Here is a 224102-nt window from a genome sequence, read left to right on the forward strand (position 1 = left end):
GCTTGCGCAGTTCGACGCCGCCTTCGACGCCGGGATGGTGCTGATCGGGGCAGAGACCGCCCGCGCCTATGGCCACCTGCTCGACAGCGGGGCACAGATCGGCGCGGATGTCCGCGCGCGGCTGGAAAAGGCGCTAGGGATCACCTTGGAGGAGGTCGCCCGCGCCGAAGCCGTGCGCGCAAGCTTCACCGCCGAGGTAGACGCGGCGCTCGAGACGGTCGACGCGCTCGTCACGCCCGCGCTGCCGCACGTCCCGCCGACCCTGACCGAGGCCGAGGATCCGGCCGCCGTACTGCCGCTGACGCGCTTCCTGCGTCCGTTCAACCTGAGCGGCCATCCCGCCATCGTCCTGCCGATGAAGACCGGACCCCGGTCCCTGCCGGCGGGGCTGCAGATCATCGGGCGCAAGGGGGATGACGCGCATCTCTGCGCGATCGCCGAATGGATCGCCGCCTCGTTCACCACCCTGCACCAGAAGGAGGACATCGCATGACGTCCCAGACAGCGGCGCTCGAGCGGCCGCGCTCCGAAACCGAGATCCTCGCGGGCATCCGCGCCCGCGCGCAGGAGTTCCAGGACCTGCGCCACATCCCGCAGGACGTGGTCGAGGACTTCAAGACGCTGGGTGTCTACCGCGCCTTCGTGCCGACCCGCTTCGGCGGCGACGCGCGCAGCCCGGCCGAGTTCTGCCGCCTGATCGAAGAGATCGCCACGGCCGACGCCTCGGCGGGCTGGGTGGCGAGCTTCGGGGTCTCGGCGACCTACCTCGCGACCCTGCCGAAAGAGGTCTACGCGAAGATCTACGGCGGCAACCCCGACACGGTCTTTGCCGGCGCGATGTTCCCGCCGCAGCCCGCGCGGCTGGTCGCGGGCGGCTACGAGGTCTCGGGGCAGTGGCCCTGGGGCTCGGGCATCATGGGCGCCGATCTTGCCGGTGTGGGCATCAAGGTCGAGGACAACGACACCAAGCTGCCGCTCATCGCGATCATGCCGCGCGCCGAGGTCGAGGTGGTGGACACCTGGAACACCATCGGCCTGCGCGCCACCGGCAGCCATGACATCAAGGTGAGCAACGTGGTGGTCCCGCGCGAGATGACCTTCGTGCGCGGCGCGAAGCCGACGATGGACGACGCGATCTTCCGCTACCCGTCGATGGCGCTGGCCTCGCAGGTGCTGGCGGTCGTGGCGCTCGGCGCCGCGCGGGCAGCGCTCGACTTCATCCACGAGACCGGCACGCGCGCCTCGGTGACCGGCGCGCCGAAGCCGGGCGCGCGGGCCTATGTGCAGACCGAATACGCCAAGGCGCGGGCGCAGTACCTCGGCGCGCAGGCGCTGTTCTACGACACTCTGGACGCCGCCTGGGACGAGCTTGCCCATGCTGATGCCGTCAGCCGCGACACCCATGTGCGCCTGCGCCTCGTCGCCTCGCAGGCCGCCCGCGAGGGCGCAGAGGCCGCGCGCCGCGCCTTCGCGCTCGGCGGCTCCACCGCCATCAACCACGGCCATCCGCTGGGCCGGTTCATGATCGACGCCGCCTCCGTCGCGCAGCACGCCTTCCTCTCCGAAGGCACGCTGACCGCCGCAGGCGCGGCCTTCTTCGACGAACCCACCATGCCCGGCTACCCGTAAGAGGAACGACAGACATGACCGACACTCCGCCGCTGCGCACGCTGCTGTGCTTCAACAACCACCCGACCTTCTTCAGCCTGCCGTTCGATCAGATCGGCCCGGTCTGGAAGGCCACGCAGGAGCTCATGTCCGGCATCGACCAGATGGAGGGCGTGACCATCATCGGCACCTTCGACGATGACCAGACCATGGTGGGCGCGACCCAGGGCTTCCCCTTCACCTGGTACATGCTCTGCGACTTCCCCGACCGCGCCGCGGTCCAGGCCGCCTGCAACCTGCTGCGGACCATCGTGGTGGGCGAGGGCAACGACCGGCTCTGGAAATACATGACCGTCGAGGCGCGCATGGGCCGCGCCCTTGAAATTCCCCAGGCACACAGGAGCTGACACGATGTCTTTGGACACAGCCAAATTCAGCGATCTCGACGCGCTCTACAGCACCGACGCCAAGGTCGCGACGCAGATGTACGAGGATCCGGGTCTCTTCGCCGAGGAGATGGAGAAGATCTTCAAGAAGACCTGGGTCTGGGTCGCGCATGAGAGCGAATTCCCCGACAAGGGATCGTTCCGCCTGTCGCATGTCGGGCTCGAGCCGGTGATCGTGGTGCGCGACCGCAAGGGCGCGATCCACGTCATGGTCAACCGCTGCCGCCACCGCGCGGCGACGGTCTGCGAGGTGAAGAAGGGCAAGACCTCGTCCTTCCAGTGCCCCTACCACGGCTGGGGCTACGGCCTCGACGGCTCGCTGCGCGCGCTGCCCTATCCCGAGCAGTACGGCGACGACTTCGACAAGGCCCAGCACGGCCTGCTGAAGCTGCGCACCGAGGCCTACAACGGCATGGTCTTTGCGACCTTCAACGAGGATGCCGAGCCGCTGGTCGACTTCCTCGGCCCCGAGGTCTGCCGCTACATCGACCTCTTCATGAAGCAGGGCGGCGGCTTCCCGGTGAAGGTGCTGGGCGAGCACCAGTTCGCGGTTCCGATGAACTGGAAGGTGCAGCTCGAGAACACCACCGACGCCTATCACTTCCCGATCGTCCACAAGTCCTTCATGCAGACGCTGGACGCGCAGACGACCGACCTCTTCGACTTCCTCGACAAGGGCAAGGGCTGGGTCGAGGACCTCGGCAACGGTCACTCGATCATGATGATGATGCCCGAGCGCGAGGACCTCGACGACCACCTCGACGACCCGATCGAGGACCGTTTCGAGGAACTCGCCGCCGAGATCCGCGCCGAGGGCTACGACGAGGCGCAGGTGCGCAAGATCGTCCGCGCGGTCGGCGGGGCGGGCTTCAACCTCAACCTCTTCCCCAACGTGTCCTTCTCGCTCTCGTTCCTGCGGGTGCTGACGCCGAAATCGGTCGAGCAGACCGAGATCCGCCACATCGCCCTCGGCATGGAGGGCGGGCCGCAGGCGGCCAACCAGGCGCGCATCCGTCTGCACGAGCACTTCCAGGGGCCGATGGGCTTCGGCTCGCCGGACGATGCCGAAGTCTGGGAGCGCGTCCAGCGCGGCACCAAGGGCGGCGAGGAGCTGCCGATCCTGGTGAACCGCGGGCTGGTGGACGAGGTGCCCGGCGTGATGGGGCCGCGTGGCCATATCAGCGCCGAGACCGGTATGCGGGCGGCATACGAGATGTGGAAACGGATGATGTCCAATGACTGAGATGAGCAAGATCGAGACCCCGGCGCTGCTGCACGAGGTCACCGAGTTCCTGTGGACCGAGGCCGACATTCTCGACGGCAAGCGCTATGACGAATGGCTCGACCTCTGGACCGAGGACGGTCTCTACATCATGCCGATGGGCGACGGCGAGGATTACGCCAACCAGGTGAACCTCTGCTACGACAACGCCAAGATGCGGCGCGACCGGGTCGGGCGCTTCCAGGCGGGCTTCTCGATCTCCTCGGCGCCGCCGGCGCTGACCGTGCGCACCATCAGCCGCATCGTCATCGACCGCATCGAGGGCGACGAGATCCATGTCCGCGCCGCCGAGCACGTGATCGAGGACAAGTTCGGCCGCCAGCGGCAGTGGGCGGGCAACGCCTTCTACACGCTGCGGCGGGGCGAGCGCGGCTTCAAGCTGCACCGCAAGATCGTCAAGCTGCTGAACTCCGACGGGATGCTGAACTCGTTCAGCTATCTCTTCTGATGGCGGCCCCGCTTCCCGAGAAGGTCCAGACCGCGGTCGTCACCGGTGGCGCACGCGGTTTCGGGGCCACGGCGGTCCGCGCGCTTCACGCCGCGGGCTACCGGGTGATCATCGCCGACCGCGATCCGGGGGAGGAGGCCACGAAGCTGGCCTCCGAGCTCGACCTCGCGGGCGAGATGGCGATGACCGCAACGCTCGACGTCTCGAAACCCGGGGATTTCCAGTACGTGCTCGACCAGTGCGTCGAGCGCTACGGCTCGGTCGAGGTGCTGGTGAACAACGCCGCCCGCACCGAGGTCGCGCCGCTGCTCGACATCGACCCGGCGACCTTCAACGAGATCATGGCGACCAACGCCGGCGGCACCTTCGCCGGAAGCCAGATCTTCGGCCGGCACTTCAAGGCGCGCGGCTACGGGCGGATCGTCAACCTCGCCTCTCTGGCGGGGCAGAACGGCGGCACCGCGACCGGGGCGCATTACGCCGCCTCGAAGGGCGCGATCCTGACCCTGACCAAGGTCTTCGCGCGCGACCTCGCGGGTTTCGGCGTCACCTGCAACGCGATTGCCCCGGGACCGATGGACACGCCGATGGTGCGTGCCGTGCTGGGCGAGAACATTGACGCGATGCGGGCCAACATCCCCGTCGGCAAGCTCGGCGATGCCGAGTTCGTGGCGCAGATGGTGGTGATGCTGGCCTCGCCCGCGGCGGGCTTCGTGACCGGCGCCTGCTGGGACGTGAACGGCGGGCTCTACGTGCGATGAAGGATCTTCCCATGGCACAGTCCATGACGCTGACCGTCAGCGAGCGGCTCGACGACCGCGGCGACATCGCCCGCATCCGCCTCGTGCCGGCGGACGGCGCACCGCTTGCCGGGTTCACCGCCGGGGCGCATCTCGATCTCTACCTGCCCGAGCTCGACCTCTGGCGGCAGTACTCGCTCTGCTCGGACCCGGCGGAGCGCGGCCATTACGAGATCGGCGTGCTGAAGGACCCGAACTCGCGCGGCGGCTCGGTCGCGGTGCATGCGGCCGCCGTGCCCGGCGCGACGCTGAAGGTCGAGGGGCCGCGCAACCATTTCCCGCTGGCCGAGGAGGCGAGCTTCTCGGTGCTGCTCGGCGGCGGCATCGGGGTCACGCCGATGATCGCGATGGCGCGGCGGCTGCACGCGCTGGAGCGGGATTTCGTGCTGCACTACTGCACCCGCTCGGCGGAGGTGACCGCCTTCCACGACGACCTGCGCGCGGCCCCCTTCGCCGACAAGGTCCGCTTCCACTTCGACGACCAAGCGCCCGAGCAGAAGCTCGATCTGGCGCGCGACGTGCCCGCGCCCGCCGCGGGCGTGCACATCTACGTCTGCGGCCCGCAGGGCTTCATGGACTGGGTGATCGGCACGACCGAGGCGGCGGGCCACGCGACCGCCAACGTGCACCGCGAGTATTTCTCGGCGGATGTGGATCTCACCGGCAACAGCTTCGAGGTCGAGGCGCGGCGCTCGGGCCTCACCGTGACCATCGGCGAGGACGAGACCATCGCCAAGGTGCTCGCCCGGCACGGCGTGAAGATCGAGGTCAAGTGCGAGGAGGGGGTCTGCGGCACCTGCGTGACCGACGTCCTCGAGGGCGAGATCGAGCACCGCGACGAGTTCCTCACCGACGAGGAGCGCGAGGACGGCGACCAGATCTGCGCCTGCTGCTCGCGCGGCCGCGGCCGTCTCGTGCTGGACATCTGAGGAGAGGGCGCCATGGACCTGACCCCCGAACAGCTGGACTTCCGCGAGGGCATGAGCCGCATGGGCGCGGCGGTGAACCTGATCACCTCGGACGGCCCCGCGGGGCGGCACGCGCTGGTCGCCTCGGCGGTCTGTTCGGTCACCGACGCGCCGCCGACGCTGCTGGTCTGCGTCAACCGCAAGGCCTTCGTGCACGGCAAGTTCCTGCAGAACGGCCATCTCTGCGTCAACGTGCTGGCGGCGCAGCACCAGCAGCTGTCGAACGTCTTTGCCCGCTACGTCGAGGGTGTCGACCGCTTCGCGCAGGGCAACTGGATGGTGCTGAAGACCGGCTCGCCGGTGCTTGCCGACGCCAATGTCGCCTTCGACTGCCGCATCGGTTCGGTGATCGAGCAGGGCTCGCACTCGGTGCTCTTCTGCGAGGTGCAGGCCGTGCACCTTGGCGAGCAGGCCCGCGAGGGGCTCGTCTACTTCAGCCGCGACTATCATCACCTGGCCGCGAAGCCCGCGTGATGCGCCCCGGGGGCCGCGCCTCGCGGCCCGCCCAAGAACGAGAGCGAAACGCTCCGCCATCTTCACTCCAACGGGAAACCTGACATGAAACAGATTGCCTCTCTGCTTGCCGGGGCCGCTGCCCTCGCCATCGCCGCGGTCTCGAGCGCCTCTGCCGCGACCGTGCTGACCCTCAACAGCTGGCTGCCGCCGTCGCACCCGGAGGTCACCGACCTCATCGTGCCGCTGGCCGAGGACATCGCGCGCGTGACCGAGGGCCGCGTGACGGTGAACATCCTTCCCGCGCCACTCGGGCCGCCGCCCGCGACCTACGACCTCGTCAAGAACGGCGTCGTCGACATCGGCTACACCGTGCAGGGCTACAGCCCCGGTCGCTTCAAGACCTCGGCGATTGCCGAGATGCCCTTCCTCGGCGACGACGCGGTGGTGACCTCGGTCGCCTTCCAGCGCGTGCACGACGCCATGCTGGCGCAGGCCGGGGAATATGCCGGGGTGAAGGTGATGGCCGTGCACACCCACGGCCCGGGCCAGATCTTCTCGAGCTCCGGGATCGCCGGGGTCGAGGACATCTCGGGCCAGAAGATGCGCGTCGGCAGCCTGGTCGCGCATGACCTCGCGCAGCTGATGGGCGCGGTGCCGGTCGAGGGCCCGTCGTCGAAATCCTACGAGCTCCTGAGCCAGAAGGTCGCCGACGGCATCTTCTTCCCTTGGGAGTCGGTGAACTTCTTCCGCCTCAACGACCTGCTCACCAACGCCTTCGTCGCCAAGGGCGGCATCTACAACACCGCCTTCATGGTGGTGATGAACGAAGGCAAGTGGAACAGCCTGTCGGACGAGGACTGCGCCGCCATCGAGCCGCTGCTCGGCGAGGCGCTGGCCCGTCGCGCGGGCGAGATGTGGAACAAGGCCGATGCCGCGGGCCGCGCCGCGCTCGAGGGCAAGCTGGCGGTGCACGAGGCCTCCGAGGCCGAGCTCGACACGCTGCGCGAGGCCTTCTCGCCGGTGATCGAGGCCAACATCGCGCTGGTCTCCGAGACCGGGGTGGACGGCGAGGCCGCCTACCAGATGCTGCTTCGGGAGATCGAAAGCCTGAGCGCGGAATGAGCGCTCCAGTTGCAAAAGCCGCAAACGCACAGCGTTTGCGGCACTGTCTCGCGCTCATCTGTGCCGTGCTCCTGCTGGCGATGATGGCGCTCACCGTGGCGGACGTGCTGGGCCGCTACCTGCTGAACGCGCCGCTGCCCGGCGCGACGGAACTCACCGAGATGCTGCTGGCGACGGTCGTCTTCATCGGCCTGCCCGCCGCCAGCCTCGACCGGGACCACATCAGGGTCGACCTCTGCGTCGAGCACCTGCGCGGCGCGGCCCGAACCCTGCTCGAGCGCCTCGTCGAGATCGCCTCGGCGGGGATCCTCGGCGTGATCGCCTGGCGGCTCTGGGTGATCGGCGCGCAGATCGACGGCTACGGCGGCATGACGCCGACGCTGAAGCTGCCGCTCGCGCCGCTGGCATGGCTGGCGGCGCTGCTCTGCCTCTGCGCGGCGGCGATCCTGCTGGTGCTGGCGCTGAAACCGGGGGAGGCCCGCGATGTCTGACTGGGAAATCGGCCTTGCCGTGCTCTTTGCCCTGCTGCTGATCGGCACGCCGATCGGCCTTGCGCTGGCCTTCGTCGGCACGGTCGGCACGGTGTCGATCATCGGCTGGCAGCCCTCGCTGGCGCTGCTGGGGCAGACCTTCTTCGACAACTCCCGGCACTACAACCTGTCGATCCTGCCGCTCTTCCTGCTGATGGGGAACTTCGTGGTGCAATCGGGTATCGCGCGGGATCTCTATGCCGCCGCCCATGCCTGGCTGCGCCACCGCAAGGGCGGGCTCGCCATGGCCACGGTGGTCGCCTGCGGCGGCTTCTCGTCGGTCTGCGGCTCGTCGCTGGCCACCGCCTCGACGATGACCAGGATCGCCATGCCCTCGATGCGCGAGTTCCGCTACCCGGACCGGCTGTCCACAGCATCCATCGCGGCGGGCGGCACGCTCGGGATCCTGATCCCGCCGTCGGTGATCCTCGTCTTCTACGGCATCCTCACGCAGCAGGACATCGGCAAGCTCTTCCTCGCGGGCATCGTCCCCGGCATCCTCGGCGTCGTGCTCTACACCGTGGCGGTGCGGGTCTCGGTCGCCTTCGATGGGGCCGAGATGCAGACCGAGACCCGGCTGCCGCTGCGCCAGCGGCTCGTCGCGCTCAAGGGCGTGCTGGGTGCGCTGGGACTCTTCATCTTCGTGATGGGCGGCATCTACCTCGGCGTCTTCACCCCGACGGAAAGCGCCGGGATGGGGGCAGGGGGGGCGTTCCTGCTGGTGCTGCTGCAGGGCCGGCTCGAGATGCGCGCGCTGATGGCGACCTTCTACGAGACCGCCAAGACCACGGCGAGCATGTTCCTGATCCTGCTCGGCGCGCTGACCTTCGCGAACTACGTGAACATGTCGGGCATGAGCCGGGACATCCAGGACCTTGTGACCTCGGTCGGAAGCCCGCTCGGCACGCTGCTGCTGATCACGGTGATCTACCTGGCGCTGGGATGCGTGCTCGAGGGGCTGTCGATGATCACCCTGACGGTGCCGATCTTCTACCCGATCGTCGCCGGGCTCGGGTACGACCTGATCTGGTTCGGCACCTACGTGGTGATCGTGACCGAGCTCAGCTACATCACTCCGCCCGTCGGGCTGAACGCCTTCGTGCTGAAATCGGTGGTGAGGGACGTGCGGGTGGCGACGATCTTCCGCGGGCTCGTGCCCTTCGTGCTGGTCGATATCCTGCGCATCGCCATCATCCTCGCCTTCCCGGGGCTGGTGCTCTTCGTGCCGCAGCTGATGTAGGCGCGCGCCAGGCACGGCGGCCCCCGTCCGGGGGCCGCCGTGAAGCTTCTGGAAATACGGTAAATTTGACGTTTCCTCGCCCGGCAAAACAGGGTAGTCGGATCCCGTCAGCCACTGCCGAGTGATCACCGTGAACACGCCCGTCGATAAACCGAAGGACTTCAAGAAAAACTGGCCGTTCTTCTGGGTCAGCCAGGTCGCGGCCGCCTACGAGATCGCGCTGGAGCGGCGGATCAAGCCGCTCGGCCTCGACATTCCGCGCTGGCGCGCGCTGATGAGCCTCTACGAGGAGGAATACCTGTCGGTCTCGCAGATCGCGGAGTTCTCGGCGCTGAAGCTGAACACCACGACCAAGGTCATCCAGCGGATGATCGGCGACGACCTGGTGACCACGAGGCCGCGCCCGACCGACGGGCGGGTGACCGAGGTGTGCCTGACCGAGAAGGGCGACCGCATCCGGCGCGAGGCGCTGGTCGAGGCGCAGGGCCTCTACGCCGCGCTCTTCTCCGACACCGATCCGGCGCAAATCCAGGCGATGATCGGCGCTCTGACCGAGCTTCACGCCAAGCTGCGCAAGCTCTAGGCGGCGCGCTCAGGCGTCGGCATGCGCCGTCTGGCCCGGCGCGTGGCCGAAGCGGTCGCGGAAGCGGCTGTAGAAATACGAGATGTCGTTGAACCCGACCCCCAGCGCCACCTCGGTCACCGTCCGCGTGCCGCGCTGCCCCAGTTCCAGCCGCGCCCGTTCGAGCCTGCGGCGCAGGATGCGCTCGCGCGGGGACTCGCCCAGCCCGGCAAAGGCGCGCTGCAGGCTGCGCGGCGACACACCCAGCCGGACCGCCAGCTCGCCGGAGCCGAAGTCGCAATCGCGGTAGTTGTCGTCGATCAGCTGGAGCGCGCGCCGCAGCAGGCAGCCTGCGTCCGCCCGGCGCGACGAGCCGGTCTGCGCCGCCTCCTGCAGCCAGCTGCCGAGCACCGTCAGGAAGGCCTCGTCGATGCCGGGCGCGCCGGCGTTCATCGCGCGGCGCAGCAGGGCGGTCATCGCGACGGCAAGATCGTCCTCGCGGCGGATGCAGAGCCCGCCGCGCGCGGTCGCGCCGAACCGCTCGGTGACCTCCGAGCGCGAGAGGTGGACGCAGATCTGCTCGGCCCGGTCGCGGTCGAAGACGAAGCTGGAGGGCTGGCAGGCGTCGGTGAGGGAATAGTCGCCCTCACGCAGCCGCACGTGGCTGTCGTCCTGCGAGATCAGCGCCTGGCCCTTGCATTGCAGCGACAGGACGAAGTGGTCGGTGTGGTCCCGGCGGATGTCGCCGCGGTCGCGCTCGACGATGCTGTTTCCCAGCGAGACCGTCGCCATTTCCAGCCCGCCACAGCGCCGGAGCGCGGCGCTCGCCGAGAAGTCGGAGCCGTTCGGGATGATGCGGTACTGGCCGCAGACCTCGGTCAGACCGGCCTGAAACGACGCGGCGTCCCTGAACGTATGCGCCTCTTTCGCTGCCTGCATGGTGGACCTCCCTTCCTCCTGCGGAGCCCTTCATAAAGGCTGCAGAGCGCGGAACAAGTGAAACTTCACGTTAATTGTGTAGCTAAATCGCCGCCGAAACGCCAAGTCTCGGCTGCCGAAAGGAAAAACCCGCGACGCTCTTTTGTGTCACCCGGCGCGGCCGGCTTGGCGCAAAACCCCAATGCCTCGTGACGCGCCAGCCCAAGATTCTGCCGTGCGGCACGTGCACCCTGTCCCGATCACACGCATGGGCGAGGAGCGAGACATGCTGGACAAGACTGATGCTGCGGCGGCGACGTTCGCGATGATCATCGACGGCAAGCCCGTCGCGGCACCGAAAAGCTTCGCGGTGACCGATCCCGCCACCGGCGAGGTGGTCGGCCACGCGCCGCAGGGCACGGCGCAGGACCTCGACGCCGCGGTGGCCGCCGCCAGGCGCGCCTTCGCGACCTGGTCGCTGACCTCCGAGGAAGAGCGCGCCGCCGCCTGCAACGCGATCGCCGACAAGCTCGAGCAGCACGCCGACGAGATCGCCACGCTGATCACCCGCGAGCAGGGCAAGCCGCTGAACGGGCTCGGCTCGCGCTTCGAGATGGGCGGCGCCGTCGCCTGGACGCGCTACACCGCCGCGCTCTCGGCGCCGGTCGAGGTGCTGCAGGACACGCCCGAGGGCCGCGTCGAGCTGCACCGCCGCCCGCTGGGTGTCGTCGGCTCGATCACGCCCTGGAACTGGCCGGTGATGATCGCCATCTGGCACATCATCCCCGCGGTCCGCTCGGGCAACACCGTGGTCAGCAAGCCCTCGCCCTACACGCCGCTGTCGACGCTGCGGGTCATCGAGCTGATGAACGAGGTCCTGCCCGCGGGCGTGGTCAACGTGGTCACCGCCGACGAGACCGAGGACAACCTCGGCGCGCTGATGTCGGGTCACGAGGACATCCGCAAGATCGTCTTCACCGGCTCCACGCCGACCGGCCAGAAGGTCATGCGCAGCGCCGCCGACACGATGAAGCGCCTGACGCTGGAACTGGGCGGGAACGACGCCGGCATCGTGCTGCCCGACGTCGATCCCAAGGCGATCGCCGAGGGCCTCTTCTGGTCCGCCTTCATCAACATGGGCCAGACCTGCGCCGCGCTGAAGCGTCTCTACGTGCATGACGACGTCTACGACGCCGTCTGCGAGGCGCTGGCCGATTACGTGCGCAACGTGCCGATGGGCGCGGGGCTCGACGAGGGTTCGGTGATGGGCCCGATCGCGAACCAGATGCAGTTTGACAAGGTCAAGGCGCTGGCCGAGAGCGGGGCTGCCAAGGGCCGCGTGCTGACCGGCGGCACGGCGGGCGAGGGGCTGTTCTTCCCCGTCACGCTGATCGCCGACCTCGAGAACGGCGATCCGCTGGTCGACGAGGAGCAGTTCGGCCCGGTGCTGCCGATCATCCGCTACACCGACCTCGACGCGGTGATCGACGCGGCCAACGATAACCCGAACGGCCTTGGCGGCTCGGTCTGGTCGAGCGACATCGAGGCGGCGAAGCGGATCGCGGCGCGGCTGGAGTGCGGCACCGTGTGGATCAACAAGCACGGCATGATCCAGCCCAACGCGCCCTTCGGCGGCCGCAAGATGTCCGGCTTCGGCGTCGAGTTCGGCAAGGAAGGCTACCAGGAATACACCGACATCCAGGTCATCATCGCCTGATGACACGGGTCCGGGGCCGCTTGACCGGCCCCGGACGCGGATCCGCGCCGGGCGTGCTCCCGGCACTGCCCAACACGGAGAAAGACAACATGACGCTCAAGCGTACAACCGCCCTTGCCCTGGTCTCGGCCCTGCTGGCCCCGGTGGCGCAGGCCGAGGACTTCAAGCCCGAGGTGCTGTCGGTCGAGGCGAGCATCCCCGAAGGTCCGAACGCGCTTGTCATCGACTTCGCGCTGAACGGCTCGAGCAACGTCTTCGTGCTGGATGCCGAGACGCTGAAGCTGAAGGGCAACATCGGCACCGGCACCGCGGCCAACATGAAGATGAACGCGGCGGGCGACACGCTCTATACCGCGGGCATCTACATGGAGCGCTACCTGCGCGGCACCGCGCACCCGATCCTCGAGGAATGGGATCTCAAGACGCTGAAGCTGCGCCGCGAGATCGAGCTGCCGCTCGGCAAGCTCGCCCAGGCCGAGACCCAGCCGACGCTGATGCAGCTCAGCCCCGACGAGAAGCTGCTGCTGATCCAGAACGCCGCCCCGGCGCAGTCGGTGTCAGTGATCAACCTCGAGAGCGGCGAGGCGGTCGCCGAGATCCCCTCGCCGGGCTGCTGGACGATCAACCCCGCGCTGGAAGGCCAGCGCTTCTCGATGCTCTGCGGTGACGGCAAGATCGCCAGCGTCAGCTACGAGGCCGACGGCAGCTTCAGCGATTTCGCCCGCTCCGAGACGATCTTCGACCCGGCGGCCGACCCGCTGATCGCCAACCCGATCCGCGTCGGCGACAAGCTGGTCTGGGTCTCCTACGGCGGCGTTCTGCACTTCGTCGACGACAGCGGCGAGACCCCGGTGCTGGCCGAGAAGAAATCCCTGCTCGGCGACATCGAGGGCTGGGCGCCGGGCGGATCCGAGGTGATCGCCTATCACAAGGCGTCGAACACCGCCTTCGTGCTGATGCACTCGAACCCCTTCGACGGCAGCCACAAGAACCCCGCCGAGGAGATCTGGATGATCGACATGGCGGACGTGAGCCTCAAGGGCCGCTTCCCGGCGCATGGCGAGGGCACGATCAGCGTCAGCCAGGACGAGACCCCGACGCTCTTCGGCGCGAACCACGGCGGCTCGGTGACCCGCTATGACGTGACGCTGGGCGAGACGCCGGACATCGCCTTCGCGGGCGAGCGCCCCGGTGTCGGCTTCTTCCTCACCATGATCTCGCTGGATCATTGAGCATGGACAGCCTTGTCGCGCATGGCGTGGTGGCGGCCACGGTCCTGGTGGTGGTGATCCTCGCCCGGGCCGCCTGGCACAAGACCAGCCAGTTCCTGCCCAGCGTCGGGTTTGCCCAGGATTACGGCGTGCTGCCCGAGGCCCTCGTGCCGACGGCGCTGCGCCTGCTGGCCCTGGCAGAGGCGGCCAGCGTGCTGCTTCTGCTGCTGCCGGCGACCCGGCAGATCGGCGGGCTGGCCGCGGCAGGGCTGTTCCTCGGCTACGGGCTGCTCATGGCCCTTGCCCTGTCGCGGGGCAAGACCCGCATCGACTGCGGCTGCGGTGGCGCACCGCAGATCGTGTCGGGGGCGACGGTCGCGCGCAACGCGGTGCTTGCCGCTGTCGCGCTGGCCATCGCCGCCGCGCCGCTGCAGGTCGTCGGTCCCTGGGGCGCGGCGCTGGGGATCCTCGCCGGGCTCATGCTGACGCTGCTCTACACGATCGCCGAGACGCTGATCTCGCACGCGCGGTTCATCCGCCGCCAGACCTGAGAGGGAACGAACCCATGGAACTTCTTGCATTTTCGAATATCGCGCTCTGGGTGCTGGTGCTTGTCGAGCTTGGCATCATCCTCGCCCTGACGCGGCAGATCGGCATCCTCTTCGAGCGCGTCACGCCGGTCGGCGCAATGATCTCGGACAGCGGTCCCGACATCGGCGCCAAGGTGCCTTCGCTGGCGCTGACCGCGCTCGACGGCGCCGCGCTCACGCTGGGCGGCTCCGCGGACCGGGCGCAGCTGGTGTTCTTCCTGTCGACCACCTGCCCGATCTGCAAGGCGCTGATCCCGGCGCTGCGCTCGATCCGCCGCGACGAGGCGGGCTGGCTGGACGTGGTGCTGGCCTCGGACGGCCGTCCCGACCCGCACCGCCGGATGATCGAGAAGGAGGGGCTGCAGGACTTCCCCTATGTCCTCTCGGCCGAGCTCGGCCAGACCTTCAAGGTCGCGAAACTGCCCTTCGCCGTGCTCATCGGCGCGGACGACACCATCGTGTCGAAGGGGCTGATCAACTCGCGCGAGCAGCTGGAAAGCCTCTTCACCGCCAAGGAAAGCGGCATCCCGACGCTGCAAGCCGCAATGCAGCAGGCCGCCGCCCAGGCCTGACGCGAAAAGAACATCCCCCAACAAGGAGACACATCATGGCCAGACTGATCAGCGATCTTCTCGCCCGCCTCGACAAGTCCTTCGAGTCCGGAGCCCGGACCGCGGCCCGCCGCAACGGCCGCCGCAGCTTCCTCGCCCAGGCCGGCGCGAGCCTGCTGGGCGCCGCCGCGCTCACCCCGGTGCTGCCCTTCGACCGCCGCGCCAACGCGGCCGGCAACGAGCCCGGGGACGCCTGCTCCTACTGGCGCCACTGCGCCATCGACGGCTTCCTCTGCGAGGAAGCGGGCGGCTCGGTGACCTCCTGCCCGCCGGGCTCCGAGGCCTCGTCGGTGTCCTGGATCGGCACCTGCAACAACCCCGAGGACGGCAAGGACTACCTCGTCTCGTACAACGACTGCTGCGGCAAGCCGGCGGTGCTGTCGACGACCTTCTGCTACAACTCGAAGGGCGAGCGCCCGGGCTACCGCATGGGTCTCTACAACGACATCAACTGGTGCATGGCGAACAAGAACCAGGGCTACCACTGCACGGTGTCCATCGTCGTCGGGCAGGCGGAATGACCATGGTCCGGACGCTGAAATCCCTGCTGCCCCTCGCGGCGGTCGCGGCGCTGGCCCCCGGGCTGGTCGCGGCACAGGACCTCGACGGGGCCGAGCTCTACAACACGACCTGCTCGGCCTGCCACGCCGAGGGCGGGCTCGGCACCCCGGGCTTCGCGCCGCCGCTGGCGCGGCCGGACTTCTGGGCCGGGCTCGGTGACCAGGCGGTGCCCTACATCTCGGGCGTCATGGCCAGCGGCCTCAGCGGCACGCTGACCATCGACGGCCAGCTCTACGCGGGCCTTCTGATGCCGCCGATGCACGACGCCTCGCCCGAGGAGCTGGCCGCGGTCGCGACCTACGTGCTGCAGGAGTTCGGCGGCCAGACCGCCGAAGTCACCGCCGAGGACGTCACCGCCGCGCGGGAGGCCGCCCCCGGGCACGCCGACCTGCGCGCCATGCGGCCGGGCAGCTGAGCAAGAGCCGACGGAGGACAGGAACATGCGCAAGATACTCATGGCAGCGGCCCTTACCATCGCCGCGGGCGGCCCGCTCGGCGCGCAGGAGATGTCGCCGAGGGCGACCTTCGTGCTGCACTGCGCCGGCTGTCACCGCATGGATGGCCAGGGATCGCTGCCGGGGGGCATTCCCGCGTTTCCCGACTCCGTCGGCCACATCGCCAATACCGATGAGGGTCGCACCTACATCATGCACGTCCCGGGGGTTCTCGGGGCGTCGCTCACCGACGCCGAGATCGCCGAGGTGGTGAACTACATCCTCGAGACCTGGTCGGACGGAGCGCCGCGCTTCGACGAGGCCGAGGTGACCCGCCGCCGTGCCATTCCGGTGCCCGACGTGGTGCGCAAGCGCCGCGAGATCGTGGCGGAACTGGCCGAGCAGGGCATCCCGCTGTCGACCTATCCCTGGCCCTAGGTCCGGGCGAGGGCGGGCGGTTACACCCTCGCTCCCTTGTGGCGGATCGCGCAGCCGACAAGCCCCGCGATGATGCCGATGACCGTGGAGATGCTGTACTCCAGCGTTGTGATCGGCACGTGGGCGGTGTGGTGGCCGCCCAGGATGAGCGGCGTGAGCACCCCGATCGCGCCGCCAAGGATCATCGCGACGATCCAGTTCCGAGTCATCATTCCGAGCGTGACGCCCAGGATGCCGGGCAGGCCGAGGATGCTGCCACCGATGGTGCCGAGAAGATCAAGCAGGCTCAGCATGTTCGTGTCTCCGTGCTTTACTGGCGCGGCGGCATGCGATGCCGGCCCCGGCGCCCGTTCGGTTAGTCGGCAGAGATGCCCAGGTAGGACTTGATCGAGGCGACGTCGACGCGGCCCGCGCCGTCCGGGGCCTTGCTCTGCGCGAGGGTCTCGACGACGTGCTGGTATTCCTCGAGATAGCCCGGGGCGAGGTCATGGGCGATGCCCTGGTGGCAGTCGATGCAGGTCATGTTCTCGTCGACCGCGCGCTGGTGGTTCTGCGCGGCGCGCGTCTCCTGGATGGTGAAGTCCATGTACTCGAAGGCGTGGCAGTTGCGGCATTCGCGGCTGTCGGTGGCCTTCATCTTCTTCCAGACCGCGGCCGCCATCTCGAGCCGCCGGGCCTCGTATTTCGCCGAGGTGTCGATGGTGCCCATCGCCTCGTGGTAGACGTCCTTCACGGCCATGATCTTGGCCTTCATCTTGTACTGCCACTCGTGCGGGACGTGGCAGTCCGAGCAGATCGCGCGCACGCCCGAGTGGTTGTTGTAATGCACGGTCTGGCGGTACTCGCCGAGGTTGGTCTCCATCGAGTGGCAGGAGGTGCAGAATTCTTCCGTGTTGGTCAGTTCCAGCGACCAGTGGAACCCGCCCCAGAAGAGGATGCCCCCGAGGAATCCCGCGATCAGCAGGAAGCCCGCGCTGAAGATCCCGGTGGGGCTCCAGAAGGCGTCCCATATCCGAAGCAGGAAGTTGCGGTGCCCGCGCTCGTTGTGATCCGGCATGTCGTCTCTCCCATTCGGTCGTTGCGTCAGCGCATTTCGCTGGAGGCTTCGAAGTCGTTGCCGACAAGCGCCGGCGCATCCGCTTGCGGGACATGGCACTGGGTGCAGAACCAGCGCGTGCCGGCCACCGTGTCGAGCTGGTTGCCGTTGCGGTCGAGGTAATGGGTCATCGACAGGGTCGGGGCGCCGCGGTCGCCGGCGTTGCTCCAGTCGTGGCAGCTGAGGCACTGGTTGGTGCGCAGGTCGATCTGGTACTGGGTCATGGAATGGGGGATCACCGGCGGCTGCTGGCGATAGTTCCGCACCTCGCGGCCCAGCTGCTGCGGGTAGACTTCGGGCGGGTCAAGTTCCTGATCGACGGAGACGCCGCGCAGCGACTGGATGCCTCCCGTCGTCTGCGCCACGACCAGCCCTGCGACCAGCAGGGGCGTTGCGAAGGCGGCGATCTTCGCGATGACCGGCAGTTTCATGGGCGCTCTCCATTATTGTCACTCAGGTGGCAGTTGACTTGGGCTGTTCCGTGGGGGGCAGGGCCGTGGCCTCGACATGCTGGTCGAAGCGGTGGGTGAACTCGAAGACGTTGACCGAGCAGACGTCGATGCAGCGTCCGCAATTGGTGCAGTCGGGTGACAGGATCAGCGGGGTCTCGCCCGGCTTGCCGCGCAGCGCCGGGGCGATCACGTGGTTCTCGGGACAGACCTCGAAACAGTCCATGCAGTCGTCGCAGGCGCTGCGCCGCGTGGCCGAGACCCGCAGCAGGCTGTGCGTGCCGAGGAGGCCATAGAAGGCGCCGACCGGGCAGAGATGGCCGCACCAGCCGCGCCGCGAGACGAGCAGATCGAAGAGGAAGACGAGCACCACCAGCGCCCAGGCGAAGCCGATCCCGAAGACCAGCCCGCGGTGCAGCATGGTGATCGGGTTGACCAGCTCCCAGGCGATGGTCCCGGTGAAGGCCGAGACGGCGAGCACGGTGCCGAGAAGCCAGAGCCGGGTGCTGCGCTTGGGCTGCCAGCCCTTGTGCAGGCCGAGCCGGTCGTGGAGCCAGTGCGCGGCGTCGGTGACCGGGTTGATCGGGCAGACCCACGAGCAGTAGACCCGTCCGCCGATCAGCGCGTAGACCGCCAGCACGATCAGCGCCCCGACCAGCGCGGTCAGCTCCGGCCAGTGCCCCGCCACCATGCTCTGCGCGAGGACAAACGGATCGGTCAGCGGCAGGATCCCGAAGCTGCGCGAGCCGGCGAGCGTGCCGGTGACCCACCAGATGCCGAACCAGGGACCGAGGAGGAACAGCACCAGGAAGACGCCCTGCGACAGACGGCGCAGCACCAGGAAGCGGGGGGCCAGCCACCAGCCCTTGACGCGGGTCGCCTCCACTCCGGCCGGGAGCTGCATCGCCGCCTTCATTCGCCCGCTCCAGGAAGTTTGAAGCTGGGCTCGAAGCCCCCGGGGGCGGCGAGGTTGTCGGTTCCCGGCCCCGGCAGGCGGTCGGGAAGGTCGATGATCCCCTCGACCAGCGGCCCGCCGTTCTGCTCCATCTCTTCCCAGCCCTTGCGGTAGTGCTCGGCGGGCGCGCCGCGGGCGAGGCGGACCGGCAGCACCTTGATGGCGGCCTCGGGCAGCACGCAGCTCTTCTCGCAGATGCCGCAGCCGGTGCAGTGCCCGGCGTGCACGGTCGGGGCAAAGATCGCGTGATGGCCCGACCGCTCGTTGTGCGACAGCTCGAGCGTGATGGCCTCGTCGATGACCGGGCAGACGCGGTAGCAGACGTCGCAGCGCAGGCCGAGGAAGTTGAGGCAGTTCTCCTGGTCGACCAGCACGGCGGTGCCCATGCGCGCGTCGTCGATGTTCTTGAGCGCCGGGTCGAGCGCGCCGGTGGGGCAGGCGGCGACGCAGGGGATGTCGTCGCACATCTCGCAGGGCACGTCGCGGGCGGTGAAGAAGGGCGTGCCGGTGGCCGGGCCGTCGACGCCGAGCCGCGCCAGCGAGAGCGTGTCATAGGGGCAGTCGGTCACGCAGAGCCCGCAGCGGATGCAGGTGGCGAGGAAGTCCTTCTCGGGCAGGGCTCCGGGCGGGCGCAGCGCCTGCGCCGGCAGGGCCTGCGCGTCGCTCGCGAGCCAGGCAAGCCCGGCTCCCGCCAGCAGGCAGCCGCCGCCCATCCGGGCGGTGTCCTGCAGGAACCGTCGGCGCTGTGGCGAGAGGACTGGCGTTGCGGAGGGCATCCCCGGGCTCCTTGGGGTGGCGGCGGCCGGTGCGCTGCGCGCGCGCACCGGCCCGGATCACGGCCGTGTCAGGCCCGCTCGACCTTGCAGGCGCATTTCTTGAAGTCCGTCTGCTTCGAGAGCGGGCAGGTCGCATCCAGCGTCAGCTTGTTGATCAGCTGCCCTTCGTCGAACCACGGCACGAAGACGAGCCCCTTTGGAGGCTTGTTGCGCCCGCGCGTCTCGAGCCGGCTCAGCATCTCGCCGCGGCGGGTCGAGATGGAGATCTCCTGCCCGCGCCGCAGCCCGCGCGCCTCGGCATCCTCGGGGTGCATGAAGACCACGGCGGCGGGGAAGGCCCGGTGCAGTTCGGGCACGCGGCGGGTCATCGAGCCCGAGTGCCAGTGCTCGAGCACGCGCCCGGTCGAGAGCCAGAGGTCGTATTCCTCGTCGGGGACCTCGGGCGGGGCCTCGTAGGGGGCGAAGATGATCTTCGCCTTGCCGTCGGGGTTGCCGTAGAAGGTGACCTCGCTGCCCTCGGGGACGTAGGGATCATAGCCCTCGCGGAAGCGGTAGAGCGTCTCCTTGCCGTCGACCACCGGCCAGCGCATGCCGCGGGCCTGATGGTACTGCTCGAACGGCGCAAGATCGTGGCCATGGCCGCGCCCGAACGAGGCGTATTCCTCGAAGAGCCCCTTCTGCACGTAGAAGCCGAAGTGGTTGGCCTCGACGTTGTCGAACCCCTCGGCGGTCTCGGTCAGCGGGAACTGGTCGACGGTGCCGTTCGCGAAGAGCACGTCGTAGAGCGTCTTGCCCGCGAGATCCGGCTTCTTCGCGATCAGCTCCGCATCCCAGACCTCCTCGACGGCGAAACGCTTGGAGAATTCCATGAGCTGCCAAAGGTCCGACTTCGCATCGCCGGGCGCCATGACCTGCTGGCGCCAGAACTGGGTGCGCCGCTCGGCGTTGCCATAGGCGCCTTCCTTCTCGACCCACATCGCCGCGGGCAGCACGAGGTCGGCGGACATGGCGGTGACCGTGGGATATGCGTCCGAGACGGTGACGAAGTTGTCCGGGTTGCGATAGCCCGGCCAGCCTTCCTCGTTGATGTTGGCGGCGGCCTGCATGTTGTTGTTGCACTGCACCCAGTAGGCGTTGAGCGCGCCGTCCTTCAGCGCGCGGTTCTGCGCCACGGCGTGCAGGCCGATCTGGTCCGAGATCGTGCCCTCGGGCAGCTGCCAGAGCTCCTCGGCATGGGCGCGGTGCTCGGGGTTGGTCACCACCATGTCGGCGGGCAGGCGGTGCGCGAAGGTGCCGACCTCGCGCGCCGTGCCGCAGGCCGAGGGCTGGCCGGTGAGCGAGAAGGGCGAGTTGCCGGGCTCCGAGATCTTCCCGGTCAGCAGGTGGATGTTGTAGACTAGCCCGTTCACCCAGCCGCCGCGTGTGTGCTGGTTGAAGCCCATGGTCCAGAGCGACATGACCTTGCGGTTCGGGTCGGCATATTGCTGCGCCAGCCGCTCGAGCTGGTGCCCCGGAACGCCGGACATCTCCGAGACCTTCTCGAGCGTGTAGTCCGCGACCGAGGCGGCGTATTCCTCGAAGTCGATCGGGGTGAGCTCGCCCGAGTTGGGGTTGGCGGCCGCCTGCTGCAGCGGATTGCTGTCGCGCAGGCCGTAGCCGATGTCGGTCGCGGTCTTGGTGATGTTGACGTGCTTCTCCATGAAGTCATGGTTCACCGCGTCGTTCTGGATGATGTAGTTCGCGATGTAGTTGAGGATCGCGAGGTCGGTCTGCGGCGTGAACACGATGCCGTTGTCGGCCAGCTCGAAGCTGCGGTGCTCGAAGGTCGAGAGCACGTGGACCTGCGCGCCGGGCTTGGTCAGCCGGGTGTCGGTGAGCCGGGACCACAGGATCGGGTGCATCTCGGCCATGTTCGAGCCCCAGAGCACGAAGGTATCCGCCTGCTCGAAATCGTCGTAGCAGCCCATCGGCTCGTCGATGCCGAAGGCGCGCATGAAGCCGACCACCGCCGAGGCCATGCAGTGCCGCGCGTTGGGGTCGAGGTTGTTGGTGCGGAAGCCGGCCTTCATCAGCTTGGAGGCCGCGTAGCCCTCCCAGAGCGTCCATTGCCCCGAGCCGAACATGCCGACCGAGGTCGGGCCCTTGGCGGCGAGCGCCTCCTTCCACTTCTGCGCCATGGTGTCGAAGGCCTCGTCCCAGCTCACCGGCTCGAAGTCGCCGTTCTTGTCGTACTGGCCGTTGGTCTTGCGCAGCATCGGCGTCGTGAGCCGGTCCGCGCCGTACATGATCTTCGACAGGAAGTAGCCCTTGATGCAGTTGAGGCCGCGGTTGACCGGCGCCTCGGGATCACCCTGCGTCGCGACCACGTGCCCGTCCTTGGTCCCGACCAGCACCGAGCAGCCGGTGCCGCAGAAGCGGCAGGGCGCCTTGTCCCAGCGGATGTCGGTGTTTCCGGGCGTCTGGGCCAGGGCTGCGCTCGGGGAAAGCGAAATGCCGGCAGCGGCGGCGGTGCTGGCGGCAGCAGTGGCTTTGAGGAAAGTCCTGCGCGAGTCCGAAATGGTCATGGGTCAGGTCTCCGGATGGGGGGCGGCGGGGGTTGGGCGTTGGGTGAGGTCTTCGAAATGGTGGTAGTTGATGGTCAGCGAGATCACGCCGCGGATCTGGTGCAGCGACATGATGATGTCCGAGGCGAAGGCCGTGTCGGTATCCTCGACCACCACCACGAGGCGGCCGTCATCGCTTTGCGCATGCACCTCGACACCGTCGAGCGCTTCCATTTGCGCGCGCGCCGCGGGCAGCGCGTCGCGCGCGACATGGACAAGGCAGCCGCAGATGTTCATGCCAGTCTCTCCGTCTGGGTCTCGGGGATCTCGAAGCTGATCGCCCCGGCGGGGCAGGTGACGGCGCAGTCTCCGCAGCCGGTGCAGCAATCCGTGTCGAGGATCGGCGCGGCGCGCCCCGCGGTCATCAGGCGGAAGCGGATGGCCCGCGGATCGCAGCTATCCTCGCAGGCGCGGCAGGAGACGCCGTTCAGCGACAGGCAGCTGTCGCTGACAACCGCCTTCCACGGCCAGTCGGGCACGGTCTCGAGCGAAAGCGCGCCGGGCTCGCAGGCCTCGGCGCAGGCGCCGCAGAAGGTGCAGCCGCCCTGCGCGAAATCGACCACCGGACGAGGGCCGGAGCGGCTTTCCCGCAGCACGAGGATCGCCTCGGGGCAGGCGCGCACGCAGTCGCCGCAGCCGGTGCAGAGGTCCATGAAACGGGCCTGTGCACCCGGCGGTCGCATGGGGGGTGCATCGGGGCGTGACAATTGCCCACGGAGGAAGTTGCGTCTGCTGTGCTGGGTCGTCATCGACGTCCTGGCCCTTCCGGAGACTCCGCGATCAATTCTGCGGATATGTCTAAAAGTCTTGTGGGCCACACACTGCCATAGGTTGTCGGCGCGGAAAAGCTTCGCTTTCGGACACGCGGAAAACCGGCAGAAATCCAGAGTGCGGGACCGCCGGTTACGTGTAATCAACATTATGTAATTTGCTTGGTTCCCCTGCGGGGCAATCAGGCGTCCCGTAAGAGAGCCGGAAAAGTTCGCCAGAGCGCCACCGTCCGGGCACGCGCAGGCGCCCGGACGGGGCTTGATCGTCAGCCCAGCAGGAAGGCGTTGCTGCCAATCCCGGTGCGGTAAACGAAGTCGTCGATCCCGCCATCGAAGCCGTCAGCGAGAGAGCTGCCGATCTCGAGCACGTCATCGCCCTGCACAAGCGTCGCGCCGCCGGCCTCGATGGCGCCAAGGACTTGCCCGTCGACGCGCAGCTCGAGCAGGCCCTGCGCATCGGCGTAGGCGATCGCCACCTCGTGCCAGTCCCGATCCGCGAGCACGTCCGTCGAGGTTTCGAGCGTGAAGCTGCCCTGCGACGTGGTCAGGTGGAAGACGAAGTCATCTCCCTCGACGTCGAGCCCGAGCGCGCCGCCGATGCCGAAGACGTTTCGGCCCGACGCGGCGTCGGTCCGCAGGTCGAAGGTGACAAGGAAGCTGTCCTGCCCGGCAAGGGGCTCGGCGCCGGGCGCGACGACGATCGACGAGCCATGGGTGATCTCGGCGTGGCCGGTGCCGTCCGCGCGCGTTCCGAGGGTGATGCCGCCGCCCAGAACCGCGACCGTTGCGCCAAGGCCGGACGTGTCGGAGATCGCGCCGCCCTCGAAGTCGAGCACCAGCTCGGGAGCATCCGCCGTCACCGCCAGCTTGCGCGTGGCGGTGGCAAGCTGGATCCCGGGCTCATCGGAGATGGTGACGTTGTCGACGGTAACCGAGGCCTCGCTGTCCTTCCACGGATGGCCGAAGCCGAGGCTCCAGTACTTCACCCCGGGGGTCAGCCCGCTCTGGTGTCCGGTCGCGACCTGCGCGCCGTCCACCTCGATCGACATGACGCCGGCGTCGCCGTCATAGGCGACCGAGATGCGGTGCAGGCCGCCGTCCTCGAGGTCGAGCCCCGCGGTGCGGATCGTCTGCCAGCCCTGGTCGGTGTTGAGTTGCAGCACCAGCTGCCCCGAGGCGTCGAGCGACAGGTCGAGCGTCTGGTGCAGGTAGAGGATCGTGCCCGAGGTGCCCGCTTTCGACACGTTCATGTCGAAGGCCACGCCGAAGCGCTCGGCCTCGAAGATGAAGGTGTTCTCGCGGGTGAGTGCCAGCAGGCCCTTGGTGATGTCGATGCCCGCGTCGGTATAGGCCCCGGGCTTGTCGATCGTGTAGGTGAGGCCGCTCGCGACGACCCCGCCGCCCGCGAAGCTGAGGCTTCCCAGGACGACCGTCGCGTCGGCCTCGGCGGCATCCTCGGGCATTGCCGCCTCGGTGCCGAAGTAGATGTCCTTGACCTGCGCCGAGATGCCGGTGCCCCAGGTATTGCCGATGGTCAGCCCGGCATGGCCCTGCGACGCGGTCACGCCGCCCGCCGGGATGCGCAGGTTGGTCACCCCGTCGACCACCAGCGACAGGCTCCCCGTCGCCCCGTCGAGGATGACGTTGAGCCGATGCGCCGCCTCGTCGGCGAAGACCGCGGTGGTGCTGTCGAGCGTGAATTGCCCCGCGTCGGTGTCGAGCGTGATGTGGACGAAGCCCTTGGCGTCGAGCCGAAGCTTCAGCACCTCCGGGAAGTGCACCAGCAGCCCGTTTGCCCCGTCGGCGCGGTCCACCGTCAGCCCGAGGTTGAAGCTGGCCTGTCCGAAGAGATCGCCCGTCTCGGTGGTGATCTCGAGCCGGTCGCGGCCGCCGATCTCGAGCCAGCCGTCCTGCGTGATCTTGCCGCCGTAGACCGTGACCGTCGCGCCGGCCTCGCCCGCGTCCGACCATTTGCCCCCGGCGAAGCTGATGTCGGCGACGACGGCGGGCGCGATCTCGATCGAGCGGGTGATGCTGTCGCTCGACCCGTCCGGCAGGGTGACGGTCAGCGTGTAGGCGTGGCGGCCCGCGCCGGAGAAGTCATGCACGATGCGGTTGCCGGTCGCGGTGCTGCCATCCGCGAAGGTCCACAGGAAGCTCGCGCCAAGCGCCGCGACCGCGCCGTCCGGCCCGCGCGACCACGAGGCATCGAGCAGCACCAGCGACTTGTCGGTCTTCGAGATCGTCACGTCGACCACGGCGGTCAGCGTGTCGGCATGGTCGGTGAACCAGGTGAGCGAGCTGCCCGCCACTCCGTTGAGCGCGCTGTCGGGCCGCAGCATGAGGTCCCGCAGGTCGCCGTCGCCGCCCGCCTCGACGTTCAGGAAATGGTTGCGGTAATCGTCGAGCAGCAGCGGCGAGGAGGAGTCGAGCACGACATTGCCCGTCCCGCCCGAGACGGAATGCGCGACGTTGTCGGAAATCACCGCCCCTGCCCCGCCGATCTCGATGGTCCCGACCATGGTGGAGCCGGAATAGCTGCCGTCGTCTTCCACGACATAGACGTCCGGATCGTAGAGCACGGTATTGTTGCGCACGATCGCGTTCAGCGTGTCCTGCAGCGAAATCGCGTTGCTGTGCGCGCCGAAAAGCACGTTGTGCTCGATCAGGAGGTTTTCGAAGAGCGCGCCCTCGGGGGAATTGGCGCCGTTTCGTCCGAAGATCATCTGGTAATTCGCGCCGTTCCCGGCATCGAGGAAATTCTCGCGAATGGTGATATCGGCGTTGCCGACAGTGATGTTGGTGCTCCAGATCTGGATCATGTCCGGGTGGTTGACCGCGGTGGTCGAGCCGAGGAAGTCATGCAGGTGGTTGCCCTCGATCAGCATTCCGGCCACCCCGCCGATGCGGATGCCGTCGCCCTGCAGGCCCGAGATGTCATTGCCCAGCACCGCGATGTCGCGGCAGTCGAGGAAGGCCATGCCCTGGTCGAAGTTGGTGATCGTGTTGCCCTCGAAGGTGATGCCCTCGCTGCGCCGGACCACCGCGAGATCCGCCGCCTCGGCATGGCCCTCGGGCGTTCCGAGCGACCCCTCGGCATCGGAGGCCATGTCGGAATTGCGCACGGTGATGTCGTGGGAGTCGCGGATGTCGAAAAGCGCGACCATGCCTTCGGCATCCGCGCCGCCCAGTTCGAATTTCACGTCCTCGACCGTGATGTTTTCCACCCCGATCATCTGGACTTTCCGGATCACGGCGGGATCGTCGGGATCGAGCGACCGAATTGAAACCGATGCCCCCTCGAATTTGTCGCCGATATCCCGCGCAATCAGGTCGTAATCTGTTCCCGATTGGAGGAGAATTTCCCCGCCGCTGCCCTCGGCCAATTGCTTGTAAGCCGCGTCAAGCTCTTCCTGCGTGGACACGATGATCGTGTCCATCCCCTGCGTCATGGTCTGCACTGCTGCCCCCGGTTTTTGTTCTTCTGCGATGTTCGCGCGGAAGTTGTGTCTTCACGTGTCCCGAATGCGGATTTTCTGGGACAGCGTGGCGAAGTTGACGTCGCGCCTTTAGCCCTCGCCGCCCGATCAGGGACTTATTTCGCAAGGATCCGGGCCCGGGGCGGGATTCGGCGGCGCGGTCGCGCGCGGCGTGCCCGAGCCCTGCCCCGGGCCTGCCGGGTGGCCCGCGCGGATGAGGCGGTCCGCCCGGCGGCCGCGTTGCGCATGATTTCGCTCAAAACCCCGGCGAACCCGGCTTTTCGCGGCGGGGACCCGGCGGACCGCCACCCGGGGTGCTGTACCTGCGCGGAATCCGGACTATCTTTGGATCAAGTCAAAACGGTTCCCGGTTCGCCTGTTTTCGCTTCGGTCCATTTCAGTGCCAGATTTTAGGATTTCGACGTCAGCGGCTTCGGCCGCCGCTCGGTATTTTCAAAAAGGAGATTGGAATTGTCGAAAAAGATCCTCGCGGTTGCCTCGGCGGGAGGGCACTGGCAACAACTGCAGCGGATCCGCCATGCCTTCGACGGTGACGAGGTCTTCTTCCTGACCACGCTGCAGGGTCTGCCCGACGATTTCGACGCACTGCCCGCCGCGATCATCCCCGATTGCAGCCAGAGCGAACCGCTTGCCGCGCTGCGCTGCTTTGCCGCCGTCTACCCGATCGTGCGGCGCGAGCGGCCGGATGTCGTGATCACCACCGGCGCGCTGCCGGGCCTCATCGCGCTGGCGGCGGGGCGACTGGTCGGCGCGAAGGGCGTGTGGATCGACAGCGTCGCGAATGCCGAATGCATGTCGACCTCGGGCCGGCTGGCTCGCTACGTCGCGCACCTGCGGCTGAGCCAATGGGAACACGTGGCGCGCGAGTCGCAGGTCGAATACGCGGGCTCCATCCTGTGATCTTCGCGACCGTCGGCACCCAGCTTCCCTTCCCGCGCCTGATCGACGCGCTCGACCGGATCGCGCCGCGGCTCGGCGAGCCGGTGATCGCGCAGGTCGGCGAGGCCGCCTCGGGCGACTGGAAACATCTCGATCCGCGCCGGGCGCTGTCCCCGCGGGAGTTCAACGCCATCTTCACCGCCGCGCGGATCGTGGTCTCGCATGCCGGGATCGGCTCGATCCTCTCGGCCCGGCGCTTCGGCAAGCCGCTTGTGCTGTTTCCCCGGCGCTTCGACCTCGGCGAGCACCGGACCGATCACCAGATGGCGACGGTCCAGCACGTGAAGAGCCTGCGCGGCATTCATGTCGCCTTCGACGCCGCGGAGCTCGAAGGGCTCCTGCTGGCGCCGGGTCTAGAGGGGCCCGGCGAGGAAACCGCGCTCAGCCCCGCCCATCTTGCGCTGATCGACCGGCTGCACAGCTTCATTCACGATCCGCGCTGAGCGTCCCCGCACTCCGCTCCGGTCAGGGCCCGCGCCACCGCGCCCGCGATCACCGGAGCGATGAGGTCAGACGCCGTCTGCGGGTCGGGATGCAGCCCGTCGCGCGCGAGGCCCCGCTCCGACCGCGGCAGGGCGAGCCAGCGCGGGTAGAGGTCGATGAGCCCCACCCCCATCTCGTCGGCAAGCGCGCGGTACTGCAGGTAATGGGCGCGCAGCCGGGGGCGGATCACGCCGCGGAGGCCCTCGGCCGGGCTCATTGTCAGCAGCACGATTTCCGTCCCCGGCGAGGCATCGCGCAAGGCCCGGATCAGCTCGGCATGCGTCCGCGCCGAGGCCGCGAGGGACATGCCGTCCGTCACGTCGGCGTCGTTGATCGCGAATTCGACGAGCACGAGATCCGGCCTCTCCGCGGCGACCCGTTCGACCTGCGCGAGGCCCCAGTCCGAGCCGGCGCCGTTTTGCGCGACCACCGAGAGCGCGACCGGGATGCCGGCGCAGCCGCGCAGCCGCTCCGCCACCTCGCCGGGCCAGAGCTGCCGGTTCGAGAGGCTGGTTCCGAGCACCGTGAGCCTGAGCCCGGCGTCCCCGGGCATCGGCACCGTGAAGGGGCGGTCCGCGACCTCGGGCGCCGGGCGCAGCTCGACCCCGGCCCAGAGCGCCGCCGCCGCGCCCGCGAGCCCGAGACCGGTGACGACAAGCAGCGCCCCCAGAACGGCCGCGGGGTTGGAAAGGCGCATCAGGTCTTGCCGGCGGCGGCCAGCCGGCTTTCGGTCTCGTCGGCGGTGGTGAAGCGCCCGAACCGCCCGACCTCGATGTCGGAGCGGACGATCTGCGCCGGATTGCCGGCGACGATGCTGCGCGGCGGCACGGACTTGGTCACCACGGCGCCCGCCGCCACCACGCTGTTGTCGCCGATCTCGACCCCCGGCAGGATCAGCGCGCGCCCGCCGATGAAGCAGTTCCGGCCGACCCGCGTGTGCAGGTAGAGCCCGCGCGTCATGTCATGGGTCAGGATCCGCGCCTCGAAGGCGATGTAGGAATCCGCCCCGACATGCACCCCGATCGGAAAGGTGCGGTCGAACTTGGCCGAGAGCGAGAACTGGCAGCTCGGGTCCAGGTCCATCTTCCAGACATGGACAAGGTAGGCGCGGCGCAGCGACACGAGCAGGTTGCGCAGGTGAGAGAGCCGGTTGAGGCCCCGCCGCCGCGCCTTGTTCATCTTGGGAACGGTCTGATCAACCATGCAAATCGTCGATCCAATCTCTTGAAATATGGCGCGCGTCCCGGGAATCGCTCCGGTGCGCGTGACCAAGTCTGACGGTCCGGATGCGAACCGGCAATGGAGTGGAACGATCACGTTTATTGCGTGCACGACTTTCCGCCTCCCCGGCCCCGGGATGCCTCCGGATGTCGCCCGGCCTGCGCGCCGTGACCCGCTTCGGGCAAGGGTCGCCGAAATTGTCGGCAGTCCGTCCGCGCACCGGGCAGATGCGCCGAATCTTGCCGAGGCGAGGCCCGTCTTGTGTCGCCCGGTGCGACAGTCCGGCGTGCTCCATGCTACTGTTTCGGGTGTTCCCCGCTTAGCCAGTATGTTCCCGCAGTCGCCGGGCACTTCGACAAGGCCGGAGCGTGACATGACCCTCCTGAACATCCTGGCGTTCGCCTATCTCGGCACCGTGCTCATCGCGCTCTCGCTCACCCACCGCGAGCGCAAGCGGCAGGGCAACAGGTCCGTGCTGTTCGGGATCCTCGGCTACCTTCTCTGCCTCGTCTGGCCACTGGTGGCGGCGGTCATGATCCTGTTCTTCCGCGAGCCCGCCTCGCGGACGCAATAAGGCGCGGCCACCGGCTTTCTGCTCCGTCAGAGATGAAAACACCTGCCTTGCGATGGAAGGCAGGTGGGAGTGGTTTGTGATCGTCAGGGTCTGGCAGTCGGAAGCGCGGCTTCCGCCGCTCAGTGCCCCGTGCAGGAGCAGACGACCAGCACGGTGGCAAGGAGGATCTTCAGGTCCGTCTTGAAGCTCAGGCACGCATTGTAGAGGGAATCGAAGTGGGCGCGCTCGGCGAAGGAACTCTCGTTCCGGACGGTGATCTGCCACAGGCCGGTGATGCCGGGCCGCAGCAGGTAGTAGTCGTTCCCGGGATAGAGCGCGCGCTGCGTTTCAAGCATCGGACGCGGGCCGATCACGCTCATGTCCCCGGTTATGACGTTCCAGAACTGCGGCAACTCGTCGAGCGACGCCTTCCGGATGAAGAGGCCCACCTTGGTGATCCTGGGATCGTTCTTCAGTTTCTGGTCGCGTTCCCATTCTTCCCTCGCCTCGGGGCAGGCTGCGAGATGTGCCTGCAGCAGGTTCTCCGCATCGGGGACCATCGAGCGGAGTTTCCACATCCGGAACGGTCGCCCGTTCTGGCCGAGGCGGATCTGGCTGTAGAAGGGGTTGCCCCGATCCATGGCAACCAGCGCGATCAGGGGCGGCAGCAACGTGATCAGCAGCGGCGCACAGAGCGCGACAAGGGTCAGGTCCATCAACCTCTTGCCGAACTTTCGGTAGAACGCCTGGCCGACGCGGGTTCCGCCCAGTGTGAGGACAGGGTCGAGGTCCAGCGCCGGATTGTATCTCTGATCTAACCACTCAAAATTTATACCAAATTTATTCAATTTCATATTGGACTCCCCCAAAAGGATTCCCAATCCAGTCGCGAGCAGCGCGCCGGACATCATGAATTTCGAGCTGAAAAGCAAAGATCGTTATGAAACGAATGAACTAGGTATGGACGATCTGCCGAGCCCGAGGGGCCCGCGGATTACTTCCTCGTCGCTACATCGACGAAGCACCACCTATGCGTGAAATAACGCCAGCTGCGCGCAGGCAGGACAATGGAGGATCCTGCGCCGCCGACACACTATAACTAGTTCGCGGCGTGAGAATTTGCACCTAGGGAACGCGCTGCATGCGGGTTTTCGCTCATGTCGCCTGCGCCGGTGACACGAATGGAGGGAAATGCCCAAGGAGGCATCAGCACACGCTTTGGTTGCCGCGTGCCGCGCCTCCCCCGGACCCCCGCTAGGACCTTGTTACGAAGGGGTGTTGTCCGCCGCCAGCATCCCCGTTCCGGCGGTCTCGGGCTGCCCCGAGAGCACCCGTGCAAGGAAGTTTCGGTAGAGCCCGAGCCGCCGCGTGGCCTCGAGGTTCGCCGCGGCGATCTCGGCGGCAAGCTGCTCACGGGTCTCGAAGCCATGGAGGACCTGCGACTCGACCTCGGCGCTGCTCGCCGTCCGGCAATCCGCGACATGCGCGTATCCGAGCGTGCCGAAAAGTCCGAGGAACTTGCGGCTGTAGGCCATCGGCAGCACCGGCACGCCCGAGGAAAACGCCGCGATGCAGGCGTGCATCCGCGCGCCGACGAAATAGTCCATCGTCGCGATCAGGCTCTTGGCTTCGCTCGGGTCGGCCGGTGGCGGCTCGACGATGACCCCGGGAAACTCACGGCCGAGCTGCTCGCAGGCGCGCTGGTCGTCCTCGCCGGCGGCGGTCGGCGTGTCGATTATCACGTGGCCGATGAGGTGCACGACGCAATCGCCGCGTTCCGAGAATTGCCGGACAAGGCTGCGCAGCAGCGTCGGGTAGTCCATCTTGAGCCCGAACTCGTTCTTGCCGGTGTATCCGCCGCCGAAGAGCAGGCCCGAGACATTGATCCCGACGTGGATCTTGCCATCCGCTTCGTGCGCCTTCGGCCTCGTCTCGTAGGGCAGGTGAAAGGCCACGTCCGTGGCCTCGATGAGCGTGATGCGGTCGTCCCCGAAGCAGCGCACGTAGTCCGAGGAGAGCGCGTCCCGCGCGCAGACGAAGGCGGCGCGGCGCATGATCCAGCTGGCGCTGCGCCGGACCCAGGGGCGGTTGAATGGGCCGATGGTCTCGGGCGCGAAGCCGAGCGGCGTGCCGGCCCCGACGACGACCGACTGCGCCGCCAGCTGGATGATGAACCGCTTCGTGCCGTAGATGTCGGTGAAGCTGTCGCCGCCGCAGATGTCGAGCACGAGATCGCAGCGCTTCGCCATCGCGCGCAGCCCGTCCGGGCGCAGGATGAAGCCGCGCGACAGCGGATGATAGCTGAGGTTCGGCCGCTCGATGTAGACCGGGTGCGGCTCGTGCCAGGCGGTCAGCTCGAAGCGGATGTCGCGTCCGAGCGAGGCCGCCACCTCCTCGAGGATGCGGATGTCCGACAGGGTCAGCGCGCCGATCCCGAGGTTGGAAGACGTCACCGTATGTCCGAGCAGGCCGATGACCAGCCCCGTGTCCGGGCCGTTTGGCATGAGGAATTTCCCTATCATGACTGGGTGGTTTTCAGCTTCGAGGCCGAGCTGTTCTTGCCGAGGAACGCCGGGTCGTCGACCGATTGGCTGCTCAGCACCGACATGTTGACACCTTCGTAGCGCGACAGATCCGCCATCGGTCCGATCATCTCGACAAGCCGCCGGTTGCTCTCGGCGAAGGACCCTGCGTAGCGGGCACGCGCCGCCTCGAGCACCGGCCTGCGCTTGGCGAGATGCTTGAGCGGCGGCAACTGGTAGAGCTTCGACGAGCCCCGGTGCAGCCAGAGCCCGAGCGTCCCGAGGTCGATCAGCGTCGCCGTCGACGTCGGCCCGCGGCGCAGGCGGTTCACGAGGCGCAGCAGGCCGACCGCGGATTCCGGGGCGCTGGCGCCGACCCGGGTGCTGCTGACCGCATGCGGCCAGGTCGCGCCGCTGAACTCCGCCAGCCGCATCGCCACCGCGGTCGCGTTCGTCGCGAGCGCCTCGTTGGTGACCACCAGCACATTGTCGGGACCGAAGAGCCGCCGGTATTCCGCGACCAGCCGGTCGTATTCGAAATGCCGGGGGTCGAAGGCGCCGTAGCCCGGCTCGCTCTCGAAATCGAAGAAGCCCTCGGGCGACAGCGTCCCGGCGCGCCGCACGTATTGCATGTAGGTCGAGGCGATGGCGGCGATCTGCTCGCGGATGGTGATGAGGATCCGGGCGTTCGGGAAGCAGGTCCTGAGACGCTCGGCGCAGAGCACGCAGTCGCGCGCGCCGTAGAAGGGATTGCCCGACAGGATCTCGGACGAGAGCACCGGCACGCATCCGCGGGGCAGCCGCGCGAGCGGCCCCGCAAGGCGCAGCGCGACATCCCCGGGATCGAAGGCCAGGGGGTAGGGCCGGACCAGCGCCTCGTTGATCTCGTGGTGGTCGAGCAGCTGGAAATAGCCGTTTTCCGGCACGAAGAGCGTCCGCTGGAACCAGGTGGTGCCGGTCTTGTGGTAGCCGATGTGGATGAGGAGCGGCCGGTCTGCCCAGGCATTATCCATTCGCGGGCCCTTTCTTTGCGGTCGGAGGCGTCGCCTGCTTCAGCCGAAGCGAGAGGAAGCGAAGCGCGTCCTGCATGGTCATGGCGCTGCACAGCATCGCGACAAGCAGAAGGACGCTCCGAAGACTGAAGATGTGCCCCGGGTCCGCGGGGATCGGCCAGACCTCGTAGATCAGGATGAGCAGCGCGAAATTCGCCCCGGCCAGGGCGAGCGGCCAGGTCATCGTCCCGCCCGCGAGTCCCACCCGGTGCCGGACCAGCAGGATCGAGGTCAGGTAGGCGAGGACCTCCCCGACGATCGAGATGAGCACGATATGGTGCAGGTCGGCGTGGAACCACACCGCCGCGGCCAGCGCGATCGGCAGCACGCTGACCCGCACAAGGCTGGCGACCGCCGGGTTGCTGGTCTGCCCGGTCGACACGGCGATGGTCGAGGGCCCCGAGCGCGCGACGCGCATCCCCTGCGCGATGCAGAGCAGCACCAGCACGTCGACCGCCGCGAGGAACTTCGCGCCGAACAGCGTCACGAAGAGCCAGGGCCCGACGATGGACATGAAGACCGCGAAGGCCAGCCCCGCCAGCAGCGAAAGCTGCAGCGACGCCTGCACTGCCTCCTGGAAACCGGTCCCGGCGTTGCGCCGCCGCGACAGCAGCGGCAGCATCAGCGTCTGCAGCGTCTTGCCGATGATCAGCGTCGGCGTCAGCGCGAGGGTCAGCGCGGCGCTGAACCAGCCAAGATCGCTCGGGCCCATCTGGTTCGCGACGATGAGCCGCTCGCCGTTCATGACCACGAACATCAGCGCGCCGTTGATCATCAGCGGCAGGCCGAAGCGGATGATGCGCAGCCCGAGCTGCCGGTCGAAGGCAAGCCCGTAGCGGCGTTCCGCATAGAGGTGCGACAGCACGACCATCAGCGAGTGCTGCAGCAGGATCGAGGCCATCATCGCGCGGTAGTCGTGCATCCAGTAGGCCAGCGGCACCACGGCGAGGCAGGAGATCACCTGCGAGATCAGCGGCGTCAGGACCATGCCGCGGAAGTCGCGGGTGCGCTGCACCCGGAAAATGTCGAGATGGCGGAAACCGCGGATCAGGGGCACCAGCGCCAGCGTCTGGAAGGCCGGGCGCGCGTCAGGGGCCTTGAAGAAATCGGCGAAGACCGGCGCCAGCAGGAACAGCAGCACCGCCAGACCCATCCCCCGCAGGATCTCGAGCAGGTGCATGGTGTTCTCGAGCCGCGGATCGTCGCCGTCCTCGGCCTGCACCAGCATCCTGTCCCCGGCCATGTTCGAGGCCAGCTCGAGCACGGCGACGATGATCGCGAAGGTCATCGCGACCCCGTATTCCTCGAGCGGCAGGAGCCGGGCGAGGAACACGTTGCGCACGAAGAGGAACAGCGATCCAAGCGCGTTGCCGACAAAGACGAAGAGGCCGCTGCGGATCATCGCGCGCCTCCGGTGACAGGCTGGCAGGCGGCAGGGTTCCTGCCCTCCTTGCGCCCTCCGCAAGGACGCGGTGCCGATGCGAGGTCAGGCTTCATCGAGCGGTCTCCCCAGCGCTTGCCGCAGCATCCAGCCGGCACGGGCAAAGCGCAGCCGGAACAGGGTCTGGCTCGCCCGCAGCCGCTCGGCGCCCGACGAGAGCCGCGGCGACAGGAGCACCTTCGGCAGGTGTCCGAAGGGCGAGAGCAGGACGAGCCCGGCGCGGGCGAGCCACGAGAGGTGACCGCCCTGCCCCGCCCCCGTCAGGGCGAAGCCCTCCCGCGTGAGCCGCAGCCACTTGCGGCGCAGCGCCGGCCAGTCGGCGCGGCTCGGATGCGCGACGACGAGATCGGCCGCATAGGTGATCCGGTAGCCCCTGGCGCGGGCGCGGAGGCACCACTCCTTGTCCTCGGCAAGCCCGTTCACCAGCGGCCCGGTGTCCTCGAAGACATCGCGCCATGTCAGCAGGTTGGCGGTGACGGCAAAGCCGTGATCCCGGACATAGGATTCCTGCTGGAAGGCAAAGACCGTCTCGAAGGCCTGCGCGCCGCTCCTCGGCGGCGGGGTCTCGTCGAAGATCCGCACCGCCCCGCCGACGATCTGCGCGCCCTCGATGCGCCGGAAGGCGGTGGCCAGCCAGTCCTCGGCCGGGATGCAGTCGGCATCGAGAAAGAAGAGCCGCGGCGCGCTGCTGACGGCGACGCCGCTGTTCCGCGCGGTGGCCGCGCCGCGCCCGGGCTCGGTGACGAAGCGGACCTCGGGGTGGCGCGCGGCCAGCGGCTCGAGGCTTTCGGTCGAGCCGTTGTCGACCACGAGGATCTCGACCGGAAGCGGGCGCGGGTTGCGCGCCAGCGCGTCGAGGCAGCGCCCGAGGCGGGCGGCGTCGTTGTAATGCGGAATGATGACCGCCGCGGCCGGGGTGGCCACGCCCTCCGGGCCGGCGCGGTCTTGGGATAGGGGCAGGTCGTGCGTGCTCACCCGGCGCTCCTCTCGTCCCGGGCCGGAGCGCGCTCCGGCCTGTCCTTGATGACCTTGAGGTCCGCGGCCTTTGCGGCCCGGGGCTGGGTGCGCTGCCCGACGACCTTCGCCGGGGCACCCGCGATGATCGAGAAGGGTGGAAACGTGCCGCGCACCACGCTGCCCGCGGCCACCACGCAACCGTCGCCGATCTTGGCCCCCGGAAGAACCGTCACGCCGGTGCCCAGCCAGACGTCGCGGCCGATGACGACATCCTGCTCGTCCATCTCCTGCTCGGTCACCGGCTGGCCGTCGTTGAACCGGTAGTTCGCCGCGGTGACCATCACGTTCGGGCCAAAGAGCGCGTTGTCCCCGACGGTGATCGTTCCGGTCGAGGGACCGGCCCAGAGCATGCAGCCGCCGTTGAGATGCACCGCGTTGCCGAGCCGGATCCGGTCGGGCTCGGCGAACCAGACTGTGGGCGAGATCGTCACCCCCCTGCCCCGCTGGACGCGGCGCAGCGGCGTGACGTGGATGTAGTTGTAATAGTTCACGATCTTGAACATGTGGAGGTAGGCGCGCGGATCGAGAACCGAGCCAACCAATCTCAGGAACCTGCGAAAGCGAGAAATCGAATTCTTCTTCGGCATAAAGTTTCGCCCTAAATAAATTCTATCTAATCCTGAATCTCTTGATATCCTTTCAACCAACGCTTGCGCTCGGACCAGACCCGGTCCCACGTCAGTTTTCCGGGAAGATCCGGGTTGCCCGCAATGAGCGCGCGCAATCTGTAGAGGGAAAACCGCACCGCCGACCAAAGCCACAGCAGGAAGAGCCCGACAGGCACCTTCCAGGACGCCCAATGCTCCCTGATCAATGTAGCACGGGCTTGGCCGACGAGTAGAATCTTCTCGGCGCGCACGTTCGAGGACGCGCCGACGAGATGCATGATCGTGGCCTTCGGCGTCACCATCGGACGGTATCCCAGCGCGCGCGCGCGGTGGCAGAGATCGGCCTCCTCGCCGTACATGAAGTACTTGAGGTCGAACCCGCCAAGCCTGTCCCAGAGCGCCTTCGGGATCATCAGGAAGCACCCCACGATCACGTCGACCTCGCGCTCGGTGTCGCGCTTCCAGTTGCCGATCGCCTCGGCGTTGAAGAAGCCGCTGCGCGGAAAGAGCTTGTCGAGGTAGAGCGCGCGGCAGAACTGGCTGCGGACGGAGATCCGGTTGCAGCAGGAGGCCGGGTTGAGCGAGCCGTCGGGGAACACCGTCCTTCCGCCGTAGATCCCGCCCTGCGGATGGGCGCGGGCAAAGTCCAGCAGGTTCGCCACCGCGTTGTCGTAGGTCTCGGTATCGGGGTTGAGCAGCAGCAGCATCTCGCCATGGGCAAGCGCGCCGACCACGTTGTTGGCCCGGGCAAAGCCGAGGTTCTCGGGCGAGGCGATGGTCTCTATCTGGGGAAACCTCTGCCGGATCGCCTCGGCCGAGCCGTCGCCCGAGGCATTGTCGCAGACGAGCACCTCGGCCAGCACGTCGCCCCCGGCCGCGAGCAGGGTCTCGATCGCCCGCAGGGTCAGCGCGCGGGTGTTGTAGCTGACCATGATGATCGTCACCTCGGGCGTGCCGAGGCGCGCCGCGTCCCCGGCGGACCAGAGGCGCAGCGGTTTCGGCGCCGGCACCCCCTCCGGCCCGGCCGCCGGCGCGCTGCCGCGCCCCGCCGGGTACACCTCCCGCGCGACGGGCTCGGCCACAGATGCTCCGGGATGATGTGCCATGAGCGCTCCAATCGAAAGCATGGTCAGACCGACCAGGATGAGAACGGCATTCCGGTAAGCTCCCGGAATTCCGCGATGTCGTCGGCAAGGTCGCGCCTGACCCGGTGGATCGCCTCGTCGGGAAAGGCGCGCTTGGTGTCCGGGAAGGGCGCCGCGATGAGCCGCTTGAGCCGGTCGCGGGTCTCGAGGCTCATGCGGTCGCGCACCCAGTTGCCGATCCGCGTGTCCCGCGCCGAGCGCAGGATGGGCTGCGGCACGCTGGTCAGCTCCTTGCTGCGGTTGAGCAGCGGCAGGGTGCGCGGGCCGAGCGGGTCGAGCCCGAGGAAGGCCTGCAGATCCTCCAGCACCACCTCCGGCTCCTGCTTCAGCCGCTCGAACTCGACGATCTTGATCTGCTCGAGCGGGAAGTGGTGCAGGTAGGCCTTCAGCTGGCGCGCGTAGCAGCTGATCGACAGGATGTGCCGGTAGGGCTCGTCGAGGGTCAGCCGCACCGGCTCGGGTGGCAGCGGATCCTCGTGGCGGCAGAGCTCGCCCGGCTCGGGCAGGCCGAAGCCGCGCGACACCATGTGATCGTATTGCGAGACGAACCGCTTGACCGGATCTCGCACCACGTAGACCAGCTTCACGTCGGGCAGGTCGCGGTGGATGCGCTCGGGCACGCCGGGGAAGACGTCGACCTTGGCGTAGTTCGGGCTGGCCTCGCCGCGGAACATCTGGCCGACGTCGAACTGGCCGACGTACCAGTCCTCGCCCAGCTCGTATTTCTTCTCGGTGAAGTAGTTTGGCTCCTTGTCATGCGACATGCTCACCTGGGGATGGCGTTGGAAATAGTTGTGCAGGGAGGTGGTTCCGGCGCGCATCGCGCCAATGATGATGAAATCGGGCAATGTCTTCGCCATGAGCGTTTCGTGTTGCACGGTTCCTCCTTGGGCATGCGTCTTCATTGCTTGGGTGGACGGGAGGTTCGGGAGAAGGTCACCGGCGGCCTGCGCCGCGGTGCCTCTGCCGGGGGGGAATGGTACTCGAGCATCCAGGACCCGCTGCCGAGCAGGAAGATCACGAGGACGTAGGCCTCGCGCCAGACATGCACCGTCCAGAGCGCGAGGAAGAGCGCGGTGAGCGTGACGATGTAGCCCTCGCGGTAGGCGCTCACCCGCGGGTCCGGGATGTCGCGGGTCATGAGGGTCAGCGGCAGCCACAGGAACCCGACGAGCATCATGAGCCCCGCGGGAATGCCGTGCCGCAGCGCCAGCAGCATCCAGAACATGTCGACGCTGTCGGACATGCCCGGCAGGTTTACCCATTCGTCGAGGCCGATGCCGAAGAGCGGCGATCCCTCGATGTTCGCCAGCGCGAATCCGAAGATCCGCGTCCGGTTGAAGGCCGTGTCCGGATTGAAGGCGATCTTGCTGATCACGAGGTTGAGGAAGAAGCCGGTCGAGAGCTCGAAGACCACAAGGCAGGTCACGATCAGTGCCAGCAGCTTCCAGCGGTCGCGGATCGGGTTGGCGATGGCGCTCCAGATGAACAGCAGCACCTGCAGCATCATCGCGATGAGCGCCCCGGACGAAAGCGACAGGAAGGCCACGAAGGCCACCAGCCCGGCGCGCCCGTATCGCAGCGCGGCGGGCTGGCCGTAGCCCAGCACCCGGAAGGTCAGCGCGACGAAGGCGCCGATGCAGATGCCGAAATGGATCGGGTGGTCGAGCGTCGCCTGCACCCGCTCGAGCCCCATCCGCCAGAGCGGCGGCACCTCGGGCTGCGAGGGCAGGATGGCGTTGGTCAGGTGCAGCAGCAGGTTGTAGCCGGTCAGCGTCTCGAGCAGGGCGAAGGGCGTCAGGAACACCACGATGCCGAACATGAACCTGACCATCGCGGCAAAGCTGTCCGGGTCGCGGATCATGCAGCGGCCGAGGAAATAGGCGCCCAGCGTCTCGATCGCGTTGATGCCGCTGAACTCGATGGCTTCGCGCAGGCCGTGCCGGACGAACATGCTGAGGAACACCCAGATGCAGAGCGAGATCATCGCCACGTCCGTCACCAGCAGCCGCCCCGCCGCGCCGCGCAGCAGCTTCAGCGTCAGCGGCACGATGAGCACCAGCAGCAGCGTGCGCGAGGCCGAGAGCTTCAGCGGCCCGAGGCTGAGCTGGAACGCCACGAAGAGCGAGACGAGGAACCAGCTCACCGAGACCGGCAGCGCCCGCGGCACCGCCCCGGCGGCCGCCTTCCATTCGGCGTGGCGCCTTGGCGCGCCCTTGAGGACCTCAACCGACATCGGAGCGCCTGTCCCGGTTCAGCGGCAGCAGCTTGATCTCGGAGCCGCCCTTGACCCGCGTTGCCCGGTCCTCGGGCTCCGGCGGCGTTTCGCTGCGGCCGGGCGTGAAGCCGTAGTTGAGCGGGCCGCGGCCGTAGAGCTGCGACAGGAACTGCGGCGGGCAATCGTTGACGAAGGCCCCGATGAGGTGGTCGCCGCCGCGCTCGAGCAGCGCCACGGCGGATTTCGTCCGCGCGAGCCCGGCATAGCCGTGACGCACCACCAGCACGGTGCCGTCGAGCTGCGGCGCCAGCGCCTCGGCGTCGGCGGTCATGCAGATCGGCGGCATGTCGCAGACGATCAGCTCGAACTGCTCGCGCAGCGCGGCCAGCAGCCGCGTCATGTGCACCGAGGCCAGCAATTCGGTCGGGTTCCGCGAGGTCTCGACACTCGGCAGGATGTAGAGTGGGCGGTCGCCGTCTTCGCGGTCCTCGACGAAGTAGCCGTCCGGGGCGTGGCCCGCCGCCAGCAGGTCGGCGAGCCCGTGCTGCTCGGGCCCGGCGCTGTCGCGCGACTGCGGGTGCCGCAGGTCCGCCTCGATGAGCACCGTGCGCAGCCCGCTGCGCGCGCCCGCCCGTGCGAATTCCCGGGCGACCAGCGTCTTGCCCTCCTGCGAGGCGCCCGAGGTGAAGCCGACCGCGACCGGCCCCTTGCGCAGGTCGGGGATCGCCAGCGACAGCATGCGCCGGATCGACTCGTCGAAGAGCGGCCGGTTCTGGTGGTGGTCCGGGGCGGCGGCCAGCACGTGCAGCCCGAGCTCGTCGAACTGCCGCGGATAGCGCACGCGCTTGTCGAGCAGCTCGCGCAGCGCAAAGAGCAGCGAGGCGGCGACGAAGGTCGCGACAAGCGCGGCCAGCGCGATCTTGCCCGGCCCGGCGGCGGCGGGGTCGCTGGGCAGGGCGGCGCTGCTGACCACGCGGATCGGGTGCGACTGGATGGTCTGCAGCTGCTGCACCTCGTTGCGCCGCTTGAGCAGGTCGCGGTAGAGCGCGACGTCGGCGTCATGGGTCATCTGGCGCAGCGCGACGGCATTGCTGCTGAGGTCGGTCTCCTCGGCCTGTATCTTCTCGCGGATTCCCTGCAGCTGCGCGTCGAGCCAGACCCCCATCTCGGCGCTCGCCGCGTTCACGCGGGCGTTGTGCTCGATCAGGAACGCCTCGGGGAGCCGGTTGGCGATCGTCGCCGCAGCCTGCGGATCGGGGGACGACACGGTGATCGAGATGAGTTGCGTCAGCTCGTTGGTGTTGGTCTTGATCACCCCGGCAAGCTTCTGGATCACCTCGAGCGGTGTGTCGGCGGGGGTGCCCCCGGGCACCTCGGCGGGCACCTCCTCCTCGGTGTCGTCGCTGAAGAGCGCGGCGGGCAGCACGGCCTTCAGCCGGTCCTTCAGCGTCTCCTTGATGAGCGAGCGCGACGAGCGCAGCATTTCCGGGTGATCCACGAGGTCGAGGTCGTTCACCACCCGTGTCAGCACCGGCAGCGACTGGATGATCGCCGCTTCCTTCACGATCGGCGCCACCTCGTTCACCCAGGTCACCTTGGTGTCGTCCGCGAGCGCCGAGAAGGCAGAATCGGCGGTCAGCAGCCGTTCCTCGCGCTCGTCGAACCACACGATCGAGGTCGCGGTGTAGAGCGGCGGCATCGGCAGCAGCAGCAGGTAGACCAGCGCGGCCACCCCGATCCCGAGCAACAGGCTGATCAGGCTCTTCTTCTTCACCGCCTGCAGGATATCCAGCGCCGAGAGCGTCAGGCCGGTGTCGATCTTTCCACGGTCGGTCATGTCAGTCTCCAGTTCCGTCGCCCCGGGCAGGTCCGGCGGGGGGTGTCCGCCGCTGCGGCGGCCGAGGGGGGCTTGCGGTCCCGGCTCATGATTTCAGGCCCAGTTCGCGGATCAGCATGCCGGAGAACTGCCGCAGGTTTTCCTTCAGCCCCGCCTGCCGGGCGTTGCGGGCCAGGAAGAAGCCGTCGTAGCGCGGCGTCCTCCGGAAGAGCGCGCGCATGGCCATCAGCCGGGCGAGAAGATAGCGGCGCTTGCGCACCTGCCCGGGCTGCATCGGCTCGAGCGTGCGGATGTCGAAGGGCTGGGTGCTGACAGCGCCCCGCGCCTCGGCCTCCTGCAGGATGCGCGCGCCAAGCGCGGTGCGCGCCATGACGAGGCTGGTCCCCTCGCCCTCCTCGAAGCTGGGATAGCCCTCGGCATCGGTGTGCCATGCGTCGGCGCAGACGATGTCGGCAAAGCTGCCGATCCCGTCCGGGCAGAGCTTGCAGCGCTTCTGCACGTGGCGCGACAGGATCCCGCCCCAGCTGTCGCGGTAGCTCATCCGCGCCTCGCGCCCGTCCTTCAGCGTCGCGGTGGCAAAGCCCGGCCAGCCGTCGCCGCGGTAGCGGAAGGCAGTGACCTCGGCGGGATCCACCCCCATCTTCTCGAGCACCTTGCGCGCGCCGGCGGCGCTGGGGATCCCGGCGCAGAAGAACGACAGCGCCACCACCACCTGCCGGTCGATCCGCGGGTCGATCCGGGCGAGCTGGCGCAGGGTGGCCACGTCGCAGGGCTTGCCGACGAAGGCGATCCTCTGGCCGCTCTCCAGCGCCCTGCCGAGCTCGAGCAGCGGCGCCGAGGGCGCGTAGCGCGAGCCCGCGGCCCCGTAGACCCCGTCGCGGGTGGTGCTGGTCACCCCGCGCGTGCCCGTCGGCTCGTCCAGCGAGGCGGCGGTCTGCACCACCACGTCGACCGCGCCGCTTTCGAGCAGGTGGACAAGCAGCCCCGACAGCACCCCGCCCGACGAGGCGTTGCGCCGCATCGCCGGGTCCGTCGCATGGCCCGAGCGGACCTCGACGAAGGGCCCCCAGAGCACGTGATCCTCGCGGTCCCCGGCAACGAGCGCCAGCTGCCGCCCCGGGCAGACCTGAGCGATCCCGCGCTCCTCGGGGGCGGTCAGCGCCCGCGCCTGCACCGGACGCAGGAAACCCTCGCCGGACATGCGCAGCTGCACGGCGCCCGGCGCCAGCAAGGCGCAGGCGCCGCAGCCCGCACATGTGTCGGAGGCCATCACCTGCTGCAGTGTCGCCGAAGCGAATTTCGTCTCGCGGTCCGGAGTAAGGGCGTTCATTGCCTATTCCTTGCGCCCCTGCGCCGCTCCATCCGGGATGGCGCATAGGGGTCGGATGCCAATTCATTCTTCCAAAAGCCCGCGCGTCACCCGCGGGTCCGAAACGAAAAATTCGGATCATCACTCGGAAAGCGGAGAAAGACTTCCGTACCTGAACACGCGCCGCGCACTGCCCGGCGGAACTCTTTCGCGGCGCTCTGCGCCGCTGCCGGCGCTACTGGCCGGGCACCGGTGCCGCGCTGAGCTGCACCTCGATCAGGTCACCGGGAAGGAGCGCCATGTCCTCCTCGCCGCCGAGCTGGAACGTCTCTTCCTCGGCCCCCGTCCCGCGCCGCACGACGATGCCGACGACGCTCTCGTCCAGCGCGCTCGCGTAATCCGCGTTGAGGAACAGCAGCTGCTGGCGGGCGGCGGTCAGCCGCGCCCGGGTCGTTTCGCGGTCGACCAGCGCATCGCTCAGCTCGTCGAGCGCGTCGCGGCGGGCCTCGTCCTCAAAATCGCCGAGGTCGAAGTTGATGCGGGCAAGGTCCTTCTCGGCGTCGGCGAGGTCGGCGGCGGTGTCGAGCCGCCGGGTCGCCGAGGCGAGCAGCGAGCGCCGCGTCTCGGTCACCCGGTCCTCCTCGATCAGGCCGCGCTCGCGCAGGGTGCGGATGCGGTCATATTCCTGCTGGTCGGCGTCCTCGCCCTCGAGCTCGGCGTCGAGCTGCTGTCGCAGGACGGTGATCTGGTTGGTGACCGCGCCGCGCGCCTCGAGCAGGTAGGCGCGCTTGGTCTTCTGGCCCGAGACCCCCGCGGCGAGCCGCTGGCTCTCGACCTCCTCGACCGTGCCGGTGCCCATCTGCGCCGTGTCCCCCGCCTCCGCGGCGCCCGCGCCGGGATCGAGCTCGGCCTGGTAGCGCCGCACGCGCACGTCGAGCGCCGAAAGTTCCGCGCCGAGCGCGTCGATATTGCCCTGCACCTGCGCGATCTGCGCCATCGGGTCGCGCTGGTAGCCAAGATCCTCGCCGATGCCGCCGGACAACGTCAGCGCCCGCCGCACCGTCAGCCCGGGGGAAAAGGGAAAGGCGCCTGCCGACTTCACGTCGCCCGACACGTAGACCGGGCGGAATTCGGACACCGAGAGGCTGACCTCGCTCGGCGAGATGGAAAACAGCGTCTCGCGCCCGTCGAGGCTGCGCTGGCGGAACGCGACCTGGCCGAAGCGCCTTGCCACGTCCTCCTCGGCCTCGCCGATCGTCATGCCGCGCAGCGGAACCCGGCCGACCAGCGGCAGCGAGACCGTGCCGTCCTCGCCGATCCGCAGGTCGCGGTCGAGGTTCGGCAGCCCGGCCACCCGGATGTCGACGCGGTCCCCCGGCTGCAGCGAATAGCCCTCGGCAAGGGCCGGCAGGGGCAGGAGGAGCGCCGTGGTCAGCGCCCAGGCGACGGGTGTGGGCAGGGTCAGAGGCATCCGGCACCAACCTCCCGGGACGCGCCGTCTTCGCTGCGCGTGCAGGTGGCGCGCGAGGCGATGTTGCCGCGACCGGGCACCGTGATCTCCTGGGCCAGCGATCCTGCGGCGCTGCGCGGCGGGCCGGACATCGCGGCATCGAGCTCGGCGATGACCTTGTCCTCGTGGTAGAGCGCGGCGCCGTCCTCGCCGATCACCGTGCCCTCCGCCGGGTCGCGGCGGGTGAAGCTGTTGCCGGCCACCTGCCAGCCAAGCGCCGCGCCCTCGTCCAGCGGCGCGTAGCCGCGCACCGTGCTGTAGTCCAGCGACAGCGCCGGCAGTACGTTGCCGCTGACCGTCACCTCGGCGGAACGCCGGGCGATCGACAGGATCGGCGTGTCGATCCTGTCCGTCCCTGCCCCCGGGTCCTGCAGCACGAGGTTGCCGACCACGGCAAGCCCGATCGTCTCGCCGATCACCAGCGAGTTGATGTGGCCGTTGAGGATCACGTTGTCCTCGATCACGATGTCCCGGAAGAAGAACTCGTCCGTGGCGGCATCCGCCTCAGCCTTGGAATTGCGCATGAAAATGCCCTGCGCCCGGTCGCCGTCCACCGCCGCGCGCTGCACCAGCAGGTTGCCGCGCACCACCACGTCGCGGGTCGCGGCATCGGAATTGGTCGTCCAGAACTGCATCAGATCGGGGTGGTCGCCCTTGTTCTGCGCCTGCGAATGGCGCCAGGGATGCAGGTCGCGCACGGTGTTGCGCTCGATCCGGGCGTGCTCGAGCTGGCCGAAGGTCATGCCGTCCGAGCGGATGTCGTGGACGAGGTTCTCCGAGACCTCGAGCCGGGCGATCTTCTCGAAGGAAAAGCCGCGGTAGACTCCGGTGACCTCGTTGCCGGTCACCGTGATATCCTCGGCGCCCTGCATGTAGATCCCCATGCCCGCGTAGCTGCCCGCGACGAGCCCCTTCTTCGCGGCGACCGCCTCCGCGTCGAGCAGATCGGCGCCGACACGCGCCGAGACAAGCTCGCCGACGAAGCGGCAGTCGCGCACGGTGATATCGCCCGCGCTGTCCTTTCCGGCGCCGCGGACCTCCAGCATGGCGCGCAGCTTGCCGTCCCCGGCCTCGGGCCGGTAGCGGAACTCGAGGCGCTCGAGAACGAGATTGCGTGCGCCGCGCAGCGCGATCCGGTCAAAGCGCGCCGGCACGGCGGGATCGGCCGAGCGCAACGTGACCGGGTCGTCGAATTTCGCGCGGGTGCCGCGCAACTCGAGCGAGCCGTAATCGCCGGGAGCGAGCAGGATGACCTCGCCGCCGCGCGCCCGCGCCAGCGCCGCGCGCAGCTCCTCCGGCCCTGAGACGTCGAGCGCGTCCGGCGTGCCGCCGGCGGCAAATTCGGTGACCCGGTCCTGCGCGGAGACCGCCACAGGGACCACCAGCGCGGTGAGAGCAAGGCAGGCCACGACGTCGCGCCGGCGGTAGACGCCGGTCCGGCTGGGGTTGCTTGCGTGTGCGGGAGCGATCCAAGTCTGCGCGCCAAATCGCGGGCCGGGAATCATGCGCCTTTCTCCTTCGCCACGATGCTGAAATTGAATGAGCGCGGCCGAGGCTCGCGCGAAAAATTAACAATAGATTAACACGAACTCCGTCGGTTCACTTCAATCTTAGGTCACCGGACGACCTCCGCCACCCCTACCGGCGGAGAACTGCTGGAGGACCGGGCATTTCGGAGCGATCTGGCTGTTTTCTGCGCGCTGGATGTCAGGAGGCGAGGCGAATGGCTCACTCCGCGTGTCGTCCGCCACGTCAGGGATCCGCCCGCGGCGCAGGTTGCGCAGCGGGCGGAAGGGCGCGGCCCGGGACAAGCCGGGCCGCGTCGGGTCAGAGCAGGGAATCCGCCTGTGCCGGCTCGAGCAGGGTCTCGCCGTTCCAGAGGAAGCCGTCGACCGCCGCGTCGGTCACGCCGCTGTCGGTTGCGTCGCTGTCCGCAAGCTGGGCGTCGGCCGAAAGCGCGGCATCCGCCTCGAGACCGAGGAGCCCGTCGTCGGTGCTCGACTGGGTCGAGACGGCGAGCTTGAACTCCTCCGCCCCGTCGACGTCGAGCAGCAGGTCGACCCAGTAGTTGCTGGCGTTGTAGCTCTGGTCGGGGAACCCGCCCTCGCTGCCGTAGGCATAGACGCCGGCATTGGCGTCCATGGACACCGGCCCCATGTCACGCGCGTTGTCGAAGTAGCCCTCGGTTGCCACGTAGCGGCCGTTCGAGGTGAAGTACGACGCGATGTAGGTCTCGCCCGCCTGGAGATCCACCGGCGCGTCGAAGGCCACTTCGAGCCAGCCCGTGCTGCCGAGGCTGCCGACATCGGCGCTTGCGACGCGCGTGCCGTCCTCGGTCCAGAGGCTGATCGTCTCGATATCGGCCGTGGTGCTGCCGACGTAGATGCGGAGCCCTTCGAGCTCGGCGGGAACGTCGGCGGTGAACTTCATGCCGAGTTCCACCGCGCTGGTGTCCTGATCGAGCGTGACATGCGCATCCTGGGCACCGTTCCAGATGCTGGTCGGGGCATCGTCGTCCTGCGCCGCGGGCGCCTCGGTCACCTTGAAGATCGCCCGGGCGGAATCGGTGCCGCCATGGCCGTCGGAGATCACATAGCGGAAGCTCGCCTTGCCTTCGAAGCCGGCGTCCGGCGTGAAGGTGATCGTGCCGTCCTTGGCCAGCGAGACCTGGCCGTTGAGCGCCCTGTCCACCTTGATGACGCTCAGGCTGTCGCCGTCCGCATCCGTGTCGTTGGCCAGAAGCGTCTGCTGGTCGACGATGATCGTCTTGCCGCTGTTGGCCAGCAGCCCGTTGTCGCGGACGGCATCTGGGTTGTGGTTCTCGATGATCGGCAGGGGATCGGTGCCGATCTCGGTGCCCGTCCCCGTGTCGGTGCCGGTCCCGGTTTCGAGGCCCGTGTCGGTCCCGGTATCCGTGCCGGTATCGGTCCCAGTATCGGTCCCGGTGTCCGTCCCAGTGTCGGTTCCGGTGTCGGTCCCGCCATCCGTCTCGGTCTCGCTTCCGGTCGTGGTGCCGTCGCCGCGCTCGTAGGCGCCGATGTCGACGGTGCCTTCGACACGCGCGCCGCCGTCGAGATCGACGTCGGACAGGTCGTAGGCGCCGGTGCCGGCGTCAACCGCGGGCGAGGTGTCGGAGAGGTGGAAGTCCCGCGGCGCATCGACGAAGCCCGGATCGACCCCGAGCAGGTTGCCGTCGCTCGCCAGCGGCATGTTGTTGCCGCCATCGGTGCGCACCGAGGCGCCCTTGCCCTCACCCGCGTAGGTCAGGTTGTTTTCCCAGACCACGTTGTCGTTCGAGTAGCCACCGTAGGAGGTGTTGTCGAACGCGGTGTTGTTGCTGTTCACGCTCGGGTCGGCGACCGCGATGTTGTTGATGAACGTGTTGTTGCTGGACTGCGAGTTGCTGATCTCGCCCCGCCAGGTGCCGCTGTTCTGCAGGTCCTGGTTGTTGTGGTACGCGGTGTTGTTCTGCACCGTGACGTTGTCGCTCCAGGTGATCTGGATGCCCTTGCCGCCGTTCTCGTAGACGAGGTTGTTCTCGACCAGCGTCGGGTAGGTGTAGCTGGGGTAGCCCGAGGTCTGCGTACTCTGGAAGTCATCGATGATGATCCCGTTTCCGTCGGTGTGCTGGCCCTGCTCCGTGACGTTGTCGTAGGAGATATTGTTGCGGATGATCGTACGATAGCCCTCGGTCGTGGTATCGCCGGAAACATTGCGGTTCTGGTAGATCGAGATGCCCGAGAACCAGCCGTCCGAGGCGTTCTCGTAGGTGGTGTTGCCCTCGACCAGGATGAACTCGGAGCCGTTGAACTGGATGCCCGACTCGCCGCTGCCGTGGATCGTGTTGTCGATCACCTCGATGTGGTGGACACCGTTCGCCTCGATTCCGTCGCCGGTGGCGTCGACGATCTCGAAGCCCTCGATCGTCACGTAGTTGGCGTTCACGCTGATGCCGTTCCACGAGCCCGACGGCGGTGCGATGGTCACCGCGCCCGGGTTCTCGGCGCGCAGCGTGATGTTGCCGTCGGCCGAGCCGCCAGAGTTGATGAACAGCGACTCCTTGTAGGTGCCGTCACGCACGACGACCTCGTCTCCGGGCTGCAGGCCCGAATCCAACGCATGTTGAATTGTACGGAAAGGTTGAGAGGAATTGCCTTCGAAACTGTCACTGCCACTGTTCGACACGTAGTAGGTAGTCATTGAATCCTTGCCTTCTGTTCTTTCCGCGTCCCCGGGAGCACCGGGTCCGCCGGAATGAAATACACCGCGATTTGCGTCGAGCGCATCCGCGGCGACGGGCAAGGCAATGAACCGCGCCTGGACGATTAAAGGCGATAATTTGGCGATTTTTCCGAGGCTTCCGGTCCCGTCCTGGTAAGACCTTGTTCCCAAATGGACTGCCCCTGCGTCAGAGGGTGGCCCAAAAATTTCCGCATTTGCCGAAGCCCCCGCGACGCACAAGGCAAGCGCCAGGAGGGCAAGAACAAGCGGCCGGAATTTTTCCGTTGCACCGCCGAAGCTTCGCCGGACAAGCCACTCGAATGAACAATTTGCGCGAATTATTGCCGTTTTCGTACGACCGGGGAGCCTGGGCTGAAGTGAAACAACCATTTACTGTACTCCAGCAGGTGGTTTCCCTCATAAATTGTGCGAATCAGTGAATTGTGCCGCAGCGTCAGCCTGGGGGTTCGTGCTGCGGAAGCGCGTAGCGCCTGAGCCCGCTGCGCTCCATCGCCAACAGCAGCATGTAGGTCGGTACGACCCGCAGGTAGCGGCGCCAGAGACGGCGCGGCTCGACCGAAAGGCGGAACGCCCACTCGAACCCGCGGCGCTGCATCCATGCCGGCGCCTGCCGTTGCAGCCCCGCGTGGAAGTCGAAGGCCGCCCCCACGCCGATCAGGACGGGCGCATCGAGCCGGTCCCGCATCCGTGCCATCCAGCATTCCTGCTTGGGCGCCCCAATCCCGACCCAGACGATGTCGGGCCGGGCCGCGTTGATCCGGGCGGCGACCAGGGTTTCCTCGGTCTCGGTCAGGGGCCGGAAGGGCGGCGCGTAGGCGCCGACGATCTCGGCCTCCGGGAAGCGCTCGCGCAACCGGGCCTGCAGCAGCTCGAGCGTCCGGTCGGTCGCGCCGTAGATGTAGTGCCGCAGCCCCTGCCCGAAGAGCGCCAGCATCAGGTCCGGGCCGTAGACCCTGCCCGCGTCCTGATGGCCCCGCCGCCGCAGTTCCCAGACCAGCGGCATTCCGTCCGGGGTAACAAGGTCGGCGCGGTTGAACGCCGCCTTGAGCAGCGCGTTCGACTGGCTGTCGACCAGCCCATGCGCCCCCGCGACGCAGACGTAGCCCCGCCGCCCCTCGCGCACCATGTCGAGGATCCGCGCGACCGCGGTCGCGAGGTTCAGCACCGAGACGCGCACGCCCAGCAACTGGATGCTTGGCGCGGCGGCCTGGTCCTCGATGGTCGGGCTCGGTGTCATCTCAGCGTCTCCGGGATCCGCGCACCCGCCCATGATCGCAGCCCGCGCCGAGTTCACCGAGTTGCTTCTTAGGTCAACCGGGCGTCCAAAGGGCTTAGGGCGCCGCCTCGCGGCTCGCCCGCCGCTCGACCTCTCGGGCCGCGATCCGCCGGTGCCGCGCGCCGGAGCTGGCAAGAAGCACCCAGAGCATCACCACGGCCATCAGCGACCATTGAAAGTGGTTCTGCACCAGCAGGGTGCTCTCGGTCAGGTTGATGATAAGAAGCTGGCCCATCAGGATGTTGGGCCAGAGCCACGCGCTGTCGCGGCTGCGGCAGTGCAGCAGCGCGCCGCGCCACAGGATCATCACCAGCAGGATGGCGACGAGCACCCCTCCGAGCACGCCGAAATTGAGCAGGATCTCGCGGTAGCCGTTGTGCGCGTGCGGCGCGAACCAGCGGATCTGCCCCCAGATGCCCCAGGCCTCGGGGTTTCCCTCCGACCAGAAGGCCTGGTAGCCGAAGCCGAGCAGCGGCCTTGCGGCGATCTGCTGGTCGACCAGCTGCCACAGCGGCACGCGCCCGGTCAGCGTGCGGTCCTTGCCGAGCGCGCCGAGCAGCGGCGTCAGGAAGAACGCGAGGAAGACGAGGATGAGCGCCGTCAGCTGCAGGAACACCAGCACCAGCACCGCCCTGCCAAGGTTCCGGGTCTTCTTCAGCATCTCGTAGAAGACCCCGAGCCCCGCGCCGCTGATCGCGGCAAAGAGCCCGGTCGCCGAACCCGAAAACAGCAGGCAGGCCAGCGACGGAAAGAAGATCCAGAGCCCGAGCCGGCGCTGCCCGGCGGCGCGGTCGTAGATCATCACCCCGGCCGCGAGGCTGGATATGGACGCCGCCCAGCCGAGCACGTTCTTGTTGTTGAAGACGCCGCGCAGCGCCCCGTCGTCCACCGAGATCGCCATGCCGGGCATCGCCGCCATCATCCCGAGGCTCAGCGCCATGCACAGCCCCAGCGTCACCGAAACAATCCGCAGCCCCTGCGCCGGCGTCGTCCGGATCGCGATGGCATAGGACAGCAGCAGCGAGAAGAGCAGCGCGACCGACCTGCGCAGGGTCAGCCCCGGCGCGATCGACCACAGCACCGAGACGAAGGGCAGGGCGTGCAGCGCCAGCAGCCACAGGCTCCGGCGCATCGCGATGATGAATTGCCCAGAGTTCAGCGCCAGCAGCGCGACCGACAGCAGGTAGACCGGGAAGGCGACCTGTCGCAGCAGCGCCCGCCCCGAGTCGGTCAACTCCATGCCCCCGTCCATCGCGATGAGCACGACGATCGCCCCCGACTGGATGAACAGGGCGGCACCGATGGCAAGAAGTTCGGCCCGGCGCAGGTTGAAGGCGACCGGGGTCCGGGACGCGACAAGCAGGTACGACATGCGGCTCCCATCGAGAAGGCTGTCCTCCTGCGCTATCCCAGGCGCGGCGCGGCTCAAATGCTGCGTTTGGACAGGGCGGTCATCCCTTCGGCCCAGCCGGACCGACCGTTGGTCAACTGTCGGGCAGGCCCCGCCGGCTGCTAGCCTCGAAGAAAGCATTTGATCACCATATTCCCACAAGGCGTTCCCCGAGGTGCCGCGCGGCACAGAGGGCCCGAGGATACATGCGCAGAGCACAGGGCATCTTCCCGACCATCCTCATCCTGCTGTGCGCCCTCGCGAGCGCCTCGGCGTCGCGCGCCGACATGGCCGTCGAACGCGGTGACACGCTTGCCATCACCATCCTCGAGGCGCCCGAGATGAACCGCACCGGGCTCGTCGGTCCGGACGGGCGGATCATGCTGGCGGGGCTCGGCGGGATCGAGGTCGCCGGGCTCGGGCTCGACGCGGTGCGCGACGCGATCGCCGGGGAGATCAAGGCGCGCGGGCTCATCCGCGAGCCGACGGTTCTGGTGGTCTTCGACGGCTGGCGTCCCTATTACGTCGGCGGCACGGTCGGCAATCCGGGCGCCTACGACTACGCGCCCGGCCTCACCGTGCGCCAGGCCCTGACCACCGCCGGGGGCCTCACCTCCGCCCGGCCGCAGGGCGGCGACATCTCGCTGGAGGTAGCCCGGCTGGTCGCCGAGCGGCGCGCCGTGGCCTACCGCCTGCTGCAGATCGAGGCGCATATCGCCGGGCTGCAGGAAGAACTGGACCTCGGCGAGGAGACCCCGCCGTCGTCGGCGGAGGGGGTGCTCAGCGATGCCGAGGCAAGCACTGTCCGCGAACAGGAACGCGCGCTGAACGAGGACGTCACCAGCCAGCGGGATGACGCGCGCGCGCATCTCGAACAGTCGCTCGATCTCGTCGCGGTGGAACTCGACGTGCTCGAGAAGCAGGCGCAGCTGCGGGTGGGGGAACAGGCGCGGCAGCAGGCCGAGGTCGATTCCGCCCGGTCGCTGCTCGAGAAGGGTCTTGTTCCCACGTCGCGGCTGACCGAGACGATCCGCGACAACTCGCGCATCCTCAGCGACATGCTCGACGTCCAGTCCTACATCGCCCGGGCCCGGCAGGAGGATGCCACCATCCGCTACCAGATCCGCGCTGCCGAGACCGAATGGCGGATCAAGCGGCGCGCCGACCTCTCCGAGGCGCTGGCGAAGCGGATCGCGCTCGAGAGCGAGATGCAGAGTTACACCAGCCGCCTGCTCGCGACCGGCATGGCCTCGCTGGGCGATGCGTCCGCCGCGGCCCCCGTGCCCGAGTTCACCATCCACCGCAGTGGCGCGGGCGAGGCGACGAGCTTCGCCGCGACGATGGACTCCGAGATCCTGCCCGGCGACGTGCTCGACGTGGATCTGGCGCAGGAGCCGAGGGGATGAGCATGGCGCGCACACCAGCCCCCCGCCGCGCGGGAGAGGGCAGGCCATGAAGATCGTGCTGCTGGCCTCCGAACCCGTCGATTACGCGATCGCCTATGCCAACGGGGTCGGAGAGCATGCCGAGGTGACGATGTTCGTGCCGCAGCGGCTCTATGCGGATCTGGCGCAATGGATCAGCCCCGGCATCGACCTGCGGCTGATCGACTGGCCCCGGACCCGCTCGCTGCGCAACCCGAAATTCGTGGTGTCGCTCGCCATGCGCATCCGCCGCGAGCGGCCTGACGCCGTCCACCTGCTGAGCAACACGACGCTCTGGCTGAACGCGCTCGCCCCCCTGCTGAAGGGGATCCCGCTGGTGGTGACGGTGCATGACGTCGACGTGCATCCCGGCGACCGCGACACGCTCCGCCTGCCGGTCTGGGCCTCGCGCATGATGGCGCGGCAGGCGGGGGCCGTGGTGGTGCATGGCCGGTCGCTGCGCGCCGCCGCCGCCGCGCGGCTCGGCCTGCCGGACGCGCGCCTGCACGTGCTGCCGCACCCGTCGATCCTGCGCTACGCCGACCTTGCGCGGGAGCTGGGGCTCACCCGGGCCGAGGAGCCGCCGGGGTTCCGCGTGCTCTGCTTCGGCCGTCTCTACGCCTACAAGGGCCTTGCCGATCTCGTGCGGGCCGAGGCGCTGCTGGCCGGTGCCCTGCCGGGGCTCGCGATCACCATCGCGGGCCGCGGCGACGACCCGGCCGAGCTGGAGCCGCTGATGGGTGACCCCGCGGCCTATGACATCCGCCACCGCTTCATCCCCGATGCGGAGGTCGCCGAGCTCTTCACCGACGCGGATCTCGTCGTCCTGCCCTACACCGAGGCCTCGCAGAGCGGCGTCCTGCACGTGGCGGCAGCCTTCGGGCGCCCGGTCGTGGCGACCGATGTGGGCGAGCTCCGCAGTACGGTCGAGGCCAACGGCCTCGGCGTGATCGTCCCGCCCTCCGACCCGGCCCGGCTTGCCGGGGCGATCCTCGAGCTTGCGGAGGATCCCGCCCGGCTCGCGGCCCTCGGCGCGCGCAGCCTGCGGTGGGCCGAGCGCACCATCGCGCCCGATGCGGTCGGGGCCATGGCGACCTCGCTCTACGGGTCGATCACCCGGGTGGAACCCTCTCTCGCCGAAAGCACGCACAGGTAGCCCGTCTTCCGATCCCTCATCTTCGGAGTCCTCCGATGCCCGTTACGGCCATTTCTTCCCCCCCGCTCCGCGTCCGCCATTACCTTCCCGGCGGGCGAGAGAACGGTGGTGGCATCGGCAGGCTGGTCGGCTACATCCTCGACGCCCAGCAGGGCGGTGACCAGCACAGCGTGATCGACACGCGCGGGCCGCGCTGGAGCCCCCTGCCCTCGGGATACATGCTCTCGAAGGCCGTGCTGTCGCTGATGCGCGACCAGGCCATGGCGCGCGACACGGTGCACCACATCCATGTCGCGGGCCGCGGCAGCACCGCGCGCAAGCTCGTGCTCACCGCCGCCGCGCGCGCGGTCGGGGCGCGTCACGTGCTGCACCTGCACGACTACGACTACCGAGCCGATTTCCTGTCGCGCCCCCCGCAGCAGCAGGCGGCGGTGCGGCAGATGTTCTACGGCGCCGACCGCGTCATCGTGCTGGGGCGGCGCGACCGCGACACCCTGAGCGACCTGCTGGACCTCGACCCGGCGCGCATCTCGGTCCTCTACAACTGCGTGCCCGATCCCGGCCCGCGGTGCGCGGCAGGGCGGGCGGATGCTCCGCTCCACCTGATCTTCCTCGGCCAGCTCGGCCCGCGCAAGGGCACGCCCGACCTGCTCGACGCCCTTGCCACGCCCGGGATGGCGTCGCGGGACTGGACCGCGACGCTGGCGGGCGACGGGCCGGTCGAGGCGTTCCGCGCGCGGGCGGCCGAGCTTGGCCTTGCGGCGCGGGTCGCGATGCCGGGCTGGCTCTCCGAGCCGGATGTGCGCCGGCTCTGCGCCGCGGCGGACATCCTTGTGCTGCCCTCCCACGCCGAGGGCTTCGCCATGGCGGTGCTCGAGGGCATGGCGCAGGGGCTGGCCGTGGTCACCACCGCCGTCGGGGCGCATGACGAGATCCTCGCGCACGGCCAAAGCTGCATCTTCGTGCCGGTGGGCGATCCCGCTGCCCTTGCCGGAGCGCTGGCGCGGCTCGTCGACGATGCGCCCGAGCGCGCGCGGCTCGGCGCGGCGGCGCGCCGCCTGTTCCTCGAGCGGCTGGAGATCGGCGGCTATGTTCGCGACCTTGCCGCGCTGCACCGCGGGCTCCTGCCCGCGAAGTCGCTCAAGACAGGTGCCGCATGAACGCGGACAGCCGCGGATCGGGGTTCAAGCGGCCCGCCAACGATGCGATGGCCCCGCCCGAGCCGATGGTGCTCGACGCGGCCGATCTCGATTTCGGCATCCTCTTCCGCCTCTTCCGACGGCGCTTCCTCAGCATCGCGGCGCTCATGCTGCTCTTCACCGCGCTCACCCTGCCCTTCATCCTGAGCCTGGAGCACCGCTACACCGCCTTTGCGCAGGTGCTCGTCACGCCGACCGTGGTGAGCGGCATCGTCACGAGGCCCGAGGAATTCGATCTCGACAAGGAGGTGCAGCGCATCGCCGCCCGCGCCAATATCGAGACCGCGATCGACCGGTTGCAGCTCGACCGCCTGCCCGAGTTCAACCCGGCGCTGCGCCCGCCCGCGCCCGGGGCGCAGCTGCGCGCCGCGCTCGGGCTGGCAGCCCCTCCGCGCAAGGCGACGGACACCACCGGGCTGATGATCCTCTCCAACGTCTCGGGCGCGCGGAGCGTCTACCGCATCGGCGTCTCGTCGGTCATCCAGGTCGCCTTCGCCTCGCGCGATCCCGAGCTTGCCGCCGCGGTCGTCACCGAGATCGTCGATGCCTATCGCGCCCGCCGCAACGACCTCGGGAAGGAGGAACTGCGCGCTGCAAGGGACTGGCTCACCCAGCGCCGCGCGGAGCTCGAGCAGCGGCTCGAAACCGCCCAGGGCGAGCTGCGCAGCTTCCGCGAGAGCGCCCAGGTCGCCGCCGGACAGGGCCCCAGCGAGGCGGCGCTGCGGCTCGAGGCCCTGACCGCAAGGCAGGACGACCTGCAGGCCCGCCGCGCCGCCCTGCGCGACGCCATGGCGGCGGTCGAGACGCCGGACCCCGAAACCGCGGGGCCGACCTCGGAAGAGCAGTTCCCGCTGCTCTCGCAGATGCTGCGCGACCTCGCCGCGAAGGAGGGCACCCTCGCCAACCTGCGGCAGGTCTACGGCGAGAACTATGCCGCCGTCGCCGCGCTGAGCAGCGAGACACGGGCGCTGCGCGAGCAGATCGCCGCGCAGGTCGCGGTCAACCGCGCGGTGCTGACGGCCCGGCTCGGCTTCGTCGAGGAAGAGACCGGGCAGGTCTCGCGGCTCATCGACGAGACGCGGCAGACCGTCACCAGGGACAGCGCTGCGGAGGCCGAGCTTTCCACGATGACGGACGAGGTGGCGGGGCTCGGCACGACCATCGCCGAGCTCGACGGGCAGATTCAGGCCCTGTCGACGCAGCTTTCCTTCAATGCCGTCGACATCGAGGTGCTGACACCCGCGACCGAGCCGCTCTGGCCCGACACGCACAGCAAGAAGTACTACCTCGCGATCGCGATCGTGAGTTCCGCGTTGCTGGCGCTGACGCTCGTCGCCTTCCGCGAGCTGCTCGACACGCGGGTCCGCAGGCTCGCCGAGCTGGCGCCGGCGCTGAAGCTGACCGACGCCGGGATGCTGCCGAAGCTTTCCGCAGAGCGGCGCAAGCTGCCCGGCGGGCTCGGCACGGGGGATGCGCCGGGCTTCTACGGCGACGCCGTGCGGCAGCTGCTTGCGACCATCGAGGCAGAGAGCGGCGAGCGGCCGCTCCGCCGCCTTCTGGTGACCTCGACCCGGGCCGGAGAGGGCAAGACCACCATCGCCACGGCGCTGGCCCTCGCCCTGCGCGCGCGCGGGCAGAGGGTGCTGATCGTGACCTGCGACACCGGCACCGGCGCGACCGTCCCGGCGGCACCGGGCGGCGAGCCCGCCGATCTTGCGGCGCGCATCACCCGCGATCCGGCAACCGGGATCGAGCGGCTCGGGCGGGACCGTCCGGGCGTCGGCTTCTTCCCGGACCCCGCCGAACGCGCCGCGCTCGATGCGCTGGCCGAGGCCGGGGAGGTCACGGTGATCCTCGACGCGCCGCCGGTGCTTTCGGGCGCGAGCGCGCGCCTGCCGGAGGGGCTCTCGGACACCTGCCTGATCGTCATCCGCTGGAGCCGGACGCCCCGCCGGCTGGTCGAGCTCGCCGTCGAGCGGCTTCGGCCGGGGGACTGCACAAGGGTGCTCGCCGTGGTGAACGCCGTGGACTACCGGCGGCAGGCGCTCTACGGCACCGCCGATGCGCCGGTGTTCAAGGAGCTGGCGAAGGCCTCCGCCACCTGATCGCGCAGGGTCTGGTCTTACCTGTCGATCCGGGCGGCTCCGGCGACGATCCGTTTCAGCTCCCGCCGCGCCTTGAAGGCGTAGAGCCCGAACAGCGCGGCGGTGGGCCAGTCGGCGAGCGCCCGCAGCCCGGTGGTCATGCCGAGGCAGACCGCGAGCAGGACGAAGAACAGCAGGCGGATGGTGTTCAGCGGCAGGGCCCAGGCCTCGGTGTCCCCGATTCCCCTGCGCGCGCCGAGCCCTGTGCGATAGACGAAATAGGGGACCCATTTCTCGACCACGTAGGCCCCCACCGCCGCCGCCGTGATCGGGGCGACCGGCAGCAGCGCGGCGAAGGCGCCGCCCCGCGCCAGCTGCAGTGCGGCGAAGGGCCAGACCCGTGTCGTCTTGTCGAGCCGGTTGAAGCCGAGAAAGCAGAGGTAGACCGCCGCGAGGACCGCCGCCCAGATGGCCGCCGCGCCAGGGAAGGCCGGGCCGAAGGCGGTCACGGCCCCGACGCCCGCCAGCCCCGTGACGACCGCCCAGACCCAGGGCGCCGCGCGGTGCCGGGCAAGCTCGCTGGTGCGGAAGGCCGGGCTCAGCTGCGGGTCATGCTCGTGCTTCGCGCCGACCAGGTCGTTGTCGACGTAGCCCTGCTCGTAGACCGCCCAGAACGAGACCAGCAGCGCGCCGATCCCCGCGAGGTGCAGCGCGGGCAGCGGGGCCAGCGATACGGTGCAGAGGACCCAGATCAGCAGGTCGTCCTGCAGGATGCTGCGCCGGATGTAGCCGCTCCCGGGCCGCTTGACGGTCGAGAGATACCTGCCGGGGTAGTAGACGTCGGCGAAGGCGGGCCGAAAGCACGCCCCGGGCCAGACCGTCAGCGCGCCGCGCCGAGCCTTCGCGAGCAGCTCGAGGTCATCGGCGGAGTCGGTGATCACGAGGCTCTGCCGCACCCGCAGCTCGCCGAGCGCGCGCAGCGCCAGCGCCAGCTTGCCGTCGCGCCGGTCGCGGGGGGCGAAGCTGCGCACGGCGACCAGCTCGCGGTCCGCCATCCCGAGCGCGGCGACGAGCGGCGCGACGGCGGGCCGGAACCCCGAGGTGACGATGGTGACCCGCCTGTCCCGCGCGGCCGCCGCAAGCGCGGCATTCGCGTGGTCCGCCGCCAGCGCCCTCACCCGCCTGCGCCAGAGCAGCCGCGTCCAGGGAAAGAGCAGCAGGATCCCGCAGATCCGCCAGCTGTCGCGCGTCACCGGCCCGCCGGTCCATCGCCAGGGCCGCGCCAGCTCGATCATCCGCAGCAGCGCGAAGGCCGGCAGGCGGGGCCGGGCGGTGTCGATGAAATCCTCGGTCGAGTTGCGCAGGTAGAGCGTCTCGTCGAGGTCGAGGATGACCGGGCCGTCGCAGCCGCGCAGCAGCGCCAGCGCCTCCTCGGGCGTGGTCACGAAGCCGGGCGCTCCCTCGGATCCCGGCAGGCCCTCGTCGTCGGAGGATCGGAAGACCCGGCTCATTTGCTGCCGGCGCGGTCCTTCGCGACCCCGCCGCCGAGAAGCCGCGTCGCCGTCGCGCTAGAGAGCTGCCCGAGCCGCCGCGCCTTGTAGAGCACCTGCAGGTAATCGACCGAGAGCCAGCGGGCGAGGCCGATCCCCGCGGCATGCTCGATCCGGTGCAGCGGCGACTGCGCCGCCGGTCGCTGGCCGCGCCAGGCGGTCTGTTCGAGATGGCGGAAATAGAGCTGCTTCTTCGGCGTGCGGGCCCGGAACTTCCAGGGCTTCTCGGAGCCGGTGAAATGGATGATCGCGGGGTGCTGGCGCGCCTCGAGCGTGGCGTCGAAATCCTCGGGCATGAACCTGCGCCCGACCTGGAACATCCGCGCCTGGATGTTCCAGCGCGGATCGAGCAGGGTTATCCGCCCGGCCAGCACCGCGTTGATCGCGTCCTGATCGTAGAAGCTGAGCCTCTCGTGCTTTTCGCGGATGTAGCCCATGAAGACCTCGGCCATGCCCTCGGCCCGCCAGCGCGCGGCATCGACCACCAGCACGCCGGAATTGACATAGGTGGCCTCGAGCGGGATACCGAGCCCCTCGCGGTGCTCGCGGCGCATGAAGTCCTGCAGGCGCGGATAGTCGGGCGCGGCGGCCAGCAGGGTGTCGCCAAGGTCGGTCTGCCAGAGCTCGCGAATGTCGTCGACCACCACCAGATCGCTGTCGAGGTAGACGAAGCGCGTCACCTCCGGCGGGAGGATCTCGGCCGCCAGCAGGCGCAGGTAGCATTCCTTCGACATGAACTTGTCGACGAAGAGATTGGCGATGGCCTCCCCCTCGGCGACGTGGATCTGGAGCGTGACATTCGGATGCGGGTCGAGGCTTTCATGCAGCCGGCGCTCGCCCTCCGGGTCGCGATCGCAGGTGATGACATGCAGGTTGAGGCGCGACGCGCTGTTGCTGCGGGCAAGCGACACCGCGGCCACGGCGACGTGCTGGAAGTAGCCCGGGTTGGCGCAGAACAGGACGTTGATCGAGGTTTCGGACACGGCGGCTCCTTTCGTTCTGTGCCTGGCTCAGGCGTGTCTCAGGTCTCGGAGCCGCCGCTGCACGCGGCGGCTGAGCCATTCGGGGGACAGGCATCTCACCAGCGTCCTCGGGTCGGTCGGGTCGAGCCTTCCGCGCCTGACGAGATCGGCCCAGGCGGGCATCCGGTGACGCAGCGCCATCGCCTTGAATTCAAGCTCGTTGACCAGCGCGATGCGGTCCTCGAAGCGCTCCGCGGCGTCGGGGTTGCCGAAGGCGAAGGGCTGGAAGAGGTCGATGTCCTCGAATGCCGGGCGCTCCTCCGGCGGCGCCTCCGCGCTGCCGCGCGGCAGCGCGAGGGTCTGGCGGTAGACCTCGGCGAGGGCGGCGCGCCAGGGCACGTCGAAGTTGGTCGTCTCGATCTCGCGACGTGTCGCCGCGCCGATCCGGTCGCGGAGCGCGGGGTCGTCGATCAGCGCCTGCAGGCAGCCGTCGAGCTCTTCCTGCGTCGCGGCGCGCAGCAGGGCCCGGTCGATGCCCATGGAATCCGCCCCCATCACCTCGCAGCCGGGGCCGAAGGGGAAGTAGGTCACCAGCGGCGCCCCGTGCAGCCCGGCCTCGAACAGCGAAGTGTTCGAGGGAAAGGGGAAGGAATCGAGGAAGATGTCCGCCGCGGCAAGGTGTTGCGCCGTGTCCGGGGTCTCGGCCAGCACCGAGACCTGCCCGGGCAGATCCCGCTGCACCCCGCCCCAGTCGACCATCCCGCCCGGGCCGATGACGGTCAGCCGCGCAGAGGGGTTGCGGCGCAGCGTCGTGCGCAGGAGGTCGGGGTAGCTGCGCGTGCCGAAGGCGCGGTACTTGGTGCCGCGCGCGATGCTCAGCAGCAGAACGGAGTCGGGCGCAAGGCCAAGGGCGCGCTTGGCCTCCTCGCGGGTGGCGACGCGGTCGATCCGCTCGAGGCAGAGCGGCAGCAGCAGGTTGCGCGCGGGCGCGATGCCCCGCCGCCGCAGGTTCAGCGCCTGCCCCGAGCGCCGCGTGTTCACCACGCTGGTCGCCACGTTCCGGCCGAGCCAGAACATGTGGTCCGAGTGGTTGAGCAGGATCACCGGCGGCGGCGAGGCCATCCCGCCGAGCGCGATGAAGGGAATGATGTCCATCGAGTTGGTGTGCAGCACGACGAGATCGGCCAAGCGGATCCGGCCCTGCAGCGCCCGGGCCCACTCGACATGGCTGCCGCGGGCCTGGTTGAGCTGCGTCACCTCGCCGCCGGCGGTGCGCACCGCCTCGGTCAGCGCCGCGGGCACCGCGCCGAACTGCCTTGTGAGCGCGACGTCGGACCTGGCGCCGGGGGCCTCGCGGATCCAGCGCCACATCATGCGCACGTGCCCGCCGACCGAGGCGACCTGCGTCGCGACATGGAGAACCCGGAGCCCCTCCCCCGGCTCGGCCCTGCGGGGCGGTGCGGGCGCGTCGCAGCGGGCCGCCGCCGCGCCGAGCCTGCGCAGCAGTTCCTCGATCCGCGGGCTGACGAAGACACCCGGATGCCAGAACACGGCGTGAAAGGCGGCACGTTGCGCCGCGACGGCGGCCTGCGCGAAGCGCCCCCGGGCGAGTTCCGCCTCCGCCGCGTCCAGCAGCGCGCAGAACTCCGTCCAGTTGCGCTGCACGAGCCGCGCGCCCTGCTCGCGCCAGCCGCAGAGCACGTCCGCGTCGAACCGCGGGTCCGTCTGCTGCGCGGGTCTTCCGGCGGCGGGCAGCCCCGGGGCCTGCGGCGGGCCCTCCTGGAAATCGATCAGTCTCAACGCGCGCCGCTCCCCTCCGTGGCCCGTTCGGAGGCCGCCTGCGGACAAGTTTTGCGGCTTTGCCCTGCCCGCGCAATTCTCGCCTTGCGCGCGGCGCGCCCCCCTTTCGGCCAGCGGCCCCGGCACGAGCGGCCGGACGGCAGGGGACTCGCACGGCGCCTCCTCCGAACGTGCGGGGCCCTTCGCCTTTCGCAGCATCGGATGGGCGGAACGCACGAGGCGCGCGGACCGCGGCAACCGCGCCGGCGCCGGGCGCGCGTCCGAAGGGATGAATACGAGCGCCGCCGATGCCCTGCTAGCGTGAAGCCCGGCGCGGCGGCGCCGCTTCCGCCCGTGCAGAGGATGACGTCTTGGACCAGCCAGCCCATTTCGCCCCGCCCGATCGGAGCGCCGCGTGAGCGCCGAGCGGGACACCTCCTCGGGCAGAGCGGTGCGCTGGAGCGTGCTCGCCTCGGTCTCGGAGAAATACGCCTCGCAGGCGATCATGATCGTGACGCTGGCGATCATGTCGCGGATCCTGACCCCGGCCGAGACCGGGCTGTACCTGCTGAGCAACACCATCACCATGCTGCTCGAGAACCTGCGGGTCTTCGGTGTTGGCATCTACATCGTGCAGGAAAAGACCCTCACGCGGCACATCCTGCGCTCGGTCTTCACCTTCTCGCTGCTCATGTCGCTCGCGGTGATCGCGGTCATCTGCCTTTCGGCCGGGGGCATCGCGTCCTATTTCCGCCAGCCCGAGCTTGCGCCACTGCTGCGGATCGCCGTGATCGCCTTCCTCGTCGCGCCCTTCGGCAACCCGGTGATCGCCCTGCTGCAGCGCGAGCTCGCCTTCGGCCCGCTGTCGGTGATCAGCGTCGTCGCCTCGGTGCTCGGGGCGGGACTCACCATCGGGCTCGGCCTCGCGGGGCTCGGCGCGGCGAGCTACGTCTGGGGCTTTGTCGCGACCAGTGTGACGACCACCGTCCTTGCCATCGCCTACCGGCCCGACATGGGCATCTACCGCCTGACCCTGAGGGGGGCCGGGCGCGTGCTCTCGTTCGGCTCGGTCTCGGCCGGCGTGACGCTGCTCAACATGCTGAACGACAACCTGCCGCGGATCGCCCTCGCCCGCCTGCTGGGCATGGATGCGGTCGGCGTCTACGGGCGCACGGTGACGATCTGCCAGCTGCCCGACAGGGCGCTTGCCTCGGCGGTGCAGCCGGTGGTGCTGCCCACCCTCGCCGCCCGGGCGCGGAGCGGCGGCGATCTCAAGACCACCTATCTGGGCGGGCACGCGCTCATGTCGGGCTTCCAGTGGCCGACGCTGATCGTGCTGGCGCTGCTCGCGGATCCGGTCGTGCGCCTGCTGCTCGGGCCGCAATGGGGCGAGAGCCCGCCGCTGGTCCGGCTGATGGCAATCGCCTACATGGCCACCGCCCCCGCCTTCATGACCTTCCCGGTGCTGGTCGCGAGCGGCCGGATCCGCGACACGCTTTACGCCAGCCTGATCTCGCTGCCGCCCTCGGCGGCGGTCGTGATCGTCGCGGCGACCGTCAGCCTCAAGGCCGTTGCCGTCAGCCTGCTGTTCCTCGCGCCGATGCAGATGCTGGTCGCGCTCTGGTTCATCCGCCGCGCCATAGGGATGAGCTGGCAGGAGCTCGCCCGGGCCTCCGCCCGCAGCCTGCTGGTGACGCTCGGCGCCGCGGCGGTGCCCGCGCTCATCGTTCTCCTTTCGCCGCGCGGCTTCGATCTCGGCCCCTGGGAGACCGTCTGCGCCATCGCCGGGGCGGCCGCCGGTTGGGGTGTTGCCGTCCGCCTCTGCAGGCACCCGATCCTCGCCGAGGCGCAGATGATCTGGCAGATGCTGCAACCCCTGACCGCCCGGTTCCGGCGCTTCGCACCCTCCCCGAAGATCGGACAGTGACGCCCTCCCGCCGGGCCGACGCACCCTTCCGCGCCGGGGTGTTCCGAAGAGCCACGCTGCCCGTCGAGCCACACCGATTAGACGAAGCGGCCGCCTGATCTTGGGTCGCGGCGGCGCAGGGCGAAGGCGCCTGCAACCACGGTTTCACCCTTTGAACGCGCCGCTGACCGTTCGGCCAGCTTACCGGGGGGCACGCCGCCCGCCACGCTGCAAGGCACCGCCCGGATCAGACCCTTCCCGCGCCTGCGCGCCCCGGAAGGCGCCGACCGCGACGGAGCCAGGCATGTCACGGTCAAGGACAGAGTGATGAATGTGCAGCCCGACCCAGACCAGCTCCAGAACGCCGAGTTCGCTCCGCTCAATGCCTCGCCGCGCGCGGGGCATCCCGGCTGGAGCACCGCGGCGCTTCTTGCCTCGGACGTCGCCGTCCTGTGCATGATCGTGGGCATCGCGCGCGCAGCCGGTGCCGAGACCGAAGTGCGGCTGCTCGAGCTGAGCGGCGCGGTGCTGATCCTCTTCCGCGCGGGCGCGGGCCTTCTGCCCGGCTTCGGGCTGCACCACGAGGCGCGGCTGCGCAAGGCATTGAGCGCCTGGGCCGGGGCGGCGCTGGTCGGACTGCTGGCGGCGCTCATCGTGAGGGATGCCCTCTGGGCCGACCTGCTGTGGTTCCTGCTCGGCTTCTCGATGGTGGGGCTCGCGCAATCGGCCGCCAGCCGTGCGGTGCGCGGCCTGCTGTCGCGGCACGGTGTCTGGGGAGAGCCCGTGCACCTCGACGGGGATGCCACCGCCTTCGCCGACCTGCGCGACTGGCTCGCGGCCCATCCCGAGATGGGAATGACCCCGGTCGCGGTCGCCAGGACCGCGCGCAAGTTGCTGTGGGTCGATCGCACCCTGCCGGGGCCCGAGACGCTTGCGGCGCTCGGCCAGCGCTATTCCGAGGTCGTGCTGGTGCACGACCTGCCGAAGCTGAACCTCTCGGGGCTGCACCCGGCGGCGCTGGACGGCGGTCTCGGCCTGCGGGTCCGCTTTCCGCACCCGGGGCGCGGCAGCGCGCTGCTCAAGCGGCTGGTCGATCTTGCCCTCACCATCCCGCTGACGCTCATCGCCCTGCCGCTGATCGGCCTCGCGGCACTCGCCATCAAGCTCGCCGATCCCGGTCCCGCCTTCTTCGTGCAGGAGCGCGAGGGGCTCGACGGCAAGCCCTTCGGCACGCTGAAGCTGCGCACCATGTATCTCAAGGCCGACGACATGCTGCAGGAGCTGCTCGCCCGCGATCCCGCGGCGCGCGCCGAGTGGGAGAGCCACTTCAAGCTGCGCGACGATCCGCGGATCCTGCGCGGGATCGGAAAGGTCCTGCGCAGCACCAGCCTCGACGAGTTGCCGCAGCTCTTCAACATCCTGCGCGGCGAGATGAGCCTCGTCGGCCCCCGCCCCTTCCCGCTCTACCACATCGAGGCGATGCCGCCCGCCTTCCGCGCAAGGCGTGCGACCGTGATGCCCGGGCTGACGGGGCTCTGGCAGATCTCCGAGCGCAGCGACGCCGACCTGCGCATGCAGCAGCAGCTCGACGAGCATTACATCGCGGGCCGGTCGTTCTGGGCCGACCTGTCGATTTTCCTGCGGACCTTCGCGGCGGTGTTCCGGCGCGGCGGGGCCTACTGACTGCCCCTGGCGAGAAAGGATCTTCCATGCCGCGCAGCAAACGCATTCTTGTCACCGGCGGCTCCGGGTTCCTCGGCTCCTTCCTCTGCGAGAGCCTCCTGCGCGACGGTCACGACGTGCTCTGCGTCGACAATTTCCAGACCGGCTCGCGCGCGAACATCCGGCATCTGCTGGGCAATCCGAATTTCGAACTGCTCCGGCACGACGTGACCGTCCCGCTCTTCGTCGAGGTCGAGGAGATCTTCAACCTCGCCTGCCCCGCCTCGCCCAAGGCCTACCAGACCAACCCGGTGAAGACGGTCAAGACCAGCGTTCTCGGCGCCATCAACCTGCTGGAACTGGCGCGCCGCACCAACGCGAAGATCCTCCAGGCCTCGACCAGCGAGGTCTACGGCGATCCGGTGGTGCATCCGCAGCCCGAGGCCTACTGGGGCAACGTGAACACCATCGGCCCGCGCTCCTGCTACGACGAGGGCAAGCGCTGCGCCGAGACGTTGTTCTTCGACTACGAGCGCCAGCTCGGGCTCGAGATCCGCGTCGCCCGCATCTTCAACACCTACGGCCCCCGGATGAGCCGGGACGACGGGCGGGTGGTCTCGAACTTCATCGTGCAGGCGCTGCGCGGCGAGCCGATCACGCTCTACGGCGCCGGCGAGCAGACCCGGTCCTTCTGCTACGTGTCGGACCTGATCGAGGGGCTGCGCCTGCTGATGGACGCGCCGGGATCGGCCCCCAAGCCGGTCAACCTCGGCAACCCGGTCGAGTTCACGATCCGGGAACTGGCCGAGCTGGTTATCGAGCTGACCGGCTCGAAGGCGCCGCTTGTGCACCGGCCGTTGCCGAAGGACGACCCGACCCAGCGCAAGCCCGACATCTCCCGCGCCGAGGAGGTGCTCGGCTGGGCTCCGCGGATCGCGCTGCGCGAGGGGCTCGGGCACACCATCGCCTATTTCGACGGCCTGCTCTCGGGCAGGAGCCCGGCGCCCGAAACCGAACAGGCGCTCGCGCCGCCCGGCTTCGTGCTGCAGGCAGGCCGCCCCGGCGCGGGGCGCGCCGGGGGAAATGGCCTCGACCGGAGCGAGTGAGCGATGGGGACGGAGGGTCGCCGAAGCTCTGTGTCTGTCGGTCGACACGCGTGGCCGACCGGGGCAGGCCCTTGGACCGCCCCGATGGGGGGATGTCATGTAATTGGAAATAACGGGGAAGATGTCCTTTCGCCGGGCGGGATCACGGGCGGACGTGTCGCGCGTGATCCCGATTGCCCTGCTTTGCAGTCCTGTCCGTGGAGCCCTTTCGCGATGCCGCGGGGCGGCGGCTCCTCAGGTTTCGGGGAACTGGTCCAGTTCCGCGGTGCCGTTGGCCAGTTCGTTGAGCCGCGAGGCGGCCTGGGTTCTGTTGGTGGCGTTCAGCTTGCGCATGATGTTGCGGATGTGGACCTTGACCGTGCTCTCGCAGAGGCCAAGCTCGAAGGCGATGGTCTTGTTCGCCGCGCCGCGCTGCAGCGCGCAGGCCACGGCCAGCTGCCGCTCGGTGAAATACCGCTCGAGCCCCGGCCGTTCGTGCCGCGCCTCGGTGAGCGCCGCGCACATGGCCAGCATGCTGCGCCGCGGCAGCACCACGCTGTTCGAGGACGAGCCCCGCAACGCAGCGATCAGTTCGCTGGCTCCCGCGCTCGGAGGAATGTAGCTGGCCGCGCCGCACTTGATCGCGGCGCAGGTCGCCATCATGTCATCGTCCCGCGCAAGAACGATGACCCGGCGCTCCCCCGCGCGGGCAATGAAGTCGCGCAATCCCTGCCGGACCTCCCCCGCATCGAGCGGCGCATCTCCGATATTGTAGAGAACCGCCTCTTCCTCGACGTTGGCCTCTTCCGCCTGCTCCCACTCCTCGACCGTGCGGAACATGCGGATATCGGCCCCCGGAAAGGAATTTTCCAGAAGCGCACCAAGAAGTTCCTGCTCCAGGGCGTGGCGCGAGATCATGCTGATCGTCATCTTGCACGCGCTGAAAACGGACGGGCTGGAAGCTACGCACTCCGAGAGCGAGTCACTCTTTCGCCCCCGTCCGGGAACATTCATTTCGCTGAGCATAAATTTCTCCCTGTTTCTCGAAAAACCAGATAACCGGAAATCACTCAACACATTTTGTGGAAATTGATTGCCCAAGCGGGCAGATTGGAAATTAGAAAACTGCCACCACTCAACCAAAATGGTCTGGCACCCCCTGCCAGCCTACTCAAAGGTTCACCCTAGACAATGACGGAATTCAAAGAGAGCCGTCAATTGGCCAAAAGGACACGTCACACCGTGGCAAAACAAGAAGTGATACCTTTAGGGTGTAGCGGCAACCTCCTCGAGATTCTGCACTCGCTGGACAAGGTCTGCCACGTTTCCGCCATCATTGACGATGCTCCGCATCTTCAGGGCCGGGAGTTTCAGGGTATACCGGTTTATCCGTTTGCGCGAACACAAGATTTTCCCGGGGCGAAGTTCCTCTGCCTGATCGGTTCCGCGCGGTCGTTCGCCGCCCGTTCCGACATCATCGCAAGGACCGGCCTGCCCGCGGAACGCTTCGCAACTTTCCTCCATCCCACTGCTTTCGTTTCGGAAATGGCGGAAGTCGGGTGCGGCTCCGTGGCCTATGACGGGGTGCTGGTCACGTCGAATGCACGGATCGGCGAACACGTGCTCATGATGCCGCGCTGCGTGATCCACCACGACGTGACGATCGGCAACTTCACGCTGATTGGCACCAATGTGATTCTCGCCGGGGGCGTCCGGGTCGGCGAGAGCTGCTACATCGGCAGCGGCAGCGCGCTGCGCGACGGAGTCGAAATCGGGGACGGCGCGCTCGTGGGAATGGGCTCGGTGGTCGTTCGAGACGTCGAGCCGGGCAGCATCGTCGCCGGGAATCCGGCACGTCCCTTGCCTCGCCGGACATGAAATGGCGCGGCCCAGGGCATGGAAACTGCGCCGCCTGATGTCCCTGCCGCGCCTGCTTGAAATGGGAGCGCTCAAGAAAGTGGCGATTTTGCAGCAACTTGGTTGTCTGACTTCTGCTGCGTAAACCCCCGACGTCCCCCGGCGGCGAGTCACCCACCGTTATGGCGAAGGCACAGGGGACGGCGAGGGGGGCAAGGTGCAAACGCCCGGCGCCCTTTCGAGGGGCATCACCCGAAAACTCCGAAGCGCGACTCGGGAAATACGAAGGAGGACGATTTTCCTCGACGGGAAAAATAGACCTTTCGGTCTATGCGGAATTGGACAGAACCTGCTTTCGAAAGCTATGGGAAGTCCAGATTGCAGTCCGTAATATAGGGCCTCAAACGGATGTTTTTCAACCTTAGCGGGTATCGCGGAGACGCTCACTTCTGTGGAAAAGAGACGTCAAGAAAATTCGCGAAGACGATTGTCCCAATCGACAGTGACACATTGCCGGCCCAAGAGAGAAATATTGGTCAGTGATCGTCACTCATCCCGCTTTCGCCTGAGGGTATTCGGCGCCAATGGCATTTTCAAGTTCACCGAGAACGATATCCTGATCCTCAGTCGTCATTTGCGCGAATAGCGGGATCAAAATTGCCTTATCCTGCGCAAATTCAGAATTATTCAGTGGAAATCTGACTGGAAGATCCATCTGGGATTCCTCCCGGTGCATATTCATAATCCCGCGCCTCGTGGCAACGCCGGCATCGAGCAATCTTTGCATCACGATCCGCTGATCCAATTCCGGGGAAAGCCTCACCGCATAGCTCTGCCAATTCGACCTGGCCCATGCAGGCTCCCTGGGCGGGGTCACGCCCGGCAGCCCCGCAAGCGCCTCGTGATAGCGCTCGGCCAGCCTGCGCCGCGCGGCGATGATCGACGGCAGGCGCGCCAGCTGCGCGATGCCGATCGCCGCCTGGATGTCGGTCATCCGGTAGTTGTAGCCGCGGACCGGATAGCTCTCGAATATGACAGAACTGCTGCCATGGCGCTCGCGGTCCGACACGGACATACCGTGCTGGCGCCAGAGCCGGAACTTCGCGTCGAGCGCCGCGTCCTGCGTGGTCAGCATGCCGCCCTCGCCCGTGGTGAGGACCTTGCGGGGGTGGAAGGAGAAGCACGCGACATCGCCGAGCGGCCGTCCGATCGGCATCCAGTTCCCGTCGATATTGATTTCCGACCCGACCGCGCAGGCGGCATCCTCGATCACCGGCAATCCGTGATCGCGCGCAATCGCGAGTATCGCGGGCATGTCGCACGGCATTCCGATCTGGTGAACCACGAGGATCGCCCGGGTGCGCGCCGTCACCGCGGCCGCGATGCCCGCGGGATCGATATTGTAGCCCTCGGCCTCGATATCCACGAATATCGGCGTTGCGCCGCACTGCAGAATGGCGTTGGCCCCGGCAATGAAGGAATGGCTGACAGTGATGACCTCGTCGCCATTTCCGACGCCGACGCCTTGCAGGGCCAGATGCAGCGCCGTGGTGCAATTCGACACGGCGCAGGCATGGGCGGCGCCGGTCATTGCCGCGAAGGCCGCCTCGAATTCCGCGACCCGCGGTCCCTGACTGACCCAGCCCGAGAGAACCGCCGCGCTCGCCGCCTCGGCCTCGGCCTCGCCGAGCAGGGGTTTCGCGATCGGGATCATTGCGCCGGCGCCATTTCTGGCAGGTGGCCGCATTCGGCCTGCCACCAGGACACGAGGTCGCTCAGCCCCTCGCGGACGCCGATCTCGGCCCGGAAGCCGAGCTCTTCCTCCGCCGCGCGGCAGAGCGCGAGCCGCCGCGGCACCGGGTTGACCGCGCGTTCCGCCTCGTGGACCGGCGTCAGGTCGCCGCGGCCCATGCATTCGGCGAGCGCCCGCGCCATGCCGAGCAGCGAGGTCTCGGTCTGCGTGCCGACGTTGTAGACCCGGTCCGTCGCCGGGGCCTGCGCGGCCAGCAGGTTCGCCCGCGCCACGTCGCGCACGTGCACGAGATCCAGCGTCTGCAGCCCGTCGCCGAAGATCACCGGCGGCAGGCCCTCCGACACGCGCTGCATCCAGCGCACCATCACCTCGGTGTACTTGCCGTGCAGGTCCATGCGCGGGCCGTAGACGTTGAAGTAGCGCAGCGCCACGTAGTCGAGCCCGTAGGCATCGTGGAAGTTGCGCAGCAGCCCTTCGCCGAAGCTCTTGGCCGCGCCGTAGAGCGTGCGGTTGTCGTAGGGCGGGTCGGTCTCGGGCGTGGGGAAATGCGGGGCAAGCCCGTAGATCGAGGCCGAGGAGGCCATGACGACCTTGCGCACCTTGTGGCGCACGCAGTCCTGCAGCAGGTCGAAGGTGGCCTGCACCATGACCTGCATCGCCTCCTCCGGCTGCTCGGCGCAATGGGTGATGCGCAGGGCCGCCTGGTGGAAGACCACGTCGCTTTCGGCGACCAGCGCCTCCATGGTGCCGCGCTCGCGGATGTCGCCCTCGACCAGCTCGACCCGGCCGCTGCCGAGCGCCCCGGCAAGGTTCTCGGGGCGGCCGCGCACCATGTTGTCGATCACGGTGATCTTGCGCACGCCCGTGGCGAGCAGCTGGTCCGCGATATGCGATCCGATGAAGCCGCTGCCGCCGGTGATGAGGACGCGGGCGTCTTCGAGAATGTCCTTGGTCATCTGGCGACCTCGCTGCGGATGTGGCGGGCTTCGGGGGGTTCGGGTTGCGCGGGGGCGGGGAACGCGTTCACCGCCGCGACCACCTGCGCGATTTCGCCGGGCATGAGCTCGGGGAAGATCGGCAGCGAGAGCGTGGTCTCGGCATAGGCCTCGGCGACGGGGAAGCTGCCGCCGGACTTGATCCGGCCCGCGTAGCCGCGCTGCAGGTGCACCGGGAGGGGATAGTGGACATTGCTGGCGATGCCCGCCTCGGCGAGCGCCTTGCGCAGGCCCTCGCGGTCCGGATGCCGCACGGCGTAGACGTGGTAGACGTGGTCCTCGCCGGCCAGCGGGCTGGCCCGGGTCACCCAAGGCGCGAGCCCCTCGTCATAGGCGCGCGCGACCTCGCGGCGGGCGCTGTTCCAGCCCTCGAGCTGGCGCAGCTTGACGTCGAGCACCGCGCCCTGGATCGCGTCCATGCGGTAGTTGTAGCCGAGCCACTCGTGCTGCGACCGCTCGCGCTGGCCCCAGTCGCGCAGGATCCGCAGCTGCTCGGCCAGCCGGTCGTCGTTCGTGGTGACCGCCCCGCCCTCGCCGGCGGCGCCGAGGTTCTTGCCGGGATAGAAGCTGAAACAGCCCATGTGGCCGAAGCCGCCCGCCCGATTGCCGTCGCGCCGTGCGCCGTGGGCCTGCGCGGCATCCTCGATCAGCCACAGGTCATGCGCCTCGGTGATCCTGCGGATCGCCGCCATCTCGGCCAGCCGCCCGTGGAAATGCACGGGGATCACCGCGCGGGTGCGCTCGGTGATCGCGGGCTCGAGCAGCGCGGGATCCATCGTCAGGGTCAGCGGATCGACGTCGATCAGCACCGGCGTCGCGCCGCAGTAGAGGATCGCCGCCACCGTCGCGACAAAGGTCGCGGGAACGGTGATCACCTCGTCGCCGGGACCGATGCCCGCCGCGAGCAGCGCAAGGTGCAGCGCCGAGGTGCCGCTGCTCACCGCGACCGCGTGGCGCGTGCCGCAATAGGCGGCGAAATTCTCCTCGAAGCGCCGCACCGGCTCACCCAGCACGTAGTTGCCGCTGCGCAGCACCTCGAGCACGGCGCTTTCGAGCTCGTCGGAGATGGAGGCGTTCTGGCGTTTCAGGTCGAGGAACGGGATCATGAGGCCACCTTGAGATCGTTGAGGTCCACGGGATGGCCGCGCAGCTGGCTCGAGCGGGACGCGGCGGTCAGCATCTTCACGATGCGCAGCCCGGCGCCGCCGCCGGTCACCGGCGTGGCGCCTTCCACGATGCAGCGCACGAATTCCTCGACCTCGGTCACCAGCGCCTCCTTGGACGAGAGCGCCGGCGCGTACATGTCGCCCAGCCGGTAGGACACCATGTGCTCGTAGGCGCCGAGCCCGTTGGTCGCGCCGCGGTCGTAGACCCGCAGCTTCTCGCTGGTCTGCATGTCGTCGTAGACCACCATCTTGCGGCTGCCGCCGATCAGCGTCTGGCGGATCTTCACCGGGGCGAGCCAGTTGACGTTGAGATGCGCAAAGGCGCCGCCGTCGTAGTGGATGGTCAGGTGCGCCATGTTCTCGGGACGGCCCGACAGGAACCCCGCCGCACAGGCCGAGATCGACACCGGCGACTGCTCCAGCAGGAAGTCGAGAATGGCGAAGTCGTGCACCGCGAGGTCCCAGATGACGTTCACGTCGCTCTGGAACAGGCCAAGGTTCACGCGGGTGGAATCGTAGTAGAAGACCTCGCCGAGTTCGTCGCTCCGGATCATCCGCTTTATCGCCTGCACCGCCGGTGTGTAGACGAAGGTGTGATCGACCATCAGCAGCAGCCGGCGCCGCGCGGCAATCTCGATCAGCTCCTCGGCCTGCGCCGGCTCGGTGGTCATCGGTTTTTCCACGAGGACATGCTTGCCCGCGAGAAGCGCCGCCCGAGCGATGGGGTAATGGGTCTGCACCGGGGTGGCGATGAACACCGCGTCGACCGCCGGATCATTGACCAGCTCGTCGATCTCCTGGCTCAGCCGCGCCCCGGGATGGCGCAGCGCCGCCCGTCCGAGCGCGTCCGCCGAGCGATCCGCGATCATCTCCACCCGTGCCACGCCGCTCTCGGCGACCGCCCGCGCAAGATTGGGGCCCCAGTAGCCGTAGCCCACGATACCGACCGAGATCATCCCTGTGCCACCCGTGCCTGCTGCGCCGCGTCCCCGGCCCCGTCGGTCCGGCCGACAACCCGCGCCGGAACCCCGGCGACCACCGCGTGCTCGGGCACATCCTCGGTGACGACGGCCCCGGCGCCGACCAGCGAGAAGGCCCCGATCCGCACGCCCGGCAGGATGGTGGCGTTCGAGCCGATCGCCGCCGCGCGCCCGACATGCACCGGCTCGGACAGCCAGTCCTCGGCGGTCTTCAGGCTGCCGTCGGCATTGACCGCGGCCGGGTGGCGATCGTTGGTGAACATGACGCCATGGCCGATGAACACGCCGTCCTCCAGCGTCACCCCCTCGCAGAGGAAGGCGTGGGACGAGATCTTGCAGTTGCGCCCGACGTGGCAGCCGCCCTGGATTTCCACGAAAGGCCCGATCCCGGTGCCCTCTCCGATGGTGCAGCCATAGAGATTGACGAGGTCGGGCTGGAAGATGCGCACGCCGGGCGCCAAGGTGCAATTGCTTATGGGCAAGGGACAACTCCTCTCGAAGCGTGACCGGAAAGCGCCGCCGGACGGCGGCCTTTTCCGAAGGATCGCCGCGAAGACGGGCTTGGACAAATGGTCCGAACGGGTGCCCTTCTTCATCAGAATTCGCGGCGCGCGGCGTGCTCTACACCCTTTGAGCGGCGCGGCATCAATTCGGCCCGGCGCGGACGAAAGGCCCCTGCGCGCGGGTCCGCGACCTGTCCACCCGGGCCGACGCGCGCAAGGGCCCGCACCCGTGCAATCGCGAAATCCGATAACTCTCATCAGAAACTATCGGTATTTCTTTGAGCTGTCCGTGGTCACGATGGGCGCAACCCGATCCGGAGACCGCGAATGAAACTCTCCTTCTTCACCATGCCCATCCACCCGCTCGGCAAGCCGATCGCCCAGAGCCTGCGCGAGGACCGCGAGGCCTTCCTGCTGGCCGACGAGCTGGGCTACGCCGAGGCCTATTGCGGCGAGCACACCACCGACCAGGCCGAGATCATCACCTCCTGCGTCGCCTTCCTCGCCAGCCTCGCCTACGAGACGAAACGGATCCGCCTCGGCACCGGCACGGTCAACCTGCCCAATTCCCACCCCGCCCGCATCGCGGCCGAGGTCGCCATGCTCGACCACATGCTCGAGGGGCGGCTCATCTTCGGGATCTCGCCGGGCGGGCTGATGTCGGATGCCGAGGTCTTCGGCTCCATCGACCAGGACCGCAACGCCATGTTTGTCGAGTGCATCGACATGGTCCTCGACATCTGGGCGGGCAAGGCGCCCTACGATCTCGGCGGGGAGTTCTGGCGTGTCTCGACCGCGCGCACGATGATGCCCGAGATCGGCCAGGGCGAGATCATGCGCCCCTTCCAGGCGCCGCATCCGCCCATCGTCGGCACCGCGGTCGCGCCCTTCTCCAAAGGGGTCACCGCCATGGCCGCCCGCGGCTGGCAGCCGATCTCGGGCAATTTCCTGCTGCCGAAATGGGTCGCGACGCATTGGCCGAACTACGTCGAGGGCTGCACCAGCGCAGGAATCCTTCCGAGCTACGACGACTGGCGCGTCGCCAAGAACATCTGCGTCGCCGACGACGCCGAGACCGCGCGGCGCTACGCCCGCGATCCCGGCAGCCCCTACGTGCTCTACTATTCGCAACTGCTGCGGAAGATGCGCGCCGGGGGCAGGCTCAACCTCTTCAAGGAAGACCTGTCCATGCCCGACGAGGCGGTGACGCTCGACTACGTGCTCGACCGGCTGGTGATCCATGGCGAGCCCGCCTCGGTCGCCGACCAGATCCTCGCGCTGCGCGAGGAGACCGGCCCGTTCAAGCACCTCGTCTACGCCGGGCACGACTGGACCGACCCGGCGCTCGGGCGGCGGTCGATGGTGCTGATGGCCGAGGAAGTGCTGCCGCAATTGCAGGACGCGACCCGCGCCGAGGCCGCCTGACGCCCGGCGCGGCCCGGCGAACTAGAGCGTGCCGCCGAGTTGGGCGAACTGTCCGCGGTGGAAGATCAGCGGATCGCCGTCGCGGGCGTCGATCCGCAGCACGCGGCCGATGTAGATCTCATGGTCGCCGCTCTCGATCCGGGTCTCGGTCTCGCATTCCAGCGTCGCCAGCGCATCGGCGAGCACCGGCACGCCATGCACCCCGGGCCGCCAGTCGACATCGCGGAACTTGTCCCCGCCCGGCCGGGCGAAGCGCAGCGTCGCCTCCTTCGAGGCGGCGCCCATGATGTTCACCGCAAAGCCGGGATGGGCGCGGAAGGCCGGGCGCGACGGCGCGTCCAGCGCAAGGCTCCAGAGGATCTGCGGCGGCTCCAGCGAGACCGAAGAGAAGGAATTGACCACCAGTCCGACCGGCGCGCCGCCTTCGCCGCGGCTGGTCACCACGGTGACGCCGGTCGCGAAACAGCCCAGCACGTCGCGCAACCGCCGCGCGTCGAAGGCGGTGGACAGAACTGCCGAGTGACGTGTCATCGAAGCCTCCTGGCCGGGGTGGATACCTGCAAGGATAGGGTTCGCCGGGCCTTCACAACAACTCATAATAAAATATGCTCTCCATCAGGAAACATGTTGGCGGGACCGGAATGAAGCTCCAGCAACTACGGTTTTTCGTGGCGGTCTACGAGGACGGGTCGTTCTCGGCCGCCGCCGAGCGCATGAACGCCACGCAGTCCGGCCTGTCCACCCATGTCAGCCATCTCGAGAAGCGTTACGGGGTCAGCCTCTTCACCCGCAGCTCTGCAGGCGTCACGCCGACCGAGGCGGGGCGGCTCTTCTACCGCGAGGCGGTGGCGGTGCTCGCCGCCTCCGCCCGCGCCGAGGACCGGCTCGTCGGCCTGTCGAAATCGCTGGTCGGCGACGTGCGGGTGGGGCTGATGCCGACCTTCACCCGCGCCGTGCTCGCCCCTGCCCTGCTGCGCTTCTCCGCCGAGCACCCCGACGTGCGCGTCTCGGTTTCCGAGGCCTATTCCGGGGCGCTCGGCACCGAGGTCGCCGAGGGCCGGCTCGACTTCGCCGTGGTCCCCGCCTTCGACACCGCCGGATCGCTGAGCGGCGTGCCGATCGGGCGCGACCACGAATGTCTCGTGCAATGCGCCGCCCCCGCCCGGCCCTACCGGCAGGACATGACCCTGCGCGAGCTTGGCCCGCTGAAGATCGTGCTGCCGGGGCGGGCGAACGCGCGGCGCCTGCGGATCGAGACCTACCTTTCGGTGAACGGGGTCGAGATCGCCGAGATGATGGAGCTCGACTCGATGCACGGCACGCTCGACATCATCGGCCGCTCGGACTGGGTCGGCATCCTGCCCGGCATCCTCTGCCTGCCCGACCTCGACGGCAGCCGCCGCCGCGTGACGCCGCTGACCGCGCCCGAGTTCGACGTGACCTACATCCGCATCACCCGCCGCGCCCGCCCGCTGACCCCAGCCGCCGAGGCCTTTGCCGCGGTGCTGCAGGCCGAGCTCGACGCGGCGCTCGAGGTCCTGCCGGAGAGCCTCCGCGCGGACGCGGCTCAGAGGTAGGTCTGCGGCAGCCAGGTGCTGAGCGGCGGCCAGAGGATCGCGAGCACCGCGACGAAGAGGATCAGCAGCCAGAACGGCACCGCGCCGCGGAAGATCTCGCCGAGCCGCACCGTCGGATCGGGCACCGCGGCCTTGACCGTGAAGACGAGGATGCCGAAGGGCGGCGTCAGCAGCCCCGCCTCGATCACCAGCACGCCGAAGATGGCAAAGGCCAGCGGGTCGAGCCCGAGCGTGTTGGCGACCGGCGCAAAGATCGGCACGGTGAGCAGGATGATCGAGGTGGAATCGATGAACATCCCCAGCACCAGCCAGATCAGGAAGATGATCAGCACGATCACCGCGGTCGAGTCGCTGATCGACAGCAGCAGCCCGTTGATCACCTGCGTCGCCCCCGCCATGGCCAGAAAGCGCGAATACATCGAGGCGGTGATCAGCAGGATCATGATCGGCGCGGTGGTGCGCCCGGCGTTGTAGACCGCCTCCAGCACCTCGCGCACCCGCATCCCGCGCAGCAGCCCCAGCACGAAGGCCCCCGCCGCGCCGAAGCCCGCCGCCTCGGTCGGGGTCAGCACGCCGCCCCAGATGCCGCCGATGACGATGCCGATCAGCACGAGGATCGTGCCGCCCCCGATGATCTCGCGCGACAGGTCTCCCGGCGCGCGCGGCGCCTCGGTCCCGCGCGGCGCGTCCTGCGGCCGCCAGATGGCCCGCAGCGCACAGTAGAGCCCGAAGAGCGTCGCCAGCAGCAGGCCCGGCAGCAGCCCCGCGATGAAGAGCGCGCCGATCGACTGCTCGGTCAGCACCGCCCAGACGATCATCAGGATGCTCGGCGGGATCAGCATGCCGAGGCAGGCGCTTCCCGCAATGGTGCCAAGCGCGTAGGGCCGGCTGTATCCCAGCGCGATCATCTCGGGATAGGCGATGCGCGAGAAGGTCGCCGCCGAGGCGATCGACACGCCGGTGATCGCGGCAAAGACCGCGTTGCCCATCACCGTCGCCACGCCAAGGCAGCCCGGCAGGCGGCGGAAGCCGCGGTTGCAAAGCCCGTAGAGGTCGCGCGCCGCGCCCGAGCGGCTGACGAAATCCCCCATCAGCACGAAGAGCGGGATGATGATGAAGATGTCCTTGCGCAACGCCTCGTAGGCGGTGGTGCCGAGGATCGACAGCGCCACGTCCGCGCTGCCGATCATCCAGTAGACCCCCAGCGCGCTGACGACGGCCAGCGCCACGGCGACGTGCACGCCAAGGAGGACGAGCACCATGAGGAGCGCGAGGATGCCGAAGATGATCGTGGTCACGTCGCGCTCCTCAGCGGGGGTCCGGCGCGGCAAGCCCGCCCTTGGTCTCGTCGATGCGGCCGCGCCAGTCGGCGACGAGCAGAGACAGGTAGGCCAGTGCCGCGAGCAGGCTCGTCGCCACGATCAGGAAGCGCACCGGCCAGGTGTAGATGCGCAGCGCGCCCTCGCCCTCGTATTCCCCGAGCCGCACCGCGCTCATCGCCGAGGGGAAGGAGGCATGGGCCAGCGCCGCGAAGAGACCGAGGCCGAGCAGGCAGGCGAAGCTGCGCAGCAGGCACCGCCCGAGCGGCGGCAGCGCATCGGCCAGCATCGTCGTGCGCAGCATCGAGCCCGAGTAGATCGCCAGCGGCAGCTGCAGGAAACTCACCGCGATCACCGAGTTCTGCAGGATCTCCTTGGTCCCCTCGACCGGGTGAAGGAACAGCGTCCGGCCCAGCACGTCGGCGATGATGAGCCCGGCCAGCAGGAAGACCCAGATCGACGAGACGACGTGGATGGCCCGTGCCAGGGCGATCTGTATCGACATGCTCCCTCCTCGCGACAGGCCGACCTGCCGGAAGCCTAGGGACGGATCCGCCGCCGCACAATCAAATTATTTATCGACTGATAATTTATCGTATCCTGCATGCGTCGAAACGATTCCCGCCGCGGGGGAGGCCGCGCGGGAAGGCAGCACCCGGACCCGGTCCGGCAGGGAGGAGAACCATGATTTCCAGAACTCTACTGGCCGCGCTTCTGGCGGTGGCGGCGGGCAGCGCCCTGTCCACCCGGGCCGAGGCCGACAGCTTCACCTTCAGGATCGGCTCGGGCCATCCGAAGGGCCCCGCGCCCTACGTGACCACAATGTCGGACTTCTTCGTCACCGAGGTCACCCGGCGCGCGCAGGAGAAGGGCCATGCCGTCACCTTCATCGAATCCTACGGCGGCGGCATCGCGGGGGTTTCGGAAACGCTCGAGGCGGTGCAGCAGGGTCTGCTCGACTTCGGCGGCTACTGCGTCTGCTTCGAGCCCTCGAACCTCTTCCTGCACAACTTCCCCTATTTCGAGCCCTTCGGCCCGCAGAGCTCGTCCAAGGCGATCGAGGCGGTGCGCATGGTCTATGACCAGAACCCCTGGCTCAGCAGCGTCTTCGAGGACCAGTTCGGGCAGGAGCTGCTGGGGCTCGGCGCCTGGGACAACTACCACCTCGGCACCAAGATGGCCTGGGCCGAGGTCGCGGACCTCAAGGGCGTGAAGATCGGCGGCGCCGGGCCCAACCTGCCCTGGCTCGAATACGCCGGGGCGATCCCGGTGCAGTCGAGCCTGCCCGAGGGCTACATGGCGATGAAGACCGGCGTCTACGACGGCTGGCTGATGACCCCGGCGGGCTACAACGGCTTCAAGTACTACGAGCCCTCGCCCTACTACACGCTGATCGGCTTCGGCGCGATGCCGGTGGTGGTGCTGACCGCCAACAAGGCGACGCTGGCACGCCTGCCCGAGGATCTGCGCGCGATCGTCGAGGAGGTCGGGCGCGAGTGGGAGGCGGGCAACGGCGCGGCGATGGACGAGAGCCAGGCCAAGGGGCTCGCGGCACTCAAGGAGAACGGCGCGATCATCACCGAGCTGCCCGAGGCGACCCGCGCGCAATGGGCCCAGAGCCTCGCCGAGTTCCCGCGCACCAACGCGAAGGACGCGGACTCGCGCGGGATGCCCGGCACCAAGGTGATGACCGACTACATCGCCGCGGCGAAGGCGGTCGGCCATGTCTGGCCGGTGGAATACACGCTGGACTGAGGCCCGGGGCCATATGAAAACCTGATAGGGACCCCGAATTTATATAGCTTCATCTGCACCCCCCCTTCTCGCTAGCCTCGGGAAGGGGGTTGTTGCCCCCGCAGGACGGGAGGAACGGCAGATGAACCTCGGATACCTTGCCAGCGCGATCCCCGGCCCCGGAGGCACCGCCGACCGGGCCAGTTATGCGAGGGCCGTCGGCTTCTCCGAAGTCCTGACCGAACTGCCGCACGCGCCGCGCGGGCCCGCGTTGTCGGGGGCGATGGCGGTTCACAGGCTCGACACCCTGCCCGGACGCGAGGCACGGCCCGCGCTGCAGCTGGTCGGCGAGGCGCCCGCCCCCTGCCCCCGGATCGTCGCGGCGGGGGCCGATCCCGCCGCGGTCCGGGCGCTGTCGCGGGCCGGTTACCAGCCGCTGTCGGACTGCCTGCTCGACCCCGAGGCGGTGGCGGCGCACTGGCCCGCCCACGTGACGGGCTGCACGCATGGATCCATCCGCGCCTGCCCGCGGCAATGGCGCGTCGCGCGCATCCTGCTCGTTGCCACCAACCCCGCCCGCGCCGAGACCGCGGTCCGCGATCCCGGCGATGCCTGCCGCGCCTACCTCGGCCAGAGGCTCGGGCGCGATCCGGGCTCGGAGGAGGTGGCCGAGCTTGCCGACCGCGTGGTGCTCCGCGGCACCCCCGAGACGGTGGCGGGTGGGCTGATCGACTTCCGCACCGCCTGCGGGCCCTTCGGGGCGCTGGTGCTCGTGGACCTCGGCTGGCACGACCGGACGCTGGCGCGGGACTCGCTGCTGCTGCTCTCGCAGGTCGTCGCGCCGCTCGTCGATGCCGAGACCCGCTCCGCCGACCGCTGGCTGGAGCTCGCATGACCGACCTTTATTCCGAAGTCTCGGGCCGCGACGGCGCGCCGTTCCTGCTGCTGCTGAACAGCCTCGGGGCCACCCATGCCATGTGGGACGGTCAGCTCGGTCACCTGAACAGCTTCTACAGGGTCATTCGCTGCGACGCGCGCGGCCATAGTCGCAGCCCCGCGCCGGACGGCCCCTACTGTTTCGACGATCTTGTCGCCGACGCCTTCGGCGTGCTCGACCGCCACGGCGCCGCGACGGCCTCGGTCATGGGCCTGTCGCTCGGCGGCATGACGGCGCTTGGCATGGGGCTCGCGCAGCCCGCGCGGATCGAGCGGATTCTCTGCTGCGCCGCCCGCGCCGACGCGCCGCCGCCCTTCGTGCAGAGCTGGCAGGACCGGCTGCACCTGCTCGACACGGGCGGGCTCGAGGCGGTCTGGCAGGTGACCGAGGACAAGTGGCTCTCGGCGGAGAGCCGCGCCGCGCATCCCGAACGCACCGAGGCGCTGCGCGCGGGCTTTCTCGGCACCAGCGAGGCGGGTTATCGCGGCTGCGCCGCGGCGCTCCTGCAGCTCGACTACCTGCGCCAGTTGCCGGGGCTGCTGCCGCCGACGCTCTATGTCGCCGGCGAGAAGGACGCGGCCGCCCCCGCCGGTGCCATGCAGGCGATGGCGGCGGCGACCCCGGGCGCGCGCTGCGTGGTGATCCCCGGCGCCGCCCACGTGGTCAACGTCGACAACCCCGCCGATTTCCAGCACGCCATCGGAGGCTTCCTCGGGCTGGACGTGGAGTAGTTGCCCTCAGTCTCTGCCCTCAGTCGCCGGGCATCCGCAGGCTGTCGTAGGAGACCATCACGTGCTCGCGGTAGGCGGGCCGTTCGCAGAGCCGCGCGTAGTACTCCGCGAGTGCCGGAAGCTCGGGGCGCTCGATCTCCATGGTATAGTAGCGGAAGAGCGCCGAGCCCGCCGGGATGTCGCCCATGGTGAGCCGGTCGCCCGCGAGGAAATCGCCCTCGGAGAGCCGCGCCTCAAGCAGCCGGAACGCCTCGGTCACAACGCCGAGCCCCGCCGCGCGGGCCGCCGGGTCGCGCTGCGACGGCGGCAGGCGGACGGTGTTGTGAAAGACGCTGGTGAAGGCGGCGTAGACGTTGTTCTGGAACCATTCCATCCAGATGTCCGCCCGCGTCCGCCCGGCGATGTCCTGCCCGCCGAACCCGCCCTCGCCGTAGGCCCCGGCAAGGTAGCGCACGATGGCGTTCGACTCCCAGACGCAGAGACCCCCGTCGATCAGCGTCGGCACCTTGCCGATCGGGTTGAGCGCGCGGTACTCGGGCGTGTCGAGCCCGCCGAAGACGCCGCCCATCTCCACCGTCTCGTGGTCGACACCCAGCTCCGCCAGGGTCCATGCCACCTTCTGCACGTTCACGGACGTGCGCCGACCAAGCAATTTCATGCGGGCCTCCTCTGCTGCCGGGCTATTTATCACACGATAAATTTCCGGGCTGCAAGTCTCCCCGGGCTCGACTATGGTTGCTGCGAAGAATCCGCCCGAAGGAAGCCGTTCGTGACGAAAGGCCGCGCGACGCCCGCGTCTGACAGCACCGCCCCGCGCAAGCGCCTCTCTCCCGAGGCCCGGAGGGGCCAGATCGTCACGGCCGCGACCGAGCTTTTCGCCGAGAAGGGCTTCGACGCCTCGACGCGCGACCTCGCCAAGCTTGCCGGGATCACCCAGCCGCTGCTCTACCGCTACTTTCCCGACAAGGACGGCCTGATCGAGGCGGTCTACGCGCGGGTCTTCCTCGACCGCTGGAACCCCGAGTGGGACGCCACGCTCGAGGACCGCGGCCAGCCGGTCCGGGCGCGTTTCGCGGCGTTCTACGACGCCTATACCGACAGCATCTTCGACCCGGTCTGGCTGCGCATCTCGAGCTTTGCCGCGCTGCGCGAGGCGCGCATCAACCGCTGGTACAACCACGTGGTCGAGGAGCTCATCCTCAAGCGGCTGGTGCGCGAGACCCGGGTCGAGCGCGGCGGCGAGGACCGGATCCGGGTCACCCGCGCCGAGCTGGAACCGGCCTGGCTGCTGCATGGCGGGCTGCTGAACTACGGCATGCGCCGCCATATCCTCGGCCTGCCGGTGCTGGACGACAAGCCGCGGGTGATCCGCGGGGCGATCGACCAGTTCCTCGCGGGCTTCGGGGCGGAGGGCGGCGGCTCCTGACGGCCCGGGGCGCCCGCCTCTTCCCGGCAGGGCCGCGACCGGGATTTGCACTTCGGCCCGAAATCGCTTTCGATGCGCGCGAGGCAAATCACGCATCCCGCGGATGCGGACGAGGAGGAGACATGGCTTTCATCGGTATCGACGTGGGCACCGGCAGTGCGCGCGCCGGGGTGTTCGACGAGCGCGGAACGCTGCTTGCCGCCAGCGGCCGCGAGATCACCATGTGGCGCCCCCGTCCCGGCTGGGCGCAGCAGAGCAGCGCCGACATCTGGCAGGCGATCTGCGCCGCGGTGCGCGAGGCGGTCGCGGCCTCGGGCATCCGGCCGGAGGAGGTCGCAGGACTCGGCTTCGACGCCACCTGCTCGCTGGTGCTGGCGGATGCGGACGACCGGCCCGTGTCGGTCGACCCGGAGGGCGCGGCCGCGCAGGACATCATCGTCTGGATGGACCACCGGGCGCTGATGGATGCCGAGGAGATCAACGCCACCGGCGGCGCGCCGCTGCGCCACGTCGGCGAGGTGATCAACCCCGAGATGCAGATGCCGAAGCTGCGCTGGCTTCAACGCGAGATGCCGGACCGTTTCGCCCGTGCCGCGCAGCTGTGGGATCTGCCCGACTGGCTGGTCTGGCGCGCCTGCGGCAGCCGGGCGCGCTCGCTCTGCTCGCTGGTCTGCAAGTGGACCTATCTCGGCCATCTCGGGCTTGAAGGCGAGGGCTGGGACGACGGCTTCCTTTCGGCGATCGGCCTCGACGCGCTGACCGGCCCCGGGGGCCACGCGCGCATCGGCACCGAGATCGCCGCCCCCGGCACCCGGCTCGGCGGGCTGACGGCACAGGCCGCTGCCGAGCTTGGCCTGCCCGAGGGCATCGCGGTCGGCGCGAGCCTGATCGACGCCTATGCCGGGGCGCTCGGCACGCTGGGTGCAGGGGGCGGGGAGAGCCTCGCGATGATCGCCGGGACCTCGACCTGCCACATCGCGGTGACCGCCGAGCCCGCCTATGTGCCCGGCGTCTGGGGGCCCTATTTCGGCGCGCTGCTGCCGGGGCTCTGGGTCAACGAGGGCGGCCAGTCGGCGGCGGGGGCGCTGATCGACGCCGTGCTCGCCCGCCACGGCGCCTACCCCGCGCTGAAGGCCGAGGCCGCGGCGGCGGGCCGTCACCCCGCCACCCTGCTGGACGCGCGGCTCGCGGAGATGGCGGAGGAGACGGCCACGCTCACCCGTTCGCGCCACGTCCAGCCCGACGCGCATGGCAACCGCTCGCCGCTGGCCGCGCCCTGGCGCAAGGGCGGTATCGACGGGATCACGCTCGACACCGGGCGCGACGATCTGGCGCTCGACTACCTCGCGACGCTGCAGGCGCTCGCCTACGGCACGCGGCACATATTGGAGGAGATGCGCGCCGCCGGGGCCGGGATCGGCAGCATCGTCGTCTCGGGCGGGCTGGCGAAGAACGCGCTCTACCTGCGCGAGACGGCGGATGCCTGCGGCGTGCCGGTGATTGTCCCGGAGGCCCCCGAGCCAGTGCTGCTCGGCTCGGCCATGCTGGGCGCGGTGGCGGCGGGGGCGCAGCCGTCGCTTGGCGAGGCGATGCGCGCCATGGCCCCCGCGGTGCAGCAGATCGCGCCACGTGGCGGCCGGATCGCCGCCTACCACGACGCCAAGTACCGCGTGTTCCGCCGGATGCAGGCGGACCACGCGGCCTATCGCGAGATCATGGCGGCGCCCTAACGTTCCCGCGCCCTGCCGGGTCAGCCGTGCAGGGCGCGCTCGGGTCCGCCGAAGCGGGCGCTGGCGAACTGCGCCTGGTGCCAGTGCGGGTAGATCAGCGGCGGGCGGCTCACCGCGTCGATGCGGGCGAGGTCCTCGTCGCTGAGGGTCACGTCGAGCGCGCGCAGGTTGCGCTGCATCTGCTCGGGCGCGCTGGCGCCGACCACCAGCGAGGCCACCGCGGGGCGGCCCAGCGTCCAGGCCAGCGCCACCTGCGCCGCCTCGACGCCATGCGCGGCGCCGATCTCGGCCAGCACGTCGACGATGTCCCAGAGCCGGTCCCAGTCGCGGATCGGCGGCTCGGTCCAGCCCTTGGCCTGACGGCTGCCCTCGGCGAAGCCGTCGCGCCGGTGCTTGCCGCTGAGCAGCCCGGCGGCGAGCGGGCTCCAGACCGTCACCCCCAGCCCCTGGTCGAGCGAGATCGGCAGAAGCTCGTATTCCGCCTCGCGCGCCTCGACCGTGTAGTGGATCTGCTGGGTGACGAAGCGCGCCAGGTCGTGCCGCTCCGAGGCCATCAGCGCCTTCATCAGCTGCCAGCCTGTGTAGTTCGAGCAGCCGGCGTAGCGGATCTTGCCCTGCCGGGTCAGCGTGTCGAGCGCCTCCATGGTCTCTTCGACCGGGGTGAGTCCGTCCCATTCGTGGATGTGGTAGATGTCGATGTGATCGGTGCGCAGCCGCTTGAGGCTGCGCTCGCATTCGCGGATCAGGTGCCAGCGGCTGGCGCCCTCGTCGTTCGGCCCCTCGCCGATGCGCATCCGCGCCTTGGACGAGATCAGCACCCGCTCGCGCCTGCCGTCCAGTGCCTCGCCGAGGATCTCCTCTGCCAGCCCGGTCGAGTACATGTTGGCGGTGTCGAGCAGGTTGATGCCGTGATCGAGGCAGGTGTCGATGAGCCTTTGCGCCTCGGGCACGCCCTGCGCCCCCACCATGCCGAAATCGCCCCTGCCGCCAAAGGTGAAGCTGCCCATGGCGAGCACCGAGACCTTGAGCCCGCTGCGGCCGAGTTGCCTGTAGTGCATGATCCGTCCTCCTTCCGGTCCGGCTCTGCCGGTGTCAACCCTGCTCCGCCGCGCGGGCGACGTCGCGCATCACCTCGACGAGGATCAGCGCCACGGTGCCGCCCGCGTCGGGCAGGCCCCGCGATTTCTCCTGGAAGGCCGCCGCCTTGCCGTGCTGCGCGACCATGTCCTTCGTCGCCTCGAGCGCTTTGGCGGCGGCCTCGACCGCCGCGTCGAGCGCCCCGGCAAGACCCGCGTCGCTGCCCTCGAGCGCACCGGCGATCGGGTCCAGCACGTCGAGCACCGTCTTGTCGCCGAGTTGCGCCTTGCCGCGCTGCGCGACGCCCTCGGCGAAGGCGCGCCAGAAGGTCGCCGCCTCGGCCGTGCCGAAGCGCTCGGCGCTCTCCAGCGCCTTGAAGCCGCGCAGGAAGCCGGTCGCCATCAGCGTGCCCATGGTCGAGGGCGCGGCCTTGGCCAGCGCCGCCCCCGCCGCCTTCATCTGGCCCGAGACCGACGCGCCCTCGAGCGCCGCGACCGCCTCGTTCGCGGCGGCGAAGCCCTTGGACATGGTGATCCCGAGATCGCTGTCGCCGACCTTGCCGTCGAGGGCGATCAGCGCCTCGCGCTCGGCGGCGAAGCGGGCGGCCCAGGCGGCGTAGAAGCCCCGGGTCTCTTCAGCCGAAAGCGCCATCGCCTTACCCCTTGATCTGCGTGAAGAAGGGCGTGTGCGCGGGCCGGGCGATCAGCGGCTCGAGCTCGTCGTCGAGATGCAGCACCGAGATCGAGGCCCCGGCCATCTCCATCGAGGTGGCGAACTCGCCCAGCCAGCAATGGCGGATGGTCACGCCCCGCTCCTCCATCAGGATCGAGACGCGGCGGAAGAGGATGTAGAGCTCCTCGAGCGGCGTGCCGCCCAGCCCGTTGACCAGCACCGCGACCTCGTCGCCGGACCTGTAGTCGGTCTCGGCGAAGATGCGCGCCATCATCGTGTCGACCACCTCGTCGGCGGGCTTGATCGTCTCGCGCGAGATGCCGGGCTCGCCATGGATGCCCATGCCGATCTCCATCTCGTTCTCGCCGATCTCGAAGCCGGGCTTGCCGACCTCGGGCACGATGCAGGGCGAGAGGGCGACACCCATGGTGCGGGTGCGGGCGCGGGCCTTGTCGGCGATGCGCGCCACCTCGTCGAGCGGCAGCATCTCGGCCGCCGCCGCCCCCGCGGCCTTGTAGAGGAAGAAGATCCCCGCCACGCCGCGCCGCTTGTGCTCTTCGCCGACCACCGAGGAGGCGACGTCGTCGTTGCCCATGACGGTTCGGGTGGCGATGTCCTCGAGCTCGGCCAGCTCGCCGGCCATGTCGAAGTTCATGATGTCGCCGGTGTAGTTGCCGTAGAGGTAGAGTACGCCGGCGCCCTGGTCGACATGCTTGGTGACCTCGAGGATCTGGTCCGAGCTCGGCGACTGGAACACCCCGCCCACGGCGCAGCCGTCGAGCATGGATGCGCCGACGAAGCCGAGGAAGGTCGGCAGGTGGCCCGAGCCGCCGCCGGTGACGATACCGACCTTGCCCGGCACCGGATTGGCGGTGACGTAGCAGCGCAGGTCGCCCGCGGCATAGGTCACCTGCGGATGGGCGCGGTAGATGCCGTCCAGCATCTCGTCCACGAAGTTCTCGGGATCGTTGAGGAATTTCTTCATAGCGGTCACTTCCGGGTGAGGGATTGCAATTTGCGGCGGCGGGTCACGAAGAAGGCCGCAGCGAGAAGGATGAAGGCGCCGACCACCACGCGCTGCCAGGTCGAGGGGATGCCCACCAGCACCAGCACGTTGTTGACGACGGTGATCAGCAGCACGCCGGTCACCGTGCCGAAGACCGAGCCGGTGCCGCCGGTGATCCGCGCCCCGCCCAGCACCACGGCGGCGATGACGCCGATCTCGGTGCCGACGAGGTCGAAGGGGTTGGCCATGCGGTTGGCGCAGACATGCACGATCCCCGCAAGCCCGGCGAGCGCGCCGGCGAAGGCGAAGACGAAGAGATGCACGCGGCGCTGGTCGTAGCCGAGCCGAGCCGCCACCTCGGCATTGCCGCCGGTGGCAAAGATCGCCCGGCCCATCAGCGTGCGGTTGAAGATCACCCAGGTCAGCAGCGCGGCGGCCGGGAAGACGAGGAAGTACCAGGGCAGCGTCACCGTCGCGCCGTTCGCGGTGGTGACGTCGAGCATCGAAGCCTTGCCGAAGGCGACCATCTGCGGCGGCAGCTCCATCAGCCAGACCGTGCCGATGAACGCGAGGAGGATGCCGCGGAAGAGGTACTGCGTGCCGATGGTGACGATCAGCGCCGCCACCTGCAGCTTGTGCACCAGCCAGCCGTTGACCGCGCCGAGGAGCGTGCCGCCCGCGACGGCGATCAGCAGGATCGCCGCCATTGGCAGGCCCGGTGCCAGCTTCAGCACGAAGAGCGTCAGCGAGTACATGGAAAGCGCCGCGATGGCGGTGAAGCTCACGTCGATGCCGCCCGCCGCGAGGACGGCGAAGACCCCCAGCGCGAAGAGCCCGGTCACCACCGAGGCGCGGCCCATGTCGATCAGCGAGGTCGGCGACAGGAAGGCCGGGTTGATCACCGCCACCACGACGCAGATCGCGATCAGCAGGCAGAGGCTGACGAGTTCGGGGCGGCGGGCGAAGGTCTCGGCGATCCCGGCGCGGCGGTGCGCGGCGGGTTGGGAGGGCTTCGCGGTATCGAGGGAAGAATGTGTCATGGTCATTCCGCGGCCTCCGCGTGGGAGGCGAGCATTGCCAGGTAGATGTCGTCCTCGCTGGCGCTGGCGCCCGGGACTTCGAGGGCGATCCGCCCGGCGTTCATCACCAGGATGCGGTCGCAGTTCTGCAAGAGCTCGGGCAGGTCGTCCGAGACGATGACGAGCCCGATGCCGCGCTCGGCCATGGCCTGGATGGCGCGGTAGATCGTGTCCTTCGAGCCCACGTCCACCCCCACGGTCGGCCCGTGCAGCACGAGGATGCGCGGCTCGATGCTGAGCCAGCGCCCGATCAGCACGCGCTGCTGGTTGCCGCCCGAGAGCGCGCCGACCGGCAGGTCGATGTCGGAGGTGTTGAGCTTCATCTCGTCCGAGATGCGCCGCGCGGCGCCGCGCGCCTTGCCGCGGTCGACGGTGCCGAGCGGGCCGAGGATGCGGTCGAGGATCAGCGGCACCTCGTTCTCGAGGATGGATTTCTCGATGAAGAGCCCCTCGCCCAGCCGGTCCTCGGGCACGTAGCCGATGCCAAGCGCGATGGACTGGGCAGGGCTGTCGATGCGGGCGTGCGTGCCGCCGATGCTGACCGTGCCGTCGGTGATCTGCCGGTGCCCGGCGAGGGCCAGCGCCAGCTCGTTGCGGCCCGAGTCCGACAGGCCGGTGACGCCGAGGATCTCGCCCTTGCGCAGCACCGTGCCGACGCCCTGGAAGGCCTCGCCCGAGCCGAGATTCTCGAGTCGCAGCAATTCCTCCGCGCCGGGAGCGCCGGTGCGGTAGCGGCGGGATTCGATCGCGCGCCCGGTCATCAGCTCGCTGAGCTGGCCGCGGCTGTAGCCGGCGATCGGTCCCTGCGCCACGCAGCGGCCGTCGCGGAAGACGATGGCCTGCCCGCCGATGCGGTAGCATTCCTCGAGCTTGTGGGTGACGAAGAGCACCGCGACGTTCTGCGCGCGCAGCCGGCCCACCACCTCGATCAGCGTCTCGACCTCGTGGCGGGTGAGCGAGGTGGTCGGCTCGTCCATGATCACCAGCCGCGCCTCCTGCGCGATGGCGCGGGCGATGGCGACGCGCTGGCGGATGGCGAGCGGCAGCTCCGAGACGCGGGTGCCGAGCAGCGCCCGCGTCGGCTCGAGCCCGACCTCGCGCAGCGCCCTCGCGGCGGTCTCGCCCATGCGGCCCCGGTCGAGCCAGCGCAGCATCCGGCCGCGCCCGCCGACCAGCTGCTCGCCGAGCGCGACGTTCTCGGCGACGCTCAGGTTGGGCAGCAGCGACAGGTCCTGGTAGACGGTCTCGATCCCCGCCTCGAGCGCCATGATCGGGCTCAGCGCGTCATGGCGGACCCCGTCGAGCAGGATCTCGCCCTCGCTCGGGGCATGGGCGCCGGACATGATCTTGATGACCGTGCTCTTGCCGCACCCGTTCTCGCCCAGCAGGTGATAGGCCTCGCCGGCGCGTAGCGTCAGGTCGACGCCGCGCAGCGCGTGCACGCCGCCGAAGCGCTTGTGGATGCCGCGCAGCTCGAGAAACGGCTGATCCGGATGATCGCTCTGGGTCACGGGAAATGCGCCTCTTGATCGGGGAAGTCCGGGGGCGCGGCGTCGCGCGCCCCCGCTCGAAGGGGCTGCCTCAGAAGAGGTAGTCCTTGTAGGTGTCCTTGTCGGCCAGCACCATGCCGTTGCCGACCAGCAGCTTGCCGGTGCCCGGACCGTCCTTGAGCGTGACGCTCTCGTAGCCCTCGACGCCGAGGTCCATGCCGTCCGACAGCTCGCCGCCCTCGAGCAGCAGCTTGGCGACGGCATTCATCGCCATGCCGGCCTTCTGCGGATCCCAGAAGCCGATCGCGGTGATCGCGCCGCTGTCGAGATAGGCCGCCGAGGGGTTGGGCAGGCCGGTGCCGACGAGGCAGACCTTGCCGGTCAGCCCGGCCTCCTCGATGGCGCGGCCGACGCCCAGCACATCGTTGCCCGCCGAGGTCTGGAAGCCCTTGATGTCGGGGTGCTTGCGCAGCACTTCCTTGGCCTTCTCGTAGGTGCCGTTGGCGTCGTCGAAGCTTTCGTTGTTGGGATCGACGAGTTCCATGCCCGGGTATTGCTTGGCGTTCTCCTCGCCCGCGCCGACCCATTGCATGTGGGTGCGGCTGCCCAGCGAGCCGACGAAGGTCGTCCACTTGCCCTCGCCGCCCATGCACTCGGCCAGGCGCTCGTTCAGCGCCGCGCCGTACTCGGCGTTGTCGAAGGCCTCGACGTCCACCATCGTGTTCATCTGGTTGTCGGCCTCGTGGGTGACGATGATCGTGCCCCGGTCCATGGCGCGCTTGAAGACGCCCTCGAGGATCGCCGGGTCCATCGGCACCACGGCCAGCGCGTCGGTGCCCTTGGCGATGAGGTCCTGCACGATCTGCAGCTGCTGCGCGCTGTCCGCCTGCGCCGGGCCGACCTGGCTGATGTTCATGTCGGGGTTCGCCTCGGCGAACTTCTCGACGCCGGTCTCCATCCGGTCGAACCACGGGATGCCGCTGATCTTGACCACCGTGGTGATCGTGCCCTCGGCCAGTGCGGCGCTTGCAGCCGAGACCATCAGGGCCGCGACGCAGCCCAGTTTCAACGTCTTCTTCATGGTGTACTCCTCCCTAGAGTTCCCTCGTGGTCAGCCCTTCGACGCGCGAGGGACCCGCGCCGAAGTGATCCCGGCGGCCAGCCGCTCGATGAGCTGGAACCGTCCCACCGCGAGGAAGGCGAGCAGCAGCGCGCCCCAGGCGAAATCGCGGACGAAGTTCGACAGGCCGATGAAATTCAGAAGGCTCGACAAAAGCTGCAGCACGATGGCCGAGAGCACGACGCAGAGCACGCGCCCGTAGCCGCCCTCGGGCCGCACCCCCGCCATGACCGCGATCAGGATCGCGATGAGCAGGTAGCTGGTGCCGTAGTCCCATTTCACGTTCACGTTGCGCGCGGCGATGATGACGCCCGAAAGCCCCGCCAGCGCGCCCGAGATCGTGTAGGTCACGGTGAAGATCGCCGCCTTCGGAAAGCCGCTGTAGTCGGCGGCGCGGGCATTGGCGCCGGTCAGCATGAGCCGCATGCCGAAGGGGGTGAAGCGCAGCACCGCCCCCAGCACCAGCGCGACGCCGAGGAAGATCAGGAAGCTGTAGGGCACGCCGAGGATCACCCCGTTGCCGAGCTCGTAGAGCGGGTCGGGCGAGCCGATGGTCACCGAGCGCCCGTCGGAAAGCACCACGGCGAGCCCGGTGAACAGCATCTGCGTGCCGAGCGTGCAGAGGATCGGCGTGATCCCGAGCCGCGAGATGATGAGCCCGTTCAGCAGCCCGCCGAGCGCGCCCACCGCCACCGCGACCGCCGCGAAAGCCAGGGTGAAGGCCCAGGGCGCAGCGTTGACGTCGAAGACCTGCGCGACGAGCAGGCCCGAGGCCACGCCCGACAGGTTCGCCAGCGCGATGCCAGACAGGTCGATCCCGCCATTGCCCGAGCACATGGCCAGCATGACGCCGATCGCCAGCAGGCCGATCTCGGGCACCTGCGTCGCCATGGACTGCAGGTTGAACAGGGACAGGTAGGTGCCGCCCGAAACGATGCCTCCGACCGCCAGCAGGGCCAGCACGAGCACCGACAGAATGGCCAGCCGGCCATCGAGCTTACGCATCCTCTCCTCCTAGGATTTAGTAAACTTCTGCTTGATTTAGTAAATCGCTAACAAATAATTCAGGAGCGTTCAATAGGCTTTCCGTCGCTGTCACGAAGGCGTTCCCGCTTGCGAAACGGCGCGTTCGGAAAGATGTTTACTAAACAGATCGGCCGCACGGGACCCGCAGCAAGCCATGACAAAAACAGACAAAAAGCCGGTCACCCTGCGCCAGGTCGCCGAACATGCCGGGGTCTCCGCGGCCACCGCCTCGCTGGTCCTGAACGGCAAGGGAGAGATCTCGGAGGCGACTCGCCAGCGGGTGCTCAGCGCCGTGCGCGAGATGAAGTACCGGCCCCGCGCCGGCCGGGCGCGCCCCGATTCCGTCCACACGCTGCGCTTTCTCAAGATCGCGCGGCACGGCCACACGGTGAACCGCGACCACAACCACTTCATCTCGGACTACATCGACGGCATGTCCTACGAGGCGACGCGGCGGGACTATTCGCTGCAGGTCGAGAGCTTCGAGGGCACCGACGTCGACAAGATCGCCGAGTCGCTGCGCTCGGGCGACCTGCGCGGCGCGGTGATCCTCGGCACCGAGCTGACCGAGGAGGAGGTGCAGTTCCTCGCCCGCGCGCCCCTGCCCGTCGTCTTCATCGACACCTACCACCCGCTGCTCGACCTCAGCTTCGTCGACATGGACAACGACCAGGCGGTCTTCGCGGTGCTGCGCCACCTTGCCGGGCGCGGCTTCCGCCGCATCGGAATGGTCGCCAGCCACACCGCGGTGACCAACTTCGCGCTGCGCCGCGACGCCTTCCTGCGCGGCATGGCGGCGCTGGGGCTCGAGGCGGACGAGGCGCTGATCCTGTCGGTGGATTCGACGCTCGAGGGCGCCTATGGCGACGGGCTCGCCCAGCTTGCCGCCGCACCGCGCGTGGCCGAGGCCTACTTCTGCGCCAATGACATGATCGCCTTCGGCTTCATGAAGGCGCTGCGCGAGCACGGGCTGCGCATCCCCGAGGATGTCTCGGTCGTGGGGTTCGACAACCTGCCGATGAGCGCGATGAGCGAGCCCGCGCTCAGCACCATCGAGGTGCCCAAGCGCCGCATCGGCGCCATGGCGGTGCGCCTGCTCGACGACATGCTGATCGCCACCGCGCCCGAGCCCGCCACCAAGGTGCTGATCAGCGGCGCGCTCGTCAGCCGCGAGAGCGTCGGCTCGACCGGCGGGGACTGAGGATCAGCGCGACGCGGGCCCGACCGTGCCGCGGCGGATCAGTCGCGGGGGCAGTACCGAGACCTGTGCCGGTGCCTCGCCGAGCAGGCAGCGCGCCGCGGCGCGGCCGATCTCGGACTTGTCCACCGCCACCGTCGTCAGCCCGGGCCAGGTGAACGCCGCCTCGTCCATGTCGTCGCAGCCGACCAGCGACACGTCCCGCCCCGGCTCGAGCCCGCGCTCGCGGATCGCCGACAGCACGCCGAAGGCCAGCAGGTCGCTGAAGCAGACGATCCCGGTCGGGGCGTCGCTTCCCTGCAGCAGGTCGAGCGCCGCCGATCGCCCGAAGGCCCGGCTGGTCGGTCCATGGCGGACCAGCGGCGGCGGCAGCCCGGCATCCTCGAGCGCGGCGCGGAAGCCGCCGAACCGCCCGCGCGCCGTGGAGGTGTCCTGACCGCCGCCGATCCAGCCGATGCGGCGATGTCCCGCCTCGATCAGGCACTCCGCCGCCAGCCTCCCGGCCAGCGGGTCGTCGTTGAGGAACTGCGGCAGCGCCACGCCCTCGACCTGCCGCGAGAAGATCGCCGTGGGCACGATCGGTGCCGCCCCGGGACCACGCGGCAGCAGCATGTCGAGATCGGCCGGACGGGTGCCGTGCACCGGGCAGAGCACGATCCCGCCCACCCCATGTTCGAGCGCGGTCTGCAGGAAGCGCCGCTGCTGATCGAGGCTCTCGCGCGCGACGCCGAGAAAGACCTTGCGGTCGCGGGTGCAGAGCTCGTCCTCGATCTGCACGAGGAACTCGTTGAACACCGGGTTGGACAGGTCGCTGAGGCAGACCGCGACAAGGTGGCTCTCGGCCCGGCGCAGGTCGGCGGCGGCGCGGTTGTAGATGTAACCGAGCCGCGCCGCAGCCTGTCGCACCGACTCGGCCGTGGCGGCGGGAATCCGGGGATGCGCGCGCAGCGCAAGCGAGACGGAGGAGACCGAGAGCCCCAGCTCCTCGGCAATGTCGCGCAGCGTCGTTCTCTTTGTCATGCCGTCCCCGCCTTTCTTTCCTCACTATCCGCGCGCTTTCGCCGAACCAATCGAAAAATGCTTAGTCAAACGATTGACTAGAGATGGTATACCATGGTCCAACTATCCCCGGGCACTGCCGGAGGATGAATTGGGGCAGTGCATCAATGGGAGGATTACATGAACGGATTTGCTCGGGCGGCCCTCTGCGCCGCCGCCATTGCCACGACCGGAACCGTGCTGCACGCACAGGACAGCTGCGACTGGAAACCCGACCGTGCGGTCACCTACATCGTGCCCTGGGGCGCGGGCGGCGGCACGGATGCCAACTCGCGGATGCTGGCGAGCCTTCTCGAGAAGTCCTGGGGCGTGCCGTTCAACGTGGTGAACCGCACCGGCGGGAACGGCGTCACCGGCCACTCGGCGATTTCGCGCGCCGAGCCCGACGGGTACACGGTGGGCGCGGTGACGGTCGAGATCAACACCATGCATTGGGTCGGCCTGACCGACATGAGCTACAAGGACGTCACCCCGATCGCGCTGGTGGACATCGTTCCCGCCTCGGTTCTGGTGGGCAAGGACAGCCCCTTCAACACGGTGGCCGAACTGCTCGACCACGCCCGCGCCAACCCCGGCGAGCTGACCGGCTCGGGCACCGCGCTCGGCGGCATCTGGCACCTTGCGCTGGCGGGGATGCTGAACGCCGAGGGCATGGCCCCCGACGCGATCCGCTGGATCCCGTCGCAGGGCGCGGCCCCTGCCCTGCAGGAACTGGTCGCGGGCGGCGTCGACGTGGCGACCCCGGCGCTGTCCGAGGGCAAGACGCTGGTCGAGTCGGGCGAGGTCAAGGCGCTGGCCTACATGCACGGCAGCCCGATGGCGGCCCTGCCCGACGTGCCGCTGACCTCCGAGGCGCTGCAAAGCGGCTGGACGCTGGCGGCCTACATCACCATCTCGGGGCCGAAGGACCTGCCGCAGAACATCGTCTGCTCCTACGAGAAGGCGGTCGCCGATGTCGTCGCCTCGCCCGAGTGGGCCGAGTTCAAGGCCAGCCGCGGCGCCGACGTGGTCAGCATGGGGGCCGCCGATCTTGCCGCCTACATGGAGCAGCAGGACGCCGCGCTCGGCGAGGTGATCCAGGCCGTCGGCCTCGCCAAGTAAGCGGGCCGGGACAGATGACTGCAACACGGGACATCGTGACGGGGGCGGCGCTGGTCGCCCTCGGCATCCTGATGATCTGGATCGCCTCGGGCTTTCCGCAAATCGGCGCCATGAGCTACGGGCCCGACCTCTTTCCGCGCATCATCGCCTCGGGGCTGATCCTGTCGGGCCTGGGCATCCTTCTCGAAGCCGCCCGCGGCATCGCCCCCGAAAGCGAGGGGCCGCGGCTTGCGGCGCTGCCGATCCTGATCCTGCTGGCGCTGGTGGCCGCCTTCGCGGTGCTGCTGCCGCTGCTCGGCTTCCACGTCGCGGCGGCGCTGGCGCTGCTGGTCGCGGTGCGCATCTTCGGCGGCGGCTGGACGGTCGCGGGCGCGGTGGCGATCCTCGGGCCGCTCGCGCTGCATTACATCTTCTACAGCGTGCTGCGCGTGCCGCTGCCCTGGGGGCTGCTGACCCCGGTGGCCTGGTAGGGAGGCGGCGATGGACGTTCTCGCGATCTTCGCCGCCGTGCTCGAGCCGCACCTTCTGATGACGGTGCTGCTCTGCACGCTCTACGGCGCCTTCGTCGGCTCGATGCCCGGGCTCACCGCCACCATGGCCGTCGCGCTGCTGGTGCCCTTCACCTATTTCATGGCCCCCGCGCAGGCGGTGGCCGCCATCGTCGCCACCACCACCACGGCGATCTTCGCCGGCGACATCTCGGGCGCGCTGCTGAAGATGCCCGGCACCCCCGCCTCGGCCGCCTATGTCGAGGACAGCTACGCGCTCGCCCAGTCCGGCAAGCCGCGCACGACGCTGTTCGTCTCGCTCTTCGCCGGGGTGCTCGGCGGCATCATCGGGGTGATCCTGCTGACCGTGGCGACGCCGCAGCTCGCCCGACTCTCGGCCAGCTTCTCGAGCGACGAGGCCTTCTGGCTGGCGACGCTCGGCCTCAGCTGCGCGGTCTTCGTCGGCGGCGCCTCGGTGGCGCGCAACTTCGCCTCGCTGTTCATCGGGCTGGCCATCGCCACGGTCGGCATCGACGTCGCGGTCGGGCATCCGCGCTACACCTTCGGGCTCGAGGATCTCTACGACGGGGTCAGCTTCATCCCGGCGATGATCGGACTCTTCGCGCTGTCCGAGCTCTTGCGCAACGCGGGCTCCGGCGAGGAGACGCACCTGCAGCGGATCCGCATCGAGCCGCTCCTACCCAGCCTCGGCGCCGCGCTCCGCGAGATCCGCGCGCGCTGGGTCTCGGTGCTGCGCTCGGGCGTCGGCGGCACGGTGGTCGGCGCCCTGCCCGGCGCGGGGGCGGATGTCGCGGCGTGGATCGCCTATGCCCTCTCGCGGCGGTTCTCCCGCACGCCCGAGAAGTTCGGCAAGGGCCACCTTGAAGGCATCGTCGACGGCGGCGCGGCGAACAACGCGGCAGTCGCGGGGGCCTGGACCCCGGCGCTGGTCTTCGGCATCCCCGGCGACAGCGTCACGGCGATCGCCATCGGCGTGCTGCTGATGAAGGGGCTGACCCCGGGGCCCGACATCTTCACCACCGACGCGACGCTGGTCTACACGATCTTCGGCGCCTTCTTCATGGCCAACCTGCTGATGCTGCTGACCGGCGGGCTGGCGGTGGCGGTGGCGACGCACCTTCTGCGCATCCCGCGCGCAGTGCTGATGCCGCTGGTGCTGATGCTCTCGATGATCGGCGCCTACGCGATCATGGGCAGCACCATGGCGATCTGGATCATGCTGGTGCTCGGCCTGCTCGGCTTTGCCATGGCCTGGGCGCAGATCCCTCTCGCCCCCGCCATCCTCGGCATCGTGCTCGGCAAGGTCGTCGAGGGCAATTTCATGGTCTCGATGATGAAGGCGCAGGGCGACCTCACCGGCTTCTTCGAGCGCGGCACCGCCGCGGTGCTCGGCGTCGTCACCCTGATCGTCTGGGGGCTGCTGCTGCTGCGCGCGGCGCTCGAAATCATTTCCAAACGCACTTCACACTCCGCAAAGGAAGCAAAGACATGACTGGCAAGAACCACCTCAAGGCACGGCTCAAGGCCGGCGAAACCGTCACCGCCGCGTGGCTCGAGCTTGGCACGCCCGAGGCGGCCGAGATCCTCGTGCACACCGGCTGGGACGTGGTGGTGATCGATTGCGAGCACGGCACCGCCGGGCTCGAGGCGGGGCTGGGCCTCATCCGCGCCGTCGAGGGCGCCGGGGGGCAGGCCGTTGTGCGCGTGCCCGATGCCTCGGAGGCGACGCTGAAGCGCGCGCTCGACCGGGGTGCCCGTTCGCTGATGGTGCCGATGGTGAGCTCCGCCGCCATGGCCCGCGACATCGCCTCCTTCTGCCTCTACGCGCCGCGCGGCCGCCGCGGCTATGCCGCGCCGATCGTGCGCGCCTCGGACTACGGCAAGCGCACCGACTACGCCAAGACCGCGCATGAGGAGCTGCTGATCATGGCGCAGGTCGAGCATGTGGACACCGTGGCCGAGGTCGCCGAGATCGCCGGGATCGAGGGCATCGACATGGCCTTCGTCGGGCCCAACGACTTTGCCGCCTCGATGAACCATCTCGAGGATATGACCCATCCCGACGTGCAGGGGCAGATCGCCGAGGTCGAGAGTACCGCGCAGGCAGGCGGGCTGATGCTGGGCACCATCGTCGGCGCCGGGCGCAGCTACGCCGACCTGCGCGCCTCGGGCTATACCTTCATCGTCGGGCCGAACGACATCAGCCTGCTCGCCGGTGCCTCGCGCGCCGCCCGGGCCGAGGCCGAAGCCAACCTCGGCGCCTGACGCAAGCCTTCGAAGCGCGGCCCCCCGGCGGCTTGTCCGGGGGGCCGCGCCTTCATTTTCCGCTCAGCTTTCGGCGCGCAGCTCGACGATTGCCTCGACCTCCACCGAGATGCCGCCCGGCAGCGCCGCGACGCCGACCGAGGTGCGCGCGTGCACCCCGTCCTCGCCGAAGGCCTCGATGAACACGTCCGAGCAGCCGTCGATCACCTGCGGGATCTGCGCAAATCCCGGCGCGGCAAGCACGTAGCCATTGACCTTGACCACGTGCGAGATGCGGTTCAGGTCGCCGATCTCGGCTTGCAGATTGGCGAGCAGCGCCAGCCCGACGCGGCGCGCGCGGGCGCGGGCCTCGGCGAGGTCGATGTGCGTCCCGACCTGCCCGGTCATCGGCGTGCCCGCGTCGTCGAGCGGCGCGAGCCCCGACAGGTAGACCGCGGATCCGAGCCGCCGCGCGCCGCGGAACAGCCCCACCGGGGCCGGCGCGGCGGGCAGCTGCGCCAGAAGCGCCGCGGGGACGGGTGCCCGGCTCATTGCAGGTCCGACACGGCGGTGGCGACGGCAAGTTCGGACTGCAGCGAGGTCAGCTGCGCCGAGCCGCCGGGCGGCGGCCAGATGCCTTCGCTGCTGGCCTGCTTGCGCGCCTTCACCCGGTCCTCGAGGCTGCGATAGGGCCAGATGTGGATCATCTTTGTCGGCGCGCCCTCGATGCTGCCCATGATGGTCAGCAGCGGCGACATCTCCTCGCGGCGCGGGATCACCTTCGCCCAGGCCTCCTCGGTCTCGGGCAGGCCGCCCGGCGCGACGGTGTAGGTGCGGAACTCGTAGAACGGGCCATAGCTGCCCGGCACGATGGGTCGCGCGAAGGAGAGCGGCTTGCAGGCCACGCGCGAGACCCCGCCGAGATGCTCGCCGATGCCGTAGGGGTCGGCGGCTTCCATCACCCGGGCGCGCTCGGCCTGCAGCGCCTCGAGCGACTCGTAGGCGGCGAGGAAGTGGAAGCGGTTGAGCTGGCCGAACTCGATCGAGAAGCAGCCGAGCATCGTGCCGGTACTGCTGAAGTTTCCGTAGACATCGCCAAGCGCGGGCATCACCGCCCCCAGCCTGTTCGGCAGAAGGGCCAGCGTCGTGAGGTCGTAGATCATGGGCATTCTTTCCGGCATTACCATTGTGTGCAGTTGGTATGCCAAAGGAAGACCATCGAGACGCCAACATTGCAAGCCCCGGCGCGACGAATGCTGCGCGGGTGCGGGCCGGGCATGAAAAATGCCCGGTGAATCATCACCGGGCATTCGCGGGATCGTGGGAATGGGGGCTTCCTAAGCGGAAATCCCGAGCGATGTCAGCGCGTGACGCCGGTGAGCCGGTTGATGATGGCGATCTTCACCGTGGCGATGTGATCGGCCATGGCCTTCTGCGCCGCCTCGGGCGGGCCGTCGACCACGGCGTCGAGCAGCTGGCTGTTCTCCTTGTGGTCGTAGCGCGAGTCATGCGGGCTGCGATAGGCGTTGAGCACATGGGTGCGGCGACGCAGGTCGCGGATCATCCCGGCCAGCAGCTCGTTGCCCGCCGCATCGGCGATGCTTCCGTGCAGCATGTCGTCGACCCGCCAGATGTCGGCCAGCGTCGGGTCGGTCTGCTCCGCCAGCGCGGCCATCTCGGCGCGGATCCCGGCCACCCGCTCGGGCGCGAGCCGCCCCGCGGCAAGCCGCGCCGCCTCGGCCTCGAGCACCTGGCGCACGTTGAGGATCTCCATCAGCGCCTCGGTGCTGAACGGGCTGACGGTGACGCCGCGGTTGGCCTGCTTGTAGACCAGCCGCTCCGCCTCGAGCCGCCCCAGAGCCTCGCGGATCGGCGTGCGCGAGGCGTTGAGCCGCTCGGCCAGCCGCCGCTCGACGATGATGTCGCCGGGCCGCAACTCGCCGCTGATCAGGATCTGGATGAGCTGCTCGTAGATCTGGTCGGTGAGATTCGGCTTGCTGTCCGCCGATGCCGACTCCGGGCGCTGTTTGGTGGCAATCGTCATGCAGGGTCTCCTTGGCCTTGCTCCTGTCTACCGGCTGTTCGGCGAGGGCGAAAGACCATTGCGCGCCCATTGTAGACCACCTGTGTTCCTGCTGCCGACAATTCTGCCGCTTTTCCGCGCGCTCTGCCGCGCAGGGCACAAAAATTTTCACCGCGACCACAGAGAGAGGTTGAAACGGGCGAAGTTTGCGGGAAACTGATGGTATACCACTGGCGTACAAACGTGACGCCAACCGAGTCAGGAAAGGACTGCCATGACCCGCTGGAGAGCGACCTGCATCCAGATGCCCAGCGAGAGGGCCTGCGAAGCGCCCGACCTCGCCTCGGCCCGCGCGGTGATCGGGCGCAACCGCGACCGGCTCGTCCGGCTGATCGAGCAGGCCTGCGCCTCGGAGCAGCGGCCCGACCTCGTGGTCTCGCCCGAGTTCGCGATGATGGGCCCGCCGCTCGGCATGCCGGTGCGCGACTGGATCGCGCGCGGCTGCATCACCCTGCCCGGTGACGAGACCGCACCGCTGCAGGCACTGGCGAGGCGCGAGGGCATCTACATCTGCGGCAATGCCTTCGAGGCGCCGCCCGAGTTCCCGGGCCGCTATTTCAACACCTCCTTCATCATCGGCCCCGACGGCGAGATCATCCTGCGCTACCGCCGGGTGAACACCGCCGCCTTCCCCTCGGTGCACGACTTCCGCAGCGACTACCTGAAGGTGACGCCCGAGGATGAGGTCTTCCCGGTGGTCGACACGCCGCTCGGCCGGCTCTGCGTCATCGCCTGCGGCGAGATCAACGTGCCCGAGGTGGCGCGGGTGATGATGATGCAGGGCGCCGAGATCCTGCTGCACCCGACCAACTCGCGCGCCTCCGCCGCGCAGGAGGCCGCGAAGCTCTGCCGCGTGTCGGAGAACATGGTGGCGCTGGTCTCGGCCAATGTCGCGGGACCGATCGGCTTCTCGCCGGACGGCACCTTCACCGGCGGGCGCTCGCATATCCTCGACCACCTCGGCAACACGCTCGGCTGGCGCGAGAGCGACGACGAGAGCACCGCGGTCAGCGCGGTGATCGACCTCGAGCAGCTGCGCCACGACCGCCGCGCCGACACCGGCCTTGCCAACCCGCACCTGCGCGCCCGCTACGAGATGTACGTGCCCTACTACCAGAAGGCGCGCTTCTACCCCGCCGATTTCTTCCTCGACGCGCCGATGACCGAGGTCTCCGAGACCGCCGCAGCCATCGCCCTCGCGCGCCGGAACCTCGAGCGCGCCCGCGTGCTCACCCCGCTTGCCGCCGGTGCGAAAGAGCCGGCCTCCACCGTCGAACACTAGGAGACGACCATGATTACCGCCGAAGAGAACATCGACCTGTGCAGCGTCGGACGGGGGACCCTGATGGGGGACTTCTTCCGCCAGTTCTGGATCCCGGTCTGCCTCTCCTCCGAGCTTGTCGCCGATGGCGACCCCGTGCGCCTGATGATCCTCGGCGAGAAGCTGATCGGCTTCCGCGACACCGAGGGCCGGGTCGGCGTGATGGACCACCGCTGCCCGCACCGCTGCGCCTCGCTGTTCTTCGGGCGCAACGAGCATGGCGGCATCCGCTGCGCCTACCACGGCTGGAAGTTCGACGTGAACGGCAAGTGCCTCGACCAGCCGAACCTCGAGGACAAGTCCAAGTACCCCGCCGGCACCCCGGCCTATGCCTACAAGACCCGCGAGAGCGGCGGCCTCGTCTTCGCCTATTTCGGCGAGCGTCAGGACAACCCGCCGCCGCTGCCCGAGATCGAGGCGATCATGGGCGAGGGCGACGACCGCAACATCGCGCTGACCCACCGCGACTGCAACTACATGCAGGCGCTCGAAGGCGACATCGACACCTCGCACCTCGGCTTCCTGCACATGGGCGGCATCGACGGCGACAACCTCGACATGTCCGACCCCGAGACCTACACGATCACCGAGAAGGCCCCGAAGATCAACGTCTCGGTCATGCCCTTCGGCACCATGTACTCGGCGCAGCGCGACGCGATGGACGGGCACGAACACCAGCGCTACGCCTCCTACCTCTTCCCGTTCTGGGTGACCTATCCGGGCGGCGGCGAGCTCGGCAACGCCAAGACCGCCAACGCCTGGGTGCCGATCGACGACGACAGCTGCATGATCTTCAACATCGACCTGTCGCGCGCGTCGGGCGGCGGCCACAAGAAGCTGAAGTACAAGGACGGCACCCCGGTCTCGGGCCTCGCGCGGCCGCTCGAGTACCTGCCGACGACGACCGACTGGAAGGGCCGCTGGCGCCCGGTCAAGGATGCCAGCAACGATTACGGCATCGACCGCGAATGGCAGCGCTCGGGCGACAGCTACACCGGCATCGTCGGCGTGCCGCTGCAGGACCAGGCGATCCAGGAGAGCATGGGCCACGTGGTCGACCGCACCATGGAGCACCTCGCCGCCTCGGACCGCATGGTGATCCTCACCCGGCGGGTGATGCTCGACGCGGCGCTCGCCTGGCGCGACAGCAAGGAGCTGCCGGAGTTCGTCGATCACCCCGAATTCGCCCGGCAAGCGCATGGCGGCGACATCGTGGTTCCCAAGGGCACCGACTGGCTGGAAGGCTACGAGGACCACATGGCCAAGGTGAAGGGCTACGTCCCGCCCAAGGACGCGGCGGAATGACGGCGCATTTCTGCGCCAAGGACGAGGCCGCGCCGCAGGGCGTGGCCTCGTCCACCCCGCTCCTGCTGCGGGTCGAGGCGATCCGTTTCGAGGCGCGCACGATCCGGTCGATCGAGCTGCGCGACCCCTCGGGCCGGCCGCTGCCGCCGGTCGAGCCGGGCATGCACCTCGACCTCGCGCTGCCGGGGGAACTGATGCGCAGCTACTCGCTGACCAACGGCCCCGGGATGACCGACGCCTGGGTGATCGGCGTCAACCGCGACCCCCGGAGCACCGGCGGTTCGGCCTATCTCTGCGAGACGCTGCGGGTCGGCGACCTGCTCGAGGTCACCCTGCCCCGCAACACCTTTCCGCTGACCGCCGCCCCGGCGCTGTTCTTCGCCGGCGGCATCGGCGTCACGCCGATCCTGTCGATGATCCGGCACCTTGCCGCGAAGGGCATCGACTGGCGGCTGGTCTATGCCGCGCGCAGCCGCAGCGACGCCGCCTTCCTGCCCGCGCTCGCCGCGCTCGACCCCGAGGGCACCCGCGTCCACCTGCATTTCGACGACGCCGAGGGCACGGTGCTCGACCTTGCCGCCCATGTCGCCGAGGCGCCCGCCGGAACGCATCTCTACTGCTGCGGCCCCGCGCCCATGCTCGACGCCTTCGAGGCCGCCACCGCCGACCGCCCCGCCGGGCAGGTGCATCTCGAGCGCTTCCAGGGCGGCGAGGTCGCCGGCGCCGAGACCGGCTTTACCGTCGTGCTGAAACGCTCGGGCCGCGAGTTCACCGTCGCCCCCGGATCGACCATCATCGAGACGCTTCAGGAGGCGGGCGTGCGCGTCTCCTACTCCTGCCGCTCGGGCGTCTGCGGCACCTGCGAGACGCGGGTCATCGAGGGCACCCCGGACCACCGCGACAACCTGCTCTCCGAGCGCGAGCGCGAGAGCGGCAAGGTGATGCTGATCTGCTGCTCCCTCGCCAAGAGCGAACGGCTGGTGCTCGACCTCTGATAACTCCCCGACTGGCATGGCCCCGCGGAGCAATCCGCGGGGATTTTTTGTCCCGCGCGGAGATCTAGGGTCAGGATTCATAACCAGTAGATGACGAGGGCGGCTAGGGCGACGGCCGAAAGGAAGACCTTCGGGCACCGGTCATATCGGGTGGCCACACGCCTCCAGTCCTTGAGCCTTCCGAACATGATCTCGATGCGATTGCGCCGCTTGTATCGGCGTTTGTCGTATTTGACCGGCTTCTTGCGTTTCTTTCGGCCTGGGATACAGGCGCGTATCCCTTTGTTCTGCAGCGCTTCTCTGAACCAATCAGCGTCATAGCCACGATCCCCGAGCAGCCATTTGACGTTTGGTAGGCCGCTGAGCAATACGCGTGCGCCGATGTAATCGCTGACCTGTCCGGCGGTGACGAACAGGTCGATCGGTCGTCCCAGACTGTCGCAGATGGCGTGCAGCTTGGTGTTCATGCCGCCTTTGGTTCGACCGATCAGGCGACCGCGCCCCCCTTTTTTGCGGCCATGCTGGTCGCCGTTCGATGGGCCTTGAGATATGTCGCGTCGATCATCACGGTCTTCTCTTCGCCGTGCTCAGCGGCCAGACCTGCCATCATCCGAGCGAAGATGCCTTTCTCGCTCCACCGCTTCCACCGGCTGTAGAGCGTCTTGTGCGGACCGTACTCCTTCGGCGCATCCCGCCAACGCAAGCCATTGCGATTGATGAAGATAATCCCACTCAAAACCCGTCTATCATCGACCCGAGGCTTACCATGAGGCTTGGGGAAGAAAGGGGCCAGGCGTGCCATCTGCGCGTCGGTCAGCCAGAAGAGATCGCTCATGTCACCGCTCCGTTTTCGAAGCCGTGAATCATGCTGTTCGAGCGAAATCAATGCATCCTGACCCTAGTAGATATCCATCGAGGTCGGCCCCTGGCTTATTTCCGCGAGGGGGCCGGCCTCGATCTCCTGCTCGATGCGGATTCGCAGCCGTCGCGCCGCGCGCCAGGTCAGGACCATCTCCTGGCTCACCGCCTTGCCCTCAATGTGGTCCGCGCTCAGGACCAGCGCCGACCAGTAGTTCTCGTGCTGCGTCAGCGCGTGGAGAAGGCTGGCGACTTCCCGCCCTTCGAAGCTGGTTTCCAATTTCCGTACCCGTACCATCCGAGACCTCAACAGTAACAATTCCAGTGCAAACGGGCAAAGGCCCGCCGGAGCATTGGGGCAGCGTGATGGTCTGTCCTCGATGGAAACCCATATGTCGCCGAATTCCGCGGCTTTCAATTCCTCACCTGCCCGGAATCATGGTTCCACATAAATCGAGCGATTCCAAGAAAATGAGTGATCCCTGCAATTGCATATATACCAAAGATATAAATATCGCTCAGGATATATACTTATTGGACGGTAGCGGCCATCATATCGGATATGCATATCAAAACCCCGGCACTTGAGGATTACCCGGATCGTCGTGCCTTCGACTCATATGGCGCGCGGGCTGGATATGACTTTCGTCCCGTCAATCCAGCCCCATATCGGCGGCATCCGGAAGCGTTCCACCCGGAAAGCAGGAGCCTGCCGCGACTGGGGCGCGGCAGGCTCGGGGTTTACGGAGGCTCAGCCCTTGCCCGACAGCTCGACGCTCTCGCGCCAGGGGATCGCCACGCGCTCGAGCCAGGTCAGCAGCCCGAAGAAGCTCATCCCCATCACCGAGATCAGGATGATCGAGGCGAATTGCCGGGCAATGTCGAAGTTGGCCCCGGCGATCAGGATGAGGTAGCCGAGCCCCTTGTCGGCCCCGATGAACTCGGCGACGATCGCGCCGATGACCGAGAGCGCGGTGGCCAGCTTCAACCCGCCGAAGACGAAGGGCAGCGCCTTGGGCAGGCGGAACTTCCAGAAGATCTGCCAGCCGTTCGCCCCCATCGAGCGCGCAAGGTGCAGCATCTCGGGGGTCGTGGCGCGCAGCCCCATGACCGTGTTGATCACGATGGGGAAGAAGCTCAGCATGATGACGATGACGATCTTCGGCGTGATGCCGTAGCCGAACCAGCTCAGCAGCAGCGGCGCCACCGCGACCTTGGGAATGGTCTGGCTCATCACGATGATCGGGAAGACCGCCCGCGCCATGAAGCGCGAGTAGACCACCGAGACCGCCAGCGGCACGGCGATGGCGACCGCGCAGGCAAAGCCGAAGAGGATCTCGCCCATGGTCACCAGCGCGTTGGGCCAGAGCCGGTGCCAGTAGCTGACGATCTCGGCCATGATCACCGAGGGCGCGGGCAGGATGTATTCCGGGATCTCGCGCCAGCGCACCATCAGCTCCCAGAAGAGCAGCAGCGCGATCAGCGTCCAGACCGCCGGGGGGATGCGCTCTCCCAGCTGTTTCAAGGGGTTGCGGCGGGCGATGTAGGTGGTGTCGGGAACCGAGGCCATGGGTTCATTCCTCCTTGAAGACGCCGAGGGACTTGAAGATCTCGGTCAGTTCGCGGACGTAGCCGATGAACTTGGGATCCTCGCGCATGGCGAGGCGGCGGGGGCGCGGCAGGTCGATCTCGAGCACCCGCTCGATCCGCCCCGGGCGCGGCGTCATCACCACCACCCGGTCCGACAGGAAGACCGCCTCGGAGATCGAGTGGGTGATGAAGAACACCGTCATGTCGCGCGCCGAACAGAGCTTCAGCAGGTCGATCTGCAGCTGGTCGCGGGTCATCGCGTCGAGCGCGCCGAAGGGCTCGTCCATCAGCAGCAGCGGCGGCTGGTGCAGCAGCGAGCGGCAGATCGAGACCCGCTGGCGCATCCCGCCCGAAAGCTCGCGCGGATAGGCGTCCTCGAAGTCCTGCAGCGAGACCATGCGCAGGAGCTCGCGGGCGCGGGTGCGGGCCTCGGTCATGTCGCTCTTGCGGATCTCGGCCTGCAGCAGCACGTTGTCGAGTGCCGAGCGCCACTCGAGCAGCACGTCCTGCTGGAAGACGATGCCGAGGTCCGAGTTCGGCCCGGCGATGCTGGTGCCATCCACGGTGATCTCTCCGGCGCTGCGCCCGAGAAGCCCCGAGAGCAGCATGAGCAGCGTCGACTTCCCGCAGCCGGACGGGCCGACCACCGAGACGAACTCGCCGCGGCGGATGTCGAGGTCGATGGTGCGCAGCGCCTCGACCTCGCCCTTGCGGCCGGAGAAGACCTTGGTCACCCCCGAGATGCTGACATGAGGGGGCGCGAGGTCCCCGTTGCTTGGCATGACGTTCATTCTGTGCGGCCGGTGACCCGGCCCCCCTGTTGTGTGTGGTGAACGCGGCCCCCTGAAGGGGCCGGGCTGGTGTCTGCGTCAGATCGCACGGATCGCGCCGCCGTCGATGCGGATGGTGCTGCCGGTGACGTATCCGGCGGCCGCGCTGGCGAGGAAGGCGGCGACGGCGCCGAACTCGGCCGGGGTGCCGTAGCGCCCGGCGGGAATGCTCGCGGCCGAGGCGCGGGCCACCTCCTCGACGGTCTTGCCGGTCTTGGCGGCGGCGGAAGCGTCAAGCTCGGCGGTGCGGGCGGTGGCGATGCGCCCCGGCGCCAGCACGTTGACCGTGACGCCGTCGGCCGCGACCTCGCCGGCGAGCGATTTCATGAAGCCGACGAGCGAGGCGCGCAGCGCGTTCGACATCGGCAGGTGCGGGATCGGCTGGATCACCCCCGAGGAGGCGACGGTGAGCACCCTTCCCCAGCCGCGCGCCCGCATCCCCGGCACCAGCGCCAGCGTCAGGCGCAGCACCGGGTCGATCATCCTGCCGTACTGCGCTGCCATCTCCTCGGGGTCGATGGCGCTCGGCAGGCCCGGGGGCGGGCCGCCGGTATTGGCGACGAGAATGTCCACCCGGCCGGTCTGCCGCGTCGCGGCCGCGAGCATCGCCTCGACCGCGCCGGATACCCCGAATTCCGCCGCGACCATGTCGCAGCGGGCGCGCTGGTCCCCGGGCAGCGCGGCGATCGCCGCCTGCAGCTTCTCGGCCGAGCGGGCGGCGAGGGTGACGCTGGCGCCTTCGGCCAGCAGGCTCTGCGCGATGGCCAGCCCCAGCCCCGAGCTTGCGCCGGTGACGAGGGCATGCCTGCCCGAGAGTTCGAAATCCATGGGCCTGTCTTTCCGCCGGCGCGCGCCGGCACGTCCTGCCGGTTGCCCGGCTGTCATGGGAAACGGGGGCCGGGCGGCCCCCGCCTGGGATCAGGGCGCTGCGCTTACTGCGTCAGGACCGGCAGGTAGGCATCCGAGTAGATGTCAGCCGGGGTGAGGCCGGGCGTCATGCCCGAGTATTTCTCGAGCAGCGAGATGGTCAGCTCGACGTCCGACGGCGCGACCCAGCCATAGGGTTTGCCCTCGGAGGCGGCCGTGTGCTCGTATTTCTGCATCACCTTGATCTCCTGCAGGATCGCGTCGGCATCGGCGTCCGGGCGGTACTCCATGAAGATGTCGCGCGCGGCCTCGGGATCGGCGGCGACGTCGGCCTTGCCCTTCTGCAGCGCCGCGATGAAGCCCTTCACCGCGTCACCGTGCTCGGCCAGCCAGTCCTTCTTCACGATCACCGACGAGCCGATGAGGTTCACGCCGTAATCGGCAAAGAGCAGCGGCTCCTCGATCGGGCGCTGCGCGGCAACCTTGTCGCCATCGGGGTTGGCCCAGCCGTTGATGAAGTCGACGTCGCCCTTGAGCAGCGCCACGCGGTCGGCGCCGCCGTTGATGACGATGAGTTCGACCTTGTCGAAATCGACGCCGTTGGCCTCGGCGAAGGCGCGGATCATGCCGTCCTCGAGGTTGCCCGCGTCGGTGCCGAGGCGCTTGCCCTCGATGTCCTTGGGCTCCTTGATGCCCGAGCCCTCGAGCGAGATGATCGAGGTCGGGTCCTTCTGCAGGAGCCCCGCGACCGAGATGATGTCGCGCGCGCCAGCCGCCTGCTGCGCCTGCGCCAGCGCGCCCATGCCGGCGATGCCGATGTCGAAGTCGCCGCTGCCGATCGCCTGGATCGTGCCGGTCGAGCCGTTGCCGTCGACGATCTCGACCTCGAGACCGGCCTCGGCGAAATAGCCCTTCTCGGCGGCCATGAAGACCGGGGCATCAACGCCGCCGGCAATCCAGGCAAGGCGCAGGCGGACGTCCTGCAGGTCCGCGGCCGAGGCCAGGCCCGGCAGCGCGAGGCTGGCAAAGGCACCGACAGCGAGCGCCCTGAAGTCTATGCGAAGTTGCTTTGTCATTGTGGTTCCCTGCTGTTTTGCGTGCCGGGTCTTTTATGGCACATTGGTGGTATACCATCGGAATTCCCAAAACCGATTCAGATCCAGAGTTTTTGCGGGCGCGGGGGGAAAATCCGGGTCTTCGCGGCGCGGCTGCCTGAAAAGGTGGCGCTTGCCCGGCCTGCTGCCGGAAAAAGATAGCCGCCCCGAAGGGCGGCTTGCGCGTGGTCTCTTGTCCGGTCGCCGGAAGGTGGCCGATCACTCGCTGCGCAGCACGCCTGCGCGGGCAAGTTGCGCGATGGCCTTTTCCTGGACCGGGGCGAAGTCCTCGTTCTGCGCGACCGGCGTCTGCGCCAGCGCGTTCGCCGGGTAGAACTCGGCGGTCGAGTAGTAGCTGCGGTACATGTCGAAGCGGCTGCGCAGCAGGCTGTTGCCCATGCCGCGGTCCTGCCGGGCTGCCTGCAGCGCCTCGATGTCGATCATCGCCGAGCAATCCACGGTCTCTTCGGCGCTGTCCTCGTAGGCGATGCGGTTGCCGCGGAAATCGACGATCATCGAATGCCCGCCGGTCGCCGTGTCGGAGAAGCCCGCAACCCCGGCGATGTTGGCCGAGATGAGATAGGTCATGTTCTCGAAGGCGCGGCACTGCTTGGCCATGTCGGCGATCGGGGTCAGCGGCTCGTTGTTGGGGTGCAGGATCACCTCGGCGCCGCGCAACATGAAGACGCGGGTGATCTCGGGCACGTTGACCTCGCCGCAGGGGTAGATCGCCAGCCGGCCAAGCTCGGTGTCGGCCACCGGGAAGATGCCGTCCTCGCCATAGGCCTCGCGGTATTCGTCGAGGATGTCATGCGGCGAAGTCCAGCTGCCGGTGTTGATCCGGCGGTAGCGCAGGATCACCTCGCCCTTGGGGTCGAGCAGGAAGGACGAGTTGAAGTAGCGGTCGGGCCATTTCGGATCGACCTCGAAATGGTTGCCCGCGATGTAGATGCCGAACTCGCGGCAGAGGTCCGCCAGCGTCTCGGTGATCGCGCCGGGAATGGTGGTGCAGGCGCGCTCGATCCAGTCGGCCACGGCGGTGGCGCGCTGCGGGCCGGTGAAGACGAACTCCGGCAGCACCACCAGCTTCGGCGGCGTCGGCCCCTCGCAGGCCGCGCGGATCTTGCTCAGCGCGTTGGCGATATTGCCGTTGATGATCTCCCATGCCGCCTCTTTCGAGGATGCGTTGCTGGCGATGCGGCTTTCCATCTGGATGCAGGTCGCGCGCCAAGGTGCGATGGCCATATGGGGTCTCCCTTTCAGGTCTGGCGTGATTGGTACGCACTTGGCATACCAATGGGACACAAATTTGGTCAATCACGCAGCGCGGCGGGACTGCCATGTTTCTCGACGCTTCACAGGCTCTGCCCAATAAGGTATCACATTGGTCGACCACTGGGATGCAATGCCGCCGCCTGCGCCCTCATCACGCATCAAACCACGGGGAAAGCGCATGGACGGAATCGACGACAGGAGCCTTCCGGCGAGTCCGCCGCAGCTCGCGCCGGTGGAGCAGAGCCTGTCCGACCAGGCCTACACGCGCATCCTCGAGATGTTGCTGGCCGGGCAGCTGGTGCCGGGCGAATCGCTGCAGGAGCGGCGGCTGGCACAGATGATGCAGATCTCGCGCACCCCGGTCCGCGAGGCGCTGTTCCGGCTCGAGGCCGAGGCGCTGATCCTGCGCGGCCCGGGCCGCAAGCTGGTGGTCAACGACATCAGCATCGAGAGCTACGTGCGGCTGCTGGATCTTCGGAAAATCCTCGAGATGGAGGCCGCTGCCCGCGCCACCGGCCGGATCACCCCCGGGAAGCTGGCCGAGGTCGAAGCCGGGCTGGACGAGATGCTGCGGCTCGAGACGGTGAGCGCGGCGCAGCACTGGGCGGTGGACGACCTCGTGCACCACACCATCGCCGAGGCGGCGGGCAACCCGATGCTGACCCGCAGCATCCTCGACCTGCGGCGGCGCACCCACATCTTCAACACCAATCGCATCTCGCACCGCCGCCGGCCCGGCACCGAGGAGCACCTCGCCCTCATCCGCGCCGCCGCCGGGAGCGATCCCGAGCTGACGCGGCGGCTGATGGGCACCCACCTCGACCACGTGCGCAATGCCATCGTCGATTTCATCCTCGGGATCCGGCACTGACCCCATGACCGACATGTCCACCGAAACCCCCGAGCCGACCTGCGGGCCGGGCCTGCTCGGCTTCCTCGCGCCGGGCACGCCCCGGCTGCTCTCCGCAGCGCTGCTGGCGCTCTTCGTCGCCGCGCTCGAACAGACCATCGTCGGCCCCGTTCTGCCGGACATCCTGAACCGGCTCGGCGGCGGCGCGCTGCTGGGCTGGATCGCCACCGGCTACCTCGTCGCCGCCACCGTCGCCGCCCCGCTCTACGGCGCCATCGCCGACCTGCGCGGGCGGCGGCAGGCGCTGCTCATCGCCAACGGGCTCTTCCTCGCGGGCTCGGTGCTCTGCGCGCTGGCGCCAACGCTGCCGATGCTGGTGCTGGCGCGGCTGGTGCAGGGCGCGGGGGCGGGCGGCATGGTCGCCCTGCCCTTCATCATCATCGCCGACCGCGTGCCCATGTCGAAGCGCGCGGGCTACAGCGCCTATATCTCGACCATCTACGCAGTCGCCGGGCTGATCGGCCCGCTGCTCGGCGGGCTGGTGGCCGAGCGGCTGAGCTACACCGTGGTGTTCTGGCTCAACCTGCCCGCCTGCGCCGCCGTGTGCTGGGGCGTGATGACTGCGCTCGCCCCGCGCGCCGCCACCAAGGGGCGCCGCATCGACTGGCCGGGGGCGGGTTTCCTGCTGCTGGCCACGGTGCCGACGCTGGTGCTGATCGACGGCATCGCCGGGGCGCAGCTGCTGCCCGGCTGGGCACCGGTGCTGGCGGCGGCGGGCCTCTTCGGCTGGATCGCCTTTGGCCTGCGCATGGCGCGCGCCGGGGATCCGCTGATCCCGCTGACGGTGTTTCGCAGCCGCACGATCCTGCTCGCCGCACTGTCGCTCTCGACCTGCCAGGCGGTGAACATCGGCCTCGCGGTCTACCTGCCGCTCTACTACCACGCGGCCTTCGGCTTCTCGCCGGCGATGGCAGGCGCGGCGCTGCTGGCGCTGGTCGGAGGCATCATGATCGGCGCCTACGCGCCGCCGGTGCTGCTGCGCCGCAACCCCGCCTACAAGCCGCTGCTGGTGAGCGCGGCGCTGGCGGGCACGGCGCTGGCGGCGGGGTTCACCGCGCTCGTCGCGCTGGCCCCGACACCGGGGCCGGTGATCGCCAGCACCTTCGGGCTCGGGCTCGCCATCGGCATGCTCTACCCGGTGTTCACGCTGGCGGTGCAGAACGACGCCGAGCCCGGACAGATGGGCGCGGCGATCGGCGTGCTGGCCTTCATGCGCTCGATCGGCGGCACGCTCGGGGTCTCGCTGATGGGGCTCGCGGCGCTGAACGCGGGCCTCGCCGGAGAGCCCGCGACCCTGCCGCTCTGGTCGCTGCCCGCCGCCGCCTGCGCGCTGATGGCCCTGGGCCTCGCGGCGAACATCCTGATGCCCGCCCGCAGGCTGAAGGGGTTCCGCTGAGCGGAACCCCCTTGGTCTCAGGCGGGCTCGGTCAGCGCCGCCAGCTTCGCCGCCTGCCGGGCCAGCATCCGCTCGACCTCGGCCACGGCGGCGGGCGGTAGGGCCGCGCCGGGTCGCCGCTGTGCCGCCGAGGCAATGGCGCCGCGCTTTTCCAGCACGTACTTGCGCACCGCGAGGCCGACGCCCGGCTGCTGCTCGTAGCGCACCAGCGGCATGTAGGCCTCGAAGACATCCGACGCGCGCTCCCACGCGCCCGCCTGTGACAGGCGCACGATGTCGCGCATCATCTCGGGGAAGCCGAAGCCGGTCATCGCGCCATCCGCGCCGCGCCGCATCTCCTCGGGCAGGAAGAGCCCGCCGTTGCCGCAGAGGATCGACACGCGCCGACGCCCCGCTGCCTCGGCCTCGCGCAGGGCGGTGATCTTGGCCAGACCCGGCCAGTCCTCGTGCTTGACCATGACGATGCTGTCATGTGCCTCGAGGATGCGGCCGAGCGAGCCCGTCGAGATCGGCACCTTGGTCGAGAGCGGGAAGTCCTGCAGCACCAGCGGCACGTCGGGGCCGAGCACCTCGACCACCTGCGCGAAATAGGCCTCGACCTGCTCGTTGGTCGCAAGCCCCATGGGCGGCGCCACCATCACACCGGCGGCGCCGAGATCCATCACCGCCTTGGACAGCTCGCCGATCGCCGCCAGCCCCGGCGCCGAGACGCCGACCACCACCGGCCTTCCCCCGGCGCGGCGGATGGTGGCGGCGGCGACCTCGCGGCTTTCGACCTGGGTCAGCTTGGGAGCTTCACCCATCATGCCGAGGATGGTCAGCCCGTCGGCGCCCTTCTCGAAGTAGAAGTCGGTCACCCGGTCGATACTCTCGCGGTCGAGCGATCCGTCCGGGGTGAAGGGGGTGACGGCGATGACGAAGACACCCTTCGTCCGGGTCGTGATGAGGCTCATGTCGGCGCTCTCCTGGAAATTCCGGCCCGGAAGCGGGCCCTTGAAACCGCACCGCCCGGCGCGGGCACCGGGCGGAAGGACGTGGCAGGGGCAGCAGGCCCGGCTTACTCGGCGACCTGGTAGACGACGTCCTCGGCAGTCAGCGGCTTCGACAGCGGGGTGACCTTGTCGACCACCTCGATGTTGTGCGCGACGCGGGCCATGTCGAAGTCGTAGCCGTTCTTCTCGAACACCGCGTTGTCGAAGGCGAAGGCGAGCGAGTTCGGCACCATCCGCGCCTGGCTCTCGCGCAGCGTGCCGTCCACATGGGCAACGATGGCGTCGATCGCCGCCTCGGGGTCGTCGCGGGCGGCATCGTAGGTGCATTGCACCGCCGCCTTGAAGCGCTTCACGAGGTCCGGGTTCTCGGCGATCAGCTTGTCGGAGGTGAAGATCGAGGCGTTGTAGATGTCGAGCCCGTCGCCGTAGTAGATCGCCCGCACCTTCTTGCCGGCGTTCTCGGCCAGCGCCTGGATGCCGACGACCGAGGTCACGTAGCTGGCCAGCGCGTCGATCCGGCCCTGCAGCAGCAGCCCGTTCAGGGCCGAGCCGTCCGCCGTCTCGACCTTCACCGCGTCCATGTCAGCCCCGGCCATCTCCATCCCGAGCGGCAGGAAGGAGAAGGCGGCGTTGCCCACCGAGGTGCCGATGGTGCGGCCCTGAAGGTCGGCCAGCGTCTGGATCGGGCTGTCCTCGAGCACGGCGATCGAGGCCGGGTTCTGCGACACGATGGGCACGATGGCCTTCACCGGGGCACCGCTCTCGGCGATGGTGCCGATGATGGTGCCAAGGTCGGTCACCGAGAAATCCGCGACGCCCGTCGCCACCTTGGTCACCGCGTCCGCCGCGCCGTAGCCGCGCGAGATGGTCACGTCGATGTCCTGATCGCTGAAGCAGCCCTGGTCGAGCCCGAGGTAATAGGCGGCCGAGATGCCCCCGGGGGTCCAGTCGAGCTGGAAGTCGACCTGGTCGGCGGCTTGCGCCGGTCCGGCGGCGGCGGTGAGGCCCGCAACTGCCCCCGCAACAAGCATCGCGCTCGGGAACTTCGTCGGCATCATGGAATCTCCTGTCGGTGTGGTTGGTTTGTCGTTGGCATACCATTAGGATACCGATACGGTCCGACAAAGCGAATAACGCAGGATCGGGCTGCTTCAGCCCCAGGGACCCAACCGGAGAGGAAAAATCATGCAGATGGAAAAGGTCTTTGCCGCCTTCGAGGCGCGGCAGGATGAAATGGTGGCGCTGCGGCGCGACATCCACATGCATCCCGAGACCTCCTACGAGGAGGTCCGCACCTCGGCGCTGGTCAGTCAGAAGCTGGACGCGTGGGGAATCGAGAACCACGCCGGCCTTGCCGGCACCGGCGTCGTGGCGGTGATCCGTGGCCGCCTGCCCGGCAACCGCGCCGTCGGCCTGCGTGCGGACATGGACGCGCTCAACATGGACGAGACCAACACCTTCGGTCACCGCTCGACCATCCCCGGCAAGTTCCACGGCTGCGGCCATGACGGGCACACCACCATGCTGCTCAATGCCGCGCGCTACCTGTCCGAGAACCCCGATTTCGGCGGCACTGTTCATTGCATCTTCCAGCCCGCCGAGGAGGGCGGCGCGGGCGGGCTGCGGATGATCGAGGAAGGGCTCTTCGAGAAGTTCCCCTGCGACGCGGTCTATTCGCTGCACAACAAGCCCGGCATCCCGGTCGGCAAGTTCATCACCCGGGTCGGCGGCCAGCTTGCCTGCGCCGACCAGTGGACCGTCACCTTCAACGGCACCGGCGGCCACGCCGGCGCGCCGGAGAAGGGCATCGACCTGATGACCGCGCTGGCGCATTTCATCCTCGGCATCCAGGGCATTGTCGCGCGCAACGTGGTGGCGCAGGACTCCGCCGTGCTCACCATCGGCATGATCGAGGCGGGCACCTCGCACAACGTCATGCCGGCGCAGATCGTGGTCACCGGCACCGCCCGCTGCCACAACCCCGAGGTGCGCGACCTGCTCGAGAAGCGGCTGGCCGAGGTGGCGGACAGCGCCGCCGCCATGTGCCTTGCCAGCGCCGTGACCGACTACCAGCGCGGCTACCCGCCGCTGGTCAACGCCCGGGCCGAGACCGACAAGGCCGTGGCCGCTGCCGCCGCGGTGAACGGGATCGAGAATGTCGACCCGAACTCGCCGCCGATCAACGCCGCCGACGATTTCGCCTACATGGCCATCGCGCGGCCGGGCTGCAACGTGATGATGGGCAATGGCGACGGGCCGGAGTGGAAGAACAACCACCGGCCGGACTACGATTTCAACGACGCGGCGATCCCCTACGGCTCGGCCTACTGGGTCTCGGTGGTGAACCAGGAGCTCGGGCAAGGTGTTGAGGCGCAGCAGGCGGTGGCCTGAGCGCCCACTGCGCGACATGACAAAGGCCGGCGGGGACGCCGGCCTTTTCGCTTTTCCCGGAAGTCTTGCGGCAGGTGCCGCTCACTCGCCGGCCTTGGTCTTGATCGACCAGCCGAAGAACGCCCGGTGCGCCCAGTTCACCGCCTCGTAGAGCGCCACCGAGATCACCGCGAGGATCACCACGCAGGCGGTCGCGGTGGGGATGGCGAATTGCGCCGTCGACGAGGTGACGAGGAAGCCCAGCCCCTTGTTGGCATTGACGAATTCCGCCACCACCGCGCCCACCACGGCGACGGTCACGCCGATCCGCAGCCCGCTGAAGATGAAGGGGATGGCGCTCGGCAGGCGCACGCTCAGGATCTCGCCCATGCGCGAGGCGCCGGCGACGCGCGCCAGATCCAGCATCTCCTTCGGCGTGTCCATCATCCCGGCGGCGGTGTTGACCATGATCGGGAAGAAGCAGGTGAGCGTCACGATGATCAGCCGCGTCGTCATGTCGGTGCCGAAGATCACCACGAGGATCGGCGCGATGGCGATGATCGGGATGGCGTTGAGGAAGACGATCAGCGGGTAGATCATCTCGGACACGGTGCGGTTGACCGAGACCACAACCCCGAGCGGGATGCCCACCACGCAGGCGCAGAGGAACCCGAGCAGGATGGTCTTCATCGTCTCGACCGTGTTGCTGAGGATCGCCGGGCCGAGCTTGCCGCCGCCCTCGACGATGTCGAGCGGCGAGGGCAGCAGGTAGACCGGGATGTCGAGCGCGTCGCTCAGCAGCTGCCAGCCGAGCAGGAAGGCCAGGAAGGTGCCGACGGGCAGGACGATCTTTCTCAGGGCGGGGCTCATGCGCGGCGTCCTTTGCGGCCGGTGCGGGGTCCGAAGATGTCGTCGCGGATGCGCTGCGACAGGGCGAGGAAATCGGGACGCGCGGCGCTGTCCGCCCCGCGCGGCTTGGGCACGTCGATCTCGACCAGATCCTGCATCCGTCCGGGCCGCGCCGACATCACCGCCACGCGGTCCGACAGCAGCACCGCCTCGCCTATCGAATGGGTGACCAGCAGGATCGTCTTGCGGGTTTCGGCGTGGATATCGAGCAGGTCGAGTTGCAGGTCCTCGCGGGTCAGCGCGTCGAGCGCGCCGAAGGGTTCGTCCATCAGCAGGATCTTCGGGTCGAGGATCAGGCTGCGGGCAATCGACGCCCGCTGCTGCATCCCGCCCGAGAGCTCGTGCGGCATCCGCTCGGCCATGTCCTGCAGACCCACCAGCGCCAGCAGTTCCATCGCTCTCGCGCGGTGGGCCTTGGTCGGGCGCTGCAGCACCTTCACCGGGTAGAGCACGTTGTCCATCACGTTCAGCCAGGGCAGCAGGGTCGGCCGCTGGAAGACGATGGCCACCTCGGAAAAGCCCCGGCGCGCCTTGCCGCCGCCGATCCAGATGTCGCCGGTGCTGGGCTGCTGCAACCCGGCCAGCATGCGCAGCACCGTGGACTTGCCGCAGCCCGAGGGACCGACCAGCGAAACGATCTCCTCGCGGTAGATGGTCAGGTTCATGTCCTCGACCGCCACCAGCGGATCGCCCTTGGCCGTCGCGAAGGTCACGCCGGCATGGGCCAGCTCGATGATCGGCTCGCGGCGCTCCGGTTCCGGGGCCCCGGGCGTCTGCGCCGCGCTCTGCGCCGCCTGCACCGGCGTTGCGTGGATCATGTCGTCGTCTCCTTTTGCACCGCGCGCCACCACCGCGGCCTGCGTTTGCAGCGATGGCATACCAAAGGAACACCAAGCGCCAGAGCTGGCGCGCCACAGCCCTGCCGCTTCGTCATCCGGCGCTGAAATCTTGTGCATTCAGGCGCTCGAAGCTGGCTCCCTGCCTCCGAAACCGCCCCGAATTTCCGTATCCGCACGCCGCGACTTGCCGAATATCCCGAATCTGGCATTCCAATTGTCGACCATTGGAACTCCAAGGAGAACGACATGCCCAGATTGCTTGTGTCAGGGGCGAATCGCGGGATCGGGCTGGAGCTTGCCCGGCAGTTCGCCGCCGCGGGCTGGGAGGTGATCGGCACCGCCCGCCAACCGCAGACCGCCGCCGCGCTGGCCGAGACCGGCGCGCGGGTGCTGCCGCTCGAAGCGGATGACGAGCGCTCGATCACCGCGCTGAAGGAGATGCTGGACGGCACGCCGATCGATGTGCTGATCGCCAACGCCGGCATCGCCATCAACCTCGAGGCCGGTCCCGCCGAGGTGACCCGCGCTGACTTCACGCGGACCATCCGCACCAACACCTGGGGCCCGCTGGCACTGGCGCGCGCGCTGAAACCGAACATCGCCGCCTCGGAGCGCAGGACCTGCTGCGCCATGTCGAGCCTCATGTCGTCGATCTCGGCCAATGACTGGGGCACGCAATACGGCTACCGGGCCTCGAAGGCGGCGCTGAACGCGGCCTGGGTCGGGCTTGCCGACGAATGGCGCCCCGAGGGGATCACCTGCCTGCTGCTGCGCCCCGGCATGGTCGCCACCGACATGACCGAGGGGCGCGGCATTCCCGTGCAGGAGAGCGTCGCCGGGATGCGGCAGGTGGTCGAAGGGATCACCGCCGCCGATGCCGGGCGGATCATCGGCTACGACGGCCTCGACGTGCCGTGGTGAGCCCGGTTGCCGAAAGATAAGGAGACAGACATGCCCACCGTCCTGATCACCGGCGCCCATGCCGGACCCGGCCTTGCCCTCGCCCATGCCTTCGCCCGCCGGGGCTGGGCCGTGCTGGCGGCCAACCCCCGCCCCTTCGCCGCCGCTGATTTCGCCACGCTCGGGCCCGACGTGTCGGAGCTGCGCTACGATCCCGCTTCGGATGCCAGCGCTCGCGACATCGCGCTGCGCCTCAGCGGGCGGGTGATCGACGTCGCGATCTTCACCCACGTGCTGCGCGAGGAGACCGCCCTGCCGATCGAGCGTGTCACCGCCGCCGGCTTCGAGCGCATGATGCTCGAGAACACCTTCGCGCCGCTGAGCCTTGCCGCGCTGCTGGCGCCCAATCTCGCCGCCGCCGCGGAGCCGCTGGCCGTGGCGCTGGTCGATCCCGCCGGGCGCACCGGGCGCTTCCACGGCCCGGCGCAATACGGGCTGCGCGCCTCGCAGGCGGCACTGGTGCAGATGTGGCGCAATCTCGCGGTGGAGTGGCAGGAGCCCGGCATCCGCTGCCTCGCCCTGCAAGGCGCGGGCGATCCTCGGGCGCTGGCCGAGGCGGTGCTGCGGGTCGTCGACACGGACGGCGACGCACCCTCCGGCGCGATCATCGACCTCGCGCCCGAGCCGGCCACCGCCTGACACGGCTCACCTCTCACCGCTCCCGGCCCGCTCTACCCCCAAGCGCAAACGGAAAGGCCCGGTCCTCGGACCGGGCCTGACCTCATCGAGTGACGGGCGCGGTCACTGGCGGAGCACGGACAGGCTCGCGCTGTCCCAGCCCAGCCAGACCGGCGCGTCGCCGAGCTTCGCGGTGGTGTCGGTGTCGGCATAGGCCCGCAGCCGCGCCGCGCCCGCCTCCTCCACCACGATGTCGACCGCCACGCGGCTGCCGAGGAAGGTCTTCTCGACGATCCGCCCCTGCACCGCATTGCCGGTGAGCGGCTTCTCCGCCGCCAGCGCGATCTTCTCGAGCCGCAGCGAGGCGCTGACCTCCTGCCCGGTGGCGGGCACGCCGGCCGGGGCGCGGCCGCGCAGCTCGATGCCGCGCCAGTCGACGACCACCTCCTCGGACGCGCGGTCCACGCCGCGCACCGTTCCGTCGAGCAGGTTGGTGGCGCCGATGAACTCGGCCACGAAGCGCGTCTCGGGACGGAAGTAGAGGTCCTCGGGCGTGCCGTCCTGCTCGATCCGGCCGCCGTTCATCACCACGATCCGGTCGGACATGGTGAGCGCCTCGTCCTGGTCGTGGGTCACGAAGAGGAACGTCTTGTCGGTGCGGCGCTGGATCGACTTCAGCTCCATCTGCACCTGCGCGCGCAGCTTGGCGTCGAGCGCACCGAGCGGCTCGTCGAGCAGCAGCAGCGCGGGATCGGGCGCGAGCGCCCGGGCCAGCGCCACCCGCTGACGCTGGCCGCCCGAGAGCTGCGAGGCGTAGCGGTCGGCAAAGGGCATCAGCTCGAGGAAGCTCATCACCTCGTCGAGACGGCGCTTGATCTCGGCCTTGCCGAGCCCCTTCAGCTCCAGCCCGAAGGAGATGTTCTGCGCCACGGTCATGTGCGGGAACAGCGCGTAGTCCTGGAAGACCATGTTGACCTTGCGCTTCTCCGGCGGCTGCGCGGTGACGTCCTGGCCCTCGAGGATGATGCGCCCGGTGTCGGTCTTCTCGAAACCGCCGAGGATGCGCAGCGTCGTCGACTTGCCGCAGCCCGACGGGCCGAGGAAGGTGACGAACTCGCCCGGGGCGATCGAGAGATCCAGCGGGTGCAGCGCCTGCGACTTGCCGTAGGCCTTGGACACGCCCTCGAGGCGGACGATGGGTTCCTTGTCGGACAGCATGTCAGTGCTCCCTGTTCATGCGGCGGCTGGAGCGTTCGGCCCAGACCCCCAGCACCGCGGTCAGGATCAGCACCACGGTGGAGATTGCGTTGATTTCCGGCGACATGCCCGAGCGCAGCTTGGCGAAGATCAGCACCGGCAGCGTCGGGTCGTAGGAGCCGAGGAAGAACGAGCGGACGAAGTCGTCGAAGCTCAGCAGCAGGCAGAAGATCGAGGCGCCGATGATCGCGGGCATGAGGTAAGGCAGCGTCACGCGGGTGAAGGTGACGAAGGGATCCGCCCCGAGGTCGCGCGCCGCCTCGCCAAGGCTCCTTGGCAGGGTCGAGAGCCGCGCCATCACCACCAGCGCAACGAAGGGCACGTTGTGCACCGCGTGCGACCACATGATGGCGAAGCCGCCCGGCTCGATGCCGAGCTGGCGCGCGTAGACGCGGAAGGCGATGGCCGAGATGATCCCCGGCACCAGCGCCGGCAGGATGGTCAGCGCGTAGACCGCGAAGCGCCCGGCGAACTTGCGCCCGCTCAGCAGCACCGCGAGCCAGGTGCCCATGACCACCGAGACCACGGTCGAGCAGACCGCGATGATCAGCGAGTAGACGAAGCTCGACAGCACCGTTCCGTCGTCGAAGACGCCGAGATACCAGTCGAGCGTCCAGCTCTTGATCGGGAAGCCGATGAACTTGCTGTCCTTGAACCCCATGAGGATCATCAGCAGCAGCGGCACGAAGAGGTAGACCACGAAGGCCCAGAAGAAGACGGAAAGCCAGACACGGCCGGAGCGGGTCATTTGCTGTCTCCCTTGCGGAGCGCCGAGATGAAGCGGGCGAACACCCCGGTCAGCACCAGCGCGGCGAAGAACATGATGACGGCAAAGGCCGCGCCCGTGGGCCACTGGTCCCCCGCGACGTGGAAGAAGCCCGCGATGGTCTCGGCAAAGACCGTGGTGTTGGGCCCGCCGAGCAGCACCGGGGTGCCGTAGTAACCGGTGGAGATGAGGAAGACGAGCGTGCAGCCCGAGCCGATCCCCTCGAGCGTCAGCGGCAGGGTGATGCGGCGGAACCGCGTCCAGGCCCCCGCGCCGAGGTCGGCCCCCGCCTCGGAGAGGTTCCTCGGCAGCTTCTCGAGCGCCGAGTAGAGCGGCAGCAGCATGTAGAGCGCGGTGAGGTAGATCAGGCCCACGCTCACCGAGAAGCCGGTGTACATGAAGGGGATCGGCCGGTCGATCAGCCCCAGCGTTTTCAGCGCGAGGTTGATGGCGCCGTTGTTGCCGAGCAGGATCATGATCGCGTAGGTCCGCACGATCTCGCCGGTCCAGAACGGGATCAGCAGCAGCAGGAGCAGCGCCAGCTGGTGGTCGCGCTTGACGTGCCGCGCGAGATAGTAGGCGACCGGGTAGGTGATGAGCATCGTCACCACCGTCAGCACCGCCGAGTAGGTGATCGTCCGCAGGAACGGCATCATGAACACGCTCTCGCTGAAGAAGCGCGCGTAATTGGCCAGCGTGTAATGGTTTTCCTGCCCCGGAGCGATGGGATAGGCGTCCAGCAGGCTGACCTGCAGCATCTGCAGCATGGGTCCGAGGTGCTGCGTGACGATCCAGATCACCGGCAGCACCGCCAGCAGCACGAACTGCCTGCGGGGGGAAGCGAAGAGCAGCGCGACGAGCGCCTGGTAGGGCGCCCAGTTGACCAGCCTGCCCCAGAACGGGCGGCGGTCGGCTGCGTCTCCCGCCGCGGCGGAGCGGCGCGCCCCTGCGTCGACGGCGTTGTTGGTCATGGCGTTTCCTCTCTGCACGAAAGCGCGTGCGTCGGGCTGCGGCGGCCCTGTCCTGCCCCCGCAGCCCCTGTGCTTGTGCTCAGGCGGCCTTGATGGCTTCGACGGCCGGATCGACGAGGCCGTACTTCATCTCGTTCGCCTCGGAGCGGAAGAACTTCATGCCCGCCAGCTCTTCCTCGGAGAAGGAGGTCGCGGCCTTCTCGGCGTCGCTCAGGTATTCATCGGCGCCCTTGAAGGTCGAGATGAAGCCCGACGCCTTGGTCATCGCGGCACCGACCTCGGGCGAGGCCAGCACGGCGTTGAGGAAGGTGTAGGCATTGTCCATGTTCGGCGCGTTGTTGGCGATGTTGTAGGTGTAGACGAAGCCGTAGCTGCCTTCCTTGGGGATGGTCATCGCCACCGGGAAGCCTTCGGCCATCAGCGCGGCGATCGGGCCGTTCCAGGCGCAGGCCATGGTGATGTCCTGGTTGACGAACATCTGCTGCACCTCGGCGCCGCCGTCGTAGTACTTGCGCGCCAGCGGCTTCTTCTCGATCAGGAAGTCCCGCGCCTCGGCGACGATGGCGGCGGCCTTCTCGGGATCGTTGAGATACTCGACCATGTTGCCGTCGTAGCCCTTCATCAGCATGACGATCGACATCATGTCCTGCAGCACGTAGGCGGTCTGGCCGGCGAACTTGTCCGAGAAGAACGGCTCCCAGGACTTGGTGTCCTCTTCCGAGACCATCTCGGTGTTGTAGGCCAGCACTTCCATGCCCGACAGGATCGGCGCGCCCCACTTGTTGCCGTTGATCGTCGACCAGTCGCTCTCCGAGTAGATCGGGTTGATCGTGCCCCAGTTGGTCAGGCGGTCGGTGTCGAGCGGCGACAGCAGGTCCGAGGAGATGAACTGCAGGAAGCGGTGGCCGGCGACGGTGAGGATGTCCACGGTCGGGTTCGGCGCCTCGGCGGCCAGCAGGTTGAACTGCTTGCCCTGGTCATCGACGAGGCGGATGTTCACCTTGATGCCGGTCTCGTCCTGGAACTGGGTCTTGAAGTCCTCGGGGATGAAGTCGGTGTAGGTCCAGATGTTGACCTCGCCGCCCTGCGCATAGGCGCGGCGCAGGTAGACGGGGCTGGCGAGGGTGCCGGCGGTGACGGCCGCGGTGCCCATGAAGCGGCGGCGGTTCAGGATGAGTTTCGACATGTCGTTCGCTCCTAGTTGGGAGAATGCGGGTCTTTGAGGCCCGTCTGGTTGCGGTAGGCGCCGGCCCGTCGGCCGGCGTCTCGAGCGATGCGCCGGCTCGTCAGCCGGCGCTGGCCCGGAGCGTCTCCGGGCCGGGAAGCCGCCCCGACAGGGCAACCTCCCGCATCTGGTCGAGGCTCAGCTCGGCCAGCGGCAGCGCGGCGAGCAGCTCGTTTTCCTCTTCGAAATCGCGGCCGTACATGGCCGAGAACAGCTTGACCCCCGAGCGGTGCAGCTCGGCCGGCAGGCCGATGAGATCGCCCAGCACCACCGTCGGCACGAGGCCGTAGGGCACGTCCTCGGTCACGTAGCGGCTGTCGGCGGTCGCGGGGCCCTGCCCGCCGGTGCCCGCCTCGACCAGCGCCGCGTTCATCTCGTGGATCGAGGCGACGGGCACGTGGTAGCTCTGGTGGTAATGCTCGAAGATGGTCTTCACGCTGAGCCCCAGCGCCCGCGCGATGTTCAGCCGTTCCTCGTCCAGCGCCTCCATCAGGCGGCCGACGTTGGGCGTGACGTTGCCGGCCTGCGACCATGTCTCGCCGTGTTCCATGCGGGTCATGTTGCCGAGCGCGATGCCCATGTGGTTCTGCGGGTTGAGGTTCGAGAGCGCGATGGCCAGCAGCCCGTCGCGCGCCACGAAGACATCGCCGAAGAGCGTCCGGCAGGTCTCGAGCGCGCCGTCCTGCGCTGAGGCGGGCACGGTGCACATGTCGATCTTGGCGCGGATGGTGTTGACGTTGCACGCCGCGGGCCCGGTGCGGCGCCCGGTGAGCGCCGTGGTGCCCCAGGCGGTGACCGGCAGCGTGAGGCCGCGCGCGGCCAGCAGCTCCGACAGGTACACCGCGCCGAAGGAGGCATGGGACGAGACGATCACCTGCTGGCCCGCGCTAAGATGCGGCGCGATGGCGTCCATCACCGCCTTGTGCCCGTAGCCCGGTACGGCGATCAGCACCACGTCGCGGCCCGTGACCAGTGCCTCGGCGCTGCCCGCCACCTCGGGGTGGAAGACACCCGAGAGCGCGCCGGAGGCGGTCAGCCCCTGCCCCAGCCCGTCGGTGCCGGTGCCCGAGGGCGACCAGAGCGCGGTCCTGTGGCCGCGGCTTTCCAGCACGGCGGCGGTGCCAAAGGCGATGCTCCCCGCCCCGGCGATTCCGACCGAAAGGCTCATGCGTCCACCTCCTTGCGCACCGGATCGCCGAGGATGTGCATCAGCCGGTTGGCCCAGCCGAAGAGCGCGGTCGACAGGATGAGGTCGAGGATCTCGGCCTCGTCGAGCCCGGCTGCCTTCAGCGCCGCCATGTCCTCGGCCGTGGCCTCGGAGGGCGCCGCCGAGAGCTTGCGGGCGAAATCGAAGATGGCACGGTCGCGCGGGCCGAGATCGGCCTTCTCGCCCTTCAGGAAGAGCTCGTCGGTGACCGTGGTGTCCTTGAGGATCTGTGCGTGGCGCGAGGCGTGCACGGCGGCGCAGTAGATGCAGCGGTTGACCATCGAAGCGGCCAGCGCACCGACCTCGCGCTCGGCGCGGCTGAGCCCGTCCTTGTCGTACATGATCGCGTTGAAGAGCGGCGAGCGCACCTTCAGGCTCTCGACGTCATGCGCCAGCGTCAGCACGTAGTCCGAGACCTTGGTGTTCGACGGCGTGACCTGCAGCGCCTCGAGCTGATCCGGCGTCGCCTCGTCGAGCCGGACCGGGGTCACGCGCGGCTGCCAGTGCGGCACGTTGCGGGTGAACTTGTGGATGACCTTGCTCATGCGCCCGCTCCCGTCATAAGCCTGAGTCCCGCGATCAGCCGCAGCTGGTAGGCCAGGAAGGCGTTGAGCTCGCAGAGCCGCACGATGTCGGCATCGGAGACGCCCGCGCCGAGCAGGGCCGAGATCTCCTCGGCCGTCACGTCGCGCGGCAGCATGGCGACGGAATCCATGAAGGCGACGACGCGCGCCAGACCCAGCGCGGCCCCGTCCTCCGAGGGATCGGCCAACGCGGCATAGTCCGCGCCCGCCATGCGCGCGGCGTAGCGCAGCCCGGTCGCCTCCTCGCCGTTCAGTCGCGCGATACGGGCGGCCAGCGCCGCGCGCAGGTCGGCGGGCCAGGCGCCGCAATCGGCGGGGGCGAGCACCGCCTCCTCGGCGGTCTGGGTCATTTCCATGATGTTGCCGCGCAGCGCTGCCGCGGCGGCGGCGGGGCCTCCTTCCGTCACACCGCCCATGGCGATGCTGGTCAGGGTCGAGAGGTCACTCATGCCACAAGTCCTTTGGTCGTCTTGTCTTCGCCCGGCAGTTCGCTGGGCGTCCATTCCTCGCCGGTCAGCTCCGGCGTCCGGTAATCCTGCAGGATCTGCCAGTGCGTGGCCACATCCTCGGCGTAGAGCTTCGCGCAGAGCTCGCGCGCCAGCCACGCCGCCCCTTCCGAGACGCCGGGGATGTCGCCGCTGACCTTGCCGAGGCTGGCGGTGGCGCCGTAGTTGAAGCAGTAGACGTTGCCGAGCCAGGGCGCGGTGCCGGGCACCTTCTCGCGGAAGGTGAAATCGGGGTTGAGATAGGGGAAGCGGCCGAGATCGGCGCTCTTCTCGCCCTCGGGCGGCGTGTAGACGTCGTGCCAGAGCTGGATCGCGTTGGCCGCCTCGCCGAATTCGCGGCGCATCTCGGGATCGGTGACGAAGCCGGTGCCGAGGATCAGGAAATCGGCGGTGTAGCTGCTGCCGTCGGCGAAGCTGATCTTCACCTGATCGCCGACATCCTCGACCGAGACCGTGGCCTTGCCGAAGTGGAAATGCGCGTTGGGATGACGGCTCACCCGCAGGGTCGAGCCATGCGGCGGCGGGGTCTGGGTGGCGAAGCTGTACTGCATGAAGCGCCAACGCCATGCGTCCGGCAGCTCGGCATAGCCGCAGGTGAAGCCGTAGGAGCCGATGCCCATCATCTTGTTGATCGTCGGCATCTCCTTGCGGCGGATCAGGTGGCGGACCTCGGCGGCGCCGTGTTCCAGCGCCTCGGCGGAGTTGTCGACGGCGGACGCTCCCACCCCGATCACCGCGACCTTGCGGCCCTTCAGCGCGCCGAAGTCGATGTCGTCGGCGCTGTGCGCCCAGAGCTTGCGCGGCAGTGCGGCCATGAAGCCGGGGATGTTGGGCTTGCCGGTGCCGTCGCGGCCGGTGGCCGAGATCAGCTTGCGGGTCAGGATCGAGGCCTCGGGCGCGCCGCTGAGGTGCAGCCGCAGCAGCTCGCCCTCGGGCTCGACGCGGTCGACGCTCACCCCGTTCTCGACCGGCACGTCCAGCGCCTTGCGGTACCAGCGCAGGTAGTCCATCCACTGCGGACGCGGGATCTTGTCGAGCCTGTCCCACGCCTCGGCGCCGAACTGCGCGCGGAACCACGCCTGGAAGGTGAGCGCGCCAAGGCCGAAGGCGGGGCCGGTCAGCGTCTTCGGCGAGCGCAGCGTGACCATGCGCGCGTAGTTGAGCCAGGGCCCCTCGAGCCCCGCCGGGCTGCGGTCGAGCACCCGGACGTTGTCGATGCCGCCGGTGCGCAGCGCCAGCCACGAAACCAGCCCGCACATGCCCGCGCCGATGATCACCACGTCATGGACCTTTTCGCCGTTCACCTCGCGGGCCGGGACCCAGGACTTTCCCGGGTAGCAGAGGAACGCGAGGTCCTCCTGCAGCCGCGCCTCGAGGGCGGCGAGGCCCTGTCCGTCGATGGCCGGGGTGGCGAGTTCGGTCATGGTTCTGTCCCTGTGGTCTGAAATGCGTGGATCAGGCGCGCTGCGGCCAGTGCCGGTGCAGCTCGTCGATGTGGAAATCGTGCTCGTGCCGGTGCCCGTCGCCGAGCGCCGGGTGGTCCCGAAGGTGCGGGTGGTCCGCCGGCAGCTCGGGATGGCTGTGCGGCTTCGCGAGCGGGTCCTCGGCGGGCCAGATGCGCAGCGCCAGCAGCGTCGCGCCGATCGTCGCCAGCGCCAGCACGCCCATGGCATGCTCCGGGGCGATCGCCGCACCGAGCCAGCCCGCCAGCGGATAGGCCAGCAGCCAGCCGGCGTGGCTGAGCGAGAACTGCGCCGCAAAGACCGCCGGGCGGTCGTCGCGCCGGGCCGAGCGCGCCAGCACCAGCCCGCCCGGGGTCAGCACCAGCGACGAGGCCAGCCCGAAGGCCCCCCAGAGCGGCATCAGCCCCGGCACCGGCAGGCCCGGCACAAGGCTGAGCACGAGGCCGAGTCCGGCGAAGAGGAACGCGCCCGCGGCCATGCAGCGGCGCTCGCCGAGGTGCCGGACGAGGCGCGGCACGGTCGTCGCGCCAAGCGCGGCCCCCGCCCCGTAGCAGGTCATCAGCAGCGTGTAGTAATGCTCGGCATCGCCGAGGCGGCCGCCGGCGAAGACCACCGTGTTGACCAGCACCCAGGCCATCGACAGCGACAGCGCAAAGTTCAGCATGAAGAGCCCGCGCAGCCGCGGCGTCAGCGCGTAGATGCGCATCCCCTTCGAGACCCGCTCGAGGAAGGGCGCCTTGCGCGGCGCGTAGCCCGCCGGGAAGCGCGTGGTGAAGAGGAAGACCGCCGAGCCGAGGAAGCAGCTCGACGCGAGGAAGAAGAGCCCGTCCGCCGTGATCACCTTCAGCGCCGTCGCCGCGATGATCGGGCTGAGGATCGATTCCAGCGTGTAGGCGATGCGCGACAGCGCCAGCGCCCGGGAATAGCTGTCCTCGTCCTCGAGCAGGTCCGGCAGCACCGACTGGAAGAGCGGCGTGAAGCCCGAGGAGATGGCGAAGAAGACGAAGGCCAGCGCCGCGATCTGCCAGCTCGAGAAGGCAAAGCCCATGAGCGCGACCATGCCGAGGCGCAGGATGTCGATGGTCACCAGCGTGGCCCGGCGCGGGCGGCGCGACAGCACCGTCTCGGCCAGCGGCGCGATCAGCACGTAGGCGATCATCTTGAGCGCGAGGATGCCCCCGAGGATGGTGCCCCCCGCCTCGGTGCCGCCGGCCTCGAAGGCGGTCAGCGAAAGCGACACGGTCATCACCCCCACCCCGACCAGCGACAGGATCTGCGCGGCGAAGAGGTGGCGGAAGTCGCGGTGCCTAAGAGGAGAGTTCCGAGCGATCATGTCATGTGGCCCCAATGCGATTGGCAGAGGTAGATCCGGGATGGAGGGGCCGTGCAAGCGAGGGATGATCCCCCGGCGATATCATGCGACATTCCGGCAACGACCCCGTTCGGTGATTTCCCCGATTGCATCAGACATGCCGGAAAATTTCCAGCCTGCCGCGCCATAGGCCGGTGTTGCAGCGCGAACGCCTGTTCTTTGGGCAAAGGCGACGGGACCGCGTGCGGCCGGGAATTTCCGCGTCCTGCAAGGCACTTCCGGCCTTTTCCTGATCCGGCATCCGGGTCATTCACCCTCTGCAACCTCGGTAAAACTCGTTGGTTGATACTTGACCAACAGATTTGGAAATTCACCACATATTTTAACCTTTGTGAGCGCCGAATTCGTTCATATGATCGAACTATGACCCACAAGCTCGATCAGATCGATTGTCGCATCCTCGAGGAACTCCAGCGCGACGCGTCGCAGTCGCAGCGGGCGCTTTCCGATCGGGTGGGCCTGTCGCAGAACGCCTGCTGGCGCCGCCTCAAGGCGCTCGAGGCGGCCGGGGTGATCCGCAACTACACGGTGCTGCTCGACCGCGAGCGGCTGGGGGCCGGGCTGGTCGTCTTCGTGATGATCCGCACGCGCCATCACTCGGTCAGCTGGCTCGACCAGTTCCGCAAGCATGTCTCGACGATCAAGGACGTGGTCGACTTCTTCCGCATCGGCGGCGAGTACGACTACCTGCTGAAGATCGTCACCCGCGACATGGCCAGCTACGACGAGTGCTACAAGCAGCTCATCGCGAAGGTCGAGCTCGAGACGGTGACCTCCTATTTCGCCATGGAGGCGATCGAGGAGCAGCGGCCGATCCCGCTCTCCTCGCTGTAGCGGCGGCGCGGCCTTCCGCGCTCAGAGGAAGGGGATGGCCAGCTGCGCCGTCTTGCAGGCCTCGGTCTTCGGCGGGGCGATGCCCCACTGGTCGCTGCGCCCGGGAGCCCATGTCCAGTCCTCCGGCCCGCCGACGCGGTAGGTCTCGTCCACCTGCAGCACCTCGGCGGTGTGCTCGATCACCATGCCGAAGGGATCGACGAAATAGAGGAACACGTTGTCCCCCGGCCCGTGCCGCCCCGGCCCCCAGCCGATGCCGAAGCCCGCGTCGCACATCCGGCCCGAGGCCTTCATCACCGCCTCCCAGTCCGGGTGGTTGAAGGCGACGTGGTTCAGCGTGTCCACCTCGGCAATGGCCAGCACCACGGCGTGGTGGTCCGAGTTGGTGCGCAGGAAGCCCATCATCTTCGAGCGGTCGGTCAGGGTGAAGCCGAGCCCCTCCTCGAAGAAGCGGATGTCGGCATCGAGGTCACGGGTGTTGATGTTCACATGCGCCAGCCGGTCCGGCATCTGGCGCCCCGCGGCCTCGAGCGGCACGGAAAGCGCATCGCCCTGCACGACGCGGTAGAGCCGCCCCGAGGGATCGCGCACCGCAAAGCCCGTGCCGCCGCCATGGTCCGCGAGCCGGGCGATGCCGCCCTCCGCCGTGCCCCCCGCCGCGACCAGCCGGTCGCGCAGGGCGGACAGGTCGGTTTCCTCCGCGGCGCGAAAGGTGACCGAGATCACGCACGTCGCCGCGCCCTGTGTCAGGCGCAGCACGTAGGGATCGCCGCCGCTGGCCCGCAGCCAGACATTCCCCGCGTCGCGCGCAGCCTCGTCGAGCCCCCAGACGCGGGTGTAGAACTCGGTGGCGGCGGCGAGGTCGGGCGTCGCGACCTCGACGCTGCGCAGGCCGGTGAGGGGAAATTCCGCGCCCATCTCAGGCCTCCGCCACGATCTTGCTGACCAGCGAGCCGACGCCGTCGATGCGCACCTCGATCTCGTCGCCGGGCTTCATCCACACCGGGGGGGTGCGCTTCGATCCGACCCCGCCCGGCGTGCCCGTGGCGATCACGTCGCCCGGCGCCAGCGGGGTGAACTGCGAGACATAGGCGATAATCACCGGGATCGGGAAGATCATGTGCGCGACCGGCGCCTCCTGCATCACCTCGCCGTTGAGCACCGAGCGGACCACCACGGCGCGCAGGTCGGCGATCTCGTCCGGGGTCACCAGCTCGGGGCCGAAGGGCGCGGTGCCGGGGAAGTTCTTGCCCGGGATGAACTGCCGGGTGTGCCACTGCCAGTCGCGCACCGAGGCGTCGTTGAAGCAGGCGAAGCCCGCGACATGCTCCATGGCCTCGGCCTCGGGGATGTTGCGACCGCCGCGGCCGATGACGATCGCCAGCTCCGCCTCGTAGTCGAGATCGCCCGAGACGGCGGGGCGGATCACCGGGTCACCGGCGGCGACCAGCGTGTCGGCGAAGCGGGTGAAGATCGACGGGTGCGCCACCTCGGCGCGGCCGGTTTCCTTGCGGTGGCTCTCGTAATTGTGCCCGACGCAGAGAATTTTTCCCGGGTTCGGGATCACCGGCAGCAGCCTGACTGCAGCGCGCGGCAGCCGCGGGGCCGGGCCGTCGAGCGCCAGTGCCCCCGCGGCGATCGCCGCGCGCAGATCGGCGGGCGCACCGGGTAGCGCGCCGAGATTGGTGACCTCGGATCCCTCGACGCGGCCCCAACTGGCGCGACCGTCGTGTTCAAAGCTGATGAAACGCATGATGGATGTCCTTCCCTGTCCCTGCCGTCACGAGGTGGCGGCCTGCGCCGCCGCGGGCTGCGCCAGCCTCAGCGCCCGCCCGAGGCGGGTGATCTCGGCGCTCATCTGCGGCGCGCCTGCCGCCAGCGCCGCGGTGTAGAAATCGGGGCGCAGCAGCACGTGGGCCGCCTCCCGCGCGTCCAACCACGCAGCGAGATGCCCCTCGGGGTCGGCCACGTCGCGGTCCATTACGAGCTGCCTTGCGCCGAGCCGCGCCAGCACCGCGGCGGCCTCGGCGCTCAGCGCCGCCTCGCCGTGCGACAGCAACACCCAGCCTCCGCCGGTCACCGCGTCGAGCAGAGCGCCATCCTCGCGCGCCACCGGGTTGATGAAGCGCTCGCCCGCCCCGGCGCCGACAAGGTCGGACGCGATCGGCGCGATGAGCTCGGCGGCGGTGCGGATGTCCTGTTGCGCGCGGACCCGCGCGTCGCGCGCCGTCGCCTCCTCGGGGTCGAGCACGCAGATGTACTTGCCCGCCTCGATCGCCTTGCCGATCACGTGGCGCACCTGCGCGTCGCGTTCGGTCTGGTAACTGTCGAGCAGGGAGCTGTCCGCCTTCCCCGCCAGCACCAGCTCGAGCTTCCAGACGAGGTTGGCGACGTCGCGCAGCCCGTGGCACATGCCCTGGCCGAAGAAGGGCGGCGTCTGGTGCGCGGCATCCCCGGCCAGCAGCACCGGCCCGACGCGCCAGTCGGTGGCAACGAGCCCGTGGAAGCGGTAGGTGGCGGCGCGGATGATCCGGTGCTCTGCCCCCTGCACCCAGGGCGCCACCAGCGCGGCGACGGTCTCGGGCCGCGACATTTGCGCGTCGTCCTCGCCGGGCAGCAGCATGAATTCCCAGCGGCGGTGGTTGCCCCGTCCCGGCACGATGGTCGCCGGGCGCGCGGGGTCGCACATCATCACCGACAGGCGCTGCAGGTTCGCTCCCTCGGCGACGCCCGACAGCGCGGGGAAGGAGATCGGCCCGTCCACCTCGGCATCGACCACCAGCCAGGGCTCCTCGAAATCGAGGTCGTCGAGCGTCACGCCAAGCGCCTTGCGCACCGTGCTGCGCGCGCCGTCGGTGCCGAGCACCCAGCGCGTGTTGATGCTCTCGCCCCCGGCCAGCGCCAGCCGGGCCTGATCGCCCAGCACCTCGAGCCCGGTCACCTCGCAGCGGAGGCGCAGCGTCACGTTCGGATAGCGCGCGAGCCCGGCGCGCAGCACTGCTTCGAGCTCGGGCTGGTAGAAGAAGTAGTCGTTGGCATAGCCGAAGGGCCGCGGCTTGCCCGCCGCGCTGAGGTAGCGGATCACGCCATGATCGGCGCCGATGTGCAGGTGCCCGTCGGCGGGCAGCAGCAGGTCCTCGAGCGGCGCCAGCAGGTCCGCGTCCGCCAGCAGGCGCAGCATCTCGTGGTCGACATGCACCGCGCGCGGCAGCGCGTAGGGCGCGGCGTCGCGGTCGAGCACCAGCACGCGCAGCCCGGCCCGGCCCAGCAGGTTCGCGGCAAAGGCGCCGACGGGGCCGCAGCCGACGATGGTCACATCCCACTCGGGCGTCATGTCTTTTCCTCCAGGTCTTTCGGGCAGGTCTTTCGGCAGGTCTATCGGGGATCGGCGGGGGCGAGCCGCCATCAGTAGAGCACCCCGGGCAGCCAGAGCGCGAGCTGCGGCACCGCGAAGAGCAGCACCACCAGCACGACGGGCGCGATCAGGAAGGGCAGGATGCCCCGGTAGAGTGTCCCCATCGACAGGGCCGCGCTCTGCGCCTTGATGATGAAGAGGTTCATCCCCACCGGCGGGGTGATCAGCCCCAGCTCGACCAGCACCGCCACCAGCACGCCGAACCAGATCGGGTCGAAGCCGAAGCCGGTCACCACCGGCAGGAAGACCGGGACGGTGATCAGCACCATGCCGATGCCCTCGAGGAAGCAGCCCATGACGATGTAGAGCAGGATGATCAGCGCCATCACCAGCGCCGGCGACAGCTCGGCCGCCTGCGCCAGCGCCAGCAGCTTCTCGGGCAGGCGCGTCTGCACGACGAAATTGGCGAACATCGTGGCGCCGATGATGATCATGAAGAGCGCGCAGGAGATGATCACCGTCGCCTGCACGGCGCGGATGAAGCCCTCGACGCCCAGCGTGCGACGCAGGAAGCCGATCACCACCGCGCCGAAGGCACCGACCGAGGCGGCCTCGTTGGGGCTGAAGACCCCTGCGTAGATGCCGCCGATCGAGACGAGGAAGAGCAGCATGAACTGCCAGGGCCGCAGCAGCGCACGGAAGCGCTCGGCCATGGTCACCGTCTCGGCCCCCGCCGCGGGGCCCGAGCGGCCCGCCAGCAGCACCGAGACCACGACGTAGAGCAGCATCAGCACGATGCCGGGGATGAGCGACGCGGCGAAGAGCCGGGCCACCGAGGCCTCGGCGATCGAGCCGTAGATCACCAGGATGATCGAGGGCGGGATGAGGATACCGAGCGAGCCGCCGGCGGCGACCGAGGCGGCGGCATAGCCGTCCTCGTAGCCCGCCTTCTGCATCTCGGGCAGGGCGATGCGGGTCATGCTGGCGGCGGTCGCCACCGATGAGCCGCAGATCGCCCCGAAGGCGCCCGAGGCGGCGATCGAGGCGATCGAAAGCCCGCCGCGCACCCCGGTGGTGAAGACGCGCGCCGCGGCAAAGAGCTCGGCCGACATGCGCGAGCCCGAGGCGACCTCGCCCATCAGCACGAAAAGCGGGATGACCGAGAGCCCGTAGCTCGAGGCAGTGTCGAAGGTGCCGGTCCCGGCAAGCAGCGCCGCGACGGAAAGATCGTTGAGCAGCAGGTTCCCGACGATGCCGACCAGCGCCAGCGCCAGCCACACGGGTTGCCGCAGGAAGAGCAGCAGGAACATCGAACCGATGCCGGTGAGGCCGAGGGCAAAGGCGCTCATGACTCCACCTCTGCGGCATGGGCCGCGTCCGCCACCTGCCCGAACCCGAGCACCCGGCGCAGCGCCGCCCAGCAGGTGCCGGCGAGCCCGGCGAAGGCCAGGGCCCAGAGCGTCCAGAGCGGCACGCCCAGCTCCAGCGAGCGGTCGCCGTAGACATAGGCATCATGCGCCGGGCCGAACATCGACCAGCCGAGGAAGACGAGGAAGCCGAGCGTGCCCACCGAGGCCAGCAACTTCAGCAGGCCCAGCACCGCCGCGGGCAGCATGCCGTCGACGATGTCGATCAGGATCTCGCCCTGCCGTGCCACCACCGGCGCCATGCCGAAGAACACCATGACCAGCAGCCCGAAACCGACCACGTCATAGGCGCCCCGCACGGGGATGTTGAAGACGAAGCGCAGCACCACGTCGGCCACCACGGTCAGCATCATCACGACGACGGCCAGCGAGGCGATGACATGGAAAAAGCGCGTCAGGCGGTCCGGGGGCATCATGCTCGGTCCAGTTCCAGTAAAGTGAGGGGGTCGTTGCGCCCGGCCCCGCGCGGGGACCGGGCGCGCCGGATCATTGCGTGTAGGCCGAGAGGAACTCCGAGCCCGGCTTGCCCGCGTCGTCGACCGCCTTGACCGTGGCCGCGACGATCGGGGCGACATCGGCGCGCAGCGTGGCAAGCTGGTCGTCCGACAGATTGACGATCTGCACGCCGCCCTCCGCCATGTAGGCGCGGCCCTCGGCCTCGCCCTCGTCGAGCATCTTGCCGAAGGCCTCGGCGCGGTCGGGGCCGGTGGTCTCGTCCACCAGCTTGCGCAGCTCGGGGCTCAGCCGGTCATAGGCCTTGTCGCCCATGACCACGGCGAAGGCGGCCGAGGCGAAGCCGGGCTCGATCGAGTAGCCGAGCACCGGGGCAAGGTCGAAGGACTTGGTCGCCTCGAAGGGGAAGGCGGTGCCGTCCACCACGCCCTTGGCCAGCGCGTCACCGGTCTCGGCGGGCTGCACCGGCACCGGCGCGGCGCCGAGCGCCTCGATCAGCTGCTGCCAGATCGCCCCGGCGTAGCGGATGCGCAGGCCCTTGAAGACCGACAGGTTCGACGGATCGGCGTCCTTGAGGTGCAGCTTCAGCGGCGGGGTGACCGCCATCCACAGGATATGCGTGCCGGCGTGCTCCTCGGCGAGGTATTCCGGCGCCAGTTCGGTCAGCCGGCGCGAGGTGATCGCGCTGTCATTGCCCGCGGCCGGGTAGGTCAGCGGCAGGCCGGCAAGCTCGGCCATCGGGAAGCGCCCCGGGGTCGCGCCGCTCAGCACCACCGCCACGTCCGCGGCGCCGGTGCGTGCGAGGTCGAACTGCCGCGGCGCCGGGCCGAGCTGGCCCGAGGGGAAGAGCTCGACGGTCAGCTCGCCGTTGCTCTTCGCCGCCAGTTCCTCGCCCCATTGCGTGAGCATCCGGTTGAACGCGTGGTTGGGCGGCAAGAAGGTCGAGACCTTCAGCGTTTCCGCGAATGCGGCGGGGGCGAGCCCCAGTGCCAGCGCCGCGGCGCACAGCGATCCTTTGATCTTCATGTTCCTCACTCCCTGTTTTGATCTCGTGTCCTGCCGGTCCCCTCCCGGTCCGGTCAGCGCAGGTCCTCCCACTTGCGCGCGAGCCCGGGCCAATGTGCCGAGCCGCCCTGCCGCATCTTCTCGCTGCCCGCCGCATCGGCAAAGGCAGCGATCCCCGCGGCATAGCTGGGCCGCGCCTGCATCGCGGCCAGCCATTTCCCGATGGCCGGAAATTCCTCCAGCCAGAGCCCGGCGAAGCCGAGCCGCTCGATCCGGTCGACATAGGCGACCAGCGCGACGTCCACCTTCGAGAAGGCCTCGCCCATCATCCAGGGCCCCTGCCCCAGCGCCGCCTGCATGTCGCCGAAGGCGCGGCGCAACTGGCGCAGCGCCTGCTCGACGAAGATGGCATCCAGCCCCTCGTCCAACAGCATCCGACGCTTCATCCGGGCCACCGGGTCCGGCATCCGCGCCAGCATCTGCGCGATCTCCCCGGGCGTGCGGCTGGCGCGGATCGCGCCGCGCATCGCGGTCGAGAAGGAGAGCGTGTTGATCGCCGCGTGGATATCCAGCGTCCGCAGCAGCCAGTGCGCCGCGGCCACCTCGGCGGCGCGGCCCTTCGGCGAGAGCCGCCCGCCGCCCTTCTCGCGGTCGAGGTAGTCGAGGATCAGGCTCGACTCGACCACCACCAGCCCGTCGTCGACCAGCGTCGGCACCACGGCGGCAGGGTTGAGCTGCAGGTAATCGGACGCGAATTGGTCGCCCTTCTGCAGGTCGAGCAGCACGCCCTCGTAAGGCAGGTCCAGCTCGGCGAGGCCCACGCGGACCTTCTGCGAGCAGACGCTGGTTGGGCCGTGGTAGAGCGTGAGCATGGGTCCTCCTCCCCGCCTGCGGTCAGGCCTCTGCGGCGACCGGGTTGCGCAGCGTGCCGAGACCCTCGATCTCGACCTCAACCACATCGCCCGCGCGCATCCAGAGCGGCGGCGTGCGCTTGGCCCCGACCCCGCCGGGCGTGCCGGTGGCGATGACGTCGCCGACCTCGAGCTCGGTGAACTCCGAGCAGTATTCGACGATCCGCGCGAGATCGAAGATCATGTCCGAGAAATGCGCCTCCTGGACGATCTCGCCGTTGAGCCGGGTGCGGATCGCCTGCGGACCGATCTCGCCCATCTCGTCCGGGGTCATCATCCAGGGACCGAAGGCGCCGGTGCCGGGGAAGTTCTTGCCCGGGGTGAACTGGTGGGTGTGGCGCTGGTAGTCGCGGATGCTGCCGTCGTTGTAGCAGGCGTAGCCGGCGATGTGGCTCAGTGCCTCGGCGCGCGGGATGTAGCGGCCGGGCTTGCCGATGACGATGGCCAGCTCACCCTCGAAGTCGAGGTTGTCCGACACTCTCGGCACCGGGATCGTGGCAAGGTGGCCGGTCTGGCTGTTGGCGTAGCGGGCGAAGATCGTCGGATGCGCGACCTCGCTGCGCCCGGTCTCCTTGCGGTGGGTTTCGTAGTTGAGCCCGACGCAGAGGATCTTCGGCGGGTTCGGCAGCACCGGCAGCCACTCGACCTCGGCCAGCGGATAGGCCTGCGCCCCGGCCTCAGCCTCGGCCACGCCGGCGAGCCCGCCCGCGATCGCCTCCCGGAGGTCCGCATAGCGCGCCGTCAGCGCCGCGCCGACATCGACGAAGGCCTCCTCCGTCACGATCCCCCAGCTCTGCCGTCCGGCAATCTTCACCGTCGCAAGTTTCACACCGTGTCTCCCGTCACGCCGCGCATCGCGGTCCCTCCTCCGGCGCATCCCGGAGGCCGCCGCTGATCCTTGGGTAATATACAAACTCAGACTCATCAACATAATTTATATTTTTTCTTTTCGAGATGCGTAATGTATAGAGAGGCCAAGGAAGAGAGACGGGGACCGGATGGACCACAGACCGCCAGACAGCGCCAAGACGACGAGCCTTGCCGGATCGATTCACGACCGGCTGCGCACGGACATCCTGACCGGGCGACTCGAGCCGGGGCTGAAGCTGCAGATGAAGCTGCTCACCGAGCGCTACGACGCCGGGCAGACGCCCCTGCGCGAGGCGCTGAACCGGCTGTCCTCCGAGGGGCTGGTGGAAAGCCGGGTGCAGCGGGGCTTCTACGTGAAGCCGGTGCACCTCGACGAGCTGCGCGAGCTGACCAAGACCCGCTGCTGGCTCGAGGCGCTGGCCCTGCGCGAGTCGATTGCCCATGCCACGCCCGAGTGGGACGAGGAGCTGATCATCGCCCACCACCGCCTGACCCGCACGCCGCGCTCGCTCGACCCCGAGCGCTTCGAGGACAACCCCGAGTGGGAGCGCCTGCACCGCGACTTCCACAAGGTGCTGATCTCGCGCTGCGGCTCGACGCCGCTGCTGGAGTTCTGCGAGCAGCTTGCCGACCGGCTCTACCGCTACCGGATGCTGTCGATCCGCAAGGTCTTCACCACCCGGCACGTCAAGGACGAGCACGCCACGATCCTGCAGCTGGTGCTCGACCGCGACAGCGAGAAGGCGACCGAGGCGCTGACCCGCCATTACGAGCGCACCGCCGACGCGGTGCTTAAGGATCTCGGCACGCCGGCCCCGCGGGAAGACGGCTGAGCGCCTTCCCGCGCCCGTCATGTGTCAGCCCTCCTGACCGGCGAGCAGCGCCTGCAGGGTGACAAAACCCAGCAGGTCGCGGCCGAAAGTGTCGTCGGCGGTGCCGAAATGGCTGACGATCGAGATGTGGTTGTGCCCCGGCGCCGAGACGATCAGCGGCAGGCGGCCGTCGCGCTCGGCCAGCGCCTCGATCATCCGCCGGGTCTGGTCGATGATCACGTCGGGCTCGTTCTGGGCATAGGCGATCATCACCGGGATCTCGCGCCCCGCGACCGCGCCCACGACCGATTGCGCCGCACGGTCCCCCTTGGCGCCGTAGTAGAGCAGGTCGCGCTCGGGATCGAGGGCGCGCGCCCGCAGGTCCGCCACCGGGGGCGAGATCAGCACCGCCCCGATCACGCCATCTCCCGCGTGCTGCAGCTCCTCGCGGAAGACGTAGTCGGCGACATGCATCGCCCCGGCGGAATCGCCGATCACCACGATCTTCGACGGATCGCCGCCGTGTTCGGCCACGTGCGCCGAGAGCCAGCCGAGCGCCGCGCCCACGTCCTCGGCCCCGGCGGGCCAGTGCGCGGCGGGCGCGAGCCGGTAGTTCATCGTCACCGCGACCACGCCCTGCCGCGCGAACCAGCGCGCCATGTTGACGATATCGCCCTTGTCGCCGCGCACGAAGCCGCCGCCATGGACCAGCAGCACCACCGGCAGCGCCGCGGCGCCCTCGGGCGCGCGCAGGTCGAGCAGGTTGCGCGCGTCCGGCCCGTAGGGCTGGTCGGCGGCGACGGCAAGCCCGGCATCGTCCGCCCCGGCCAGCATCTGGCCGTAGAGCTTCATCGTGCCGCCAACCATCTCGCGCGACATCTCGCGGCCGAGCCCCTGCAGCGCGGCCAGCGCCTCGGGCGTGTCGGTGATCTGCGCCGACACGGGCAGCGCCAGCACCGCGGCCAGCATCAGTGCGGGCAGCGAAAGTCGTGTCGTCATCTCGGGTCCTCCTCCCCTCGTGGCGCCCTCCTCAGGCGCCGATCGTCCTGTCCAGGAATGCGCGGATCGTCGGCCAGACCGGGGCCTGGACCGGCACTTCCGACTCGCCGCCCGCCGCCGCGCTGCGCCAGCGCAGCATCCCGCGCGGGCCCGAGGCGTCCAGATCCGTGCGGTTGAGAAAGCCGTGACCCAGCCCCTCGATCCTCAGCAGCTCGGCCCGCGCCCCCGCCGCGTCGAGCGCATCGAAGAGGCCGCGGCTCTGCGCGAACGGGATCGCGCTGTCGTAGCTGCCGTGCAGGATGAGGAAGGGCGGCGCAACGGCCCGCGCCCGCCGCGAGGGATCGGCGGCGGCGGCGCGCTCGGGCAGCGTGGCGACCGTGCCGCCGAGGAAGAGGCACTCCAAAGCCTCGGGATCGGTCATCGGGCGCGCGGGCGGCAGGTGCGCGGATTCGGGATCGGTGCCGGGCAGCGCCGCGGGATCGCGCTGCGCGTCGAGCAGGGCAAAGTTGACCGGCCCGTAGCCGTCGACCACCGCGGCCACCTCGGACGTCACGCCCGGCCACTCGTCCGAGGTGAACTCCGCCGGGGCCAGCGCCGCGAGGCTCGCGAGGTGGCCACCCGCCGACGAGCCGAGCAGGGCGATGCGCTTCGGGTCGATGCCGAAATGCGCGGCCTGCGTCTTCAACCAGCGCACCGCGGTGGCGGTGTCGATCACCGGCGCGGGGAACAGCGCCTCGGTGCTCAGCCGGTAGTCGATCGAGACCATGGCATAGCCGCTTTCGGCGAAGTGCCTCGACAGGTCCGGCGCCAGCCGCCGGTCGCCGAAGCGCCAGCCGCCGCCGTGCAGGAAGATCACTGCCGGGTGCGGCCCGGCGCAATCGGGCAGGTAGACATCCGCCAGCCGCGGGACGCCGCCCGCGCGCGAGAAGACCTGGTCGGCCAGCAGGCGCACGCCGGGGCGCAGCGCGGGCAGTTCGGCGCGGCTCATGCCTCGACCCCGGGTTTTGCCCCCTCGGGCCGTCCCAGCGGCACGATGTCGAGCGTGTCGAGCTTTGCCAGCACCCGGTCGAAGCGGAAGGGCGGCGGGACCTGCGGATAGACGGTGCGGTCGGTGGGATCTCCGAGCGTGTAGAAGAACTCCTCGAAGACGCCGGGCACCAGCCAGCCGATGATCTTGGTGTAGGGCTCGAGGAACTGGAAGGCATGCGGCGTGCCGCGCGGCACGAATAGGAAGTCGCCGGGCGCCAGCTCGAGCTCCTCCTCCCCCGCCCGCATGCGGATGCGCCCGGCGGCGCAGAAGAATGTCTCGTCGTGCCTGAGGTGCATGTGCGGCGGGATCATCGGCCCCTGCGGCCCCTCGGTCAGCAGGGTGAGGAAGCGCCCGTCGCTCTGCGCATTGCCCCCGGCAAAGGTGAAGAGCTGGTCCGCCACCACCAGATGCGCGCCGCAGCCCGCCTCGAGCGCGTAGGGAACCGCCCCCTCCGGCACCTCGCGCAGCGGCGCGCAGAGCGGCAGATCCCCGGGCAGCGCGCCGAGGATCTCGGTGTCGCAGCCTGTGGCGCTGGCCCCGGTCAGGTCCGCCCATGTCCCCGCGTCCCGGTCGGGTTGCACGTAACCCTCGTAAGGCGTGCCCAGCCCGGAGAGCAGCCCGCCCGCCTCGGCCCCGGTGTGGAAGATCATCGCGCGGTTGCGCAGCCGCGTCATGCGCAGGCCGTACTCGGTGCCCGGCGGGATCGAGGCGTAGTCGCCCCCGACCAGCCGCCAGCAGGCGCCCTGCATGGAAAGCTCGATCTCGCCCTCGAGCACCTGCAGCGCGACGTGGCAGCCCGCATGGCGCAGCATCGGCAGGCCCGCGTCGCGCCCGCCGGTCAGCATCGACAGCGCGAAGGCTCCAGCGGTCTCGGCCGCACCCGCGTAAGCCGAGGCGACCATGCCGCCGACAAGCCGCCGCGGCCCCATGCCCGCGCGGATGCCATAGGGCGCAACCTCTCCGGGCAATTCGTTGAAACGCATGTGCTGTCCTTCCGCTTCGGTCTTCGGGCCTTGTCGGTCCGAGTTATCCGGCAGAACCGACCCAAGCGGAAATTGATTGTTTGGACCGCGACCTATCGGTCCGGTGAATATATTGCCGTGCCCTGGCCCGCGTCCCCGGCAAGGCGCTGCATCAGCTCGCGCAGCCAGCGCAGGCCGGTGTCACCCTCGGCATGGCGGCCCCATTGCAGCACCAGCCGGTTGACCGGGATCGCGATGGGCAGCGCGCGCACCGCCAGCGGCAGCACCTCGGCGAACTGCCGCGCGGTGCGCTCGGGCAGCGTGCCGAGCCGCTCGGTGCCGAGCACGTGCCAGGGCACCGCCGCGTGGCCCGAGACGGTGACGCTGCCCGAAAGCTGGCCGTGCAGCTGCTCGACGAGGATGCGGTCGATCGGCGTCTTGCGGTCGGGGCCAAGCTCCAGCAGCACGTGGTCGGCGCCGACATAGGCCTCGGCGGTCAGCGGGCGCGCGGCGATCCTGGCGTCGCGCCAGCAGATCACCGAGAAGGGCTCGTCGTAGAGTGGCGCCTGCGGGTGCCCCGCGGCAGCGTATTGCAGCGGGATCGCCAGCAGGTCGATCTCGCCTCGGTCGAGCTGCGCCTGCGGGTTGCCGCCGAGCGGGCGCACCACCAGCCGCACGCGCGGCGCAAGGCGCCGCACCTCGCGGCCGACCCGGGCGAGAAAGCCCAGCGAGACCGCCTCGGCGGCCATGACGGTCACCTGCCGGTCCTGCGCCGCGGGGTCGAAATCGCCCGGCACCAGCACCCGCGCCTCGATCTGCCGCAGCACCGCCGCGACCTCGCGGTGCAGCACCCGCCCGCGGTCGGTCTGCACCATCTGCCGCCCGACCCGGACCAGCAGCTCGTCGCCGAAGTGATCGCGCAGCCGGGCCAGCGCGTTGCTGGTCGCCGCCTGGCTGAGGTTGAGCCGCGCCGCCGCCGCGCTGACGCTGCTCTCGTCGAGCAGCGCCTCGAGCGCGACCAGCAGGTTCAGATCCAATCCGCGAAACCGCATGGTCTTGTTGCCTTTCCCTGCCCACCGCCTTGTCTGCGGGATCGAGGCTATACCCCGGCCCTGCAAGAGAAAAGCCGCCCTTCAGCCCGCCTTGCGCGCAGCACCGGGCCGGCCGGCGCATTCAAGGAAGATGCGCTTGTCGCAGGTGGCGCAGATGCTGCCGTCGAGCCTCGGCACGATCTCGGCGATGGCGTCGCCCTTCGACAGGTGCAGCCGCTCGCGGGTCAGCGCGCGCAGCACCTTGAAGCGCGCGAGCTTGGTCAGCGTGCGCGGCGTCTTCACCTGCAGGTGCAGCGCGCCTCCGAGGTGCTCGCGCCGGCGCGCCTCGTCGAGGATCAGGTCCGCGCCCGCAAGGTCGATGTCACCGCCGCCCTTGACGATGAAGAGCATGGTCTTCTGCAGCGGGCGCTCGCGCTCGAGCCGGCGGAACTCGCGCCGCAGGAACTCGACCGAGCCGAAGAAGAGCGGCCCGTCGAGCCGGCAGACCATCAGCTGCGGGCATTCCTCGAGCCCGTTCGGCGCGGCGTGCCTGAACACCCGGCCCGGGGTTGACGGATCCGGCGCACCCTGCCCGAGGAAGGGCCGCGCCGCGCCGCGCAGGAAGAAGCCGAGCGAGAGCAGCACGCCGACGTAGATCGCCGTCTCGAGATCGACCAGCAGCACGGTGACGAAGGTGACCCCGGCGATGATCGTCTCGGTCGAGGAGGAGGTGACGAGGTGGCGGATCTCGCGGAAGTCTATCAGCCGCCAGGCCACCAGCATGATCACCCCGGCGATGCCCGGGATCGGCACCACGGCGAAGGCCGGGGCGACCAGCAGCAGGATCCCGAAGAGGAAGGCCGAGGAGAGGATCGCCGAAAGCGGCGAGCGCGCGCCCGCGTCGTAGTTGATCCCCGAGCGGGTGAACGAGGCCGAGCTCGGGTAGCAGCGGAAGAGGCTGCCGATGACGTTCGACAGGCCCTGGGCAAGGAACTCGCGGTTGCCGTCGATCATCTGCCCCGAGCGCAGCGCCAGCGCGCGCGAGACCGACAGCGCCTCGAGCAGCCCGACGATGGCGATGGCCATGGCGCCGCCGCCGAACTCGCGCAGGTCGCCGAGCGAGAGCGCGGGGACGGCCATGCCGGGCACGATCTCTCCCAGCGGGCCGATGGTGGCGATGCCCGCCTGCGCCCCGCCAAGCGCGAGGCTGAGGCCGGTGGCGAGGGTCAGCGCGACGAGGTAGTTCGGCCAGAGCGGCCGCCAGAGCCGGATCGCCAGACCGATGCCGAAGGCCGTGCCCGAGACCGCCAGCGCCCGCCAATCCGGTCCAAGCGCCGCCCTCGGGAGGGCCGAGAGAAAGGCGCCTAGGTCGCTGGTCGAGGGAAGTGGCACCCCCAGCACGTGCTGCATCTGGCTCAGCGCGATGAGGATCGCGGCGCCGGTGACGAAGCCGGTCATCACCGAGTGCGAGACGAAATCCACCAGCGCCCCGAGCCGCGCCACGGCAAAGGCAAGCTGGATGATCCCGACCATCAGGCACAGGGTGATCGCGGCCGCGATGTACTCGGGCGAGCCCGGCACGTAGCGCCCCGAGAGCGTGGCGAAGAGCATGATCGACAGCGCCGTGGTCGGCCCCGAGACCGCGTGCCAGCTTGACCCCAGCAGCGCCGCGACCAGGGTCGAGACCATGGCGGTGTAGAAGCCGTATTCCGCCGGCAGCCCGGCGATGGCGGCAAAGGCCACGCCCTGCGGCAGCACCAGCGTCGCGCCGGTGAGCCCCGCCATGAGGTCGTCGCGCAGGCTCTGGCGGGTGGTCAGCGGGATCCAGTCGGGAAGCAAGGCGCTGACGCGCGCCCGGAGGGCGCGCGGCGATGTGCTCTCGTGGCTCATCGGATCAGGCGCGGGCGACGGGCGCCGGGGCGGTCTCGGTATGCACCAGCTCGGCCTGCATCAGCTGCTCGAGCAGCCGCGCCTTGACCGGCGCCGCCTCGGGCGCGTCCCAGAGGTTGTGTAGCTCGTCCGGGTCGGCCTCGAGGTCGTAGAGCTCGCCCCAGCCCAGCCCCTGGAAGACCGAGAGCCGGTGGCGCGTGTCGCGGAAGCTGTGCACGTTGGGGCAGACGCCGAGCCCGTCCATCCGTGCCTGGTGCGCGTACTGGATGAGCACGCCGTCGGGGGCGGTGGCCGCCGACATCAGGTCGCGCCCCTGCATGCCCCAGGCCTGCTCGATCCGCGCCCGTTCGAGGATGGTGGCGCCGATGTCCAGCGTCTGGCCGAGCCGGTCGCTGCGGGTGCCCTGGGCTCCCTGCGGGTCGGCCCAGACGAAGGGCACGCGGGTGATCTGCTCGTATTGCTCGGAGCCTTTGAAGAGCAGCCGGTGGTCGCCGAGGTGGTCGCCGTGGTCCGAGGTGAAGATGGTCACGGTCTCGCCGCCGCGCCCGGTGTCCGCGAGCGCGCCCTGCACCCGGCCGACCGCGTCGTCGATCATCGTGACCATGCCGCAGGTCAGCGCCTGCGCCTCCTGCGCCTCGCGCGCCGAGCAGCCGATGGCGTTCATGCCCCTGAGGTTGGCCTTGCCGTCTTCGCGCGCGCCCAGAACCCCCGCCACGTGCGGCGGCGGTGTCCAGTCGTTCGAGGTGAAGGCGACGGGCACCGGCATGTCGTCGGGGCTGTACATGTCCCAGTACTCCCCCGGCGGGTTGAACGGGTGGTGCGGGTCGGGCCAGCTGACCATCAGGAAGAAGGGACGGTCGCTGTCCTTCCTCGCCTCGAGCCATGCGCAGGCGCGCTCGGCAATGTAGGAGGTCGAGTAGAGCTCGGCCGGGATCGCCGTGCGCACCGCCTGCGGGCAGGTATAGTCGTGCGGCAGCTGGTTCTCCTCGCCGATGAGCGCGCCCGCGTCCGGCTCGCGCTCCAGAAGCCAGCGCGTGTAGTCGCCGCCGACGTGGTCGCCATGGCCGGTGACCAGCTCGACATGGTTGAAGCCGTAGAAGGGCACGGGCACGGCGGGCATCTCGCCCGACCAGAAATCCGGCTCCTCGACGCGGTAGACGGGGGTGGCGAAATCGTTGCGCACCGCCTCGCTCAGCTCGCCGTTGGCCTTGTAGTAGCCGGGGCGCGCCTCGGGCGGGGTCAGCACGGGGGCAATGCCGGTGAAGGTCTGCAGGTGGCTCTTGCCGATCAGCGCCGTGTCGTAGCCCGCGTCGCGCAGCAGCTCGACGAAGGTCACGTTGCGCTGCGACAGCGGGATGCCGTTGAAGCGCACGCCGTGGCCCGAGGGCATGCGCCCGGTCATCAGGCTGGCGCGGTTGGGCATGCAGACGGGGCTCGCCACGTAGAACCGGTCGAAGGCGGTGCCGCGCGCCGCCATGGCGTCGATGTTCGGCGTGCGCACGATCGGGTGGCCGTAGCAGCCGAGGAAATCGGCGCGGTGCTGGTCCGTGATGAACAGGATGAAGCTGGGACGGTCGGACATCAGAGGGCCTCGGCAATCTGGAGTTTGGCGCTTCGCCGCCAGACGGCGAGCGCGGTGCCCAGACCCAGCGCGGCAAGGCCGGCGAGCACGTGGGGCGACAGGAGGGTGAAGGCGCAGGCAAGGCGCAGCAGGCGCTCCCAGATCGGCAGGCGCTGCCTGTCGAAGCCGATGAGCGCGCTCGACGCGAGGTAGAGCGAGGCCGCCAGCGTCAGCAGCGAGAAGGCGACGAAGCCGAACGAGGCATTGGCGGCGGCCTCGGTGCCCAGCAGCAGCGCCGGGTTGTAGACGAAGGCGAAGGGCACGAGGAAGATCATCGCGCCGATCCGCGTCGCCTCGACCGCCGTGCCGATCGGCTTGCCATGCGATATCGAGGCGGCGGCATAGGCGGCGATGGCCACCGGCGGGGTGATCACCGAGGCGACGCCGAAGAAGAAGACGAACATGTGCGCGGTCAGCAGCTCGACGCCGAAGCCGGTGAGCGTGGGGCCCATGACCGCGACGATGGCGATGTAGGCGGGCAGCGTCGGCATGCCCATGCCGAGCACGATGCAGCCCGCGGCGGCGATCAGCAGGGCGGCCATGAGCGAGCTGCTCGCGGCATTGGCCAGCAGCACGGCGAATTTGGTCGGGATGCCCGTGGCGTTCAGCGTCGAGACCACGAGGCCGACCATGGCGATGGCGATGGCGAGCTGCGCGACGGTCTTGCCGCCCTCGGCCAGCGCCTCGACCAGCTTCCACGGCGCGCGGCGGATCGCGGGGTTGATGAGGCTCATCGGGAAGAGCAGGAAGATCGCCGCGATCGAGGCACCGGCGGGCGACAGGCCCGAGACCAGCAGCCAGACGATCAGCGCGATCGGCCCGAAGACCAGCGCGAGGTTGATCCAGTCCTGCCCGCTCGGCGGCTCGAGCGCCTCGTCTTCCGCGCGCGCGGTGATGCCGAGCTTCTCGGCCTCGAAGAAGACCGCGAGGAAGAGGCTGACGTAATAGGCGATGGCCGGGATCAGCACGGCGAGGATCACCGCGAGGTAGCTGACGCCGACGATGTCGGCCATGACCAGCGCGGCGGCACCCATGATCGGCGGCAGGATCTGCCCGCCGGTGGAGGCGGCGGCCTCGACCGCCCCGGCGAAGTTGTTCGAGAAGCCGCGGCGGCGGATCATCGGGATGGTGACGACGCCGGTGCCGACGACGTTGGCCACGGCGCTGCCCGAGACGGTGCCGAAAAGCGCCGAGGCCGAGATCGCCGCGTAGGCCGGGCCGCCGCGGAAGCGGCGCATCAGGTGGAACGAGATGCGGATCATCGAGCCGCCCGCGCCGCAGCCTTCAAGAACGGCGCCGAGGATGATGAAGGGCAGCACGGTCGAGAGCACAATGCCCATGATGTTGCCGAGGATGCCCTGGCTCGCGTCGTACCAGGTGTTCTGGGCGATGAACTCGTTCAGGTCGCCGACGATGGTCTGGAAGACCCCCGGCCAGTGGGGGCCGGTGGCGAGATAGGCGAAGACCACCGCGCCGAGGATGGCGATGGGTGCGCCCCAGAGCCGCCAGCAGGCGATGATCGAGAGCACGGCGGGGATCGTCGCCATCCAGGCCTCGCGCGCCGTGAAGAACATGAAGCTGTCCTTCAGCACCATCGAGACCTGGTAGTAGTCCCAGGACACCCAGCTCATCAGCCCGAGCGCCACGGCGTAGCCGACCAGGTGGAAGACCGTGAGCCGGTCCTCGCGGGCGAGGCGCAGCGCGTCCCAGATCAGGAAGCTGAGGAAGCACAGCCAGTAGAACAGCGGCCGGAACCAGTCGAGCTCGAACGGCCCGACGCGCGGCAGCACGCCGTAGGTGGGCAGCACGTTGGCAAGCCCGACGAGGGCGATGAGCAGTCCAACGGCAAGACCTGCCCGGTGCAGGGTCTTCACCCTGCGTGCGATCGACTCTGTCATGAGATCTCCTCCCGGCCCGGCTCGGGCCCTGCGCCGCGTGGCGGCGGTGCCCCGGCCCTCGATCCGGGCCGGGTGCGGTTCGTCCGGCCCGCGTCGGGGCCGCTCTCCTGGTCAGTCTGCCTTCAGCGCGTCCGGGATCGTGATGCCCCGTTCCTCGTAATAGCGCGCCGCGCCTGGGTGGACCGGCATGTTCGCCCCGGCGAAGGGATCCTCGGTGTTCAGCGCCGCGAGCAGCGCGTTGGCCGCCTGCATCTTGTCGAGGTTCTCGAAAAAGGACCTGGTGAGCGCGTAGGCGGCCTCGTCCGAGAGATCCTTGTTCGCGCCCATCATCATCACCGCGACCATGATGTTCTGGTCCGCGTCGCCGTTGACCTGGCCCTGGTAGGTGCCGGCCGGCACGACGTCGGTGCGCACCGCCTGATCGACGAGGTAATCCGCCCAGCCGTCGCCCGCGACGACCTCGTCCGGCACGCCGATGATGCGGATCTCGCGCTGCAGGCTCAGCTCCTGGATCGACTGCTGCCCGACGGCGGCCGACATCACGAACATGTCGAACTGGCCGTCCTGGAAGGCCTGGCTCGAGGCTTCCCAGGGCAGGCGGATGCCCTCGTAATCGGTGCCGTCCTCGAGCCCGCCCGAGGCCTCGCGCACCATGCCGCGGACCTGGTTGGCGGCCGCACCGGCGGGCGGGCCGACGTAGACGCGCTTGCCCTTGATGTCGTCCCAGCTCTCGATGCCGCTGTCGGCCCAGACGATGGGATGGAACGAGCCGCCCGGGAAGGTGAAGAGCATCCGCAGGTTGCCGGCCAGCGCCTTCGCCTGGTCGGCGGTCTTTTCGTAGGGCCCGACCCCGCGTGCCATCGCGCCATAGGCGGGAGGCGGCACGACGGCGAGATCGAGCTGGCCGGCGCCGACCTTCATCACCGAGCGGGTCAGCACCTGTCCGAGCGAGACCTGCAGATCATATCCCGCCTCGGCGGTGAACTGCGCCCAGGTCTGCGGCACCATGCCGGTGAGCGAGGCGCTGCCGCCGCCCTCGATGCCCAGCGTCTCGGCCTGCGCGGCGAGCGCGCTGCCCGCGAGCACGGTGGCCACCGTCATGAATTTCAGGGTCTTGAACATCCGCTCTCCTCCAGTTCGGATCTCTCCTCTGGGGCCGGAGACTATATCCTGCACGTGAGAATGACCTATTCCTTCTCGGCCTGATCCATACCAAATTCGGTATGAATCGGCGCGCGGGACAGGCGCTCGCGGCACATCGCGAGGAGCCGGCGCAGCGCCGGGCCCTCCGGCGTACCGGGCACGGTCGTCAGCCCCACCGGCCCCTTCAGCGCGTCGTCCGAGATCGGCAGGATCACCAGTTCGCCCGCCGCACGGGCGTCGGCGACCAGCGCCTCGACCGTCACGACGACATGGGTCGCGGCGCGGATGGTCTTGAGGTTGAACCCCGCATCCACCGACTCGATCGCGAAGTCCGGCGCCACGAAGCCGCTCTTGACCAGAAAGCGCTCGAGCTCCTGCCGGATGATCGTGCCCGGGATCGGCACCAGCATGGGTTGCTCCAGCATCAGCCCGAGGTCGATCCTCGCCCCCGGCTGCGCGAGCGGATGCTCGGTCCCGACCGCAAAGACGATCGACTCGTCGTAGAGGTGCTGGAAGCTGAGTCCGTGCATGGCGGTGGAATCCGACAGCCGCCCGATCACCACGTCGAGCGCCCCCTGCCGCAGCCGTGCCAGCAGCTCGGCGTTGGAGCCCGAGACGACGCGCACCGTGGTGTGCGGATAGAGCTGCTGGAAGTCCTCGACGATCCCCGGCAGCGACAGGCCGCAGACATTCGGCAGCGCCCCGATCCGCAGCAGCTCGCGGCTGCCGCCCATGTCCTGCGTCGCCTGCAACCCCTCGGTGAGCAGCGCCATCGCCGCCTCGGCGGAATCGAAGAGCTTGCGGCCATGCACGGTCAGCACCGCGCCACGCTGCGAGCGGTCGAAGAGCGTGACGTCGAGCGTCGTCTCGAGCTCGCGGATCGAGCGCGAGACGGCGGGCTGGGTCAGCCCCAGCACATCCGCGGCGGCCATGAAGCTGCCGCGCCGCGCGACCTCGAGAAAGCAGCGGACCTGACGGAAGCGGAGCCGCGCCAGCAGGCGTGATGGATTTTCGATGGCGCGCCTCCCCGTCGCGAGTTGCCTTCATCTAGCCGCTTCGCCGGCGCCGCGCCAAGGCCCGGCGCCGGCGCGGCTCAGTCGGCGCGCTGCAGGATGTGGTCGCGGATCAGCCCGGCCAGCGCCGCGCCGTCGCGCGCCCGCACCGCCGCGACCATGTCGAAATGCTCGCGCGCCGAGCGCTCGATGCGCGAGCGGTCGAGCCATTGCGAGGCCGGGGCCGGCGAGGTGCGCATCCTCAGGTCGTCGACCAGCGCCACCATCGACGGGTTGCGGGCACAGCCGAGCAGCTCGCGGTGGAAGGCAAGGTTGGCATCATAGAGCAGGTGGAACGGCCCGTTCACCGCGATCCGCTCGAAATCCGCGGCGAGCCGGCCGAGCTCGGTCACCTGCGCCTCGGCGGCATTGCGGCAGATCGCCTCGGCGAAACCGGTCTCGATGGCGACGCGGATGTCGAGCACCTGGTCCGCTTCTTCGGTGTCGGCCGGGTGGACAGAGTAGCCGCGGTTCTTCTCGTGGCGGATCAGCCGCCGCCCGGCGAGCGTCTCGAGCGCCTTGCGCACCGGCGCGCGGCCGACGCCGTAGCGCTTCTGCAGGTCGACCTGCTTGAGCCACGAGCCCGGCGTGAACAGCCCCGCGCGCAGGTCCTGCGCCAGCCGTTCGGTGATCTTCTCGGCGTCTTCTGACATGTCCTGCCCCTGTCCCCTCTCCCGTATCTACCCGATGCCCCGTGGCGAGGGAATCGCTTCGTGGTGCCGTGCAAGCTCTCCGCAGCCTTGCCGTTTTCAGATTGCACAAACTTCGATCTTGCAATGTCACCAAAATTGGCACCAATAATACAGCCAATATCAGGCAGGACCACGAAGGCAATCATTATGACCGCCAGCAACACCGACAGCATCTGGCCCCATGTGGACGCGCGGGAGGCGGCGTTCTGCGCCCTGTCCGACCGCGTGTGGGAGATGCCGGAGACCAATTTCGCCGAAGTCCGCTCCTGCGTCGAACACGCCGAGATGCTCGAGGCCGAGGGCTTCCGCGTCACCCGCGGCGTTGCCGGGCTGCCGACCGCGGTGATGGGCGAGGCCGGCAGCGGCGGGCCGGTGATCGCGATCCTCGGCGAGTACGACGCCCTGCCCGGCCTCAGCCAGAAGGCGGGCGTGGCCGAGAAGTCCCCGCTGCAGCAGGGCGCGCCGGGCCATGGCTGCGGTCACAACGTGCTGGGCGCGGGCTCGATGCTGGCGGCCGCCGCGCTGAAGGGCTGGCTCGAGGAGACCGGCCGCCCCGGCCGGGTGCGCTATTACGGCTGCCCCGCCGAGGAGGGCGGCTCGGGCAAGGGCTTCATGGTGCGCGACGGGCTCTTCGACGACGTCGACGTGGCGATCTGCTGGCACCCCGCGCCGCTTGCCGCGGTCAACACGCCGATCTCGCTGGCCTGCAACGAGATCCTCTTCGAGTTCGAGGGCAGGTCCTCGCATGCCGCCGCCGCGCCGGAACTCGGGCGCTCGGCGCTCGACGCGGTCGAGCTGATGAACGTTGGCGTGAACTTCCTGCGCGAGCACATGGTGGACTCGGCGCGCATCCACTACGCGATCACCGATGCCGGGGGCCACGCGCCCAACGTCGTGCAACCCTACGCCGCGGTGCGCTACCTGATCCGCGCGCGCGAGCTCGACGAGCTGCTGCCGCTGGTCGAGCGGGTGCGCAAGGTCGCCGAGGGCGCGGCGCTGATGACCGGCACCACGGTGCGTGACCGCGTCCTCTCGGGCGACGCCAACCTGATCGGCAACACGCCGCTGGAAGAGCTGATGCACGCCCAGCTCGAACGGCTGGGACCGCCCGCCTTCGACGCCGAGGACCACCGTTTCGCCGAGGAAATCCGCAAGACGCTGACCCCCGAGGAGATCCGCGCCGCCTTCAAGCGCTTCGGCGTGGCGCCGCGCATGGACCTGCCACTCTGCGACTTCATCGCGCCGCTCACCCAGGGCCAGGGCGGCGGCGTCGGCTCCACCGATGTCGGCACCGTCAGCTGGGTCGTGCCCACCGTGCAGGTGCGCGGCGCGACCTATGCCATCGGCACGCCGGGCCATTCCTGGCAGCTCGTGGCGCAGGGTCAGTCCGGCATCGCGCACAAGGGCATGGTCCATGCCGCCAAGGTGATGGCCGCCACCGCCAAGGCGGTGATCGAGGACCCGGCGCAGCTTGCCGCCGCCAAGGCGGATTTCGAGCGCCGCCGCGACGGCCGGCCCTTCGTCAACCCGCTGCCCGACGACGTGGCGCCGGACCTGCCGGTTCCGGCCTGACCCCCAAGCGAGAGCCGATCATGGACCGACCCGGATTCTTCGAGCTTATGAGCTTCGGCCCCGATGGCTGGGCCCCCGCCCTGCTGCAGGCGACGCTGATGACCCTCGCCGTCGCCGGCACGGGCTACCTGATCGGCGGCACGCTCGGCGCGCTGCTGGCCTGGGCCAAGCTGCGCGGCGGGCCGGTGCTGCGCGGCATCGCGGGGACCTACACCACCGTGCTGCGCGGCATCCCCGACCTCCTGGTGATCTACCTCTTCTACTTCGGCGGCTCGATGATGCTGACCGAGCTCATGCGCGGTCTCGGCCACGAGGGCTTCTTCGACCTGCCCGGCTTCGCGGCAGGGGCGATGGCGATCGGCGTCGTCTCGGCGGCGCAGCACGCCGAGGTCTTCCGCGGCGCCTACCGCGCTGTGAACCCCGGCGAGATCGAGGCCGCCTGCGCCATCGGCATGTCGCGCGCCACGATGTTCCGCCGCATCGTGCTGCCGCTGACCGCCCGCCACGCGCTGCCCGGCATGGGCAACGTCTGGCAGATCACCCTGAAGGAAAGCGCACTGGTCTCGGTCACCGGGGTCGTCGAGCTGCTGCGCCAGGCGCAGATCGGCGCCGGCTCGACCCGCCAGCCCTTCTACTTCTTCTTCGCCGCGGCGGTGCTCTTCCTCGTCGTGACCTGGGGCTCGGGGCTGATCCTCGGCCGCGCCGAGCGGCACTTCAACCGCGGGCTGCAGAGGTAACCTCATGGACTTTCCCTTCCTCTGGCAGACCGTGCGCACGCTCTCGGCCGGGATCCCGCTGACGCTGCTGCTGGCCACGCTCTCGGTCTCGATCGGCGTCGTGATCGCCATTGCCATCGCCTCGGCCCGGCTCTGGGGGCCGCTCTGGCTGCAGCGGGCCGCGCGGTTCTACATCTTCGTCTTCCGCGGCACGCCGCTGCTCGTGCAGATGTTCCTGATCTACTACGGGCTCGGCCAGTTCGACGCGGTGCGCAGCAGCCCGCTCTGGCCGGTGCTGCGCGAGCCCTTCTGGTGCGCGATCCTCGCGCTGGCGCTGAACACCGGGGCCTACGGCTCCGAGATCGTGCGCGGCGGGCTGCAGTCGGTCGGCCACGGCCAGCGCGAGGCGGCCATCGCCTGCGGCATGTCGCCCTGGCTCGCCTTCCGCCGCATCGTGCTGCCGCAGGCGGTGCGCCAGGCCCTGCCCGCCTATGGCAACGAGCTGATCCTGCTCTGCAAGGCCACCTCGCTGGCCTCGATGATCACCCTGATGGAGATCACCGGCCTCGCCGCCAAGCTGATCTCGGACACCTACCGGGTGATCGAGGTCTTCGCCGCCGCGGGCACGATCTACCTCGCGATCAACTTCGTGCTGACCCGCATCGTGGCCTTTGCCGACCACCGCCTGACCGCGCATCTGCGCCCGGTCAGCGCTGCCAAGACCGCGACCGACACCCGCCTGACAGGAGCCAAGCCATGACCTCTCCCGCCATCCGCCTGCGCGGCCTGCGCAAATCCTTCGGCGCGAACGAGGTGCTGCGCGGCGTCGATCTCGAGGCGCGGCAGGGCGAGGTGGTCTCGATCCTCGGCTCCTCGGGCTCGGGCAAGTCCACCATGCTGCGCTGCATCAACCTGCTCGAGACGCCCTCGGGCGGCGAGGTCTGGATCGGCGACGAGCGCATCGAGCTGGTCACCGACCGCGCCGGGAAGTCGAAACCCGCCGACCCCGTGAAAGTGCAGAAGCTGCGCGCGCGGGTCGGGATGGTGTTCCAGTCCTTCAACCTCTGGTCGCACAAGACCGTGCTCGAGAACGTCATGGAGGCGCCGGTCCACGTGCTCGGCCGCTCGAAGGACGAGGCGAAGGACGAGGCGCTCGCCTTCCTCGACAAGGTCGGCATCGCCGCCAAGCGCGACGCCTATCCCGCGCAGCTTTCCGGCGGCCAGCAGCAGCGCGCCGCGATCGCCCGCGCGCTGGCCATGCACCCCGACGTGATGCTCTTCGACGAGCCGACCTCGGCGCTCGACCCGGAACTGGTGGGCGAGGTGCTGCGGGTGATGCGCGGCCTCGCCGAGGAGGGCCGTACCATGCTCGTCGTCACCCACGAGATGGGCTTTGCCCGCGACGTCTCGAACCGCGTCGTCTTCCTGCACGAGGGCCAGATCGACTGCGAGGGCAGCCCGGCCGAGCTTTTCGGCGGCGGCGGCTCCGAGCGTTTCCAGCGCTTCGCCACGACCTGACCGGCGCCGCGCCCCGATTAGACCAGCAACAGACCAACCAAAGACCAACAAGGGAATACACAATGAAAAAGACCGTCATCGCCGCTTCGCTCGGCCTTGCCGCCATCGCCGCCAGCGCCGAGGCCAAGGACTGGACCCACGTCACCATCGCCACCGAGGGCGCCTTTGCGCCGTGGAACTTCACCGAGGCTGACGGCACGCTGACCGGCTACGAGGTCGATCTCTACAAGGTGCTCTGCGAGCGGATGGAGGTCGAATGCACCCTCGTCGCGCAGAACTGGGACGGCATCATCCCCGGCCTGCTCGCGGGCAAGTACGACGCGATCATGGCCGGCATGTCGGCCACTGAGAAGCGCGAGGAGGTGATTTCCTTCTCGCAGCCCTACGGCTCCACCGGCCAGACCTTCGGCGTGCTCAAGGGCAGCGATCTCGAGCAGCTGCCGCTGAAGGGCGAGCTCTTCAACCTCGCCAACAACCCCGAGGGTGCGGCCAAGGCGATCGAGGAGATCCGCCCGCTGCTGAAGGGCAAGACCATCGGCGTGCAGAGCTCGGCGATCTCGGCCCGCTTCATGCAGGAGACCTTCGGCGACGAGCTGACCATCCGCGAGTACAAGGCGACCGAGCAGCATGACCTCGACCTGCTGGCCGGGCGCATCGACGCGGTGATCGCTTCGCCCGCCTACCTGATGACGGCCATCGAGGAGCCGGCCAACGCCGAGATGACCATGGCGGGTCCGCGCTTCCAGGGCGGCATCCTCGGCCGCGGCTCCTCGGTCGGCATCCGCAAGGAGGACACCGAGCTGCGCGCGATGTTCGACAAGGCGCTGGACTCGGTGAAGGCCGACGGCACCACCAAGGCGCTGTCCGAGAAGTGGTTCGGCTTCGACGTGACGGTCTACTGACCGGCGCGCCGCACCGCTGGAACGGTGGAAGGGACCCGGGCCGCGCCCGGGTCCCTTTTGCATCTGGCGGCTCTGCGCCCCGTCAGCTGGCCAGCGCCATCGCCGGAGCCACCAGCCGCTCCATCGCCGCCCGCCCCGCCGCGGAGACCGGCGTCAGCGGCAGGCGCAGGCAGTCCGAGATGAGCCCCTCCCGCGCGAGCATGTGCTTGACCGGAGCGGGGCTTGCCTCGACGAACATCGCCTCGGCGAGCGGCACGAGCGCCTCGTGCAATTCCAGCGCCTCGTCCAGCCGGCCCTCGGCCCAGGCCCGGTGCAGCGCGACGCAGAGCTCGGGGCGCCAGTTCGACAGGACCGAGGTCAGCCCGCGCGCGCCGAGCGCGTAGAAGGGCAAGGCCAGCCCGTCATCGCCGCATTGCACGACGAACTCCGGCCCCGCCGCGGCGCGCAGCGCGGTGACCCGCGCCGGATCGCCCCCCGCCTCCTTGATCGCGACGATGTTGGCGTGGCGTTGCGCCAGCACCGCCGCCGTCCCCGGCGCCACCGAGATGCCGGTGCGCCCCGGCACCGAGTATAGCATGACATCGCAGGCCACCGCCTCGGCGACCGCGCCGAAATGCGCGATCAGCCCCTCCTGCGAGGGCTTGTTGTAATAGGGGGTGATCAGCAGCACGCCGTCGGCACCCGCCTCGGCGGCGCGGCGGCTGGCGGCGATGGTGGTCCCGGTCACATTGCAGCCGGTCCCGGCGAGCACGTAGGCCCGCCCCTCGGCGCGGGCCACGGTGCGCTCGATCACCGCGAGCGCCTCGTCCTCGGTCAGCGTCGCCGCCTCGCCGGTGGTGCCCACGGGCACGAGCCCGGCGATGCCCGCCGCGAGCTGCCGGTCGAGCAGGCGGTCGAAGGCGGTCCAGTCGATGCCGCCCTCCAGGGTGAAGGGCGTGACCAGCGCGGTGAAGACACCGTCGAAGCGTTGGGGAACGGTCATTGCAGGCTCCTGAACATGTCGGTTGGAGAATAAAGCCCCGCCGGCCGGCCGATCAGCCAGCGGGCGGCGGCCAGCGCACCGGCCGCATAGGCGGCGCGGGACTGGACGGTGAGGGTGAGGTCGATCCGGCTCACGCCGAGATCGAGGGTGACGGTGTTGATGCCGGGCGTGTCGCCGACCCGGCCGATCTCGGTCTCCGGGCGGCGCGCGGCGGTGGTGAGCGCCCGCACGAGGTCCTGCGTCGTGCCCGAGGGGGCGGGCTTCTTCGCCGCGTTGTAGACCTCGCCGACGATCAGCCCCGCGCCGGGAAGCGCCGCGGCCAGCGCCCGGGCGGCGCTGCGGAACGGCTCGAAGCCGAGCGTGAAGTTGGGCGCGACCAGCAGCGGCCGTTCGACCGCGGCGGCGGCGATGCGGGCGGCGCCCGCCTCGTCGAAGCCGGTCGTGCCGATCACCACGGGCAGCGGGTTTCCGGCAAGCGCGTCAAGCAGCGCGGCGGTCCCCTGCGGAGAGGAGAAGTCGATGACGACCTCCCCCGAGAACCGCGCGCCGGGAAGGTCGCCGCGCCCGCCGATCGCCTCGCCGAGCTGCAGGTCGCCCGCCTCGGCGATCTGCGCCACCAGCGCCGCGCCGACCTTGCCGCGCGCGCCGTGAACCACGACCCGCATCAGTCGATCACCACGCGGGTCTCGGACATCTCGCGCAGCGCGATGCGCACGCCCTCGCGCCCGAGGCCCGAGCTCTTGATGCCGCCGAAGGGCACGTGCTCGGCGCGGAAATCCGGTCCCTCGTTGACCATGATGCCGCCGACCTGCAACCCGCGCGACAGCGCGCGGATCGCCGCGTGGTCATTGCTGAAGATCCCGGCCTGCAGGCCGAACTCCGTGGCGTTGATCTCTTCCATCGCCGCGTCGAGGTCGCGGAACGGGCGGATCGCCAGCACCGGGCCGAAGGTCTCCTCGCCGATCAGCCGCGCGTCGAGGGGCACGTCGTCGATCACCGTCGGGGCGATCAGGTTGCCCTCGCGCGTGCCGCCGGCGAGCAGCCGCGCGCCGAGCGCCTGTGCCTCCTCGAGCCGCAGCATGATCTCGGCCGCCGCGGCGGCGTCGATCACCGGCCCCATCTGGGTCTCTGCCGCGGCCGGATCGCCGAAGCGGTGCCGCGCCACCTTGTCGAGGAGGAGCCCGGTGAACTCCGCCCGCACCGCCTCGTGCACGTAGAGCTTCTTGACCGCGGCGCAGCTCTGCCCGGCGATCTCGTAGCGGTGGCCGACGGCGGTCGCGGCGGCGGCCTCGAGATCGGCGTCGGGCAGCACGAAGAGCGGATCGTTCCCGCCCAGTTCCATCAGGCAGCGCACCAGCCCCGAGGCGCGCTTGAGCGAGAGCCCGGCGACGGGGCCGCCGGTGAAGGACAGAAGGTCGATCGGCGACTGCGCCAGCGCCGTGGCCGCCGCCGCCCCGCCGTGGACGACCTGCACGAGGTCGCGCGGGAAGCCCGCCTCCTCTGCCAGCCGCACCAGCTGCCCGGCGACGAGCGGCGCCTTGGGCGAGGGCTTGACCACCACGGCGTTGCCCGCGGCGATGGCCGGCCCGAGCTTGTGGCAGAGCAGGTTGAGCGGGTAGTTGAACGGGGTGATCGCGGCCACGGTCCCGGTCGGCACGTAGGTGATCACCGCCTGCCGGTTCGCGCCGCCCTCGATCACCGCGCAGTTCAGCACCTCGCCGTCGAGGAAGGACACCGCCTCGCCCGAGAGCCGCAGCGTGTTGACCGCGCGGCGGGCCTCGTTGCGCGCCTCGGTGATCGTCTTGCCCATTTCCGCGCAGATCGTCGCGGCGAGGCTCTCGCGGTCCCGGCTGACCAGATCGGCGAGCCGGTCGAGCAACGCCCGGCGCTCGTAGGGCATGGAGGACCGGAACGCCGCGGCGGCCCGGCGCGCGCGCAGCACGGCGGCGCGGATCTCGCGCTCGGGCGTCTCGGCAACCTGTCCGACGAGCGCGCCGGAATAGGGGTTTCTCACCTCGATCTCGGCGGCGGCGGCGATGTGGGGGGCGGGAATGGTCATGTGGGTTGTCCTTCGGAAGGGTCAGGGGCCGCGTCCCGGTCGGGGGCGGCAGAGAGGAGGTCGGCGATCGCCACGGGCGCGAGCGGCCAGCGGGCGGCACCGGGAGGGGATGCGGGCGGGGCGGCGGGGTCGGCGGCGGTGGCGCGCGCCACCCATTCGCCGCAGAAGCGCCCCTGGCAGGGGCCCATCCCGATGCGGCCGAGAAGGCGCAGCTCGCGCGGTCGCGGGGCATCGCCGAGATCGCGCAGATCGGCGAGCGTACGCCCCTCGCAGCGGCAGAGCACCGTGTCGCCGGGTAGCCCGGCGAGCCGGTCCATGCCGTCATGGGCATAGATCGCGGCAAGCCGCCGCTGCGCCTCCCGCTCGCGGGACAGGGTCTTCGAGCCGATCGGAGCCGGCGCGCCGCCGTCCCTCAGGGCTTGGGCCAGCGCGATGCCGCCGGCGCGTCCCGAGGCAAGCGCGGCGCGGGCGCCGAGCACCTCCGCGCAGTCGCCGAGCGTCAGCACCGGCAGCGCGGCGCAGCCCGTCACGCCAATATCGTTCGGGCGCAGCCCGTCGTGCAGGCCGACGCGGTCCGCGAGGATCCGGCGGGATCCGGCGGGGCCATCGACGATCACCTCGAGCGCGCCGCCTTCCGCCCGGATCTCGCGAACGTCGCTGCGGGTGAGGATCGGGACACGGGCGCGCAGGAGCGTCGCCATGTATCCCGCGGCCTCGCGCAAGTAGGAGAGCGGCAGGCCGAGCCCGAGCCGCACCCGGCCGAAGGGCGCGCCGTTCTCGATGATCGCGACCGGGGGATTTCCGAGCCGCGCCATCTGCGCCGCGACCGCCAGCAGGAGCGGGCCGCTGCCCGCCAGCACGACCCGGCCGCCGGGGGCGCGGGCCTGCGTCTTCAGCTCGATCTGCAGCGCGCCGGCGGTGGTCACGCCGGGCAGCGTCCAGCCGGGCCGGGGCGCACCGCCTCGCGCGCGCCGAGCGCGAGGACGACGGCGGCAGGGCGCATGAGGCGGTTCACTCCGCCGCCCAGCAGTGCGGTGCCGCCGTGGTCGAGCCCGGCGAAGCGCGTCTCGAAGGCCCAGTCGATCGGCAGCGCTTCCGCCTCGGCGATCAGCCGGTCCCAGCGCGCGGCATGCGACGAGATCGCGGCGCGACCGGGCAAGGGCTGGCGATGCACGGCGCCTCCGGCACGCGGCGCGCGGTCGATCACCAGCACCCTCTGGCCCGCCCGGGCAAGCTCGACCGCGGCGCCGACACCGGCAAGCCCCGCGCCGACCACGAGGATCTCGCGTTCAGTCATGGCAGATCTCCTGCGCGCTGCTGTGTTCCGGCGCGACGCGCAGACCCGGGGTGCAGGGGTGAGGCAGGCCTCGGCGCTGCGGCCTGCGACCTCGACGAGGCACATCTGGCACTGGCCGATGCCGCAGAAGACGGCGCGGGCCGTGCCGGTCGGGCCCGGGCCGAACTCGGCGATGCCGGCGCGGCCGAGGGCATGGGCGACGCTCTCGCCCGGCGCGAAGGGCAACGGCTGGCCGCGCCAGTAGAAGATGTCTCCGCTCATCCGGCAGTCTCCCGCACCCGGGCGAACCGATCGGGGGAGAGCGCCGCCATGTCCTCGGCGAGGCCCGCGGTCGGCGGCTGGCCCATCGCCAGCCGGGCGACCTCGCGCCCGATCATGGCCGAGAGGCAGATGCCGTCGCCCTCGAACCCCGTCGCCAGCGTCACGCGCGACTGGCCCGGCGCCGGTCCGACGATCGGCAGCCCGTCGCTGACCGCCGCCCGGACACCGGCAAATGCGCGGATGACGCGGCGCGCCCGCAGCGCGGGCCAGGTCTGCGCGGCACGGCGCATCAGCTTCTGCAGCGTCGCGAAATCGACGCGGCCCGGATCGCCATGCGCCTCGCGGGTCGAGCCGACGAGGTACTGGCCCGTGGTCAGCGGGTCGATCACCACCGGGGGATAGGGAAGCACGTCGGGATTGGTGGTCTTCGCCAGCAGGTAAGCGGCCGAGGTCAGCGCCCCGGGCAATGCGCCGACCGGACCCCGGTCCGTCACGAAGAGCTGGCCCGCGCGCGGCGCGACGGGCATCGCCGGAAAGAGCCCGCGCGTCGACACGCCAAGCGCCGCGACGACCCGCGGGGCGGAGAGCCGCGCCGTGCCGAGATCGACGACGACCCCGCCCCCGGTCTCGTGCAGGGCCTGCACCCGGGCGGGCCAGATCCTGTCGATGCGCCGGTCCTCGAGGTAGCCCGCGACGGCCGCGTAGCCGGGCATATGGCCCTCGCCGCCCAGCTCGACCAGCCGCTCGATGCCCGCGCCGGTGCCGGGAAGCCGGTCCGGGCCGCCGTCGCGGCGCAGGGTCACCGCGCTGCCGAGCGAGTCCAGCTTGGCGATAAGATCGTCGATCGCGCCGCACTCGGCCCCGCCGCTGCCGAAGATGTAGCTCGGGCGCGGATGGTAGCGCCCGGTGAGCGGCCCTCCCGCCGCCAGGTCCCGCGTGTAGAGCAGCGAGGCGGTGGCGAGGCGGGCCAGCGGCCCGGGCTTCTTGGACGCCACGGACACCGCGCCGTCGGAGGCGCCGGAAGCCGCGGCCGCCGGTCCCTCCGCGTCGACCAGCGCGACGCGGAGCCCCGCCCGTGACAGGTGCCACGCGCTCGACGCCCCGACGACGCCGGCGCCCAGCACGATCGCATCATATCGGCCCAGATCGTCCAAGTTTCTCTCCTGACCCTGAAATCCTGCGATCAGGCTAGGAGAGCGCCAGCGCGGCCACGACATAAAGATACGTCGGTCACTTACAAATATTCTTGAAATAGGACGGCGGTGCGCCGTCTATTCGCGGCACGATACAAATCACCCCGGAACACCTCCAACCTTATTAGGAAGTGACCCAACTGATCTTGTATTGAACGGCGACCGGAAACGGGCTGACCTGAGGCGGCAGTCCCGAGGCCGACGATGTCTTCCGGCGAGGGGACCCGGACAAGAACCAGAACAAATTCCAGCACGGAGCGTGACATGACTTTTCTGAAATCCCTCGCCGGCGGCCTCATGGCCGCGGCGCTCTCCCTCGGCGTGGCCGCCGGTGCCGCGCAGGCCCAGGACACCTCGGTCGTCGAGCAGATCCGCGACCGCGGCACCCTGCGGATCGCCGGCATCCTCAACGAGGACCCGTATTTCTCGAAGGACCCCCGCACCGGCGAGTGGCGCGGCTTCGCCATCGAGATGGGCCGCGACATGGCGGCGACGCTCGGCGTCGAGCTCGAGGTCGTCGAGTCGAGCTGGGCCAACTCGGTGCTCGACGTGCAGTCGGGCAAGGTCGACCTCGCCTTCGCGCTGACCGCCCTGCCGACCCGGTCGCTGTCGGTCAGCTTCTCCAACCCGACCTACTACAACTCCTTCGTGATGATCTCGCCCAAGGAGGAGCTGAAGGGCCTCGGCTGGTCCGAGCTGAACGACCCGAAATACACGATCGCGGTCGACCTCGGCTCGGCGCAGGACCTGATCACCCAGCAATACCTGCCGAAGGCCACCGTGCTGCGCTTCAAGACCCGCGACGAGGCGGTGCTGGCGTTGACCACCGGCAAGGCCGACGCGGTGATCAACACCGCGCTCAACGGCATGGTGATGACCAAGAAGAACGCCGCCCTCGGCAAGGTCTTCATTCCCCAGCCGGTGCTCTCCTCGCCCTCGGTGATCGGCATGAACCTCGGCGCGGATCCGACCTGGAAGGGCTTCGTCTCGGCCTGGGCCGACTACAACCGCCGCGTCGGCAACAACCAGTCCTGGATCCTGAAGGGGCTCGAGCCCTTCGGCTTCACGCGCGACGACCTGCCCGAAGGCTTCGACGTCAACGGCTGACCCCTCCTTGCGGAAGGCCCGTGCGGCCTTCCGCCCCTTCCCGCGCGCCTGAGGCGCCAGACTTCCCATGCAGGAGACGCACCGCATGTATCACTGGGACTTCTACACGGTCCTGCAGTCCTTCGATCTGTTCCTGATGGGGATCTGGACGACCTTCCTCTACACCGTCGGATCGATCTCGATCGGCATCGTGGTTGGGCTTGCAACCTGTTTCGCGCGCATGTCGCCCCGGGCGCCGCTCCGACTGGTCGCCCGCGCCTACCAGGAGCTGTTCCGCTGCACGCCACTGCTGGTGCAGATCCTGTGGGCCTATTACGCGCTGCCGATGGTGCTCGGGATCTCGATCTCGAACACGATGGCCGGGCTGCTCATGCTCTCGCTCTACGTCGGCTCGTTCTACGCCGAGATCTTCCGGGGCGGCATCCTCGCCATCGACAAGGGCCAGCGCGAGGCCGCCCACGCGGTCGGCATGTCCGGCGGCCAGGCGATGCGCCACATCATCCTGCCGCAGGCGGTGAAGAAGATGCTGCCCGCCTTCATCAACCAGTCGGTGGTGCAGGTGAAGAACACTTCGCTGCTCTACGCGATCTCGATCGCCGAACTCACCTACATGACCTCGGTCGTGAACTCCGAAACCTATCGTCCGCTCGAAGCCTATTCGCTGGCAGCCGTGCTCTACTTCGTGATGCTCTTCCCGCTCACCCAGGTGGCCGACTACTTCGAGCGCCGGATGCGCCGCAGTGACTGAGGAGCGTGCCATGACCCAATCCCACGACCCCGTCATCCGCCTGCGCGGCCTGCGCAAGAAATTCGGCAGGCTGGAGGTGCTCAAGGGGATCGACCTCGACCTGCATCGCGGCGAGGTGCTGAGCGTGATCGGCCCCTCGGGCTCGGGCAAGTCGACGCTGATCCGCTGCCTGAACCTGATGGAGGAGCCGAGCAGCGGCGAGTTCAGCTTCAAGGGGCGCGCGGTCTCGCCGAGGTTCCGGGTGAAGGAGCCGGGCATCGGCGCGGGCGAGCTGCGCCGCCGCGTCGGCATGGTGTTCCAGCATTTCAACCTGTTCCCGCACCTGACCGTCCTCGAGAACATCACCAAGGGCCCCTGCATCGTGCTGCGCGAGGACCGCAGGGCGGCGGAGGAGCACGCGCTTTCGCTGCTGGCCGAGGTCGGGCTTGCCGACAAGGCGCAAGCCTATCCCGCGCATCTCTCGGGCGGGCAGAAGCAGCGCGTGGCGATCGCCCGGGCGCTGGCACTGCGCCCCGAGGTGATGCTCTTCGACGAGCCCACCTCGGCGCTCGATCCCGAGCTGGTCGGCGAGGTGCTGGCGGTGGTGCGGCGCCTGGCCGAGGGCGGCATGACCATGGTCCTCGTCACCCACGAGATGGGTTTCGCCGCCGATGTCGCGAGCCGCGTCCTCTTCATGGAAAGCGGCATGGTCGCCGAGGCGGGCAGCCCGGACGAGATCCTGCGCGCGCCGAAATCCGAACGTCTGCAGGGCTTTCTCGCCCGCTTCCACGCCTGAGGCCGCCAATGGAAAAGCTTGTCATCCTCGGGGCCGGGCGGATCGGGCGGCGCATCGCCGAGCTCGTCTCCTCGCGCGCACGGCCGGTGCTGGTCGATCACGACACGGCAAAGCTCGATGCCGCCGAGGCAAGGGGGCTGGCGGTCGCACCCCTGCCCTTCGACCTGCCGCGCGACTGGCTGCGGCGCGAGCTGGCGGGCGCCTCGGCGCTGGTCGCGGTCGACCCGTTCCTGCCCCCGTCCGAGCTGGTCCGCCTCTGTTGCGAGGCCGGTTGCCACTACCTCGACCTGCAGGAGCGCGACGACGCGGCGCGCGACGTCGCGATCGCCGCCGAGGGCGCACCCGCCGCGCTGCGCTTCGTCCCGGGCTGCGGGCTGGCGCCGGGCTTCGTCACCGCCCTGCTGGCGGAGGAGATCGCCCGCTCCCCGGCCAGCGCCGAGATCACCGCCTATGTCGGGGTGCTGCCGCTGCACCCGGCGAACCGGCTCGGCTATGCCGACATCTGGGGCGTGTCCGGGCTGATCCAGGAATACACCCGCCCGGTGCTCGAGCTGCGGGACGGCGCGCTGGCGCAGGGCGCGCCGCTCGGCGGGCTGGAGACGCTCACGCTCGACGGGATCGCGCTCGAGGCCTTCAGCACGGCGGGCAGCATCGACGCGCTGGCCCGGCGGCACGAGGGCGCGCTGCGCGGGCTGGCGTTCAAGACCCTGCGCTACCCGGGGCATTGCGACTACATGCTCTTCCTGCTCGACGATCTGGGCCTGCGGCAGCAGCTGCGGCGCCTGTCGAGCCTGCTGATGACCTCGCTTCCCGCGACCGAGGCGGACCGGGTGACGATCGCGCTGCGCATCGTCGAGACGCCCGGCGCGGAGCCGCGGTGGCGCAGCTGGCACCATCTTGCCGCGCCCGGCCCGGACGGCGAGCTGCGCTCGGCCATGGCGACGCTGGCGGCGGCGCACGTAATCGCCACGTGGGACCACCTGCGCACGGCGCCCGGAGAGGTGCCGGTGCTCATGCCGGGCGACGTGCCGCTCGCGCGCTTGCAGCAGAGCCCGGCCTTTGCTTTTCTGGCCCCCGAGGCGGCGGCAGCCAGCCGGTCGGCCTGAGGGAGCGCGATGGCGGAACGGGAATTCAACGACGGTCCTGTGGGCTCGACCCGGCGCCAGCCGAAGGTCGACATCGCGCTGCTGCAGACCTTTCACCTCGTGGCGCGGACCGGCTCGTTCTCGGCAGCCGCGCGCGAGCTAAACCTCTCGTACCAGTCCGCCGCCAACCACGTGCGGCGGCTCGAGCAGATGTATGGCGCAAGGCTGATCGAGACCGAGCAGGGCTCGCGCCGCATCACCCTAACCGCGCAGGGCAAGGCGCTTCACGCCTCGCTCGGCGAGGAACTGGACACCATCCTGTCGCGGATCTCGGTGCTGCTGCACGACGTGCGCTCGGTGCTGAGGGTCGGCGTGCCGCAGGCGCTGTTCCACCACTTCTTCCCCGGCATCCTGCGGGATTTCCGCGCCGAGGCGCAGGACATCGACCTTGCCTTCTTCGAGCGCGACACGCTGCTCGAGTCGATGATGCTCGATGGTGCGCTCGATGCGGCGGTCAGCGAGCGCAGCTTCAACCAGCCCGCGATCGCCCAGCACGAGCTCGGCAGCTACCGGCTGGCGCTGGTCTGGCCGCGCGCCTGGGAGATCGACGTGGCGGGCGGCGGGTTCGAGGCGGTCATCGACCGGCCCTTCATCAGCTACGAGGCCGGGCAGGCGCTGCGCACGCGCTCGGTCGAGTACCTGACGCGCCGGACGGGACGGGTGCCGCACGTGGCGACCTCGGCCTCGGGCAGCACGGCGGTGACGCAGCTGGTGCGCGCCGGGCTCGGCTTCGGCGTGACGCCGGACTGGGCGGTGCCCGATGACGACCCGCAGCTCGACCGGGTGATCCTGCACGAGATCGAGCCGGTGAAGATCTGGTTCTCGCACACCGCCTTCCTCGGATCGAACCGCTACGTGCGCCTGCTGCGGCAGGTCTGCGAGGCCCACCTGGGCTGATCCGGGTGGATCGCGCCCGCTACGCGGACCTGCGCTCGACGATCTCGAAGCCGAGGTCGATCACCGAGGTCTCGGTCGGCTCGCCGCGGAGCCGTGCCAGCATCGCCTGCGCCGCGGCGCGGCCGAAGGCGGCGAGATCGACCCGCACCGTGGTGATGCCGGGCTCGACCGCGTCCGAGAATTCCTGGTCGCCGAAGCCCAGCACCGCGATCTGCCCCGGCACGTCGAGCCCGCGCGAGCGCGCCTCGATCATCACGCCATGCGCCAGCAGGTCGGACGAGCAATGCACCAGCCCGCCGGTGAAGCCCTGCTCGAGCAGCCCGCGCAGCCCGGCACGCCCGTTGGCGAGCGTCGCGGGGGCGTCGAAGAGCATCTTGTGCGCCGGGCTTCCGCCGGTGCGCTCCCATTCGCGCACGAAGGCCTCGCCCCGGCGCCGGGCGCGCTCGTCCCCGGCCGAGACCACGCCCACCTGCGCATAGCCCTTGCGCCGCGCGAACTCGGCCGCGGCGCGGCCGGTCTCGGCGTGGTTGAAGCCGACGCAGAAGTCGATCGGGCTGTCGGTGATGTCCCAGACCTCGGCAACGGGGATCTCGGCGGCGAGCAGCATCCGCCGCGCCTGCGCGCTGTGGTGGATGCCGGTGAGGAACATCGCGTCGGGCCGCCGCGACAGGTGCGCCGCGATGAGCTTCTCCTCCTCCTGCGCGTTGAAGCCGGTCTCCGACAGCAGGATCTCGTAGCCCTCGCGGCGCATCTCCTCGGAGAAGGCCTTCACCATCGAGGAGTAGACGATGTTGGTGATCGTCGGCACGAGCGCCGAGATCAGCATCGACTTGCTCGAGGCCAGCGCGCCGGCCAGCGCGTTGGGCACGAAGCCGGTCTGGGCGATCGCTTCGCGTATCTTCGCCATCGTTGCCGGCGAGACCTTGGAGGGATCCGACAGCGCGCGCGACACCGTCACCTGGCTCACGCCGGCGATCCGTCCCACCGTTTCCATGGTCACGCCGCGGCCCTGCCCCTTGCGGGCGGACCGCGGCTTTTTCACTTGATCATCGTTCATCGTGCGCATTTTCGGTCCCCCGATGGGAAGGCGCAAGGCTCAGGCGGCCTCTTCCGTCATCTGCCGCCGCTTTTTCGACATCAGCGCCGCCCCGGCCACGGAGCCGATGATGAGAACCCACAGCAGGACGGCGATCCAGCTCTTGGTGAAGAAGATGGTGACGTCGCCGAAGCTCTCGAGGCTCTTGACGAAGTAGATCTCTGCCGACGGCCCGAGGATGAAGCCGATGATGAAGGGCGCCACCTCGAGCCGGAGCTTGCCGAAGAGCCAGCCGAGCACGCCGAAGATCAGCAGCGTCCAGACGTCGAACATGATGCCGTAGTTGATCGTGTAGGCCCCGATCACGCACATCATCAGGATCACCGGGAAGAGGATGTGCTTGGGGATCGTCACCACCAGCGCGAAGTAGCGGATGGCGTAGTACATCATCACGAACATCGCGATGTTGGCGATGAGCATCGCGACGATCATCGCGTCCCACGTGCCCGGGTTGTTGCCGATGAAGAGCGGGCCGACCTGCACGCCCTGCAGGGTGAAGGCGCCGATCAGCAGCGCGGTCGTGGAATCCCCCGGGATGCCCAGCGACAGCAGCGGCACCAGCGCCCCGCCGGTGAGGCCGTTGTTGCCCGACTCCGACGCGATGATCCCGCCGGGCTCGCCCTTGCCGTAGCGCTCGGGCGTCTTCGAGAAGGTCTTGGCGTTGGTGTAGCTGATGATCGAGGCCGCCGAGCCGCCGACGCCGGGCAGGATGCCGACGAAGGTGCCGATCAGCGACGAGCGCACGAGGTTGATCCCCTCCCCCCGGAACACGCCGAAGGAGAAGCGCGAGTGCTTGCCGACCTTGATGTCCTTCGAGGAATGGCCTTTCGGCACGCCGATCTCGGCCTGCTCGAGGATCGCGGCGAGGCCGAAGAGCCCGATCAGCACCGGCAGCAGCGAGAAGCCGCTTTCCAGCCAGTACTCGGTGCCCGGCGGCACGAGCCGCAGGTTGCCGTTGCCGCCGTCCGAGATGTCGTAGGTGCCGATGAGCGCGACGAAGATCCCCAGCACGCCCGAGAAGATGCCGAGCAGCATGTCCGAGGACAGCGCCGCCATCACCGTGAGGGCGAAGAAGATGATCAGGAACTTCTCGACGTAGGAGAACTTGATGGCGAAATCGGCCAGCGTCGGCGCGAAGAGGTCGAGCACCAGCAGCGAGATGAGCCCGCCGACCAGCGACGAGATGGTGCCGATGCGCAGCGCCAGCTCGCCCTCGCCCCTCTGCGCCATGGGATAGCCGTCGAAGGTCGTGGTGATCGAACTTGGCGTGCCCGGGATGCCGAGCAGGATCGCCGGCACCAGCCCGCCGGAGATGCCGCCGACATAGAGCCCGAGCAGCAGCGCGAGGCCGTTCTCGAGGCCGAGCGAATAGGTGAGCGGCAGGCAGACCGCGACGGCCATCGTGGCGGTCATGCCGGGGATCGCGCCGAAGATGATGCCCACGAAGGTGCCGCCGATGATCAGCGACAGGAAGAGCGGGGTGACGAACTCGAACATGGTCCGGACCTCAGGGAAGCGTCAGGAAGAGGGGATAGGTGAAGAGCCACCACACGAAGGTCGGCCCGACCAGCGCCACGATCAGCAGCGGCACGACCTGCCGCAGGGGGCGCTCGTGCATGAAGAGCAGTCCGGTCGCCAGCACGTAGGGGATCGAGCAGATCAGGAAGCCCATGCCGGTGTTCGGCCAGAGGTCTCCGACCGGAACCATCAGCGAGAAGTAGAGCAGCGTCAGCGCAAGCACCCCGAGGAAGCGGGGCTTGTCCATGACGTCCCAGCTGCGCCGCCAGTAACTCCCCGCCGCCGCGATGCGCGCGCGGTCGCGGATCACGATGGCGAGCCCGAGCAGGCCGAGGATGCAGGCGATGATGGTGGGAAAGATCAGGTGTGACGTGTCGAAGTCGATGGTCACGCGGGTCAGGTCGCCCATCGGGTCCTCCCTATGGGTGGCAGTGGTCTGAAAGTCCGGCCGGGACCTCTCCCGGCCGGAACAGGGGATCAGGGTCGCACCGGGGCGATCAGGACCCGGAGGTGATCTCGTCGATCACCTGCTTGTAGGTGTCGCGCTTCTTGGTCAGGTGCTCGAGCGCCGCGTCCGAGGGCAGGAAGTCGGGGATGAAGAAGGCTTCCTTCTGGCGCTCCTGGATCTTGCCCTCGGCATAGATCTCGGTGAGCGCGCCGTCGATCGCCGCGATGATCTCGGGATCCATGTCCTTGTTGTAGAGAAGGAAGAATTCCTTGTCGAAGGTGAAGTCCTCCGACGCGTTCAGCGGCACGTGGGTCTCGGGGCTGGCAAAGCCCAGCATGGCGTCGCGGGTGGTGCCGCCCATGCCGGCCTCGGGCGCCTGCTCGAGCGTCTCGGGCCGTGCGGTGATCCAGACGAAGCGCATCGCCTTCTGGTCCGACGGATCGAGCTGGGTGAACTGCTCGTTGGCCTGAATCGAGCCGTTGATGACGTCGGCCAGATCGTCCCACATCGCCTGGTTCTTGTCCGACTGCGAGCCGGTGTTGACCGCAACGATGTTCGCCTCCGAGCCCGGCGCGCGCAGCTTCGCGGCGTTCTTCATCGCCGAGAAGCCGATCTCGGACACGCCGCCCGGCTGGATGGCGACGCGCACGCGGGTGCCGGCCTCGGCCGCCGCGAGGATGTCTTCCATCGTCTGGTAGGGGCTGTCGGCCGAGACGAGGTAGGCGTTGCCCGGGTTGATCGCCACGGTCGGCCCGACGATGTAGCCCTCGAACGGATCGTCGTAGCCTTTGACGCCGTAGAGATTGCCGAGGAAGCTCTGGTCGTGGAACATCATGATGGTGGTGCCGCGCTTGTCGCGCGCCAGCGCCTTGAAGCCCTCGGACGCGCCGACGGCATCGACCTTGATGTTGATGCCCAGCTTCTCGGACAGCGCCTCGGCGACGATGGCCGAGTTCTGGTAGGTGTCGCCGCCGGTCGAATCCGAGCCGATCACCATGCGCATGTTGCGCGGCAGGTTCTGCGCCTCGGCAACCAGCGGTGCCGCGAGCATCGCCGTGGCCGAGGCCGCCGCGAGCAGGGTTCTGCGAGTGAATTTCATCTTTTTCCTCCCGATTGGCCGCCACGCGGCCTGTTGTGGCTTGGGCGGTCTCCCGTCGCGCCCTGCGCAATGCAAGCGCATACATAGTGAAAGACCACAGCAGGTCGTCGCCTGTCAAGACTCTGAATCCATCACGCCCGTTAACAGATTTTCACGCGCTATCGCTTGACGATGAATAATGTATTCGCATACATCAAAATCAAAGAGCCGCGATGAACTGGAGGAGAGTCATGACGCAAGGCAACCGAAAGACCCCGGCAGAACTGCGCTCGGCGCGCTGGTTCGCCCCGGATGACCTGCGCAGCTTCGGGCACCGCTCGCGGATGATGCAGCTCGGCTATTCCGAGGAAGAGTTCCGCGACCGTCCGATCATCGGCATCCTCAACACCTGGTCCGAGCTCAACTCCTGCCACGGCCACTTCCCCGAGCGGGTGAAGGACGTGAAGCGCGGCGTGCTGCAGGCCGGCGGCTTCGCCGTCGAGATGCCCGCCCTGTCGGTCGACGAGAGCTTCAACAAGCCGACCTCGATGCTCTACCGCAACATGCTGGCGATGGAGACCGAGGAGCAGATCCGCGCCCACCCGCTCGACGGCGTGGTGCTGATGGGCGGCTGCGACAAGACCACGCCGGGGCTCATCATGGGCGCGATCTCGGCCGGGGTGCCGTTCATCTTCCTGCCGGCCGGGCCGATGCTGCGCGGCCATTACGCGGGCAAGATCCTCGGCTCGGGTTCGGATGCGTGGAAATACTGGGACGAGCGCCGCGCCGGCAACATCACCGACGAGGAATGGCTCGGCGTGCAGGGCGGGATCGCGCGCTCGGTCGGCACCTGCATGACCATGGGCACCGCCTCGACCATGACCGCCATCGCCGATGCCATGGGTCTGTCCCTGACCGGCGCCTCGTCGATTCCCGCTGCCGATTCGGGGCACCAGCGGATGGGCTCCGACTGCGGCCGCCGCATCGTCGAGATGGTCTGGGAAGACGTGACCCCCGAGAAGATCATCACCCCCGCCGCGGTGCAGAACGCCGCCAAGGTCGCCATGGCCACCGGCTGCTCGACCAACGCCGTGGTCCACCTCATCGCCATGGCGCGCCGCGCCGGGGTCGATCTGACGCTCGACCATCTCGACGCGCTTGGCCGGGTGACGCCGCTCATCGCCAACGTCCGCCCCTCGGGCAAGGACTACCTGATGGAGGACTTCTACTACGCCGGCGGCCTGCGCGCGCTGATGAAGCAGATGGGCGAGATGCTCGACCTCTCCTGCGTCACCGTTACCGGCCGCACGCTGGGCGACGAGATCGCCACGGCCGAGGTCTACAATGACGACGTGATCCGCCCCCTCACGAACCCGGTCTACCACGAGGGCTCGCTCGCACTGCTGCGCGGCAATCTCTGCCCCGACGGCGCGGTGATCAAGCCCGCCGCCTGCGATCCGAAGTACCACGTCCACGAGGGGCCGGCGCTGGTCTTCGACAGCTACCCCGAGATGAAGAAGGCGGTGGATGACGAGACGCTCGACGTGACCCCCGACCACGTGCTGGTGCTGCGCAACGCCGGCCCGCTCGGAGGTCCGGGCTTCCCCGAATGGGGCATGCTGCCGATCCCCAAGGCGCTGATCAAGCAGGGCCACCGCGACATGCTGCGGATCTCGGATGCGCGCATGTCCGGCACCTCCTACGGCGCCTGCGTGCTGCATGTCGCGCCAGAGAGCTTCATCGGCGGGCCGCTGGCGCTGCTGAAGACCGGTGACATCGTGCGGCTCGACCTGCCGAACCGGAGCCTCGACATGCTGGTCGACGAGGAAGAGATCGCCCGCCGCAAGGCCGAGTGGACCGCGCCCGAGCCGCGGTTCGAGCGGGGCTGGGGCTACATGTTCTCGCGCCACGTGACCCAGGCGGACAAGGGCTGCGACTTCGACTATCTCGAGCGCGACTTCGGCCGCGCCGCGGGCGAGCCCGACATTTTCTGAGGAGACCCAGATGCTTGATCTCGACACCGCCCTCGCCGGCATCTCCGGCATCCTCGTCACCCCCTACGACGAGGCGGGCGAGATCGCGCCGGAGAAGCTGGCGCCGATCCTCGACCGCGCGCTTGGCGCCGGGCTGCACATGCCCGTTGTCAACGGCAACACCGGCGAGTTCTACGCGCTGACCACCGACGAGGCCTGCGTCATGGCCCGCGAGGTCTGCGCGCAGGTGGACGGCCGCGCCCCCGTGCTGGCCGGCATCGGCCGCGGCATCCGCGACGCCTGCGCGCTGGCAAAGGCCAGCGCCGAGGCCGGGGCGACGGCCCTGATGATCCACCAGCCGCCCGACCCCTTCGTCGCGCCGCGCGGCACGGTCGATTACGTCAAGGCCATCGCTGACGCCTCGGGCGGGCTGCCGATGATGCTCTACCTGCGCAACGACGCCATCGGCACCGGCGCGATCGCCGATCTCTGCGCCGTGCCGGGCGTCAAGGGCGTGAAATGGGCGACGCCGAACCCGCAGAAGCTCGCCGCCGCCAAGGCCGCCTGCGACCCCACGATCACCTGGGTCGGCGGTCTGGCCGAGGTCTGGGCGCCGACCTTCTACGCGGTGGGCGCGCGCGGCTTCACCTCGGGGCTGATCAACGTCTGGCCCGAGCGCTCGCTGGCGATCCATGCCGCGCTCGAGGCCTCGGACTATGCCGAGGCGAACCGGCTGATCGGCGAGATGCAGGCCTTCGAGGACATCCGCGCCGAGGAGCTGAACGGCACCAACGTGACCGGCGTGAAGGCCGCGCTGCAGGCGACGGGCATCGACTGCGGCCCGACCCGGCCGCCCTCGGCCTGGCCGCTGACCCCGGCGCAGCAGGACAAGCTGCAGGCCTTCCTCAAGACCAACGGCCTGGTCTGACAGTGCCTCTCAGCGGGCGCTCATAGCGCCCGCCCCACCTGCCCCGGCCCCCCCGAAAGGATCCTCCCATGGACGCCACGACTTCGAGTTTCACCCCGCACGGCAAGCACCTGATCGCGGGCGCGTGGGTGGGTGGCGAGACCACATTCAGCTCCGAGCCGGCGCACGGGCCGAGCCACGCATTCTCGGTCGGCACCCCGGCGCTGGTCGACGCGGCCTGCAAGGCCGCCGAGGAAGCCTTCTGGACCTATGGCTACACCACCCGCGCCGCCCGCGCCGAGTTCCTCAATGCCATCGCCGACGAGATCGAGGCCCGCGCCGAGGCGATCACCGAGATCGGCACGCAGGAGACCGGCCTGCCCGAGGCGCGGCTCCAGGGCGAGCGCGGCCGCACCACCGGCCAGCTGCGGCTCTTCGCCAGCCACATCCTCAAGGGCGACTACCTCGACCGCCGCCACGACGAGGCGCTGCCCGAGCGCAAGCCGCTGCCGCGCCCCGACATCAAGATGGTGATGCGCCCGATCGGCCCGGTCGCCGTGTTTGGCGCCTCGAACTTCCCGCTCGCCTTCTCCACCGCCGGCGGCGACACCGCCGCGGCGCTGGCCGCAGGCTGCCCGGTGGTCGTGAAGGGCCATGGCGCGCATCCCGGCACCGGCGAGATCGTCGCGGAAGCCATCCTCGCCGCCATCCTGAAATGCGGCATGCCCAAGGGCGTCTTCTCGCTCGTTCAGGGCGGCAAGCGCGACGTCGGCCAGGCGCTGGTGCAGCACCCGCTGATCAATGCCGTGGGCTTCACCGGCTCGCTCGGCGGCGGCCGCGCCCTGTTCGACCTCTGCGCGCAGCGCGAGGTGCCGATCCCCTTCTTCGGCGAGCTTGGCTCTGTCAACCCGATGTTCCTCCTTCCTCAGGCCGTGAAGGCGCGCGGCGCCGAGATCGGCACCGGCTGGGCCGGCTCGCTCACCATGGGCGCCGGCCAGTTCTGCACCAACCCCGGCATCGCCGTGGTGGAGACGGGCCCCGAGGGCGACGCATTCGTCGCCGCCGCCGCCGAGGCGCTGAAGGGCGTGTCCGCCCAATGCATGCTCACCGACGGTATCGCGAAAGCGTATAAGGACGGTAAATCCCGCTTCGACGGCCGCAATGCCGTCAAGCCGGTGCTGACCACCGACAGCGAAGGGCGCAGCGCGCTGCCCAACCTCTTCGAGACGGACGCGGCGAATTACCTGCAGGATCATGCACTTGGCGAGGAGGTCTTCGGCCCGCTCGGGCTCGTCGTGCGGGTCAACGGCGCCGACGAAATGGAAGGGCTCGCCAGGGGCTTCGAAGGCCAGCTGACCGCCACGATCCACATGGACGCGGGCGACACGGCCCTCGCGCAGCGGCTGATGCCGGTGCTCGAGCGCAAGGCCGGCCGGGTGCTGGTCAACGGCTTCCCGACCGGGGTCGAGGTCTCCGAGGCGATGGTCCACGGCGGGCCTTACCCGGCCTCGACCAACTTCGGCGCCACTTCCGTCGGCACCCTGTCGATCCGCCGCTTCCTGCGCCCCGTGAGCTACCAGAACCTGCCCGACGCGCTGCTGCCGGACGATCTGCGCTGACCCGACCCCTGCCCGCGCGGCTGCCGCACGACGGCCCGCGCCCCGAATGACTGGAGGAGCAAAGAATGAACCCCGAAACCCGTGAAAAGCTGATGGGCGTCTCCGTGGCGACGCTGGCCACCGCGCTCTACAAGCGCGGCCTGCGCAACCAGGTGATCCAGGGCGTGAACCCGCTGGGCTGGAAGGGCCGGAACATGGTCGGCCCCGCCTTCACCCTGCGCTACATGCCCGCCCGCGAGGACCGCAACCAGCTGACAGAGTTCCGCAATCCCGAGCACCCGCAGCGCGTGGCGATCGAGACCTGCCCGGAGGGCCACGTGCTGGTCATGGACAGCCGCAAGCAGGCCAACGCGGCCTCGGCCGGGGACATCCTGATCACCCGGCTGATGGTGCGCGGCGGCGCCGGCGTGGTGACCGATGGCGGCTTCCGCGACGCGGCGGTGATCGCCGGGCTCGACATCCCGGCCTACCACACCCGCCCCTCGAGCCCGACCAACCTCACGAACAACGAGGCCATCGCGATCAACGAGCCGATCGGCTGCGGCGACGCGCCGGTGTTCCCGGGAGACATCATCGTGGGCGACGCGGATTGCGTCATCGTCATCCCCGCGCACATGGCCGACGAGGTGGCCGACGAGGCGGTCGAGATGACCGCCTACGAGGATTTCGTGGTCGATCAGGTCCGGGAAGGCGAGCCGATCATCGGGCTCTATCCGCGTGTCAACGAAGAGAAATACGGCCCCCGTTTCGCGGAATGGCGCGAGAAGAACGGCCGCTGAGGGTCTGACCTCGCTCACGAAAACTGAAATGGCGCCCGCGGCTGATCCGTGGGCGCCAATTGCTTGAAGGTCCCTGACGATCGGCCCTCAGCTCACCGGGTCGAGCGCCCGTCCGGTCGAGAACCACGCGTCGAGGTTGGCGACGACCCGGTCGCCCATCTGCCGGCGGGTGACCTCGGTCGCCGAACCGACGTGGGGCAGCAGGACGGTGTTCGGCAGGTCGATCAGCGCCTGCGACACCTCGGGTTCCCGCTCGAAGACGTCGAGCCCCGCCGCGCCGAGCCGCCCTGTCGAGAGCGCCTCGATGAGCGCGGCCTCGTCGACCACCGAGCCGCGCGCGACGTTGACGAGGATGCCCTGCGGCCCCAGCGCCTCGATCACCGATGCCCCGACCAGCCCTGCGGTGTCGGCCCCGCCCGGGACGATGACGATCAGCACGTCGCAGGCCTCGGCCAGCGATTGCGCGTCGGGATAGTGGGCATAGGGAACGTCGCGCGGCGTGCGCGTGCAATAGGCCACCTCGAGCTTCATCGCCGCGAGCCGCTCGGCGATCGCCAGCCCGATCCGCCCGAGCCCGAGGATGCCGACCTTGCGGTCGCGCAGCGACAGGGTCAGCGGATAGGGCTTCTGCGGCCAGTGCCCGGCGCGCAGGTAGGCGTCGGCCTGCGGGAACTGCCGCGAGGTCGCGATCAGCAGGCCGAGGGTGAAGTCCGCGACCTCCTCGGTCAGCACGTCGGGGGTGTTGGTCACCACAATGCCGCGCGCCGCGGCCTCGGCCACCTCGATGTTGTCGTAGCCAACGCCGAACTTGGCGATGAGCCCGAGCCTCGGGAAGCGGTCCATCAGCGCGCCGTCCACCTTGCCGGTGCCGGCCACGGCCATGGCCCGGACCTCATCCTCGCGGCCAAGGTCCCCGGGGCCGGTCAGCTCGTAGCCGTCGAGGCGTCCGTCGCTGGTGGCGAAGGGGCGGGGTCGGTAGATCAGCGGTCGCGTCATGGTCACCTCAGAAGATATCCGGCTCGCCGGCGGCGGCGCCGAAGCCGCGCTCGAGGAAGTCGAAGTCGCAGCCCTTGTCGGCCTGCGTCACGTGCTGCGAGAACATGTAGCCCCAGCCGCGCTCGAACTTCGGCTCGGGCGCGGTCCACTCGGCCCTGCGGCGGGCGATCTCTTCCTCGTCGACCAGCATGTCGAGGCTGCGGTTCGGCAGGTCGAGCCGCACGATGTCGCCGGTCCTGAGCAGCGCCAGCGGGCCGCCGATGAAGCTCTCGGGTGCGACGTGCAGCACGCAGGCGCCGTAGGAGGTGCCGGACATGCGCGCATCGGAAATCCGCAGCATGTCGCGGTGCCCCTGCTTGATCAACGCCTTGGGGATCGGCAACATGCCCCATTCCGGCATCCCGGGCCCGCCCTTGGGACCGGCGTTGCGCAGCACCAGCACCGTGTCGGGGGTCACGTCGAGGCTCTCGTCGTCGATCGCGGCCTTCATCTCGGGGTAGCTGTCGAAGACCAGCGCCGGGCCCTCGTGGACGTGGAACCTGGGATCGCAGGCGGCGGGCTTGATCACCGCGCCATCGGGGCAGAGGTTGCCGCGCAGCAGCGCCAGCGAGCCCTCGTGGTAGACCGGGTTCGTGAGCGGCCGGATCACGTCGTCGTTGTAGACCTCGGCGGTCTTCAGCGACTCGGAGAGCGGCTTGCCGGTCAAGCCGACCACCGAGGTGTCGAGCCGTTCCTCGATCTGCTTCATCAGCGCGAGCAACCCGCCGGCGTAGTAGAAGTCCTCCATCAGGTAGTCCTTGCCCGAGGGGCGGACGTTGGCGATGAGCGGCGTCACGCGGCCGAGCGCGTCGAGGTCGTCGAGCGTCAGCTCCACCCCGGCGCGGCGGGCCATGGCGATGAGGTGCACCACGGCATTGGTCGAGCAGCCGGTGGCCATGGCGACGATGGCGGCGTTGCGCACCGCGGCCTCGGTCACCACCTTGGCGGGGGTCAGGTCTTCCCAGACCATCTCGACGATGCGGCGGCCGCAGCCCGAGCCCATGCGCTGGTGGCCGCTGTCCGCCGCCGGGATCGACGAGGCGCCGGGCAGCGTGAGACCCATGGCGTCGGCGATCGCGGTCATGGTCGAGGCGGTGCCCATGGTCATGCAGGTGCCGACCGAGCGCGCGATGCCGCCCTGGATGCCGAGCCATTCCTCGTCGGTGACATTGCCCGCGCGGCGCTCGTCCCAGTATTTCCAGCCGTCCGAGCCAGATCCGAGGATGCGCCCCTTGTAGTGGCCGCGCAGCATCGGCCCGGCGGGCAGGTAGATCATCGGCACGCCGGCGGTGATCGCACCCATCACGAGGCCCGGCGTGGTCTTGTCGCAGCCGCCCATCAGCACCACGCCGTCGAGCGGGTGCGAGCGGATCATCTCCTCGGTCTCCATCGCCAGCATGTTGCGGTAGAGCATCGACGTCGGCTTGGTGAAGCTCTCGTCCACCGACAGCGCCGGCATCTCGACCGGGAAGCCCCCGGCGGCGAGCACGCCGCGCTTCACGTCCTTCACCCGCTCGGGGAAGTGGCCGTGACAGGAGTTCAGCTCGGACCAGGTGTTGAGGATGCCGATGACGGGCTTGCCGCGGAAATCCTCCTCGGCATAGCCCAGCTGCATCATCCGCGAGCGGTGGCCGAAGCTGCGCAGGTCATCGGGCGCGAACCAGCGCGAGGAGCGCAGGGTGTCGGGAGTCTTCACATGCTGGGTCATCGGGGTCTCGCTCACTGGCCGCGCAGGCGGCTGACCGTCGTGCGGGTGGAGATTTGCTCGGGATCGGTGATCAGCTCGATCACCGTCGGGCCCTCATGCGCGAAGGCGGCCAGCAGCGCGGGCCGGAACTCGGCGGTCTCGGTGACCCGCGCATGGGCGGCGCCAAGGCCCTCGGCGATCTTGCCGATGTCCGAGGTCACGATGTCGGTGCCCGAGACGCGGGCGGGGTGCTCGCGCTCCTGGTGCATGCGGATCGTGCCGTAGGTGCCGTTGTTGAAGACCAGCACGATGGGCCGGCCGCCATGCTGCACGGCGGTGGCGATCTCCATGCCGGACATCATGAAGCCGCCGTCGCCGACGAAGGCGATGGCCTGGCGCTGCGGATTCTCGAGCGAGGCCGCGACGGCGGCGGGCACCGCGTAGCCCATCGAGCCGCAGGTCGAGCCGATCTGCCGACCCGGGCGGGCGTAGCGCAGGAAGCGCTGTGCCCAGCCGGTGTGGTTGCCCGCGTCGAGCGTGATGACCGCATCCGCCGGGATCAGGTCGCGCACCTCGGCCATGGCCTGGCCCATGTCGAGCGGGAAGTCATGCGGCGGCGGCTCGGAATCCGCGAGGTACTCGTCGCGCAGCGCGGCGCGCCAGGCATCGTCCGCCGGGGCGGCGGGCTGGGCGGTCAGCGCCGCGAGCGCCGCGTCGGGGCCCGAGACCGCAGACAGCGTGGGCGAGTAGACCCGGCCGATCTCGTTCGCGTCGACGTGGATGTGCACGAGCGTCTGCGCCGGCGTCGGCACGGAAAGGGTCGCGTAGGTCTTTGTGGTGATCTCGCCGAGCCGCGCGCCGATGACCAGCAGCAGGTCGGCCTCGGCGAGGCGCTTCACGAGGCTCGGGGCCACGCCGGTGCCGAAGTCGCCGACATAGACGTCCGACCGGTGGTCAACGAGATCCTGCCGCCGGAAGCTGGTGGCGACCGGCAGGCGGTTGGCCGTTGCGAAGTCGAGCAGCGCCGCAGCGCCCGCATCGGTCCAGCCGGGGCCGCCGGCGAGCAGCAGCGGGCGTTTCGCCTGCGCCAGTGCGGCCATCACCGCCGCCGCGTCCTCGGCCGTCAGGGCCGGGACGCTGGGACTGTAGGGGCGCGCGTCGGCCACGCGCACCACGTCGGTCAGCATGTCCTCGGGAAGCGCCAGCACCACCGGGCCGGGACGGCCCGAGGTGGCGACGCGGAAGGCCCGCGCCATGTATTCCGGGATGCGCTCGGCGCTGTCGATCTGCGCCGCCCATTTCGCCACCGGGGCGAACATCTGGCGGTAGTCGATCTCCTGGAAGCTCTCGCGGTCCAGCGTCTCGCGCCCGACCTGTCCGACGAGCAGGATCATCGGGGTGGAGTCCTGGTAGGCGATGTGCACGCCCACCGCGGCCTGGCAGGCGCCCGGGCCCCGGGTCACCATGCAGATGCCGGGCTTGCCGGTCAGCTTGCCATAGGCCTCGGCCATGTCCGCCGCCCCCGCCTCGTGGCGGGCGTTGTAGAGCGTGAAGCGGTCGCGCACGTCGTGCAGCGCGTCGAGCACCTCGAGATAGCTCTCGCCCGGCACGCAATAGGCGCAGTCCGCGCCATGGGTCAGCAGCTGATCCACCAGCACCTTGCCTCCGGTGCGCGCTTCGATGTCAGACATGGTCTCTCCTCCCATTCACTCGTCTCAGGGCAGCACGATGCAGGCCGGGTCGATGTCTCGTCCCTCGGCATGGGCCCGGATATTCCCGGACCAGTGCCGCACCATGCGGTCGAAGTTATCCAGAGTGCGCCCCGCCACGTGCGGAAGCGTCACGGTATTGGGCATCTCGAGCAGCGGGTTCGGGCCGGTCACCGGCTCGGTCTCGAAGACGTCGAGCCCCGCCGCGCCAAGCTGGCCGGAGCGCAGCGCGGCAACCAGCGCCGCCTCGTCCACCAGCCCGCCGCGCGAGGTGTTGATCAGCACCGCGCCGGGCTTCATCGCCGCGATGGTCTCGGCCCGGATGAGGTGCTTCGAGGCGGGGGTCAGCGGCAGGTGCAGCGAGATCACGTCGGCCCAGCCGAGCAGCTCCTCGAAGGGCAGGAACTGCGCGTCGAGCGCGGCATCCGGCCCAGAGGGCTTGGTATAGGCGATCTCGCAGCCGAAGCCCTTGAGGCGCTTCAACACCTCCTGCCCGATGGCCCCCATGCCGATCAGGCCGACCCGGCAGGCGCCAAGATCGCGCGCCTCGCGCCAGAGGTCGGGCTGGTCCCAGGCGCCGCCTCGGAACGCGGCCTGAACCTGCGGCAGGCGCCGCAGGGTGGCCAGCATCAGCGCGAGCGTCGCCTCGGCCACGGACGGCGCGTTCATGCCCGGCGAGCGGGCCACCGTGATGGCCCGCGCCTTGGCGGCGTCCAGCGGGATCCCGTCGATGCCGGTCCCCCACTGGTGCACCATCTTCAGGGCCTTCGCCTCGGTCAGGAGCTCGGCAGGAAAGCGCAGCCCCCGCGTCACCGCGTAGGTCGCGCCTTCCAGCGCCGCGCGCATGTCGGCGACATCGACGCTGCTCACGAAGCGCAGATCGAAGCCCTCGCAGAGTTCCTCGATCCGCGCCCGCATGCCGGCGCTGGCCGGCTCCAGGATGGCAACCGGCCCGATGGTCATCAGCTGCGGCCCTTGATGAGCTCGCGCATCATCTCGATCTCTTCGCCGGTGAGGTCGGTGAGCGGCGCGCGCACGTGGCCGGTCTCGAAGCCGCGCAGGGCGACACCCGCCTTGATCGCCGAGACGGCGTAGCCGGACTTGCGATCGCGGATCTTGGCGAAGGGATAGTAGAAGTCGCGCAGCAGCTGCTCGCATTTCGCGTCATCGCCAGCCAGGAAGGCGCCGTGGAATTCCAGCGCGGTCTCGGGGACGAAGTTGAACACGGCCGAGGAATAGGTCGGCATGCCCGCGCCGCGATAGGCCTGCGCGAACAGCTCGTGCGTCGGCATGCCGCCGATGTAGGACAGCCGGTCGCCGAGGCGGACGGTGACGCGGCGCACGTTGTCGATGTCGCCGGTGCCGTCCTTGAAGCCGATCAGGTTCGGGCATTCGTCGGCCAGCTGCTCGAGCGTCTCGGCCGAGATCTGCGCCTGGCCGCGGTTGTAGACGATGACCGCCATGTTGGTCGCCTTGCAGACCGCGCGGATGCGGTTGGCAACGCCGTCCTGCGGGCCCTCGGTCAGGTAGTGCGGCAGCAGCAGGATGCCGTCGCCGCCCGCCGCCTCGATCTCGCGCGCGAGATCACAGGCCATGCGCACGCCGTAGCCGCAGCCCGCGATCACCGGCGCATCGCCGGCGACTTCGCGCGCCGCGCGCACCACCTGGACGATCTCTTCGGGGGTCAGCGAGAACATCTCGCCGGTGCCGCCCGCGACGATGAGGCCGGCAACCTTGTGCGGCTTGAGCCACTCGAGATGCGCCTGGAAGGGCTTCTTCGCGAAACGGTCCTCGGCATCGAAGGGGGTGACCGGGAAGGACAGAAGCCCGTGGCGGATGATCTCGCGTAGCGCGTCGGGTGCGATCATTGTGTGTTTCTCCTCACTTGGACGGGGATGGGTGCCGCATTGCGCGGCACCGGTGTTGGGGATTACTGCCAGTCGGCGGGCAGCAGCCCGTCCGGCAGGTTCTGGAAGCTCACGGGGCGCAGGAAGCGGCGGATCGCCATCGTGCCGACCGAGGTCGCGCCGAAGTTGGTCGAGGCCGGGTAGGGCCCGCCGTGGACCATCGCGTCGGAGACCTCGACGCCCGTGGGGAAGCCGTTGGCCAGCACGCGGCCGGCCTTGCGCTCGAGCACCGGCATCAGGTCGCGGGCCAGCGCGGTGTCGCCCTCGTCGAGGTGCAGCGTCACGGTCAGCTGGCCGACGAAGCTCTTGGCGACGGCGATCATCTCGTCCGCGTCCTTCACGGTGACGATCAGGCCGAGCGGGCCGAAGACCTCTTCGGACAGCGCGTGGTTGCCGATCCAGTCGGCGCCGCTGACGATGTAGAGGTAGGGGGTCGCGTCGCGCATGCCGCAGATCGAGGTCAGGATCTCGCGCACGCCCGCGCCGCTGCCGATCCGCGCCGCGCCGTCACGGTAGGCCTTGGCGATGCCGTCGGTCAGCATGACCTGCGCACCGACCTTTGCCAGCGCCTCCTTGGCGGCATTGGCCAGCGTCTCGGCCTGCCCTTCGAGCACCACGGCGATGCCGGGGTTGGTGCAGAACTGGCCGGCACCCATGGCGAGCGAACCCGCCCAGCCCGCGCCGATCGCCGCGCCGCGCGCGGACATCGCCTCGGGCAGCAGGAACATCGGGTTGACGCTGCCGAGCTCGCCGAAGAAGGGGATCGGCTCGGGGCGCTGCGCGCAGAGGTCGAAGAGCGCGCGGCCACCGGCGAGCGAGCCGGTGAAGCCCACGGCCTTGATCAGCGGGTGCTGCACCAGCGCCGTGCCGACGTCGCGCTTGCCGCCCTGAACGAGGCTGAAGACCCCGCCCGGCAGGCCGCATTTCTCGATCGCCGCCTTGACGGCCTCGGCGACGATCTCGCCGGTGCCGGGGTGGGCGGAGTGGCCCTTGACCACGACCGGGCAGCCTGCAGCCAGCGCCGAAGCGGTGTCGCCGCCGGCGGTGGAGAAGGCGAGCGGGAAGTTCGAGGCGCCGAACACGGCCACCGGGCCGATCGGGCGCTGCATCATCTTGATGTCGGGGCGCGGCAGCGGCGCGCGGTCGGGCAGCGCCACGTCGTGACGGCGGTCGAGATAGGCACCGGCGCGGATGTGGCTGGCAAAGAGGCGCAGCTGGCCGGTGGTGCGGCCGCGCTCGCCCTGAAGGCGTGCCTCGGGCAGGCCGGTCTCCTGCGTGCCGATCTGGGTGATCGCTTCGCCGCGGGCCTCGATCTCGTCCGCGATCGTCTCGAGGAAGCGCGCGCGGGTCTCGGCATCGGTGTAGCCGTAGGTCCAGAAGGCCTCTTCCGCGGCCTCGACCGCGGCGTTCACCAGCGCCGGGGTGCCGACGCCGAACTCATGCGCCGCGCCATGCGCCGGCTCCGAGCGGAACGTCGTTTCGGCCGCGACCCATTCGCCCGCGATCAGGTGCTTGCCATGCGGAACGAACCCGTTTGCCATGCCGTCCATATCCTTGACCTCCTGTTGCTGGGTGACCGGGCTCCCTGCCCCGCACCGCTGTTGTGCCCTGTCCCGGAGCGGCGCGAATCGGGCGCCGGCTGCGCAGGCACCAACCGGCTAAGGGGCGATGCATCCACGTCACGAGACTTGTCATGCACTAATATTTTAGTTTATCAGTATGGTCAACCGGTCCGCAAATGCGGTTATCTGACCTGAAGAACGGAAAGATACGGAAGTCTGAATGAAGACCCCTACGATGAGCCTCGCCTTCGACATGATGCGCCATGACAGCTCCATGGGCCGCCAGATGGCGTCCTCGCGGATCTATGATGATCTGCGCCAGCGCATCCTCTCGCTGGACCTCCCGCCGGGCACGGCGCTCACCCGCGCCGACCTTGCGCGGGAATACGAGGTGAGCCAGACGCCGCTGCGCGACGCGATGCAGCGGCTCGACCAGGACGGGCTGATCCGCATCTACCCGCAGTCGAAGACGCTGGTGACCCGCATCAACCTCGCGCAGATCCGCGAGGCGCTGTTCCTGCGCCAGGCGCTCGAGACCGAGGTCACCATCAAGCTCACCTCGGTGCCGGCGCCCGAGACCATGGCGCAGCTGCGCGAGATCATCGCCATGCAGCGCGAGGTCGCCCCGAAGGCGACGATGCTGCGCCGCTTCCAGGAACTCGACGAGTATTTCCACTACGTGATGTTCGAGGGCGCGGGCCATCCGAACCTGCACGGGCTGCTGCGCGCCCAGACCGGCGACCTCGACCGGGTGCGCCGACTGCAGACCCATTCCGCCGAGCGCCTCGCCACGATCATCGACGGGCACGAGCGCATCGTCGCCGCGATCGAATCGGGCGACGTCGACCGGGCGATCCGAGAGATCCGCTTCCACACCCACAAGCCCGATGACTGGGCCGAGGAATACCGCGTCCTGCACAAGGACTACTTCACCTGACCACCCGCCCGACCCGGGCACCCCCACAGCCAGCAGAAAAGGAGCGCGGACCACCCCGGTCCGCGAAGGGAGAGATCATGTCCAACGCACTTGCCGAGACCAGGGGCCTGCACGTCGTCGCGCAGACACCGTTCCTTGACGACGGATCGGTCGACCACGCCAGCATCGACACGCTGTCCGCCTTCTACTACCGCCACGGCGCGCAGGGCCTGACCGTGCTCGGCGTCTCGGGCGAGGCGCAGAAGCTGACCGTGGACGAGACCATCGCCGTCGCCGCGCGCTACGTCGCCGCCGCGGATGGCCACCGGATCATCGCCGGCGTGTCGCACCCGAACCTCGCCACGCTGGTCGAGGTCACGGCGCAGGTGATGGCCGAGGGGGCCGACGCAGTGATGATCTGCCCGCCCACGGGGATCCGCACCGACGAGGATCTGCTGCGCTACTTCGATGCCGTCTACGCGCGGATCGGCGACGTGCCGACCGTGCTGCAGGACTTCCCCGCCGCCTCGGGCGTGGTCATGTCGGTGCCCGCGATGGACCGCCTGCTGCTCGAATTCCCGCAGATCGGCGTCATCAAGGAAGAGGACTTCCCCTCCCCCACCAAGATCACCCGGATGCGCGCCGAGTTCTCGCGCCCGGTGCGGATCCTGACCGGCAACAACGGCCAGTTCCTCGTGCAGGAGATGGAGCGCGGCGCCGACGGACCCATGGCGGGCTTCTCCTATCCCGAGATGCTCTCGGGGGTCTATGACCTGATGACCGAGGGCAGGCGGGCCGAGGCGCATGACCTCTTCAACCGCTTCCTGCCGCTGCTGAAGCACGAGGCGCAGGGGCAATGGGGCATCGCGCTGCGCAAGGAGATGATGCGCCGGCGCGGCGCGCTGACCTCGAGCGCGCTGCGCGGGCCGGGGCCGAAGCTGACCGAGGCCGACCTTGCCGAGCTCGATTTCCTGACCAGCCGCATGGACCTGCCGCAGGACTGATCGCGCCTTGCGAAAAAGACGGGCGCGGCCGCCGGGCCGCGCCCCTCGACCAGGTCCTCGATCAGGCCCTAGATCAGGACTGCGCCGGCGTGAAGAACGGCACGGGCGTCATCAGCTGGTTGACCTGCGAGACGAGGTACGCCGCCTCGGCACTCTTCACCAGATAGGCCTGCCAGTCAGGATCCGCCGCCAGCGCCGCACGCTTCGCGGCCCGGTCTGCGGCATCCGCGTAGCACCAGATATGCACGAAGGAGTTCACGTCGCCGGTCTCGACCGCGCCGTAGACGACCGGATCGCCGAGGTGCCGGCGCTGGATGTCGTAGCCGTGCTCGCCGTAGAGCGCGAGGTGTTTGCGGATCGTTCCGGGACGGCAGGTATAGGTTCGATGGTCGTAAAGCATGAGTTTTCTTTCATTACTTACAGGGTCTTGCCACGTTATCGCCAGCGCCTTCCGAAGGAGGCTTGCCAGCTTCACGGGTATTCATATAGTAATGTATTAGTTGGTAGCGATGCAAGTTCGCCCGACGATTCCGGCCGCAGGAGGCCCGGGCCCACGGGGGGAAGCACTGAGCGCGCCAGCGCCGTGGCAGGGGCCGAAAGGCCAGGACACAACAGTTCGGGACGGCATCCGCCGGTTCCAGGTCTTGGAGGAGACACAACATGAAACGCACTCTCATCGGCGCGGTTGCCGCCATCACCTCGGCCCTCGTGCCGCTTGCCGCCCTGGCGGAATACCCGGAGCGTGACGTGCGCATGGTCGTGCCGTGGGGCGCGGGCGGCGGCACCGATGGCATCGTGCGCAAGGTGACCACGCTGGCCGAGGAGTCCTTCGGCGGCACGATCTACGTCGAGAACATCGAGGGCGGCAACTCCGCGACCGGCGTCGGCCAAGTGATGGCTGCCAAGGGCGACGGCTACACGCTCGGTGCGCTGACCTACGACAGCGTCGTGACCGTTCCGTGGCAGGGCATGCTGCCGAGCTACAAGATGGACAAGCTCGACCTGATCGCCCGCATCACCAGCGAGGCCGACGCGATCATCGTCGACGCCAACTCCGACTACCAGTCGCTCGACGACCTGCTCGCCGCGGCGAAGGAGAACCCGGGCAAGGTGCGCATCGGCGTGCAGAACCTCGGCGGCCGCGTGCACCTGACGCTGCTGCAGCTGCAGAAGCTCACCGACACCGAGTTCAAGATCGTCTCCTACCCGGGCGGCGCCGCTCCGCAGAAGGAAGCGCTGCTGTCCGACGAGGTCGACGTGGTGATGACCTCGCTCGGCGACTTCGCCAACCTGATCGAGGACGGCACCGCGCGCGGCCTGGTGGAATTCTCGGACGCCAAGAACCCGACCTATGACGTCCCGACCGCCCAGGAAGCCGGCGTCGAGCTGCTGAACGGCTCGTTCATCGTCATCGCCGCGCCCGCGGGCACCCCCGAGGACGTGGTGGCCAAGATCGAGGCCGCCTACGAGCAGGCCTACAACTCGGCCGAGTTCCAGGACTGGCTCGCCACCATCGGCGTGACCCCGAACTGGCTTGCCGGTGACGAGCTCGACGCCTGGGCCGACGAGACCGCGCAGGGCCTCTTCACCGAGATGGACGCGCTGGTCGAGGCTGGCATCCTGTCGAAGTAATCTTCACACTCAATCATGAAAGGCGGCACCGGAGCCTGCTCTGGTGCCGCCCCCTATCCGGAGACCACGATGGCCGACCGCGCGCCCCTTCTCAGGACGGGTGTCCTGCTACCCTTCTTCTTCCTGATCGTCACGACCGTCTACCTGGCCGCGGCCTTCAACATTCACTCGCAATTCGCGGGTGATGGCGAAATGAGCCCGCGTTCCGTGCCGATCCTCGCCGCGATCGTGATGTATGTCGCGCTGGCCGTGGTCTTCTTCAACGAGTTCCGCAAGCCCACCGCCGACGGTCCCGCGGGCGAGATGCTGCGCCCGCTCCTCGTCATCGTGGCGACCGCCGGCTACATCGCGCTGTTCCGCCCGCTCGGCTACTGGCTCTCGACGCTGGCCTTCAGCTCGGTGCTCTTCGCGATCTTCCACTACCAGATCCGCAAGCCGCATCTCTTCGCCCTCTATGCCATCGGCGTGACGGCCCTGTTCTACGGGCTCTTCGCGGGCGTCTTCGGCGTGCGCCTGCCCACCATCACCGAGGGTTTCTTCTGATGGACATTTTCGTCGACGTTCTCAGCGGGATGACGGCCCTGGCCGATCCCTACGTCCTGCTGTTCATGATCGGGGGCTTCCTGGTCGGCACCTTCTTCGGTGCGATGCCGGGGCTGACCTCGGTGCTGGCCATCGCGCTGCTCCTGCCGATCACCTATACCATCGACGTCGTGCCGGCGCTGGTGATGTGCGCCTCGATCTTCATGGCCGGCATGTACTCGGGCTCGATCACCGCGACCACGATCAACATCCCCGGCGCGCCCTCCTCGATGATGACCGCGGTCGAGGGCAACGTGCTGATGAAGAAGGGCTTCGGCGCCAACGCGCTCGGTCACGCCGCGCTCGGCTCGATGATCGGCGGCGCCATCGGGGCCGTGCTTCTGATGGCCTTCATGCCGGTGGCCGCGGAGATCTCGCTGCTGATCCGGACCCCGGGCAAGTTCTCGCTGGTGCTCTTCGCGCTGGTGGTGATCGTGATCGTGGACAAGGGCAACATTGCCAAGGGCATCGTCGCCACCGTGCTGGGCGTGATGATCGCCACCGTCGGCATCGACGTGCTCCAGCCGATCCCGCGCTTCAACTTCGGCACCGAACTGCTGGTCGAGGGCATCGACATCATGCCGCTCGTCATCGGCGCCTTCGCGATTTCCGAAGTGCTCATGCAGTCCGAAAGCTGGAAGGACGGGCTCAGCTCGACGCTGGAAAAGGCCAAGAACATCAAGATCCGCCGCCGCGACTTCCTGCCGCCGATGTCCGAGATCCGCGAGATCGGCCTCATGGCCTACCTGCGCGCGTCGCTGATCGGCTACGGCATCGGCATCCTGCCGGGCGCCGGCGGGTCGATGGCCGCCTTCGTCTCCTACGCGATGGCCCGCTCGTCGTCGAAGAAACCGCACGAATACGGCAACGGCTCGCGCGAGGGCATCGCCGCCGCCGAGGCCGCCAACAACTCGATGTGCGGCGGGGCCTTCGTGCCGATGCTGATGTTCGGCATCCCCGGCGATCCCACCACCGCGATCGTTCTGGGCGTGCTGGTGATCAACGGCCTCCAGCCGGGACCGCGCCTGCTCGAGAACCAGGCCGAGCTGCTCGGACCGATGCTGGGCTCGCTGTTCTTCTCGGCGCTGATCCTCATCCCGCTGACCCTCTGGCTCTTCGGCCCGTGGTTCATCAAGATCGTGTCGATCCCCAAGGGCCTGCTCTACACCGGCATCGCCGTGGTGGCGCTGGTGGGCAGCTACGTGGCGACCTACTCGATCTTCCAGATGTCGCTCGCGGTGATCTTCGGCGTGCTGGCCTATTTCATGCGCAAGCAGAACTACTCGACCGTGTCGATGCTGCTGGGCTTCATCCTCGGGCCGGATCTCGAGGAATACCTGCGCCGCTCGCTGTCGCTGAGCGACGGCAACCCGGTGGTGTTCCTGACCAACCCCGACAGCCTGTTCTTCCTCGCGCTGACCGGGCTCTTCGTCTGGGCCATCCTGATCCGCAAGCCCAAGAAGGGCGAGGCGCAGATCCCGAGCGACGCCCAGTAAGGGCAGCCCCGCTTCGACAGCCACACCAGGCCCTCGCCCCGAAACGGGCGGGGGCCTCTTCTTTGGCGACAACGCCGCGAGCGCAGACGCGCATTCGAAACGCTTTACGGCGGCGCGATTTTCATATTACGTAGATACATATCATCATATGATACGTACAATCATATAATGTCTTTCAGGGAGGAGAGACCATGATCAACCGCAGAACCCTGCTCGGCACGCTCGCCGGGGCCGGCCTTGCCCTCGGTGCCGCCGTGCCCGCCTTTGCCCAGGAAAAGCTGCGCTTCTCCGCCGTGTTCTCCGAGCAGGACATCCGCGCGCAGATGATGCAGAAGCTCGCCGCCTCGGTCGCCGACACGGCCGAGCTCGAGCTCTACTACGGCGGCAACCTGTTCAAGCAGACCACCGAGATCATCGCGATCCAGCGTGGCAACCTCGAGATGGGCAACGTCGCGCCGCAGGACATCGCGACGCAGATCCCCGAGTTCTCGATCCTGACCTCGGCTTACCTCTTCCGCGACGCCGCGCATCTCAAGACCTTCTTCGAGAGCGACGCCGGCGCCGAGATGAAGGCGCTGGCCGAGGAGAAGCTGGGCATCCACATCCTTGGCCCGACCTATTTCGGCACCCGCCAGGTCGGCCTGCGCATCGACAAGGAGATCAACACGCCCGAGGACATGTCCGGCGTGAAGCTGCGCATGCCTGGCGGCGACGCCTGGCAGTTCCTCGGCAAGGCGCTTGGCGCGAACCCGACGCCGATGGCCTATGCCGAGGTCTACACCGGCCTGCAGACCGGCGCGATCGACGGCCAGGACAACCCGCTGCCCAACGTCGAGAACATGAAGTTCTACGAGGTGATGGACCAGATCGTGCTGACCTCGCACCTTGTGGGCTACGACCTGCTGGTGATCTCGGCCAAGGTCTGGAACGGCTTCACCGACGAACAGCGCGCCTCTTTCCAGGCCGCCGCCGACGAGGCGATCGCCTGGAGCACCGAGCAGCACCTCGCGCGCGAGGCGGAGCTTGCCACCTTCTTCGAGGGCCAGGGGCTGAAGCTCCACACCCCCGACGTCGATGCCTTCCGCAGCTACGCGCAGAAGATGTATCTCGAGTCCGAGATCTCGAAGGACTGGCCGAGCGGCATGCTCGACCGCATCAACGCGCTCTGATCCACCGCGCAACCGAAGCGCCGCATCCGCCGCTCCGGCGGGTGCGGGTCCTGTGAGACGGAGCCCATGGAAAGACTGGTATCCCTCGGAGCCTGGCTGCGCCGCCGGGCCGAGAACATCGCCGCGCTGATGCTGGCGGTCATGTTCGGCGCCTTCATCGTGCAGGTCGCCTTCCGCTACCTGCTGAACCTGCCGGTCGGCGGGGCGTCGGAGCTGACGATCCTCATGTGGCTCTGGCTGGTGCTCTGGGGCGCGGCCTTCGTGCTGCGCGAGCGCGACGAGATCCGCTTCGACTTCGTGCTGTCGCTGGCCGGGCGCCGGTTGCGCCGGGGGATGAGCCTGATCGCCTGCGCCGCGCTGCTGCTGCTCTACGGCTATTCGCTGCCGGCGGTCTGGGACTACGTCACCTTCATGAAAATCCAGGACACCTCCTATCTCGACCTGAGATACGACTGGGTCTACGCGATCTACATCATCTTCGCCGTGGCATCCCTGGCGCGCTACGCCTGGCTCTTCTGGGCGGCGGCAACGGGGCGGCACGTGACCGGCGATCCGATCGCGCAGGAGGACGAGGCATGAGCCCCTTTGCCGTCTCGATCGCCTCGATCGTGCTGCTCGCCCTGCTCGGCCTGCCGGTCGGCCACGCGATGATCGCCTCGTCGATCCTCTACCTGATGCTGGCCGGGCTCGACATGGGCACCGCCGCCGAGCAGCTGCTGAACGGACTCTTCTCGAGCTACATCCTGCTGGCGGTGCCGCTCTTCATCCTCGCCGCGGAACTCATGAACTCGGGCAGCATGACGCTGCGGCTGCTGGCCTTTTGCAACGCCTTCGTCGGGCGCTTCCGCGGCGGGCTTGCGCTGGTCAACGTGCTGCAGTCCATCATCTTCGCGGGCATGTCCGGTTCGGCCATCGCCGACGCGGCGGGCACCGGCAAGCTCATGCAGAAGATGATGACCGAAGGCGGCAAGTACCCGCCCGCCTTCGCCGCGGCGCTGACCGCCGCCACCGCCGTCATCGGCCCGATCATCCCGCCCTCGATCCCGATGGTGATCTACGCGCTGGTCTCGGACGCCTCGATCGGCTTCCTCTTCCTCGGGGGCGTGCTGCCGGGCCTGCTGATGGGGCTGATGATGGTGATCATCGTCCTGCGCACCGCCCGCCGGCGCGACTTCCCGGTCGAGCCGCCGGTGCCGCTGCGCTCCCTGCCGAAGGTGACGCTCAATGCCTTCCCCGCGCTGCTGATGCCCATTGTCCTGCTCGGCGGCATCTACGGCGGCGCCACGACGCCGACCGAGGCCGCCTCGGTCGCCGCGCTCTACGCGCTGCTGGTCTCGGCGCTGCTCTACCGCTCGGTGAGCCTCAAATCGGTCTACGCCTCGCTGCTCGGCTCGGCGCGCACCACCGCCTCGATCGGCATGCTGATCGCCGGGGCGCTGGTCTTCAACTACGTGGTCACGGTCGAGAACGTGCCGCGCACGCTCGCCGCATGGCTGGCGGGGTTCGAGCTCTCGCCGCTGGCCTTCCTCCTGATCGTCAACCTGATCCTGCTGGTGCTCGGCTGCCTGCTCGAGGGCACGACGATCCTGCTGGTCATCGTGCCGGTGTTCATCCCGACGGCGCAGGCGCTCGGCATCGACATGGTGCATTTCGGCATCGTCTGCGTGGTCAACATCATGCTCGGGCTCATCACCCCGCCCTACGGGCTGCTGCTCTTCGTCGTCTCGAGCATCTCGGGCTGCTCGCTGAAGGAGATCGTTTCCGAGGTCATGCCCTTCCTGCTCGCGCTGCTGCTGGCGCTGCTCATCATCACGCTGGTGCCCGAGGTCTCGCTCTGGCTGCCGCGGCTCTTCGGCTACAAGGGATAATCCACGTGCCCCACCCGACCCTCAACCCGATCCACGTCCTGAACGGGCCGAACCTCAACCGCCTCGGCCTGCGCGAGCCGCAGATCTACGGCCGCACCACGCTGGCCGAGGTCGAGGCGCTCTGCCACGCGGCGGCGGGGCCCGAGGGGCTGGTGTTCCGCCAGACCAATTCCGAGGAGCAGCTGATCGACTGGATCCACGAGGCGATCGACCACTCCTCGGCGCTGCTGATCAACCCGGCGGCGTTCACCTTCTACTCGATGGCGGTGATGGACGCGCTGAAGATGTACCCGCACCCGATGATCGAGTTCCACATCTCCAACATCCACAAGCGCGAGGAGATGTACCACCATTCGCTGGTCTCGGGCGTGGCGACGGCGGTCATGGCTGGCACGGGCGCGCGCGGCTACGGTCACGCGGTGCGGATGCTGCGCGAGATGATCGCCGAGCGCGCCAGCGCCGCCTGAGCCTCAGGCCGGGATTTTCCCGGTCGAGAGGATGTGCTCCATCCCCGCGTGCACGTGCGAGCGCAGCAGCGCGACGGCCGCCTCGGTCTCGCGCCAGACCACGAGGTCGCGCAGCCGCGCGTGCTCTTCCGCGGCGGGCTTGCCGCGGAAGTCGAGCGCCAGCAGGTGGTAGCGCGCGAAGCGGTCGAACATGTTGGAATGCGTCACCTTCAGCACCGGCATGTCGCAGGCCATGACGGTCGCGTGGTGGAAATCCCAGTCGTACTGCACCCATTGCGCGACGAGGCTGCGGTCGCCGCCGATCAGCTTGGTCTCGACCGACTGCAGCTTGTGATGGCTCGAGACGACATGGGCCTCCCAGTCGAGATCGCCGATCTCGATCGAGCGGCGCAGCGCGTGACACTCCATCAACAGGCGCATCTCGCAGGTGTCGCGCAGCTCGGCCTCGCTGACCGGGGCGACGCCGAAGCCGCGGTTGTCCTCGGCGATCACGAAGCCCTCGACCACGAGCCGGTTGAGGATCTCGCGCAGGGTGGTGACGCTGGCCCCGTAGCTTTCCCGCAGCCCCTCGAGCCGCAGCCGCTGGCCGGGGGCGAGCGCGTTGCGGATGATGTCGAAGCGCAGCTTCCGCAACACGCGCTCGGCGGTGGATTCGCTGCCGGTTTCCTCGAAGAAGGACTTGGTGTTCACGTCGCGGGGCCTCGTTGACTCGTGCCCATCTTGTCCCACAGGAAGCGCCGGAAAAGCAACCGCAGCACCCGCGAGAGGCTCAGCGGAACTCCGGCCGCGCGATGACCTCGCGCGCCGCCTCGGCCATGTGGTCGACGAAGAGGCGGATCTTGGGATCCTGCAGCTTGCGGTGCGGGAAGAGGCAGCCGAAGGTCGAGGGCAGCGGCGGCGTCTGGGGCAGCACCTCGACGAGCGCGCCGCTGCGCAGGTGCTGCGCCACCTCGAGCCGGGGGCGGTTCACGATGCCCTGCCCCTCGAGCGCCCAGCCGGTCAGCACGTCGCCATCGTCGGCGTCGAAGCGGCCGCCGACCTCCAGGCGCCGCAGCCCGGTCGCGGTCTTCAGCTGCCAGAAATACTCGGGCGAGCGCGGATAGCGCAGCAGCAGGCAGTTGTGCCGCCCGCCGAGCAGGTCCTCAGGCGTGTCCGGGGTGCCGTGGCGCTCGAGGTAGGAGGGCGCGGCGCAGAGCACGCGCGGGCAGTCGCAGATGTGGCGCAGCTTGAGGTTCGAGTCCTTCGGCACGCCGAGGAAGAAGGCCACGTCGAGCCGTTCCGCCAGCATGTCCACCAACCGGTCCGACAGGCGCATCTGCACCTGCACCTCGGGGTATTTCTCGGTGAAGGCGGGCACCAGCGGCGCGATGACCCGCCGCCCGAGCCCCAGCGGCGCGGTCACCCGCAGCGCGCCGCGCGGGGTTTCCGAGAAGTTTGCCACCACCGCCTCCGCCTCGTCCACCGAGGCGAGCACGGACTTGGCCTGCTCGTAGAACACCCGCCCGACCTCGGTCGGGGTGATCGAGCGCGTGGTGCGGTTGAAGAGCCGCACGCCGAGACGCGCTTCGAGCTCCTTGATGCGCTTGCTCGCCACCGCCGGGGTCAGGCGCAGGTCGCGCCCGCCAGAGGTGATGCTGCCCAGCTCCACCACCCGGACAAACACCCGCAGGCTCTCGATATATTGCATGGGCGCTCTCCTTTCCTCCGGCGTAGCACGAGGCACGACAGATTATTATCAACAATCTGTATAAAGTCCTTGGCGAAACCGCACGTATTCATTGAGAGTGCCTTCCGCTAGCGTCACCTCCGATCACCAGCCACATGCCCAGCCACGGAGGGATGCATGACGCACCGGAGCGAGATCCGCTTTCTGCTCAACGGAAGGGCCCTGTCCCTGCCGCAGGTCCCCGCCACGCAGACCCTGCTCGACTTCCTGCGGCTCGACCGCCGCCTCACCGGCACCAAGGAGGGCTGCGCCGAGGGCGACTGCGGCGCCTGCACGGTGCTCGTCGGACGCCTGCACGGGGGCGCGCTGCGCTACGAGCCGGTCAACGCCTGCATCCGCTTCGTCGCCTCGCTCGACGGCTGCCACGTGGTGACCATCGAGCACCTCTCGGGCCCGGACGGCGCGCTGCACCCGGTGCAGCGGGCGATGGTCGAGCACCACGGCGCGCAATGCGGCTTCTGCACGCCCGGGATCGTCATGTCGCTCTACGCGCTCTGGATGCAGGTGCCACAGCCGACAGAGGCGCAGGTCGAGACCGCGCTGCAGGGCAACCTCTGCCGCTGCACCGGCTACGCGCCGATCATCCGCGCCGCCGTGGCGGTGAGCCAGTATGGCACCCCCGAGGCGGATCACCTGACACTCGAACGGGACTGTGTCACCGCCGAGCTTCTGGCGCTGAAGGACGGGCGCCGGGTCGAGACCGGCCCCGCGGATGACCGCGCCATCCTGCCCGCCGATCTCGACGACTTCGCCAAGGCCTATGCCGAACACCCGCAGGCGACGGTGATCGCCGGCGCGACCGACGTCGGGCTCTGGGTCACCAAGTTCCTGCGCCCGATCTCGCCCGCCATCTTCATCGCCCACCTGCCCGAACTGAAGGCGGTCGAGCTCACCGACGGCGCGATCACCCTCGGCGCCGGCGTCAGCTATTCCGAACTGCAGCCGCTCATCACCCAGCACCTGCCGCACCTCGCCGAGTACTGGGACCGCATCGCCGGCTGGCAGGTGCGCAACATGGGCACGATCGGCGGCAACATCGCCAACGGATCGCCGATCGGCGACACGCCCCCGGTGCTGATCGCGCTCGGCGCCGAGGTCACGCTGCGCCATGGCGCGAACCGCCGGACCCTGCCGCTCGAGGCGTTCTTCGTGGATTACGGCAAGCAGGACCGCCGCCCCGGCGAGTTCGTGGAGAGCATCCGCATCCCCCTGCCCTCCGCCGCCACCCGCTGCGCCGCCTACAAGATCACCAAGCGCCGCGACGAGGACATCTCGGCCGTCGCCGCCGGGATCAGCGTCACCGTCGAGAGTGGCATCATCCGCGAGGCGCGCATCGCGCTCGGCGGCATGGCCGCCACGCCGAAACGCGCGGCGCAGGCCGAGGCGGCGCTGCTGGGCCAGCCGTGGAGCGAGGCGAGCTTCGCCGGTGCCGCCCGCGCCATGGCGCAGGATTTCACCCCGCTCAGCGACTGGCGCGCCAGTGCCGACTACCGGATGCGCGTCGCGCAGAACCTGCTGCGGCGGTTCTTTCTCGAACAGGACGGTCAGCCCGTCCGCCTGAGCGCCTGAGGGAGGAGAGACATGAAACACCAGCCCAGCATCCGCGGCGCCGTCCACGAGGACCGCCAGCACGACAGCGCGATCAAGCACGTCCGGGGCCTTGCCGAGTACACCGACGACATCGCCGAGCCCGTGGGCACGCTGCACGCCTATCTCGGCGTGTCCTCTGTCGCCCATGCCACGCTGAGGGGCATCGACCTCTCCGCCGTGCGCGCCGCCCCGGGCGTCGTGGACGTGCTCACCGCCGCCGACATTCCCGGCCACAACGACATCAGCCCCACCGGGCGCGGCGACGAGCCGGTCTTCCCGACCGCGAGGATCGAGTTCCACGGCCAGCCGCTCTTTGCCGTCATCGCCGAGACCCGCGACGCCGCGCGCCGCGCCGCGACGCTCGCCAAGGTCGAGGCCGAGGTGCTGCCACATGCGCTCGATCCGATCGCCGCGCAGCAGGCGGGCTACCCGCTCATCACCGAGCCGCTGAAGCTCGAGCGCGGCGAGGTCGAAACCGCGATGGCCACGGCGCCGCATAGGCTGCAGGGGCGGCTCTCGGTCGGCGGACAGGACCACATGTACCTCGAGGGGCAGATCGCCTTTGCCCTGCCGGGCGAGGACGAGGACGTGATCGTCCATTGCTCGACCCAGCACCCGAGCGAGGCGCAGCACATGGTGGCGCATGTGCTCGGCGTTCCGTCGAACGCGGTGGTGGTGAACGTGCGGCGCATGGGTGGCGGCTTCGGCGGCAAGGAAAGCCAGATGAACCTCTTCGCCGTGGTCGCCGCAATGGCCGCCAAGCGGCTGAACCGCCCGGTGAAGATCCGTCCCGACCGCGATCAGGACATGACCGCCACCGGCAAGCGCCACGACTTCGTCATCGACTACGACGTCGCCTTCGACGGCGCGGGCCGCATCCGCGCGGTGGACGGCACCTTCGCGGCGCGCTGCGGCTGGTCCTCGGACCTGTCGGGCCCGGTCACCGACCGCGCGCTCTTCCACGCCGACAACGCCTATTTCTACCCGCATGTCCGGCTGCAGAGCCGCCCGATGAAGACCAACACCGTCTCGAACACCGCCTTCCGCGGTTTCGGCGGGCCGCAGGGCGTGGTCGCCGCCGAGCGGATGATCGAGGAGATCGCCTATGCGCTCGGCAAGGACCCGCTGGAGGTGCGCAAGGCCAACTTCTACGGCGACGCCCATGATGGCCGGAACCTGACCCCCTATCATCAGGAGGTCACCGACAACATCATCGGCCGTGTGGTTTCCGAGCTGGAGGAGACCTGCGCCTACCAGCAGCGCCGCCGCGAGATCCTCGCCTTCAACGCGCAGGCCGGTGTGCTGCGCAAGGGTATCGCGCTGACCCCGGTGAAGTTCGGCATCTCCTTCACCGCCACCCATTACAACCAGGCCGGCGCGCTGATCCACGTCTACTCGGACGGCTCGATCCAGCTCAACCACGGCGGCACCGAGATGGGCCAGGGGCTCAACACCAAGGTGGCGCAGGTGGTGGCCGACGCTTTCAAGGTGGATTTCGAGCGCATCAAGATCACCCGCACCACCACCGAGAAGGTGCCCAACACCTCGGCCACCGCCGCCTCGTCGGGATCGGACCTCAACGGCATGGCGGCGCTCGACGCGGCCGAGCAGATCAAGGCGCGGCTGGTCGAGTTCGCCGCCGGGCACTGGGGCGTGAAGCCGGAAGAGGTGCGCTTCGTCCCGGGACACGTGCAGGTGGGCGCGCAACTTCTGCCGTGGGAGCAGGTCATCAGGGCCGCCTACATGGCGCGCGTGCACCTCTCGGCGGCGGGCTTCTACAAGACCCCGGGCATCCACTGGGACCGCGCCGCGGGCAAGGGCCGGCCGTTCTACTATTACGCCTATGGCGCTTCCTGCTCGGAGGTCACCATCGACACGCTGACCGGCGAGTACCGCATCGAGCGTACCGACATCCTGCACGACGTCGGCCGCTCGCTGAACCCGGTGCTCGACCGCGGCCAGGTCGAGGGCGCCTTCGTGCAGGGCATGGGCTGGCTGACCACCGAGGAGCTGTGGTGGGATGCAAAGGGCGCGCTGCGCACCCATGCGCCCTCGACCTACAAGATCCCCCTCGCCTCGGACCGGCCGCGCGTCTTCAACGTGAGCCTCGCCGAATGGTCCGAGAACCGCGAGCGCACCATCAAGCGCAGCAAGGCCGTGGGCGAGCCGCCCTTCATGCTGGGCATCTCGGTCTTCGAGGCGTTGTCCATGGCCGTGGCGAGCGTGGCGGACTACCGCGAATGCCCGCGCCTCGACGCCCCCGCCACGCCCGAGCGCGTGCTCCTGGCGGTCGAGCGGTTGGCGGGACAGTCATGAGCCTGCTCGAGAGTTTCCTCGCCACGCCCGCGCCCGTCGCGCGGCTGCGGCTGAGCCGGGTGCGCGGCTCCTCGCCGCGCGAGGCGGGCTGCGAGATGTATGTCTCGGAAGGCGCGCGCCACGGCACCATCGGCGGCGGCCAGCTCGAGCACCGGGCCATCGCCGCGGCGCGCGGGATGCTGGCCCGCGGCGATCTTGCCGCCACGCTCGACCTGCCGCTCGGTCCCGAGATCGGCCAGTGCTGCGGCGGGCGGGTCGAGGTCTCGATTGCCCGCATGGGCGCGCAGGACCGGCGCGCGGCGCAGGCGCGGGCGGCGGAGGAGGCCGCCCGGCTGCCGATGGTGCAGATCCACGGCGCGGGCCACGTCGGACGGGCGCTGGCGGAGCTCATGCAGCACCTGCCGGTGCGCTGCCTGCTGGTCGACGAGCGCGCCGAGGAGCTGGCGCTCTGCACCGCGCGGGTCGAGACCGTGCTCAGCCCGCTGCCGGAACTCGAGATCGCCATGGCCCCGCCGGGCAGCGCCTTCATCGTGCTGACCCATGACCACGCGCTCGATTTCCTCTGCGCCTCCGCGGCGCTGAGGCGCGGCGACGCGCGCTACGTCGGGCTCATCGGCTCGGCCACCAAGCGCGAGAAGTTCCGCCGCTTCGCGCGGCACGAATGCGACGGGCTCTCGGACGAGGCCCTGACCTGCCCGATCGGCGCGCAGGGCAGCCGCGACAAGCGCCCCGAGGTCATCGCTGCCTTCGTGGTGGCCGAGGTGCTAACGGCGCTCACCAGCGCTCGCTCCGGGGCGCGCCCCGTTGCCATAGCCGCCGAGTAACCCCCGCGACCGCCCGGGGAGGAGCGGGCGCCGCGGGACAACCGCAAGCAACCCGAGGAGACCCGACATGCGGGAAGGGAGTACCCACTACAAGCTGTTCTCACGCAGCGATTTCAGCGCCTTCTGGGCGCTCTTCACCGACAACCTGATCAACCTGATGGTGCTGTCGGGCGTCTGCCAGTTCGTCTTCGGCATGCCCGCCGAGATCGTCTACGGCCGCATCCTGCCCGGCGCAGCGGTGGCCATCCTGTCGGGTGTCGCGGTCTACGTGCTGCTGGCGAAACAGGCCGCGGCGCGGCAGGGGCGCGACGTCACCGCCCTGCCCTACGGCATCTCGACGCCGGTGATGTTCGTCTATCTCTTCGGGGTCATCGGGCCGATCTACTGGGCCACCAACGATCCCATGCTGGCCTGGCAGGTCGGCATCGGCGCGGGCTTCATCGGCGGCATCGTCGCCGGCATGGGCGCGCTGATCGGGCCCTGGCTCAAGCGCGTGACGCCGCGCGCCGGGATGCTCGGCACGCTCTGCGGCATCGCGCTGGTGTTCATCGGCACCGTGCCGCTGGCCACCGTCTTCGAGCAGCCCTACATCGGCTTTGCCTCGATGATCATCATTCTCTGGGGCCTCGTCGGGCGCTTCCGCCTGCCCTTCAACATCCCCGCGGGCCTCTTGGCGCTGATCGCCGGGACCGCGGTCGCCTTCACCATCGGCGAGGCGCGGATCAGCTTCGAGGGCACCGGCTTCTACCCGCCCCTGCCCTACATCGGCGACCTGATGGCGGGCATCCACCACCTCTTCGCCAACCCCGAGCTCTTCCTCGTGCTGGTGCCGGTACAGATCTACAACTTCATCGAGACGATGAACAACGTCGAGAGCGCCGAGAGCGCCGGGGACTACTACCCGGTCGGCCTCTGCCAGGTCACCGACGGCGTCGGCACGATGATCGGCGCGGTCTTCGGCTCGCCCTTCCCGACCACCGCCTACATCGGCCACCCGGCCTACAAGCGCATGGGCGCGCACGCGGGCTACATCATCGGCGTCGGCACGGTCATTCCGCTCGCCGCCTTCCTCGGCCTGCTCGCGTTCCTCAACAACCTGATCCCCGAGGCCGCCGCGGCGCCGGTGCTGGTCTTCGTGGCGCTGAGCCTGATCACCAACACCGCCCATTGCGTGCGGACGGAACACATGGCCGCCGTCACCATCGCGATGATGCCGCATGTCTCGTCCTTCCTGATGATCAAGTGGGGGGCGCTGATGGGCGCGCTGCAGGCGACCGGGGTGCAGGGACTGCCGCAACTCGGGGACGAGGCGCTGACCGCCGCGCTCTTGCAGCAGGGCGCGCATTTCTCCGGCCACCTCGCGCTCAGCCAGGGCGCGATCCTCACCGGGCTCATCTGGGGGGCCATCGTCGCCAGCGTGATCGACGGAAGGTTCCGCAACGCCGGGGGCTTCGCGCTTGCCGCCGCGCTGATGTCGCTCGTTGGGATCATCCACGGCGCCAGCCTGCACTGGCCCGAGCTCGGCCCGGTCTCGGCAGGCTACCTGATCGCCGCGGCCTTCCTCTACATCTACCCGCTGTTCCACCGCGAGGGCGCCCCCCTCAACCATGACGTGGTGGTCGAGGAGCCCTCCGCCGCGCCCGCGGAGTGATCCGGGCAGAGCCATCCTGACCCCACCGGCGCGGGCCGTATCCCGGCCCGCGCCCCCATTCCCCTCCCGCTTCCCGAGAAGGTGACCCCCATGAAGACCGACCAAGTGCTCCTGCGCGGGCGCATCCTCAGCTTCACCGCCGAGCCGCAGGGCCCCGAGGACCATGCCGCCTATCGCTACATCGAGGACGGGGCGATCCTGGTCGGCGGCGGGATGATCCGCGCCACCGGCACCTACGAGCAGCTCTCCCGGCAGGCCCCCGCCGCGCCCGTGGTGGACCACCGCCCGCACCTGCTGATGCCCGGCTTCATCGACACCCATATCCATTACCCGCAGGTGCAGGTCATCGCGTCGTGGGGCGCGCAGCTGCTCGACTGGCTCAACAGCTACACCTTCCCCGAAGAGACCCGCTTTGCCGATCCGGCCCACGCCGAGGCGATGGCCGAGTGGCTGATGGGCCAGCTCTGCGCCCATGGCACCACCACCGCCGTCGCCTATTGTTCGGTCCACGAAACCTCGGCCGAGGCCTTCTTCGCCGCCGCCGCCCGCCGCGACATGCGGATGATCGGCGGCAAGGTGATGATGGACCGGAACGCCCCCGAGGCGCTGCGCGACACGCCGCAGTCGGGCTATGACGCCACCAAGCGGCTGATCGCGCGCTGGCACGGCAAGGGCCGTGCGGGCTATGCCATCACCCCGCGCTTCGCCATCACCTCGACGCCAGAGCAGATGGAAATGGCCGGCGCGCTGGTCGCCGAGCACCCGGACTGTCACGTGCAGACCCACCTGTCGGAGAACCGCGACGAGATCGCCTATACCCTCAGCCTCTACCCCGAGGCGCCCGATTACCTCGGCGTCTACGAGCGGTATGGCCTGCTTGGTCCCAAGGCGCTGCTCGGCCATTCGATCCACCTCGAGCCGCGCGAGATCGACCTTCTGGCCGAGACCGGCGCGAAGCCGGTGTTCTGCCCGACCTCGAACCTCTTCCTCGGCAGCGGGCTCTTCGACGACGCGGGGCTGCGGGCGCGCGGGATTTGCAATGCCATCGCCACCGACGTCGGCGCGGGCACCAGTTACTCGATGCTGCAGACGCTCAACGAGGCCTACAAGGTGCTGCAATTGCAGGGCCAGAAGCTGCACCCGCTGAACGCCTTCCACTGGATCACCCGCGGCAACGCCGTGGCGCTGGGGCTGGAGGACCGGATCGGCACGCTCGAGCCGGGGACCGAGGCGGATATCGTCGTGCTCGACTCCTCGGCGACCGAGCCCATGGCGTTGCGGATGCAACGCGCCGAGAGCCTGAGCGAAGAGCTCTTCGTGCTGCAGATGCTGGGCGACGATCGGGCCGTGGCCGAGACCTACGTTGCGGGCGTGCCGCAGAAGCGCGCCGCGCCGGTGCGCCGGTCCGAGTTGCAGCCCGCCTGAGCATCTTCCGCTCGGACCGAAAGGCCGGGCGCGATTTTCTTGGAATCCGAGAAAGAGCTTTCGCATCGCGCCCCGTCGCCGCGCCGCTGCCGCCCCGCCATAGTGGCGGCAGAGATCCCTCCCACCGGAGCCCCGAGATGACCCCCAGATACTTCGCCCCCGAGGGCGGCCACCCGCCGCAGACCCAGCTGCTGACCGACCGCGCGGTCTTCACCGACGCCTACGCGGTGATCCCGCGGGGCACGATGCGCGACATCGTCACCAGCTTCCTGCCATTCTGGGAAGGCACACGTCTCTGGGTGCTGTCGCGCCCGCTCAGCGGCTTTGCCGAGACCTTCTCGCAATACATCATGGAAGTGCAGCCCGGAGGCGGCTCGGACCATCCCGAGACCGACGCGGGCGCCGAGGGCGTGCTCTTCATCGTCGACGGCAAGGCCACGCTGACCGTCGAGGGCGAGACCCACGTGCTGCGCGAGGGCGGCTATGCCTTCCTGCCGCCCGCCACGCTCTGGACCCTGCGCAACGCGGGCAAGGACGTGTTGCGCTTCCACTGGATCCGCAAGGCCTACGAGGCGGTGCCCGGCCTGCCGCATCCCGAGGTGATCATCGCCAACGAGCAGGACATCGCCCCGACGCCGATGCCCGGCACCGAGGGCAAGTGGGCGACCACCCGCTTCGTCGATCCCTCGGACCTGCGCCACGACATGCACGTCACCGTTGTCACCTTCGAGCCCGGCGCGGTGATCCCCTTCGCCGAGACCCACGTGATGGAGCACGGGCTCTACGTGCTGGAGGGCAAGGCGGTCTACCGGCTCAACCAGGACTGGGTCGAGGTCGAGGCCGGGGATTACATGTGGCTGCGCGCCTTCTGCCCGCAGGCCTGCTACGCGGGCGGGCCGGGCCGGTTCCGCTACCTGCTCTACAAGGACGTGAACCGGCACATGGCGCTGCGCCCCTCCGGCGCGGCGCAGGGGATGCCCGCGCCGCGCAAGGTCACCGCGCCCGCGGACTGATCCCGCCGATCGCCTCCGTCAACTCCCGGGCCGCGCGCATCACCGCGCGGCTCGTCTCGTTCGTGCTCTCCTCGCGCATCCGGATGGTCGGACCCGAGACGGAAATCCCCGCCACCGCCTCGCCCGAGGCGTCGAAGACCGCGGCCGCGATGCAGCGCATCCCGAGGTTCTTCTCTTCCGCGTCGATCGAGTAGCCCCGCCCCCGGATCGCCGCGAGATCGGCGCGCAGCGCCTCCGGCTCGGCCAGCGTGTGCGGGGTGAACCGCTCCATCTTCCGCGCCAGCAGCTTCTCCAGCCGCTCCCCGTCCATCTCCGCGAGCAGCGCCTTGCCGATCCCCGAGGCGTGCAGCGGCGACAGCGTGCCCGGCGGGAAGAAGGCGCGGATGCTCTCGTGCGTCTCGACCTGGCTGACGAAGAGCACCGAAGCCTCGCGCACGATGCCGAGGTTCGCGGTCTCGCCGGTCATCTCCATCAGCCCGCGCAGGATCGGCCGCGCCCGCTCGACGAGGCTGGTGCGGCGCAGGAAGCGCGCGCCGATGACGAAGGCCTGCGGGCCGATGTGCCAGAGCTGCTCGGCCGGATCGAACTCCACCAGCCGCCGCCCCTCGAGCGTGACGAGGATGCGGTAGACCGTGGCCGGGGACTGATCCAGATCGCTTGCCAGCTCCGACAGGGTCAGGCCGGAATGGCCGCTCAGGTAGTCGAGCACCTCCATCGCCCGGTCGAGCGACTTGATGGTGTTCTGCGCGCTGTTGTCCTCCCATCCGCGCGGCCGTCCACGGGCGCGGCGGGGGCTGGCTTCGGCATCTTTCGGGGAATCCATCAAATCTCTTTCATTCAACTTGAAAGCCGAATTCACGATATGAAAAAATCAACCACCTGACAACGCTTGATTTTCCAGATCAGTGCATTTCTGAAAAACGATTTCAAAAAAATTTCATCCCGCGCGCCCCCCGGTTACGGTGATCTTCAGCGACCAGAGGAGGTGGCCATGAGCTTTCAGAACCCCGTTTTCATCCCGGGCCCGACCAACATCCCCGAGAGCCTGCGCAAGGCCTGCGACATGCCGACGATCGACCATCGCTCGCCGCTGTTCGGGCAGATCCTGCACCCCGCCCGGACGGGCGTGCGCAAGGTGCTCAAGAGCGAAAGCGCCGAGGTCTTCATCTTCCCCTCGACCGGCACCGGCGGCTGGGAGACGGCGCTCAGCAACACGCTCTCGCCCGGCGACCGGGTCCTTGCGGCGCGCAACGGCATGTTCAGCCACCGCTGGATCGACATGTGCCAGCGCCACGGGCTGACCGTCGAGGTCGTCGAGACGCCATGGGGCCAGGGCCTGCCGGCGAACCGCTACGCCGAGATCCTCGCCGCCGACAAACAGCACCGCATCAAGGCCGTTCTTGCCACCCATAACGAGACCGCGACCGGCGTTCGCTCGGACATCGCCGCGGTGCGCCGCGCGCTCGACGAGGCGAGTCACCCGGCGCTGCTCTTCGTCGATGGCGTCAGCTCGATCGCCTCGATGGATTTCCGCTTCGACGAGTGGGGCGTCGACGTCGCCGTCACCGGCTCGCAGAAGGGCTTCATGCTGCCGCCCGGCCTCGCCATCACCGGCTTCAGCGAGAAGGCTCTCGCCGCGACCAGGACCGCCAAGCTGCCGCGCACCTTCTTCGACGTGCACGACATGGCCAAGGGCTACGCCAACAACGCCTATCCCTACACCCCCGCCGTCGGGCTGCTGAACGGGCTCACCCAGTCCTGCCGCATGCTGCTGGACGAGGGGCTGGAGAACGTCTTCGCCCGCCACCACCGCATCGCCGAGGGGGTGCGCGCCGCCGTCCGCGCCTGGGGGCTCGAGCTTTGCGCCGCCTCGCCCGAGGTCTACTCGGACACGGTCAGCGCGATCCGCACGCCCGACGGGTTCAACGCAACCGACATCGTCAGCCACGCCGCGCAGACCTATGGTGTCGCCTTCGGCACCGGGCTCGGCGAGGTCGCCGGGAAGGTGTTCCGCATCGGCCACCTCGGCAGCCTGACCGACGTGATGACCCTCTCGGGCCTCGCCTGCGCCGAGATGTGCATGAAGGATCTCGGCCTCGACATCACGCTCGGCTCGGGCGTTGCGGCGGCGCAGGAGTATTACCGCGCCACCCCGGCACTGGCCCGGAAGGAGGCCGCGTGATGAAGGATATCGCGCTGAACATCCCCACCTACGACGACATGCTGGCGGCCCACGCCCGCATCGCGCCGCACATTCACCGCACCCCGGTGCTGACCTCGTCCTTCCTGAACGAGCTCACCGGCGCGCAGCTCTTCTTCAAGTGCGAGAACTTCCAGAAGGCCGGCGCCTTCAAGGTGCGCGGCGCCTCCAACGCGGTGTTCGGCCTGACGGATGCCGAGGCGGCGCGCGGCGTCTGCACCCACAGCTCGGGCAACCACGCCCTGTCGCTCAGCTACGCCGCAGGGCGGCGCGGCATCCCCTGCCACGTGGTCATGCCGCGCACCGCGCCGCAGGCCAAGAAGGACGCGGTGCGCGGCTACGGCGGGATCATCACCGAATGCGAGCCCTCGACCAGCTCGCGCGAGGCGGTCTTCGCCGAGGTGCAGGCGGCCACGGGCGGCGATTTCGTCCATCCCTACAATGACCCGCGGGTGATCGCGGGCCAGGGCACCTGCTCGCGCGAGTTCATGGAACAGACGGACGGGCTCGACATGGTCGTCGCGCCGATCGGCGGCGGCGGGATGATCTCGGGCACCTGCCTCACGCTCTCCACCCTCGCCCCCGAATGCGAGGTCATCGCCGCCGAGCCCGAGCAGGCCGACGACGCCTGCCGCAGCTTCAAGGCCGGGCACATCATCGCCGACGACGCGCCCGAGACCGTGGCCGACGGGCTGAAGGTGCCGCTCAAGGATCTGACCTGGCATTTCGTCTCGACCCACGTCAGCGACATCCTCACCGCCTCGGAGGACGAGATCGTCGAGGCGATGAAGCTGATCTGGAAGCGCATGAAGATCGTGATGGAGCCGTCGAGCGCCGTGCCGCTTGCAACCATCCTCAAGAACAGGGACCGTTTCGCCGGCAAGCGCGTCGGTCTCATTATCACCGGCGGCAATGTCGACCTGGACCGCCTGCCCTGGGCCAAAGGAGCCTGAGCCATGAATGCACCCGTGACCTTCGACCAACTCGAGGTCGGCTTCGACGTCCCCGCCCTGCCCGGCATGGACGAGGCCGAGATCCAGACCCCCTGCCTCGTGCTCGACCTCGACGCGCTCGAGCGCAACATCCGCAAGATGGGCGACTATGCCCGCGCCCACAACATGCGCCACCGCGTGCACGGCAAGATGCACAAGTCGGTGGACGTGGCGAAACTGCAGATGCGGCTCGGTGGCGCCGTCGGCGTCTGCTGTCAGAAAGTGTCCGAGGCCGAGGTCTTCGTGCGCGGCGGCATCAAGGACGTGCTGGTCTCGAACCAGGTGCGCGATGCGCGCAAGATCGACCGGCTGGCACGCCTGCCGAAGCTGGGGGCGAAGATCATCGTCTGCGTCGATGACCTCGCCAACGTCGCCGAGCTTTCCGAGGCGGCGCAGCGCCACGGCACCACGATCGAATGCTTCGTCGAGATCGACTGCGGCGCGGGCCGCTGCGGCGTGACCAGCTCCGAGGCGGTGGTGCAGATCGCCCTGGCCATCGACGCCGCGCCGGGGCTCGAGTTCACCGGCATCCAGGCCTACCAGGGCGCGATGCAGCACCTCGACAGCTACGAGGCACGGCGCGACAAGCTGAACGTGGCCATCGCGCAGGTCAAGGAGGCCGTGGCCGCGCTGGAGGCGGTCGGGCTGAAACCCGCGCTGGTCTCGGGCGGCGGCACCGGCAGCTACTATTTCGAGAGCAACTCGGGCGTCTACAATGAGCTCCAGTGCGGCTCCTACGCCTTCATGGATGCCGACTACGGCCGCATCCGCGACAAGGACGGCAACCGCATCGACAACGGCGAGTGGGAGAATGCCTTCTTCATCCTCACGCAGGTGATGAGCCACGCCAAGCCGGGCATCGCCGTCTGCGACGCGGGGCTCAAGGCGCAGTCGGTCGACAGCGGCCTGCCGGTGGTCTTCGGGCGCACCGACGTCGAATACGTCAAGTGCTCGGACGAGCACGGGGTGATCGCCGATCCGCACGGCGCGCTCAGGGTCGGCGACAAGCTGAGGCTGGTGCCGGGCCACTGCGATCCCACCGCCAACGTGCACGACTGGTACGTCGGCGTGCGCGGCGGCAAGGTCGAGACGCTCTGGCCGGTCTCGGCGCGCGGCAAGGCCTACTGATCCCCATTCCCCTCATGCCCCGCGCGCCCGCTCACCCTGCAGGCGCGCCCTGCCCGCGCGCCACCTTCTGTCCCGGCGCGCGGGCTTTTTTGATGAAAGGAGAGCTTGATGCTCATCGTTCCCGAACGCGAGATCGCCGACCTGATGACCCGCGAGGCCGCCTTTGCCGCGGTCGAGAAGGTCTTTGCCGCCATGGCGGCAGGAGACGCCTACAACTTCCCCGTGGTGCGCGAGGCCATCGGCCACGAGGACGCGCTCTACGGTTTCAAGGGCGGCTTCGATCGATCCGGCCTGACGCTCGGGCTGAAGGCGGGCGGCTACTGGCCGCACAACCTCGAAAAGCGCGGGATGATCAACCACCAGTCGACGGTGTTCCTGTTCGATCCCGACACCGGCAAGGCGAAGGCGATGGTCGGCGGCAACCTGCTGACCGCGCTGCGCACCGCCGCGGCCTCGTCGGTCTCGATCCGCCACCTCGCACGCGAGGATGCGAAGGTCATCGGCATGGTCGGCGCGGGGCATCAGGCCACCTTCCAGCTGCGCGCCGCGCTCGAGCAGCGCGACTTCGACAAGGTGATCGGCTGGAACCTGCACCCCGAGATGCTGCCCAACCTTCAGAGGGTCGCGACCGAGGCGGGCCTGCCCTTCGAGGCGGTGGGGCTCGAGGGCATGCGCGAGGCCGACGTGATCATCTCGATCACCTCCTCCTTCGCGCCGATCCTGATGGCCGAGCATGTCGCGCCGGGCTGCCACATCGCCTGCATGGGCACCGACACCAGGGGCAAGCAGGAGGTCGCGCCGGAGCTGCTGGCGGCGGCCACGGTCTTCACCGACGAGGTGGCGCAGTCGGTCTCCATCGGCGAGGCGCAGCACGCGGTGGCCGCAGGGCTGATCGGCGAGGGTGACATCACCCAGCTCGGCGCGGTGATCGGCGGCGCGCATCCGGGGCGCAGCTCGGCGGAGGAGATCACGCTCTTCGACGGCACGGGGGTCGGCCTGCAGGACCTCGCCGTCGCCGCGGCGGTGGTCGATCTGGCGGTCGAGAAGGGCATCGCCATCGAGGTCGATTTCTGAGCCACGGCTTCTCGGCGCTTCATAGGGGCGGAGGCCAACGGCCTCCGCCCCTTTTCTTTGCGCGTGCCGCTTCGCCCGCGCTCCCGCCAAACCATGCCGCGCAAATGCAAACGGCGCGCCCCGAGGGACGCGCCGCAGCCTCCACGAAGGGTCGATCAGGCCCCGGCGCTCTCGCCGCGCGGCTCCTCTCCGCGGTGGCCGGCCAGGCCGCCCGAGACCTCTTCGGTGGATTCCTCTGCCAACTCCTGGGGCAGCAAAAGGTTCAACACGATGGCGATCAGCGCGGCGGGCAGGATGCCCGAGGCGCCGAGGATGCGCAGCGTGTCGGGCAGGTGCTGCAGCGCGTTGGGCGCGCCGGGCGCGACGTTCAGCACCTCGAGCTGCAGCCCCAGCCCGACCGACAGCGCCACGGCAAAGATCACCATGTTGCGCCGGGTCCAGTCGACGTCTGACAGCATCGAGATGCCCGAGGCGACGACCATGCCGAACATCACGATGACACCGCCGCCCAGCACCTCGATCGGCACGGTGCGGATGACGCCGCCGACCTTGGGCACCAGCCCGCAGACGATCAGGAAGATCGCGCCGATGGTCACCACGTGGCGGCTCATCACGCCGGTCATGGCGATGAGCCCGACGTTCTGGCTGAACGAGGTGTTGGGCAACCCGCCGAAAATCCCCGCGATCGCCGTGCCGACGCCGTCGGCGTAGGTGGCCCCGGCGATCTCGCGGTCGGTAGCCTCGCGCCCCGCGCCGCCCTTGGTGATGCCCGAAACGTCACCCACGGTCTCGACCGCCGAGACGAAGGCCATCAGGCAGAAGCCGATGACCGCCGCGACCGAGAACTCGACCCCGTAACGGAACGGCTCGGGCAGCGAGAAGGCGGCGGCGTTCTGCCACGATCCGGCGATGGCGTCGAGCGACAAGAGCCCGGTGAAGATCGCGTAGACGTAGCCGACGAGGATGCCGACCAGCACCGCCGAGATGCTGAGCATGCCGCGGGCGAAGAACTTCAGCCCCAGCGTCACCGCCAGCACCACCAGCGCCGCCGACCAACTTGCCCACGATCCGTAGCTGGCGAGCCCCGCCTCCTTGGCCGGCACGCCGCCCGCCGAGTACTCGATGCCGACCTTGACCAGCGCGAGGCCGATCATCGTCACGACGAGTCCGGTGACCAGCGGCGGCAGGGCGAAGCGGATGCGGCCGATCACCGTGCCGAGCAGCGCGTGGAAGACACCGCCCACGAGGATGCCGCCGAACATCGCGGCCAGCCCGTCGACCCCCTTGCCGGCGACCAGCGGGATCATGATCGGGATGAAGGCAAAGCTCGTGCCCTGCACGATCGGCAGCGCCGCGCCCACCGGGCCCAGCGTCAGCGTCTGCAGCAGCGTCGCCACCCCGGCAAAGAGCATCGACATCTGGATGAGGTAGAGCAGTTCCGGGAAATCCGGGCTGTTCGAGCCGAAGCCGAAGCCCGCGGCGCCCGCGACGATGATCGCCGGGGTCACGTTCGAGACGAACATCGCCAGCACGTGCTGGATGCCGAGCGGGATGGCGCGGCTGAGCGCGGGGGTGAAGTCCGGATCGCGCAATTGCTCGGGCGTTCCGATGCGGTGGTCGGTCATGTCTGGGGGTGCTCCCTGTTGGGGCGCGGGGCCGGTCTTGCTGCCGGCTTCCTCACGCGATGGCGTGAACGAGGTAGGGCTCTTCGAACCAGTGCTCCTCGAGGTTTGGCCCCTCGCCGATCCGGTCGATCACGGCAAAGAGCCCCGGCGCGCAGAGCGGGGTCAGCACCCCGTGCCACGTGCCGCGATGGAAATTGATCCCCTGCCCGGGGCGGGTCAGAAAGGCGCGGGGCGTTCCCGGGACGCCGCCAGCGTCCGGGGCGACGACCACGAGGAACGGATCAGGGCTCATTGGCAGGAAGGCCTGGCTGCCCTTCGGGTGCCGCTCGACCATCTCGAGCCGCAGCGGCAGCGCGCGCGGCTCGGCCTTGAAGAGGCTGATCCCGGCGCGGCCGTCCACGATGTCGAGCGTGGCGCGGTCGTGGAAGCGCCCGCAGAGCCCCTGATTGATGATCCGGTCGGGCGCGCCCTCGGCCTCCAGCACCTCGCCGAACGGGGCGAAGGCGGCAGCGGTGAGAGGCTCGGCGTCGATCCGGCTCATGCGCCGAACTTGTCCATCAGGCGCAGCTCGGCGATGCGTTCGACCTGCCGGCAGGCCTCGGCGAACTCGGTGGCGCGGTCATTGCCGAGGCGACGGCGGAAGGCCGCCATGATCGAGGCCTTGTCGTTGTCGCGCACCGCGATGATGAAGGGGAAACCGAACCTCGCGGTATAGGCCGCGTTCAATTCGCTGAAGGCATCGCGCTCGGCGTCGGTCAGCGCGTCGAGCCCCGCCCCCGCCTGCTCGGCGGTCGACTCCGCGGTGAGCCGCCTGGCCTGCGCAAGTTTCCCGGCAAGGTCGGGGTGCGCCGTCAGCACGCCGAGCCGCTGCTCGCCCGAGGCCGCGCGGAACACCCGCGCCAGCGCCGCATGGACGCCGCGCGCGGTGTCGTGGGTCTCGCCCAGTTCCAGCGCATGGGCACCCTCGGCGATCCACGGGCTGTGCTCGAAGACGCCGCCGAAGGCCTCGACAAAGGCGCGGCGGTCCATCTGCGAGGGGCGCGGGCCGGTCGGCGCGGGATGCTCGGCAGCCCAGTGATCGGCGATCTGCGCGCGGGTGGCGAACCAGACGCCCTCGTGCCCGGCCATGTGGGCCAGCACCCGCTTCAGCGCCGCGACCCGGCCCGGGCGGCCGACCAGACGGCAGTGCAACCCGATCGACAGCATCTTCGGCGCGCCCGCGAGCCCCTCCTCGTAGAGCGTGTCGAAACTGTCGCGCAGGTAGCTCTCGAACTGGTCGCCCGAGTTGAACCCCTGCGGCGAGGCAAAGCGCATGTCATTGGCATCGAGCGTGTAGGGCACGATCAGCTGGTCCTTGCCCGCGACCCGGCTCCAGTAGGGCAGGTCGTCGGCGTAACTGTCGGCGATATAGGCGAAATCGCCCTCCTCCGCCGCCAGCCGCACGGTGTTCATCGAACAGCGCCCGGTGTACCAGCCGCGCGGCGGCGCGCCGGTGACCAGCGAATGCAGCCGGATCGCCTCGCGGATCTGCGCACGCTCCTCCTCCTCGGGCATGTCCTTGTGCTCGACCCATTTCAGCCCGTGCGAGGCGATCTCCCAGCCCGCGCGCTGCATGGCGGCGACCTGCTCGGGCGCGCGGGCGAGCGCAGTGGCGACGCCGTAGACGGTGACGGGGATGTCCTTCAGCAACCGGTGCAGCCGCCAGAAGCCGGCGCGGGCGCCGTATTCGTAGATCGACTCCATGTTCCAGTGCCGCTGGCCCGGCCATTGTGCCGCGCCGACGATCTCGGACAAAAAGGCCTCGGAGGCGGCATCGCCGTGCAGGACGTTGTTCTCGCCGCCCTCCTCGTAGTTGAGGACGATCTGCACCGCGACCCTCGCGCCGTCCGGCCAGTTGGCATGGGGCGGATGCTCGCCGTAGCCGGTCATGTCACGGGGATAGCGGGGCGCGGGCAGCGGGCTTTGCAGCGTCATGTGGGACGGGCTCCTTCGGTGTTGCCTCCGGGTCATCCCATGTGTGTATTCCGGTTAATGCCGGATGATTTTCAATTTCTGTTTGAAGCTGCCTCAACCGACCTTGCGGTCGGAAGCCCGCGCTCCTACCGCCCGCTTTCCGCCGCACGCTGCTCGGCCAGCCGGATCGCCGCGCCGATGCGGTCTGTGATGTAATCCATGAAGAGCCGGGTCTTCGGGTCCTGTCCCTTGCGATGGGTGAAGAGGCAGGCCATCTGGATCGGCTCGGGCGGCGTGTCCCCGGCCACCGGCACCAGACGGCCGCTGCGCAGGTACTCGGCCACCTCGAAGACCGGCTTGAGCGCAATGCCCTCGCCGGCCAGCGCCCAGTCGGTCAACACGTCGCCATCGTCGGATTCGTAGCGCCCCGAGACGGCGAAGCGCTTCGGCCCCTCGGGCGTGCGCAGCCGCCACTGGAACTCGGTCGCGCCGGGAAAGCGCAGGTTGAGGCATTCGTGCCGGTGCGCGATCAGCGCCTCTCCCGACGTGGGATTGCCGCGCCGCGCGATGTAGGAGGGCGCGGCCACCAGCACCCGCTCCACGTCGGCGATCTTGCGCATGCGCAGCGTGCTGTCCTCGGGCTGGCCGAGGAAGAAGGCCAGATCCAGCCCCTCGGTCGTGAGATCCACCTTGCGGTCCGACAGGCGCAGGCGGATCTGCACCTCGGGGTATTCCTTGAGGAACCCCGGCACCTGCGGCGCGATCAGCCGCCGCCCCACCCCGAGCGGCGCCGCGACGTAGAGCGAGCCCTTGGGGCTGTCGGTCAGCTGCGCCACCTGCGCCTCGGCCGCCTCCAGCGCCTCGAGCACCTCGCGGGCGCCGCCGTAGAAGGCACGGCCCTGCTCGGTGGGGGTGAGGTTGCGCGTGGTGCGCTGGAAGAGCCGCACGTTGAGATGCTCCTCGAGCTGCGAGATTCGCGCCGAGGTCACCGCCGGCGAGATGCGCAGATCGCGCCCCGCGGCGGACATGCTGCCCAACTCGTAGACACGGACGAAGGTGCGGATGTTGTCGAGGTAGGACATTGTTCGGTAAATCTTGAAACTGCTAAGGTGATGCCGGAGATAGCAGAATAATCACGCGCGGCCTAGGCTGGCGCGCAGCATCGCATCAGGGAGAGACGGGCATGCAGGATCTTGCCATCATCTGGGACTGGCTCGGCTTCGCCGTGCGCTGGCTGCACGTGGTCACCGCGATCGCGTGGATCGGCTCGTCCTTCTACTTCATCGCGCTCGACCTCGGGCTGCGCAAGGTGCCGCACCTGCCCGTCGGCGCCCATGGCGAGGAGTGGCAGGTCCACGGCGGCGGCTTCTACCACATCCAGAAATACCTCGTCGCCCCCGAGGCGATGCCGGACCACCTCACCTGGTTCAAGTGGGAGAGCTACGCCACCTGGCTCTCGGGCGCGGGGCTCTTGATGATCGTCTACTGGGCCGGGGGCGAGCTCTTCCTGCTCGATCCCACGAAGATGGAGCTCTCGCTCTTCCAGGGCATCGTGATCTCGGCGCTGTCGCTCACCGTCGGCTGGCTGGTCTACGACCGGCTCTGCAAGTCGCCGCTCGGCGAGCGGCCGACGCTGCTCATGCTGCTGCTCTTTGCCATGCTGGTGGCGATGTCCTGGGGCTACAACCAGGTGTTCACCGGCCGCGCGGCGCTGCTGCATCTCGGCGCCTTCACCGCGACGATCATGACCGCCAACGTCTTCTTCATCATCATGCCGAACCAGCGCATCGTGGTGGACGACCTCAAGAACGGCCGCACCCCCGATCCCAAATACGGCAAGATCGCCAAGCTGCGCTCGACGCACAACAACTACCTGACGCTGCCGGTGGTCTTCCTGATGCTGTCGAACCACTACCCGCTGGCCTTCGCCACCGACTACGCCTGGATCATCCCCTGCCTCGTCTTCCTGATGGGCGTGACGATCCGGCATTTCTTCAACTCCATGCACGCGCGCAAGGGTACGCCCTACTGGACCTGGGTCGTGACCGCGCTGCTGTTCATCGCCATCGCCTGGCTCTCGACCGCGCCGATGATGGACACGTACGAGGAGGCCGAGGCCCGGCCCCTCACCGCCGCCGAGCAGAAGTTCGCCTCCGCCGCCGGCTTCGAGGACGCCTACCACGCGGTGATCGGCAACTGCTCGATGTGCCATGCGCGCGAGCCCTCGTGGGACGGGCTGCACCACCCGCCCAAGGGCGTGGTGCTCGAGACCCAGTCCGACGTCGCCCGACACGCGCGGCTCATCTTCCTGCAGGCCGGCGCCAGCCACGCCATGCCCCCGCCCAACGCCATCCAGATGGACCCGGGCGCCCGCCGCGACATCGTCCACTGGTTCCGCGCCGCAACGAAGGGGTGAGCGCGCCGCGCGCTCAGTGCAGCGCCTGGCGCTCGGCCGAAGGGCGCACCGGCGCAGTGGGCAGCGCGACACAGAGATCCGCCATCGCCGCGACCAGCCCCTCGGCCGGATTGCCCTCGCAGAGCATCATCGCATGCGCCTCGGCATCGGCCATCCGGCCCCGGCGCACCGAGCGGAAGACGTTGAGGAACAGCCGTTCGTGGCCGCAGAGCCTTGCCGCGCAGCCGGGGCAGTCGGGGTTCGAGAAGTGGAAATGGTTGCGCCGTGCGCTGCGCATCTGCTGCACCGCGCGCAGCACCGCGCAGACCACCTGCGGCCCGGCCTCGCGCCCCATCACCTGCTCGGCCCCCGAAATGGCGCGCACCCAGCCCTCGGTCCCGGGATGGGCGAAGGACTGGAAGAAGTAGCGCGCGATCATCAGCACCACGAGATCGGTCTGCCCGAGCCCGGTGAGGTCGGACGGGCCGACCGGACCCCTGCCGCAGGGACCGTGCCCTGCCCCGCTCATGCGCCGGCCCCCGTGGTGCGTGCTGCCTGAATACCTGCCATCTTCGCCTCCGATGTTCCGGGACGCCCTGCGCGTCGCCGTCGCCGATTTTCGAAATTTCAGGCTGGCACGATGCTGGCTTCTATTTCATGACAAAATTAGTCGGATTAATCAACCCCGGCATTTTCGCATCCGATCACGGGCCGCTCGCGATTTCGTTATGACCATCGCGCATGGCAGGATCTCCGAATTGTCGGTGGTGCGACGGTCCGCCCGCCCCTATCTCACCGCCGGTGCAGAAAGGATGAGCCATGGCGACCGCAGAGGCAGTGCTGACAGAAGTGACGACCGAGGGATCCGTTTCCCGGGCGGCTGCGCTGCTCTATGGCCACTGGAAACGCCTGAGCGCCGCCGCGATCCGCAGCCGCTTCCACAGCCGGGTCGGCGACGAGTGGCTGAAGCGCCGCGCCGAGTCCTGCCGCCCGAACCTCGTGCTGGGGCTCGAGGCCGATGGCGCGACGCGCGCCGTGCTCGAACTCTACCGCGTCGGCAGGGCCCATGCCGAGATCGCGCTTTCGGTCGAGGACGCCTACCAGGGCATCGGCTACGGTCGGCAGCTGTTCCGCGCCGCGCTCGGCCACGCCCGCGACATGGGAATCGAGACGGTCGAGGCCACCTTCTCCCACGACAACCGCGCCATGCTGCAGATCGCGCTCGGCGCGGGCGCGAAGATCATCGCCGAGAGCGGCAACCGCTGCGCGACGATCTGGCTCTGAGCCGTCAGGCCGCCTGAGCCTCGCGGATCCGCGCGCGGCACCAGTCCGTCACCGCATCGACGTCCGTCGGCAGGGCTTCCGCGAGATCCTCGGCAAAGGCGAGGAAGGCGTCGAGGTTGCCCTCGTTCACCGCCACCAGCACCGGCACGCCGGACGAGATCGCCTCGCCGATCACCGGGCGGAAGCCGCGCCCGCCCAGCTCCTGCTTGCCGAACTTGTTGACCAGCAGCAGCGCCGCGCCCTTCTGCAGCCCCGCGCTCACCAGCCCGACGACCCGTTCGAGCCCCTGCGGGTCGAGCCGGCAGCCGCGCGACAGTGCGCCGAGATCCTGGCTGATGCGCACCACGTCCGCGCCGCTGAGCACCTGCAGGTCCATGTGGCACTTGCTGGCGGGCCCGGTCTCGACGTTGTGCTGCACCGCGCCGGCGAGCGGCACGCCCTCGGCGCGGAGGCGCTCCGCCACCTCGCGCATCAGTACATCGACCTCGCCGCGACGCAGCCCCGTTACGTACCCAAGCATCCTCGTCCCCTTGAAACTCCCCGGCGCAGGTTACAAGATGCCCAACGCGCAGGCCAGAGGAGGCGCAAGATCATCCGCATGCCCGAGTTTCCCGTGCTTCCCACCCCCACCGACCCGCGCCTGACCCGGCGCATCTCGGGCACCGACCAGACCGGCGCCGCCACCGAGATCTCGGTGGTCGAGGAGCGCCCGCTCACCATCTACCTCAACAGGCAGGAGATCGTCACCGCGATGACGATCGGCGACTACCCGGAATACCTGGCGCTGGGGTTCCTGCGCAACCAGGGGATGCTGCGCGCCGATGACGTGGTGACCGGCGTCGACTACGACGACGAGATCGAAACCGTGGTGGTCCGCACCGAGCGCGAGACCTCCTACGAGGAGAAGGTGCAGAAGAAGACCCGCACCTCGGGCTGCGCCGTCGGCACCGTCTTCGGCGACATGATGGAAGGGCTCGACGGGCTGACCCTGCCGCAGGCGGAGGTCCGCACGTCGTGGCTCTATGCCCTTGCGAAAGAGATCAACACCACCCCCTCGCTCTATCTCGAGGCCGGGGCGATCCATGGCACGGTGCTCTGCCGGCAGGACAAGCCCTTGGTCTACATGGAGGATGTCGGGCGGCACAACGCGGTCGACAAGATCTCGGGCTTCATGTTCCGGCACGGGCTGGGGGCCGAGGACAAGATCCTCTACACCACCGGCCGCCTGACCTCCGAGATGGTGATCAAGACCGCGCTGATGGGCATTCCGGTGCTCGCCTCCCGCTCGGGCTTCACCGCCTGGGGGGTCGAGATCGCCCGGCAGGTCGGCCTCACGCTCATTGGCCGGATGCGCGGGCAGCGCTTCGTGTGCCTGTCGGGCGAAGAGCGACTGGTGCGCGATGTCGATCCCGCCTCGATCCCCGAGGAGGACCGCAAGTCGCGCCGCAAATCCGCCGATGAGGCCGCAGAATGAACCGCCCGCTGCAGCAGCCGCTGGGGGTGATCCTCGCCGGGGGCCTCGCCACGCGCATGGGCGGCGGCGACAAGGGCCTGCTGGAGATCGGCGGCGAGCCCCTGCTGAAGCGCGTCATCGACCGCATCGAGCCGCAGGTGGCGGACGTCGCGCTCAATGCCAACGGCGATGCCGCGCGCTTTGACCGCTACCGCCTGCCGGTGCTGCCCGACACGATCCCCGGCTTCCCCGGCCCGCTCGCCGGCGTGCTCGCCGGGCTTGACTGGGCTGCCGAGCAGGGCGCGGACAGCATCGTCACCGTCGCCGCCGACACGCCCTTCTTCCCCTGCGATCTGGTGCCGCGCCTGCTGCTCGCCGCCGAGGACGCGCCGCACCTGCTGGCGCTGGCCTGCACGCCGCGCTCAAGCGAGGAGGCGCTGAAATCCGGCGGCGGCAAGCGGATCAACCGGCATCCCACCTTCGGTCTCTGGCCGGTCTCGCTGCGGGGCGACCTGCGCGCCGCGCTGGAAGACGGCCTGCGCAAGGTGGTGCTCTGGACCGATGCGCATGGCGCGGGCGAGGCGATGTTCCCGGCCGAGCCCTTCGATCCCTTCTTCAACGTCAACACGCCCGAGGATCTGGCGCGGGCGCAGGCGCTCGCCTCATGAGGATCTACGGTGTCACCGGCAGCAAGAATTGCGGCAAGACCGGGCTGATGGAGCGGCTGGTGACCGAGATCTGCGGGCGCGGTTTCACGGTCTCGACCGTCAAGCACGCGCATCACAGCGCCGACGTCGACCAGCCCGGCCGCGACAGCTACCGCCACCGGCAGGCCGGGGCGCAGGAGGTGCTGCTGGCCTCGCCGCACCGCTGGGCGCTGATGCGCGAGTTGCGGGACGCGCCCGAGCCGCCGCTTTCCGACCTCCTTGAGAAACTGAGCCCCGTCGATCTGGTGCTGATCGAGGGCTACAAGGCCGCGCCGCATCCCAAGGTCGAGGCGCACCGGGCCGAGACCAGCCGCCCGCTGCTCTCGCCCGCCAATGCCAGCATCCGTGCCGTCGCCGCCGACAGTGACGTCGCGACCGCCCTGCCCCGCTTCCACCTCGACGATACCGCGGCCATCGCCGATTTCATCCTGCGCGAGGTGGGGCTGTGAGCTTTGACACGATCGTGGTGGTGGACTGGTCGGGGGCATCCTCGCCCTCGCCCGCCAAGCCGTCCAAGGACGCAATCTGGATCGGCATCGCGCGCGGCGACGCGGTCGAGACGAGCTACCACCGCACCCGCGAGGATGCGACGCAGACCCTCTCCGCCCTCTTCGAACAAGAGCGTGACGCCGGGCGGCGGGTGCTGGCGGGCTTCGACTTCCCCTTCGCCTACCCCGGCGGCTTTGCCGAGGCGGTCTGCGGCTCCTCCGAGCCGTTGGCGCTGTGGCAGGCGCTGGCCGCGCGCATCAAGGACGCGCCGGACAATGCCAACAACCGCTTCCGCGTGGCCGCCGAGCTCAACGACCTCTTCCCCGGCACCGGGCCGTTCTGGGGCTGCCCCGAGAGCTTCGACGATCCCCGCCTGCCCGCGAAGGGCACCGCGCGCGACGGCCATGGCCTTCCCGAACGCCGCGCCTGCGAGGATCACGTCAAGACCACCCAGCCCTGCTGGAAGCTCTACACGACGGGCTCGGTCGGCTCGCAGGCGCTGCTCGGCATCGCCCGGCTTCACTCGCTGCGCGACCGCTTCGGGCCGGACATCGCCGTGCGCCCCTTCGAGACGCGCGACGCGCCGATCACGCTGGTCGAGCTCTTCCCCTCGCTCGTCGCGGGCACCGTCGCCGCGCTGGCGGAACCGGACGAGATCAGGGACCGCGCGCAGGTGCGCATCCTCGCCGGGGCGCTTCGGGCGCTCTCCCCCGCGGCGCTCGAGGCGATGACCCGCGAGGGCGACCCGGTCGAGGGCTGGATCCTCGGCCTTGGCCACGAGGCCGAGATCGAACGCGCCGCGCGCAAGGCCTTCGCCCCCGCCGGAGACCTCATTCCGCCCCGCCTGCGCGACGACTGTTTCGCCATGCCGCAGGGCGTGAGTTGGGTGCCCGTGGACGAGGCGCTGGCCAAGCTGCGCGCCGCGCTGCGCCCGGTGACCGGGGTCACCAGCATCGCCACCGCCCGCGCCGCGGGCAGGGTGCTGGCCGCCGACGTGGCCGCAAGGCGCTCGAACCCGCCGATGCCGAACTCCGCCGTCGACGGTTACGGTTTTGCCCATGCCGCCACCGGGTCCGGCATCCAGCGCCTGCCGCTGGTCGCGGGCCGCGCCGCCGCCGGGCAGCCCTATCCGCACGCCGTCCCGCCGGGCCACGCGATCCGCATCCTGACCGGCGCGATCCTGCCCGAGGGGGTGGATACCGTGGTGCTGGAAGAGGACACGAGCACCGACGGCACCACCGTGGTCTTCGACGGGCCGATCAAGCCGCGCGCCAACACCCGCAAGGCCGGCGAGGACGTCTCTGCCGGGGACCCCGCCCTGCCGAAGGGCCGCTGCCTGCGCGCGCCGGACCTCGCGCTCGCCTCGGCGCTCGGCATCGCCGAACTGCCGGTGCACCGGCCGCTGCGCGTCGGCGTGCTCTCGACCGGCGACGAGATCATCGCCGCCCCCGACCTGCCCGCCGCGCCGCACCAGATCTGGGATGCCAACCGCCCCATGCTGCTGTCGCTGGCGCAGGGCTGGCACTACGAGCCCGTGGACCTCGGCCATGTGCGGGACAGCGCAGAAGCGATCGCCGAGCGCCTGCACGAGGGCGCACGAGAGGCCGACGTGATCCTCACCTCGGGCGGCGCCTCGGCGGGGGACGAGGACCATGTCTCGGCGCTGCTGCGGTCGCGCGGCACGCTGTCGAGCTGGCGCATCGCGCTGAAACCGGGCCGCCCGCTGGCGCTGGCCATGTGGGAGGGCGTGCCGGTCTTCGGCCTGCCGGGCAACCCGGTCGCGGCGCTGGTCTGCGCGCTGGTCTTCGCCCGCCCCGCGCTGTCGCTGCTCTCGGGCGCGGGCTGGACCGAGCCGCAGGGCTTCACCGTCCCCGCCGCCTTCGAGAAGCGCAAGAAGCCCGGCCGCCGCGAGTACCTGCGGGCGCGGCTCGACGCCTCGGGCCATGCCGAGGTCTTCGGCTCGGAAGGCTCGGGCCGGATCAGCGGGTTGTCCTGGGCGGACGGGCTGGTGGAACTGCCGGACGGCGAGGTCGACGTGCGCCCCGGCACCTCGGTACGCTACATCCCCTACGCCTCGTTCGGGCTGGTCTGAGCCGGGCCTCAGCCCTTGCGGATCAGGTAGACCTGCGCCTCGCCCTCGTCGGCCGAGCCGACCAGTTCGTGCCCGGCCTCGCCGCAGAAATGCGGCACGTCGATCACCGCCGCGGGATCGGTTGCGACCATCCGCAGCACCTCGCCACGGTCCATGCCCTGCAGGCGCTTCCGCGCCTTCAGCACCGGCAGCGGGCAGAGCAGCCCGCGCGCATCGAGTTCCTGATCCCAGTCCATGCGATCTGCATACCAGACGGCCCGGCGCTGTCCATCCTCCGCTTGCGCTTTTCGATAGAGTTTCTCAATCGTTTGACGGCACAGCGATATTGACCGGCAATCACCTCAGGCTGCAAGAACGGATACCCACCGACGCGACAGGGAGGCATTTGATGGCGCTGGATCAGCAGCAGGGGATCTGGAAATCCGGCCGGAAAGGCGGCAAGGGGCGAGCCACGCCCAAGGGCCGCCAGCTGGAGGACCGCGCCTGGGACGAGGTTCGGGCGCTGCTCGGCGACCGTCCGCGCCGCCGCGACCTGCTGATCGAATTCCTGCATCTCATCCAGGACCGCTATCACCACCTTTCGGCCGCCCACCTGCGCGCGCTGGCCGAGGAGCTGCGCATCTCCATGGCCGAGGTCTGGGAGGTCGCGACCTTCTACGCCCATTTCGACCCGGTGAAGGAGGGCGAGGCGCCGCCTCCCGATCTCACCATCCGCGTCTGCGACTCCCTTTCCTGCGAGATGGCCGGCTCCGAGGCACTGTTCGATGCGCTGTCCGCCGGGCACGATCCCGCGAAAATCCGCGTGCTGCGCGCGCCCTGCATGGGCCGCTGCGACACCGGCCCGACGGTCGAGATCGGCCACCTGCACGTCGACCACGCCACGCCCGCCAAGATCCGGGCCGCGCTCGACAAGGGCGACTTCGAGCCGGTGATCCCCGCCTACGAGGGCTTCGAGGCCTACCGGGCGGGCGGCGGCTACGACAAGCTGCTGGCGCTGCGGCAGAGCGGCCAGTGGGAGACGGTGCAGGAAGAAATCTTCTCGGCCGGGCTGCGCGGCATGGGCGGCGCGGGCTTCCCCTCTGGCAAGAAATGGGCCTTCGTGCGCGCCAACTCCGGCCCGCGCTACCTTGCCGTGAACGGCGACGAGGGCGAGCCCGGCACCTTCAAGGACCGCTACTACCTCGAACGCACGCCGCACCTGATGCTCGAGGGCATGCTGATCGCGGCCTGGGCGGTCGAGGCGCAGACCTGCTTCATCTACATGCGCGACGAGTACCCGGCGATCCACCACATCCTGCACAAGGAGATCGCCGCGCTCGAGGCCGCGGGCATCGCCCCTCCCGGCTTCATCGACCTGCGCCGCGGCGCCGGGGCCTACATCTGCGGCGAAGAGTCGGCGATGATCGAGTCGATCGAGGGCAAGCGCGGCATGCCGCGGCTGCGCCCGCCCTTCGTGGCGCAGGTGGGGATCTTCAACCAGCCGACGCTGGTGCACAACGTCGAGACGCTGCACTGGATCGGCCGCATCGCCCGCGAGGGCCACGCCATCAAGTCCGAGGTGTCGCGCAACGACCGCAAGGGGATGCGCAGCTACTCGCTCTCCGGCCGCGTCGCCAGGCCCGGCGTCTACGTCCTGCCCGCCGGCAGCACCATCACCGACCTCATAGAGGCCGCCGGCGGCATGGCCGAGGGCCACACCTTCAAGGCCTACCAGCCGGGCGGTCCCTCCTCGGGGCTGCTGCCCGCCTCGCTGGGCGACGTGCCGCTCGATTTCGACACGCTGCAGCCGCACGGCACCTTCATCGGCTCGGCCGCCGTGGTGGTGCTCTCGGACCAGGACAGCGCCCGCGGCGCGGCGCTCAACATGCTGAAGTTCTTCGAGAAGGAAAGCTGCGGGCAATGCACTCCCTGCCGCGTCGGCTGCGAGAAGGCGGTGAAGCTGATGCAGGCCGAGAGCTGGGACCGCGAGCTGCTCGAGGACCTCTGCCAGGTGATGACCGACGCCTCGATCTGCGGCCTCGGGCAGGCCGCGCCGAACCCGATCCGGCTGGTGATGAAGCATTTCCCGGAGGAAGTGAAATGATGCGCGCGCGCCCCTCCCTCTCCCACGACCGCGCGCATCGGTCCGGATTGCGCCCGCCCGCCGCTCAGGCGGGCGCGGTCCGGCACCGGACCATCGCAGGACGCCCCGCCGACCTGCCCAAGACCCTGACCCCCGGAGCTGAACGCCATGGCTGACGGATCGAACCTTCCCCAGACCTCCTTCATCCTCGACGGGCAGGAGGTCAGCGCCTTCCCCGGCGAGACCATCTGGCAGGTCGCCAAGCGGCTCGGCACCTCGATCCCGCACCTCTGCCACAAGGATGCGCCGGGCTACCGGCCCGACGGCAACTGCCGCGCCTGCATGGTCGAGATCGACGGCGAGCGCACGCTGGCCGCCTCGTGCTGCCGCGCGCCCGCCGAGGGCATGAAGGTGACCACCGACAGCGCCCGCGCCAAGAAGTCGCGCGAGATGGTGATGGAGCTGCTGCTCGCCGACCAGCCCGCCCGCGCGGAGGCGCATGACCGCGGCTCGCACCTGTGGGACATGGCCGAGCTGACCGGCGTCAGCGAGAGCCGCTTCCCCGCGATGGAAAAGGCCCGCATCCCGCTGCTCGACGACAGCCATGTCGCGATGAGGGTCAACCTCGACGCCTGCATCCAGTGCAACCTCTGCGTCCGCGCCTGCCGCGAGGTGCAGGTGAACGACGTGATCGGCATGGCGGACCGCGGCCACGACGCCTTCCCCTCCTTCGACATGAACGACCCCATGGGCGACAGCACCTGCGTCGCCTGCGGCGAATGCGTGCAGGCCTGCCCGACCGGCGCGCTGATGCCCGCCACGGTGGTGGACGCCGAGCAGCACGGCGACAGCCGCGACTTCGACGAGGCGGTGCAGTCGGTCTGCCCGTTCTGCGGCGTCGGCTGCCAGGTCTCGCTGAAGCTGAAGGACGGCAAGGTGAAATACGTCGAGGGCATCAACGGCCCCGCCAACGAAGGCCGGCTCTGCGTCAAGGGCCGCTTCGGCTTCGACTACATCCACCACCCGCACCGGCTCACCCGGCCGCTGATCCGCCTCGCCGGGGCGGAAAAGGGCCTCAACGTCGATCCCGCCAACCCCTTCACCCATTTCCGCGAGGCCTCGTGGGACGAGGCGATGGAATTCGCCGCCGGCGGCCTCGCGCGGCTGCGCGACCAGGGCGGCGAGACGGTGGCGGGCTTCGGCTCGGCCAAGTGCACCAACGAGGAGGCCTACCTCTTCCAGAAGCTGATCCGGCAGGGCTTCGGGCACAACAACGTCGACCACTGCACCCGGCTCTGCCACGCCTCCTCGGTGGCGGCACTGATGGAGAACGTGGGCTCGGGCGCGGTCTCGGCCACGTTCAACGAGATCGAGAACGCCGACGTCGCCATCGTCATCGGCGCCAACCCGATCGAGAACCACCCGGTCGCCGCGACCTTCTTCAAGCAGTTCGCCAAGCGCGGCGGCAAGCTCATCGTCATGGACCCGCGCGGCCATGCGCTGAAGCGCTTCGCCTCGCACATGCTGCAGTTCCGCCCCGGCGCGGACGTGCCGCTGCTCAACTCGATCATGTCGGTGATCGTCGAGGAAGGGCTCTACGACCAGGGCTACATCGACAAGTTCACCGAGAACTGGGAGCGCGAGAAGCAGCACCTCGCCGGCTTCGCGCCCGAGACGCTCGAGGACCTGACCGGCATCGACGCCGCCACCGTCCGCGACGTCGCGCGCACCTTCGCCACCGGCAAGGCGGGGATGATCTTCTGGGGCATGGGGGTCAGCCAGCACATTCACGGCACCGACAACTCGCGCTGCCTGATCTCCCTCGCGCTGATGACCGGCAACGTCGGCAAGCCCGGCGCCGGGCTGCACCCGCTGCGCGGGCAGAACAACGTGCAGGGCGCCTCGGATGCGGGGCTCATCCCGATGTTCCTGCCCGACTACCAGGACGTGACCAACGACGGCGTGCGCTCGGCCTTCACCGAGATCTGGGGATCGGACGACTTCAGCGGCAAGAAGGGCCTCACGGTCACCGAGATCATGGACGCGGTCCATGACGGGTCGATCCGCGGCATGTACATCCTCGGCGAGAACCCGGCCATGTCGGACCCCGACGTGACCCATGCCCGCGACGCGCTCGCCAAGCTCGAGCACCTCGTGGTGCAGGACATCTTCCTTACCGAGACCGCCAACTACGCCGACGTGATCCTGCCCGCCGCCGCCTTCTACGAGAAGACCGGCACGGTCACGAACACCAACCGGCAGGTGCAGATGGGCCGCGCCGCGGCCACCCCGCCGGGCGACGCGCGCGAGGACTGGCAGATCACCGTCGAGCTGGCGCAGCGGCTCGGGCTCGGCTGGGGCTACACCCACCCGCGCGAGATCTTCGCCGAGATGAAGCGCGGCATGCCCTCGCTCGACAACATCACCTGGGAGCGGCTCGAGCGCGAGAACGCGGTCACCTACCCCTCGCTCTCTCCCGAGGATCCCGGCCAGCCCATCGTCTTCGCCGACGGCTTCCCGCGCGAGGGCGGCCGGGCGAAGTTCACCCCCGCCTCG

The 224102-nt window shown here is 69.1% G+C and carries 210 protein-coding genes (2 of these 210 cut by a window edge); 93 read left to right on the plus strand and 117 right to left on the minus strand.

Annotation, left to right across the window (positions count from 1 at the left end; translation table 11 throughout):
- The 12 genes from PVT71_RS22825 to PVT71_RS22880 all read left to right on the plus strand — a co-directional run.
- Positions 1 to 493, plus strand: partial view of an amidase gene (locus tag PVT71_RS22825; RefSeq protein ID WP_353475965.1) — the 3' portion only. 611 nt of this gene lie to the left of the window's left edge; 493 of the gene's 1104 nt are visible here — the last part of the coding sequence; its start codon lies beyond the left edge, outside the window; it ends in the stop codon at positions 491 to 493.
- Positions 490 to 1629 (plus strand): acyl-CoA dehydrogenase family protein, encoded by a 1140-nt coding sequence (locus PVT71_RS22830; RefSeq protein WP_353475813.1) that lies wholly within the window; start codon positions 490 to 492, stop codon positions 1627 to 1629. The genes PVT71_RS22825 and PVT71_RS22830 overlap by 4 nt, the downstream gene beginning before the upstream one ends.
- 14 nt (positions 1630 to 1643) lie before the next feature.
- The gene (locus tag PVT71_RS22835) at positions 1644 to 2015 is read left to right on the plus strand and encodes a hypothetical protein (RefSeq protein ID WP_353475814.1); all 372 of its coding nucleotides are present in this window, start codon (positions 1644 to 1646) and stop codon (positions 2013 to 2015) included.
- Between the two features lie 4 nt (positions 2016 to 2019).
- Positions 2020 to 3297, plus strand: a complete 1278-nt coding sequence (locus tag PVT71_RS22840; RefSeq protein WP_353475815.1) for an aromatic ring-hydroxylating dioxygenase subunit alpha — start codon at positions 2020 to 2022, stop codon at positions 3295 to 3297.
- Positions 3290 to 3784: an aromatic-ring-hydroxylating dioxygenase subunit beta gene (locus PVT71_RS22845; RefSeq protein ID WP_353475816.1), complete on the plus strand. Its 495-nt coding sequence runs from the start codon at positions 3290 to 3292 to the stop codon at positions 3782 to 3784. The genes PVT71_RS22840 and PVT71_RS22845 overlap by 8 nt, the downstream gene beginning before the upstream one ends.
- Positions 3784 to 4545 (plus strand): SDR family oxidoreductase, encoded by a 762-nt coding sequence (locus PVT71_RS22850; protein ID WP_353475817.1) that lies wholly within the window; start codon positions 3784 to 3786, stop codon positions 4543 to 4545. Before PVT71_RS22845 ends, PVT71_RS22850 begins: the two co-directional genes overlap by 1 nt.
- 11 nt (positions 4546 to 4556) lie before the next feature.
- Positions 4557 to 5513: a PDR/VanB family oxidoreductase gene (locus PVT71_RS22855; protein ID WP_353475818.1), complete on the plus strand. Its 957-nt coding sequence runs from the start codon at positions 4557 to 4559 to the stop codon at positions 5511 to 5513.
- Between the two features lie 12 nt (positions 5514 to 5525).
- Entirely contained in the window at positions 5526 to 6026 is a 501-nt protein-coding gene (locus PVT71_RS22860; RefSeq protein ID WP_353475819.1) for a flavin reductase, read from the plus strand.
- Positions 6027 to 6110: 84 nt separating this feature from the next.
- Positions 6111 to 7130 carry a TRAP transporter substrate-binding protein gene (locus PVT71_RS22865; protein ID WP_353475820.1) on the plus strand — a complete coding sequence of 340 codons (1020 nt, stop codon included), beginning with the start codon at positions 6111 to 6113 and terminating at the stop codon, positions 7128 to 7130.
- A gap of 35 nt (positions 7131 to 7165) precedes the next feature.
- A complete protein-coding gene (locus PVT71_RS22870) occupies positions 7166 to 7621 on the plus strand; it encodes a TRAP transporter small permease (RefSeq protein WP_353475821.1) in 456 nt (151 codons plus the stop codon).
- A complete protein-coding gene (locus PVT71_RS22875; RefSeq protein WP_353475822.1) occupies positions 7614 to 8900 on the plus strand; it encodes a TRAP transporter large permease in 1287 nt (428 codons plus the stop codon). Before PVT71_RS22870 ends, PVT71_RS22875 begins: the two co-directional genes overlap by 8 nt.
- A gap of 130 nt (positions 8901 to 9030) precedes the next feature.
- The gene (locus tag PVT71_RS22880; RefSeq protein WP_353475823.1) at positions 9031 to 9483 is read left to right on the plus strand and encodes a MarR family transcriptional regulator; all 453 of its coding nucleotides are present in this window, start codon (positions 9031 to 9033) and stop codon (positions 9481 to 9483) included.
- Positions 9484 to 9492: 9 nt separating this feature from the next.
- Here the strand turns inward: PVT71_RS22880 and PVT71_RS22885 are convergent, their stop codons facing one another.
- Positions 9493 to 10401, minus strand: coding sequence for a helix-turn-helix domain-containing protein (locus PVT71_RS22885; protein ID WP_353475824.1), 909 nt, complete (start codon positions 10399 to 10401; stop codon positions 9493 to 9495).
- Between the two features lie 265 nt (positions 10402 to 10666).
- Between PVT71_RS22885 and PVT71_RS22890 the strand changes: the two genes are divergently transcribed.
- The 7 genes from PVT71_RS22890 to PVT71_RS22920 all read left to right on the plus strand — a co-directional run bounded on the left by PVT71_RS22890 (position 10667) and on the right by PVT71_RS22920 (position 15942).
- Complete coding sequence (locus PVT71_RS22890; protein WP_353475825.1) at positions 10667 to 12097, plus strand: aldehyde dehydrogenase family protein; 1431 nt, start codon at positions 10667 to 10669, stop codon at positions 12095 to 12097.
- Between the two features lie 89 nt (positions 12098 to 12186).
- A complete protein-coding gene (locus PVT71_RS22895) occupies positions 12187 to 13329 on the plus strand; it encodes an amine dehydrogenase large subunit (protein ID WP_353475826.1) in 1143 nt (380 codons plus the stop codon).
- 2 nt (positions 13330 to 13331) lie between these two features.
- A complete protein-coding gene (locus tag PVT71_RS22900; protein ID WP_353475827.1) occupies positions 13332 to 13859 on the plus strand; it encodes a MauE/DoxX family redox-associated membrane protein in 528 nt (175 codons plus the stop codon).
- A gap of 14 nt (positions 13860 to 13873) precedes the next feature.
- The gene (locus PVT71_RS22905) at positions 13874 to 14470 is read left to right on the plus strand and encodes a redoxin family protein (protein ID WP_353475828.1); all 597 of its coding nucleotides are present in this window, start codon (positions 13874 to 13876) and stop codon (positions 14468 to 14470) included.
- Between the two features lie 35 nt (positions 14471 to 14505).
- Positions 14506 to 15030, plus strand: coding sequence for a methylamine dehydrogenase light chain (locus PVT71_RS22910; RefSeq protein WP_353475829.1), 525 nt, complete (start codon positions 14506 to 14508; stop codon positions 15028 to 15030).
- Positions 15027 to 15485, plus strand: coding sequence for a cytochrome c (locus PVT71_RS22915; protein WP_353475830.1), 459 nt, complete (start codon positions 15027 to 15029; stop codon positions 15483 to 15485). The genes PVT71_RS22910 and PVT71_RS22915 overlap by 4 nt, the downstream gene beginning before the upstream one ends.
- A gap of 25 nt (positions 15486 to 15510) precedes the next feature.
- Complete coding sequence (locus PVT71_RS22920; RefSeq protein WP_353475831.1) at positions 15511 to 15942, plus strand: cytochrome c; 432 nt, start codon at positions 15511 to 15513, stop codon at positions 15940 to 15942.
- A gap of 20 nt (positions 15943 to 15962) precedes the next feature.
- Here PVT71_RS22920 and PVT71_RS22925 read toward each other — a convergent pair whose 3' ends face one another.
- From PVT71_RS22925 to PVT71_RS22965, 9 genes are all read right to left on the minus strand, one after another.
- On the minus strand, positions 15963 to 16235 hold the full coding sequence (locus PVT71_RS22925; RefSeq protein WP_353475832.1) for a hypothetical protein: 273 nt from the start codon (positions 16233 to 16235) through the stop codon (positions 15963 to 15965).
- Between the two features lie 62 nt (positions 16236 to 16297).
- Positions 16298 to 16999, minus strand: coding sequence for a NapC/NirT family cytochrome c (locus PVT71_RS22930; RefSeq protein WP_353475833.1), 702 nt, complete (start codon positions 16997 to 16999; stop codon positions 16298 to 16300).
- A gap of 26 nt (positions 17000 to 17025) precedes the next feature.
- Complete coding sequence (locus PVT71_RS22935) at positions 17026 to 17469, minus strand: nitrate reductase cytochrome c-type subunit (protein WP_353475834.1); 444 nt, start codon at positions 17467 to 17469, stop codon at positions 17026 to 17028.
- 22 nt (positions 17470 to 17491) lie between these two features.
- Positions 17492 to 18403: a quinol dehydrogenase ferredoxin subunit NapH gene (napH, locus tag PVT71_RS22940; RefSeq protein WP_353475835.1), complete on the minus strand. Its 912-nt coding sequence runs from the start codon at positions 18401 to 18403 to the stop codon at positions 17492 to 17494.
- Positions 18400 to 19218 (minus strand): ferredoxin-type protein NapG, encoded by an 819-nt coding sequence (gene napG, locus PVT71_RS22945; protein ID WP_353475836.1) that lies wholly within the window; start codon positions 19216 to 19218, stop codon positions 18400 to 18402. The genes napH and napG overlap by 4 nt, the downstream gene beginning before the upstream one ends.
- A gap of 68 nt (positions 19219 to 19286) precedes the next feature.
- Positions 19287 to 21776 (minus strand): nitrate reductase catalytic subunit NapA, encoded by a 2490-nt coding sequence (gene napA / locus PVT71_RS22950; RefSeq protein WP_353475966.1) that lies wholly within the window; start codon positions 21774 to 21776, stop codon positions 19287 to 19289.
- A 9-nt stretch (positions 21777 to 21785) separates the two neighbouring features.
- Complete coding sequence (locus PVT71_RS22955) at positions 21786 to 22058, minus strand: chaperone NapD (protein WP_353475837.1); 273 nt, start codon at positions 22056 to 22058, stop codon at positions 21786 to 21788.
- Complete coding sequence (gene napF / locus PVT71_RS22960) at positions 22055 to 22570, minus strand: ferredoxin-type protein NapF (RefSeq protein ID WP_353475838.1); 516 nt, start codon at positions 22568 to 22570, stop codon at positions 22055 to 22057. Before napF ends, PVT71_RS22955 begins: the two co-directional genes overlap by 4 nt.
- A 287-nt stretch (positions 22571 to 22857) precedes the next feature.
- Positions 22858 to 25827: a LamG-like jellyroll fold domain-containing protein gene (locus PVT71_RS22965; protein WP_353475839.1), complete on the minus strand. Its 2970-nt coding sequence runs from the start codon at positions 25825 to 25827 to the stop codon at positions 22858 to 22860.
- Between the two features lie 714 nt (positions 25828 to 26541).
- Here PVT71_RS22965 and PVT71_RS22970 point away from each other — a divergent pair.
- The gene (locus tag PVT71_RS22970) at positions 26542 to 26991 is read left to right on the plus strand and encodes a UDP-N-acetylglucosamine--LPS N-acetylglucosamine transferase (protein WP_353475840.1); all 450 of its coding nucleotides are present in this window, start codon (positions 26542 to 26544) and stop codon (positions 26989 to 26991) included.
- Positions 26988 to 27473, plus strand: coding sequence for a glycosyltransferase (locus tag PVT71_RS22975; RefSeq protein WP_353475841.1), 486 nt, complete (start codon positions 26988 to 26990; stop codon positions 27471 to 27473). The genes PVT71_RS22970 and PVT71_RS22975 overlap by 4 nt, the downstream gene beginning before the upstream one ends.
- On the opposite strand, the gene PVT71_RS22980 is transcribed toward PVT71_RS22975, so the two are convergent.
- Together PVT71_RS22980 and PVT71_RS22985 are read right to left on the minus strand one after the other, a co-directional pair.
- Positions 27458 to 28210: an SGNH/GDSL hydrolase family protein gene (locus PVT71_RS22980; protein ID WP_353475842.1), complete on the minus strand. Its 753-nt coding sequence runs from the start codon at positions 28208 to 28210 to the stop codon at positions 27458 to 27460. The two genes, PVT71_RS22975 and PVT71_RS22980, sit on opposite strands and share 16 nt — an antisense overlap.
- The gene (locus PVT71_RS22985) at positions 28210 to 28716 is read right to left on the minus strand and encodes an acyltransferase (protein ID WP_353475843.1); all 507 of its coding nucleotides are present in this window, start codon (positions 28714 to 28716) and stop codon (positions 28210 to 28212) included. The genes PVT71_RS22980 and PVT71_RS22985 overlap by 1 nt, the downstream gene beginning before the upstream one ends.
- Positions 28717 to 29107: 391 nt before the next feature.
- On the opposite strand from PVT71_RS22985, the gene PVT71_RS22990 reads away from it, so the two are divergent.
- Positions 29108 to 29308 carry a hypothetical protein gene (locus tag PVT71_RS22990; RefSeq protein ID WP_353475844.1) on the plus strand — a complete coding sequence of 67 codons (201 nt, stop codon included), beginning with the start codon at positions 29108 to 29110 and terminating at the stop codon, positions 29306 to 29308.
- A 119-nt stretch (positions 29309 to 29427) separates the two neighbouring features.
- On the opposite strand, the gene PVT71_RS22995 is transcribed toward PVT71_RS22990, so the two are convergent.
- The 16 genes from PVT71_RS22995 to PVT71_RS23070 all read right to left on the minus strand — a co-directional run bounded on the left by PVT71_RS22995 (position 29428) and on the right by PVT71_RS23070 (position 50836).
- On the minus strand, positions 29428 to 30195 hold the full coding sequence (locus tag PVT71_RS22995; protein WP_353475845.1) for a sugar transferase: 768 nt from the start codon (positions 30193 to 30195) through the stop codon (positions 29428 to 29430).
- A 357-nt stretch (positions 30196 to 30552) separates the two neighbouring features.
- A complete protein-coding gene (locus PVT71_RS23000; protein WP_353475846.1) occupies positions 30553 to 31791 on the minus strand; it encodes a polysaccharide pyruvyl transferase family protein in 1239 nt (412 codons plus the stop codon).
- A 14-nt stretch (positions 31792 to 31805) separates the two neighbouring features.
- Positions 31806 to 32822, minus strand: a complete 1017-nt coding sequence (locus PVT71_RS23005; protein WP_353475847.1) for a sulfotransferase — start codon at positions 32820 to 32822, stop codon at positions 31806 to 31808.
- Positions 32815 to 34263, minus strand: coding sequence for an oligosaccharide flippase family protein (locus PVT71_RS23010; RefSeq protein WP_353475848.1), 1449 nt, complete (start codon positions 34261 to 34263; stop codon positions 32815 to 32817). Before PVT71_RS23010 ends, PVT71_RS23005 begins: the two co-directional genes overlap by 8 nt.
- Before the next feature lie 84 nt (positions 34264 to 34347).
- Entirely contained in the window at positions 34348 to 35277 is a 930-nt protein-coding gene (locus PVT71_RS23015) for a glycosyltransferase (protein ID WP_353475849.1), read from the minus strand.
- Positions 35274 to 35861 carry an acyltransferase gene (locus PVT71_RS23020; RefSeq protein ID WP_353475850.1) on the minus strand — a complete coding sequence of 196 codons (588 nt, stop codon included), beginning with the start codon at positions 35859 to 35861 and terminating at the stop codon, positions 35274 to 35276. Before PVT71_RS23020 ends, PVT71_RS23015 begins: the two co-directional genes overlap by 4 nt.
- Positions 35862 to 35932: 71 nt before the next feature.
- Positions 35933 to 37033 carry a glycosyltransferase family 2 protein gene (locus PVT71_RS23025; RefSeq protein WP_353475851.1) on the minus strand — a complete coding sequence of 367 codons (1101 nt, stop codon included), beginning with the start codon at positions 37031 to 37033 and terminating at the stop codon, positions 35933 to 35935.
- 23 nt (positions 37034 to 37056) lie between these two features.
- Positions 37057 to 37950: a sulfotransferase gene (locus PVT71_RS23030; RefSeq protein ID WP_353475852.1), complete on the minus strand. Its 894-nt coding sequence runs from the start codon at positions 37948 to 37950 to the stop codon at positions 37057 to 37059.
- A gap of 23 nt (positions 37951 to 37973) precedes the next feature.
- Positions 37974 to 39308, minus strand: a complete 1335-nt coding sequence (locus tag PVT71_RS23035; protein ID WP_353475853.1) for a hypothetical protein — start codon at positions 39306 to 39308, stop codon at positions 37974 to 37976.
- Positions 39298 to 41127, minus strand: coding sequence for a hypothetical protein (locus tag PVT71_RS23040; RefSeq protein WP_353475854.1), 1830 nt, complete (start codon positions 41125 to 41127; stop codon positions 39298 to 39300). The genes PVT71_RS23035 and PVT71_RS23040 overlap by 11 nt, the downstream gene beginning before the upstream one ends.
- A gap of 85 nt (positions 41128 to 41212) precedes the next feature.
- Positions 41213 to 42457 (minus strand): Coenzyme F420 hydrogenase/dehydrogenase, beta subunit C-terminal domain, encoded by a 1245-nt coding sequence (locus tag PVT71_RS23045; protein WP_353475855.1) that lies wholly within the window; start codon positions 42455 to 42457, stop codon positions 41213 to 41215.
- Positions 42458 to 42671: 214 nt separating this feature from the next.
- On the minus strand, positions 42672 to 43907 hold the full coding sequence (locus PVT71_RS23050; protein WP_353475856.1) for a polysaccharide biosynthesis/export family protein: 1236 nt from the start codon (positions 43905 to 43907) through the stop codon (positions 42672 to 42674).
- Entirely contained in the window at positions 43898 to 45451 is a 1554-nt protein-coding gene (locus tag PVT71_RS23055) for a right-handed parallel beta-helix repeat-containing protein (protein WP_353475857.1), read from the minus strand. Before PVT71_RS23055 ends, PVT71_RS23050 begins: the two co-directional genes overlap by 10 nt.
- 322 nt (positions 45452 to 45773) lie before the next feature.
- A complete protein-coding gene (locus PVT71_RS23060) occupies positions 45774 to 48146 on the minus strand; it encodes a DUF4082 domain-containing protein (protein ID WP_353475858.1) in 2373 nt (790 codons plus the stop codon).
- 475 nt (positions 48147 to 48621) lie between these two features.
- Positions 48622 to 49425 carry a WecB/TagA/CpsF family glycosyltransferase gene (locus PVT71_RS23065; protein WP_353475859.1) on the minus strand — a complete coding sequence of 268 codons (804 nt, stop codon included), beginning with the start codon at positions 49423 to 49425 and terminating at the stop codon, positions 48622 to 48624.
- Positions 49426 to 49519: 94 nt separating this feature from the next.
- Positions 49520 to 50836: an O-antigen ligase family protein gene (locus PVT71_RS23070; protein WP_353475860.1), complete on the minus strand. Its 1317-nt coding sequence runs from the start codon at positions 50834 to 50836 to the stop codon at positions 49520 to 49522.
- A 224-nt stretch (positions 50837 to 51060) separates the two neighbouring features.
- On the opposite strand from PVT71_RS23070, the gene PVT71_RS23075 reads away from it, so the two are divergent.
- From PVT71_RS23075 to PVT71_RS23090, 4 genes are read left to right on the plus strand one after another with little or no spacing between them, the layout of a single operon-like run.
- Positions 51061 to 52260: a polysaccharide biosynthesis/export family protein gene (locus PVT71_RS23075; RefSeq protein WP_353475861.1), complete on the plus strand. Its 1200-nt coding sequence runs from the start codon at positions 51061 to 51063 to the stop codon at positions 52258 to 52260.
- A 46-nt stretch (positions 52261 to 52306) separates the two neighbouring features.
- Complete coding sequence (locus tag PVT71_RS23080) at positions 52307 to 53434, plus strand: glycosyltransferase family 4 protein (RefSeq protein ID WP_353475862.1); 1128 nt, start codon at positions 52307 to 52309, stop codon at positions 53432 to 53434.
- 35 nt (positions 53435 to 53469) lie between these two features.
- Positions 53470 to 54594 (plus strand): glycosyltransferase family 4 protein, encoded by a 1125-nt coding sequence (locus PVT71_RS23085; RefSeq protein ID WP_353475863.1) that lies wholly within the window; start codon positions 53470 to 53472, stop codon positions 54592 to 54594.
- Complete coding sequence (locus PVT71_RS23090) at positions 54591 to 56738, plus strand: hypothetical protein (RefSeq protein WP_353475864.1); 2148 nt, start codon at positions 54591 to 54593, stop codon at positions 56736 to 56738. Before PVT71_RS23085 ends, PVT71_RS23090 begins: the two co-directional genes overlap by 4 nt.
- 17 nt (positions 56739 to 56755) lie before the next feature.
- On the opposite strand, the gene PVT71_RS23095 is transcribed toward PVT71_RS23090, so the two are convergent.
- From PVT71_RS23095 to PVT71_RS23105, 3 genes are read right to left on the minus strand one after another with little or no spacing between them, the layout of a single operon-like run.
- Positions 56756 to 58228 (minus strand): haloacid dehalogenase-like hydrolase, encoded by a 1473-nt coding sequence (locus PVT71_RS23095; RefSeq protein WP_353475865.1) that lies wholly within the window; start codon positions 58226 to 58228, stop codon positions 56756 to 56758.
- Positions 58225 to 59250 carry a glycosyltransferase family 8 protein gene (locus PVT71_RS23100; RefSeq protein WP_353475866.1) on the minus strand — a complete coding sequence of 342 codons (1026 nt, stop codon included), beginning with the start codon at positions 59248 to 59250 and terminating at the stop codon, positions 58225 to 58227. Before PVT71_RS23100 ends, PVT71_RS23095 begins: the two co-directional genes overlap by 4 nt.
- Before the next feature lie 27 nt (positions 59251 to 59277).
- Positions 59278 to 61029, minus strand: a complete 1752-nt coding sequence (locus PVT71_RS23105) for a hypothetical protein (RefSeq protein ID WP_353475867.1) — start codon at positions 61027 to 61029, stop codon at positions 59278 to 59280.
- 394 nt (positions 61030 to 61423) lie between these two features.
- On the opposite strand from PVT71_RS23105, the gene PVT71_RS23110 reads away from it, so the two are divergent.
- The 3 genes from PVT71_RS23110 to PVT71_RS23120 all read left to right on the plus strand — a co-directional run bounded on the left by PVT71_RS23110 (position 61424) and on the right by PVT71_RS23120 (position 65682).
- Complete coding sequence (locus PVT71_RS23110; RefSeq protein WP_353475868.1) at positions 61424 to 62935, plus strand: oligosaccharide flippase family protein; 1512 nt, start codon at positions 61424 to 61426, stop codon at positions 62933 to 62935.
- Between the two features lie 306 nt (positions 62936 to 63241).
- Positions 63242 to 64597 carry a sugar transferase gene (locus tag PVT71_RS23115; RefSeq protein WP_353475869.1) on the plus strand — a complete coding sequence of 452 codons (1356 nt, stop codon included), beginning with the start codon at positions 63242 to 63244 and terminating at the stop codon, positions 64595 to 64597.
- Positions 64598 to 64623: 26 nt separating this feature from the next.
- Positions 64624 to 65682 carry a UDP-glucuronic acid decarboxylase family protein gene (locus tag PVT71_RS23120; protein ID WP_353475870.1) on the plus strand — a complete coding sequence of 353 codons (1059 nt, stop codon included), beginning with the start codon at positions 64624 to 64626 and terminating at the stop codon, positions 65680 to 65682.
- Positions 65683 to 65916: 234 nt separating this feature from the next.
- On the opposite strand, the gene PVT71_RS23125 is transcribed toward PVT71_RS23120, so the two are convergent.
- Complete coding sequence (locus tag PVT71_RS23125) at positions 65917 to 66591, minus strand: response regulator transcription factor (protein WP_353475871.1); 675 nt, start codon at positions 66589 to 66591, stop codon at positions 65917 to 65919.
- 261 nt (positions 66592 to 66852) lie between these two features.
- On the opposite strand from PVT71_RS23125, the gene PVT71_RS23130 reads away from it, so the two are divergent.
- Positions 66853 to 67539: an acetyltransferase gene (locus PVT71_RS23130; RefSeq protein WP_353475872.1), complete on the plus strand. Its 687-nt coding sequence runs from the start codon at positions 66853 to 66855 to the stop codon at positions 67537 to 67539.
- A 529-nt stretch (positions 67540 to 68068) separates the two neighbouring features.
- Here PVT71_RS23130 and PVT71_RS23135 read toward each other — a convergent pair.
- Genes PVT71_RS23135 through PVT71_RS23155 form a run of 5 tightly spaced genes read right to left on the minus strand, consistent with a single transcriptional unit; the run spans position 68069 to position 72894 of the window.
- Positions 68069 to 69232: a DegT/DnrJ/EryC1/StrS family aminotransferase gene (locus tag PVT71_RS23135; protein WP_353475873.1), complete on the minus strand. Its 1164-nt coding sequence runs from the start codon at positions 69230 to 69232 to the stop codon at positions 68069 to 68071.
- Complete coding sequence (locus PVT71_RS23140) at positions 69229 to 70227, minus strand: SDR family NAD(P)-dependent oxidoreductase (RefSeq protein ID WP_353475874.1); 999 nt, start codon at positions 70225 to 70227, stop codon at positions 69229 to 69231. Before PVT71_RS23140 ends, PVT71_RS23135 begins: the two co-directional genes overlap by 4 nt.
- Entirely contained in the window at positions 70224 to 71372 is a 1149-nt protein-coding gene (locus PVT71_RS23145; protein WP_353475875.1) for a DegT/DnrJ/EryC1/StrS family aminotransferase, read from the minus strand. The genes PVT71_RS23140 and PVT71_RS23145 overlap by 4 nt, the downstream gene beginning before the upstream one ends.
- A complete protein-coding gene (locus PVT71_RS23150) occupies positions 71369 to 72388 on the minus strand; it encodes a Gfo/Idh/MocA family oxidoreductase (RefSeq protein WP_353475876.1) in 1020 nt (339 codons plus the stop codon). The genes PVT71_RS23145 and PVT71_RS23150 overlap by 4 nt, the downstream gene beginning before the upstream one ends.
- On the minus strand, positions 72385 to 72894 hold the full coding sequence (locus PVT71_RS23155; RefSeq protein ID WP_353475877.1) for an acyltransferase: 510 nt from the start codon (positions 72892 to 72894) through the stop codon (positions 72385 to 72387). The genes PVT71_RS23150 and PVT71_RS23155 overlap by 4 nt, the downstream gene beginning before the upstream one ends.
- A gap of 348 nt (positions 72895 to 73242) precedes the next feature.
- Between PVT71_RS23155 and PVT71_RS23160 the strand changes: the two genes are divergently transcribed.
- On the plus strand, positions 73243 to 74340 hold the full coding sequence (locus PVT71_RS23160) for an LLM class flavin-dependent oxidoreductase (RefSeq protein WP_353475878.1): 1098 nt from the start codon (positions 73243 to 73245) through the stop codon (positions 74338 to 74340).
- 21 nt (positions 74341 to 74361) lie between these two features.
- Here the strand turns inward: PVT71_RS23160 and PVT71_RS23165 are convergent, their stop codons facing one another.
- Positions 74362 to 74871, minus strand: coding sequence for a flavin reductase family protein (locus tag PVT71_RS23165; protein WP_353475879.1), 510 nt, complete (start codon positions 74869 to 74871; stop codon positions 74362 to 74364).
- A gap of 110 nt (positions 74872 to 74981) precedes the next feature.
- Between PVT71_RS23165 and PVT71_RS23170 the strand changes: the two genes are divergently transcribed.
- Positions 74982 to 75917: a LysR family transcriptional regulator gene (locus PVT71_RS23170; RefSeq protein ID WP_353475880.1), complete on the plus strand. Its 936-nt coding sequence runs from the start codon at positions 74982 to 74984 to the stop codon at positions 75915 to 75917.
- On the opposite strand, the gene PVT71_RS23175 is transcribed toward PVT71_RS23170, so the two are convergent.
- Together PVT71_RS23175 and PVT71_RS23180 are read right to left on the minus strand one after the other, a co-directional pair.
- Positions 75908 to 77215: a TRAP transporter large permease gene (locus tag PVT71_RS23175; protein ID WP_353475881.1), complete on the minus strand. Its 1308-nt coding sequence runs from the start codon at positions 77213 to 77215 to the stop codon at positions 75908 to 75910. The two genes, PVT71_RS23170 and PVT71_RS23175, sit on opposite strands and share 10 nt — an antisense overlap.
- A 10-nt stretch (positions 77216 to 77225) precedes the next feature.
- Positions 77226 to 77741, minus strand: a complete 516-nt coding sequence (locus tag PVT71_RS23180; RefSeq protein ID WP_353475882.1) for a TRAP transporter small permease — start codon at positions 77739 to 77741, stop codon at positions 77226 to 77228.
- 179 nt (positions 77742 to 77920) lie between these two features.
- On the opposite strand from PVT71_RS23180, the gene PVT71_RS23185 reads away from it, so the two are divergent.
- The 3 genes from PVT71_RS23185 (at position 77921) to PVT71_RS23195 (ending at position 80638) form a co-directional block, all read left to right on the plus strand.
- Complete coding sequence (locus tag PVT71_RS23185) at positions 77921 to 78991, plus strand: C4-dicarboxylate TRAP transporter substrate-binding protein (RefSeq protein WP_353475883.1); 1071 nt, start codon at positions 77921 to 77923, stop codon at positions 78989 to 78991.
- Positions 78992 to 79112: 121 nt separating this feature from the next.
- Positions 79113 to 79865 (plus strand): hypothetical protein, encoded by a 753-nt coding sequence (locus PVT71_RS23190; RefSeq protein ID WP_353475884.1) that lies wholly within the window; start codon positions 79113 to 79115, stop codon positions 79863 to 79865.
- Positions 79862 to 80638, plus strand: coding sequence for an alpha/beta fold hydrolase (locus PVT71_RS23195; RefSeq protein ID WP_353475885.1), 777 nt, complete (start codon positions 79862 to 79864; stop codon positions 80636 to 80638). Before PVT71_RS23190 ends, PVT71_RS23195 begins: the two co-directional genes overlap by 4 nt.
- Before the next feature lie 19 nt (positions 80639 to 80657).
- Here the strand turns inward: PVT71_RS23195 and PVT71_RS23200 are convergent, their stop codons facing one another.
- The gene (locus PVT71_RS23200; RefSeq protein ID WP_353475886.1) at positions 80658 to 81296 is read right to left on the minus strand and encodes a glutathione S-transferase family protein; all 639 of its coding nucleotides are present in this window, start codon (positions 81294 to 81296) and stop codon (positions 80658 to 80660) included.
- 111 nt (positions 81297 to 81407) lie between these two features.
- On the opposite strand from PVT71_RS23200, the gene PVT71_RS23205 reads away from it, so the two are divergent.
- Both PVT71_RS23205 and PVT71_RS23210 read left to right on the plus strand, forming a co-directional pair.
- Positions 81408 to 82064: a TetR/AcrR family transcriptional regulator gene (locus PVT71_RS23205; RefSeq protein ID WP_353475887.1), complete on the plus strand. Its 657-nt coding sequence runs from the start codon at positions 81408 to 81410 to the stop codon at positions 82062 to 82064.
- A 122-nt stretch (positions 82065 to 82186) separates the two neighbouring features.
- Positions 82187 to 83794, plus strand: coding sequence for an FGGY-family carbohydrate kinase (locus PVT71_RS23210; RefSeq protein ID WP_353475888.1), 1608 nt, complete (start codon positions 82187 to 82189; stop codon positions 83792 to 83794).
- 20 nt (positions 83795 to 83814) lie between these two features.
- On the opposite strand, the gene PVT71_RS23215 is transcribed toward PVT71_RS23210, so the two are convergent.
- The 7 genes from PVT71_RS23215 to PVT71_RS23245 form a co-directional block, all read right to left on the minus strand.
- Positions 83815 to 84852, minus strand: coding sequence for an aldo/keto reductase (locus PVT71_RS23215; RefSeq protein ID WP_353475889.1), 1038 nt, complete (start codon positions 84850 to 84852; stop codon positions 83815 to 83817).
- A 34-nt stretch (positions 84853 to 84886) separates the two neighbouring features.
- The gene (locus PVT71_RS23220) at positions 84887 to 85522 is read right to left on the minus strand and encodes a dihydroxyacetone kinase subunit L (RefSeq protein WP_353475890.1); all 636 of its coding nucleotides are present in this window, start codon (positions 85520 to 85522) and stop codon (positions 84887 to 84889) included.
- Between the two features lie 4 nt (positions 85523 to 85526).
- Entirely contained in the window at positions 85527 to 86528 is a 1002-nt protein-coding gene (locus tag PVT71_RS23225) for a dihydroxyacetone kinase subunit DhaK (RefSeq protein ID WP_353475891.1), read from the minus strand.
- A 5-nt stretch (positions 86529 to 86533) separates the two neighbouring features.
- Positions 86534 to 87595: an ABC transporter permease gene (locus PVT71_RS23230; RefSeq protein WP_353475892.1), complete on the minus strand. Its 1062-nt coding sequence runs from the start codon at positions 87593 to 87595 to the stop codon at positions 86534 to 86536.
- Positions 87592 to 89139, minus strand: coding sequence for a sugar ABC transporter ATP-binding protein (locus PVT71_RS23235; RefSeq protein ID WP_353475893.1), 1548 nt, complete (start codon positions 89137 to 89139; stop codon positions 87592 to 87594). Before PVT71_RS23235 ends, PVT71_RS23230 begins: the two co-directional genes overlap by 4 nt.
- 70 nt (positions 89140 to 89209) lie before the next feature.
- Positions 89210 to 90160: a substrate-binding domain-containing protein gene (locus PVT71_RS23240; protein ID WP_353475967.1), complete on the minus strand. Its 951-nt coding sequence runs from the start codon at positions 90158 to 90160 to the stop codon at positions 89210 to 89212.
- A gap of 69 nt (positions 90161 to 90229) precedes the next feature.
- Positions 90230 to 91243 (minus strand): ABC transporter permease, encoded by a 1014-nt coding sequence (locus PVT71_RS23245; protein ID WP_353475894.1) that lies wholly within the window; start codon positions 91241 to 91243, stop codon positions 90230 to 90232.
- 175 nt (positions 91244 to 91418) lie between these two features.
- Between PVT71_RS23245 and PVT71_RS23250 the strand changes: the two genes are divergently transcribed.
- Positions 91419 to 92465 (plus strand): substrate-binding domain-containing protein, encoded by a 1047-nt coding sequence (locus PVT71_RS23250; protein WP_353475895.1) that lies wholly within the window; start codon positions 91419 to 91421, stop codon positions 92463 to 92465.
- 3 nt (positions 92466 to 92468) lie between these two features.
- Here PVT71_RS23250 and PVT71_RS23255 read toward each other — a convergent pair whose 3' ends face one another.
- Positions 92469 to 93482 (minus strand): LacI family DNA-binding transcriptional regulator, encoded by a 1014-nt coding sequence (locus PVT71_RS23255; RefSeq protein WP_353475896.1) that lies wholly within the window; start codon positions 93480 to 93482, stop codon positions 92469 to 92471.
- A gap of 159 nt (positions 93483 to 93641) precedes the next feature.
- Between PVT71_RS23255 and PVT71_RS23260 the strand changes: the two genes are divergently transcribed.
- From PVT71_RS23260 to PVT71_RS23275, 4 genes are read left to right on the plus strand one after another with little or no spacing between them, the layout of a single operon-like run.
- Positions 93642 to 94622 (plus strand): tripartite tricarboxylate transporter substrate binding protein, encoded by a 981-nt coding sequence (locus tag PVT71_RS23260; RefSeq protein WP_353475897.1) that lies wholly within the window; start codon positions 93642 to 93644, stop codon positions 94620 to 94622.
- A gap of 14 nt (positions 94623 to 94636) precedes the next feature.
- Positions 94637 to 95092 carry a tripartite tricarboxylate transporter TctB family protein gene (locus PVT71_RS23265; RefSeq protein ID WP_353475898.1) on the plus strand — a complete coding sequence of 152 codons (456 nt, stop codon included), beginning with the start codon at positions 94637 to 94639 and terminating at the stop codon, positions 95090 to 95092.
- 10 nt (positions 95093 to 95102) lie between these two features.
- Positions 95103 to 96623 carry a tripartite tricarboxylate transporter permease gene (locus PVT71_RS23270; RefSeq protein WP_353475899.1) on the plus strand — a complete coding sequence of 507 codons (1521 nt, stop codon included), beginning with the start codon at positions 95103 to 95105 and terminating at the stop codon, positions 96621 to 96623.
- A complete protein-coding gene (locus PVT71_RS23275; RefSeq protein ID WP_353475900.1) occupies positions 96620 to 97396 on the plus strand; it encodes an aldolase/citrate lyase family protein in 777 nt (258 codons plus the stop codon). The genes PVT71_RS23270 and PVT71_RS23275 overlap by 4 nt, the downstream gene beginning before the upstream one ends.
- A 63-nt stretch (positions 97397 to 97459) precedes the next feature.
- Here the strand turns inward: PVT71_RS23275 and PVT71_RS23280 are convergent, their stop codons facing one another.
- From PVT71_RS23280 to PVT71_RS23290, 3 genes are all read right to left on the minus strand, one after another.
- Complete coding sequence (locus tag PVT71_RS23280; RefSeq protein ID WP_353475901.1) at positions 97460 to 97927, minus strand: RidA family protein; 468 nt, start codon at positions 97925 to 97927, stop codon at positions 97460 to 97462.
- Positions 97924 to 98538 (minus strand): NIPSNAP family protein, encoded by a 615-nt coding sequence (locus PVT71_RS23285; protein ID WP_353475902.1) that lies wholly within the window; start codon positions 98536 to 98538, stop codon positions 97924 to 97926. Before PVT71_RS23285 ends, PVT71_RS23280 begins: the two co-directional genes overlap by 4 nt.
- 197 nt (positions 98539 to 98735) lie before the next feature.
- The gene (locus tag PVT71_RS23290; RefSeq protein WP_353475903.1) at positions 98736 to 99419 is read right to left on the minus strand and encodes a GntR family transcriptional regulator; all 684 of its coding nucleotides are present in this window, start codon (positions 99417 to 99419) and stop codon (positions 98736 to 98738) included.
- A 253-nt stretch (positions 99420 to 99672) separates the two neighbouring features.
- Between PVT71_RS23290 and PVT71_RS23295 the strand changes: the two genes are divergently transcribed.
- From PVT71_RS23295 to PVT71_RS23305, 3 genes are read left to right on the plus strand one after another with little or no spacing between them, the layout of a single operon-like run.
- The gene (locus tag PVT71_RS23295; RefSeq protein ID WP_353475904.1) at positions 99673 to 100740 is read left to right on the plus strand and encodes a nitrilase-related carbon-nitrogen hydrolase; all 1068 of its coding nucleotides are present in this window, start codon (positions 99673 to 99675) and stop codon (positions 100738 to 100740) included.
- Between the two features lie 9 nt (positions 100741 to 100749).
- The gene (locus tag PVT71_RS23300; protein ID WP_353475905.1) at positions 100750 to 102084 is read left to right on the plus strand and encodes a Rieske 2Fe-2S domain-containing protein; all 1335 of its coding nucleotides are present in this window, start codon (positions 100750 to 100752) and stop codon (positions 102082 to 102084) included.
- A complete protein-coding gene (locus tag PVT71_RS23305; RefSeq protein WP_353475906.1) occupies positions 102081 to 103079 on the plus strand; it encodes a PDR/VanB family oxidoreductase in 999 nt (332 codons plus the stop codon). Before PVT71_RS23300 ends, PVT71_RS23305 begins: the two co-directional genes overlap by 4 nt.
- Positions 103080 to 103156: 77 nt before the next feature.
- On the opposite strand, the gene PVT71_RS23310 is transcribed toward PVT71_RS23305, so the two are convergent.
- The 7 genes from PVT71_RS23310 to PVT71_RS23340 all read right to left on the minus strand — a co-directional run bounded on the left by PVT71_RS23310 (position 103157) and on the right by PVT71_RS23340 (position 109563).
- Positions 103157 to 103914, minus strand: a protein-coding gene (locus tag PVT71_RS23310; RefSeq protein WP_353475907.1) for an IS5 family transposase whose coding sequence is annotated in 2 segments (ribosomal slippage) — positions 103157 to 103593 and positions 103593 to 103914 — 759 coding nt in all. Because the reading frame shifts where the segments join, the coding sequence is not laid out codon by codon here.
- 63 nt (positions 103915 to 103977) lie between these two features.
- Entirely contained in the window at positions 103978 to 104235 is a 258-nt protein-coding gene (locus PVT71_RS23315) for a hypothetical protein (RefSeq protein WP_353475908.1), read from the minus strand.
- Between the two features lie 453 nt (positions 104236 to 104688).
- Positions 104689 to 105507 (minus strand): ABC transporter permease, encoded by an 819-nt coding sequence (locus PVT71_RS23320; protein WP_353475909.1) that lies wholly within the window; start codon positions 105505 to 105507, stop codon positions 104689 to 104691.
- A 4-nt stretch (positions 105508 to 105511) separates the two neighbouring features.
- Positions 105512 to 106309, minus strand: coding sequence for an ABC transporter ATP-binding protein (locus tag PVT71_RS23325; RefSeq protein WP_353475910.1), 798 nt, complete (start codon positions 106307 to 106309; stop codon positions 105512 to 105514).
- An 87-nt stretch (positions 106310 to 106396) separates the two neighbouring features.
- Positions 106397 to 107185 (minus strand): SDR family oxidoreductase, encoded by a 789-nt coding sequence (locus PVT71_RS23330; RefSeq protein ID WP_353475911.1) that lies wholly within the window; start codon positions 107183 to 107185, stop codon positions 106397 to 106399.
- Positions 107186 to 107289: 104 nt separating this feature from the next.
- Complete coding sequence (locus PVT71_RS23335; RefSeq protein WP_353475912.1) at positions 107290 to 108300, minus strand: ABC transporter substrate-binding protein; 1011 nt, start codon at positions 108298 to 108300, stop codon at positions 107290 to 107292.
- A 237-nt stretch (positions 108301 to 108537) separates the two neighbouring features.
- Positions 108538 to 109563 (minus strand): nitrilase-related carbon-nitrogen hydrolase, encoded by a 1026-nt coding sequence (locus tag PVT71_RS23340; RefSeq protein WP_353475913.1) that lies wholly within the window; start codon positions 109561 to 109563, stop codon positions 108538 to 108540.
- A 208-nt stretch (positions 109564 to 109771) separates the two neighbouring features.
- Here PVT71_RS23340 and PVT71_RS23345 point away from each other — a divergent pair, with 208 nt between their 5' ends.
- Together PVT71_RS23345 and PVT71_RS23350 are read left to right on the plus strand one after the other, a co-directional pair.
- A complete protein-coding gene (locus PVT71_RS23345) occupies positions 109772 to 110464 on the plus strand; it encodes a GntR family transcriptional regulator (RefSeq protein ID WP_353475914.1) in 693 nt (230 codons plus the stop codon).
- Between the two features lie 4 nt (positions 110465 to 110468).
- Positions 110469 to 111899 carry an MFS transporter gene (locus PVT71_RS23350; RefSeq protein ID WP_353475915.1) on the plus strand — a complete coding sequence of 477 codons (1431 nt, stop codon included), beginning with the start codon at positions 110469 to 110471 and terminating at the stop codon, positions 111897 to 111899.
- Between the two features lie 17 nt (positions 111900 to 111916).
- Here PVT71_RS23350 and PVT71_RS23355 read toward each other — a convergent pair whose 3' ends face one another.
- Together PVT71_RS23355 and PVT71_RS23360 are read right to left on the minus strand one after the other, a co-directional pair.
- Positions 111917 to 112852: a dihydrodipicolinate synthase family protein gene (locus tag PVT71_RS23355; RefSeq protein ID WP_353475916.1), complete on the minus strand. Its 936-nt coding sequence runs from the start codon at positions 112850 to 112852 to the stop codon at positions 111917 to 111919.
- Between the two features lie 104 nt (positions 112853 to 112956).
- On the minus strand, positions 112957 to 113949 hold the full coding sequence (locus PVT71_RS23360) for an ABC transporter substrate-binding protein (protein WP_353475917.1): 993 nt from the start codon (positions 113947 to 113949) through the stop codon (positions 112957 to 112959).
- A 127-nt stretch (positions 113950 to 114076) separates the two neighbouring features.
- On the opposite strand from PVT71_RS23360, the gene PVT71_RS23365 reads away from it, so the two are divergent.
- Positions 114077 to 115282, plus strand: a complete 1206-nt coding sequence (locus tag PVT71_RS23365; protein ID WP_353475918.1) for a M20 aminoacylase family protein — start codon at positions 114077 to 114079, stop codon at positions 115280 to 115282.
- Between the two features lie 81 nt (positions 115283 to 115363).
- On the opposite strand, the gene PVT71_RS23370 is transcribed toward PVT71_RS23365, so the two are convergent.
- Positions 115364 to 116131, minus strand: coding sequence for an ABC transporter permease (locus PVT71_RS23370; RefSeq protein WP_353475919.1), 768 nt, complete (start codon positions 116129 to 116131; stop codon positions 115364 to 115366).
- The gene (locus PVT71_RS23375) at positions 116128 to 116988 is read right to left on the minus strand and encodes an ABC transporter ATP-binding protein (protein WP_353475920.1); all 861 of its coding nucleotides are present in this window, start codon (positions 116986 to 116988) and stop codon (positions 116128 to 116130) included. Before PVT71_RS23375 ends, PVT71_RS23370 begins: the two co-directional genes overlap by 4 nt.
- Before the next feature lie 267 nt (positions 116989 to 117255).
- Between PVT71_RS23375 and PVT71_RS23380 the strand changes: the two genes are divergently transcribed.
- Positions 117256 to 117930 carry an SDR family oxidoreductase gene (locus PVT71_RS23380; RefSeq protein ID WP_353475921.1) on the plus strand — a complete coding sequence of 225 codons (675 nt, stop codon included), beginning with the start codon at positions 117256 to 117258 and terminating at the stop codon, positions 117928 to 117930.
- A gap of 30 nt (positions 117931 to 117960) precedes the next feature.
- Positions 117961 to 118608, plus strand: a complete 648-nt coding sequence (locus PVT71_RS23385; protein WP_353475922.1) for an SDR family NAD(P)-dependent oxidoreductase — start codon at positions 117961 to 117963, stop codon at positions 118606 to 118608.
- 102 nt (positions 118609 to 118710) lie between these two features.
- On the opposite strand, the gene PVT71_RS23390 is transcribed toward PVT71_RS23385, so the two are convergent.
- The 9 genes from PVT71_RS23390 to PVT71_RS23430 all read right to left on the minus strand — a co-directional run bounded on the left by PVT71_RS23390 (position 118711) and on the right by PVT71_RS23430 (position 127899).
- Positions 118711 to 119805, minus strand: a complete 1095-nt coding sequence (locus PVT71_RS23390; RefSeq protein WP_353475923.1) for an ABC transporter ATP-binding protein — start codon at positions 119803 to 119805, stop codon at positions 118711 to 118713.
- A gap of 1 nt (position 119806) precedes the next feature.
- Positions 119807 to 120592 carry an ABC transporter permease gene (locus PVT71_RS23395; RefSeq protein ID WP_353475924.1) on the minus strand — a complete coding sequence of 262 codons (786 nt, stop codon included), beginning with the start codon at positions 120590 to 120592 and terminating at the stop codon, positions 119807 to 119809.
- Positions 120589 to 121581, minus strand: a complete 993-nt coding sequence (locus PVT71_RS23400; RefSeq protein WP_353475925.1) for an ABC transporter permease — start codon at positions 121579 to 121581, stop codon at positions 120589 to 120591. Before PVT71_RS23400 ends, PVT71_RS23395 begins: the two co-directional genes overlap by 4 nt.
- A 79-nt stretch (positions 121582 to 121660) precedes the next feature.
- A complete protein-coding gene (locus tag PVT71_RS23405) occupies positions 121661 to 122767 on the minus strand; it encodes an extracellular solute-binding protein (RefSeq protein WP_353475926.1) in 1107 nt (368 codons plus the stop codon).
- Positions 122768 to 122867: 100 nt separating this feature from the next.
- On the minus strand, positions 122868 to 123974 hold the full coding sequence (locus PVT71_RS23410; protein ID WP_353475927.1) for an NAD/NADP octopine/nopaline dehydrogenase family protein: 1107 nt from the start codon (positions 123972 to 123974) through the stop codon (positions 122868 to 122870).
- Positions 123971 to 124558, minus strand: coding sequence for a peroxidase-related enzyme (locus PVT71_RS23415; protein ID WP_353475928.1), 588 nt, complete (start codon positions 124556 to 124558; stop codon positions 123971 to 123973). The genes PVT71_RS23410 and PVT71_RS23415 overlap by 4 nt, the downstream gene beginning before the upstream one ends.
- The gene (locus tag PVT71_RS23420; RefSeq protein ID WP_353475929.1) at positions 124555 to 125046 is read right to left on the minus strand and encodes a hypothetical protein; all 492 of its coding nucleotides are present in this window, start codon (positions 125044 to 125046) and stop codon (positions 124555 to 124557) included. The genes PVT71_RS23415 and PVT71_RS23420 overlap by 4 nt, the downstream gene beginning before the upstream one ends.
- Positions 125043 to 126527 carry an NAD(P)/FAD-dependent oxidoreductase gene (locus tag PVT71_RS23425; protein WP_353475930.1) on the minus strand — a complete coding sequence of 495 codons (1485 nt, stop codon included), beginning with the start codon at positions 126525 to 126527 and terminating at the stop codon, positions 125043 to 125045. The genes PVT71_RS23420 and PVT71_RS23425 overlap by 4 nt, the downstream gene beginning before the upstream one ends.
- 31 nt (positions 126528 to 126558) lie before the next feature.
- Positions 126559 to 127899, minus strand: a complete 1341-nt coding sequence (locus PVT71_RS23430; protein ID WP_353475931.1) for an MFS transporter — start codon at positions 127897 to 127899, stop codon at positions 126559 to 126561.
- A 402-nt stretch (positions 127900 to 128301) separates the two neighbouring features.
- On the opposite strand from PVT71_RS23430, the gene PVT71_RS23435 reads away from it, so the two are divergent.
- The gene (locus tag PVT71_RS23435; RefSeq protein WP_353475932.1) at positions 128302 to 128772 is read left to right on the plus strand and encodes an Lrp/AsnC family transcriptional regulator; all 471 of its coding nucleotides are present in this window, start codon (positions 128302 to 128304) and stop codon (positions 128770 to 128772) included.
- Between the two features lie 21 nt (positions 128773 to 128793).
- Here PVT71_RS23435 and PVT71_RS23440 read toward each other — a convergent pair whose 3' ends face one another.
- The 8 genes from PVT71_RS23440 to PVT71_RS23475 all read right to left on the minus strand — a co-directional run bounded on the left by PVT71_RS23440 (position 128794) and on the right by PVT71_RS23475 (position 136752).
- The gene (locus PVT71_RS23440) at positions 128794 to 129690 is read right to left on the minus strand and encodes a VOC family protein (protein WP_353475933.1); all 897 of its coding nucleotides are present in this window, start codon (positions 129688 to 129690) and stop codon (positions 128794 to 128796) included.
- Between the two features lies 1 nt (position 129691).
- Positions 129692 to 130525 carry a fumarylacetoacetate hydrolase family protein gene (locus PVT71_RS23445; protein ID WP_353475934.1) on the minus strand — a complete coding sequence of 278 codons (834 nt, stop codon included), beginning with the start codon at positions 130523 to 130525 and terminating at the stop codon, positions 129692 to 129694.
- 27 nt (positions 130526 to 130552) lie between these two features.
- Positions 130553 to 132106, minus strand: a complete 1554-nt coding sequence (locus tag PVT71_RS23450) for a bifunctional 3-(3-hydroxy-phenyl)propionate/3-hydroxycinnamic acid hydroxylase (RefSeq protein WP_353475935.1) — start codon at positions 132104 to 132106, stop codon at positions 130553 to 130555.
- A gap of 71 nt (positions 132107 to 132177) precedes the next feature.
- The gene (locus PVT71_RS23455; RefSeq protein WP_353475936.1) at positions 132178 to 133476 is read right to left on the minus strand and encodes a TRAP transporter large permease; all 1299 of its coding nucleotides are present in this window, start codon (positions 133474 to 133476) and stop codon (positions 132178 to 132180) included.
- Positions 133473 to 133970, minus strand: coding sequence for a TRAP transporter small permease (locus PVT71_RS23460; RefSeq protein ID WP_353475937.1), 498 nt, complete (start codon positions 133968 to 133970; stop codon positions 133473 to 133475). Before PVT71_RS23460 ends, PVT71_RS23455 begins: the two co-directional genes overlap by 4 nt.
- Positions 133971 to 134040: 70 nt before the next feature.
- On the minus strand, positions 134041 to 135033 hold the full coding sequence (locus PVT71_RS23465) for a TRAP transporter substrate-binding protein (RefSeq protein WP_353475938.1): 993 nt from the start codon (positions 135031 to 135033) through the stop codon (positions 134041 to 134043).
- Between the two features lie 53 nt (positions 135034 to 135086).
- Positions 135087 to 135884: a glutathione S-transferase family protein gene (locus PVT71_RS23470; protein WP_353475939.1), complete on the minus strand. Its 798-nt coding sequence runs from the start codon at positions 135882 to 135884 to the stop codon at positions 135087 to 135089.
- A gap of 22 nt (positions 135885 to 135906) precedes the next feature.
- Entirely contained in the window at positions 135907 to 136752 is an 846-nt protein-coding gene (locus PVT71_RS23475; RefSeq protein ID WP_353475940.1) for a fumarylacetoacetate hydrolase family protein, read from the minus strand.
- A 169-nt stretch (positions 136753 to 136921) separates the two neighbouring features.
- Between PVT71_RS23475 and PVT71_RS23480 the strand changes: the two genes are divergently transcribed.
- Entirely contained in the window at positions 136922 to 137626 is a 705-nt protein-coding gene (locus PVT71_RS23480) for a GntR family transcriptional regulator (RefSeq protein WP_353475941.1), read from the plus strand.
- 24 nt (positions 137627 to 137650) lie between these two features.
- On the opposite strand, the gene PVT71_RS23485 is transcribed toward PVT71_RS23480, so the two are convergent.
- The 10 genes from PVT71_RS23485 to PVT71_RS23530 form a co-directional block, all read right to left on the minus strand.
- Entirely contained in the window at positions 137651 to 138604 is a 954-nt protein-coding gene (locus PVT71_RS23485; RefSeq protein ID WP_353475942.1) for an alpha/beta hydrolase, read from the minus strand.
- Positions 138605 to 138635: 31 nt separating this feature from the next.
- Positions 138636 to 139592 (minus strand): alpha/beta hydrolase, encoded by a 957-nt coding sequence (locus PVT71_RS23490; RefSeq protein ID WP_353475943.1) that lies wholly within the window; start codon positions 139590 to 139592, stop codon positions 138636 to 138638.
- A complete protein-coding gene (locus tag PVT71_RS23495; protein WP_353475944.1) occupies positions 139589 to 140617 on the minus strand; it encodes a cupin domain-containing protein in 1029 nt (342 codons plus the stop codon). The genes PVT71_RS23490 and PVT71_RS23495 overlap by 4 nt, the downstream gene beginning before the upstream one ends.
- A 92-nt stretch (positions 140618 to 140709) precedes the next feature.
- Positions 140710 to 141648: a LysR family transcriptional regulator gene (locus PVT71_RS23500; protein ID WP_353475945.1), complete on the minus strand. Its 939-nt coding sequence runs from the start codon at positions 141646 to 141648 to the stop codon at positions 140710 to 140712.
- Positions 141649 to 141729: 81 nt separating this feature from the next.
- Positions 141730 to 143517, minus strand: a complete 1788-nt coding sequence (locus PVT71_RS23505) for a SulP family inorganic anion transporter (RefSeq protein ID WP_353475946.1) — start codon at positions 143515 to 143517, stop codon at positions 141730 to 141732.
- 4 nt (positions 143518 to 143521) lie between these two features.
- Positions 143522 to 145099 carry a sulfatase-like hydrolase/transferase gene (locus PVT71_RS23510; protein ID WP_353475947.1) on the minus strand — a complete coding sequence of 526 codons (1578 nt, stop codon included), beginning with the start codon at positions 145097 to 145099 and terminating at the stop codon, positions 143522 to 143524.
- On the minus strand, positions 145099 to 147036 hold the full coding sequence (locus tag PVT71_RS23515) for a TRAP transporter fused permease subunit (protein WP_353475948.1): 1938 nt from the start codon (positions 147034 to 147036) through the stop codon (positions 145099 to 145101). Before PVT71_RS23515 ends, PVT71_RS23510 begins: the two co-directional genes overlap by 1 nt.
- Before the next feature lie 111 nt (positions 147037 to 147147).
- The gene (locus PVT71_RS23520; protein ID WP_353475949.1) at positions 147148 to 148158 is read right to left on the minus strand and encodes a TAXI family TRAP transporter solute-binding subunit; all 1011 of its coding nucleotides are present in this window, start codon (positions 148156 to 148158) and stop codon (positions 147148 to 147150) included.
- A gap of 65 nt (positions 148159 to 148223) precedes the next feature.
- Positions 148224 to 149195 (minus strand): LysR substrate-binding domain-containing protein, encoded by a 972-nt coding sequence (locus tag PVT71_RS23525; RefSeq protein ID WP_353475968.1) that lies wholly within the window; start codon positions 149193 to 149195, stop codon positions 148224 to 148226.
- A gap of 77 nt (positions 149196 to 149272) precedes the next feature.
- On the minus strand, positions 149273 to 149884 hold the full coding sequence (locus tag PVT71_RS23530) for a GntR family transcriptional regulator (protein WP_353475950.1): 612 nt from the start codon (positions 149882 to 149884) through the stop codon (positions 149273 to 149275).
- A gap of 186 nt (positions 149885 to 150070) precedes the next feature.
- Here PVT71_RS23530 and PVT71_RS23535 point away from each other — a divergent pair, with 186 nt between their 5' ends.
- The 5 genes from PVT71_RS23535 to PVT71_RS23555 all read left to right on the plus strand — a co-directional run bounded on the left by PVT71_RS23535 (position 150071) and on the right by PVT71_RS23555 (position 154631).
- Positions 150071 to 151495, plus strand: coding sequence for a M20 family metallopeptidase (locus tag PVT71_RS23535; protein WP_353475951.1), 1425 nt, complete (start codon positions 150071 to 150073; stop codon positions 151493 to 151495).
- A 20-nt stretch (positions 151496 to 151515) separates the two neighbouring features.
- Positions 151516 to 152232 carry an ABC transporter permease subunit gene (locus PVT71_RS23540; protein ID WP_353475952.1) on the plus strand — a complete coding sequence of 239 codons (717 nt, stop codon included), beginning with the start codon at positions 151516 to 151518 and terminating at the stop codon, positions 152230 to 152232.
- Between the two features lie 4 nt (positions 152233 to 152236).
- The gene (locus PVT71_RS23545; protein WP_353475953.1) at positions 152237 to 152971 is read left to right on the plus strand and encodes an ABC transporter permease; all 735 of its coding nucleotides are present in this window, start codon (positions 152237 to 152239) and stop codon (positions 152969 to 152971) included.
- Positions 152968 to 153729, plus strand: coding sequence for an ATP-binding cassette domain-containing protein (locus PVT71_RS23550; protein WP_353475954.1), 762 nt, complete (start codon positions 152968 to 152970; stop codon positions 153727 to 153729). The genes PVT71_RS23545 and PVT71_RS23550 overlap by 4 nt, the downstream gene beginning before the upstream one ends.
- A gap of 62 nt (positions 153730 to 153791) precedes the next feature.
- Positions 153792 to 154631 (plus strand): transporter substrate-binding domain-containing protein, encoded by an 840-nt coding sequence (locus PVT71_RS23555; protein WP_353475955.1) that lies wholly within the window; start codon positions 153792 to 153794, stop codon positions 154629 to 154631.
- Between the two features lie 82 nt (positions 154632 to 154713).
- On the opposite strand, the gene dapA is transcribed toward PVT71_RS23555, so the two are convergent.
- From dapA to PVT71_RS23585, 6 genes are read right to left on the minus strand one after another with little or no spacing between them, the layout of a single operon-like run.
- Positions 154714 to 155613: a 4-hydroxy-tetrahydrodipicolinate synthase gene (gene dapA, locus PVT71_RS23560; protein WP_353475956.1), complete on the minus strand. Its 900-nt coding sequence runs from the start codon at positions 155611 to 155613 to the stop codon at positions 154714 to 154716.
- Complete coding sequence (locus tag PVT71_RS23565; RefSeq protein WP_353475957.1) at positions 155610 to 156278, minus strand: dihydrodipicolinate reductase C-terminal domain-containing protein; 669 nt, start codon at positions 156276 to 156278, stop codon at positions 155610 to 155612. The genes dapA and PVT71_RS23565 overlap by 4 nt, the downstream gene beginning before the upstream one ends.
- On the minus strand, positions 156278 to 157672 hold the full coding sequence (locus PVT71_RS23570; RefSeq protein ID WP_353475958.1) for an aldehyde dehydrogenase family protein: 1395 nt from the start codon (positions 157670 to 157672) through the stop codon (positions 156278 to 156280). The genes PVT71_RS23565 and PVT71_RS23570 overlap by 1 nt, the downstream gene beginning before the upstream one ends.
- A complete protein-coding gene (locus PVT71_RS23575; RefSeq protein ID WP_353475959.1) occupies positions 157669 to 158598 on the minus strand; it encodes a hypothetical protein in 930 nt (309 codons plus the stop codon). The genes PVT71_RS23570 and PVT71_RS23575 overlap by 4 nt, the downstream gene beginning before the upstream one ends.
- Positions 158595 to 159230, minus strand: a complete 636-nt coding sequence (locus tag PVT71_RS23580) for an FAD-dependent oxidoreductase (RefSeq protein WP_353475960.1) — start codon at positions 159228 to 159230, stop codon at positions 158595 to 158597. Before PVT71_RS23580 ends, PVT71_RS23575 begins: the two co-directional genes overlap by 4 nt.
- A complete protein-coding gene (locus tag PVT71_RS23585; protein WP_353475961.1) occupies positions 159227 to 160384 on the minus strand; it encodes an FAD-dependent oxidoreductase in 1158 nt (385 codons plus the stop codon). The genes PVT71_RS23580 and PVT71_RS23585 overlap by 4 nt, the downstream gene beginning before the upstream one ends.
- Positions 160385 to 160687: 303 nt before the next feature.
- Here PVT71_RS23585 and PVT71_RS23590 point away from each other — a divergent pair, with 303 nt between their 5' ends.
- From PVT71_RS23590 to PVT71_RS23610, 5 genes are all read left to right on the plus strand, one after another.
- Positions 160688 to 161530, plus strand: coding sequence for a transporter substrate-binding domain-containing protein (locus tag PVT71_RS23590; RefSeq protein WP_353475962.1), 843 nt, complete (start codon positions 160688 to 160690; stop codon positions 161528 to 161530).
- A gap of 85 nt (positions 161531 to 161615) precedes the next feature.
- Positions 161616 to 162278 (plus strand): amino acid ABC transporter permease, encoded by a 663-nt coding sequence (locus PVT71_RS23595; protein ID WP_353475963.1) that lies wholly within the window; start codon positions 161616 to 161618, stop codon positions 162276 to 162278.
- A gap of 10 nt (positions 162279 to 162288) precedes the next feature.
- Positions 162289 to 163053, plus strand: coding sequence for an amino acid ABC transporter ATP-binding protein (locus tag PVT71_RS23600; RefSeq protein ID WP_353475575.1), 765 nt, complete (start codon positions 162289 to 162291; stop codon positions 163051 to 163053).
- An 8-nt stretch (positions 163054 to 163061) separates the two neighbouring features.
- Positions 163062 to 164159 (plus strand): saccharopine dehydrogenase C-terminal domain-containing protein, encoded by a 1098-nt coding sequence (locus PVT71_RS23605; RefSeq protein ID WP_353475576.1) that lies wholly within the window; start codon positions 163062 to 163064, stop codon positions 164157 to 164159.
- A 9-nt stretch (positions 164160 to 164168) separates the two neighbouring features.
- Positions 164169 to 165095: a LysR family transcriptional regulator gene (locus PVT71_RS23610; protein WP_353475577.1), complete on the plus strand. Its 927-nt coding sequence runs from the start codon at positions 164169 to 164171 to the stop codon at positions 165093 to 165095.
- 19 nt (positions 165096 to 165114) lie between these two features.
- Here the strand turns inward: PVT71_RS23610 and PVT71_RS23615 are convergent, their stop codons facing one another.
- From PVT71_RS23615 to PVT71_RS23630, 4 genes are all read right to left on the minus strand, one after another.
- A complete protein-coding gene (locus PVT71_RS23615; RefSeq protein ID WP_353475578.1) occupies positions 165115 to 166152 on the minus strand; it encodes a LacI family DNA-binding transcriptional regulator in 1038 nt (345 codons plus the stop codon).
- A gap of 39 nt (positions 166153 to 166191) precedes the next feature.
- Positions 166192 to 167688 carry a tripartite tricarboxylate transporter permease gene (locus PVT71_RS23620; RefSeq protein ID WP_353475579.1) on the minus strand — a complete coding sequence of 499 codons (1497 nt, stop codon included), beginning with the start codon at positions 167686 to 167688 and terminating at the stop codon, positions 166192 to 166194.
- 10 nt (positions 167689 to 167698) lie between these two features.
- Entirely contained in the window at positions 167699 to 168118 is a 420-nt protein-coding gene (locus tag PVT71_RS23625; protein ID WP_353475580.1) for a tripartite tricarboxylate transporter TctB family protein, read from the minus strand.
- Between the two features lie 88 nt (positions 168119 to 168206).
- On the minus strand, positions 168207 to 169256 hold the full coding sequence (locus tag PVT71_RS23630) for a hypothetical protein (RefSeq protein ID WP_353475581.1): 1050 nt from the start codon (positions 169254 to 169256) through the stop codon (positions 168207 to 168209).
- Between the two features lie 230 nt (positions 169257 to 169486).
- On the opposite strand from PVT71_RS23630, the gene araD (PVT71_RS23635) reads away from it, so the two are divergent.
- From araD (PVT71_RS23635) to PVT71_RS23650, 4 genes are all read left to right on the plus strand, one after another.
- A complete protein-coding gene (gene araD, locus PVT71_RS23635; protein ID WP_353475582.1) occupies positions 169487 to 171229 on the plus strand; it encodes an L-arabinonate dehydratase in 1743 nt (580 codons plus the stop codon).
- 10 nt (positions 171230 to 171239) lie between these two features.
- Positions 171240 to 172136 (plus strand): dihydrodipicolinate synthase family protein, encoded by an 897-nt coding sequence (locus tag PVT71_RS23640; RefSeq protein ID WP_353475583.1) that lies wholly within the window; start codon positions 171240 to 171242, stop codon positions 172134 to 172136.
- A gap of 68 nt (positions 172137 to 172204) precedes the next feature.
- Positions 172205 to 173734 carry an aldehyde dehydrogenase (NADP(+)) gene (locus tag PVT71_RS23645; RefSeq protein WP_353475584.1) on the plus strand — a complete coding sequence of 510 codons (1530 nt, stop codon included), beginning with the start codon at positions 172205 to 172207 and terminating at the stop codon, positions 173732 to 173734.
- A gap of 65 nt (positions 173735 to 173799) precedes the next feature.
- On the plus strand, positions 173800 to 174513 hold the full coding sequence (locus PVT71_RS23650; RefSeq protein ID WP_353475585.1) for a ribonuclease activity regulator RraA: 714 nt from the start codon (positions 173800 to 173802) through the stop codon (positions 174511 to 174513).
- A gap of 87 nt (positions 174514 to 174600) precedes the next feature.
- On the opposite strand, the gene PVT71_RS23655 is transcribed toward PVT71_RS23650, so the two are convergent.
- From PVT71_RS23655 to PVT71_RS23680, 6 genes are all read right to left on the minus strand, one after another.
- A complete protein-coding gene (locus tag PVT71_RS23655) occupies positions 174601 to 175509 on the minus strand; it encodes a 2-hydroxyacid dehydrogenase (protein ID WP_353475586.1) in 909 nt (302 codons plus the stop codon).
- A gap of 7 nt (positions 175510 to 175516) precedes the next feature.
- Positions 175517 to 177256: an L-arabinonate dehydratase gene (gene araD / locus PVT71_RS23660; protein WP_353475587.1), complete on the minus strand. Its 1740-nt coding sequence runs from the start codon at positions 177254 to 177256 to the stop codon at positions 175517 to 175519.
- A gap of 11 nt (positions 177257 to 177267) precedes the next feature.
- Entirely contained in the window at positions 177268 to 178926 is a 1659-nt protein-coding gene (locus PVT71_RS23665; RefSeq protein WP_353475588.1) for a thiamine pyrophosphate-dependent enzyme, read from the minus strand.
- Positions 178927 to 178950: 24 nt separating this feature from the next.
- Positions 178951 to 179907, minus strand: coding sequence for a 2-hydroxyacid dehydrogenase (locus tag PVT71_RS23670; RefSeq protein WP_353475589.1), 957 nt, complete (start codon positions 179905 to 179907; stop codon positions 178951 to 178953).
- Complete coding sequence (locus PVT71_RS23675; protein WP_353475590.1) at positions 179907 to 180812, minus strand: 5-dehydro-4-deoxyglucarate dehydratase; 906 nt, start codon at positions 180810 to 180812, stop codon at positions 179907 to 179909. The genes PVT71_RS23670 and PVT71_RS23675 overlap by 1 nt, the downstream gene beginning before the upstream one ends.
- 62 nt (positions 180813 to 180874) lie before the next feature.
- Positions 180875 to 182401, minus strand: coding sequence for an aldehyde dehydrogenase (NADP(+)) (locus PVT71_RS23680; RefSeq protein ID WP_353475591.1), 1527 nt, complete (start codon positions 182399 to 182401; stop codon positions 180875 to 180877).
- A 232-nt stretch (positions 182402 to 182633) separates the two neighbouring features.
- Here PVT71_RS23680 and PVT71_RS23685 point away from each other — a divergent pair, with 232 nt between their 5' ends.
- Both PVT71_RS23685 and PVT71_RS23690 read left to right on the plus strand, forming a co-directional pair.
- Positions 182634 to 183350 carry a GntR family transcriptional regulator gene (locus tag PVT71_RS23685; protein ID WP_194137432.1) on the plus strand — a complete coding sequence of 239 codons (717 nt, stop codon included), beginning with the start codon at positions 182634 to 182636 and terminating at the stop codon, positions 183348 to 183350.
- A 77-nt stretch (positions 183351 to 183427) separates the two neighbouring features.
- Complete coding sequence (locus PVT71_RS23690) at positions 183428 to 184333, plus strand: dihydrodipicolinate synthase family protein (protein WP_353475592.1); 906 nt, start codon at positions 183428 to 183430, stop codon at positions 184331 to 184333.
- A gap of 73 nt (positions 184334 to 184406) precedes the next feature.
- Here the strand turns inward: PVT71_RS23690 and PVT71_RS23695 are convergent, their stop codons facing one another.
- A complete protein-coding gene (locus PVT71_RS23695; protein ID WP_353475593.1) occupies positions 184407 to 184733 on the minus strand; it encodes an NIPSNAP family protein in 327 nt (108 codons plus the stop codon).
- Positions 184734 to 184993: 260 nt separating this feature from the next.
- On the opposite strand from PVT71_RS23695, the gene PVT71_RS23700 reads away from it, so the two are divergent.
- The 7 genes from PVT71_RS23700 to PVT71_RS23730 all read left to right on the plus strand — a co-directional run bounded on the left by PVT71_RS23700 (position 184994) and on the right by PVT71_RS23730 (position 191547).
- Positions 184994 to 185965, plus strand: a complete 972-nt coding sequence (locus PVT71_RS23700) for a tripartite tricarboxylate transporter substrate binding protein (protein WP_353475594.1) — start codon at positions 184994 to 184996, stop codon at positions 185963 to 185965.
- A gap of 69 nt (positions 185966 to 186034) precedes the next feature.
- Complete coding sequence (locus PVT71_RS23705; RefSeq protein ID WP_353475595.1) at positions 186035 to 186508, plus strand: tripartite tricarboxylate transporter TctB family protein; 474 nt, start codon at positions 186035 to 186037, stop codon at positions 186506 to 186508.
- On the plus strand, positions 186508 to 188043 hold the full coding sequence (locus PVT71_RS23710) for a tripartite tricarboxylate transporter permease (protein WP_353475596.1): 1536 nt from the start codon (positions 186508 to 186510) through the stop codon (positions 188041 to 188043). The genes PVT71_RS23705 and PVT71_RS23710 overlap by 1 nt, the downstream gene beginning before the upstream one ends.
- Before the next feature lie 191 nt (positions 188044 to 188234).
- On the plus strand, positions 188235 to 189212 hold the full coding sequence (gene dctP, locus PVT71_RS23715) for a TRAP transporter substrate-binding protein DctP (protein WP_353475597.1): 978 nt from the start codon (positions 188235 to 188237) through the stop codon (positions 189210 to 189212).
- A 66-nt stretch (positions 189213 to 189278) separates the two neighbouring features.
- A complete protein-coding gene (locus tag PVT71_RS23720; protein WP_353475598.1) occupies positions 189279 to 189791 on the plus strand; it encodes a TRAP transporter small permease subunit in 513 nt (170 codons plus the stop codon).
- Entirely contained in the window at positions 189788 to 191080 is a 1293-nt protein-coding gene (locus PVT71_RS23725; protein WP_353475599.1) for a TRAP transporter large permease, read from the plus strand. The genes PVT71_RS23720 and PVT71_RS23725 overlap by 4 nt, the downstream gene beginning before the upstream one ends.
- A gap of 5 nt (positions 191081 to 191085) precedes the next feature.
- Positions 191086 to 191547, plus strand: coding sequence for a type II 3-dehydroquinate dehydratase (locus PVT71_RS23730; RefSeq protein WP_353475600.1), 462 nt, complete (start codon positions 191086 to 191088; stop codon positions 191545 to 191547).
- Between the two features lie 3 nt (positions 191548 to 191550).
- Here the strand turns inward: PVT71_RS23730 and PVT71_RS23735 are convergent, their stop codons facing one another.
- Both PVT71_RS23735 and PVT71_RS23740 read right to left on the minus strand, forming a co-directional pair.
- Positions 191551 to 192237 carry a GntR family transcriptional regulator gene (locus PVT71_RS23735; protein ID WP_353475601.1) on the minus strand — a complete coding sequence of 229 codons (687 nt, stop codon included), beginning with the start codon at positions 192235 to 192237 and terminating at the stop codon, positions 191551 to 191553.
- A gap of 79 nt (positions 192238 to 192316) precedes the next feature.
- Complete coding sequence (locus PVT71_RS23740) at positions 192317 to 193234, minus strand: LysR family transcriptional regulator (protein ID WP_353475602.1); 918 nt, start codon at positions 193232 to 193234, stop codon at positions 192317 to 192319.
- Positions 193235 to 193390: 156 nt separating this feature from the next.
- Between PVT71_RS23740 and xdhA the strand changes: the two genes are divergently transcribed.
- The 6 genes from xdhA to PVT71_RS23770 all read left to right on the plus strand — a co-directional run bounded on the left by xdhA (position 193391) and on the right by PVT71_RS23770 (position 202092).
- Positions 193391 to 194842, plus strand: coding sequence for a xanthine dehydrogenase small subunit (gene xdhA, locus PVT71_RS23745; RefSeq protein WP_353475603.1), 1452 nt, complete (start codon positions 193391 to 193393; stop codon positions 194840 to 194842).
- A 12-nt stretch (positions 194843 to 194854) separates the two neighbouring features.
- Positions 194855 to 197179: a xanthine dehydrogenase molybdopterin binding subunit gene (gene xdhB, locus PVT71_RS23750; protein ID WP_353475604.1), complete on the plus strand. Its 2325-nt coding sequence runs from the start codon at positions 194855 to 194857 to the stop codon at positions 197177 to 197179.
- Positions 197176 to 198003 carry a xanthine dehydrogenase accessory protein XdhC gene (xdhC, locus tag PVT71_RS23755; protein WP_353475605.1) on the plus strand — a complete coding sequence of 276 codons (828 nt, stop codon included), beginning with the start codon at positions 197176 to 197178 and terminating at the stop codon, positions 198001 to 198003. The genes xdhB and xdhC overlap by 4 nt, the downstream gene beginning before the upstream one ends.
- Positions 198004 to 198070: 67 nt before the next feature.
- Positions 198071 to 199654, plus strand: a complete 1584-nt coding sequence (locus PVT71_RS23760; protein ID WP_353475606.1) for a xanthine/uracil/vitamin C permease — start codon at positions 198071 to 198073, stop codon at positions 199652 to 199654.
- A gap of 90 nt (positions 199655 to 199744) precedes the next feature.
- Positions 199745 to 201079 carry a guanine deaminase gene (guaD, locus tag PVT71_RS23765; protein ID WP_353475607.1) on the plus strand — a complete coding sequence of 445 codons (1335 nt, stop codon included), beginning with the start codon at positions 199745 to 199747 and terminating at the stop codon, positions 201077 to 201079.
- A 137-nt stretch (positions 201080 to 201216) separates the two neighbouring features.
- On the plus strand, positions 201217 to 202092 hold the full coding sequence (locus PVT71_RS23770; protein WP_353475608.1) for a bifunctional allantoicase/(S)-ureidoglycine aminohydrolase: 876 nt from the start codon (positions 201217 to 201219) through the stop codon (positions 202090 to 202092).
- Here PVT71_RS23770 and bhcR read toward each other — a convergent pair.
- Entirely contained in the window at positions 202073 to 202915 is an 843-nt protein-coding gene (gene bhcR, locus PVT71_RS23775) for an HTH-type transcriptional regulator BhcR (RefSeq protein ID WP_353475609.1), read from the minus strand. The genes PVT71_RS23770 and bhcR overlap by 20 nt on opposite strands.
- A 168-nt stretch (positions 202916 to 203083) precedes the next feature.
- Here bhcR and bhcA point away from each other — a divergent pair, with 168 nt between their 5' ends.
- The 4 genes from bhcA (at position 203084) to bhcD (ending at position 207486) form a co-directional block, all read left to right on the plus strand.
- Entirely contained in the window at positions 203084 to 204274 is a 1191-nt protein-coding gene (gene bhcA / locus PVT71_RS23780; protein WP_353475610.1) for an L-aspartate--glyoxylate aminotransferase BhcA, read from the plus strand.
- Positions 204274 to 205245 carry a beta-hydroxyaspartate dehydratase BhcB gene (gene bhcB, locus PVT71_RS23785; RefSeq protein ID WP_353475611.1) on the plus strand — a complete coding sequence of 324 codons (972 nt, stop codon included), beginning with the start codon at positions 204274 to 204276 and terminating at the stop codon, positions 205243 to 205245. The genes bhcA and bhcB overlap by 1 nt, the downstream gene beginning before the upstream one ends.
- 3 nt (positions 205246 to 205248) lie before the next feature.
- Positions 205249 to 206412 (plus strand): 3-hydroxy-D-aspartate aldolase BhcC, encoded by a 1164-nt coding sequence (gene bhcC, locus PVT71_RS23790; RefSeq protein ID WP_353475612.1) that lies wholly within the window; start codon positions 205249 to 205251, stop codon positions 206410 to 206412.
- Between the two features lie 108 nt (positions 206413 to 206520).
- Positions 206521 to 207486, plus strand: coding sequence for an iminosuccinate reductase BhcD (bhcD, locus tag PVT71_RS23795; protein ID WP_353475613.1), 966 nt, complete (start codon positions 206521 to 206523; stop codon positions 207484 to 207486).
- 155 nt (positions 207487 to 207641) lie between these two features.
- On the opposite strand, the gene PVT71_RS23800 is transcribed toward bhcD, so the two are convergent.
- The 4 genes from PVT71_RS23800 to PVT71_RS23815 form a co-directional block, all read right to left on the minus strand.
- The gene (locus tag PVT71_RS23800; RefSeq protein WP_353475614.1) at positions 207642 to 209111 is read right to left on the minus strand and encodes a nucleobase:cation symporter-2 family protein; all 1470 of its coding nucleotides are present in this window, start codon (positions 209109 to 209111) and stop codon (positions 207642 to 207644) included.
- 52 nt (positions 209112 to 209163) lie between these two features.
- Complete coding sequence (locus tag PVT71_RS23805) at positions 209164 to 209652, minus strand: ureidoglycolate lyase (RefSeq protein ID WP_353475615.1); 489 nt, start codon at positions 209650 to 209652, stop codon at positions 209164 to 209166.
- On the minus strand, positions 209649 to 211085 hold the full coding sequence (gene puuE / locus PVT71_RS23810) for an allantoinase PuuE (protein WP_353475616.1): 1437 nt from the start codon (positions 211083 to 211085) through the stop codon (positions 209649 to 209651). Before puuE ends, PVT71_RS23805 begins: the two co-directional genes overlap by 4 nt.
- Positions 211086 to 211210: 125 nt before the next feature.
- A complete protein-coding gene (locus PVT71_RS23815; protein WP_353475617.1) occupies positions 211211 to 212146 on the minus strand; it encodes a LysR family transcriptional regulator in 936 nt (311 codons plus the stop codon).
- Positions 212147 to 212247: 101 nt separating this feature from the next.
- Here PVT71_RS23815 and PVT71_RS23820 point away from each other — a divergent pair, with 101 nt between their 5' ends.
- The gene (locus tag PVT71_RS23820; protein WP_353475618.1) at positions 212248 to 213480 is read left to right on the plus strand and encodes a urate hydroxylase PuuD; all 1233 of its coding nucleotides are present in this window, start codon (positions 212248 to 212250) and stop codon (positions 213478 to 213480) included.
- A 13-nt stretch (positions 213481 to 213493) separates the two neighbouring features.
- Here PVT71_RS23820 and PVT71_RS23825 read toward each other — a convergent pair whose 3' ends face one another.
- On the minus strand, positions 213494 to 213988 hold the full coding sequence (locus tag PVT71_RS23825) for a hypothetical protein (protein WP_353475619.1): 495 nt from the start codon (positions 213986 to 213988) through the stop codon (positions 213494 to 213496).
- Between the two features lie 290 nt (positions 213989 to 214278).
- Here PVT71_RS23825 and PVT71_RS23830 point away from each other — a divergent pair, with 290 nt between their 5' ends.
- Positions 214279 to 214743 carry a GNAT family N-acetyltransferase gene (locus PVT71_RS23830; protein WP_353475620.1) on the plus strand — a complete coding sequence of 155 codons (465 nt, stop codon included), beginning with the start codon at positions 214279 to 214281 and terminating at the stop codon, positions 214741 to 214743.
- Positions 214744 to 214747: 4 nt separating this feature from the next.
- Here PVT71_RS23830 and PVT71_RS23835 read toward each other — a convergent pair whose 3' ends face one another.
- Entirely contained in the window at positions 214748 to 215263 is a 516-nt protein-coding gene (locus tag PVT71_RS23835; protein WP_353475621.1) for a DUF2478 domain-containing protein, read from the minus strand.
- 78 nt (positions 215264 to 215341) lie between these two features.
- On the opposite strand from PVT71_RS23835, the gene PVT71_RS23840 reads away from it, so the two are divergent.
- Genes PVT71_RS23840 through glp form a run of 4 tightly spaced genes read left to right on the plus strand, consistent with a single transcriptional unit; the run spans position 215342 to position 219484 of the window.
- On the plus strand, positions 215342 to 216217 hold the full coding sequence (locus PVT71_RS23840; protein WP_353475622.1) for a formate dehydrogenase accessory sulfurtransferase FdhD: 876 nt from the start codon (positions 215342 to 215344) through the stop codon (positions 216215 to 216217).
- Complete coding sequence (gene mobA / locus PVT71_RS23845) at positions 216214 to 216864, plus strand: molybdenum cofactor guanylyltransferase MobA (protein ID WP_353475623.1); 651 nt, start codon at positions 216214 to 216216, stop codon at positions 216862 to 216864. Before PVT71_RS23840 ends, mobA begins: the two co-directional genes overlap by 4 nt.
- Positions 216861 to 217352, plus strand: a complete 492-nt coding sequence (mobB, locus tag PVT71_RS23850) for a molybdopterin-guanine dinucleotide biosynthesis protein B (protein ID WP_353475624.1) — start codon at positions 216861 to 216863, stop codon at positions 217350 to 217352. Before mobA ends, mobB begins: the two co-directional genes overlap by 4 nt.
- The gene (gene glp / locus PVT71_RS23855) at positions 217349 to 219484 is read left to right on the plus strand and encodes a gephyrin-like molybdotransferase Glp (protein ID WP_353475625.1); all 2136 of its coding nucleotides are present in this window, start codon (positions 217349 to 217351) and stop codon (positions 219482 to 219484) included. The genes mobB and glp overlap by 4 nt, the downstream gene beginning before the upstream one ends.
- A gap of 8 nt (positions 219485 to 219492) precedes the next feature.
- Here glp and PVT71_RS23860 read toward each other — a convergent pair whose 3' ends face one another.
- Positions 219493 to 219720, minus strand: coding sequence for a sulfurtransferase TusA family protein (locus tag PVT71_RS23860; RefSeq protein WP_353475626.1), 228 nt, complete (start codon positions 219718 to 219720; stop codon positions 219493 to 219495).
- 152 nt (positions 219721 to 219872) lie between these two features.
- On the opposite strand from PVT71_RS23860, the gene PVT71_RS23865 reads away from it, so the two are divergent.
- Both PVT71_RS23865 and fdhF read left to right on the plus strand, forming a co-directional pair.
- Complete coding sequence (locus tag PVT71_RS23865) at positions 219873 to 221567, plus strand: NAD(P)H-dependent oxidoreductase subunit E (RefSeq protein ID WP_353475627.1); 1695 nt, start codon at positions 219873 to 219875, stop codon at positions 221565 to 221567.
- Between the two features lie 147 nt (positions 221568 to 221714).
- Positions 221715 to 224102, plus strand: partial view of a formate dehydrogenase subunit alpha gene (fdhF, locus tag PVT71_RS23870; protein WP_353475628.1) — the 5' portion only. 381 nt of this gene lie beyond the right edge of the window; the window shows 2388 of its 2769 coding nt (coding positions 1-2388); it begins with the start codon at positions 221715 to 221717; its stop codon lies beyond the right edge, outside the window.

This window comes from Salipiger sp. H15, from assembly GCF_040409955.1.
Classification (GTDB): domain Bacteria; phylum Pseudomonadota; class Alphaproteobacteria; order Rhodobacterales; family Rhodobacteraceae; genus Salipiger.

Coding starts and splice junctions, on each gene's coding strand:
- PVT71_RS23555 (WP_353475955.1), top strand. CDS start 153,792: ATGAAAAAGACCGTCATCGCCGCTTCGCTCGGCCTTGCCGCCATCGCC.
- PVT71_RS23085 (WP_353475863.1), top strand. CDS start 53,470: ATGCCCGTTACGGCCATTTCTTCCCCCCCGCTCCGCGTCCGCCATTAC.
- bhcC (WP_353475612.1), top strand. CDS start 205,249: ATGAATGCACCCGTGACCTTCGACCAACTCGAGGTCGGCTTCGACGTC.
- PVT71_RS22935 (WP_353475834.1), bottom strand. CDS start 17,469: ATGAAACTGCCGGTCATCGCGAAGATCGCCGCCTTCGCAACGCCCCTG.
- PVT71_RS23485 (WP_353475942.1), bottom strand. CDS start 138,604: ATGACGACACGACTTTCGCTGCCCGCACTGATGCTGGCCGCGGTGCTG.
- PVT71_RS23500 (WP_353475945.1), bottom strand. CDS start 141,648: ATGCGGTTTCGCGGATTGGATCTGAACCTGCTGGTCGCGCTCGAGGCG.
- PVT71_RS23385 (WP_353475922.1), top strand. CDS start 117,961: ATGCCCACCGTCCTGATCACCGGCGCCCATGCCGGACCCGGCCTTGCC.
- PVT71_RS23840 (WP_353475622.1), top strand. CDS start 215,342: ATGCCCGAGTTTCCCGTGCTTCCCACCCCCACCGACCCGCGCCTGACC.
- dapA (WP_353475956.1), bottom strand. CDS start 155,613: ATGACCGTTCCCCAACGCTTCGACGGTGTCTTCACCGCGCTGGTCACG.
- PVT71_RS23705 (WP_353475595.1), top strand. CDS start 186,035: ATGGCCGACCGCGCGCCCCTTCTCAGGACGGGTGTCCTGCTACCCTTC.
- PVT71_RS23355 (WP_353475916.1), bottom strand. CDS start 112,852: ATGAGCCTCATCACGACCCGGACGAAGGGTGTCTTCGTCATCGCCGTC.
- PVT71_RS23725 (WP_353475599.1), top strand. CDS start 189,788: ATGAGCCCCTTTGCCGTCTCGATCGCCTCGATCGTGCTGCTCGCCCTG.
- PVT71_RS23145 (WP_353475875.1), bottom strand. CDS start 71,372: ATGATCCCGTTCCTCGACCTGAAACGCCAGAACGCCTCCATCTCCGAC.
- PVT71_RS23620 (WP_353475579.1), bottom strand. CDS start 167,688: ATGTTCGAGTTCGTCACCCCGCTCTTCCTGTCGCTGATCATCGGCGGC.
- PVT71_RS23400 (WP_353475925.1), bottom strand. CDS start 121,581: ATGACCAACAACGCCGTCGACGCAGGGGCGCGCCGCTCCGCCGCGGCG.
- PVT71_RS23450 (WP_353475935.1), bottom strand. CDS start 132,106: ATGACGCCCGAGTGGGATGTGACCATCGTCGGCTGCGGCCCCGTCGGC.
- PVT71_RS23770 (WP_353475608.1), top strand. CDS start 201,217: ATGACCCCCAGATACTTCGCCCCCGAGGGCGGCCACCCGCCGCAGACC.
- PVT71_RS22910 (WP_353475829.1), top strand. CDS start 14,506: ATGGCCAGACTGATCAGCGATCTTCTCGCCCGCCTCGACAAGTCCTTC.
- PVT71_RS23080 (WP_353475862.1), top strand. CDS start 52,307: ATGAAGATCGTGCTGCTGGCCTCCGAACCCGTCGATTACGCGATCGCC.
- bhcB (WP_353475611.1), top strand. CDS start 204,274: ATGAAGGATATCGCGCTGAACATCCCCACCTACGACGACATGCTGGCG.
- PVT71_RS23040 (WP_353475854.1), bottom strand. CDS start 41,127: ATGACCGACCGTGGAAAGATCGACACCGGCCTGACGCTCTCGGCGCTG.
- PVT71_RS23445 (WP_353475934.1), bottom strand. CDS start 130,525: ATGCGTTTCATCAGCTTTGAACACGACGGTCGCGCCAGTTGGGGCCGC.
- PVT71_RS23580 (WP_353475960.1), bottom strand. CDS start 159,230: ATGAGCGGAGACATCTTCTACTGGCGCGGCCAGCCGTTGCCCTTCGCG.
- PVT71_RS23680 (WP_353475591.1), bottom strand. CDS start 182,401: ATGGACGGCATGGCAAACGGGTTCGTTCCGCATGGCAAGCACCTGATC.
- PVT71_RS23120 (WP_353475870.1), top strand. CDS start 64,624: ATGCCGCGCAGCAAACGCATTCTTGTCACCGGCGGCTCCGGGTTCCTC.
- PVT71_RS23125 (WP_353475871.1), bottom strand. CDS start 66,591: ATGACGATCAGCATGATCTCGCGCCACGCCCTGGAGCAGGAACTTCTT.
- PVT71_RS22875 (WP_353475822.1), top strand. CDS start 7,614: ATGTCTGACTGGGAAATCGGCCTTGCCGTGCTCTTTGCCCTGCTGCTG.
- PVT71_RS23075 (WP_353475861.1), top strand. CDS start 51,061: ATGCGCAGAGCACAGGGCATCTTCCCGACCATCCTCATCCTGCTGTGC.
- PVT71_RS23465 (WP_353475938.1), bottom strand. CDS start 135,033: ATGAAGATCAAAGGATCGCTGTGCGCCGCGGCGCTGGCACTGGGGCTC.
- PVT71_RS22930 (WP_353475833.1), bottom strand. CDS start 16,999: ATGCCGGATCACAACGAGCGCGGGCACCGCAACTTCCTGCTTCGGATA.
- PVT71_RS23250 (WP_353475895.1), top strand. CDS start 91,419: ATGACAAAAACAGACAAAAAGCCGGTCACCCTGCGCCAGGTCGCCGAA.
- PVT71_RS23340 (WP_353475913.1), bottom strand. CDS start 109,563: ATGGCCATCGCACCTTGGCGCGCGACCTGCATCCAGATGGAAAGCCGC.
- PVT71_RS23360 (WP_353475917.1), bottom strand. CDS start 113,949: ATGATGCCGACGAAGTTCCCGAGCGCGATGCTTGTTGCGGGGGCAGTT.
- PVT71_RS23180 (WP_353475882.1), bottom strand. CDS start 77,741: ATGTCGATACAGATCGCCCTGGCACGGGCCATCCACGTCGTCTCGTCG.
- PVT71_RS22850 (WP_353475817.1), top strand. CDS start 3,784: ATGGCGGCCCCGCTTCCCGAGAAGGTCCAGACCGCGGTCGTCACCGGT.
- puuE (WP_353475616.1), bottom strand. CDS start 211,085: ATGACGCTGCAAAGCCCGCTGCCCGCGCCCCGCTATCCCCGTGACATG.
- PVT71_RS23595 (WP_353475963.1), top strand. CDS start 161,616: ATGTATCACTGGGACTTCTACACGGTCCTGCAGTCCTTCGATCTGTTC.
- PVT71_RS23685 (WP_194137432.1), top strand. CDS start 182,634: ATGAAGACCCCTACGATGAGCCTCGCCTTCGACATGATGCGCCATGAC.
- PVT71_RS23830 (WP_353475620.1), top strand. CDS start 214,279: ATGGCGACCGCAGAGGCAGTGCTGACAGAAGTGACGACCGAGGGATCC.
- PVT71_RS23740 (WP_353475602.1), bottom strand. CDS start 193,234: ATGCAATATATCGAGAGCCTGCGGGTGTTTGTCCGGGTGGTGGAGCTG.
- PVT71_RS23835 (WP_353475621.1), bottom strand. CDS start 215,263: ATGCTTGGGTACGTAACGGGGCTGCGTCGCGGCGAGGTCGATGTACTG.
- PVT71_RS23285 (WP_353475902.1), bottom strand. CDS start 98,538: ATGATCTACGACCTCACGACGCTGGCCCTTCTGCCGAACAGGCTGGGG.
- PVT71_RS22840 (WP_353475815.1), top strand. CDS start 2,020: ATGTCTTTGGACACAGCCAAATTCAGCGATCTCGACGCGCTCTACAGC.
- PVT71_RS23335 (WP_353475912.1), bottom strand. CDS start 108,300: ATGACAAAGCAACTTCGCATAGACTTCAGGGCGCTCGCTGTCGGTGCC.
- PVT71_RS23115 (WP_353475869.1), top strand. CDS start 63,242: ATGAATGTGCAGCCCGACCCAGACCAGCTCCAGAACGCCGAGTTCGCT.
- PVT71_RS23570 (WP_353475958.1), bottom strand. CDS start 157,672: ATGACCATTCCCGCCCCCCACATCGCCGCCGCCGCCGAGATCGAGGTG.
- araD (WP_353475582.1), top strand. CDS start 169,487: ATGACGCAAGGCAACCGAAAGACCCCGGCAGAACTGCGCTCGGCGCGC.
- xdhA (WP_353475603.1), top strand. CDS start 193,391: ATGACGCACCGGAGCGAGATCCGCTTTCTGCTCAACGGAAGGGCCCTG.
- PVT71_RS23535 (WP_353475951.1), top strand. CDS start 150,071: ATGACCGCCAGCAACACCGACAGCATCTGGCCCCATGTGGACGCGCGG.
- PVT71_RS23405 (WP_353475926.1), bottom strand. CDS start 122,767: ATGTCGAAACTCATCCTGAACCGCCGCCGCTTCATGGGCACCGCGGCC.
- PVT71_RS23170 (WP_353475880.1), top strand. CDS start 74,982: ATGAAGCTCCAGCAACTACGGTTTTTCGTGGCGGTCTACGAGGACGGG.
- napG (WP_353475836.1), bottom strand. CDS start 19,218: ATGCCCTCCGCAACGCCAGTCCTCTCGCCACAGCGCCGACGGTTCCTG.
- PVT71_RS23165 (WP_353475879.1), bottom strand. CDS start 74,871: ATGACACGTCACTCGGCAGTTCTGTCCACCGCCTTCGACGCGCGGCGG.
- PVT71_RS23055 (WP_353475857.1), bottom strand. CDS start 45,451: ATGATTCCCGGCCCGCGATTTGGCGCGCAGACTTGGATCGCTCCCGCA.
- PVT71_RS23415 (WP_353475928.1), bottom strand. CDS start 124,558: ATGAGCAAGGTCATCCACAAGTTCACCCGCAACGTGCCGCACTGGCAG.
- PVT71_RS23805 (WP_353475615.1), bottom strand. CDS start 209,652: ATGAGCCGGATCGACGCCGAGCCTCTCACCGCTGCCGCCTTCGCCCCG.
- xdhB (WP_353475604.1), top strand. CDS start 194,855: ATGAAACACCAGCCCAGCATCCGCGGCGCCGTCCACGAGGACCGCCAG.
- PVT71_RS23135 (WP_353475873.1), bottom strand. CDS start 69,232: ATGATCCCGATCGCGAAACCCCTGCTCGGCGAGGCCGAGGCCGAGGCG.
- PVT71_RS23650 (WP_353475585.1), top strand. CDS start 173,800: ATGAACCCCGAAACCCGTGAAAAGCTGATGGGCGTCTCCGTGGCGACG.
- PVT71_RS23410 (WP_353475927.1), bottom strand. CDS start 123,974: ATGAGCCTTTCGGTCGGAATCGCCGGGGCGGGGAGCATCGCCTTTGGC.
- PVT71_RS23665 (WP_353475588.1), bottom strand. CDS start 178,926: ATGTCTGACATCGAAGCGCGCACCGGAGGCAAGGTGCTGGTGGATCAG.
- PVT71_RS23350 (WP_353475915.1), top strand. CDS start 110,469: ATGACCGACATGTCCACCGAAACCCCCGAGCCGACCTGCGGGCCGGGC.
- PVT71_RS23390 (WP_353475923.1), bottom strand. CDS start 119,805: ATGCTGTCCGACAAGGAACCCATCGTCCGCCTCGAGGGCGTGTCCAAG.
- PVT71_RS23005 (WP_353475847.1), bottom strand. CDS start 32,822: ATGGATAATGCCTGGGCAGACCGGCCGCTCCTCATCCACATCGGCTAC.
- PVT71_RS23380 (WP_353475921.1), top strand. CDS start 117,256: ATGCCCAGATTGCTTGTGTCAGGGGCGAATCGCGGGATCGGGCTGGAG.
- PVT71_RS23470 (WP_353475939.1), bottom strand. CDS start 135,884: ATGCTCACGCTCTACCACGGCCCAACCAGCGTCTGCTCGCAGAAGGTC.
- PVT71_RS23540 (WP_353475952.1), top strand. CDS start 151,516: ATGGACCGACCCGGATTCTTCGAGCTTATGAGCTTCGGCCCCGATGGC.
- PVT71_RS23095 (WP_353475865.1), bottom strand. CDS start 58,228: ATGAGCCGGGTCTTCCGATCCTCCGACGACGAGGGCCTGCCGGGATCC.
- mobB (WP_353475624.1), top strand. CDS start 216,861: ATGAGGATCTACGGTGTCACCGGCAGCAAGAATTGCGGCAAGACCGGG.
- PVT71_RS23695 (WP_353475593.1), bottom strand. CDS start 184,733: ATGCTTTACGACCATCGAACCTATACCTGCCGTCCCGGAACGATCCGC.
- PVT71_RS23515 (WP_353475948.1), bottom strand. CDS start 147,036: ATGACAGAGTCGATCGCACGCAGGGTGAAGACCCTGCACCGGGCAGGT.
- PVT71_RS23210 (WP_353475888.1), top strand. CDS start 82,187: ATGGCTTTCATCGGTATCGACGTGGGCACCGGCAGTGCGCGCGCCGGG.
- PVT71_RS22855 (WP_353475818.1), top strand. CDS start 4,557: ATGGCACAGTCCATGACGCTGACCGTCAGCGAGCGGCTCGACGACCGC.
- PVT71_RS23220 (WP_353475890.1), bottom strand. CDS start 85,522: ATGGCGCTTTCGGCTGAAGAGACCCGGGGCTTCTACGCCGCCTGGGCC.
- PVT71_RS23240 (WP_353475967.1), bottom strand. CDS start 90,160: ATGGTCTCGGCTGCAAGCGCCGCACTGGCCGAGGGCACGATCACCACG.
- PVT71_RS23815 (WP_353475617.1), bottom strand. CDS start 212,146: ATGTCCTACCTCGACAACATCCGCACCTTCGTCCGTGTCTACGAGTTG.
- PVT71_RS22845 (WP_353475816.1), top strand. CDS start 3,290: ATGACTGAGATGAGCAAGATCGAGACCCCGGCGCTGCTGCACGAGGTC.
- PVT71_RS23295 (WP_353475904.1), top strand. CDS start 99,673: ATGACCCGCTGGAGAGCGACCTGCATCCAGATGCCCAGCGAGAGGGCC.
- PVT71_RS22955 (WP_353475837.1), bottom strand. CDS start 22,058: ATGAACATCTGCGGCTGCCTTGTCCATGTCGCGCGCGACGCGCTGCCC.
- PVT71_RS23865 (WP_353475627.1), top strand. CDS start 219,873: ATGGCGCTGGATCAGCAGCAGGGGATCTGGAAATCCGGCCGGAAAGGC.
- PVT71_RS23605 (WP_353475576.1), top strand. CDS start 163,062: ATGGAAAAGCTTGTCATCCTCGGGGCCGGGCGGATCGGGCGGCGCATC.
- PVT71_RS23700 (WP_353475594.1), top strand. CDS start 184,994: ATGAAACGCACTCTCATCGGCGCGGTTGCCGCCATCACCTCGGCCCTC.
- PVT71_RS22895 (WP_353475826.1), top strand. CDS start 12,187: ATGACGCTCAAGCGTACAACCGCCCTTGCCCTGGTCTCGGCCCTGCTG.
- PVT71_RS23315 (WP_353475908.1), bottom strand. CDS start 104,235: ATGGTACGGGTACGGAAATTGGAAACCAGCTTCGAAGGGCGGGAAGTC.
- PVT71_RS23630 (WP_353475581.1), bottom strand. CDS start 169,256: ATGAAATTCACTCGCAGAACCCTGCTCGCGGCGGCCTCGGCCACGGCG.
- PVT71_RS23185 (WP_353475883.1), top strand. CDS start 77,921: ATGATTTCCAGAACTCTACTGGCCGCGCTTCTGGCGGTGGCGGCGGGC.
- PVT71_RS23025 (WP_353475851.1), bottom strand. CDS start 37,033: ATGGCACATCATCCCGGAGCATCTGTGGCCGAGCCCGTCGCGCGGGAG.
- PVT71_RS23260 (WP_353475897.1), top strand. CDS start 93,642: ATGAACGGATTTGCTCGGGCGGCCCTCTGCGCCGCCGCCATTGCCACG.
- PVT71_RS23225 (WP_353475891.1), bottom strand. CDS start 86,528: ATGAAGAAATTCCTCAACGATCCCGAGAACTTCGTGGACGAGATGCTG.
- mobA (WP_353475623.1), top strand. CDS start 216,214: ATGAACCGCCCGCTGCAGCAGCCGCTGGGGGTGATCCTCGCCGGGGGC.
- PVT71_RS23550 (WP_353475954.1), top strand. CDS start 152,968: ATGACCTCTCCCGCCATCCGCCTGCGCGGCCTGCGCAAATCCTTCGGC.
- PVT71_RS22965 (WP_353475839.1), bottom strand. CDS start 25,827: ATGATCGGGGTGGAAAACATCACGGTCGAGGACGTGAAATTCGAACTG.
- PVT71_RS23420 (WP_353475929.1), bottom strand. CDS start 125,046: ATGAGTGACCTCTCGACCCTGACCAGCATCGCCATGGGCGGTGTGACG.
- PVT71_RS22890 (WP_353475825.1), top strand. CDS start 10,667: ATGCTGGACAAGACTGATGCTGCGGCGGCGACGTTCGCGATGATCATC.
- napH (WP_353475835.1), bottom strand. CDS start 18,403: ATGAAGGCGGCGATGCAGCTCCCGGCCGGAGTGGAGGCGACCCGCGTC.
- PVT71_RS23455 (WP_353475936.1), bottom strand. CDS start 133,476: ATGAGCGCCTTTGCCCTCGGCCTCACCGGCATCGGTTCGATGTTCCTG.
- bhcD (WP_353475613.1), top strand. CDS start 206,521: ATGCTCATCGTTCCCGAACGCGAGATCGCCGACCTGATGACCCGCGAG.
- bhcR (WP_353475609.1), bottom strand. CDS start 202,915: ATGGATTCCCCGAAAGATGCCGAAGCCAGCCCCCGCCGCGCCCGTGGA.
- PVT71_RS23320 (WP_353475909.1), bottom strand. CDS start 105,507: ATGGCCTCGGTTCCCGACACCACCTACATCGCCCGCCGCAACCCCTTG.
- PVT71_RS23070 (WP_353475860.1), bottom strand. CDS start 50,836: ATGTCGTACCTGCTTGTCGCGTCCCGGACCCCGGTCGCCTTCAACCTG.
- PVT71_RS23000 (WP_353475846.1), bottom strand. CDS start 31,791: ATGCCAAACGGCCCGGACACGGGGCTGGTCATCGGCCTGCTCGGACAT.
- PVT71_RS23300 (WP_353475905.1), top strand. CDS start 100,750: ATGATTACCGCCGAAGAGAACATCGACCTGTGCAGCGTCGGACGGGGG.
- PVT71_RS23860 (WP_353475626.1), bottom strand. CDS start 219,720: ATGGACTGGGATCAGGAACTCGATGCGCGCGGGCTGCTCTGCCCGCTG.
- PVT71_RS23150 (WP_353475876.1), bottom strand. CDS start 72,388: ATGATCTCGGTCGGTATCGTGGGCTACGGCTACTGGGGCCCCAATCTT.
- PVT71_RS22900 (WP_353475827.1), top strand. CDS start 13,332: ATGGACAGCCTTGTCGCGCATGGCGTGGTGGCGGCCACGGTCCTGGTG.
- PVT71_RS22885 (WP_353475824.1), bottom strand. CDS start 10,401: ATGCAGGCAGCGAAAGAGGCGCATACGTTCAGGGACGCCGCGTCGTTT.
- PVT71_RS23160 (WP_353475878.1), top strand. CDS start 73,243: ATGAAACTCTCCTTCTTCACCATGCCCATCCACCCGCTCGGCAAGCCG.
- PVT71_RS23365 (WP_353475918.1), top strand. CDS start 114,077: ATGCAGATGGAAAAGGTCTTTGCCGCCTTCGAGGCGCGGCAGGATGAA.
- PVT71_RS23065 (WP_353475859.1), bottom strand. CDS start 49,425: ATGACACCGAGCCCGACCATCGAGGACCAGGCCGCCGCGCCAAGCATC.
- PVT71_RS23655 (WP_353475586.1), bottom strand. CDS start 175,509: ATGACGCGACCGCTGATCTACCGACCCCGCCCCTTCGCCACCAGCGAC.
- PVT71_RS23645 (WP_353475584.1), top strand. CDS start 172,205: ATGGACGCCACGACTTCGAGTTTCACCCCGCACGGCAAGCACCTGATC.
- PVT71_RS23625 (WP_353475580.1), bottom strand. CDS start 168,118: ATGGGCGACCTGACCCGCGTGACCATCGACTTCGACACGTCACACCTG.
- PVT71_RS23045 (WP_353475855.1), bottom strand. CDS start 42,457: ATGAACGCCCTTACTCCGGACCGCGAGACGAAATTCGCTTCGGCGACA.
- PVT71_RS23140 (WP_353475874.1), bottom strand. CDS start 70,227: ATGACCAAGGACATTCTCGAAGACGCCCGCGTCCTCATCACCGGCGGC.
- PVT71_RS22990 (WP_353475844.1), top strand. CDS start 29,108: ATGACCCTCCTGAACATCCTGGCGTTCGCCTATCTCGGCACCGTGCTC.
- PVT71_RS23305 (WP_353475906.1), top strand. CDS start 102,081: ATGACGGCGCATTTCTGCGCCAAGGACGAGGCCGCGCCGCAGGGCGTG.
- PVT71_RS23275 (WP_353475900.1), top strand. CDS start 96,620: ATGACTGGCAAGAACCACCTCAAGGCACGGCTCAAGGCCGGCGAAACC.
- PVT71_RS23820 (WP_353475618.1), top strand. CDS start 212,248: ATGCAGGATCTTGCCATCATCTGGGACTGGCTCGGCTTCGCCGTGCGC.
- PVT71_RS23200 (WP_353475886.1), bottom strand. CDS start 81,296: ATGAAATTGCTTGGTCGGCGCACGTCCGTGAACGTGCAGAAGGTGGCA.
- PVT71_RS22860 (WP_353475819.1), top strand. CDS start 5,526: ATGGACCTGACCCCCGAACAGCTGGACTTCCGCGAGGGCATGAGCCGC.
- PVT71_RS23590 (WP_353475962.1), top strand. CDS start 160,688: ATGACTTTTCTGAAATCCCTCGCCGGCGGCCTCATGGCCGCGGCGCTC.
- PVT71_RS23600 (WP_353475575.1), top strand. CDS start 162,289: ATGACCCAATCCCACGACCCCGTCATCCGCCTGCGCGGCCTGCGCAAG.
- PVT71_RS23430 (WP_353475931.1), bottom strand. CDS start 127,899: ATGATCGCTCGGAACTCTCCTCTTAGGCACCGCGACTTCCGCCACCTC.
- PVT71_RS22995 (WP_353475845.1), bottom strand. CDS start 30,195: ATGTCCGGCGCGCTGCTCGCGACTGGATTGGGAATCCTTTTGGGGGAG.
- PVT71_RS23640 (WP_353475583.1), top strand. CDS start 171,240: ATGCTTGATCTCGACACCGCCCTCGCCGGCATCTCCGGCATCCTCGTC.
- PVT71_RS22835 (WP_353475814.1), top strand. CDS start 1,644: ATGACCGACACTCCGCCGCTGCGCACGCTGCTGTGCTTCAACAACCAC.
- PVT71_RS23460 (WP_353475937.1), bottom strand. CDS start 133,970: ATGATGCCCCCGGACCGCCTGACGCGCTTTTTCCATGTCATCGCCTCG.
- PVT71_RS23245 (WP_353475894.1), bottom strand. CDS start 91,243: ATGCGTAAGCTCGATGGCCGGCTGGCCATTCTGTCGGTGCTCGTGCTG.
- PVT71_RS23345 (WP_353475914.1), top strand. CDS start 109,772: ATGGACGGAATCGACGACAGGAGCCTTCCGGCGAGTCCGCCGCAGCTC.
- PVT71_RS22985 (WP_353475843.1), bottom strand. CDS start 28,716: ATGGTTGATCAGACCGTTCCCAAGATGAACAAGGCGCGGCGGCGGGGC.
- PVT71_RS22830 (WP_353475813.1), top strand. CDS start 490: ATGACGTCCCAGACAGCGGCGCTCGAGCGGCCGCGCTCCGAAACCGAG.
- PVT71_RS23710 (WP_353475596.1), top strand. CDS start 186,508: ATGGACATTTTCGTCGACGTTCTCAGCGGGATGACGGCCCTGGCCGAT.
- PVT71_RS23425 (WP_353475930.1), bottom strand. CDS start 126,527: ATGACCGAACTCGCCACCCCGGCCATCGACGGACAGGGCCTCGCCGCC.
- PVT71_RS23480 (WP_353475941.1), top strand. CDS start 136,922: ATGGACCACAGACCGCCAGACAGCGCCAAGACGACGAGCCTTGCCGGA.
- PVT71_RS23670 (WP_353475589.1), bottom strand. CDS start 179,907: ATGACCATCGGGCCGGTTGCCATCCTGGAGCCGGCCAGCGCCGGCATG.
- PVT71_RS23565 (WP_353475957.1), bottom strand. CDS start 156,278: ATGCGGGTCGTGGTTCACGGCGCGCGCGGCAAGGTCGGCGCGGCGCTG.
- PVT71_RS23610 (WP_353475577.1), top strand. CDS start 164,169: ATGGCGGAACGGGAATTCAACGACGGTCCTGTGGGCTCGACCCGGCGC.
- PVT71_RS23530 (WP_353475950.1), bottom strand. CDS start 149,884: ATGTCAGAAGACGCCGAGAAGATCACCGAACGGCTGGCGCAGGACCTG.
- PVT71_RS23800 (WP_353475614.1), bottom strand. CDS start 209,111: ATGACCGACCACCGCATCGGAACGCCCGAGCAATTGCGCGATCCGGAC.
- PVT71_RS23330 (WP_353475911.1), bottom strand. CDS start 107,185: ATGGATTTCGAACTCTCGGGCAGGCATGCCCTCGTCACCGGCGCAAGC.
- PVT71_RS23090 (WP_353475864.1), top strand. CDS start 54,591: ATGAACGCGGACAGCCGCGGATCGGGGTTCAAGCGGCCCGCCAACGAT.
- PVT71_RS23195 (WP_353475885.1), top strand. CDS start 79,862: ATGACCGACCTTTATTCCGAAGTCTCGGGCCGCGACGGCGCGCCGTTC.
- napF (WP_353475838.1), bottom strand. CDS start 22,570: ATGACGACCCAGCACAGCAGACGCAACTTCCTCCGTGGGCAATTGTCA.
- PVT71_RS22905 (WP_353475828.1), top strand. CDS start 13,874: ATGGAACTTCTTGCATTTTCGAATATCGCGCTCTGGGTGCTGGTGCTT.
- PVT71_RS23505 (WP_353475946.1), bottom strand. CDS start 143,517: ATGAGCCACGAGAGCACATCGCCGCGCGCCCTCCGGGCGCGCGTCAGC.
- PVT71_RS23035 (WP_353475853.1), bottom strand. CDS start 39,308: ATGTCGGTTGAGGTCCTCAAGGGCGCGCCAAGGCGCCACGCCGAATGG.
- PVT71_RS23010 (WP_353475848.1), bottom strand. CDS start 34,263: ATGATCCGCAGCGGCCTCTTCGTCTTTGTCGGCAACGCGCTTGGATCG.
- PVT71_RS23190 (WP_353475884.1), top strand. CDS start 79,113: ATGAACCTCGGATACCTTGCCAGCGCGATCCCCGGCCCCGGAGGCACC.
- PVT71_RS23255 (WP_353475896.1), bottom strand. CDS start 93,482: ATGACAAAGAGAACGACGCTGCGCGACATTGCCGAGGAGCTGGGGCTC.
- PVT71_RS23060 (WP_353475858.1), bottom strand. CDS start 48,146: ATGACTACCTACTACGTGTCGAACAGTGGCAGTGACAGTTTCGAAGGC.
- PVT71_RS23435 (WP_353475932.1), top strand. CDS start 128,302: ATGACCCACAAGCTCGATCAGATCGATTGTCGCATCCTCGAGGAACTC.
- PVT71_RS23545 (WP_353475953.1), top strand. CDS start 152,237: ATGGACTTTCCCTTCCTCTGGCAGACCGTGCGCACGCTCTCGGCCGGG.
- PVT71_RS23760 (WP_353475606.1), top strand. CDS start 198,071: ATGCGGGAAGGGAGTACCCACTACAAGCTGTTCTCACGCAGCGATTTC.
- PVT71_RS23325 (WP_353475910.1), bottom strand. CDS start 106,309: ATGCCAAGCAACGGGGACCTCGCGCCCCCTCATGTCAGCATCTCGGGG.
- PVT71_RS22980 (WP_353475842.1), bottom strand. CDS start 28,210: ATGCGCCTTTCCAACCCCGCGGCCGTTCTGGGGGCGCTGCTTGTCGTC.
- PVT71_RS23230 (WP_353475892.1), bottom strand. CDS start 87,595: ATGACCATGACACATTCTTCCCTCGATACCGCGAAGCCCTCCCAACCC.
- PVT71_RS22925 (WP_353475832.1), bottom strand. CDS start 16,235: ATGCTGAGCCTGCTTGATCTTCTCGGCACCATCGGTGGCAGCATCCTC.
- bhcA (WP_353475610.1), top strand. CDS start 203,084: ATGAGCTTTCAGAACCCCGTTTTCATCCCGGGCCCGACCAACATCCCC.
- PVT71_RS22915 (WP_353475830.1), top strand. CDS start 15,027: ATGACCATGGTCCGGACGCTGAAATCCCTGCTGCCCCTCGCGGCGGTC.
- PVT71_RS23690 (WP_353475592.1), top strand. CDS start 183,428: ATGTCCAACGCACTTGCCGAGACCAGGGGCCTGCACGTCGTCGCGCAG.
- PVT71_RS23615 (WP_353475578.1), bottom strand. CDS start 166,152: ATGAACGATGATCAAGTGAAAAAGCCGCGGTCCGCCCGCAAGGGGCAG.
- PVT71_RS23825 (WP_353475619.1), bottom strand. CDS start 213,988: ATGAGCGGGGCAGGGCACGGTCCCTGCGGCAGGGGTCCGGTCGGCCCG.
- guaD (WP_353475607.1), top strand. CDS start 199,745: ATGAAGACCGACCAAGTGCTCCTGCGCGGGCGCATCCTCAGCTTCACC.
- PVT71_RS22865 (WP_353475820.1), top strand. CDS start 6,111: ATGAAACAGATTGCCTCTCTGCTTGCCGGGGCCGCTGCCCTCGCCATC.
- dctP (WP_353475597.1), top strand. CDS start 188,235: ATGATCAACCGCAGAACCCTGCTCGGCACGCTCGCCGGGGCCGGCCTT.
- PVT71_RS23490 (WP_353475943.1), bottom strand. CDS start 139,592: ATGAGCCGCGCCGAACTGCCCGCGCTGCGCCCCGGCGTGCGCCTGCTG.
- PVT71_RS23050 (WP_353475856.1), bottom strand. CDS start 43,907: ATGCCTCTGACCCTGCCCACACCCGTCGCCTGGGCGCTGACCACGGCG.
- araD (WP_353475587.1), bottom strand. CDS start 177,256: ATGACCCAGCATGTGAAGACTCCCGACACCCTGCGCTCCTCGCGCTGG.
- PVT71_RS23510 (WP_353475947.1), bottom strand. CDS start 145,099: ATGTCCGACCGTCCCAGCTTCATCCTGTTCATCACGGACCAGCACCGC.
- PVT71_RS23270 (WP_353475899.1), top strand. CDS start 95,103: ATGGACGTTCTCGCGATCTTCGCCGCCGTGCTCGAGCCGCACCTTCTG.
- PVT71_RS23370 (WP_353475919.1), bottom strand. CDS start 116,131: ATGAGCCCCGCCCTGAGAAAGATCGTCCTGCCCGTCGGCACCTTCCTG.
- PVT71_RS23215 (WP_353475889.1), bottom strand. CDS start 84,852: ATGCACTACAGGCAACTCGGCCGCAGCGGGCTCAAGGTCTCGGTGCTC.
- PVT71_RS23440 (WP_353475933.1), bottom strand. CDS start 129,690: ATGGGCGCGGAATTTCCCCTCACCGGCCTGCGCAGCGTCGAGGTCGCG.
- PVT71_RS23280 (WP_353475901.1), bottom strand. CDS start 97,927: ATGAGCCGGGCACCCGTCCCCGCGGCGCTTCTGGCGCAGCTGCCCGCC.
- PVT71_RS23375 (WP_353475920.1), bottom strand. CDS start 116,988: ATGATCCACGCAACGCCGGTGCAGGCGGCGCAGAGCGCGGCGCAGACG.
- PVT71_RS23675 (WP_353475590.1), bottom strand. CDS start 180,812: ATGATCGCACCCGACGCGCTACGCGAGATCATCCGCCACGGGCTTCTG.
- PVT71_RS23495 (WP_353475944.1), bottom strand. CDS start 140,617: ATGCGTTTCAACGAATTGCCCGGAGAGGTTGCGCCCTATGGCATCCGC.
- PVT71_RS23520 (WP_353475949.1), bottom strand. CDS start 148,158: ATGTTCAAGACCCTGAAATTCATGACGGTGGCCACCGTGCTCGCGGGC.
- PVT71_RS23130 (WP_353475872.1), top strand. CDS start 66,853: ATGACGGAATTCAAAGAGAGCCGTCAATTGGCCAAAAGGACACGTCAC.
- PVT71_RS23720 (WP_353475598.1), top strand. CDS start 189,279: ATGGAAAGACTGGTATCCCTCGGAGCCTGGCTGCGCCGCCGGGCCGAG.
- PVT71_RS23290 (WP_353475903.1), bottom strand. CDS start 99,419: ATGACGATTGCCACCAAACAGCGCCCGGAGTCGGCATCGGCGGACAGC.
- PVT71_RS23265 (WP_353475898.1), top strand. CDS start 94,637: ATGACTGCAACACGGGACATCGTGACGGGGGCGGCGCTGGTCGCCCTC.
- PVT71_RS23395 (WP_353475924.1), bottom strand. CDS start 120,592: ATGACCCGCTCCGGCCGTGTCTGGCTTTCCGTCTTCTTCTGGGCCTTC.
- xdhC (WP_353475605.1), top strand. CDS start 197,176: ATGAGCCTGCTCGAGAGTTTCCTCGCCACGCCCGCGCCCGTCGCGCGG.
- PVT71_RS22920 (WP_353475831.1), top strand. CDS start 15,511: ATGCGCAAGATACTCATGGCAGCGGCCCTTACCATCGCCGCGGGCGGC.